This is a genomic window from Reticulibacter mediterranei (assembly GCF_016587455.1).
Map to the genome: position 1 here is coordinate 5,357,615 of NZ_BNJK01000001.1, position 230,686 is coordinate 5,588,300.

Annotated in this window: 200 protein-coding genes, 1 tRNA gene and 9 pseudogenes (1 of these 210 only partly in view); 118 read left to right on the forward strand and 92 right to left on the reverse strand. The window is 51.8% G+C overall.

Translation table 11 applies throughout. From position 1 onward, the window contains the following. Positions 1-390 precede the first annotated feature (390 nt). The 7 genes from leuC (at position 391) to K3T83_RS23080 (ending at position 8,907) form a co-directional block, all read left to right on the forward strand. Positions 391-1,794 carry a 3-isopropylmalate dehydratase large subunit gene (gene leuC, locus K3T83_RS23050; RefSeq protein WP_220205277.1) on the forward strand — a complete coding sequence of 468 codons (1,404 nt, stop codon included), beginning with the start codon at positions 391-393 and terminating at the stop codon, positions 1,792-1,794. Between the two features lie 28 nt (positions 1,795-1,822). Continuing rightward, positions 1,823-2,461, forward strand: a complete 639-nt coding sequence (gene leuD, locus K3T83_RS23055) for a 3-isopropylmalate dehydratase small subunit (protein ID WP_220205278.1) — start codon at positions 1,823-1,825, stop codon at positions 2,459-2,461. Positions 2,462-2,550: 89 nt separating this feature from the next. After that, positions 2,551-3,630 (forward strand): pyruvate dehydrogenase (acetyl-transferring) E1 component subunit alpha, encoded by a 1,080-nt coding sequence (pdhA, locus tag K3T83_RS23060; protein ID WP_220205279.1) that lies wholly within the window; start codon positions 2,551-2,553, stop codon positions 3,628-3,630. Between the two features lie 5 nt (positions 3,631-3,635). Beyond that, the gene (locus tag K3T83_RS23065) at positions 3,636-4,613 is read left to right on the forward strand and encodes an alpha-ketoacid dehydrogenase subunit beta (RefSeq protein WP_220205280.1); all 978 of its coding nucleotides are present in this window, start codon (positions 3,636-3,638) and stop codon (positions 4,611-4,613) included. A gap of 53 nt (positions 4,614-4,666) precedes the next feature. Continuing rightward, positions 4,667-5,965: a dihydrolipoamide acetyltransferase family protein gene (locus tag K3T83_RS23070; protein WP_220205281.1), complete on the forward strand. Its 1,299-nt coding sequence runs from the start codon at positions 4,667-4,669 to the stop codon at positions 5,963-5,965. A 15-nt stretch (positions 5,966-5,980) separates the two neighbouring features. Next, a complete protein-coding gene (locus K3T83_RS23075) occupies positions 5,981-7,330 on the forward strand; it encodes a dihydrolipoyl dehydrogenase family protein (protein ID WP_220205282.1) in 1,350 nt (449 codons plus the stop codon). Positions 7,331-7,785: 455 nt separating this feature from the next. Next, positions 7,786-8,907, forward strand: a complete 1,122-nt coding sequence (locus tag K3T83_RS23080) for a hypothetical protein (RefSeq protein ID WP_236064967.1) — start codon at positions 7,786-7,788, stop codon at positions 8,905-8,907. A 1-nt stretch (position 8,908) separates the two neighbouring features. Here the strand turns inward: K3T83_RS23080 and K3T83_RS23085 are convergent, their stop codons facing one another. Further along, on the reverse strand, positions 8,909-9,625 hold the full coding sequence (locus K3T83_RS23085) for a hypothetical protein (protein ID WP_220205283.1): 717 nt from the start codon (positions 9,623-9,625) through the stop codon (positions 8,909-8,911). 302 nt (positions 9,626-9,927) lie between these two features. Here K3T83_RS23085 and K3T83_RS23090 point away from each other — a divergent pair, with 302 nt between their 5' ends. Then, positions 9,928-11,031, forward strand: coding sequence for an aminopeptidase (locus tag K3T83_RS23090; RefSeq protein WP_220205284.1), 1,104 nt, complete (start codon positions 9,928-9,930; stop codon positions 11,029-11,031). Positions 11,032-11,121: 90 nt separating this feature from the next. Here the strand turns inward: K3T83_RS23090 and K3T83_RS23095 are convergent, their stop codons facing one another. Then, positions 11,122-11,643, reverse strand: a complete 522-nt coding sequence (locus K3T83_RS23095) for a GreA/GreB family elongation factor (protein WP_220205285.1) — start codon at positions 11,641-11,643, stop codon at positions 11,122-11,124. 505 nt (positions 11,644-12,148) lie between these two features. Beyond that, a complete protein-coding gene (locus K3T83_RS23100; protein ID WP_220205286.1) occupies positions 12,149-13,519 on the reverse strand; it encodes an alpha/beta fold hydrolase in 1,371 nt (456 codons plus the stop codon). 157 nt (positions 13,520-13,676) lie between these two features. Here K3T83_RS23100 and plsY point away from each other — a divergent pair, with 157 nt between their 5' ends. Continuing rightward, positions 13,677-14,417 (forward strand): glycerol-3-phosphate 1-O-acyltransferase PlsY, encoded by a 741-nt coding sequence (gene plsY, locus K3T83_RS23105; protein WP_220205287.1) that lies wholly within the window; start codon positions 13,677-13,679, stop codon positions 14,415-14,417. Here the strand turns inward: plsY and pgsA are convergent. Next, a complete protein-coding gene (pgsA, locus tag K3T83_RS23110) occupies positions 14,384-15,007 on the reverse strand; it encodes a CDP-diacylglycerol--glycerol-3-phosphate 3-phosphatidyltransferase (protein WP_220205288.1) in 624 nt (207 codons plus the stop codon). The two genes, plsY and pgsA, sit on opposite strands and share 34 nt — an antisense overlap. 565 nt (positions 15,008-15,572) lie before the next feature. Here pgsA and K3T83_RS23115 point away from each other — a divergent pair. The 4 genes from K3T83_RS23115 to K3T83_RS23130 all read left to right on the forward strand — a co-directional run bounded on the left by K3T83_RS23115 (position 15,573) and on the right by K3T83_RS23130 (position 19,614). Further along, the gene (locus tag K3T83_RS23115; RefSeq protein WP_220205289.1) at positions 15,573-17,270 is read left to right on the forward strand and encodes a glycerol-3-phosphate dehydrogenase/oxidase; all 1,698 of its coding nucleotides are present in this window, start codon (positions 15,573-15,575) and stop codon (positions 17,268-17,270) included. A gap of 182 nt (positions 17,271-17,452) precedes the next feature. Next, entirely contained in the window at positions 17,453-17,665 is a 213-nt protein-coding gene (locus K3T83_RS23120) for a hypothetical protein (protein WP_220205290.1), read from the forward strand. Positions 17,666-17,719: 54 nt separating this feature from the next. Then, positions 17,720-18,913, forward strand: coding sequence for an MFS transporter (locus K3T83_RS23125; protein ID WP_220205291.1), 1,194 nt, complete (start codon positions 17,720-17,722; stop codon positions 18,911-18,913). A gap of 35 nt (positions 18,914-18,948) precedes the next feature. Beyond that, on the forward strand, positions 18,949-19,614 hold the full coding sequence (locus K3T83_RS23130; RefSeq protein ID WP_220205292.1) for an HAD family hydrolase: 666 nt from the start codon (positions 18,949-18,951) through the stop codon (positions 19,612-19,614). 5 nt (positions 19,615-19,619) lie between these two features. On the opposite strand, the gene K3T83_RS23135 is transcribed toward K3T83_RS23130, so the two are convergent. Continuing rightward, a complete protein-coding gene (locus K3T83_RS23135) occupies positions 19,620-20,696 on the reverse strand; it encodes a TRM11 family SAM-dependent methyltransferase (protein WP_220205293.1) in 1,077 nt (358 codons plus the stop codon). 112 nt (positions 20,697-20,808) lie between these two features. Between K3T83_RS23135 and K3T83_RS23140 the strand changes: the two genes are divergently transcribed. Then, complete coding sequence (locus tag K3T83_RS23140) at positions 20,809-22,353, forward strand: NAD(P)H-hydrate dehydratase (protein WP_220205294.1); 1,545 nt, start codon at positions 20,809-20,811, stop codon at positions 22,351-22,353. A gap of 373 nt (positions 22,354-22,726) precedes the next feature. Here K3T83_RS23140 and rplI read toward each other — a convergent pair whose 3' ends face one another. After that, positions 22,727-23,197: a 50S ribosomal protein L9 gene (gene rplI / locus K3T83_RS23145; RefSeq protein WP_220205295.1), complete on the reverse strand. Its 471-nt coding sequence runs from the start codon at positions 23,195-23,197 to the stop codon at positions 22,727-22,729. Between the two features lie 253 nt (positions 23,198-23,450). On the opposite strand from rplI, the gene K3T83_RS23150 reads away from it, so the two are divergent. Then, the gene (locus tag K3T83_RS23150; protein WP_220205296.1) at positions 23,451-24,185 is read left to right on the forward strand and encodes an SRPBCC family protein; all 735 of its coding nucleotides are present in this window, start codon (positions 23,451-23,453) and stop codon (positions 24,183-24,185) included. A 20-nt stretch (positions 24,186-24,205) separates the two neighbouring features. On the opposite strand, the gene K3T83_RS23155 is transcribed toward K3T83_RS23150, so the two are convergent. Beyond that, entirely contained in the window at positions 24,206-25,417 is a 1,212-nt protein-coding gene (locus tag K3T83_RS23155; protein WP_220205297.1) for a hypothetical protein, read from the reverse strand. 229 nt (positions 25,418-25,646) lie between these two features. Here K3T83_RS23155 and leuA point away from each other — a divergent pair, with 229 nt between their 5' ends. Together leuA and secG are read left to right on the forward strand one after the other, a co-directional pair. Continuing rightward, positions 25,647-27,314 (forward strand): 2-isopropylmalate synthase, encoded by a 1,668-nt coding sequence (gene leuA, locus K3T83_RS23160; protein WP_220205298.1) that lies wholly within the window; start codon positions 25,647-25,649, stop codon positions 27,312-27,314. A 262-nt stretch (positions 27,315-27,576) separates the two neighbouring features. Next, positions 27,577-27,816, forward strand: a complete 240-nt coding sequence (gene secG, locus K3T83_RS23165; protein ID WP_220205299.1) for a preprotein translocase subunit SecG — start codon at positions 27,577-27,579, stop codon at positions 27,814-27,816. A 107-nt stretch (positions 27,817-27,923) separates the two neighbouring features. Here the strand turns inward: secG and K3T83_RS23170 are convergent, their stop codons facing one another. Both K3T83_RS23170 and K3T83_RS23175 read right to left on the reverse strand, forming a co-directional pair. Next, the gene (locus tag K3T83_RS23170) at positions 27,924-30,098 is read right to left on the reverse strand and encodes a serine/threonine-protein kinase (protein ID WP_220205300.1); all 2,175 of its coding nucleotides are present in this window, start codon (positions 30,096-30,098) and stop codon (positions 27,924-27,926) included. A gap of 319 nt (positions 30,099-30,417) precedes the next feature. Beyond that, complete coding sequence (locus tag K3T83_RS23175; protein WP_220205301.1) at positions 30,418-32,556, reverse strand: alkaline phosphatase family protein; 2,139 nt, start codon at positions 32,554-32,556, stop codon at positions 30,418-30,420. 522 nt (positions 32,557-33,078) lie between these two features. On the opposite strand from K3T83_RS23175, the gene K3T83_RS23180 reads away from it, so the two are divergent. From K3T83_RS23180 to K3T83_RS23225, 11 genes and pseudogenes are all read left to right on the forward strand, one after another. Next, the gene (locus K3T83_RS23180; RefSeq protein WP_220205302.1) at positions 33,079-34,008 is read left to right on the forward strand and encodes a 4-hydroxy-3-methylbut-2-enyl diphosphate reductase; all 930 of its coding nucleotides are present in this window, start codon (positions 33,079-33,081) and stop codon (positions 34,006-34,008) included. Positions 34,009-34,109: 101 nt separating this feature from the next. After that, positions 34,110-35,297 carry a polyprenyl synthetase family protein gene (locus tag K3T83_RS23185; protein WP_220205303.1) on the forward strand — a complete coding sequence of 396 codons (1,188 nt, stop codon included), beginning with the start codon at positions 34,110-34,112 and terminating at the stop codon, positions 35,295-35,297. 90 nt (positions 35,298-35,387) lie between these two features. Then, positions 35,388-36,764: a family 2B encapsulin nanocompartment shell protein gene (locus K3T83_RS23190; protein ID WP_220205304.1), complete on the forward strand. Its 1,377-nt coding sequence runs from the start codon at positions 35,388-35,390 to the stop codon at positions 36,762-36,764. 115 nt (positions 36,765-36,879) lie between these two features. Then, the gene (locus K3T83_RS23195; protein WP_220205305.1) at positions 36,880-39,120 is read left to right on the forward strand and encodes a terpene synthase family protein; all 2,241 of its coding nucleotides are present in this window, start codon (positions 36,880-36,882) and stop codon (positions 39,118-39,120) included. Between the two features lie 72 nt (positions 39,121-39,192). Continuing rightward, positions 39,193-40,566 carry a family 2B encapsulin nanocompartment shell protein gene (locus tag K3T83_RS23200; protein ID WP_220205306.1) on the forward strand — a complete coding sequence of 458 codons (1,374 nt, stop codon included), beginning with the start codon at positions 39,193-39,195 and terminating at the stop codon, positions 40,564-40,566. Beyond that, on the forward strand, positions 40,547-40,849 hold the full coding sequence (locus K3T83_RS23205; protein WP_220205307.1) for an SDR family NAD(P)-dependent oxidoreductase: 303 nt from the start codon (positions 40,547-40,549) through the stop codon (positions 40,847-40,849). Before K3T83_RS23200 ends, K3T83_RS23205 begins: the two co-directional genes overlap by 20 nt. Before the next feature lie 361 nt (positions 40,850-41,210). Next, positions 41,211-43,673, forward strand: coding sequence for a cellulase family glycosylhydrolase (locus K3T83_RS23210; protein ID WP_220205308.1), 2,463 nt, complete (start codon positions 41,211-41,213; stop codon positions 43,671-43,673). 256 nt (positions 43,674-43,929) lie between these two features. Continuing rightward, a pseudogene (locus K3T83_RS23215) lies at positions 43,930-44,400 on the forward strand (NAD-dependent epimerase/dehydratase family protein); the annotation flags it as partial. Positions 44,401-44,539: 139 nt separating this feature from the next. Then, positions 44,540-45,277, forward strand: coding sequence for an SDR family NAD(P)-dependent oxidoreductase (locus K3T83_RS23220; protein ID WP_220205310.1), 738 nt, complete (start codon positions 44,540-44,542; stop codon positions 45,275-45,277). 87 nt (positions 45,278-45,364) lie between these two features. Further along, positions 45,365-45,530 (forward strand): annotated as a pseudogene (locus tag K3T83_RS57955) (ABC transporter substrate-binding protein); the annotation flags it as partial. A gap of 315 nt (positions 45,531-45,845) precedes the next feature. Beyond that, on the forward strand, positions 45,846-46,730 hold the full coding sequence (locus K3T83_RS23225; protein ID WP_220205311.1) for an NmrA family NAD(P)-binding protein: 885 nt from the start codon (positions 45,846-45,848) through the stop codon (positions 46,728-46,730). Between the two features lie 145 nt (positions 46,731-46,875). Here the strand turns inward: K3T83_RS23225 and K3T83_RS56355 are convergent, their stop codons facing one another. The 3 genes from K3T83_RS56355 to K3T83_RS23235 form a co-directional block, all read right to left on the reverse strand. Beyond that, positions 46,876-47,025 (reverse strand): hypothetical protein, encoded by a 150-nt coding sequence (locus tag K3T83_RS56355; protein WP_236064968.1) that lies wholly within the window; start codon positions 47,023-47,025, stop codon positions 46,876-46,878. Continuing rightward, the gene (locus K3T83_RS56360; protein WP_236064969.1) at positions 47,000-47,461 is read right to left on the reverse strand and encodes an aminotransferase class I/II-fold pyridoxal phosphate-dependent enzyme; all 462 of its coding nucleotides are present in this window, start codon (positions 47,459-47,461) and stop codon (positions 47,000-47,002) included. Before K3T83_RS56360 ends, K3T83_RS56355 begins: the two co-directional genes overlap by 26 nt. A 465-nt stretch (positions 47,462-47,926) precedes the next feature. Further along, positions 47,927-48,814, reverse strand: a complete 888-nt coding sequence (locus tag K3T83_RS23235; RefSeq protein WP_236064970.1) for a hypothetical protein — start codon at positions 48,812-48,814, stop codon at positions 47,927-47,929. A 301-nt stretch (positions 48,815-49,115) separates the two neighbouring features. Here K3T83_RS23235 and K3T83_RS23240 point away from each other — a divergent pair, with 301 nt between their 5' ends. Then, the gene (locus K3T83_RS23240; protein WP_220205312.1) at positions 49,116-49,628 is read left to right on the forward strand and encodes a GNAT family N-acetyltransferase; all 513 of its coding nucleotides are present in this window, start codon (positions 49,116-49,118) and stop codon (positions 49,626-49,628) included. Positions 49,629-49,978: 350 nt separating this feature from the next. Here the strand turns inward: K3T83_RS23240 and K3T83_RS23245 are convergent, their stop codons facing one another. From K3T83_RS23245 to K3T83_RS23265, 5 genes are all read right to left on the reverse strand, one after another. Next, the gene (locus K3T83_RS23245) at positions 49,979-50,893 is read right to left on the reverse strand and encodes an ABC-three component system protein (protein WP_220205313.1); all 915 of its coding nucleotides are present in this window, start codon (positions 50,891-50,893) and stop codon (positions 49,979-49,981) included. Positions 50,894-51,745: 852 nt separating this feature from the next. Next, on the reverse strand, positions 51,746-52,945 hold the full coding sequence (locus K3T83_RS23250) for a 2-isopropylmalate synthase (protein WP_220205314.1): 1,200 nt from the start codon (positions 52,943-52,945) through the stop codon (positions 51,746-51,748). 885 nt (positions 52,946-53,830) lie between these two features. Beyond that, positions 53,831-54,319 (reverse strand): hypothetical protein, encoded by a 489-nt coding sequence (locus K3T83_RS23255; protein ID WP_220205315.1) that lies wholly within the window; start codon positions 54,317-54,319, stop codon positions 53,831-53,833. Positions 54,320-54,593: 274 nt separating this feature from the next. Then, the gene (locus K3T83_RS23260; RefSeq protein WP_220205316.1) at positions 54,594-55,010 is read right to left on the reverse strand and encodes a cupin domain-containing protein; all 417 of its coding nucleotides are present in this window, start codon (positions 55,008-55,010) and stop codon (positions 54,594-54,596) included. A gap of 288 nt (positions 55,011-55,298) precedes the next feature. Next, complete coding sequence (locus tag K3T83_RS23265) at positions 55,299-56,354, reverse strand: hypothetical protein (protein WP_236064971.1); 1,056 nt, start codon at positions 56,352-56,354, stop codon at positions 55,299-55,301. Positions 56,355-56,573: 219 nt separating this feature from the next. Between K3T83_RS23265 and K3T83_RS57960 the strand changes: the two are divergent. From K3T83_RS57960 to K3T83_RS23280, 3 genes and pseudogenes are all read left to right on the forward strand, one after another. Then, positions 56,574-56,717 (forward strand): annotated as a pseudogene (locus tag K3T83_RS57960) (pentapeptide repeat-containing protein); the annotation flags it as partial. Positions 56,718-56,922: 205 nt separating this feature from the next. Further along, positions 56,923-57,595 (forward strand): annotated as a pseudogene (locus K3T83_RS57965) (BON domain-containing protein). Between the two features lie 533 nt (positions 57,596-58,128). Further along, positions 58,129-59,886 (forward strand): sensor histidine kinase, encoded by a 1,758-nt coding sequence (locus tag K3T83_RS23280; protein ID WP_220205317.1) that lies wholly within the window; start codon positions 58,129-58,131, stop codon positions 59,884-59,886. 335 nt (positions 59,887-60,221) lie between these two features. On the opposite strand, the gene K3T83_RS23285 is transcribed toward K3T83_RS23280, so the two are convergent. After that, positions 60,222-60,764: an IS630 family transposase gene (locus K3T83_RS23285; protein WP_220205318.1), complete on the reverse strand. Its 543-nt coding sequence runs from the start codon at positions 60,762-60,764 to the stop codon at positions 60,222-60,224. An 11-nt stretch (positions 60,765-60,775) separates the two neighbouring features. Then, complete coding sequence (locus K3T83_RS23290) at positions 60,776-61,297, reverse strand: helix-turn-helix domain-containing protein (RefSeq protein WP_220205319.1); 522 nt, start codon at positions 61,295-61,297, stop codon at positions 60,776-60,778. A gap of 224 nt (positions 61,298-61,521) precedes the next feature. Here K3T83_RS23290 and K3T83_RS23295 point away from each other — a divergent pair, with 224 nt between their 5' ends. From K3T83_RS23295 to K3T83_RS23305, 3 genes and pseudogenes are all read left to right on the forward strand, one after another. Then, positions 61,522-62,016 (forward strand): hypothetical protein, encoded by a 495-nt coding sequence (locus K3T83_RS23295; protein ID WP_220205320.1) that lies wholly within the window; start codon positions 61,522-61,524, stop codon positions 62,014-62,016. A 132-nt stretch (positions 62,017-62,148) separates the two neighbouring features. Beyond that, positions 62,149-63,055 (forward strand): annotated as a pseudogene (locus K3T83_RS23300) (IS5 family transposase). Positions 63,056-63,301: 246 nt separating this feature from the next. Next, the gene (locus K3T83_RS23305) at positions 63,302-63,709 is read left to right on the forward strand and encodes a DUF2267 domain-containing protein (RefSeq protein ID WP_220205321.1); all 408 of its coding nucleotides are present in this window, start codon (positions 63,302-63,304) and stop codon (positions 63,707-63,709) included. Positions 63,710-63,840: 131 nt separating this feature from the next. On the opposite strand, the gene K3T83_RS23310 is transcribed toward K3T83_RS23305, so the two are convergent. The 5 genes from K3T83_RS23310 to K3T83_RS23330 form a co-directional block, all read right to left on the reverse strand. Beyond that, positions 63,841-65,124 carry an MgtC/SapB family protein gene (locus K3T83_RS23310; protein ID WP_220205322.1) on the reverse strand — a complete coding sequence of 428 codons (1,284 nt, stop codon included), beginning with the start codon at positions 65,122-65,124 and terminating at the stop codon, positions 63,841-63,843. A 311-nt stretch (positions 65,125-65,435) separates the two neighbouring features. Further along, positions 65,436-65,975: a phosphate-starvation-inducible PsiE family protein gene (locus K3T83_RS23315; RefSeq protein ID WP_220205323.1), complete on the reverse strand. Its 540-nt coding sequence runs from the start codon at positions 65,973-65,975 to the stop codon at positions 65,436-65,438. Positions 65,976-66,128: 153 nt separating this feature from the next. Then, positions 66,129-66,293 carry an MFS transporter gene (locus K3T83_RS57970; protein ID WP_220205324.1) on the reverse strand — a complete coding sequence of 55 codons (165 nt, stop codon included), beginning with the start codon at positions 66,291-66,293 and terminating at the stop codon, positions 66,129-66,131. After that, positions 66,290-66,571, reverse strand: a complete 282-nt coding sequence (locus K3T83_RS23325; protein ID WP_220205325.1) for a hypothetical protein — start codon at positions 66,569-66,571, stop codon at positions 66,290-66,292. Before K3T83_RS23325 ends, K3T83_RS57970 begins: the two co-directional genes overlap by 4 nt. 1,268 nt (positions 66,572-67,839) lie before the next feature. Continuing rightward, entirely contained in the window at positions 67,840-68,568 is a 729-nt protein-coding gene (locus K3T83_RS23330; RefSeq protein ID WP_220205326.1) for a pentapeptide repeat-containing protein, read from the reverse strand. 533 nt (positions 68,569-69,101) lie between these two features. Here K3T83_RS23330 and K3T83_RS23335 point away from each other — a divergent pair. The 3 genes from K3T83_RS23335 (at position 69,102) to trxA (ending at position 71,700) form a co-directional block, all read left to right on the forward strand. After that, complete coding sequence (locus K3T83_RS23335) at positions 69,102-69,545, forward strand: pentapeptide repeat-containing protein (protein ID WP_220205327.1); 444 nt, start codon at positions 69,102-69,104, stop codon at positions 69,543-69,545. 30 nt (positions 69,546-69,575) lie between these two features. Beyond that, positions 69,576-71,231 (forward strand): FAD-dependent oxidoreductase, encoded by a 1,656-nt coding sequence (locus tag K3T83_RS23340; RefSeq protein WP_220205328.1) that lies wholly within the window; start codon positions 69,576-69,578, stop codon positions 71,229-71,231. Positions 71,232-71,334: 103 nt separating this feature from the next. Next, the gene (gene trxA / locus K3T83_RS23345; RefSeq protein ID WP_220205329.1) at positions 71,335-71,700 is read left to right on the forward strand and encodes a thioredoxin; all 366 of its coding nucleotides are present in this window, start codon (positions 71,335-71,337) and stop codon (positions 71,698-71,700) included. Between the two features lie 33 nt (positions 71,701-71,733). Here the strand turns inward: trxA and K3T83_RS23350 are convergent, their stop codons facing one another. Next, complete coding sequence (locus tag K3T83_RS23350) at positions 71,734-73,725, reverse strand: beta-alanine-activating enzyme beta-propeller domain-containing protein (RefSeq protein ID WP_220205330.1); 1,992 nt, start codon at positions 73,723-73,725, stop codon at positions 71,734-71,736. Between the two features lie 296 nt (positions 73,726-74,021). Between K3T83_RS23350 and K3T83_RS23355 the strand changes: the two genes are divergently transcribed. The 10 genes and pseudogenes from K3T83_RS23355 to K3T83_RS23400 all read left to right on the forward strand — a co-directional run bounded on the left by K3T83_RS23355 (position 74,022) and on the right by K3T83_RS23400 (position 83,571). After that, complete coding sequence (locus K3T83_RS23355; RefSeq protein WP_220205331.1) at positions 74,022-77,126, forward strand: winged helix-turn-helix domain-containing protein; 3,105 nt, start codon at positions 74,022-74,024, stop codon at positions 77,124-77,126. A 331-nt stretch (positions 77,127-77,457) separates the two neighbouring features. Beyond that, positions 77,458-78,366, forward strand: coding sequence for a tyrosine-type recombinase/integrase (locus tag K3T83_RS23360; RefSeq protein WP_220205332.1), 909 nt, complete (start codon positions 77,458-77,460; stop codon positions 78,364-78,366). Between the two features lie 597 nt (positions 78,367-78,963). Next, positions 78,964-79,686 (forward strand): hypothetical protein, encoded by a 723-nt coding sequence (locus K3T83_RS23365; RefSeq protein ID WP_220205333.1) that lies wholly within the window; start codon positions 78,964-78,966, stop codon positions 79,684-79,686. 1 nt (position 79,687) lies between these two features. After that, entirely contained in the window at positions 79,688-79,903 is a 216-nt protein-coding gene (locus K3T83_RS23370) for a hypothetical protein (RefSeq protein ID WP_220205334.1), read from the forward strand. A 91-nt stretch (positions 79,904-79,994) separates the two neighbouring features. Further along, positions 79,995-80,585 (forward strand): elongation factor P, encoded by a 591-nt coding sequence (locus tag K3T83_RS58640; RefSeq protein ID WP_220205335.1) that lies wholly within the window; start codon positions 79,995-79,997, stop codon positions 80,583-80,585. A 363-nt stretch (positions 80,586-80,948) separates the two neighbouring features. Next, entirely contained in the window at positions 80,949-81,239 is a 291-nt protein-coding gene (gene groES / locus K3T83_RS23380) for a co-chaperone GroES (RefSeq protein ID WP_220205336.1), read from the forward strand. Between the two features lie 24 nt (positions 81,240-81,263). Next, positions 81,264-82,107: pseudogene (locus tag K3T83_RS57980) on the forward strand (TCP-1/cpn60 chaperonin family protein); the annotation flags it as partial. A gap of 79 nt (positions 82,108-82,186) precedes the next feature. Beyond that, positions 82,187-82,705, forward strand: a complete 519-nt coding sequence (locus tag K3T83_RS23390) for a hypothetical protein (RefSeq protein ID WP_220205337.1) — start codon at positions 82,187-82,189, stop codon at positions 82,703-82,705. A 63-nt stretch (positions 82,706-82,768) separates the two neighbouring features. Further along, positions 82,769-83,083 (forward strand): DedA family protein, encoded by a 315-nt coding sequence (locus K3T83_RS23395; RefSeq protein ID WP_220205338.1) that lies wholly within the window; start codon positions 82,769-82,771, stop codon positions 83,081-83,083. A gap of 167 nt (positions 83,084-83,250) precedes the next feature. Then, positions 83,251-83,571: a hypothetical protein gene (locus tag K3T83_RS23400; protein WP_220205339.1), complete on the forward strand. Its 321-nt coding sequence runs from the start codon at positions 83,251-83,253 to the stop codon at positions 83,569-83,571. Positions 83,572-83,757: 186 nt separating this feature from the next. On the opposite strand, the gene K3T83_RS23405 is transcribed toward K3T83_RS23400, so the two are convergent. After that, positions 83,758-84,429, reverse strand: a complete 672-nt coding sequence (locus K3T83_RS23405; RefSeq protein ID WP_220205340.1) for a BON domain-containing protein — start codon at positions 84,427-84,429, stop codon at positions 83,758-83,760. A gap of 501 nt (positions 84,430-84,930) precedes the next feature. Here K3T83_RS23405 and K3T83_RS57275 point away from each other — a divergent pair. The 3 genes from K3T83_RS57275 to K3T83_RS23415 all read left to right on the forward strand — a co-directional run bounded on the left by K3T83_RS57275 (position 84,931) and on the right by K3T83_RS23415 (position 86,428). After that, positions 84,931-85,053 (forward strand): hypothetical protein, encoded by a 123-nt coding sequence (locus tag K3T83_RS57275; protein ID WP_268963473.1) that lies wholly within the window; start codon positions 84,931-84,933, stop codon positions 85,051-85,053. Beyond that, a complete protein-coding gene (locus tag K3T83_RS23410; protein ID WP_220205341.1) occupies positions 85,050-85,655 on the forward strand; it encodes an Hsp20/alpha crystallin family protein in 606 nt (201 codons plus the stop codon). The genes K3T83_RS57275 and K3T83_RS23410 overlap by 4 nt, the downstream gene beginning before the upstream one ends. Before the next feature lie 215 nt (positions 85,656-85,870). Beyond that, positions 85,871-86,428 carry an HdeD family acid-resistance protein gene (locus tag K3T83_RS23415; protein WP_220205342.1) on the forward strand — a complete coding sequence of 186 codons (558 nt, stop codon included), beginning with the start codon at positions 85,871-85,873 and terminating at the stop codon, positions 86,426-86,428. 417 nt (positions 86,429-86,845) lie between these two features. Here the strand turns inward: K3T83_RS23415 and K3T83_RS23420 are convergent, their stop codons facing one another. The 3 genes from K3T83_RS23420 to K3T83_RS23430 form a co-directional block, all read right to left on the reverse strand. Further along, a complete protein-coding gene (locus tag K3T83_RS23420; protein ID WP_220205343.1) occupies positions 86,846-87,940 on the reverse strand; it encodes a magnesium transporter CorA family protein in 1,095 nt (364 codons plus the stop codon). Positions 87,941-87,953: 13 nt separating this feature from the next. Further along, on the reverse strand, positions 87,954-88,217 hold the full coding sequence (locus K3T83_RS23425; protein ID WP_220205344.1) for a hypothetical protein: 264 nt from the start codon (positions 88,215-88,217) through the stop codon (positions 87,954-87,956). 140 nt (positions 88,218-88,357) lie between these two features. Further along, positions 88,358-89,029 (reverse strand): BON domain-containing protein, encoded by a 672-nt coding sequence (locus K3T83_RS23430; RefSeq protein ID WP_220205345.1) that lies wholly within the window; start codon positions 89,027-89,029, stop codon positions 88,358-88,360. 688 nt (positions 89,030-89,717) lie between these two features. Between K3T83_RS23430 and K3T83_RS23435 the strand changes: the two genes are divergently transcribed. The 8 genes from K3T83_RS23435 (at position 89,718) to K3T83_RS23470 (ending at position 99,632) form a co-directional block, all read left to right on the forward strand. Then, positions 89,718-90,305, forward strand: coding sequence for a nucleotide exchange factor GrpE (locus K3T83_RS23435; RefSeq protein WP_220205346.1), 588 nt, complete (start codon positions 89,718-89,720; stop codon positions 90,303-90,305). A 35-nt stretch (positions 90,306-90,340) separates the two neighbouring features. Further along, a complete protein-coding gene (gene dnaK / locus K3T83_RS23440) occupies positions 90,341-92,227 on the forward strand; it encodes a molecular chaperone DnaK (RefSeq protein ID WP_220205347.1) in 1,887 nt (628 codons plus the stop codon). A 65-nt stretch (positions 92,228-92,292) separates the two neighbouring features. After that, complete coding sequence (locus K3T83_RS23445) at positions 92,293-93,306, forward strand: DnaJ C-terminal domain-containing protein (protein ID WP_220205348.1); 1,014 nt, start codon at positions 92,293-92,295, stop codon at positions 93,304-93,306. Beyond that, positions 93,299-93,640, forward strand: coding sequence for a chaperone modulator CbpM (locus K3T83_RS23450; protein WP_220205349.1), 342 nt, complete (start codon positions 93,299-93,301; stop codon positions 93,638-93,640). Before K3T83_RS23445 ends, K3T83_RS23450 begins: the two co-directional genes overlap by 8 nt. 77 nt (positions 93,641-93,717) lie before the next feature. Next, positions 93,718-96,339, forward strand: a complete 2,622-nt coding sequence (gene clpB, locus K3T83_RS23455) for an ATP-dependent chaperone ClpB (protein ID WP_220205350.1) — start codon at positions 93,718-93,720, stop codon at positions 96,337-96,339. A gap of 396 nt (positions 96,340-96,735) precedes the next feature. Further along, positions 96,736-97,698 (forward strand): universal stress protein, encoded by a 963-nt coding sequence (locus K3T83_RS23460; RefSeq protein ID WP_220205351.1) that lies wholly within the window; start codon positions 96,736-96,738, stop codon positions 97,696-97,698. 129 nt (positions 97,699-97,827) lie between these two features. Beyond that, entirely contained in the window at positions 97,828-98,598 is a 771-nt protein-coding gene (locus tag K3T83_RS23465) for an HAD-IIA family hydrolase (protein WP_220208289.1), read from the forward strand. 884 nt (positions 98,599-99,482) lie between these two features. After that, a complete protein-coding gene (locus K3T83_RS23470) occupies positions 99,483-99,632 on the forward strand; it encodes a hypothetical protein (protein ID WP_220205352.1) in 150 nt (49 codons plus the stop codon). 181 nt (positions 99,633-99,813) lie between these two features. Here the strand turns inward: K3T83_RS23470 and K3T83_RS23475 are convergent, their stop codons facing one another. Both K3T83_RS23475 and K3T83_RS23480 read right to left on the reverse strand, forming a co-directional pair. Further along, positions 99,814-100,053: a hypothetical protein gene (locus K3T83_RS23475; protein WP_220205353.1), complete on the reverse strand. Its 240-nt coding sequence runs from the start codon at positions 100,051-100,053 to the stop codon at positions 99,814-99,816. A gap of 148 nt (positions 100,054-100,201) precedes the next feature. After that, a complete protein-coding gene (locus tag K3T83_RS23480; RefSeq protein WP_220205354.1) occupies positions 100,202-100,504 on the reverse strand; it encodes a tetratricopeptide repeat protein in 303 nt (100 codons plus the stop codon). 307 nt (positions 100,505-100,811) lie between these two features. On the opposite strand from K3T83_RS23480, the gene K3T83_RS23485 reads away from it, so the two are divergent. Continuing rightward, the gene (locus K3T83_RS23485; RefSeq protein WP_220205355.1) at positions 100,812-102,704 is read left to right on the forward strand and encodes a hypothetical protein; all 1,893 of its coding nucleotides are present in this window, start codon (positions 100,812-100,814) and stop codon (positions 102,702-102,704) included. 143 nt (positions 102,705-102,847) lie between these two features. On the opposite strand, the gene K3T83_RS23490 is transcribed toward K3T83_RS23485, so the two are convergent. The 3 genes from K3T83_RS23490 to K3T83_RS23500 all read right to left on the reverse strand — a co-directional run bounded on the left by K3T83_RS23490 (position 102,848) and on the right by K3T83_RS23500 (position 107,982). Then, entirely contained in the window at positions 102,848-103,351 is a 504-nt protein-coding gene (locus K3T83_RS23490; protein ID WP_220205356.1) for a caspase family protein, read from the reverse strand. A 743-nt stretch (positions 103,352-104,094) separates the two neighbouring features. Then, on the reverse strand, positions 104,095-106,362 hold the full coding sequence (locus K3T83_RS23495) for a winged helix-turn-helix domain-containing protein (RefSeq protein ID WP_220205357.1): 2,268 nt from the start codon (positions 106,360-106,362) through the stop codon (positions 104,095-104,097). Between the two features lie 21 nt (positions 106,363-106,383). Beyond that, entirely contained in the window at positions 106,384-107,982 is a 1,599-nt protein-coding gene (locus tag K3T83_RS23500; protein ID WP_236065130.1) for a toll/interleukin-1 receptor domain-containing protein, read from the reverse strand. 282 nt (positions 107,983-108,264) lie between these two features. Between K3T83_RS23500 and K3T83_RS57985 the strand changes: the two genes are divergently transcribed. Further along, the gene (locus K3T83_RS57985; protein WP_373324542.1) at positions 108,265-108,693 is read left to right on the forward strand and encodes a WD40 repeat domain-containing protein; all 429 of its coding nucleotides are present in this window, start codon (positions 108,265-108,267) and stop codon (positions 108,691-108,693) included. 151 nt (positions 108,694-108,844) lie between these two features. On the opposite strand, the gene K3T83_RS23510 is transcribed toward K3T83_RS57985, so the two are convergent. Both K3T83_RS23510 and K3T83_RS23515 read right to left on the reverse strand, forming a co-directional pair. Further along, a complete protein-coding gene (locus K3T83_RS23510) occupies positions 108,845-109,048 on the reverse strand; it encodes a hypothetical protein (RefSeq protein WP_220205359.1) in 204 nt (67 codons plus the stop codon). A 133-nt stretch (positions 109,049-109,181) separates the two neighbouring features. Further along, positions 109,182-111,479, reverse strand: a complete 2,298-nt coding sequence (locus tag K3T83_RS23515) for a Piwi domain-containing protein (protein WP_220205360.1) — start codon at positions 111,477-111,479, stop codon at positions 109,182-109,184. A 228-nt stretch (positions 111,480-111,707) separates the two neighbouring features. Between K3T83_RS23515 and K3T83_RS23520 the strand changes: the two genes are divergently transcribed. From K3T83_RS23520 to K3T83_RS23595, 16 genes are all read left to right on the forward strand, one after another. Then, the gene (locus K3T83_RS23520) at positions 111,708-111,950 is read left to right on the forward strand and encodes a hypothetical protein (protein WP_220205361.1); all 243 of its coding nucleotides are present in this window, start codon (positions 111,708-111,710) and stop codon (positions 111,948-111,950) included. Positions 111,951-113,591: 1,641 nt separating this feature from the next. Then, on the forward strand, positions 113,592-114,047 hold the full coding sequence (locus K3T83_RS23525) for a cupredoxin domain-containing protein (protein WP_220205362.1): 456 nt from the start codon (positions 113,592-113,594) through the stop codon (positions 114,045-114,047). Positions 114,048-114,177: 130 nt separating this feature from the next. Continuing rightward, complete coding sequence (locus K3T83_RS23530) at positions 114,178-114,450, forward strand: MoaD/ThiS family protein (RefSeq protein WP_220205363.1); 273 nt, start codon at positions 114,178-114,180, stop codon at positions 114,448-114,450. Positions 114,451-114,571: 121 nt separating this feature from the next. Next, a complete protein-coding gene (moeB, locus tag K3T83_RS23535; protein ID WP_220205364.1) occupies positions 114,572-115,729 on the forward strand; it encodes a molybdopterin-synthase adenylyltransferase MoeB in 1,158 nt (385 codons plus the stop codon). A gap of 151 nt (positions 115,730-115,880) precedes the next feature. Next, positions 115,881-116,693 carry a molybdate ABC transporter substrate-binding protein gene (gene modA, locus K3T83_RS23540; protein WP_220205365.1) on the forward strand — a complete coding sequence of 271 codons (813 nt, stop codon included), beginning with the start codon at positions 115,881-115,883 and terminating at the stop codon, positions 116,691-116,693. A gap of 7 nt (positions 116,694-116,700) precedes the next feature. Continuing rightward, complete coding sequence (locus K3T83_RS23545) at positions 116,701-117,552, forward strand: ABC transporter permease (protein WP_220205366.1); 852 nt, start codon at positions 116,701-116,703, stop codon at positions 117,550-117,552. Between the two features lie 149 nt (positions 117,553-117,701). Then, complete coding sequence (locus K3T83_RS23550) at positions 117,702-118,868, forward strand: zinc metalloprotease (protein WP_220205367.1); 1,167 nt, start codon at positions 117,702-117,704, stop codon at positions 118,866-118,868. 39 nt (positions 118,869-118,907) lie between these two features. After that, the gene (locus K3T83_RS23555) at positions 118,908-119,096 is read left to right on the forward strand and encodes a hypothetical protein (RefSeq protein WP_220205368.1); all 189 of its coding nucleotides are present in this window, start codon (positions 118,908-118,910) and stop codon (positions 119,094-119,096) included. 304 nt (positions 119,097-119,400) lie between these two features. Next, complete coding sequence (locus tag K3T83_RS23560; protein WP_220205369.1) at positions 119,401-120,222, forward strand: HesA/MoeB/ThiF family protein; 822 nt, start codon at positions 119,401-119,403, stop codon at positions 120,220-120,222. Further along, a complete protein-coding gene (locus tag K3T83_RS23565; protein ID WP_220205370.1) occupies positions 120,219-120,980 on the forward strand; it encodes a HesA/MoeB/ThiF family protein in 762 nt (253 codons plus the stop codon). The genes K3T83_RS23560 and K3T83_RS23565 overlap by 4 nt, the downstream gene beginning before the upstream one ends. 18 nt (positions 120,981-120,998) lie before the next feature. Continuing rightward, a complete protein-coding gene (gene chrA, locus K3T83_RS23570; RefSeq protein WP_220205371.1) occupies positions 120,999-122,228 on the forward strand; it encodes a chromate efflux transporter in 1,230 nt (409 codons plus the stop codon). A 217-nt stretch (positions 122,229-122,445) separates the two neighbouring features. Then, entirely contained in the window at positions 122,446-122,877 is a 432-nt protein-coding gene (locus K3T83_RS23575) for a MarR family winged helix-turn-helix transcriptional regulator (RefSeq protein WP_220205372.1), read from the forward strand. Between the two features lie 176 nt (positions 122,878-123,053). Next, positions 123,054-123,377 (forward strand): hypothetical protein, encoded by a 324-nt coding sequence (locus K3T83_RS23580; RefSeq protein ID WP_220205373.1) that lies wholly within the window; start codon positions 123,054-123,056, stop codon positions 123,375-123,377. Positions 123,378-123,392: 15 nt separating this feature from the next. Beyond that, positions 123,393-124,571, forward strand: coding sequence for a chromate efflux transporter (gene chrA / locus K3T83_RS23585; RefSeq protein ID WP_220205374.1), 1,179 nt, complete (start codon positions 123,393-123,395; stop codon positions 124,569-124,571). Positions 124,572-125,173: 602 nt separating this feature from the next. Continuing rightward, the gene (locus K3T83_RS23590; RefSeq protein ID WP_220205375.1) at positions 125,174-126,256 is read left to right on the forward strand and encodes a hypothetical protein; all 1,083 of its coding nucleotides are present in this window, start codon (positions 125,174-125,176) and stop codon (positions 126,254-126,256) included. Positions 126,257-126,851: 595 nt separating this feature from the next. Further along, positions 126,852-126,992, forward strand: a complete 141-nt coding sequence (locus tag K3T83_RS23595; RefSeq protein WP_220205376.1) for a hypothetical protein — start codon at positions 126,852-126,854, stop codon at positions 126,990-126,992. 317 nt (positions 126,993-127,309) lie between these two features. Here K3T83_RS23595 and K3T83_RS23600 read toward each other — a convergent pair whose 3' ends face one another. Then, positions 127,310-127,477, reverse strand: a complete 168-nt coding sequence (locus tag K3T83_RS23600) for a hypothetical protein (protein ID WP_220205377.1) — start codon at positions 127,475-127,477, stop codon at positions 127,310-127,312. 187 nt (positions 127,478-127,664) lie between these two features. Here K3T83_RS23600 and K3T83_RS23605 point away from each other — a divergent pair, with 187 nt between their 5' ends. Beyond that, on the forward strand, positions 127,665-129,197 hold the full coding sequence (locus K3T83_RS23605; protein ID WP_220205378.1) for an AAA family ATPase: 1,533 nt from the start codon (positions 127,665-127,667) through the stop codon (positions 129,195-129,197). Here the strand turns inward: K3T83_RS23605 and K3T83_RS23610 are convergent. Continuing rightward, positions 129,155-130,277: pseudogene (locus K3T83_RS23610) on the reverse strand (IS3 family transposase). The gene K3T83_RS23605 and the pseudogene K3T83_RS23610 sit on opposite strands and share 43 nt — an antisense overlap. A gap of 203 nt (positions 130,278-130,480) precedes the next feature. Then, on the reverse strand, positions 130,481-134,164 hold the full coding sequence (locus K3T83_RS23615) for a WD40 domain-containing protein (RefSeq protein ID WP_220205379.1): 3,684 nt from the start codon (positions 134,162-134,164) through the stop codon (positions 130,481-130,483). Between the two features lie 457 nt (positions 134,165-134,621). On the opposite strand from K3T83_RS23615, the gene K3T83_RS23620 reads away from it, so the two are divergent. From K3T83_RS23620 to K3T83_RS23630, 3 genes are all read left to right on the forward strand, one after another. Continuing rightward, a complete protein-coding gene (locus K3T83_RS23620) occupies positions 134,622-135,377 on the forward strand; it encodes an SDR family oxidoreductase (protein WP_220205380.1) in 756 nt (251 codons plus the stop codon). Between the two features lie 157 nt (positions 135,378-135,534). Further along, complete coding sequence (locus K3T83_RS23625; RefSeq protein ID WP_220205381.1) at positions 135,535-135,981, forward strand: hypothetical protein; 447 nt, start codon at positions 135,535-135,537, stop codon at positions 135,979-135,981. Next, the gene (locus K3T83_RS23630) at positions 135,978-136,619 is read left to right on the forward strand and encodes a TMEM175 family protein (protein ID WP_220205382.1); all 642 of its coding nucleotides are present in this window, start codon (positions 135,978-135,980) and stop codon (positions 136,617-136,619) included. The genes K3T83_RS23625 and K3T83_RS23630 overlap by 4 nt, the downstream gene beginning before the upstream one ends. Positions 136,620-136,694: 75 nt before the next feature. Here the strand turns inward: K3T83_RS23630 and K3T83_RS23635 are convergent. The 3 genes and pseudogenes from K3T83_RS23635 to K3T83_RS23645 form a co-directional block, all read right to left on the reverse strand. Then, positions 136,695-137,006 (reverse strand): annotated as a pseudogene (locus K3T83_RS23635) (erythromycin esterase family protein); the annotation flags it as partial. Between the two features lie 155 nt (positions 137,007-137,161). Beyond that, positions 137,162-138,151: a M56 family metallopeptidase gene (locus tag K3T83_RS23640; protein WP_220205384.1), complete on the reverse strand. Its 990-nt coding sequence runs from the start codon at positions 138,149-138,151 to the stop codon at positions 137,162-137,164. Next, positions 138,151-138,594: a BlaI/MecI/CopY family transcriptional regulator gene (locus tag K3T83_RS23645; RefSeq protein ID WP_220205385.1), complete on the reverse strand. Its 444-nt coding sequence runs from the start codon at positions 138,592-138,594 to the stop codon at positions 138,151-138,153. The genes K3T83_RS23640 and K3T83_RS23645 overlap by 1 nt, the downstream gene beginning before the upstream one ends. 323 nt (positions 138,595-138,917) lie before the next feature. On the opposite strand from K3T83_RS23645, the gene K3T83_RS23650 reads away from it, so the two are divergent. The 4 genes from K3T83_RS23650 (at position 138,918) to K3T83_RS23665 (ending at position 142,668) form a co-directional block, all read left to right on the forward strand. Further along, positions 138,918-139,136 carry a heavy-metal-associated domain-containing protein gene (locus K3T83_RS23650; protein ID WP_220205386.1) on the forward strand — a complete coding sequence of 73 codons (219 nt, stop codon included), beginning with the start codon at positions 138,918-138,920 and terminating at the stop codon, positions 139,134-139,136. 218 nt (positions 139,137-139,354) lie between these two features. After that, a complete protein-coding gene (locus tag K3T83_RS23655) occupies positions 139,355-142,000 on the forward strand; it encodes a heavy metal translocating P-type ATPase (protein WP_220205387.1) in 2,646 nt (881 codons plus the stop codon). Between the two features lie 108 nt (positions 142,001-142,108). Further along, a complete protein-coding gene (locus K3T83_RS23660; protein ID WP_220205388.1) occupies positions 142,109-142,375 on the forward strand; it encodes a metal-sensitive transcriptional regulator in 267 nt (88 codons plus the stop codon). A 26-nt stretch (positions 142,376-142,401) separates the two neighbouring features. Continuing rightward, positions 142,402-142,668 (forward strand): heavy-metal-associated domain-containing protein, encoded by a 267-nt coding sequence (locus K3T83_RS23665; RefSeq protein WP_220205389.1) that lies wholly within the window; start codon positions 142,402-142,404, stop codon positions 142,666-142,668. A 77-nt stretch (positions 142,669-142,745) separates the two neighbouring features. Here the strand turns inward: K3T83_RS23665 and K3T83_RS23670 are convergent, their stop codons facing one another. Next, positions 142,746-144,311 (reverse strand): N-acyl-D-amino-acid deacylase family protein, encoded by a 1,566-nt coding sequence (locus K3T83_RS23670; RefSeq protein WP_220205390.1) that lies wholly within the window; start codon positions 144,309-144,311, stop codon positions 142,746-142,748. Between the two features lie 240 nt (positions 144,312-144,551). Here K3T83_RS23670 and K3T83_RS23675 point away from each other — a divergent pair, with 240 nt between their 5' ends. Continuing rightward, positions 144,552-146,237 (forward strand): Na+/H+ antiporter, encoded by a 1,686-nt coding sequence (locus K3T83_RS23675; RefSeq protein ID WP_220205391.1) that lies wholly within the window; start codon positions 144,552-144,554, stop codon positions 146,235-146,237. A 145-nt stretch (positions 146,238-146,382) separates the two neighbouring features. Here the strand turns inward: K3T83_RS23675 and K3T83_RS23680 are convergent, their stop codons facing one another. Further along, positions 146,383-147,237 (reverse strand): NAD-dependent epimerase/dehydratase family protein, encoded by an 855-nt coding sequence (locus tag K3T83_RS23680; RefSeq protein ID WP_220205392.1) that lies wholly within the window; start codon positions 147,235-147,237, stop codon positions 146,383-146,385. A 315-nt stretch (positions 147,238-147,552) separates the two neighbouring features. On the opposite strand from K3T83_RS23680, the gene K3T83_RS23685 reads away from it, so the two are divergent. Further along, a complete protein-coding gene (locus K3T83_RS23685) occupies positions 147,553-148,140 on the forward strand; it encodes a helix-turn-helix transcriptional regulator (RefSeq protein ID WP_220205393.1) in 588 nt (195 codons plus the stop codon). 13 nt (positions 148,141-148,153) lie between these two features. Continuing rightward, positions 148,154-148,630: a PNPOx family protein gene (locus K3T83_RS23690; RefSeq protein WP_220205394.1), complete on the forward strand. Its 477-nt coding sequence runs from the start codon at positions 148,154-148,156 to the stop codon at positions 148,628-148,630. Between the two features lie 20 nt (positions 148,631-148,650). Here K3T83_RS23690 and K3T83_RS23695 read toward each other — a convergent pair whose 3' ends face one another. From K3T83_RS23695 to K3T83_RS23715, 5 genes are all read right to left on the reverse strand, one after another. After that, a complete protein-coding gene (locus K3T83_RS23695; RefSeq protein ID WP_220205395.1) occupies positions 148,651-150,075 on the reverse strand; it encodes a sensor histidine kinase in 1,425 nt (474 codons plus the stop codon). Positions 150,076-150,095: 20 nt separating this feature from the next. Then, positions 150,096-150,770 carry a response regulator transcription factor gene (locus K3T83_RS23700; protein WP_220205396.1) on the reverse strand — a complete coding sequence of 225 codons (675 nt, stop codon included), beginning with the start codon at positions 150,768-150,770 and terminating at the stop codon, positions 150,096-150,098. A gap of 43 nt (positions 150,771-150,813) precedes the next feature. Continuing rightward, positions 150,814-152,340, reverse strand: a complete 1,527-nt coding sequence (locus tag K3T83_RS23705; protein WP_220205397.1) for a glycosyltransferase — start codon at positions 152,338-152,340, stop codon at positions 150,814-150,816. A gap of 94 nt (positions 152,341-152,434) precedes the next feature. Further along, positions 152,435-154,720, reverse strand: a complete 2,286-nt coding sequence (locus tag K3T83_RS23710) for a glycosyltransferase family 39 protein (RefSeq protein ID WP_220205398.1) — start codon at positions 154,718-154,720, stop codon at positions 152,435-152,437. Positions 154,721-155,196: 476 nt separating this feature from the next. After that, on the reverse strand, positions 155,197-155,613 hold the full coding sequence (locus tag K3T83_RS23715) for an HNH endonuclease (protein WP_220205399.1): 417 nt from the start codon (positions 155,611-155,613) through the stop codon (positions 155,197-155,199). Positions 155,614-156,003: 390 nt separating this feature from the next. Between K3T83_RS23715 and K3T83_RS23720 the strand changes: the two genes are divergently transcribed. From K3T83_RS23720 to K3T83_RS23740, 5 genes are all read left to right on the forward strand, one after another. Continuing rightward, positions 156,004-156,540, forward strand: coding sequence for an RNA polymerase sigma factor (locus tag K3T83_RS23720; protein ID WP_220205400.1), 537 nt, complete (start codon positions 156,004-156,006; stop codon positions 156,538-156,540). A gap of 16 nt (positions 156,541-156,556) precedes the next feature. Next, positions 156,557-156,802 (forward strand): hypothetical protein, encoded by a 246-nt coding sequence (locus K3T83_RS23725; protein WP_220205401.1) that lies wholly within the window; start codon positions 156,557-156,559, stop codon positions 156,800-156,802. A 282-nt stretch (positions 156,803-157,084) separates the two neighbouring features. Beyond that, positions 157,085-158,134 carry a diacylglycerol/lipid kinase family protein gene (locus tag K3T83_RS23730; RefSeq protein ID WP_220205402.1) on the forward strand — a complete coding sequence of 350 codons (1,050 nt, stop codon included), beginning with the start codon at positions 157,085-157,087 and terminating at the stop codon, positions 158,132-158,134. Continuing rightward, a complete protein-coding gene (locus K3T83_RS23735) occupies positions 158,124-159,002 on the forward strand; it encodes a phosphatase PAP2 family protein (protein ID WP_220205403.1) in 879 nt (292 codons plus the stop codon). Before K3T83_RS23730 ends, K3T83_RS23735 begins: the two co-directional genes overlap by 11 nt. Before the next feature lie 117 nt (positions 159,003-159,119). Beyond that, positions 159,120-160,715, forward strand: coding sequence for a toll/interleukin-1 receptor domain-containing protein (locus K3T83_RS23740; protein WP_220205404.1), 1,596 nt, complete (start codon positions 159,120-159,122; stop codon positions 160,713-160,715). 54 nt (positions 160,716-160,769) lie between these two features. Here K3T83_RS23740 and K3T83_RS23745 read toward each other — a convergent pair whose 3' ends face one another. The 12 genes from K3T83_RS23745 to K3T83_RS23800 form a co-directional block, all read right to left on the reverse strand. Further along, positions 160,770-161,204, reverse strand: a complete 435-nt coding sequence (locus tag K3T83_RS23745) for a YtxH domain-containing protein (protein WP_220205405.1) — start codon at positions 161,202-161,204, stop codon at positions 160,770-160,772. Positions 161,205-161,318: 114 nt separating this feature from the next. Then, the gene (locus K3T83_RS23750; RefSeq protein ID WP_220205406.1) at positions 161,319-162,062 is read right to left on the reverse strand and encodes an SDR family oxidoreductase; all 744 of its coding nucleotides are present in this window, start codon (positions 162,060-162,062) and stop codon (positions 161,319-161,321) included. Positions 162,063-162,095: 33 nt separating this feature from the next. After that, positions 162,096-162,956, reverse strand: a complete 861-nt coding sequence (locus K3T83_RS23755) for a glycosyltransferase family 2 protein (protein ID WP_220205407.1) — start codon at positions 162,954-162,956, stop codon at positions 162,096-162,098. Between the two features lie 26 nt (positions 162,957-162,982). Beyond that, positions 162,983-164,338, reverse strand: a complete 1,356-nt coding sequence (locus K3T83_RS23760; RefSeq protein ID WP_220205408.1) for a glycosyltransferase — start codon at positions 164,336-164,338, stop codon at positions 162,983-162,985. A gap of 74 nt (positions 164,339-164,412) precedes the next feature. Continuing rightward, positions 164,413-165,354 (reverse strand): glycosyltransferase, encoded by a 942-nt coding sequence (locus K3T83_RS23765; RefSeq protein ID WP_220205409.1) that lies wholly within the window; start codon positions 165,352-165,354, stop codon positions 164,413-164,415. Beyond that, the gene (locus K3T83_RS23770; RefSeq protein ID WP_220205410.1) at positions 165,351-166,475 is read right to left on the reverse strand and encodes a glycosyltransferase family 9 protein; all 1,125 of its coding nucleotides are present in this window, start codon (positions 166,473-166,475) and stop codon (positions 165,351-165,353) included. The genes K3T83_RS23765 and K3T83_RS23770 overlap by 4 nt, the downstream gene beginning before the upstream one ends. Next, positions 166,472-167,632, reverse strand: a complete 1,161-nt coding sequence (locus K3T83_RS23775; protein ID WP_220205411.1) for a glycosyltransferase family 9 protein — start codon at positions 167,630-167,632, stop codon at positions 166,472-166,474. Before K3T83_RS23775 ends, K3T83_RS23770 begins: the two co-directional genes overlap by 4 nt. Further along, positions 167,629-169,221, reverse strand: a complete 1,593-nt coding sequence (rfaE2, locus tag K3T83_RS23780; protein WP_220205412.1) for a D-glycero-beta-D-manno-heptose 1-phosphate adenylyltransferase — start codon at positions 169,219-169,221, stop codon at positions 167,629-167,631. The genes K3T83_RS23775 and rfaE2 overlap by 4 nt, the downstream gene beginning before the upstream one ends. After that, positions 169,209-169,874, reverse strand: a complete 666-nt coding sequence (locus tag K3T83_RS23785) for a D-glycero-alpha-D-manno-heptose-1,7-bisphosphate 7-phosphatase (protein ID WP_220205413.1) — start codon at positions 169,872-169,874, stop codon at positions 169,209-169,211. The genes rfaE2 and K3T83_RS23785 overlap by 13 nt, the downstream gene beginning before the upstream one ends. Further along, the gene (locus tag K3T83_RS23790; protein WP_220205414.1) at positions 169,874-170,560 is read right to left on the reverse strand and encodes a D-sedoheptulose-7-phosphate isomerase; all 687 of its coding nucleotides are present in this window, start codon (positions 170,558-170,560) and stop codon (positions 169,874-169,876) included. The genes K3T83_RS23785 and K3T83_RS23790 overlap by 1 nt, the downstream gene beginning before the upstream one ends. Before the next feature lie 349 nt (positions 170,561-170,909). After that, positions 170,910-171,236 (reverse strand): hypothetical protein, encoded by a 327-nt coding sequence (locus K3T83_RS23795; RefSeq protein WP_220205415.1) that lies wholly within the window; start codon positions 171,234-171,236, stop codon positions 170,910-170,912. Between the two features lie 5 nt (positions 171,237-171,241). Further along, complete coding sequence (locus K3T83_RS23800; protein WP_220205416.1) at positions 171,242-171,949, reverse strand: hypothetical protein; 708 nt, start codon at positions 171,947-171,949, stop codon at positions 171,242-171,244. A 296-nt stretch (positions 171,950-172,245) separates the two neighbouring features. Between K3T83_RS23800 and K3T83_RS23805 the strand changes: the two genes are divergently transcribed. From K3T83_RS23805 to K3T83_RS23820, 4 genes are all read left to right on the forward strand, one after another. Continuing rightward, positions 172,246-173,526: an ATP-binding protein gene (locus K3T83_RS23805; protein ID WP_220205417.1), complete on the forward strand. Its 1,281-nt coding sequence runs from the start codon at positions 172,246-172,248 to the stop codon at positions 173,524-173,526. Between the two features lie 85 nt (positions 173,527-173,611). Beyond that, positions 173,612-174,295 (forward strand): response regulator, encoded by a 684-nt coding sequence (locus K3T83_RS23810; RefSeq protein WP_220205418.1) that lies wholly within the window; start codon positions 173,612-173,614, stop codon positions 174,293-174,295. 252 nt (positions 174,296-174,547) lie between these two features. Further along, a complete protein-coding gene (locus K3T83_RS23815; protein WP_220205419.1) occupies positions 174,548-175,282 on the forward strand; it encodes an MBL fold metallo-hydrolase in 735 nt (244 codons plus the stop codon). Positions 175,283-175,321: 39 nt separating this feature from the next. Continuing rightward, positions 175,322-175,723 carry a YrdB family protein gene (locus K3T83_RS23820; RefSeq protein WP_220205420.1) on the forward strand — a complete coding sequence of 134 codons (402 nt, stop codon included), beginning with the start codon at positions 175,322-175,324 and terminating at the stop codon, positions 175,721-175,723. Between the two features lie 70 nt (positions 175,724-175,793). On the opposite strand, the gene K3T83_RS23825 is transcribed toward K3T83_RS23820, so the two are convergent. The 4 genes from K3T83_RS23825 to K3T83_RS23840 form a co-directional block, all read right to left on the reverse strand. Further along, positions 175,794-177,254: a HEAT repeat domain-containing protein gene (locus K3T83_RS23825; protein ID WP_220205421.1), complete on the reverse strand. Its 1,461-nt coding sequence runs from the start codon at positions 177,252-177,254 to the stop codon at positions 175,794-175,796. Positions 177,255-177,268: 14 nt separating this feature from the next. Next, entirely contained in the window at positions 177,269-177,862 is a 594-nt protein-coding gene (locus K3T83_RS23830; protein ID WP_220205422.1) for an RNA polymerase sigma factor, read from the reverse strand. A gap of 199 nt (positions 177,863-178,061) precedes the next feature. Next, the gene (locus K3T83_RS23835) at positions 178,062-179,624 is read right to left on the reverse strand and encodes an MDR family MFS transporter (protein ID WP_220205423.1); all 1,563 of its coding nucleotides are present in this window, start codon (positions 179,622-179,624) and stop codon (positions 178,062-178,064) included. Positions 179,625-179,921: 297 nt separating this feature from the next. Then, entirely contained in the window at positions 179,922-182,054 is a 2,133-nt protein-coding gene (locus K3T83_RS23840) for a WD40 repeat domain-containing serine/threonine protein kinase (protein ID WP_220205424.1), read from the reverse strand. Positions 182,055-182,239: 185 nt separating this feature from the next. Between K3T83_RS23840 and K3T83_RS23845 the strand changes: the two genes are divergently transcribed. From K3T83_RS23845 to K3T83_RS23855, 3 genes are all read left to right on the forward strand, one after another. Then, positions 182,240-182,521 (forward strand): alpha/beta hydrolase, encoded by a 282-nt coding sequence (locus tag K3T83_RS23845; protein WP_220205425.1) that lies wholly within the window; start codon positions 182,240-182,242, stop codon positions 182,519-182,521. Beyond that, positions 182,518-182,976 (forward strand): alpha/beta hydrolase, encoded by a 459-nt coding sequence (locus tag K3T83_RS23850; protein ID WP_220205426.1) that lies wholly within the window; start codon positions 182,518-182,520, stop codon positions 182,974-182,976. The genes K3T83_RS23845 and K3T83_RS23850 overlap by 4 nt, the downstream gene beginning before the upstream one ends. Positions 182,977-183,139: 163 nt before the next feature. After that, a complete protein-coding gene (locus K3T83_RS23855; RefSeq protein WP_220205427.1) occupies positions 183,140-183,889 on the forward strand; it encodes a hypothetical protein in 750 nt (249 codons plus the stop codon). A 53-nt stretch (positions 183,890-183,942) separates the two neighbouring features. Here K3T83_RS23855 and K3T83_RS23860 read toward each other — a convergent pair whose 3' ends face one another. The 3 genes from K3T83_RS23860 to K3T83_RS23870 form a co-directional block, all read right to left on the reverse strand. Continuing rightward, entirely contained in the window at positions 183,943-184,629 is a 687-nt protein-coding gene (locus tag K3T83_RS23860) for an HAD family hydrolase (protein ID WP_220205428.1), read from the reverse strand. Between the two features lie 98 nt (positions 184,630-184,727). Then, positions 184,728-185,051 (reverse strand): hypothetical protein, encoded by a 324-nt coding sequence (locus K3T83_RS23865; RefSeq protein WP_220205429.1) that lies wholly within the window; start codon positions 185,049-185,051, stop codon positions 184,728-184,730. Next, on the reverse strand, positions 185,041-185,427 hold the full coding sequence (locus K3T83_RS23870; protein ID WP_220205430.1) for a helix-turn-helix domain-containing protein: 387 nt from the start codon (positions 185,425-185,427) through the stop codon (positions 185,041-185,043). The genes K3T83_RS23865 and K3T83_RS23870 overlap by 11 nt, the downstream gene beginning before the upstream one ends. A gap of 150 nt (positions 185,428-185,577) precedes the next feature. On the opposite strand from K3T83_RS23870, the gene K3T83_RS23875 reads away from it, so the two are divergent. Further along, positions 185,578-186,543, forward strand: coding sequence for a DMT family transporter (locus K3T83_RS23875; RefSeq protein ID WP_220205431.1), 966 nt, complete (start codon positions 185,578-185,580; stop codon positions 186,541-186,543). Positions 186,544-186,545: 2 nt separating this feature from the next. On the opposite strand, the gene K3T83_RS23880 is transcribed toward K3T83_RS23875, so the two are convergent. The 5 genes from K3T83_RS23880 to K3T83_RS23900 all read right to left on the reverse strand — a co-directional run bounded on the left by K3T83_RS23880 (position 186,546) and on the right by K3T83_RS23900 (position 192,079). Beyond that, positions 186,546-187,184: an RNA polymerase sigma factor gene (locus K3T83_RS23880; protein ID WP_220205432.1), complete on the reverse strand. Its 639-nt coding sequence runs from the start codon at positions 187,182-187,184 to the stop codon at positions 186,546-186,548. A gap of 318 nt (positions 187,185-187,502) precedes the next feature. Next, the gene (locus K3T83_RS23885) at positions 187,503-188,447 is read right to left on the reverse strand and encodes a Rieske (2Fe-2S) protein (protein ID WP_220205433.1); all 945 of its coding nucleotides are present in this window, start codon (positions 188,445-188,447) and stop codon (positions 187,503-187,505) included. Between the two features lie 23 nt (positions 188,448-188,470). Then, the gene (locus K3T83_RS23890; protein ID WP_220205434.1) at positions 188,471-189,403 is read right to left on the reverse strand and encodes a class I SAM-dependent methyltransferase; all 933 of its coding nucleotides are present in this window, start codon (positions 189,401-189,403) and stop codon (positions 188,471-188,473) included. A gap of 146 nt (positions 189,404-189,549) precedes the next feature. Beyond that, on the reverse strand, positions 189,550-189,957 hold the full coding sequence (locus tag K3T83_RS23895; protein ID WP_220205435.1) for a response regulator transcription factor: 408 nt from the start codon (positions 189,955-189,957) through the stop codon (positions 189,550-189,552). 292 nt (positions 189,958-190,249) lie between these two features. Beyond that, positions 190,250-192,079 (reverse strand): protein kinase domain-containing protein, encoded by a 1,830-nt coding sequence (locus K3T83_RS23900; RefSeq protein WP_220205436.1) that lies wholly within the window; start codon positions 192,077-192,079, stop codon positions 190,250-190,252. Between the two features lie 320 nt (positions 192,080-192,399). Between K3T83_RS23900 and K3T83_RS23905 the strand changes: the two genes are divergently transcribed. From K3T83_RS23905 to map, 4 genes are all read left to right on the forward strand, one after another. Then, entirely contained in the window at positions 192,400-192,861 is a 462-nt protein-coding gene (locus K3T83_RS23905; protein ID WP_220205437.1) for a GyrI-like domain-containing protein, read from the forward strand. 281 nt (positions 192,862-193,142) lie between these two features. Next, a complete protein-coding gene (locus K3T83_RS23910; protein ID WP_220205438.1) occupies positions 193,143-193,667 on the forward strand; it encodes a pentapeptide repeat-containing protein in 525 nt (174 codons plus the stop codon). Positions 193,668-193,942: 275 nt separating this feature from the next. Next, positions 193,943-194,890, forward strand: a complete 948-nt coding sequence (locus K3T83_RS23915) for a hypothetical protein (protein ID WP_220205439.1) — start codon at positions 193,943-193,945, stop codon at positions 194,888-194,890. A 179-nt stretch (positions 194,891-195,069) separates the two neighbouring features. Further along, positions 195,070-195,858, forward strand: coding sequence for a type I methionyl aminopeptidase (gene map, locus K3T83_RS23920; protein WP_220205440.1), 789 nt, complete (start codon positions 195,070-195,072; stop codon positions 195,856-195,858). Between the two features lie 62 nt (positions 195,859-195,920). Here the strand turns inward: map and K3T83_RS23925 are convergent, their stop codons facing one another. Continuing rightward, positions 195,921-196,709, reverse strand: a complete 789-nt coding sequence (locus K3T83_RS23925) for an NAD-dependent epimerase/dehydratase family protein (RefSeq protein ID WP_220205441.1) — start codon at positions 196,707-196,709, stop codon at positions 195,921-195,923. 487 nt (positions 196,710-197,196) lie between these two features. Between K3T83_RS23925 and K3T83_RS23930 the strand changes: the two genes are divergently transcribed. Continuing rightward, complete coding sequence (locus tag K3T83_RS23930; RefSeq protein WP_220205442.1) at positions 197,197-198,993, forward strand: hypothetical protein; 1,797 nt, start codon at positions 197,197-197,199, stop codon at positions 198,991-198,993. A gap of 112 nt (positions 198,994-199,105) precedes the next feature. Here the strand turns inward: K3T83_RS23930 and K3T83_RS23935 are convergent, their stop codons facing one another. Further along, a complete protein-coding gene (locus tag K3T83_RS23935) occupies positions 199,106-201,193 on the reverse strand; it encodes a chloride channel protein (protein WP_220205443.1) in 2,088 nt (695 codons plus the stop codon). A 79-nt stretch (positions 201,194-201,272) separates the two neighbouring features. Then, entirely contained in the window at positions 201,273-201,881 is a 609-nt protein-coding gene (locus tag K3T83_RS23940) for a TetR/AcrR family transcriptional regulator (protein ID WP_220205444.1), read from the reverse strand. Between the two features lie 333 nt (positions 201,882-202,214). On the opposite strand from K3T83_RS23940, the gene K3T83_RS23945 reads away from it, so the two are divergent. Continuing rightward, positions 202,215-204,167 carry a sensor histidine kinase gene (locus K3T83_RS23945; protein ID WP_220205445.1) on the forward strand — a complete coding sequence of 651 codons (1,953 nt, stop codon included), beginning with the start codon at positions 202,215-202,217 and terminating at the stop codon, positions 204,165-204,167. 6 nt (positions 204,168-204,173) lie between these two features. On the opposite strand, the gene K3T83_RS23950 is transcribed toward K3T83_RS23945, so the two are convergent. After that, positions 204,174-205,220 (reverse strand): SRPBCC family protein, encoded by a 1,047-nt coding sequence (locus K3T83_RS23950; protein ID WP_220205446.1) that lies wholly within the window; start codon positions 205,218-205,220, stop codon positions 204,174-204,176. Positions 205,221-205,402: 182 nt separating this feature from the next. Beyond that, positions 205,403-206,413 carry an SRPBCC family protein gene (locus K3T83_RS23955; RefSeq protein ID WP_220205447.1) on the reverse strand — a complete coding sequence of 337 codons (1,011 nt, stop codon included), beginning with the start codon at positions 206,411-206,413 and terminating at the stop codon, positions 205,403-205,405. A 375-nt stretch (positions 206,414-206,788) separates the two neighbouring features. Between K3T83_RS23955 and K3T83_RS23960 the strand changes: the two genes are divergently transcribed. Both K3T83_RS23960 and K3T83_RS57990 read left to right on the forward strand, forming a co-directional pair. Next, positions 206,789-207,145, forward strand: coding sequence for a VOC family protein (locus K3T83_RS23960; RefSeq protein ID WP_220205448.1), 357 nt, complete (start codon positions 206,789-206,791; stop codon positions 207,143-207,145). Positions 207,146-207,483: 338 nt separating this feature from the next. Further along, positions 207,484-207,900 (forward strand): annotated as a pseudogene (locus K3T83_RS57990) (group I intron-associated PD-(D/E)XK endonuclease). Positions 207,901-207,949: 49 nt separating this feature from the next. Here K3T83_RS57990 and K3T83_RS23970 read toward each other — a convergent pair. The 3 genes from K3T83_RS23970 to K3T83_RS23980 form a co-directional block, all read right to left on the reverse strand. After that, positions 207,950-208,022: transfer RNA gene (locus tag K3T83_RS23970), tRNA-Arg, on the reverse strand. 102 nt (positions 208,023-208,124) lie between these two features. Next, positions 208,125-208,856: an MBL fold metallo-hydrolase gene (locus K3T83_RS23975; RefSeq protein ID WP_220205450.1), complete on the reverse strand. Its 732-nt coding sequence runs from the start codon at positions 208,854-208,856 to the stop codon at positions 208,125-208,127. A gap of 11 nt (positions 208,857-208,867) precedes the next feature. Next, positions 208,868-209,980, reverse strand: coding sequence for a tetratricopeptide repeat protein (locus K3T83_RS23980; protein WP_220205451.1), 1,113 nt, complete (start codon positions 209,978-209,980; stop codon positions 208,868-208,870). 274 nt (positions 209,981-210,254) lie between these two features. On the opposite strand from K3T83_RS23980, the gene K3T83_RS23985 reads away from it, so the two are divergent. Continuing rightward, complete coding sequence (locus K3T83_RS23985; protein WP_220205452.1) at positions 210,255-211,538, forward strand: S1C family serine protease; 1,284 nt, start codon at positions 210,255-210,257, stop codon at positions 211,536-211,538. 89 nt (positions 211,539-211,627) lie between these two features. Here K3T83_RS23985 and K3T83_RS23990 read toward each other — a convergent pair whose 3' ends face one another. From K3T83_RS23990 to K3T83_RS24000, 3 genes are all read right to left on the reverse strand, one after another. Continuing rightward, positions 211,628-212,413 carry a hypothetical protein gene (locus K3T83_RS23990; RefSeq protein WP_220205453.1) on the reverse strand — a complete coding sequence of 262 codons (786 nt, stop codon included), beginning with the start codon at positions 212,411-212,413 and terminating at the stop codon, positions 211,628-211,630. Positions 212,414-212,617: 204 nt separating this feature from the next. Then, entirely contained in the window at positions 212,618-213,457 is an 840-nt protein-coding gene (locus K3T83_RS23995) for a zf-HC2 domain-containing protein (protein ID WP_220205454.1), read from the reverse strand. Positions 213,458-213,472: 15 nt separating this feature from the next. Next, complete coding sequence (locus K3T83_RS24000; protein ID WP_220205455.1) at positions 213,473-214,111, reverse strand: RNA polymerase sigma factor; 639 nt, start codon at positions 214,109-214,111, stop codon at positions 213,473-213,475. Between the two features lie 312 nt (positions 214,112-214,423). Between K3T83_RS24000 and K3T83_RS24005 the strand changes: the two genes are divergently transcribed. Next, positions 214,424-215,548, forward strand: coding sequence for a citrate synthase (locus tag K3T83_RS24005; RefSeq protein ID WP_220205456.1), 1,125 nt, complete (start codon positions 214,424-214,426; stop codon positions 215,546-215,548). 194 nt (positions 215,549-215,742) lie between these two features. Here K3T83_RS24005 and K3T83_RS24010 read toward each other — a convergent pair whose 3' ends face one another. Continuing rightward, complete coding sequence (locus K3T83_RS24010; protein ID WP_220205457.1) at positions 215,743-217,038, reverse strand: carbohydrate kinase family protein; 1,296 nt, start codon at positions 217,036-217,038, stop codon at positions 215,743-215,745. 332 nt (positions 217,039-217,370) lie between these two features. Here K3T83_RS24010 and K3T83_RS24015 point away from each other — a divergent pair, with 332 nt between their 5' ends. The 3 genes from K3T83_RS24015 (at position 217,371) to K3T83_RS24025 (ending at position 220,341) form a co-directional block, all read left to right on the forward strand. Beyond that, on the forward strand, positions 217,371-218,114 hold the full coding sequence (locus K3T83_RS24015; protein WP_220205458.1) for a hypothetical protein: 744 nt from the start codon (positions 217,371-217,373) through the stop codon (positions 218,112-218,114). A gap of 181 nt (positions 218,115-218,295) precedes the next feature. Beyond that, positions 218,296-219,693 carry a Fe-S cluster assembly protein SufB gene (gene sufB / locus K3T83_RS24020; protein WP_220205459.1) on the forward strand — a complete coding sequence of 466 codons (1,398 nt, stop codon included), beginning with the start codon at positions 218,296-218,298 and terminating at the stop codon, positions 219,691-219,693. Positions 219,694-219,882: 189 nt separating this feature from the next. Continuing rightward, positions 219,883-220,341 (forward strand): macro domain-containing protein, encoded by a 459-nt coding sequence (locus K3T83_RS24025; protein WP_220205460.1) that lies wholly within the window; start codon positions 219,883-219,885, stop codon positions 220,339-220,341. Between the two features lie 283 nt (positions 220,342-220,624). Here the strand turns inward: K3T83_RS24025 and K3T83_RS24030 are convergent, their stop codons facing one another. Continuing rightward, positions 220,625-220,771 carry a hypothetical protein gene (locus K3T83_RS24030; protein WP_220205461.1) on the reverse strand — a complete coding sequence of 49 codons (147 nt, stop codon included), beginning with the start codon at positions 220,769-220,771 and terminating at the stop codon, positions 220,625-220,627. Positions 220,772-221,025: 254 nt separating this feature from the next. Here K3T83_RS24030 and K3T83_RS24035 point away from each other — a divergent pair, with 254 nt between their 5' ends. Next, positions 221,026-221,496 carry an SRPBCC family protein gene (locus tag K3T83_RS24035; RefSeq protein ID WP_220205462.1) on the forward strand — a complete coding sequence of 157 codons (471 nt, stop codon included), beginning with the start codon at positions 221,026-221,028 and terminating at the stop codon, positions 221,494-221,496. An 11-nt stretch (positions 221,497-221,507) separates the two neighbouring features. On the opposite strand, the gene K3T83_RS24040 is transcribed toward K3T83_RS24035, so the two are convergent. Next, complete coding sequence (locus K3T83_RS24040) at positions 221,508-222,479, reverse strand: glycoside hydrolase family 76 protein (protein ID WP_220205463.1); 972 nt, start codon at positions 222,477-222,479, stop codon at positions 221,508-221,510. A 201-nt stretch (positions 222,480-222,680) separates the two neighbouring features. Between K3T83_RS24040 and K3T83_RS24045 the strand changes: the two genes are divergently transcribed. Beyond that, entirely contained in the window at positions 222,681-223,763 is a 1,083-nt protein-coding gene (locus K3T83_RS24045) for a DUF4097 family beta strand repeat-containing protein (protein ID WP_220205464.1), read from the forward strand. Positions 223,764-223,842: 79 nt separating this feature from the next. On the opposite strand, the gene K3T83_RS24050 is transcribed toward K3T83_RS24045, so the two are convergent. After that, on the reverse strand, positions 223,843-224,031 hold the full coding sequence (locus K3T83_RS24050; protein ID WP_220205465.1) for a hypothetical protein: 189 nt from the start codon (positions 224,029-224,031) through the stop codon (positions 223,843-223,845). 223 nt (positions 224,032-224,254) lie between these two features. Between K3T83_RS24050 and fxsT the strand changes: the two genes are divergently transcribed. Next, positions 224,255-226,678, forward strand: coding sequence for an FxSxx-COOH system tetratricopeptide repeat protein (gene fxsT / locus K3T83_RS24055; protein WP_220205466.1), 2,424 nt, complete (start codon positions 224,255-224,257; stop codon positions 226,676-226,678). Here fxsT and K3T83_RS24060 read toward each other — a convergent pair. After that, positions 226,673-227,905 carry a TrmH family RNA methyltransferase gene (locus tag K3T83_RS24060; protein ID WP_220205467.1) on the reverse strand — a complete coding sequence of 411 codons (1,233 nt, stop codon included), beginning with the start codon at positions 227,903-227,905 and terminating at the stop codon, positions 226,673-226,675. The genes fxsT and K3T83_RS24060 overlap by 6 nt on opposite strands. A gap of 208 nt (positions 227,906-228,113) precedes the next feature. On the opposite strand from K3T83_RS24060, the gene K3T83_RS24065 reads away from it, so the two are divergent. Beyond that, the gene (locus K3T83_RS24065; protein WP_220205468.1) at positions 228,114-228,992 is read left to right on the forward strand and encodes a class I SAM-dependent methyltransferase; all 879 of its coding nucleotides are present in this window, start codon (positions 228,114-228,116) and stop codon (positions 228,990-228,992) included. Between the two features lie 247 nt (positions 228,993-229,239). On the opposite strand, the gene K3T83_RS24070 is transcribed toward K3T83_RS24065, so the two are convergent. The 3 genes from K3T83_RS24070 to K3T83_RS24080 form a co-directional block, all read right to left on the reverse strand. Further along, complete coding sequence (locus tag K3T83_RS24070; protein ID WP_220205469.1) at positions 229,240-229,758, reverse strand: GNAT family N-acetyltransferase; 519 nt, start codon at positions 229,756-229,758, stop codon at positions 229,240-229,242. Next, positions 229,755-230,270 carry a GNAT family N-acetyltransferase gene (locus tag K3T83_RS24075; protein WP_220205470.1) on the reverse strand — a complete coding sequence of 172 codons (516 nt, stop codon included), beginning with the start codon at positions 230,268-230,270 and terminating at the stop codon, positions 229,755-229,757. Before K3T83_RS24075 ends, K3T83_RS24070 begins: the two co-directional genes overlap by 4 nt. A 130-nt stretch (positions 230,271-230,400) precedes the next feature. Next, positions 230,401-230,686, reverse strand: the end of a protein-coding gene (locus K3T83_RS24080) for a hypothetical protein (protein ID WP_220205471.1). The gene runs 1,844 nt beyond the window's last position; only the last 286 of its 2,130 coding nucleotides appear in the window; its start codon lies beyond the right edge, outside the window; the stop codon is at positions 230,401-230,403.

A 230,686-nucleotide genomic window follows, 5' to 3' on the forward strand; every position in this document is an offset into this window, starting at 1 on the left:
TGTAGGCAAACATCATTCGGTTGAAACATACACCAATCCGTACAGGAAAACAATCCTTAACCAGCATCTTGCAAGACTTGTCCACCTATGCGATGTTAATCTTAACCCCTCCGTGTCGTATAATAGAGATATCGGTACTTTTTGGGAGCAGTGACTTTTTGGGGTCAGGAGATCAGGATTAGCATAGAAGATGGGCGCAACTTTCCCCCTCATCATTGGAACATTTGACGAATCTACTGGGAGAAGCTCTCTCTGTTGGTATGGTAGGGGCGATGGCTTGTCCTCGCTTTCCTGGGATTTTTCGGTCTGTCATTACCCGGAATGGTCACTTTGGCGGCGCGGCACAGATGCGCTTGCTTGATACTCTTGTTGCTATGGAGATGCCTACTTATGTCTAAAACTATGTTTGATAAGATCTGGGACGCGCATGTAGTACGCGATGTGCCTGGCGAATCAAGTGTGATTTACATTGATCGCCACCTCGTGCATGAGGTCACATCTCCCCAGGCTTTTGCGGGGCTGCGTGCGACTGGGCGCAAAGTACGTCGTCCCGATGCCACTATCGCGGTCCTCGATCACAATATTCCTACGGTGAGTGGTCGGAAGATGCTCGATGTGGTTGATAAGGATAGCGAACTGTGCATTACCACGATGGAGCAGAACGCCCGCGACTTCAATCTCACCCTCTTCGATATGGCTGATACTCGTCAGGGCATTGTGCATATTATCGGCCCCGAACTGGGTCTCACGCTACCTGGCATGACGCTTGTGTGTGGCGACTCCCACACTTCTACACATGGCGCGCTTGGTGTCTTCGCGATTGGTATTGGCACCAGCGAGGTTGAGCATGTGCTGGCGACGCAATGCCTCTTGCAAAAGAAGCCGAAAACCATGAATATCCGCATCGAGGGCGCTCTCCCGGCTGGCACTACCGCAAAAGATGTCGCGCTCTATGTGATTGGTCAGCTTGGCACCGGCGTTGGCACCGGCCACGTCATCGAGTTCGGCGGCTCAACGGTGCGCAACCTCTCGATTGAGGGCCGCATGACGCTCTGTAATATGGCGATTGAAGCTGGCGCACGCGCTGGCATGGTTGCCCCTGATGAGACGACCTTCAATTATATTAAGGGCCGCCCGTTTGCTCCCCAGGGCGAGCAGTTTGATCAGGCAGTTGCGGCATGGAAACAGCTTGCCAGCGATCCCGACGCTCAGTTCGATGCGGTTCACGAAATCAATGTTGATGGCCTCTCGCCCCAGGTGACGTGGGGAACAAATCCGGGCATGGTCACAGATGTAACTGGCTCTGTGCCTGATCCCGCTACGATCAGCGATCCTTTGAAGCGCCAGGGCTATCAGCGAGCACTGGAATACATGGGCCTGACGGCAGGCCAGAATATCAGCGATATCAAAGTTGACACCGTGTTTATCGGTTCCTGCACAAACTCGCGCCTGGAAGATTTGCGCATGGCAGCTCAGTATGCGAAGGGCAAGAAAGTGGCTCCGAACGTGCGAGCGCTGGTGGTTCCTGGATCGATGCAGGTGCGCCGCATCGCTGAGGAAGAAGGTCTGGCTGATATCTTCCGCGAGGCTGGTTTCCAGTGGCGCGAAGCCGGTTGCAGCATGTGTATCGCCATGAATGGTGATCGTCTCTCTGAGGGTGAGCGCTGTGCCTCGACCAGTAACCGCAATTTCGAGGGACGCCAGGGTAAAGGCGGACGCACGCATCTGGTCAGCCCTGCGATGGCCGCCGCCGCCGCAATTGCCGGTCACTTTGTTGATATCCGTGATCTCTAGCTTGCTGCTCAAAGGAGAGGACCATTAGATGGAACCTTTTGTGAAACTGGACGGGCTGGTCATGCCCCTGGACCGCACCAACGTCAATACCGATGAAATTACGCCTGCTCGCTATTTGAAAACGATCAAACGCACAGGCTTTGCCAATATTCTGTTTGCCAACTGGCGTTATCTTAACGATGGGAAGCCAGACCCGGATTTTGTACTCAACAAGCCGCGCTATCAGGGGAGCAGCATTTTGCTCGCGGGCGATAACTTCGGCTGTGGCTCGTCGCGCGAACACGCGCCCTGGGCCATCGGCGAATATGGTTTCCGCTGCCTGATCGCGCCCAGCTTTGCCGATATCTTCTATAATAACTGTTTCAATAACAGCATTCTTCCCGTCACGCTTGATGAATCCATCGTGGAGGAGTTGTTTGCGGAGGTCGAGGCAACGGTTGGCTATCGGCTGAGCGTTGATCTTGAGGCTCAGACCGTGACCACTCCGTCCGGGCGCGTCCTCCGCTTCGATATCGACTCGTTCAAGAAGCAGGCGTTGCTGCAAGGATTGGATAATATTGGTTGGACGCTTTCGCACGATGACGATATCTCCACCTATGAAGCTCGTCGCCGTCAGGAAGCGCCCTGGCTCTTCAACGCCGGTTCGCAGCAACCGGTGCAGCGATAATTCAGGGGGACACCGGTCAAGGTGTCCCCTTTTCTCATCTGGCGATTCTGGGAATATGTTTCCCTCTCGATTTAGCAAAGGAGCATGTCGTGACGATTCAACAGATTGGTTCCGAACTGACGGCCTATCAAATCCTCGACGTGGAGGGCAATCTGGTAGGCGCGATGCCAAACCTCAGCAATGAGCGTATTCTGGAACTCTACCGCATAATGCAACTGGGGAGGATGTTCTCTAATAAAATCATTGCGCTACAACGGCAAGGGCGGGCGACAACCTTTGGCTCGCTTGCCGGACAGGAAGCAACAACGGTCGGATTGGCCGCGCCCCTACAACCCCAGGACTGGCTGGCTACCTCATATCGCGAAATCGCCTCCTTGATCGTCAAAGGTGTTCCTCTCTCTACCCTGATCTACTCTTTCCGTGGCTTTACCGCCCCATATCCCCGAGAAACCCATTGTCTTCCTATTCAGATTGTTATCGGCACGCAGATGCCTCATGCCGTCGGGCTGGCGATGGCGGCGAAGATTGCCGGTGATCCCGTTGTCGCGGTTGGCGTCTGTGGTGATGGCGCGACCTCTGAGGGCGATTTTAACGAGGCGCTGAACTTTGCAGGTGTTTTCCAAGCTCCGGTCGTGCTGGTGGTGCAAAATAATGGCTGGGCTATCAGCGTGCCGCGCTCCCGTCAATCGGCAGCGGCCAGCTTTGCCTCGCGTGGTCCCGGCTTTGGCGTCCACTCGGTGCTGGTCGATGGCAACGATCTCTTTGCGGTCTACGATGTGATGCAACAGGCGGTTGAGCGAGCGCGTTCTGATCAGGGGCCGACGCTGATCGAGACGCTGACCTATCGGCTTGGCGCGCATACCACCGCCGACGATCCCACGCGCTACCGTGACGAGGCCGAGGTTGAGGCGTGGCGCTTGAAAGATCCCATCCTCCGCCTGCAACGCTTTTTGATGAAGCGCAATCTGCTTACCGAGGCGGACAATCAAAAGATTATCGACGAGATTGAAGAGGAAATCAATCGCGCCACCGATGAAGCGCTATCACTACCTGCACCGGCTCCCGATGCCTTTTTCGATTATACCGCCGCCGATCTCTTGCCACGATTGCAGGAGCAGCGCCAGGACTTGCTGCGTTACGCCACCCATCAGCAGAACGGAAGGAGATAGCAGCTATGCAGATGACGATGATTGAGGCGTTGAACTCCGCGCTCTCCCTTGAATTGGAACGCGATAAGCGTGTGGTGCTGCTGGGACAAGATATCGGCGTCAACGGCGGCGTCTTTCGTGTGACCGAACATTTGCAGAAGAAGTTCGGGGAGCGGCGCGTTTTTGATACGCCGTTGGCAGAGTCGAGCATTATTGGCAGCTCCGTTGGCATGGCGGTCTATGGTCTGCGTCCCATTGCAGAGATTCAGTTTGCCGGTTTTCTCTTTGTGTGTATGAATCAACTCGCTTCCCAGGCTGCGCGCATCCGTTTTCGCAGCGGTGGTGCCTATACCTGTCCGCTGGTTGTCCGTTCCCCGTATGGCGGCGGCGTGCGCACACCTGAACTCCACTCTGATAGCGTCGAGGGTCTCTTTTTGCAGGCTCCGGGCTTCAAGGTCGTGATCCCCTCGAATCCCTATGACGCCAAAGGTCTGCTCGCTTCGGCGGTTGCCGATCCCGATCCTGTGTTGTTTCTGGAAAATATCAAGCTTTATCGCTCGTTTCGCCAGGATACGCCGGAGGAGCACTATACCATCCCGCTTGGTCAGGCAAAGGCGGTGCAGGAGGGCGAGGATGTCAGCGTGTTCGCCTATGGTGCGATGGTGCCGGTAGCCCTAGACGCTGCGAAGAAAGCACAGCAGGAGTCTGGCACCAGCATTGAAGTGATCGATCTACGCACGATCTGGCCCCTGGATGAAACTGCTATCGTGGCATCGGTCGAGAAGACGGGGCGGGCGGTCGTCGTCCACGAAGCTCCACGAGCAGGTGGCGTTGGCGCTGAGGTCATTGCGATCATCAATGAACATTGCCTCTATTCGCTTTTGAAGCCCATTGAGCGTGTTACAGGTTATGATACGCCTTTCCCGGTGCCTGGATTGGAAGATTATTATGTGCCCACGTCGGCGAAGGTACTCGACGCAATCAAGCGGGTGATGGAGCCTTAGAAGCGTTGGGGTGATGGATCGACCCTATTCTGTAGAACTCAATGGAGAGACTTATGCATGAATTTATGCTGCCCGATCTGGGTGAGGGCATGCAAGAGGCCGAGATTCGTCGCTGGCTCGTGCAGCCAGGCGATACTATAAAGCGCGATCAAACGATGGTGGAGGTAGAGACCGATAAAGCGGTTGTGGAGATCCCCTCGCCGGTTGCTGGCAAGGTAGCTGCTATTCGCGTACCCGCTGGCTCAACGGCAAAGTTGGGTGAAGTGCTTGTTGTTTTTGACACTCCCGATGCGCCTTCCTCTTCGCCCGCTTCATCGTCCGATAGCGAGGTAGCAGTATCGGCGATGAAAGAGGAGAAGATTGTCAATACAAGCTCTAATGGAAAGAGCGCTCAGTTATCCAATGGGACCGCGAAGAGACAGCGTGTGCTGGCGGCTCCTGCTGTGCGCAAACGGGCGTTTGAATTAGAGGTCGATCTGGCGCAGGTGCCAACGTCGCAGCCACATGGTCGCGTCACGATGGATGATCTGGAAACGTTTGTGAGAGAGAGGAAGGACGCGCCTGCTCCCACAACTGCCGAACCCGCACATGCTGGTGTCGCAGCTCCCTCTCCAGCGCTCAAACTGCCAGAGACGGCGGTTGCTACGGTAGAGGAGGAGCGGCAACCGCTGGTCGGGTTGCGCAAACGCATCGCAGAGCATATGGAGCGTTCGTGGCGCATCATTCCTCATGCAACAGCTTTCGATGAGCTTGACGGCACTGAACTGGTAGCTTTGCGACAGGCGCTCAAGCCGATGGCGGAACAGCGCGGCGTCCGTCTCACCTATATGCCGCTGCTGGTCAAGCTTCTGCTCCCGCTGCTCAAAGAGTTTCCTATATTCAATGCGAGCCTCGATGAAGAGAGGCGCGAGATCATCTATAAGCGCGTCTATCATATTGGTATCGCAGCCGATTCGCCGGAAGGTCTGCTTGTGCCGGTTCTGCGTAATGCAGATCAACTCTCGCTAGTTCAGATTGCGCAACAGCTTGAACATCTCATCGCCGCTGCTCAGAAGCGCACGCTGGCATTGTCAGAGGTGTCGGGCAGCACGTTTACGCTCAACAATATCGGCAGCTTTGGCGGGAGTAGCGGAACGCCGATCATCAATTATCCAGAAGTGGCGATTCTCGCGGTCGGTCGCTTGCAGGAGAAGGCGATTGTGCGCAACGGTACGATTCTAGCGCGCACGATGATGCCGCTGGCGCTGTCGTTCGATCATCGCGTCATTGATGGGGCTATGGCTGGAAGGCTTCTGGCTCGCTTCAAAGATCTGGTAGAGCATCCTCAGCAATTACTGCTTGATCTGGTCTAAAGGAAAGGTGCAGCTATGGTTGTTGGCGATGTGACGACCGCCGTTGATGTGCTGGTGCTGGGGGCAGGTCCAGCTGGGTATGTGGCGGCGATTCGGGCGGCGCAACTGGGAAAACATGTTACGCTGATAGAGCCGGAACTGGCCGGGGGAACCTGCCTCAATCGTGGCTGTATCCCCCTTAAAGCGCTGCTCTCAGCGACCGAGCGCTATCAACAGACGGACCAGGAAGAGCTTGCCGCAATGGGCATCTGTGTGCAGTCCGTCTCGTTTGATTGGGCAAAGATGCAGGCGTGGAAGCAGAGCGTGGTGGAGCGCCTCGCCGATGGGGTGCGCCGCCTGATTGCTGGCAATAAAATCGATCTGGTCAAGGGAACGGGCTGGTTTCTCAACGCGGAAGAGGTACGCGTCGAGGGCGAATATGGCTCCCATCGTTTCAAATTCGATCACTGTATCATTGCAACAGGGGCAAGCCCTCGTCCTCTCGATGGCAGCATGACTCCCGAGCAGGCGCTTCAATCTACGGATTTGCCAGAACATGTGAGCATCTTTGGCGATGACTATATTGCGCTGGAACTGGCGACGGTTTTTGCACGCCTGGGTGCGCAGACAACGCTGCTGCTGCCTGGTGAGCAATTGCTTCCAGGCGTAGATCCCGTTGCTCTGCGTCTGGTTCAGGTTGGGCTACGCAAACTGCGCGTTCAGACTAGAACCAACATTGCGGTGAACGACCTGACAGAGCAACCTCTGATTGCCTCATGCGGCGTCGTGCCAAACACGGTTGGTTTGCATCTGGATGCTTGCGGGGTAGAGATCAACGATGATGGTAGTGTTCGCGTCGATACAATGATGCGCAGTAGCGTGGAGAACATCTATGCAGTCGGCGATTGTTGTAGCGCATCTTCAGGGGACAGGCTGGCAAGCGTTGCCATCAAGCAGGGGAAGGTTGCCGCCGAAGTGCTCGCGGGTCAGCGTGTGCAGTTTGCGCCGCTGGTGATCCCTCGTGTGGTGCATACGACGCCGGAGCTAGCCATTGCTGGCTATTCGGCGAATGAGGCGAATCAGGCCGGTTATGCGGTCAAAGTCGGGCGCTTTCCACTGGCGGCGAATGGTCGGGCGCTAACCTTGAACACTGATAACGGCGTGGTATTGCTAGTGGCAAATGCTGAGGATGAAGCGCTACTGGGAGCTACGCTGGTTGGTCCGCGCGCGGGTGATCTGATCGCTCAGGTGGCGTTGGCTATCGAGATGGGCGCGACGCTGACCGATTTTTCAGAGATTCTCTTTGCTCATCCCGGCCTGAGCGAAACGTTGCAAGAAAGTGCCGATTCAGCGCTTCAGCAGGCGATTCATATGCTAGCAAAGTAAAGCATCAAATTTCGTAGTCGAGCGATTTATCGCGGAGCGCTTGTTGTGTGATTCCCCCGCGATAAATCGCTCGACTACGAAAAAGGGGTATTACAGTTACTTTATTGATGAATTTGCGCAATGATGCTATACAAGATTTTCTTGTATAGCATCATTTATTATTATCTATCCTATTAATAAATATTTAATAGCGTTATGTGTGAAAATATGATATATTCTCATTGGTAAGTGCATAAATCTCATAATCACATCCATTTAGCAAGAATAGGCCGTATCAGTTTGTAATGTATACGAAGAAACTAGCAGATAGATACGGATGAGCATAAGTGCTGTCGTCCGCCTGCCAATTCAAAGAGCGTCATGGTTTTGTGCATTTTTAGCGTTGTTTTGTAGATGTTGGGATCAATGAAGAAGAGCTTTCATTCATTGATGTTATGATGGTAAGGAGTTTTCTTATGATGAACGCGTCGCCTGATGTAAGGCAGGGCAAAGTTGAGCAGGTCTCTCAAGAGAGCGTTGAGCCAGAGGCAAAGAGGCCGTCAGGAATTTTTGATTGGTGGTATCAGTGGACAGCGTTGCCAGAGCCGCCAGCCAGCGCGAGCTTCCTCAAGCGTGAAGAGGCACGCAAGGTGCGGCTGTTGAGTACCATTTTATTATTCTTTTTACCCACGCTGATCATAGTCTTGCCCACGACCTTTTTTATGCCAGTGATTTATGCACGTTTTGCTGATCTGGCATTGATTACTGCCGCGACAGTTTCGTTATTTTTGAATCGCGTTGGCAAGGTGACGATTGCTGCTCTTGTCCTCGTGATGGGATTTGAAGCTGCCCTGACGCTGGTAGTCTTAACAACCAATCCGCTTGATGCGACGGTATTTCAGGTCTATGATTTATACGCGATGGTCGAGTTGTTCGCCGCCTCGTTGCTGCCAGTACGCGGCGTGTTTGTGATTGCGGCCTGTAATTCTGTCTTTTTTTGGGTTGATCTCCTCTACCAAAAAGCGACTCCCACACTGGCACCGGCTGTGGCGCAGCAGTTTTTGCCTATTGTGTCGCGTCCTATCATTCTGGAATTCATTGTTGCGGCGGTCTCGTTTCTCTGGGTGTCTAGCGCCACGAAAGCGATCATGCGTGCTGACCGTGCAGAGATGGTGATCAACCTGGAACATGCGCTGGTTGACCAGAAGCGAGCATTAGAAGAGGGTGTTGCCCAGATTCTCCAGACGCATGTGGAGGTTGCCAACGGCAATTTAAATGCGCGGGCACCCCTCAACCAAAATAACGCTCTCTGGCAGATTGCGCGCGCTTTAAATGTCCTGCTGGTCCGATTACAGCGTGCCGCGATGGGGGAAAGAGATCTGCATCGCGTCGAGCAAGCAGTAACGCAATGCGTCAGTATTATCCAGCATGCCGATGAAGAGCAACTGCCTGCTCGCCTGCCCTTTACGCACACTGCGATAGATCCGTTGATCGCCGCGCTTCAGGGCAAAACGCTGGCGTACACTCAGGCACCATTTCTTCTGCGCAGCCACCCCACAAAAGCTCATATAGACGCTTCAAAGCCTCTTTCTCAATAACTCAGGAGTTATTGGAGGGATTATAAGAGAGCGTTGTCTCCAGGGCATCCAATACCTGCACGATGTCCTGGCAGACCTCCACCATCATCTGTGGCAGCCACTCCTCCGGGTGCGGCTCGTCGGGCAGTGCGTCGGGATTCTCCTCATCCTCGTCAAGCTGTGTGCGGCCATAAAATTGGAAGTCATCAGGCAGACCGTGTATGCCTTCGGGATGCCAGATTGGTAGGTCCACGCGCTGCTGAAGCATAAGCATATCGGGGCGCAAACGGTTCTCGTGTAGCATCATACTGATACCCGGTCGCGTTTCTGCTGTGCGTTTGCTGTTCTCACTGGCTCGCAACTTGAGCGTTTGAGTCAGCGAGAGCAGCATCTCTTCTGTGATGGTCGTACCATGTAGTGGAAGTGTATAGGTAAGTTCGATCACCAGAGAGGGGATCATCGTGGTATGTCGATGTGAGCAATCGGGTTTGGGTTCATGGAAGAAGTCACATAAGCTGGCTGGTCCTTCCAGAGAGAGAAGCGTATCGAGTGCGCCCCAACTGAGACTCAGGGTGCAGGTGCTACGCTGGTCTACATCCTCGCAAGGGCCAGCGTGACATGCGCAGGTAAACTCGCGTTCAAGTGTGCGGTTATTTGTCCAGTATTCCGGGTGGGTTATGAGTTGGATGCTGGCAGCAGCCTTCAGGAAATATCCAGTGACATCTTCAAATGTTAACACGTATTTGACTCCTTCTCTGTATCGCTCCGTTACGATATTTCCCGACTGCCATAATAGGGCATGTAGTCAATGCTCTGGTCGTACCCTATCTTTCATCAGATCCACCTCGCAGGCAGCACAATATACCAGCATTCCTCTACGGCGCATTTGTCTCCTATATTATCGGATGTCTCCTCTATGTGTCAATATGACGGGAAAAATGTTCTCACTGCATGGTTCTTGCTATCTGTGATACAGTGATAGCACATGCAAATGGGTGCCATTATTGCCCGATAGAAAACAATAAAAGGAGTCCTCTCATTATGGTTGATACTCGTCTTCAACGGATGGCTCGTGTCCTTGTCAACTATTCTCTTGGGATCAAAAAGGGAGATCGATTGGCGATTATGTCAGGGATACAGGCAGCGCCTCTGGTGCGCGAAATCGTTCGCGAGGCAATCCATGCAGGTGCATATCCTGAAACGTTTGTGAGCCTTCCTGGTGTGCAGGAGGTTCTCCTCAAAGAAGGCTCAGATGAACAGCTTTCCTATATTCCTGCCGCCCAGCGTATGATCTTTGAAGAATACGAGGCGATGTTACAGATATTTTCTCAGGATAACACCAAAGAGCTGAGCGGTGTAAACCCTGCACGTATGGCAATTGTGCAGCAGGCAAGGCGTGATTTGTCCCAGACCTATATGCGGCGCTCGGCTGAAGGATCGCTGCGCTGGAATATTAGCATGTTTCCGACTCAGTCCCACGCTCAGGATGCTGAAATGTCCCTGAGCGATTTTGAGGATTTTATCTATCGCGCCTGTTTCCTCGATGACGAAGATCCGGTTGCTCGCTGGCAAGAGTTATCGCAGCAGCAGGAGCGCCTCATCAACTGGCTCAAGGGTAAGCGTACTGTGCATCTGCTTGGACCGGATACCGATCTGACCTTCTCAGTGGAGGGACGCATCTTCGTGAATGACGATGGCCATTACAATCTGCCGGGTGGTGAGTTCTTTACCGGTCCCGTCGAAGATAGCGCCAATGGCGTGATTCGTTACAGCTTTCCCGCCTCGTTTGGTGGTCGCTCTGTCGAAGATGTGCGTCTGCGCTTTGAAAATGGTCGCGTCATCGAGGCGACGGCAGCTCAGGGTCAGGACTATCTCGATAAAATGCTTGGCCTGGATGAAGGCGCGCGGCGCATCGGTGAGTTTGCTTTTGGCAACAACCGCAACGTGGATCGCTGCACAAAAAACGTCCTGTTCGACGAGAAGATGGGCGGCACGGTCCATCTGGCTCTGGGTGCCAGCATACCTCAGTCGTTGGGCGTGAATCAGTCGGCGCTCCACTGGGATATGGTGTGTGATCTTCGCCAGGGCAGCGAGATTCGCGTGGATGGCGAATTATTCTCTAAAGATGGTCAGTTCGTCGTCTAATGGGATGATAGAGAACCCGGAAACGAGTTTGCCAGCATCTCGTTTCCGGGTCAAATGCGTTTTATGCGTTTGAAAAAGCGCGTTATCTCATTAGTACATGGGACGAATTGAGAGAATAGTGTAGACCGTGACGCCTCCAGGCGTGGTTACAGTGACATCATCCCCTTCTTTGTGTCCCACCAGAGCTTTACCCACCGGTGATTGATCGGATATTAAGCCTGCTTTGGGATCAGCTTCAAATGTTTCGACGAGTTTGAAGAGACGCTTGGAACCGCTTTCGGTCTCGACCTCCACCTGCGTACCGATACGTACAGTGAGTGGACCGTCTTCCTGCGTATGCATATCTGGTGCCATGATCTCTGCAATCGCCAGCAGTTGCTCTAATTGCAGGATTTCCCCTTCAACTTTCGCCTGCTCGTTTTTCGCATCCTCGTAGGCGCTACTCTCACTAATGTCACCAGCTTCTTTGGCTTCATGGATATAATCAGCAGTTTCTCTTCGCTTCACATTGCGCAAGTAATCCAGTCGCTCCATCTTTTTCGCGAAGCCTTCTGGCGTTAAACGAACCACTTTGCGCTCTGATTTGGCATCACTCTGTCCACCAATGCTCATTGCTAAACTCCTCCTGGTTTTGAGGCTCTCGACTTCTTGCAGGTCTTTTCCAGACTTTCTCCGCCTCCTAAGGTTGTTTCGGTTCTCTTCATGTATATTACTCTTTACTCACTACAACCCTCCCCTTTGGCATCCACATATACATGTGATAGTTTCTCTCAAGAGAACTCGCTCTCCATCCCCTGTACACCACTTTCCACAGCTTCTGGAAGAGAGGATGAATTCTCGGCAAGAGGATCGCGCCTGGCTATGCGCTCTCCCGAATGCCACTCTGGTTATGATCGAGGCTTCACTATTCTCCTCCGCGTTTCAATTTATCACAAAACGCAAGGGCTTAACACACATGAGGGAGATTATACGTTGTGATTCTCTGAACGTCAAGAGATTACAGCCCACTTTTTCGCGCGTTTTTGTGTATCTATAATCTTCTTTCTGTATATGAGATACAACGCCTCATTTTCCGTATCTTACATGCCGAAATTTTGCTACTGATAAGTATAACGGGTTACTTTTCTTTTCCGTTGCTAATAAAGCGGAAAAGCTGAGTGCCACAGATGGAGCATACTCCGCTCATTGCGCTCCGCCCCTTTTTCGTGACGATCTGTTTTGCGTCCAACATAACACGTTTCTGTCGGCACTTGACGCAATATGCTTCGATAGATTCTGCTTCTGGTACGTTGGTAGTCGCCTCTTCGGGTACATATTCTGGTTGTACCTGCAAGTCGGCAGGTTGCGATGATGCAGGGGATTCGCTCTCGACTTGTGCATGCGTATCAGCAACTTGCGATGGTGCAGGGGTTTCGGTCGCTATTGGGGTCTCGACACGAGCGGTGCTGGCGGGCAGTTCGGCCTGCTGCACGTTATTGGCTTGCACGTTTGCCTCAACTCCAGTAAGAGCGATGATTGCTTGCTGCTCTTTAGGGGCTGCCAGTTCGCCTAGCCATGTAGCAATGCTGTTCGTTATTTGCTCCGGGCGTCTTTCGTGGATGCGCTGTCCCTCACCATCTAAGATGATCTCGCGAGCGAGAAAATAGCTGCTGCCTGTCGGCGATGTTGTAATAGCTTTGTGGGCCTGCATTTCCCAGATCGTGAGAACAGGCCGGGTCACGTGCCCAAATAGGGCATGTACATCCAGATCTAACCGACCCACCAGCCATGCCAGAGCCGCATGCTCTGCACCAAACTGGTGGGCATTGACAAAGGCAGCTGCAAATTCTTCTTCGGCAACCTCTCTGCTCGTGCTTGTATACTGCCTCGCCACTATCTGACGCAAAATGATCCCGGTCGTGACGAGGGAGTAGACGAACAGGCTCGTGAACGGATTCAGGATCAGCGAAACCAGCCAGCCAGGTAATTGATTCTTTGTGAAGAGGGTGGTTGGCGACAGCAAGATAACTTGCTGGCACAGATCGGCCCTGTCAGCTGCCAGAGCGATGCTGTAATTGTTGCTCAGACCGCTGCCAACCACGATGGCTGGCTGACCGATGACATTAGCCACGAAGTCCTGGCAGAGTTGCGTGTATAGCTCTGCATTATAGTCCAGCGAGGGGCGATCCGATAGGCCAAAGCCGAGAAGATCTGGCACATACACACGATAGCGTTGTGCCAGACTGTTCACGAGGGGCTGCATCTCGTATGATGAGGCACCGATACCAGGAGCATGAAAGAGGACCAGTGGCGGCGCGTCTTCCGGCCCTGCAACTTTGTAGAAAATATGTCCATGTACCCATCTATAGAGGCGAGGCTCTCCTATCATCGTTGTATGCAACGGCTGAGGCGTGTTCCAGAGATAACGGAGGATCGCTGCCAGCCCACCAATCAGACTGAGCACCACCAGTTTTAGAAATGCTATCAGCAGGCGCATAACGGTGCGCATATACTTCTCCTTATATCTTTCCACTTCAATTCGTATCTGTAGTATAGCATAGGCACAATGAAACCTATCCGCTAGTAATTTAAGTGTAATCGGTCTATAATGGGGCCACAAAACATAGGAAGGTTTGCCTGACTATATTTTTTGAGGAGGCTAGGCCATGCTTGCTATGATCGGTTCGCTGCTCTTGTGCGCGCTCATCGCCTATTTGTGGGGATCAATCCCTGCTGGATACTGGATGGGAAAGCTCTTGCGCGGCAAGGATTTTGATATACGTCAATATGGGAGCCACAAAATTGGCGCAACCAATGTCTTGCGCACGCTGGGGAAGATTCCAGCATTGATCGTCTTTCTCTTCGATATTTCTAAAGGGATTGTTCCTTTGTTGTTGGCTATGTTGATTCCGCAGCTCAACGCGGCTGGTTGGGGACCAAGCGTTGCCGGTATTGCCACCTTGCTTGGTCATTGTTTCCCGGTCTTTATTGGCTTTAAAGGTGGCCGTGGCGTTGCGACGGGAGGTGGTAGCGTGCTGATGATCTCGCCACCGATATTTGTGATCTCGCTGATCACCACTATCGGCACCATTGCTATCTCGCGCTTTGTTTCGCTTGGCTCAATTGTTGGCGGCCTGACTACGGTTATATGCGGCATCGTCTTTTATTTTGTCAGCCGCGCCAATCCCACATTTTTTGTGCATGTGAGTCTGGCGCAATTGCTGTTTTTAGTGGTTGCCCCTTCTCTCGTAGTTATTTTTCACCACGATAATATCAACCGTTTGCTCTCTGGAACCGAGCGCAAGATTGGGCAGAAGGTTGCTGTCTCGCCAGAAGGGGCGGGGGAAGTACATCTTCTTTATAGTACTGTCGGCTACGATGCTTTTTTCTCTTGCTGCTCGCTCTGAAACAACGGGATAGCTCCGATCAGATATTCGATGCCAGAGAAGAGGGTCCAGATCGTTGCAAGCAGAATGAGTCCATCGGCGAGCAGCAGCAGCAGTTCGCTAACAACGAGCGTCTGGCTGTTGAAGACGAGCATGGGAGGGAAGAGCGAGAGGATATGGGCACCCAATCCTTTGGCCAGTAGCAGAGCGCCTATCGCAACCATCGTAATGAAGGTTTTTTGTTTTCCCCAGATGCCAGCAGGAATCACTTTTCCCCTGGCTGCTGCCATTGAGCGTAAACCTGTCACCAGGAATTCTCGTGTAATGATAATAAACACGATCCAGGCTGGAACCAGGCTAATCTGCACCATTGCGATCAGGATAGCCGACACAAACACTTTATCGGCGGTCAGGTCGAGAAACACCCCCAGCGAGGAGACCACTTTGAGGCGTCGGGCCAGGTAGCCGTCGAAAAAGTCGGTAATCGAGGCGAGCACGAAGAGCAGGGTGGCAACCAGAAAGGCCCACGATTGATCGAGCAACACCAGGATAAAGACGAGTACAGTTGCCACCAGGCGGCTCGCACTGAGCATATTTGGAAGTTGGCGCATAATATAAAATCCTCAACGTTGAGATACACGTGCAGGCAGGTGTGTTATAAAGTTTCCCTCCCCTATGTTGTGCTATCTCCAGCTAATTGACAACGATACCTCTGGCAATGAGCAAGCCTTCGTGTAGACTTGTCTTCTCTCATTTTCGACAGGGGTGTGTTGAGCATCTCCATTATAAGCGAACTTGCTCTCATTGTATAGCATCTATAGGCGATGGCCAGGGCTTTCCAATTCTCCCATCTAGCGGGAGTGCAGAGGGCTGCCGCCCTCTGCCGGGGTGCGGGGTGTCCCCGCAAAAACCTTTTTTCTTCTCTTTTGCGCGCCGTCGCAGGCGGCGCGCGAAGGAGGGAAGGAAACTGGGGACACCCCAGACCCCGGCAGGGAGACCCTGCACCCCTTTGAGCGGAGAACTGGAAAGCCCTGAGGCGATGGCTTGTCCTCGCCTATAGATAGATAGATCATTTCCCATTGCGAGTGGCAGGAAGCTTTCAAAATCTGATACACTTTGCTATAGCAAGAAACAGACCACTGTAGTTCTGATGGCAGGCTAACCCGGAGGTGTATCGTGCAATCATCTCAACAATCACTTTCTGCAAAAACGAGGCAACAGTATCTTGACTACATGGCAAGCGATCCGTTCGATGTTCTGGTCATTGGTGGAGGAATTACAGGTGCGGGAGTGGCTTTGGATGCAGCTGTGCGTGGCTATCGAGTGGCTCTAGTGGAGAAACAGGATTTTGCCAGTGGCACCAGCAGTAAGTCAACAAAGCTGGTGCATGGCGGTATTCGTTATCTGCCCAATTTTGATTTTGCGCTGGTCCATGAAGCGCTGACGGAGCGCGGCCTGCTGCTGCACAATGCTCCCTTTCTTGTACATCCTCTTCCTTTTGTGTTGCCGATTTATAAGGGCGACCGACACCCCGTTGGCATGCCTTTTACCACGCCCGGAGGCATTGGTCTGAGCAAGATCCTTAATCTTGGCCTCTGGCTCTACGATACGATGGCTGGTCGTCATAATATGTCTTCCCATCGCCATTTGAGCCGCGAGGAGGTGATGCAGGAGGCTCCGCTGCTCATTACAAAAGATCTGGAAGAGGGATTTGTTTACTATGATGGTCAAACGCACGATGCACGCCTGACCATGTCGGTGGTACGTACCGCTGCCAACTACGGTGCGCTGATCGCTAACTATGCTGAGGTGACGGGATTCCTGACAGAAGAAGGTCAGGTGCGAGGCGCACGTATCCATGATCGTCTGGCAGAGCGCGAATTTCCGCTGCGTGCCAGATATGTTGTCAATGCTACAGGTATCTTTGCTGAGCAGGTGGAGGAACTGATTGGCCTTCCAACTCACGTTCAGGTTGAACCAAGCAAGGGCGTTCACTTAGTCTTTTCGCGCCAGGATTTACAAATTGGCGATAGTGCGCTGGTGCTACCTGAAACCGATGACAGGCGCATTCTCTTTATCGTTCCCTGGGGATCGCGGGTACTATTTGGAACGACTGATACCGGCTCCGGCGATCTCGATGCACCCATTACGTCTCATGAAGACATTGAGTATCTCTTGCATCATCTCAATCGCTATCTCTCAGTCAAGCTAACGACCGACAATATTATCAGTACTTATGCAGGTTATCGACCTCTGGTGAGAACACGTGGCGGCAAGGATAATGCGCGACTTTCGCGCACCCACGCCGTTTTGCAGAGTCCATCTGGTCTGGTTACGATTGTTGGCGGCAAGCTTACCACCTATCGGCGTATGGCACAGGATACCGTTGATATGCTTGATCGTCGTGATGGACGCACGCCGCGCCATCTCACGCAACGCCTGCCCCTGCAAGGTAGTGTGGGTTGGCAGGTTGCTCGAGCAGCACTGCAAGAGCAGGCTGCCTCGCTGAACCTCTCAGCGGAAACGATCTCGCATCTCGATCAGAGCTATGGTACCGGGATGAAACAGCTTTTACAACTTATCGCCGACGATCCCGCGCTGAGCCAGCTGTTAATTGCCGATCTGCCCTATATCCGCGCCGAAGTTGTCCACGCCTGCCGGGAGGAGATGGCAATGACCCCTTACGACATGCTGGGGCGGCGTACTTCGATTACGCTGGAAGATCGTCAGCGCGGGCTGGGTATTGTTGATGATGTGGCAATGCTCATGGCAAAAGAGCTGGACTGGACCGCCACGCAGCAGGCCTCGCTCGTTGCCGCCTATCGTGCCAGTGTCGAGCATCAGGTTGAGGCAGAACAGTTGCTTATTCACTAGCCGTCACAACAGCTGAGCAGGCAGGCATTCCCGCGCATTGCCTGCTCTATTTTTTGCACGATTGCGCTCTTCTCCTTCCTAAATTTGCCGATTTCCTCCTGTTTGTGCGGTTTTATCGTTGACAAATGCGTTTTTGCTCGGGTATCATGGTTGTAGTACGCGGTTTCGTGTACAGGATTTGCATGGTACATGCGCTGATAGACGATAGACCTGAAGTATCGCAATCGGTATGTGCAGAAGATAGAGGAAGCGCACCCGAAGATGGCAGGGGCGATGGCTTGTTCCTCGCCCGGGAATTCACCAAACCGCCTGGGGAACTGGGCGAGGAACAAGCCATCGCCCCTGCCATCTTCGGCCTCATCCGAGAAAAGAGTTTGTGGATGCGCCAACAATGACAAGGCTGTAAGGTATGCACACCATGCCTTCAGGATAACAGGACATAAGTACGAATGGAAGAAACGGTAACTAAGAACCAGGAACGAATGATATTTGTGCGCGATGCATTAACCTGGCAGACATACATATTGCTGGGTATCTATGCGTATATTCAAGCCGGGCTGGGTCCGGTCATGCCCTTTCTAGGGAAAGAACTCCATCTCAACTACACACAGGAAAGTCTCCATCTGAGCCTGTTTGCGCTGGGAATGCTGCTGGCAGGTTTGTGCGGCGATTATGTTGCCCGTTATGGTGGGCATCGCATGACGTTCAATGGGGGCGCAATTGGTATGGCTCTAGGTGCAATTTGCTTCAGCCTGAGCCAGCAGCCTTTTTTCACGCTTGCCAGCGCATTTATCATGGGATGCCTCGGCTCGTTTCTCCTGGTTGATATTCAGACGGTGCTATCTGATCATCATGGCGAACACCGCACAATTGCGTTAACGGAGGCCAACATCGTTGCTAGCGGTGGTGCTGGATTGGCACCACTCTTGCTGGGCGCTCTCGTCCTGGTTGGCGTCAACTGGCGTGGTATCTTTGTCTTGCCGATAGTACTGATCGTTGCTCTGTTTTTTTGCCTGCGTCGCGTCGCCTTTCCAGAGATACGTCGGGGAGAGGCCGTCAAGCAGCATTCGTCTCGACAGCGTTTGCCCCTGGTCTTCTGGCTCTATTGGGGCATCATTGTGTTGAGTGTTTCCGTCGAGTTCTGTATGTCTTTCTGGGGAGCGCAATTTCTGGTCAGCGTGGTTGGTTTGCCGAGGGCGACCGCTTCCGTCGTGATGGGGCTGTTTTTCTTCATGGCGGTGATTGCACGCCTGATTGGTAGCCGTCTGGTGCGCTTTCTCCCTGCTGATAGATTATTGCTGCTCTTTCTCGCCGTCGTCTTGCTGGGTTTCCCTTTCTTCTGGCTTGGCCCCACAATACTTCTGCATATCCTGGGGCTATGTGTGACAGGGATTGGCGTCGCGAACCTGTTTCCCCTGACCCTTTCAGCCGCCATCCATCAGTCATCTGCCAGTGCAGATATTGCCAGCGCTCGCTGTACATTCGCGGCAGGATTGGCGGTGCTTGGGGCGCCATTGGCGCTCGGTTGGATGGCTGATGCGGTTGGCCTACAACCTGCCTATGGTATTGTACCAGTTCTGGTTGTGATTGCGGGCGGTATCGCATTCCTGGCTCGTAGATGGACAATAGCAAAGCGTTTTTGATATATATTGGTGTATTTAATGAAAGGAACTGATCAGTGATTGAGGAAAAGATGCTCAAAGGGATTATCTTTGATCTGGATGGTACGTTAGCGAATACCCTTCCCCTCTGTGTGCGCGCGTATCAGCAGGTGTTGCTTTCGTTATTTCAGCGTGAATACACAGCTTCAGAGATTATCGCCCACTTTGGACGTTCGGAAGATGGTATCTTACAGCAGCTTGTGCCGGATCAGTGGGAGATATCTTTTCAACACTATCTGATTGCCTATGAGCAACTACACTGGCAATGTCCCGAACCATTTCAGGGGATCAGGAAGCTCTTAGATCTGCTCAAGCAGCAGCACGTGGCGCTGGCTCTGGTGACAGGAAAGGGGCGGCAAACGACCGATTGCACTCTGCGCTATCTGGGCCTGACTGAGTATTTTCACCCTATCGAGGTAGGTTCGGCCAATGGCATAGTCAAGGCAACCTGCATCCAACGCGTTTTGGACGAGTGGCAGATCCCCCCTCAGCGTGTCGCCTATGTGGGCGATTCGGTTGTTGATATGGAAGAGGCGCATAAAGCGGCGGTCTTGCCCTTGAGAGCAGCCTGGGGAGGGGGAGCTTTCTCCGACACCGGCAAGGATGCGCCATATGCCTACGCCACTTTTCGCTACGTCGAGCAGTTCATGGCCTGGATCGAACAGTATGTGGAGGCGCAATAAGCTTATTATTCTTCCGCCACAGCAACGAGAATATCACGCTTTTTGATCACACGATCAACGGTATGGGTGAATTGCGTATAGGGTGGATCGTTGCGGACATGCAACCTCGTGTGGCGCTCCACAAGCTCTATCATAGCCTCGCGCTCGATGCGGGTGGCATGCCAGGCCAGCGCGATAGTCCCACCAGACAGCAACAGGCGTTCCCATACCGGGAGAGCCTGGTTGAGCAGGGCTGAGATTTCGCCGAAATGCTGGATGCCGTAGGGTAAGTCTGCGACGATGGCATGCATGCGGGAGCCACCGGGCACCTCTCGTAGATGTTGATCGGCCTCGCGCGCATCGCCATGTGCCAGCACAAGAGTCTGCGTCTGACCCTTTGGTCCGATCTCAAACTGAAAGCGTCGTCCCGCTTTGCGCCCGCGCTCGTCTCGCTCTTTGTAGGGAATGTGTGCAGTATTCAAATATTGTTTGACAAAGACGGCGGTCGTTTCAACATCGTGCTTCTCAATTTCAATCCCGAAGGCATCGTAGCCATAGGCCAGCGCGAAAAAAAGCGTCGTGCCGCCCCCCGCCAGCGGATCGAGAATCCGCAGCCGCTCACTATAATCCTTGCCATATTTGCCAGCAAAGAGCGCAACATTGAACAGAACGCGCGTGAAGATCTCGTTCGTCTTGCCCTTATAGCGGCGCGTCTCGGTCATCTCCAGCGGCACGGATGGCGTAAAGCGTGGCTCTATTGGACGCAACAGTGGACCTTGAATGCTGCCGATCAGGTCAAAATATTCGTATGCCTCGCTGGTTGCTCCCAGATGTGAAAGAATGGCGAGGTGCTGTGGTTCTGCCAGCATCTGTTCATCGACGGTGGCAATCAGGTAGCGCTGGCCGCCCAGCGTTGTCGCTGTCACCTCTTGAATATGTTTGCTCAGCGGACTGGCGAGCAGTTCTGGCAGCGCCAGCATCTCCGTCATATTTGCGTACTGAGTGCTGCGTTGAGGCGTAATTTTTAGCGCAAGTTTCATGTCAGTGAGTATAACATAGATGCGCCAGCTCCAACCAGCCTTTTTTGCCCTTCCCACTTGCATGTCTACAGATTACAATACCTACTAGCAGATAAAAAAATACCCAGAAACATAGCTGTGGAAAGATCTGAGCCGTATAGAAAACGGTTGGAGTAGAAAAAGTTGGAGGCTCTGTATGCATATTGTCACGGTTGCGGAAATGAGAGCATTGGAGGAGCAGGCAGATCGTCAATATGATCTCTCCTCGCACATCTTGATGCAGAATGCAGGCAAGAGTGCAGCTGACATTTTTGAAGCTCATTTACTCCCTCATCATTCAATGAATGGTCTTGAAGTGTTGTTTCTGATCGGCCCTGGGAATAACGGTGGCGATGGTCTGGTGATGGCGGATCATCTGGTCGAAGCGGGAGCGTTTGTGAGCCTGTATCGCTGGAAAGAGCGCAAATTGACTGTGCGGGAGCAGGATATCTCCGAGGCTGAAACGGTCAGCGAGTTAGAGTCTGTGCTTCAAAGTACCGATTACATCATTGATGCACTGCTCGGCACCGGCCACTCGCGCCCATTGCCCGATGATATGCGCGCTCTACTGAGACGCGTCGAGCAGGAACGGGAGCGGCGTGCTTCCTTGCGTATCGTCGCAATCGATTTGCCAACTGGCCTTAACCCTGATACGGGCGGCGTTGATCCCGGGACGATCCATGCCGATATCACGATCACGCTGGCCTGTCCCAAACTGGGCTTCTTCTTTTTCCCGGGACGTGAGTATCTGGGAGAGCTATATGTTGGAGATATTGGTCTGCCTCCCGAGCTAGAGAACCATCTCACGACCGAAATGTTGACCGACAAGCAGGTAGAGGATTTGTTGCCGGGTCGCAGCTTGAATAGCAATAAAGGCACCTTCGGGAAGGTAATGCTGTTTTGCGGCTCTCCCCCGTATCCTGGCTCGGCCTATCTCGCAGGTACAGCTGCGGGACGTGTCGGTGCTGGCCTGGTCACGCTGGCTGTGACAGAGCAGATGTTGCCAGTATACGCCGGCAGCTTCCACGAAGCCACGTTTGTTCTCTTTCCACCTGAAGATTCGGGGAGTTTTCAGCGCTCGCAAGAACTGATCACCCATCTACCAGGATATCGCTCGCTGCTGATCGGGCCTGGGCTGGGGCAGTCTCCTAATACCCGTGAGGTTATTCTTCAGATCCTGGAGCATTTGCGCAATCAGCCAGAAGAGAAGCGTCCTCGTCTGGTGATTGATGCTGACGGATTGAATAATCTTTCGGCCCTTGAACACTGGTGGACGCTTTTGCCATCGGGAACGGTCATTACTCCGCATCCTGGGGAGATGGGACGCCTGTGCAATGGGTTGAAGGTCTCCGGGGGCAATATTGATCGCCTGGAACTGGCGCGCGGCAAGGCGAAAGAGTGGAATGTAACGCTGGTTCTCAAGGGAGCCTGCACGATTATTACCGATCCGGCAGGCAATACGCGTATCAACTGGCAGGCGAACCCGGCTCTGGCAACGGCTGGTACCGGCGACGTGCTGGCTGGTATGATTGGGGGCTTTCTGGCACAGGGTTTATCCCCGTTTGATGCCGCTGGAACTGGCGTCTACCTGCATACCGCTGCCTCTGAACTGGTCAGCGCGAATATCGGCGATGCGGGTCTGCTGGCCTCAGATCTCTTGCCCCAGATCCCACGTGCAATGGTACGGTGCAGACAATCCTGAGCGTACTGAAGAGGCCAGGTTGCTCTGGACTCTTTTTCTGTTCTTAATGCTATATATTCATATATAATAATGGATTTGTGTGCTACTCAACAGAATAATTGTGAAGTAGCATATATTGCTGCTAGGATAGAGGGGTGTATAGTACATGGTGTCGAAAGTACATAGGACGGTACATCGACAACGTAGATCCTCTCTCCTACCTGATCGGATATCCCCCTCGGGACGGGTCGCATCTTTCTGCTCAGAGATGCGGCCCGTCCCCTTTTTATCGTTACGACAGTACAAATAAAAAAGGTCGCTATTGCAGCGTTCCTGATAGGCATCAGGGAGATTGGCAATAGACGACCAGTTCATAGTAGGATGCTACTGATGTTTATTCAGCAGTGGCAGTTTGCTCGGATTCGTCAACGATATTGACGGTGATCTTTGGCTCGACTTGCGAGGCAACTTTTACTGGTACACTGAATGTACCCAGCGTGCGAATAGGCTCTGGCAGCTCAATGGTGCGGCGATCCACTGTGACGTTTTCGGCATCGCGCAGGGCCGAGGCAATATCCTGGCTGGTAATAGAACCGTAGAGACGACCCTGACTGCCAACTTTTGCTTTGAACGTAAGCGTAATCTGGGCCAGGCGCTCGGCCAGCTGTTTATTCTGCTCGGCCAGCTTTTCCAGCTTACGCTGTTCGGCAGCAATGCGCTGCGAACGATTTGCAATCAGTCCAGGGGTTGCTCCGGCAGCCAGACGACGCGGCAAGAGATAGTTACGGGCATAACCGTTGGCAACATCTTTCAAGTCACCGGCTTTTCCCAGACCTTCAACATCTTGTAACAGAATGACTTTCATCGAACAGTGCTCCTCACAGAGGCGAGGGACAAAGACCCGTCTACCTCCTCACGCAATAATATCGGCTGTAAGTATACACCTTGTCATCGGCAAACGCAAGTCTGAGCCATGCGCTGATTTCCTGACCTACCCATCTGGTTCTTAGTAGCCTTCACTGTTGCAGGCTGCTATCTTCTCACCTATAATGGCAACAATTGTTCTTTGAATTCTGACGGGGCATGCGAACTCATCTTTGTAAAGGATTTTTTTGACGATGAATATTGAAGGAACGTATACACTACAGGCACCGCCGCGTATTGTATGGCAGCGCTTAAAAGATAAAGAACTGCTTCAGCGTGCTTTTCCTGGCCTTGTCCGTTTTGAGCCGGCAGGTGACGATGCCTATGAGATTGCTCTGCAAGTCACCTCTTCTCCTCTCAACGGCACCTATTATGGCCTGGCTCACGTTACCGAGCATGTGCAGCCTCACTCCTATCATGTCATGATTACCCCGGGTACTGATAAGTCGCAAAACACGTTGAGCGGCAATGGCGGCGTCCAGATCAGCGAGCGTGATGGTAATACCATTATCGTCTATCAAGGCTCCCTGACGTTGAGCAAGCGAGGCGCGCGGCTCTCTCCTACGGTAGTTAAAGGTGCGGCCAAATTGTTGTTGCAGCAATTCTTTACGGTACTGGCGGAACAGCTTCGCCTACAGGACGTTCCTCCTGCAACCAGGGCTGCATATACATTGCAGATAGACGATACAGCCGAAGCAACGGTGGTGAAACAGCCCGGTGGCAATATTGTGATTTTGCCCCAGATCACAGCCGAATCCTCACAGGAGGAGCGCGGGTCTATCTTGCGTACCCTTGTGCGTTTATTCCATCTTGGCGAAGGTGATCCTGATGAAGAGGAGCGCTGGGCCAAGCGTATTCGTCGTGCCGGGATCATCTCCGGTTTCCTGGTTCTCGTGTTGCTTGGTATGCGCTTAGCCAGAAAAAGATAATGAGCCGAAAAGTGTGAGAGCTACGGCTCGATAATTGAGCGCAGGCGGGCTTTCCAATCGCCTTCATCACCCGGAACGCTCGCCTCGTCGCTGGTTTCAACCACCCAGCTGCGTAGACCTTCAGCCGTCTTTGAAGGGGTTGCGCGCTGCTGGCGTCCTCCCCCCTTGTCTTCCAGATTACGTAGCGCGGTCTGAGCTGATTTGCGCACATCATGCACCGGATCTTGCAGCAGCGGAACGATCAGATCGTGAGCCGATTTGATGCCGAGCCGACCCAGCGCTCGTGCGCTCCCCGCTCGCTCGTCAGATGTATGAGCGTGCAGCAGCGGAACGAGATCAGGTGCCAACTGTACCAGCGAGAGATCGGCAATGAGACGCAGCAGACGGTTGCGTCGCATTGGATGGGTTACGTTAGTCAGCGCTGCACGGCAATCGGCATAGATCTGCGCCTTGTTGAGAATAATGCCCTGTGCTCTGGCCTCTGCCACCGCCATTTCTGGCGAGGTATGGACAGTTCCATAGAGAAATGGCTCGATCCATACAGAAACGGCCTCTGGCTGGTTGCGGTTTTCGTGGAGCTTTAAAATATCATGATAATATTGATCAAGCCAGTAATAGAGGGCGAGCGTTACCTCTGCATCGCGGGCGGCATAAGCGATCATGGCAGGGGGCAGGGGGCGACGAGTCCAGTCGGTGCGTTGCAGGCTTTTATCCAGGCGAATCGCGAAGGCACGATACAGCATGGCCGCTAGCGATGACTCGTGCTGACCAAAGATCGAGCGGCTGGTTGCTTCCAGATCATAATAATGGGCCACATGCAGGCTACGTTCGGCCATGACGCGTATATCGGCCCCGGCTCCATGCAGTAGAATGCTAATATCCGGGTTCTCTATGACGGCTTTCAAGGGAGTAAGATTGTGTAAACGCAGGGTATCCACCACAAAACATTGCTGATCGATGGCTAGCTGAAGGAGGGCCAGACGAGGCACAGAACTGCCTCCGTCGTTTTGAGAGCGTGGGCGTCCCTGTGTAAATTCGGCGTCAATCGCCACGACACGCGCTTGCTTGAGCGTGTTGACTGCGTGCTGTAACTGATCAGGGCGCTCAACCCACTGGCGTTTGCTCTTCTGGGGTGGGTGTCCTGGTGGGGGCGTTGAGCCAAGGTAGCCAGGTGCTACCTCATTATTCTTATCGGGGGGTTCTGGTCCTGTACTTGCTGCCTTCTCACTCAATTCGCTATCATTCTACCTTCTAAATGAACGGTATCCCACTAATGGTGTATACCATACACTATAACATACTCAATCGATTTAGTACAGCGGGAATTGTGTTTTTTCTCTATCTGGCTGAGAAAGAGATGAGAAGAATTTCCCGGTCTGCTTTTTTTAAGGACAGGGTGTTGTCCTATACACTATAATAAGGGGAATCATTAGTAATGTAACAGGAGGGATACAGGGCGGTATGCAAAAGGGACGTATTACCAGATATCAACCATTTCCGCTCATTGACTTACCGGATCGGCAGTGGCCCTCTCGGTCCATTGTTGCCCCGCCGATCTGGTGCAGCGTAGATCTGCGCGATGGCAATCAGGCGCTCCCCATTCCTATGAGTGTGGAGGAGAAGCTGGAGATGTTCGATGTCCTGGTGGGCATCGGCTTCAAAGAGATCGAGATCGGCTTTCCTTCGGCCTCTCAGATCGAATTTGATTTCACCCGTCGCTTGATCGAAGAGCAACGCATCCCTGACGATGTCGTCGTACAGGTACTGGTCCAGGCGCGAGAAGAACTGATTTATCGTACATTTGAGGCGTTACGTGGCGCGAAAAAGGCGATTGTTCATCTCTATAACTCAACCTCCCCGATCCAGCGTCGCATCGTATTTGGGATGGACAAACCTGAGATTCTCGGCATTGCGGTACGGGGCGCGAAACTGGTGAAAGAACTGGTCCACAGCTTGCCAGAGACGCAGGTTATTTTCCAGTATTCGCCCGAAAGCTTTTCGGCAACCGAAGTGGATTTTGCCCTGGAGATCTGCGAGGCCGTTGTCGATGTGTGGCAGCCGACGCCAGACAACAAGATCATTCTCAATCTGCCCGACACGGTGCAATACGCGACCCCCAATGTGCATGCGGACCAGATCGAGTGGTTCTGCCGCCATATGCGCAATCGTGAAAACGCGATCATCAGCGTGCATACACATAACGATCGTGGTACGGGTGTTGCCGCAACAGAACTGGGGCTGATGGCTGGTGCTGAGCGCGTCGAGGGAACGTTGTTTGGCAACGGCGAGCGGACTGGTAATGTCGATATTGTGACAGTAGCGCTCAATATGTATATGCAGGGCATCGATCCGGGCCTGGATTTCAGCAATCTGGCCGCGATTCGCGCCGTCTATGAGCGTTGTACACGCATGGAGGTTCCCGTGCGTCAGCCATATGCGGGTGAATTGGTCTTCACGGCCTTCTCTGGCTCGCACCAGGATGCAATTAAAAAGGGGATGGATGCGCAAGATCCCACGCCGGGCGCGTTGTGGGAGGTGCCATATCTGCCCATCGATCCACGAGATCTTGGGCGCTCCTATGAAGCGATTATTCGCATTAATTCGCAATCTGGCAAGGGTGGTGTTGCGTATGTATTGGAGAGCGAGTTTGGTCTGCATCTGCCAAAAACAATGCATGTCGAGTTTGGCAAAGTGATTAAAGCGCTGGCTGATGCACGTGGCAATGAGTTGTCCAGCGCGCAGATCCACGAGGCATTTGCGCAGGAGTACCTGGAGCAGGAGGGGCCGCTAAAGCTGGAATCCTTCCACAGCGAAGATCTGGCGGACGGAGATGGCTCGGTGGCATGCGTTGCTCGCCTGCGTATCGATGGTGTGTTGCGCGAGGTGCGTGCGCAGGGGAATGGTCCCATCGATGCCTTTGTGCGTGCGTTGAACCAGGAAGATATCGCCGCCTTTAAAGTGCTCTCCTATGCCGAGCATTCGCTTGGTCAGGGAGCGGAGGCGCAGGCAGCTGCTTATATTCAGATCCAGATGGAGTCAGAAAAGAGTCTCTTTGGTGCGGCCATCGAGACAAATATCGAACTTGCCTCCGTCAAGGCGGTACTCAGCGCCTTAAATCGCGTCCTCTAATATCGGGAACGATGGTTGTGTATGGCAGGGGTGACGGCTTGTCCTCGCCCGCCACGCTGCCTGTGTAGGCGGGCGAGGACAAGCCGTCGCCCCTGCCATATTCGGCCTCACCTCAGAGGAGTTCGTGGGTGCTCCACAGATGAGATTGATGCGGACTCGACGGTTCTGAGAATGTATGTTATAATCGTCGCCATCTGGTAGAGAGTACCAATCATAGTGGGTACGGTTTCTGCAAGGTCGAGACGAAAGAGAGGAAAAACTCTTGATTCAGCAATGGCTTCCGGCGATCCGCGTGGTCCAGATTGTGCTGAGCATCGCCGTGATCGCGTTTATCCTGTTGCAGGTACGCAGCGCAGGACTTGGTAGTGCCTTTGGTGGCACGAGCGCTGGCTCTGTGTTTAAGACGCGGCGTGGCGTAGAGCGTCTGGTGTTCAATATTACTATCGTCTTCATCGTACTCTTCTCCGTCATATCCGTAGTGAGCGCGGCCCTCATTCGCTAGCTTCTATTCAGGAAAAGAGCATTCTATGGAGATGCGGGACAACGCATCCAGCCCATATTTGCAATAGAAATATGGGTAGGATGTTTTTTGGCCCTTTTCACTTCTCCTCAAGCGGACCAGATCTGCACCGTTTTGTCAGTTCCGCCTGATGCGAGATATTTGCCGTCCGCCGACCATGCCACTGTATTCACTTCGTTGCCATTATGCCCCTTGTAGGTGTAGATGTCGCTGCCATCGTTAGCTTTCCAGATGCGAATCGTTCCATCAGCGCTGGCCGAAGCGATCTTCTGACCATCGGGCGACCATGCGATGGCGAGGACTGTATCGCTGTGTTTTTGGTAGGTGACGACTGGACTGCTGCCGCCGTTGAGCGACCAGATACGTACTATATCATCTGCACCACTAGACGCAAGCAGTGTACTGTTAGGAGACCAGGCAAGCGCTCTGACAGAGTCACTGCTCCCCTCTAAACTGGCAATAGTTGCCTGACTGCTCGTATTTTTGTTGCGCTTGTTATTGCCTTCTTCGCCATCGCCGTTATTCTGGTTGATAAATGTCGTGGGAGTCCATACGCGGATGGTCCTATCGTCGCCCGCTGAGGCAATATAATGTCCATCAGGCGACCAGGAAACGGCCCATACCTGTTCTGTGTGCCTGACAAAGACGCCCACGTCGTTGCCATTCTGTGCGTTCCAGAGACGCACGGTGGCATCCCGACTTCCTGACGCAATCAATTGTCCATCGCGCGACCAGGAAACGGCGCGAACATCTCTGGAGTGGTGGTCGTAGCTGAAATCCAGCCCGTCCTGTTGCGCCGTCCAGACATGAACGGTATTATCTTCACTGGCGGAGGCGATGAATTGACCATCGGGCGACCAGGCAACGGCGTCGATGACATCATCGTGGCCTGTATAGCTGTGAATATCGGTTCCCCCGTTAGCGTGCCAGACGTGAACCGTCCTATCTTTGCTCCCGGAGGCAACGATCCTGCTATTGCCGGGCATCCAGGCAACGGTGGTTACGACATCGTTGTGTTTGGCGTAGGTGGTAAGGAGCTTACCCGTTGTGGGTGATGGTGTAGGTGCTGGTGTCCTGGTGGTTTGCGTTGTTGCCTGATTATTAGCGCTGGGGGAGAAGAGTCCGGCTTGACTGACGGCCCAGGCCGCCGCTCCTGCAATGCCCACCGTCGTTAAGCCTGCCAGTCCAATAACCACTGCTCGCCGCGAAACGCCTCCACCTGGCTGCTGCTGTGGTGGAGTCGCTTGTGTATGATTTTGTTGCGCCTGCCCAAGAGGGATGAACGTTGTCTGGTCGTTATTGGCAGGGGCTATCTGTTGACGTGGAGACCTGCCGGGACCGCGCAGCACCAGCACTTGTTGGGGCGATGCATCGGCGAAGGCGTCGGCAAATTCGGCGACGCTGGCGAACCGCTGTGCCGGATATTTTGCAAGCGCCTGGAATACGACCTGTTCCAGCGCAGGAGAAATCTGCGGATTGCGCTTGCACAACGATGGGGGCGGGTCTTGCATATGTTGTGTGGCTATCTGCGAGACGGAGCCGGTGAAGGGGCATTCTCCGGCCAGCCATTCATAGGCGATGACGGCCAGAGAATACTGGTCGCTAGCTGGAAATGCGTGTCCCTGGAATTGCTCCGGCGACATGTAGGTTGCGGTGCCGATGATTTTCTGATTGATGGTTGGATGCGCGTTTTGGAGCATGGTCGCGATGCCAAAATCGCTCAACAGAATATCATTTTTGCGTCCAATCAGCATGTTTTCTGGTTTGACATCACGGTGAATGACCTGCTGATCGTGACCGTGTTGAAGCGCATCAGCCACCTGTTTGAGATAGGGAATGATCGTGGCGGGTGCGAGGACCGATTCCTTCGGGTGGCGTTGGCGCAAGGTGCCGTTAGGTGCATAGTCCATGACGATGAATGGGATACCGTTTTGCACATCAAAGTCGAAAATGGTGACGATATGGGAATGATGCAAGCGTGCGACGATGCGCGCCTCTTCGCGGAAGGTCAACAGATCTTTGGAAGAGAGTCGCGTGCGTAAGACTTTAATGGCGGCTTCGGTGCCGAGATGAATATGTTCGCCGAGATAGACATCTGCAAATCCACCCTGCGCGAGCAGGCGCATCAAGCGATAGTTGCCCAGTTTTTCTCCGGTCTGTAGCAATGGCTGTGCTTTTCCCTGATTGCCAACAGGAGTAGGAGGAATGGGCGTCTGCGTGGCTGGTCGCCGCGCGACAAATTGTGTGTTGTTTTCATTATTCATAGTATTGTTTCATTATGGGAAATAGTCAGACCCGCTATTATGAATGTATGTACAAAAACCGATTCTCCCTATTCCTTAATACGAATGAACTATGAGATTGTTACCATTGAGAGCGTTTGTGGTCCTTATAGGATAAAAATATCATCACTTTTTGACCGGTTCGGCTCTCACCAGATGAAGACGATAGCTGCTATAAGGGTGTAATAAATTAATAAAGGTATGAAGATAAAATCGATTGGAAAAGCTAGTTTCGATAAAGGACCATTCAAAAAGGCATGATTGCGTCATGCCTTTTTGAATGGTCCTTTATTTCAGGAGGTTATTTACTGCTTGCCGTCTGTTTCGAGTTGGTTAGCAAGCTGTTGCCCTGATTGGTGAGGGTTGTGGCTTGCTGCGTGTCGTCACCGCTGGCAAATTCGACCTTCTCCAGCAGGACGATGATGTGCGAGGCGAGTGCGTCCCGCTGGGTGTTGATCTGCTGAATTTGCTTCTCCAGCTTTATATAAGTGGCATCGCCAGTTGAGCTGCTTGCCAGCGCTCTGGTTGAGATTGGCAGCGTGTCCAGCGCTAATTGCCCGACCGAGGCGTTGATCTGCTTATAGACTCGTGCCAGTCCAATATAATAGTTGAGATGAGCACGAACGGCGGCAGGCAGCGCGTTAGAGGTTAAGGCCTCGAAGAGAACGCGTCCATCGTGGCTGTAGTCGTCTTTGAGACCGAGTAGTTCCAGCATGGTTGGGCGAATATCAGTATGGTCCGCCCAGATGCTATCGTTGATGCCGAGATGTTGCACGCCCGGTCCAGCGATACCAAGCCAGGTGCGGTTGATATCTTGCGAGACATCGCCATGATTCCAGGCAAATGTCGGAACTTCGGCGAGGCAGGGAGAGTCACAATTGGCGGCTCCGGTGAAGACGAAGTAATCGGGATTGGCAAACATGGTGAAGGTGGGCGTGCGGGCAGGATCGGCGGTAATCATATGCAGCAGCTTCATCTCCACTGGATCGGCCATGTAGTGTGAGACTAGCTCTTGTTTGCCGTTGAGCGGATTGGTCACGGTGACACTGGCGGCAGCCTGCTCAAAGGTGCGGGTGACGCTGGCATCTCGGGCGGGATTGCCGGTAATGTAGATGGTGGGCGCGGAGTCGGCATGGACGGTGAAAGGCGTCGTGATCTTCTTCTGCGTTGCCAGCAAGCCGGTCAGGTTGGCGTTTAGCTCACCGATTTGACTGTATGTGCAGGGGATAGTCACGCCGTTACAGTTGGCCGGAGTTGGAGCGCCGCCCACAAAATGGTCGCCCTCATCGGCGGTTACAACGAACAGGGTATTGCTGGCGTTGATGCCATCTTTTGCCAGACGTGCGAAAAATTTACCAAAGGCCGTATCATATGCTTTGAGCGCGGCCACGTACCCGGCTTCACCGGGGCCATAGGCGGGACCACTGGGATGGCGATCATGGGCGTCCGATACGTAAGCATAGGTAACGGGAATACCATGCTCCTGCATTGCCGCAATGTAGGCCAGCGAGACGGAGGCGCTCATGCCATCGAAGCCGGGGAAGCCAGGAGTCCCGTTGGCGTTTTGAATGATGTTACCATCAAGATCGGTAAGAGGTCCGTTGGGACTGATCTGTGGCGCGACATATTTATGACCGAAAAGACCTTTGTAGTTGTTGTAGCCGCCCGGCTCATCTGGAAGCAGGTCTGGTCGGCCAGATGCACAGACGGGATTTGCCTGAGCGCAATGAATGCCAATCCCTACAAAGTCAGATGTGGCCTGAGTCGGATTGCTTTTCACCTCCTGAGCTTCCGGCGAGTTGGCCCCAAAGACGGTGGGAATGTCAACGCCGATATTTTCCAGCACAGTATTCGCAGTCCCGGCTGAACCGAAGTTGCAGCCTGTACGCGTGTATGGCACCCAGGGGGCTGGCGCGTTTTTGCCATTTGCGCTCAGCATGGTGAATGTTGTGTCAGTTGGCGTCGGGCTACTGTCGTTCACCGGAGCTGTCCAGTAGGCGAAGGTGCCAGCAGAAGAGGTAGTGCCGTCAGGTTTGAAATAACGATAGCTATTGCTGACCGGTTGACCATGACGATCACCATAGACGCCAGTGAGCGAGGTCAGAATATCGTCGCCCGTGTGAGCGATGAGTGGCGTGTGATTGTTTGAGAGCATGGCACCGTTATTTTTGATGAAGTTGAGGAGGTTGGGCATCTGCTCTAGATCAGAAGGAACGTTGGGATTATCTCGTGATAGATGTACATTGTCGAAATCGATGTAAATAACGTGTTGAACGGTTCCCTGCGGCGCATGCAACTGACAAGTACTACTCGCGGCATGGACGGTGGAATTCACCTGTGATGGTGCGAACGTTCCCATTCCTGGAAGCAATACCAGTGCAGCGGCTAGAGCGGCTATCCATGCGAGTGGAGGTTGCCAGCGTCCTGACAAAGCTTTCATCCTATTCTCCAATATCCATTCTTGAAAAGTAAGAGCGCGACACCATTGAGCAAACGCTCTTACTACAAAGTGGACAAACTAAGTAGATGCATTAGAAAAGATAGGCCCTCACAATAGAGATAAGTTACATCATGTAGTATAGCATATAAAAAATTTATATTGTATGTATCTAAAAGGATTGGTGGGTAATAGATGGATAGAAGAATGAGAAGTACTTATAGAGTCAGAGCTCTCAATCAAAAGCGCAGTTGAGATTTCTGCCTTGTTGTGAAGCAAGTTAAGAGTCGCTAACTTCTGTAGTAGCAGCAGCTAACTGGTCGCGAGCGGTAAACGGTTTGCTTGTCTCTTCATCATTATGATCTGCTTTTTGTTGATTTGTAATACTGTTTGCTTGTTGGCAATATCAAAAATATGTGTTACTATATGTGCATCAGGTATTATCAACTTCATACGATGTTTCACCGGAGTGTGCGCTCATGATCTGCACACTCATGGGAGTTGGGAGAGAAAAGGAATGTGTGGATGGAAGTGATCAAGGTTAGCCCCAGAGGTTATTGCTATGGAGTGGTCGATGCCCTCCAGGTGGTCCAACAGGCGATCAAAGACGCCAGCGTCCCGCGCCCAATCTATGTCCTCGGTCAGATCATTCACAACCGTCACGCCGTTGAAGCATTGGTCGCTCTGGGGGTAATCACCCTGGATGGTCCTGACCGGGTGAACCTGCTTGAACAGGTGGTGGGGGGAACGGTCATCTTCACGGCACACGGCATTTCTCCTCTGGTCAAAGCACGTGCCAGAGAGAGAGGCTTACATTGTATTGATGCTACTTGTCCCGATGTTACGGTGACCCATCAACTCGTTTCCATGCTGGCTCAGCAAGACTATGTCATTCTCTACATCGGCAAGCGTGGGCACCCTGAGCCAGAGGGAGTTCTGGGAGAAGTTCCTGGACAGATTTTCCTGGTCGAGAATGAGGCCGATGTGGATGCACTTGCCCCCGAACTACGACAGCAAGAGCGATTAGCAGTGACGACTCAAACCACGCTTTCCCAGTGGGATACAAAACAACTCATTGCCTATATCAAGGAGCAGTATCCTCATGCCCAGATTCACATTGATATCTGCTCCGCCACTCAGAAGCGTCAGGAGGCGGTGGCTTCTCAGGTAAAAGGAGCCGAGCTGACAATCGTGGTGGGAGATCCGCGGAGCAACAATACCAATCGGCTGGTGCAAGTTTCTGAGGAGGTCGCAGGCGTCCCGGCAGTGCGGATCGAGGATCTTTCTCAGCTTCGGACAGAGTGGCTAGCTGGGAAAAAACGAATTGCTGTGACGGCGGGAGCCTCAACGCCGAGCTACTTAACACGTGAGGTCATTCGTTACCTGGAAGCCTATAACCCGCACACGGCACAGACAGAGATTCTGGTGCATATGCGAAAAGGGGATGGGGAATGATGCGGCGATTAGCCAGGCGGGTTGTCATACAGGTGAGTGGAGTAGCAGAATATTCTTGAGATGGAGAGCTGGATAAAGAAAGTGGAAAGAGAGGAGTAAATATGACATTTCGGGTGTCGAAGACCTATCTGTTCACTCGCTATGTGGAACTGCTTCAAAACGCGCTCTGGGGAGAGATAACACGGTTGAGGAAGCCCCCCTCTTCTCTCGTGATCCCTGGGCTTGACACCTTTTATGGACAGATGGGATATCATTTGGGCTGGCTGGATGCCCAGCTTCTACCCGTTCAACCGCAGACAGGTAAACTTTTGAGGCCGACCCTCCTCTTGCTGGCCTATGAGACAGCAGGTGCCAACGGGTGCGCTTTCAAGCGGGAGGAGAAGCTCCATCTGGGGCGCGCGTTACCTGCCGCCGTAGCCATTGAACTCTTCCATAACTTCACGTTAGTCCACGATGATATCGAGGATGGAGACCGGGAACGTCGTCATCGCCCCACAGCCTGGGCCGTCTTCGGCACTCCTCTAGCTCTCAATCTGGGTAATGGACTTGCCAGCCTCAGCCACCTGACGCTCCTCACACTCTTTGACGAAGGCGTGTCTACGGACCTGATTGCTCGTCTCGGATTGTGCTTTGATCAGACCGCACTCGCCGTCATAGAGGGGCAGCACCTGGATCTCTGTTTTGAAACACAAGAACAGGTTACGATTACGCACTATCTGGAAATGATTACACGCAAGACGGCTACGTTAATGGCTTGTGCGACAGAGATGGGAGCCATGCTCGGATGCAGTGATGAGCCGACCATCACCGCCCTCCGCCAGTTTGGGTTGCATCTGGGAACCGCGTTTCAGATCCGTGATGATCTGCTGGGGATTTGGGCAACACATGCAGAATCGGGCAAAACGCCTGCTGGGGATTTGCATCGCCGCAAAAAGACCCTTCCCGTATTACATGCCATTCAGCATGCATCTCCACAGGATCACGACTGGTTGCGTACGTTCTACTCTCAGCAAGAAGCGCCCAGGAGTGAGCAGGTGGGACAGGTTCTCTCAATCCTGGAACATACGCGCAGTCGGGAATATTGCCAGCACTTTCTCGCCGAACATTGTCTGCTGGCACGCGATGCACTCAGACGGGTGCCCGCTCCAACTGTTCCTCTGGCGCAAGAAGCTATTGCCGATCTTGAGGCATTGGTTGAGTACGTCTCAGAAGAACTCTGGCCAATAAAAACAGGAGATAAGGCAGCAGCGCAAGAGCAGGCGCTTCCCCTTAAGGCAGAGCCTGAATAAATTGCACCAGGAAATATTTTTTTCTTGAAGGATCGATTTGAAAACATCATATCCATTCCGTAAATCTTACGGATAGAAAGTAAGTGAGCTATGGTAGAAGAATTGAAACAGCAGATGAGTTTGGACATCGCCGCAGCGCGGACGTTGACCACTACCACCAAGTCTGTGCCACAGATGCAGGAGATTACTTCCCGCTGGCTTTTGCGGATACTTCCCTGGGTGCAGGTGTCAGGCGGTACCTATCGGGTGAACCGCCGCATGAGTTATGCCCTGGGTGATGGTCTCTTGACCTTCACCTCCAATGGAACCCACGTTCGCGTTATTCCTGGCGAACTGATGGAGTTGCCCTGGTTGCAAGGATTGGACGATGCAGACCTCTTGAATACCCTGGCCGATCGATTTGTGCAGCAAGAATTTGAGTCGGGAGAGATGATCGTGCAAGCCAATCAGCCAGCCGACCGGATTGTGCTGATCGCCTATGGCAAAGCCAACAAACTGGGAACAGGAAAATATGGCGATCAAACGGTGCTGGAGATGTTGGCAGATGGAGAGTATTTTGGCTCTCCCTCGTTGCTAGCTGGCAACTGGCCCTACACAGTGCAGGCGGCCACCCACTGCACTGTGTTGTCCTTACCGTCCCACACCCTGCAAGAGCTGCTCAACCAATCGCCGAAGCTGCGTGCCCAGGTCGAGTTGGCGCAGGAAACGGCCCAGAAGCCGCAGAATCGGTATGGGGAAGCGGCGATAGATCTGGCCTCGGGCCACGAGGGAGAGCCTGACTTGCCAGGAACGTTCGTCGATTACGACGACTCCCCGCGAGAATATTCTTTAAGCGTGGCCCAGACCGTCTTGCGCGTCCATACTCGGGTCGCCGACCTGTATAACGAGCCGATGAATCAGGTGGAACAGCAACTTCGCTTGACGATCGAGGCGCTGAGAGAGCGCCAGGAGCATGAACTGATCAACAACCGGGAGTTTGGATTGCTGCATAATGTAGACCGCAAACAGCTCCTCCAGACCCGAGTTGGTCCGCCGACTCCTGACGATTTCGATGAGATGCTGGCTCTGGTAAGAGACGCAGGAGCCTTCTTCGCTCATCCCCGCGCCATCGCAGCATTTGGCAAAGAATGCAATCGCCTGGGGCTTTATCCTCAAACGTTGTCCATACATGGAGGGACAGTACCCTCATGGCGCGGCCTTCCTATTTTTCCCTGCAACAAAATTCCCGTGACCGAGGCTAACTCCAGTTCGATCCTGGTCATGCGCACAGGCGAGGAAAATCAAGGCGTCATTGGTTTGCATCAGATTGGCATTCCAGACGAATACCAGCCTGGTTTGTCCGTCCGGTTTATGGGGATCAACGAGAAGGCAATTATTTCCTATCTCGTGAGCGCCTACTATTCTGCCGCGATCCTTGTACCTGACGCGCTTGCCATACTTGAGAATGTAGAAATCGGACGCTCTTGAAGCGGCTTGTTAGATAAAAGGGAGAGAAACCGCTAGCAGGAAGCCGGTCTCTTAGCCATTGTTGGCCGAGTTGCCGCGAAGGAGAGGCCGGCTCCATTTCCGAGAGATAACAACTATGCAGCAACCGTTTGAGTTACCAGAGTTTTACATGCCTTATCCGGCCAAGCTGAATCCTCATTTGGAAGAGGCACGCACGCATTCCAAAGCATGGGCACGCGCTATAGGAATGTTGGATGTGAAACAGCCTGAGTCTGGCACCATCATCTGGGATGAGGCTACGTTTGATTCGATGGACTACGCTCTGCTCTGTGCCTACACCCATCCCGAGTCCCCCGGCTCTGAGCTTGATCTAATCACCGATTGGTACGTGTGGGTCTTCTTCTTCGATGATCACTTCTATGAAATGTATAAGCGCACTCGTGACCACGCCGGTGCTAAAGAGTATCTCGACCGACTACCGCAATTCATGCCCCTCACGCCTGCCGATTCGCCTCCAGAGGCTGTGAACGCCGTCGAGCGCGGCCTGATTGATTTGTGGTCTCGCACTGTGCCGTCCAAATCCGCAGACTGGCGGCAGCGTTTCTTCGAAAGCACCAGGAATCTTCTTGCAGAATCGGCCTGGGAACTCTCGAACATCAGCGATAGCCGGGTTCCAAATCCGATCGAGTACATTGAGATGCGCCGTAAAGTAGGTGGCGCACCCTGGTCAGCAGATCTTGTCGAGCATTCCGTCGCCGTCGAGGTTCCGGCGCGCATTGCCGCTACCCGCCCCATGCGCGTACTCAAAGACACGTTTTCCGATGGCGTGCATCTGCGCAACGACATCTTTTCCTATCAAAGGGAGACCGAAAGCGAAGGAGAACTGAATAACGGGGTGCTGGTCATGGAGCGGTTCCTTGAGGTCGCACCGCAGGAAGCCGCCAACGTGGTTAATGACATATTGACCTCGCGCTTACACCAGTTCGAGAACACTGTCTTGACCGAATTGCCGCTCCTCTTTGAAGAATACCACCTGAATCCAGACGAACGGCAGCAAGTGTTGACCTATGTGAGAGGTTTGCAGGACTGGCAGTCTGGCGGCCACGAATGGCATATGCGTTCCAGCCGGTACATGAACGCCAACGTCAGCAAGGCACCTGCCATAATGAGCCTCGTTGACGGACCCACTGGTCTGGGCACCGCCGCAGCGCGGCTTGGCCTCACAGGAAGTGCTTTTGGGCTGCGATCAAGAAGCTACACTCATATTCCATTCCAGCCGGTAGGACCGCTCAAAATGCCCAAGATTGATATGCCGTTTCCGGCACGTATGAGCCCGCACCTGAACTCCGCCCGACAGCATATCAAGCAATGGGCTGCCCAAATGCACATGCTAGACGTGTTGCCCGGCCTTCCTTCTTTTGCTATCTGGACCGAAGAACAACTGATTGCCTACGATTTTGCTTTGTGCGCTGCAGGTATCCATCCCGATGCCTCCAGTGCGCAGCTCGATATAAGCACAGAGTGGCTTACCTGGGGCACCTATGGCGACGACTTCTTCCCTAAGGTCTTTGGCCGAACCCGCGACTTTGCAGGCGCAAAGCTGCAACGCGAGCGTTTATGGCTCTTTTTGCCATTAGACCGCTCTTCCACCACGCCTCCGCTCAACCCTTTGGAAATGGGGCTGGCTGATTTGTGGCGGCGAACCGCTGAGCCTATGTCTACAAATGCGCGGCGTCAATTCCAGCAGAGCATCCAGGAAATGACCGGCAGCTGGCTGTGGGAGTTAGCCAACCAGATCCAAAACCGGGTGCCGGACCCTGTGGACTACATCGAAATGCGCCGGAAAACCTTTGGTGCCGACATGACCAGAAGCCTTTCGCAAATAGAGGTCGGCGACAACCTCCCGGCTGAGATTTATGGCAGCCGTCCGATGGTCAACCTTGCAAATAGCGCCTGTGACTATACCGGTTTAACCAACGACTTATTCTCCTATCGTAAGGAAATCGAGTTTGAAGGCGAAATTCACAACAGCGTGCTGGTGATTCAGAAGTTCCTCAATTGTAGTGCCCAACGTGCTCTTGATATGGTGAATGATCTGATGACCGCCCGAATGCGCCAGTTTCAGCGCATCGTAACCCTCGAATTGCCCGCCTTGAGCGACGATTTCAAGCTCAATGTCAATCAGCGCAACCGGCTACACCAATATGTTATATCGCTTCAAGATTGGATGTCCGGCGTCTTGAGATGGCATGAAATGTGCCATCGCTATCCAGGGTTTGAAGATTCGGCTTCCCAAAGCAAAAAGCAATTCTTTGTTCCTACGGGCTTGGGGACATCTGCCGCGAAAATCCGCATCTTCTCCGGGGCCATGCCCTGAAATGAGGGTGCTTCATGCAACTTATTCAAAAAGGTCATATTTCGTGGGTCGAAAAGAGAAAGTGGGTGAGCTATGGTAGAAGAATTGAAACAGCAGATGAGTTTGGACATCGCCGCAGCGCGGACGTTGACCACTACCACCAAGTCCGTGCCGCAGATGCAGGAGATTACTTCCCGCTGGCTTTTGCGGATGCTACCCTGGGTGCAGGTGTCAGGCGGCACCTATCGGGTGAACCGCCGCCTGAGCTATGCTCCTAATGGGAGTCTCTTGACCTTCACCTCTAATGGAAGTGAGGTTCGCGTGGTTCCAGCTGATCTGGTGAAGCTGCCCTGGTTGCAAGGATTGGACGATGCAGACCTCTTGAATGCCCTGGCTGATCAGTTTGTGCAACAGGAATTCGAGCAGGGAGAGGTGATCGCGCAAGCCAACCAGCCAGCCGACCGGATTGTGCTGATCGCCTATGGCAAAGCCAACAAGCTGGGAACAGGAAAATATGGCGATCAAACGGTGCTGGAGATGTTGGCAGATGGAGAGTATTTTGGCTCTCCTTCCTTGCTGGCTGGCAACTGGCCCTACACAGTGCAGGCGGCCACTCGCTGTACTGTTCTGACGCTACAGCGCCAGGCATTTAGAAAGCTCCTTCGCAAATCGGAAAAGTTGCGCGCCCAAGTCGAGTTGGCGCAGGAAACGGCCCAGAAGTCGCAGAATCGGTATGGGGAAGCAGCGATAGATCTGGCCTCGGGCCACGAGGGAGAGCCTGACTTGCCAGGAACGTTCGTCGATTACGATGCCGCCCCGCGAGAATATCCCTTGAGCGTGGCCCAGACCGTCTTGCGCGTCCATACTCGGGTCGCCGACCTGTATAACGAGCCAATGAATCAGGTGGAACAGCAACTTCGATTGACAATCGAGGCGCTGAGAGAGCGCCAGGAGCATGAACTGATCAACAACCGGGAGTTTGGATTGCTGCATAATGTAGATCGCAAACAGCTCCTCCAGACCCGAATCGGCCCGCCGACTCCTGATGATCTCGACGCATTGTTATCACGGCGCAGAAGGACTCATTTCTTTCTTGCTCATCCCCGCACTATCGCTGCATTTGGCAAAGAATGCAACCGCCTGGGGATTTACTCGCCTGCTGTCGAATTGCATGGCGTCAAGGTGGCGGCATGGCGGGGAGTGCCTCTGCTGCCCTGCAACAAAATTCCTATTACTGGTAACCATGTGACCGCTATTCTTGCGCTGCGTACAGGCGAGGAGAATCAAGGCGTCACTGGCCTGCATCAAACCGATATTCCAGACGAATACCAGCCTGGTTTGTCCGTACGGTTTATGGGGATCAACGAGAAGGCAATTATCTCCTATCTCGTGAGCGCCTACTATTCTGTCGCGATCCTTGTGCCCGACGCGCTTGGAGCCCTGCTCAATGTGGAAATCAGTCGCTAGGGAAATGCTTGGGAACAGTAGCGACCATGGTCTTCTGCTGAATGTCACCGCACTGACAACGCTCGCGCAATTAGTTGTTCCGCCAATGAGGAGGCAAGGAGAGGGTCGCATTATCGCCATCTCCTCTATCTTCGGGCGCGAGTCTGGCCGCAGGATGCCCTATAACGCACTCAAAGCAGCCTCAATCAGCTTGACAAAATCGCTGGCTCGCGACCTGGCAAAAGACCGCATCCTGGTCAATAGCGTGGCACCCGGTTCTCTCCTGTTCCCTGGCAGCTCATAGGAGCGCAAATTCCACTGCAAGGAGGAGTGGAGTATGAAAGCCAAATGTCCCTATTTCTCACTAGCATTTTGCTCTGGTATAAGTTACTCTGCAGGTAGCATCCTCTGACAAGAGAGGGGACAACACCGTGGGATACGGGTAATGGTCAGTCAGCAGGAGATGAAGGGCAATAAATCTGCGAATGAAGGAGGCAGATTCTGACCAAATCTTTCCAATTCAATTCAAACAAAATTGGCTGACTTTTCCTTCCTATTCCAAGTGTTGGTTCCCCTTATGGGCAAACCCCGTATAGTATAAGTGATTCTCGCATCACGGGGGAATTATGAAATTAAATCTTTTAACATGTCTTAGCATCGTGGCGTTGCTTTCCAGCAGTGTCTACGGGCTGACGACAGCGGGCGGCAGTAGTGTGACGGACAGTACGGGTAATGTATGGACCGTTGTACATGGCAAGGTGGAAGAGAATGGCCAGCTCGCCGGATATACTGCCAATGTCGTTGCCCTTGTCTACTCGAACGGCCAGGTATACCAGAAAAACTCTGCGGGCAACTGGCGGTATTGGAACGGCAAGTGTACAGCGGGTGATCCTCATAACTTTACCTGCTGGACTCGTGCGGCAGCACCCGCTGGCGCAACAGCAGGTAGTAGTCCGACATCCACCACCACCACTACGACCCCCACCCCTACAGCCTCCAGCACTACAACAACAAGCGGTAGTTCCGACGGTGGCTGCATGGGTAGCAACAACGGCAACGGCCACAACTTATGCGAAGGCGTCAATCTCTCGGGCATGGAATGGGGTGGCAACCAGCCGGGGCAATCTTCCACTCTGGCTGTGCCGGCAAGCAACGCTACTCCCCAGTCGGCCACGATCGGACTTCAGTATGCTCCGACTGCGCAGGAAGACAGCTATTATGCTGGTAAAGGTATGAACATCATCCGGTTGCCGTTCCTGTGGGAATACCTGCAACCGTGGGGCACCTCCAATAACATGAGCTTCTACAAGCCGTATTATGACGCGCAGATTTCAGCCATACAGAAAGCAAACGCCGCTGGCCTCACCGTCTTGATCGATTGCCACAATTTCGGGCGGTACTATAACCAGGATATTTCCAACAATCCAACCCTTCAGGCGGTGTTTGCCAATCTGTGGCAGCAAATCGCCGCCGATACCAAGGGCATGAACGTTTATTACGACCTCATGAACGAGCCACACGACCTGGCTGACAACAACGGGTGGGTTACTGCCCTCAATGGCGCCATAACAGCGATACGCGGCACTGGCGCCACCAACCCCATTTTCGTCGAAGGGCTGGAATATGCCAGTGCGGGCGCATGGCAAAGTAATACCGCGCCGTATTACAGCGCCATCAAAGATAGCGGAAACAACCTTGTCTTTGAAGCGCACCAGTACTTTGACTCTGCCTATTCGGGTGATGCGAATGATTGTGGCAACGGCTCCAGCGCTGCGAATATACAAAATGCGATCCAGCCCTGGATTAGCTGGTTGCAGCAGAAGAAAGCCAGGGGATTCCTGGGGGAATTCAACGTTTCAACCACGTCCCAATGTCAGGCAAGCTTCACAGGACTGTTAAGCTATCTCCAACAGAACTCCAGTGTTGTTATAGGGTGGTCCTGGTGGGCCGGCGGCGTTGGCTGGGGTGGCAATACTTCCTATGGGGGCAAAGATTGGCTTGACCTGGATCCGAATTTCAATACCAATCCTCCTACCGATTCGTTGCCGATGCAGTTGATGAGTACCTTCCTGCCCGCCTCTGGCGCTGCGGCTAGCACAAGCGGTGCTGCCACAGGGACGGCCACGAGCTCGGGGACTGCAAGCGTCACTCCCACTGTCAGCAGCGGTGTGACCACCACTCCCACTGTCAGCAGCGGTGTGACCACCACTGGCACAGGGCTTCTCTCTATAAGTGGAACTTCATTAGTAACAAGTGGCGGGAGCCGTTTCATTATCAAAGGTGCTAACCTGGAGTATTTCCGTGACCAGGGCGGTTCGTCGATTTCGACCGCAGAGGTTCCCATAGCTTCTCAAATGATTGCCAAGATGAAAAGCATAGGCATCAATGCCGTGCGGTTAGACTATACGCCGGCCTTCGTGGACCAGGGCACCCACATGACGAACTATCTTGCCATGATGAAACTGCTCGCCAGCAATGGCATGTACGTTATGCCTTGTGACCATTCTTATACTGGCAAGCCTATAGCGAATTATACAAGCACTTCATTCCCTGACTTTAAGAAAATCATCGACTACGCCACCCAAGAGGGCATCACGGATTATCTTATGATGAATCCGTACAACGAACCCTACAACAATGATGATGAGCAAGACTGGATTACAGCGAACAAGGCAACCCTCCAGTATTTTAGAGACACGTTGGGATTTAAGGGGGTTGTGGTGCTGGATACCGCAGGCTATGCGACGAGCGATAACACGTCAACCTTCCAGACTATGATGTCCTATGATGCATCTTTACGAGGAGGGAAATCAGATATCGTATTTTCCAATCACTGGTATCCTAACTATACGTATCAGCCAACGCTTACTCTCGCAAAACAATATCCCCTGGTTATTGGTGAGATAGGACAGACGCTTACAGGTTCTACTAGCGGTGCAAATCCCGCGTTTGTCACCCAGGTGTTCCAGGGATTAATTTCCACAGGAATACCCAATGGTCATAATGGCGCGTTCCCCTGGATTTGGTGGTGGACGGACGGAAATCAGATGACCGATGATGGACTTACCTTAAACACCTATGGACAGCTTCTGGTTACCGACTTTTATTCCAAAGCGAGTGGGCGATAGGTTGATGCCGGTAATCGGGATAGGGGAAGCCTTGCAGCTTTTTCCCTCCCACACCGCTGTCCAGGCGGGTCCGCATACGGCGGTTTGGTTGGTTTAAGCTATTTGCGCGATAGTTCGTCAAAATCGGAGGATCACCTGAGCTTGCATTCGCAAGCAAGCGTGCTACAATTACGACGTCTTCTTTTTCGTTTGTGTGTAACCTTGAGACGTTCAATCTCTGCTTTCCTTCTTCTGAAGCAGGGAGACAGCCGAAGAGCGTGGAGTGCGTTCGATTATGCTTCGTCCTGCGAATATCTATGGCCGCGCTGGAGGAATTCCGGCCATGCTCATCAATCTGGCCCGCCAGCATGGCGCAGCCCGCTATATCGGCACAGGAGAGAACTACTGTCCGATGGTGCAGGTTGATGATCTAGCTGATGCCTACGTGCGAGCGCTCACTCAGGCTCCGGCGGGCACGCTCATCAACATTCCAGGTGGTCCAGCCAGGCATTTCAAAGAGATTGCCCAGGCGATCAGCATGGCAGCAGACCTGGGGGGGCGAACTGAATCCTGGACGCTGGAGGAGGCTCAGCAGGTGTTGGGAGCAATCGCCGACGCACTCGCGCTCGACCTGCAGCTCAGCGGAGCCAGAGCCGGGCGTTTGCTTGATTGGGCACCGCATGCTCCTTCGATCCTCGATGATTTGGTACACGGCTCCTATCACACTGAGGCGGCCTCTCCGTTGTGACCCTGCGCGAGTGGGGGACTCCTCGCCAGTCTAAGAGCCACGGTCACGACAGGGCGAGATCGTGAGTGGCTATGCCTAACACATGTGCTGGCGCATGACCTGACCGCCAGTTACAGGGAGTTGAGGAGAGGAAACCACTATGAACAAGCTTGACGGAAAAATTGCCCTCATTACGGGCGGCACGAGCGGTATTGGCAAGGCCACGGCGGAGCAGTTTGTGCACGAAGGCGCATATGTCTTCATCACAGGACGCCGCGATATGGCGTTGGCTGCGGCGGTAAAGGAAATCGGAAGCCATGTGATCGGCGTCCAAGCAGACGTGTCGAACCTTGGCGATCTTGATCGCCTCTTCGCACAAATTCAGCGGGAGAAGGGCAAGCTCGATATTGTCTTTGCCAATGCTGGCATCACACCCCTTGCCCCTTTGGGCAAGATAACGGAGGAGCACTATGACGCGCTTTTCACTATCAATGTAAAAGGGGTGCTTTTCACGGTTCAGAAGGCGCTCCCTCTGATGCCGGATGGCGCCTCTATCATCCTGAATGCGTCCGTCGTCGCCAGCGTGGGGTTGAAAGAGCACAGTGTGTATGGCGCCACAAAAGCCGCCGTGCGTTCGTTCGCACGGACATGGACAACGGACTTAAAGGATCGGCACATTCGCGTGAACGCAGTGAGCCCAGGGCCTATTGACACGCCCTGGTGGCATGGCAGAGCAGCGGATGAGCAAGGCTTGAAAAAGTGGTCCGAGCGTGTTCCGCTCGGCAGACCTGGAACGCCCGATGATGTCGCCAAGGCCGTGGTATTTCTCGCATCCGACGACAGCAGTTACATCACGGGAACAGAATTGTTTGTGGATGGTGGTTTTGCACAAGTGTAAGCTGTAGATTTTGAAATTTCATGGAGGAATTTCGCTCATTCCGAGGGAGGTTCGATCTCTCTGGCGTAGCGATACCATAGCTGCTCCTGGGTCGCACTCAATGTCAACACCCACTACCCGCTGTTCTGGTTCCTCGCCCGCTCCGGCCTGATCTCCCTGACCTCCCTAGCTGGCTGGCCGACGGCTGGCGGTGCACGCCCCTCACACCGCACCTGGGTGCTTCGCCCGGATCGCGCTACGCCAAGCTGGCCTCTTTTCACAGGCCACTAGCACTCCCCCTGGCTCTCCCGCATCCCATCACTCTCCTTCAAAGAAGGTTCGCTGTTGACAATACCCTTGTAAATTGGACCCCTCATGCTTGGCACGAACTAAGCGCAATGGGTTGTATGGGTTGTGCTGGATTGTCGGGGCGATGAGGTGAAGTTCGGGTGAAACATGCGGTGTTCAGTTTGCACCTCAAGCGCAGAATGGAAGTGTCCATGCTTCTAGCGATGGCAAGGAAGTCATACATGGAACAGAAAGACAAAATCCACGCTACTTCTCTCAATCTAACCTGGAGGAGGTTTTCATGATCGTCGTCACCGCTCCCACTGGCCTGATCGGCCATCAAGTTCTGAACAACCTGAGTGCCTACCCCGAGCCAATCCGCATAATCGTACGCGATCCCTCTCGCCTTCCCGCGTACACCCGTGAGCGCGTCGAGGTCGTGCAAGGATCGCACGGCGACCTCGACGTCGTCACACGGGCGTTTGCAGGTGCCGACTCCGTGTTCTGGCTTGTGCCCCTGGACCCCCATGCTGAGAGCGTTGAGAGCGCCTATGTTGACTTCACCTGGCCAGCGTGTGAAGCGTTCAAGAACCAGGGCGTTAAGCGGGTCGTCGGCGTCTCGGCCATTGGTCGCGGAACAACGCTGGCCGGGAACGCCGGCTATGTCACGGCATTGCTGGCGAAGGACGATCTGATCGCCAGCACAGGTGTAAGCTATCGGGCGCTGACGATGCCCTCGTTCATGGATAACACCATTAGCCAGATCGGTCCTCTTAAGAGCCAAGGGGTGTTCTTCTCGCCAACCCCGGGAGATCTCAAGCTCCCGACCTGCGCCACCCGTGACATCGCCACCGTTGCCGCCAGGCTGTTGCTCGATCACTTCTGGAGCGGACAGGGCAGCGTTCCGATCCTCGGCCCCGAAGATCTCTCCTTCAACGACATGGCACACATCATGTCTGAGGTGCTGGGGCGACTGATCCGCTTTCAACAAATCCCTGGTGAGGCCTTCAAGGCTGACCTGATTCAACGGGGGATGTCTGAGGCAATGGCACAGGGCATGCTCGACATGATGATAGCGAAGAACGAAGGTCTCGACAACGCCGAGCCGCGCACTCTACAAGCCACTACTCCCACCAGCTTCCGCCAATGGTGCGAGGAAGTGCTCAGGCCTGCCGTTCTGGCCTGAGCACCACCGCAACGACAGGCATGCATTCGCAATGGGGGCGCAACGGTTCATTCGCGCGCCTCACTGCAGAATCATCTTCCGCTGAAAAGGTTTTGAACTATGAGGGAAAAACGCTTACCAGTTGACGAACGCCAGCCTGAATCTCCTACTCATTGACGGCTCCATAGCCAAGAACAAGACCTCCTCGCTGAGACGAATCGAGCGTTAACGCGGCCAGGGGAATGATCTCGAGTCCGCAGCTTGCTGCTTGTTGGGTAATCTGCTGATCATCAAGATTCGGCGGAAGCCAACCCATAAGATGTAAACCGGCTTGGGGAGGCTGCACTTCTATGCCCCCCCAATTCCTTCTGCAACAACTCGATGCGTTGCGACAGATGCATGGTAGTACCTGAAGGGAATTGATGAGATGGAGTGACGTAGGCCAGGCGTCCTTGTGGATACCGCTTTTGCCCAATTTCAACATTGATTCCTTCTGATGTCACAGGGATAGGAGCCAGTTGAGCGCCCGCGTTGAGGAGAGCGCGTTGTGCTCCTAGATAGCCCGGATTTTCCATCCAGGCAAGATCACCTGGGTTCAAGAGGAGGCGTGCTGCCATATCTAATGCTGTCTGCGCTCCTGGTACAATAATAACCTGCTCGGCCTGGCAATGCACGCCTCGTGTGATGCTCACATGGGAGGCGATCGCTTCACGTAGCGGGTAATAGCCTGCGATCTCCTGATAAGTGGCCATGTTTCTGAGCATAGATCGTGCGCAGTGAGCCGCTATCTGGCTCCACTGTTGAAAGGGAAATGCACGTAGGTCTGGGACGCCTGTGCGAAAAGCACGTGGGGAGTTGGTCGAAGATAGGTCTGGATGGAGGACTCAGGGGTCTGGCGCATTAAAACCTCTCCCAGGTGAGACAAGAAGGGGGTAGAATGTGTGCTTTCGTCGGGAGCCGTGTTTCTCTGTGGAACTCCTTTGGGAAGGAAAAAGGTCTCAGGAAGGTCGCATGCCACCCTGGTCCCTTGCCCGACCCTTCTTTCGATATACCCACGGGATGCGCAACGAGATGCGCTTTCCTGTGAGCTGGCTCTGGACCTGCTTTTGATGGGTGACCATTTTCCTGTCTTGGAATAGCACCCAAGAAAACATAAGCAAGCTAACAATGCTAGTAAAGGAGCTTGTGGAGGCTGCCCAAGCAATTCCGTCTCCTTGCTATATATCTCGTTGCGCATCCCGTGGGACAGATGGATGATCAAGGGCAGTATACTCCTTGCCGCGAGTCACAAAAGCAAAGCCAGCCAGGTCTGCAAGCACGGTCCCCATGCCATATTGTCCATCGAGCCGAAGCAGGCAGCGTTCGCGCGGGAACTGGTGCCCCGCGAGATAACGACCGATGGCGGCTTTGCTCCGGCGCAGTTCCTCCCGGTAGAACCCGTTGCCTTTGTTCCCAAAACTGCCGAGCCACTGAAAACTGTGCGCCTGGCTGATAACTGTGCGGGTGCGCACCACTTGCCCACGCTTGCGTCCTCGATAGCCAGGGGCACAGATCTCATCCAGCCGACGAGAGGCAGGGGGCAGATCTTCGGTCTGAGGCAAGGCGCGTTGACGGGCTGCCTCACGCGTGCCATCGATATCGAACACCTCCCACTGTCCGCCTACTCGATCCAGCAGTTCACCTCTCTGCCGCTCTTTGGTGAGCGGGCGAGCGAGCAGATCATCGAGAAAGAGTGTGCGGAAAGCTTCGACGGGCGCTTCAGAGAGCGCCGCTAAAAAACGCGAGAGGGTCGAGCGGGCTGGCAGTTGATCACGGTCAAACAAGGCCATGAAAGGGACGGCGAAGGGCCGAAGTCGCTCGTAGAACGCTTCCAGGGTGCGCTCTCCGCTGATCGCGTAGCCGAAGAGCACGGCGAGAAAATCGATCACGTCGTAGTGCCCGAAGCGCCGCCGTGCAAAACGCACCTGCTCACTGATCTTGTTCAAGACCCCGTGCTTGCGCAAATGCGCAGCCATCAAGACGACTTCGCCAAACCAGGCAGGGGTCGAGAGAACAGACTCCGAGGAGGTCTGGATACTCACCGATCCATTGGCAATACTGGTCATATGTGCCTCCTTGAGAAAAGATGTTTGTTTCTTCTTTCTCAAAAGGGCACATATATATCCTGGCGAGCTCAAGGTGAGCAGCTCATTGCATATCCTGGAAGCTGTTGGCACAACCTTCAAGAAAAGCTGGAGAGTTTTCCTCAAAAGAGAACCAACAGCCAGAGGAAAACCCTCTAGCCTTGCATCATTGTTCTACTCTTCTTGAAAGAGGGAGACAATTGGAGAGTGCTCTCTTTTTACGGAACCTAAGAAGGAGTAGGAACCTCATCATTTCTGTGCTTGAGGTGCAAAGGAGAATTTGATGACCGTGAAGCTTTGCCCCGTGACCCAGGAGAACTGGCGTGCAGTGGCCCATCTGGAAGTTGCCGAAGATCAGCGACAGTTCGTGGCACCGAACAGCTATTCGCTGGCTGAAGCCGCCTATGAGCCAGGGCTGACCCCTATGGCGATCTACGCTGATGAAACGTTGGTTGGCTTCGCCATGTTTACTCACGAACCATTTCAGGGCGAATGGCCCTTTACTCAGACACCCTATCAGGGAGAGTTGGGGATAGTGCGCTTGATGGTGGATAAACACTCCCAACGCCGAGGCTATGGCCGCCAGGCAGTGCAGGCACTCATTGATCACATGAGCCAACTCCCCGGAGGGCAGGCTCTTCTTGTGAATTTCATCTCCACCAATCTCGGCGCACGGCAATTGTATGAGAGTGTAGGCTTTGTCGTTTATGAGGAAGATGCCTCTGGTTGCTGGGCTAGACTGACTCAACCTTCATCCGGTGAGACATCTGCTCCCTCACACACCCGAAGCTCCTGAATGCACCACTGAGCTCATGCCTCTTCCGCAGCAAGAGAGGAACAATGCAATGGAGTGGATCATTGCGTTGTTCCTCTCGCCACGGGCTTTTCCCTTTTCTTGATGCTCTTTGATCAGGCGACTGTTCTGTACGGTTCTCTATCAACGAACGGAACTTTTCTTTGCTTTTTACAACGCCGTACAATTGGCAGTCTCTTTCTTTCATCTTTACTTGAGCTTATCTCGTTGCGCATCCCGTGGGAATTCATGCCAGAGGCGCGATACAGTTTTTGGCTCTGTGAGAAGACTAAGTATTTCAGCACCAACAGTGAGCATGGCCCGTTCAGGTCCAAGCCGTTTTGTAGGAAGAATCATGGTGTAACCTCTTCAGGTGATCGCTCAAAGATCTCACATTGCTCAAAAAGATACGCAAGTACGGCTAGCGCCGCTGCCTGGTGAGCTGGATTACCCATTTCTACTCCTCCCGCAAATTCCTGCAATTTGGAAAAGATAATATCAGGTTCCATATTTAACATCTTATACTTTTTATACTGATTATTGAAGGCCAATGCAATTTCATCCCCATATTGGGGATGAGGATGGTCATTAAAGAAATTTCCTACAAGGTCGGCCTTCCACATACCTGAAGTAAGCAGAATTTGTACATTTTCGGATAAACGATTAAATTTCAGTTTACCAGGAGGAACCTGACGGATGTCCTGAAATAGAGGCAACTTTTGTCGAGCAATATTATGTAAGACCTCTTGAACGTTGTTATACTGCACATCAAGCATATCTTTGCTTGATGGAGCATAACCTCCTAGAAGTGAGGCCAGATCAGCTTCATTCAAAGAAAAAGCTTTCTGACGTAACTCTTCAAATCCCCAAGAGCAGATACTGACAGAAGGATGAGAAGCCTGTAATTCAAGTAATATGCCCAGAACATCTGGTCCAAGCCCATCTCTTGCATTATGAACGAATACCCATTTATCTAGATATGCATGCCAATATCTTAGCGCGCCCTGGAAGTCTTTACGAATTTTGGCAATAGCTTCAATCGCTTCCATCTCATTAGGGGCATATACTTGAAATATTACACGTTCTGAGCGTAAATAGCCATCATTTTTTCGATCTCCAATTTTTCCCCAAGGGCGAACACGCTGAAAATTTCCCGGATGACACTTTTCCATCAATTCAGAAAAGAAATCTTGAAATTCATTCCCTCTCTTCTCTAAGTAAGCAAGTTTAAACTTCATCTCATAGTAAGAATATTTGACAGTGTCCATGCTATCATCTCCTGCGTGATACTGCATATCATAGATCTTATGTTCTATGATATGCAGTATCATAAGTTAAGTGATGATATTATAACATTTGCATGTCCAATGGGCGAGCAATCCTATTACTATAACATGAATACATTAATGAGATCTAAAGTAACCCGTGGATAGCCATCGATTTATATTATCAGGTGAATCATAGGGATGAAAGGTGAGGTGAACTGAGTTAAAGGAGACTGCTAGCAAGGAGTGCACGGTGCCTATTACAGTATGCTTTGTAAAGGAGAGGTTTCCTACCAGATTGGAAATGCACTTTGAAGGATGTATTTATCTCAATGCTGGCCAATTCTTAAATAAGTGAATACCTATGACAATCACTAACTAAAAATTCGCCCGAATGAGAGATATAACCTGAGAGAAGGAGAAAAGCATGATAAAGATGGTTCTCACCTGCCAAGAACCATTCTGCGAAATCGTGAGTACTCCACAGCCGTACGTACCTCCTCTTCTTGAATTGATCGTGAGAGGAGTGAGCAGCGAACAAAAGATGGTCAATCGAAGGTCGCTGTGTGAGAGGGGGTTAGGAAACGCCTCTATTTTGTGCAGCGTGGAGGATATGTAGTCAGAAATGGTACTCTGACGAGGGGAGTACGAGAGAAGATGCCGCTTTTTTCTGAAACCCGCTGATATAGCTTCTGATGTCATGTATAGTTGCGCCCAATGTTTACACACCGGGGTGCTACCAGGAGATCTTGTTAGTGTTGCGTGATCTGCTGACAACTCAGGATTGATCTTCTGGATGGTGTGTAGCCACTCAACAATGCAAAACGGTTGAGGGGCTACACGGTCTTGCGTGTGCTAGGAGGGAATGGGATCAGTGCTGGTGCCACCACCGGCTGAAGTCGAGATGGCTGTTTCAGCGATGTAGCGTAAATCCAGTTCTTCTAGTGCTTTCTTTTTCCCCAGCAAGAGCTTAGCCATGTCGAAGGCGCGACCCAGGGGTTCAACTTCAAGGTCGTAGCCCAGTTTGTGTAATTGGGCGGCAAGGGCGGCACGCCCGGAGAGCTTGCCGACGTGCAGGCGGCGATCTGCCGCTGTGAGGCCGACCGATTCAGGGGTCATAATCTCGTAGGTCCGTGCATCTTTGAGAATGCCGTCCTGGTGAATACCGCCCGAATGAGAAAACGCATTTTTTCCAACAATCGGCTTGCTCCACTGGACAGTCATACCGGAGAGCTTACTGATCAATTGACTGGTGGAGGCGATCCTGGTGGTATCAACATCTACATCCAGACCGAGATCGGTCGAACGAGTGCGTACAGCCATCACGACCTCTTCGGTGGCGGCATTGCCTGCACGTTCTCCCAGCCCATTAAAGCTAGTATCGACGCGTTCGGCTCCGTTGCGCAGTCCCTCTAAGGCATTAGCAACGGCCAGTCCCAGATCGTTATGGCAGTGAACAGAGATGCGAACGCCAGGAAATGTGTTGCGTACATCAGCGACCAGTTGCCCGAACTCCCAGGGTAGCGCGTAGCCAACCGTATCACAGAGCGTGACAAAGCGCACCCCTTCTGTGACGAGAGCAGCACAGATTTCTAAAATGAAATCATGTTCAGTGCGGGTAGTGTCTTCCAGCGCGAAATCGACGTTTTCCGTATAGGTCCGGGCATGAGCGACAGCGGTGCGTGCCATTTCCAGCACTTGTTCGCGCGTCTTGCCAAGCTTGACCTCACGGTGGAGGGGAGAAACGCTGATGAAAGGCTGGAGCGTGGGCCTGGCTGCGATTTTCACGGCTTCCCAGGCGGCATCAATGTCACCTTTGACGGCACGGCCAATCGCACAAACTTCGGAGCGTTCTACTTTCGAGGCGATCAAGCGAACGGCCTCAAATTCGCCGGGAGAGGAGACGGGAAAGCCACAATCGAGTGTATCAAAACCCATTGCTTCTAAAGCGAGTGCAATCTGGAGTTTCTCCTGGGGAAAGTAGTTGACGCCAGGAGTCTGTTCGCCATCGCGTAAGGTGGTTTCGTAGAATTTGATGAGACGTGGTGTAGTCATCGTCACTTACTCCTTGTGCTTAGACATCCTGCATCACGCACCATTGCGTTCTGCGTCCTGAGTAAAATGAGGAATCAGGAAAAAACAAGCTTGCTCGTCTCGGATAGCAACGGCTAGGTGCCTCAGAGACAGGCAATCATCGGAAACTCCTTCGTTTCGATAGGTCAGGAGAGACGATATGTACTACTCAAAATTATACGCACTCCTCCAGATGAAGTGCAAGCACCTCTTCTGAAGAAAGTGATGAGGAGAAGAAAAAAGGAAGAGCAAAGGGACAAGGTGAGCGAGATGACCAGTCGGAGCGTTACACGCTTCTTCCAGTCAAGCGCTTGTCATCTGCGAATGGTGGTAGTGAAAGCAATCACCGCGATGTCGCCAGCAGCCTGAATACTCTGATATTCCCCTTCAGCACATGGGGAAGCGCCAAAGGAGTCACGTTGTTGTATGAGCGGGAGGCGCGGGAGTCAAGACATTTGCAACACAAGCACTATGTCTCGGCGACATCCAAGAGGATGAAAATGGCTATTTACGAGAGAAGCACTATGTCTCGGCGACATCCAAGAGGATGAAAATGGCTATTTACGAGAGAATCCACTATTCTATTTTCTCGCTCGAAGTGGAAAAGGCTGGAGGATCAACCTTGATCTGATGACGCTGGACCAGTAGACCTGCATCGAGGGGAGCTAGAGCAGGAGCCACATGAGAATCTGATCCCACTCTGATGCCTCAAGGGGTGGGCTGTCCCACAGCGGAGCAAGTCACGTCGTCGCCCATTGAGGAGATCCATGAATTGCTGCCTCACCTCAAGGAACTGCTTGCGGTGTAGTAGAGAGTCATGAGAGTTGAATGGCCTCCTGGGCTTCGTTTGCTTGGGAGATACCTCCTTTACTGGGGATCAGCCTCCAGGTACTTCAAGATCACATTCGGCTGCTGATGGGTTTGCTTCTCATTGGTCACGTTCAGGACGAACCCTCGTCCTGTTCGCTTGAGAAAGATGGCGTGAGCACGACTCCTGTGAGCAGGAGTCGTGCTCAATGCCTTTATCTGCTTATTGAGACTCTCTGGATCAGCGATCCATTGCCGTGTATGGCTCTTGCTCACTAGACAAATATCCGTGATGTCTTTTTCAGAGGAAACGCGCGGATGTCCTTGCCGTTTGTGCTCCTGTTGCTTTCTCCATTGCCTCTCAGTGGCATGAAGTCCCTGGATGATCGCTGTCAGGGCCGCTTCTCCCACCAGGAGATCGTTCCCTTGTTCCTTGACGAGCATGCGCCACTCCAAGTCAGATGAAGCCTGATTCGCTGGACCCATTGCCGGGCCTTGAAGAGAGTTGAGGAAGGCCTTAAGCTGATCGTTGTCACTCGCTTGGAGCACATTCGCTTTCACCTCGTCACCATTTCTTTTCACAAAAACAGCATGAAGAGGCCAGAGAGATGCACTCGGCTTTTGAAAGGCATCAAGGTAGCCTTGTCCACGACATGCGCAATGAGGTGGTTGACAGATGGGACATAGGTGAGGTGCTTTTGGGGGGTGAGGTTGTCGCAGGAGGGCAGAGAGAAAACCTCGCCGCTCCTGTTTTCTCAGAGAGTCGGCGAAGTTTGCCGTACAACTTGCCCACGAGTGATAGGCAAGAACGTTGACACACCTGTCAGCGCGAAGCCTGATCCTGGAAGGCATTGATCACAATCGCATGGAGTTCCTGGTCCCCTGTCCAGACGGTGTGGTCGGTGTGAGCAGGCCAAAGAACGGCATCGCCAACCTGGACCTCGCACGTTTCCCCATCGGGGCCACCGATACGCACATGTCCCTGTCCCTCAATGACCAGGAAGAGAATAGGATGGTCAGCCGCGTGTTCTTCCATTGAAGCCTGTGGATCAAAATACATCACTTCTACCTGAAAACCAGTCTCCATGAGCAATGGCAGACCATTGAAGCGCCTGGCTACCTCTTCCTGCTGTTCGGGTGGGATCTGTGCGCGGTTCATCTGGATCATAGCGCCGTAGAGACCTGGATGATTGCCGGGAATTTTGACTTTGCGATCAGGGCTGAACCGTCGAACTTGCATGCGTTTGTCTCGCTTTCTGCAGGTCTCTGCGCTCTCGCGTGCAACAGAGGATAAGGTCCTGCAAGCCCAGTAAATTGAGAAACATCTGACGGTTCCTCATCATATGTGAAAGAGCGAAAACGCACATCGGCCCTTTGGACGATGTATTTTAGGCATGTTTGCGGTATACTAGAAAGAGAGGAAAGGAATTGGCGGTTTCTCCTCGTCTCTCTGGCTTTTTCCCTCGGTTTTTTCTGGGTGGCTCCTCAGCATCACCCTATCCAGATTTGTGTTCTCTCTCCACTACGCTCAGGCCGAGCCAGCTCGCAAAGCGCTCCGGGATGTCGAACAGCTTGAAGGTGAGTTGACCAGCCTGATGTGTTCGGGCATTGCGAGCGAGCCGCTCCTTCCATAACAAGCGGGAATGCGCCCGCTCAGCACGAGAGATCGTCGGTGGGGAAGAAGCAACTGGTCGAGAGAGGGCCGGTTCCATCTGGATCTCCAGGTGCTGGCGATGCAGACGCAGACAGGCATGCTGCTGGTGTCGCCGATGCCAGTCCCGCGTAGCCGCAGCGGAGCTGCTCCCACCGACAAGGGATGAAGCAGGATGCTCACCTGGCGCGGTTTAGTCGTTGCACTGCCGTTCCATTGGCACTGCTCGCGTAACGGACACGGGCGGCAGGCCCGAATACTGGCCCCATAAACCACACGCAGGCTCTCATCAGCTTCTCTGCGATATTCATGCGGCAGGAGTGCGCTTCCAGCAGGGCAGCGCAGCGTCCCATCTGGCTGGAGGGGAAAGTCAGCTCCTGTGAAGTGGTCAGCTTTCCAGGACGTGGCGGTGGCCGGTGGCGCATATCCTGAGGCGAGAGGGGAGGTTGGAGGGGTGGGGGCGTGCTCGTGTAGGGGTGGGAGGGCAGGGGCAAACTCGGTGGTACGCAGCGGTTCAGGGGCGAGTTGGTGTCCCAGTTCCAGGCGCACGTTCCAGGTCCACTGAGCCACGATCTGCCAGGCTTCCTGCCCCCAGGAGGAGTGGCTGCACCAGCGGTCGGGGTCAAGCTCCTCGTCTTCATCGGAGAGCATTGGTTCAAAGGCACCACGATGCAGATACAGTGCAACCACATCGGAGGCAGTGAAGCCGTCTTGCGGGAGCTGGGTGAAAAAGAGTTCGTAGACCACGCCTTTGCGAGTCTGGCCGATGCGGCTCTTTTTCGAGCCAGCTGGGTGGGTCGCCACCACCACGCGGCAGCAGCAACCCGTCTTCCCTACAGGGACATCCGGGCAGTCGTAGAGGGTGCGCACCAGGGTGCTTTCTTCCGGTTTCTTGGGAAACAAGGTCGCCTGAGCACTAGCCGGAAAACCCATCACTCCTCCTGGATAGCGTATCTCCGCATCAATGGACGCCGCCGCGCCTTCTCTCTGGGTCCGACTTCGCAGATCACTCTTGCCCGCCTTGAACACATGGCAAGCATGCTTCAGTCTGCTGGGTCTTCTTCTCAGCTCTAGCCGTTCCTCCTCTTCCAGGCTCGCTCAGGCAATCATCTCTCCAAAAAAGTGCAACTGTAGTGGAAAACCAACCTCAGCGGAACGAATCTCAACGGAGCCAGGCTCAGCGACGCTAATTTGAGCGATGCCAACCTTAGTAAAGCGATGATTACTCAGGAAGAATGGGAGCAAGCCAGGTCACTGACAGGCGCAACGATGCCCGATGAATCAATACATCCCTAATGAGAGCTTTTGCAAACAGCTTACGACGGCTTCTCGTCAGTGAGTTCTACAGAAAATATATTTCCCTTCATTATAAATAGTAGATGGTATAATATAAATACTTGACAACATACTGGCTACAACATATACTTTGTACGGAGAAGACAAAGAGGATCTGGTTGTATCAGGTGTCAGAACCACAAAGCATAGAAAGGAGACACGTAGTATGACGACAGTGAGCCCTCTCACATATGAAGAGATCCAGAGAGATGTTCTGGATGAATTAAAGTGGGATACGCGTAATCCGGCCTAACGAAATTGGGGTTGCGGTCAAAGATGGGATCGTCACGCTGACTGGTTGGGTTGATTCATATTCAAAAAAGTTGGCTGCTGAGGCCGCTGCTCATCGGGTGCATAACGTCAAAGCAGTGGTTAATGACATCGAGGTCATCCTGCCTGGCTCTGCCGAACGCACCGATCCCGACCTGGCCGCTATGGCGCTCACCGCTCTCAAATGGAATGCCGGGATTCCGGCTGGCAAACTGGATGTGACTGTCAGCCAGGGGTAGGTAACGCTCAAAGGTGAGGTTGAATATGGCTTCCAGAAGAGAGCTGCGGAACGTGCTATACACCACCTATCAGGAGTCAAAGGAGTCACTAATCTGATCACGGTCAAGCCTCGTGTATTGCCGAGCGATCTGAAGCAGCAGATTGAGAAAGAACTCGTTCGCAATGCAGAGACGGATGCCAGCAATATCACCGTTGAAGTGCAGGGTAGCAAGGTTATCCTCCGGGGATTGGTCCATTCCTATGCTGAGCGAAAGGCAGCGGAGGAAGCCGCTTGGTCAGCACCGGGGGTCAGCGAAGTGGATAATCAGATTGTGATTTCGCTCTTGTAATCCTTGTTTGCTAACGAACTGATCGTTTTAGAGGTTAAGGGCATTTCCTAGAGTAGCGAGTCCTTCCCAAGTAGTTAATGTGCTTTTGATAGTGATAAAGTTCAGTAGTGTTAATCAAAAATCGCCAGTTTCGCCGGGAATTAGTGAACTTTGTTACTAACAAAGTGAAGGCTCAAAGGCCGAAAAAACAGGTCATTTTTTCGACCGAACCCTAGCACGCTATCCGCTGACCATGCATGCGAGGCCGTGTCAAGGGTTAGCGGCAGCGCCCTTGAGTCGCCCGAACTGCATGGTAGACTTGCGGCGGCCAGTTTCGATTTTTTGATTAACATTTTGAGTGTCACGTGAACATTTTCACTGTCAAAAACGAGGACCCGCTACTTTGGGAAATGTCCTCATACCCATAAATCAGGTGTGAGAAGTTTTGCCATAACTTCCTTGAGAATGTAGTTGATTGGATAGAAAAGCGGTGAAATGTCTACTCAAGAACATCTATCTCAGGCTCTCCTCCAAAAGAGGAACGGCACACGGTAATGGAACCAACCAGCCAACTTGAAGCTGTCTTTGCGTCGATTCCGAACGGTGTGATTGTCTATGACCTTGAAGGGAAGATCTTGCGAATGAATCCGGCGGCTCTTACCCTCTTTGAGATAGCTTCTGAAAATCTCTACAGAAGAAAATCCTACCGCCAGTTTGTACGTCGCTATCAGATACGTGACGAGAACCAACAACCCATTTCATTGAAACATTGGGAAATAAATCGTGTTATTCGTGGAGATACGGCATTGGGTGCGCAAGAAGATACCGTAATGGTACATCTTCCCTCCGGGCGAAGCATCTATGTCATCATCTCCTGCGCGCCAGTTTTTGATTCACAACGCCATCAGATGGGAACGGTCTGTGTCTTCCATAATATTACTGATCGTTATCAGCACGAGCTTCAGGTCCGAAGAACCAGCACATCTCTGCTGGCCTTGATTCAAGCCATAGCAGACATCCCTACCTTGATTGATCGCTGGTCACCTGAGGCAACACTGCTCTTACCACCAGCTATGAGTTTCGTTGGACAGCAGCTTGTTGAGCTGATCGGCCAGATGCTCGCGTGTGCCCGGGTATTTCTGCTCTCTCTGGGACCGCCAAGAGATCATCTGTATTATGTGGCTATGTGGGGCCTCACTCCTGAGCAAGAGCAGCGCCGCCGGGAGAATAACGGACGCTTCGCCCTCTCAGATTTTCTCGACGAGGCCACCCTCGCTCAGCTCTCTGCCAACAAAGAGGTGCGCATCCCGCATGATCGTGTACGCCTCCCATTTTTGGATCGAGACGATCTGGGTCCCCTTACCACGTTATGGATGCCAATAGTTCTTGGTAAGCAGTTGGCGGGCATGCTTGTCATAGCCAGGGACGACCTTCAGGATGAATACACGCCAGAAGAGATTGCATTAGTGAGAGCCATTGCTATGCTCATAGCCCTTGTCATCGAATGTGTCCAGTTGTTGAACAAGGTAGATGGAACGAGTGGGCGAGCATTCGTGCTGCAGGAAGCCAACCAACTCATCAATGAGTTCTTGAATCTTGCCAGTCATGAGCTGAGAACACCACTGGCAGCGATGATGGGCAATATCCAATTAGCCCAGCGCCGCTTAGAGGCCTTAAGGAAGCGTGTGGAAGAGCTTTCCAAGACAGCGAGCAGGGAAGTCGAACAGGTGCGACAGCCTTTGGAGCATGCCTCTGAGAGTGCTCGACTGCAAGAGCGGATCATTAGGGATATGATGGATGATGCTCGTATCCAGGCACATACTCTCACCTTGCATAAGAAACCTCATGATCTGATCAAACTTGTGCGAGAAACCGTTGCCGCTGCGCAACGGCAAGCACCTGAGCGCAAGATCGTCTTGAACATCAAGTATACAGGAGAAACGGTGCCGATTGTTGCTGATGCAGATCGAATCAAACAGGTCATCGATATCTATCTATCGAATGCTCTCAACTATTCACCTGCCGATCTGCCCGTGACGGTTCAATTGACCGTCGAAGGGTCAGTGGCGCGTGTCTCGGTTCATGATGAGGGAGTAGGTATCCCTCCAGAAGAGCAAGAGCATGTGTGGGAACGTTTCTATCGTGCGAAAGGAATCACAGTCCAGCATGAACTTGACCTCAGCCTGGGACTGAGCCTCTATATTTGCCAGGAGCTTATCAAGTATCATGATGGCGGCGTTGGGCTTCAGAGTGTTCCCGGTCAAGGTTCGACCTTCTGGTTTACACTGCCGGTTGCACCTCACCAAAAATGAAACATCATGTGCCGCAAGCATTGCGTTCAATCACTAGTGGGCCACTTGTTACGCCTTTTGTCTTTCTAAAACAAGGACCCGGTGATAGCGAATTAGGGGTTTTGCCCATGGTAGGAACAGGTGCGACCCGTTCACGCGAAACCGTGGAAACACGGGGGATGCGTGGCAAAGCAATTTGATAACTGATGATCTGATGAGAGGCGCGCATTCCTCTCCTGCCAGATGAAAGGCAGACAGCGCTTTCCCCACGGTAGCGACTGGTCACAATCCGTGAAGCGGGAAAGAAAGCGGCCCACCCATCATCCTGAGATGGATAAGCTGCAAGCTAAGTACATTCAAAAAACTTCTGCTGGGTGTATAATCTCGGCAGCATGCGACCCAATAATCGAAAGAATTTTTCCAGGGCAATGATTGTAGCGCTCGAAAAAGTCCTGCGCCGCAGCCAACAGAGCCTGCTTTGTTTCAAAGAGTTCACAATGGGTCACTTCCCGCCGAAAATGCCGCCAAAGCATTTCAATCGGATTGAGCCAGGGGCTGTAAGTGGGCAAGTAGAGCAAAACCAGCCGTCCAGCCGCTCCCCGCACCACATCCTCCACTTCATCATCCTCATGGGTAGTAGCATTGTCCCAGGCGACATAGATCGTTCCGGTAGGATGCTTTTGCAGCAACGCTTCAAGGAGTTGTGCAATCTCCTTGCGGCGTTTGCGGCGCTGAAACTGCACCACCGTTTCGCCCGTGTGATAGTTCACCGCTCCGATCCCATAATATCTGTCCGGTTGCGCGGGCGTCGGAATTTCGACCTGTTGGCCCTTTGGACTCCACATGGCACGCAGCGTTGGCAGCCAACTCAGGTTGAACTCATCGGGATAATAAAACACGTCTCCTGCCTTTAGCCCGTCGCGTGCCTCTTCGATCGTCTTTTTTTTACTTTATATTCTGGATCAGGACTGCTAATCGTGTGCTGAGGCCGGGAAAGCACGATGTCGCCGCGTTGGAGGATCAGACGAACCGTTTCATAGGTCACACGAATACCTGTCTGCTCTGCCATATAATCAGCTAGCCTGCGCAGTGTCCACAGCGAGTACGGTTGTCCCAAGCTGCGCGGACGCAACCGCACGCTCGCGAGTAACAGCTCTTCATAGGCGGAAGTGATTTTGGCAGGAGCTCCACCTCCAGGCCGATCCTTTAGCCCTTCGATGCCTTCGGCCATCCAGCGTTTGAGCCAACGACGAACTGTTTCTTCACTGCTACGTACGATGCTCGCAATCGCTGCTGCGCTGAAGTGGTGTTCGACCGCCAGAAATACCATTTGAAGCCGCATGTGGAGCCGGATATCTCGGGTACTCTGATACACTTCCTCTAAGATTTGTCGCTCTTCGTCTGTGGGGATCGGGATCTCTAACGGTCGCAAGGCTCTCTCCTTTTCTCGTCAGTCTACCACATCCCACAGTAATAATTTGAATGTACTTAGTACTCAGTCAACGTTCAGTTGATGAGTATAGTTGGAGGCTCACACGAACGCTCAAAGTGAAGCAGTTCACAGACAGAGATACAGCTCTCTGATATTCTCTCGCTAAGAGGTTCTGAAACTTGCAGTGGAGACCATTCAAGAGAAGAAGACAGGGAGGTCTGATCATGAAAAAGCACAGAGGTTCAGTTCTCACCATTTTCCTGTGTTTCTTGTTGACTGCCTGCGGCGAAGCTGGACAGGTGGTAAAGCAGAATATAGATCCTTGCTCGCTTGTCTCAACACAAGAGGCAGGGCAGATACTCGGTACTCCGATGACGGCGCATCAGGAATTCACTTCCTCGGGAGGAGGTTCCACGACCACGACCTGCGCCTATAGCAGCGCTTCACGCACCGATCATGCAGCACTCCAACTTCATATCTTCACCGACTCATCCTCAGCTCGTTCTACTTTTCAATTCTCGAAGTCTTCAGATAGTCCTTCGGTTCAGTCGCTTCACGGTCTTGGCGAGGATGCATACTTCTACGCGTTCGCCCTGCCTGATAACATAGACCTTGAAGTGTTAAAGGACAATGCTATACTGAGTGTGATGGCCGGTCACGAGCGAGCGGATCTTGGCATCGACAAGCAATTCGCGCAAATTGCACTTAAACGCCTCTAAACAGGATCTAGAGCGTGTCCGAAAAGGCCAGAGGAGCCGATTGAGGGAAATTCCCCCAAATAAGGAGCATTCTGATAGAATAAGAGAGAAAGGGAAGTGAAAAGGCGTCAATCCAAGGAAGGTGGAGCGCTTATGGAAATCTATCCGTCGGATCTCACGGATGCTGAGTGGGAGATCCTCAAGCCACTCATCCCACCCGAGAAGCCGGGTGGGAGACCACGCCAAGCGGATATGCGAGCAGTACTGGGGGGATATTTTATGTGCTGCGAGCTGGGTGTGCTTGGCGCATGATCCCGCGTGACTATCCGCCAAAATCCACCGTGTATGCGTATTTTGCTCGCTTTCGCGATGAGGGAGTGTGGGAACAGATCATGACCACTTTACGCGAACGCTGCCGCTTGGAGGCAGGAAGGGAGGCCACACCTTCCGGCTGCATCATTGATAGTCAGTCGGTCAAAACGACTGATCGGGGCGGACCACATGGGTATGATGGTGGAAAGAAGCTCTCAGGCCGAAAGAGGCACTTGCTCGTCGATACGACCGGATTACTGCTCAAAGCTGTCGTTCATGAAGCCAACATCCAGGACCGGCAAGGCGTCCCGCTCTTGTTAGAGCCAATCAAGGGCATCTTTACTCGTCTGAAAAAAGTTTGGGTTGATCAGGGGTACACGGGCAAGGGGCGAAAGTGGATCGAGCAAGAAATGGGATGGGAAGTAGAGATGGTTCGTCATGTCTGGCGTGCCCGTGGAGAGTGGGTGCCGGCGTGCGAGATCTCTCGGACCTGCGAACGGTCTGGTTCACGTATGAGCGCATCAAACCTGAGCCAAAGAAGTTTCGAGGGGTGCTTCCGCGACGTTGGGTAGTGGAACGAACTTTTGCCTGGATAGGGAGGTATCGTCGGATGAGTAAGGATTATGAGTACTTAACGAGCAGCAGTGAAAGTATGGTGTGTCTGACGATGATTCGTCTGATGGTCAGGAGGCTCACTGATCCCCCTGAAACCGCCAGGGAGAACGCTCAACGGCGTCGAGCCGCTTGAGCAGCCTTCTTGGACACGCTCTAGTATTTTATCAAGTATTTACGTTGGAAATTACACTATAATAGAAACAGAAAATATTTTATTGTAGAAAATTTATTATAGATACTGCTTCCTGACTTACTGGTATCCATTGTCACGTTTTTCTTTCCTGAACGTATCCCTCTAAAGAGGAATCGTCTTACAAGCGCTCATAAAGTATTAAAGATGTAAGGGAAAGAAGAGCATAGAGAAAATGGAGAGAAGAGCATGAAGTACGAAGAATTTATTGAACAGGTACAAAAGCGTGCTCCTCTTGCTTCACAGGATGAAGCACGACGGGCTACACGGGCTACACTTGAAACGTTGGCAGAGTGTCTCTCAAAGGAGGAACGCCATGATGCAGCATCTCAACTACCGAGAGGACTCGCCATGTACCTGCAACAGCCGTTTCTCGGTCCAGAAAAGCAGCCATCCCCAAGTCGTAAGAAAGACTTTTCCCTTGACGATTTCTTTGAGCGTATGAGTATACGCGAAGACATGCCTAAAAACACGGCACGTGAACATGCTCGTGTAGTGATGAGCGTACTGAGTGATGCTTTGTCTTGTGGTGAACTTGAGGATATTCGTGCTGAGCTACCGATCGAGTTCTACTACGAGTTCTTTGAAAGGAAGTAGGGGAAAATACCCCTACTTCCTGGCGTCTTTTCGTTCAATCCAGACAATAAACTATTCCCTTATCTCCTAAAGTTGCTCCAAATGAACGACAGATATCTAGCAGCACAGGAGATAAGAAGCATGTCACAATGTTACCAGCCGAAAATGGCGACCCCTACAACGCTCAGAAGGCCGACGAGAACGATTGGTATGGTCGGCCACAAGATCTGGAGGCTTGGGCCCGGCTTGCGTGTGACGAACCAGAAGATGACAAAATTCTCCAGCAAGCCTACCAGTGTTGCCAGGAACATCGCAATCGCAGCACTTGAGCCTGCAATCTGTCCTCTATTGAGCTGTTGGCCTACCAACACCGAAGAAGATGCCGCGCTCGCCAATGCACCTACCACCGCTATGGCCAGAAAACCAATGGCTCCAAACAGGCGCTGTGCCACTCCGCTTATCACTGTTAATGAGAAGAACAGCATGCCAAAACCAAGCACTGAACGCATCTCTAGGGGAGACTTGAGCCGTTGTTTCTGCGGAGCTTCTTGCTCTAGTTGTTGAGGAGCCCTTTGCTCTGATCTTCTGGATCTCCAGATAGCAAAGAGTACCACAACCCCGGCTGCCAGCATCATCGGCACCAACACGATCACCGTCCCGATGCTGGCTTGAATGCCTCGTGGGAAGGAGAAGAGAACGACCAGTACCCAATTGCGTAGAATCATCGCCAAATCGGAGAGGATGACATTCGTTGGCGCTGTGGTGAGAGTACCTGGATCGTCTTTGGCCTCTTCTCCCAGCAGTGCCACCGTCGCCGCACTATTGACTAACCCACCCAGAAGCGCACTATAACGTATTCCGCGTGCGCCAAATTGCCGAAGCAGCGCATAGTTGATGAAGCTTAAAGCCGACACGATCATAACTGTCAGCCAGATCGAGCGTGGATTAAGCAGCCTCCAGGGATCAATAAACCGGTCGGGAAGCAGCGGATAGACAACCACTGTAATAAACCCAAGGAGTAATGTACTGCGGATCTCAGCGACTGTCAACTTGCTACTAAATGTGATGAACTCCTCTTTCCAGGAGAGCAGTGCCGTGACCACAAGCGCGCAGACGAATGCGAGAAAAAAATTTCCTGCCCCGATCACCATACCCACCACATTCGTAGCCGCCAGGGCCAGAGAAGTCGTGACCTCCGGGGAACGCTGGCTCCAGATGCCATAAACATTGACCAGAATCACAATCATCAGAATTATCCCGACTTGTACATATGCCAACGTCGGGGAGACTAACCAGCAGAGCGTTCCAAGCAATGTGGCGATGGCGAAACTTCTGATACCCGCTTCTTTATGTGCCCATGTACGTTCCAGTCCTACGAGCAAGCCAACGCATACTGATGCGGCAACTTTCGCCACCAGCAAGAAAGGAGGATCCATATGTACTCCTCAATAATGGAATTCTCTCCGACAACCGCTCCACATTTCTGAGAAATTGAGAGGATTGCTCTAGTGAAATCACTTGCCTTGAGATGAGAGAAAAACTGGACAAAACCTATATAGCCCTCACGTGATTACACGTATGAGAGTTTCTCCGAAACAGAGATTTGCATGTTCCGTAGAAAACATATAGAAACAAATGGAATATTTGACCACCTATTAGAGCATGATAGCCTCACCACAGGATCAGGGAGTACAGATTACTCTCGCTTTACCTGTTGAGGGTTCATCTTTTGAGAATCCTTTCTGACTTACTCTTCGACCTCGGACCATCTGCCAAGAAGTTTGAGCGTAATGCCCAAGGCGAGGATGACGAGAGCATCGATGCTCAACTCGATCATAGCATACGCAAAGTCAGTCGCACGTATGTTAAGACCTTCAACGGAGAGTCTGGCGCCAATCGAGAGGATGCTTCTTGTGGCAGAAATGATACCAATAAAGAGAAATGGCCGTACAGATGTTACATGTACCCGCAAATAATGAAGCACAGTGCCAAGCATTTCCATAATAATAAGAACAAGCAGGAGACCAGAAACAGCTTCAATAATAGCTTGTGCTGCACGTACTGGTTGCTGACCCACTGAGAACGCGCCGAGTCTAATAACTGAGACGCTAAAACCCCAGAAAGTATAGATGAGCACCAGGATAGCTGCAAGAAAGAAGCAAATGCCAACGATGGCATAAATGAAACTATCTACCTGCTCTAGAAAGCGACCTAAGTAGAGAGTGAAACAGCCTCCTGGCTCGTGAGCACGGCGGGTATGATGGGTGTTCGTTGGATATTCTGCCATAAGTAGGTTCCCTTTATCACTCCAGAGGGATACCAGTCACAGCACTTACTACATTCGCAGATCGAACATTTGCTGGTGGCATCTATTGATTAGAAGCAGGCGATGCATGGATACACCTGCTTCTATGCTCTCTCAATCATGCTTACAACTTGGTCAGCCTCGTCGAAGCCGGCCATGTATCATTAACCATCGAGGGCTTTCAGGCAGATAACGCTGTACAAGCAGAATGGCCAGTCCCAGAATAGCCCCCAACCCAAACACCAGTCGCCAACCAACGTCTACTGGAAAAAGATGAGGATGAAGCAGGACGGTCGTCAAGGTGGCACCAACAGCCGTACCAACTCACCAGGTGCCGTTGATTGCCAGATCTGTCCCGCCACGTGTCCGCCCCAGGATGAGCTCGTCAATAACAGGTTAATGGCGGCATATTCCCCACCAATGCCCATATTTGACGATGCACAATCGCTTTTTCCTGTCTTAGGATGGATAGCATCTCTTGTTATCCCTTTGACTGCTGTTCCAACGCAAGCAAGGTAGACAAATGACCACCGATTACGGCGTAGAAAAAAGGACCTACGCGGCTGTTGCCTTGTCACTGCTCTTCTAGGGCTACGTGACGTAGCAAACCATGACTTCGTGCCATCAGGTGCTTTATCAAGGGGCAATTTCACTCGGACATCGAGATTGTTTTCCAGCATTGAGTATAGTTGATAGTTAGGAGATAGTCAAGTATTTATAATGTACTGTGTATTATTACTGGAAATAAAAAGATATTTTGTATCGAGATGGGTTGCTAACTATCAACTATACTCAATGCTGGAAAGATATGTCAATAAGTGTTGTAACAACCAGAGAGCCTTCTTTTTAAAAAATAAGCTCTCTGTTTGATGAAAAGGGAAAAGAGGTTTAATGGCACGCCGTAACCGTGTGGAAAACAGTGATTACGGTGTCCCATTTTCTTCGTAAAGATCAAAAGAAGCGACTACGCCTTGCCAAAAAGCTGGCCCCAACAACAAGAGGATTCATATGCATTGACTCTTCTTTGCACTCTTTGGAAAAGGAAAAAGCACCTGAACCTTGCTGCCCAGGTGCTTTCTTTCTCCCCGTTTCAGTTATTCTCCCTCACCAACTCTCATAACCCCCTGCTCTGGCCATTTCGGTGGCAACTCATGGCAAGGCCGTCGATTGAGCTCCCTACACAGAGGAACACGCCCGGTTCATTCGCCTGAACCTCTGATGGCTATTTGAGAGGCTGTTCTGATCGTGTGGAAGGGACGGAGATCTTTACTAAAAACCCTCTGGATATTTGGGTGAGGGACATGAGGATGCTCACTACAGAAGTATATTCCAGCCTTGACGCACCAATCATGAAAAAGGAGATGATTCGTGATGAAAGATGAGATGCTGGATAAGTACTCTTCTGGCAAGTTAGAGGATATGCTCAGTTTTATTAAGGAGGGATATAAACTATCCGTGGCTGGAGTATAGTACCACAGCAGTCGATATAGAATGCAGGTTCCTCCCCTGAGTACTCTAGTAGGTAAATCGCGCAGTCAGATGCATCTATGAGGAGATATGCCGGAGAGCGCAACAGTGTTGGAGCAATCTTCTCAAATATTTCAATGATGCGAGATACCGTGCATCCTTGCGTTGTGATCCCCGATTGCAGTTTCACGTTGTATCGCTTCAGCACAGCTTCATTAATATCTACTTTGTGACGTGGATATCTGCTGTCAAGAGCAAGTAGACACACTTGAAGGATATCGTTGAGATACATTGTTTTCCTCCTCACGACCCCTACAAAACCGTATTGTCAACATCATCAATTATGCGAGGAGAACGGGAATTATTGCCTCATGTCTTGTCAGGTGTTCCACTGTACTCCAAGAGCACGGAGAAGTTCTTCTTTACTTTCGGCAGCAATGAGTGTTCCAATGAGAGAAGCACCACCTAGATCGGCCTCAACGAGGTGGGCACCGCTTAGGTTCGCCTCTCGGAGATCAGCATTGACGAGGTGAACCCCGCTCAAGTCAGCTCCGCTCAGGTTGGTTCCGCGAAGATTGGCCCGCTCCAGATGTGCCTTGAAAAGGATAGTCTCGCTCAGGTTCGCCTCGCCCAGATCAGCATTAAGAAGTTCAGCGCCGCTCAAATTCGCCTCAGCGAAATTAGCATTGTTGAGGCGAGCATCACTCAGATTGGCTTCTTCCAGATAGGCACCGCTTAGATTCGCCTCGCTTAGATTCGCCTCGCTCAAATTGGCTCGTCCCAGATCAGCTTTGAGGAAGAATGCCCCACTCAGATTAGCTCCGCTCAGGTCGGATTCATTGAGGTGAGTATCACGGAAATGAGCCATACTCAGATCAGCACCGCTCAGATTCACATGAGAGAGAAAGGCTCCACTCAAGTCAGCACCTCTCAAATCAGCACCCCTCAGATCTGTTCGCTCCAAATGAGCATCAGCGAGGTTCATCTCACTCAAATCAATTCCCTGTAAATTCTGACCACTCACATCTAGCTTGTTACCTTCCCCAACCGCCTGAATACGTAGCTCAATATCTGCTCTAGTCAGGGGTCTATTTTCTCCGTCAAGCATATGCATCTTCTCTCCTTCATGGCTTACGAAAACTTGTAGGGCTTCCTTCCTCATTCACCAAACATTCCAGACTCATTCAGAAAGGCGAAATTCGTTCCCTCTTTCCTTGCCATTATATTACTACTAAACCTGCTTATCTTCATGGTATCGAGTATACATTACGATCCTCTCCAGATCAAATTATTTATGTCATCAATACATTATTTGTATGAACAAAAATATAATTTATATCGAATCTTTGATCATTTCACTGACAGAAGCATATAGTCTAAGACACAAAGATACGATTCAGGTGCCGCCTTTAACGACCTGTATGTAGCGAGACTTTGCCTTCTGTGACCAGGAATGCCCCCTCCTACTGAAGTGGCACAATTGAGAAGAGACACGAAAGGTCCAATTAGTAAATTTTTGCACAGAAATATTATTTTCTTTCACATTTATAATACAATTTATAAACATGATTACTTGACAATATGCGAGACGAAAACTATACTTTGTGCAAGGTGGAAGCTGCATCAATAGGAGATGAGTACATGGCTGATCAGCAGATACTCGAATTCATCAGACAGCAACTCTTTGAGAGATGGAATGAGTTCAGGCAAGAACATTCTGAGGAAGCTATTGACTTGAGTCAAGCGGATTTAAGTGAAACGAATCTTGGTAAAATGAATCTCATCCGAGCGGATCTACGCGGGACTAATCTGAGGAGCGCGGACCTCTGGGAAGCAACTTTAACAGGTGCATACCTGATGGAAGCAAACCTCAGTAATGCGAACTTAGTGCAAGCCAACTTGAGCTATGCCGATCTGAGCAGGGCTGATCTTCGCGATGCTGTCCTTCGTGGTGCAAATCTCGTAGGCGCTCTCCTGAAAGACGCCAATTTGAAGGGGGCTGATCTCTGCGGAGCGAATCTAAAAGATGCCATCGTCACTTCCGCTCAACTCAGTCAGGCGCAACCTCTAGATGAATGCCTCTAGCAAAAGTTCTACGCTACAGGGAAAGAGCAAATGATAAAACCAGCCATAGTTCTCGTCGACGCTTTCCCAGAAGAACTACACAAGCTCAAGAACGACCTGAAACCGATGTACAGCGACCGCTATCGGATCATCGAAGCCTATTCGGGACAGCAAGCGCTAACTCAGTTGCAACAAATAAGCCTGCACAATGAGCTAGTGGCACTCTTACTTGTCAATGAGCAGATGACCGAGATGGATGGGACTGAGTTTCTAAAAGAGGCGCGAGAGCTGTACCCACAGGCCCGACGAATCTTGTTGACCTCCTATACAGACACACATACAGCTATCCAGGCCATCAAGAGCGGTCTCATTGATTATCACCTGATGAAGCCCTGGGAGCCTCCACAAGAGCGCCTTTATCCCGTATTGGACGATTTGCTGACAAGTTGGTCTACCACGTACCATCCACCTCTGGAAACGCTACGGATCATCGGCCATCGCTGGTCTCCCAGGCTGCACGAAATCCTAGACTTTCTGGCACGCAATCAGGTTCCCTATCAGTGGTTGGACATTGAGAATAGCAAAGAGGCAACCAGCTTGTTAGGACAGATGCATTTGGCCGATGAGACAAGGCCAGTCGTTATCTTCCCCGATGGTTCTTATCTGTTGAATCCCAGGGAGATCCAAATTGCAGAGAAGATCAACCTCAAAACGCACGCGGAAAAGCCGTTTTATGACCTGATCATTATCGGCTCTGGCCCGGCAGGACTTGCGGCGGGAGTCTATGGCGCTTCTGAAGGGCTACACACTTTGCTCGTGGAACAGAAGGCTCCCGGCGGACAGGCGGGAACCAGTTCTCGCATTGAGAACTATCTGGGTTTTCCGGCAGGGTTGAGCGGGGGAGAGCTGGCGCGCCGTGCTGTCCTGCAAACACAGCGTTTTGGTGCGGAGATTGTCACTCCGCAAAAGGTGGTGGGGGTCAAGGTAGATGGTCAGTATCGTTGTGTTGAGATGGAGGACAGCTCGGAACTTCGCTGCCATGCCCTCCTACTTGCTTGCGGTGTCTCTTACTGTCGGCTAGAGGTGCCAGGCATAGATGCTCTGACTGGTGCCGGCGTCTATTATGGTTCCTCAATCGCCGAAGCAATATCCTGCAGCAACGAGCAGGTATCTATTGTGGGAGGAGGGAACTCTGCTGGTCAGGCAGCCATCTATTTTGCGAAATATGCTCGCCAAGTAACGATGCTGGTGCGTGACGAGTCACTCGAAAAAGACATGTCCAAATACCTCATCGATCAGATAGAGCATACAGTCAATATCGAGATCAAGACCTGCACCCGCGTCGTGGCTGTACAAGGCCGGAACCATCTAGAAAGCATTACAATTGTCAATGACAAAACACATGAGGAGCAGGCGCTTCCGGCGACCGCACTCTTCATTTTTATTGGCACAGAACCACACACGGAGTGGCTGAACGGCGTGGTGGAGAACGACGAGAAAGGCTTCGTCCTCACAGGCTCCGACCTGATGCATCAGGGACAGTTACAAGTCGGTTGGTCACTTGACCGCGAGCCTTTCTTTCTGGAAACCAACGTTCCGGGTATCTTCGCTGCTGGAGATGTGCGACATGGTTCTATCAAACGCGTTGCCTCCAGCGTTGGAGAAGGGGCAATGGCCGTCCAGCTCATCCATAGATACCTGGGCTAAATCAGCCCACATATCCTTTTGCGTTTTCAGGGCGCTTGTAGTGAGATAAGAGTATGGAGAATAGTCCAGGTGAGATAGAGAGAAAGTGAGATGAGAGACCATTATGGATATACATACCAACCTGTTCCACGTGAATTTTCATGATTTTGAGCAGAAGGTGATCAAATCCCCAATTCCGGTCATCGTGGATTTCTGGGCGGCATGGTGTGGTCCTTGCCGCGCCATTGCTCCCGTCTTCGAGCGTTTGAGCGATGAGTATAAAGGGCGGCTGGCATTCGCTAAGATGGATATTGATGCGAGCCAGGAGAATAGCCGTCTGGCCTCTGACCTGGGTATTCAGGCTATTCCTACTTTGATGATCTTCAAAGACGGTCAGATGATTGCTCGGCTGATGGGACCACACCCAGCTCGTTTAAAGGATGAGATTAACAGAGCATTGACCAACAATGGTATCGCAGCTAGTTCATAATGAATGGAAAATTCGCTTCAAAGTGCTGAAATCTTATTGCTGTTTTGCTGCGGAAGAGATAGATATCAGGCTGAATGCGTATAAACTACGGTCATTCGAGCCTATATAGATAACACCATTAGCCACTGTAGGAGAGGAGACGATAGGGCCGCCTGTGGTATAGCTCCAGAGCTTTTCGCCGGTCTGAGTGTTCAGTGCGTAAAAGGTATGATCCTGTGAGCCAACGTAGACGACATCATCTGCTACAGTTGGCGAGGAGTCTACAACTCCGCCAGTGGTGTAATCCCAATATGCTTTCCCTGTTTTTGCATCCAGGGCATACAATCGGTGGTCATGCGAGCCGACATAGACGATGCCGTTGACGACGCAGGGTGTGGAGTCGATACTATCGCCAGCCTGATAAGTCCATAACCGCTCACCAGCCCTGGCATCCAGGGCATAGAGAAGATGGTCGCGTGAGCCGACATAGATGATTCCCTCTGCTATTGCGGGCGAAGATTGGATAGCACCTCCCGTCTCATAATGCCAGCGCTCGGTTCCATCAAACATGTCCAGGGCATACAGTTGGCGGTCATATGAGCCAACATAGACAGTCCTTTCGGAAACGGCTGGCGAGGAGTCGATAGGACCACCAGTAACGAAGCTCCACAGTAGCTCGCCTGTGTTCATATCAAACGCATAGAAGGTGTGATCTTGCGATCCGACGAAGACTGTCCCCTGGGCCACTGTTGGCGAGGAGAAGATACTCCCCTCGGTTCTACTGCTCCACAATCTGGCTCCTGTACTGGCTGCAAGAGCATAGAGCCTGTAATCCTTCGAGCCAACATAAACCACCCCATCGACAACGCTGGGTGAAGAGAAAACGCTCCCCTCAGTGAGGTAGTGCCAGAGTTCATCCCCGGTAAGCTCGTCAAGCGCATACACATGATGATCGAGCGAGCCGACGTAGACGAGATCACCAGACACGGCTGCTGCCGCTTCGATACTCCCTTTTGTTGTATAGCTCCAGAGCAGATCACTGCTGAAGGCATAGATCGTTCCATCCTGTGAACAGACAGAGAGTATCCCCTCAGCAATTGCCGGGGAAGAGACAATTGCCCCATTTGTTGTATAGTTCCAGAGCAGATTGCCTGTGATGGCTGAAAAGGCATAGATAGTGCGATCCTGCGATCCTATGTAGATTACTTCATCGGCAACTAAGGCTGATGAAGTGATGGCCCCTCGGGTTTTGCTGCTCCACCGCTGGTTTCCCGTCTGAGCATAGATTGCATGCAATGTGCCATCGTGTGAGCCAACATAGACCGTCTCCAGAGCCTCGACAGGGGAAGAGAGGATGATATCGCTGGCTTGGTAACTCCAGAGCTTTTTACCAGTTTCTGTATCCAGCGCATAGAGCCGATGATCCTGCGAACCAACATAAACCACACCATTGGCGACAGCCGGGGAAGCGCTGATACTTCCCTCTGTGGTGTAGTTCCACACTAGTTCGCCGGTTGCACCGTCAAGAGCGTAAAGGGTGTGGTCCCAGGAGCTGAGGTAGACCACGCCATCAGCAACGACTGGCGCGGATTGAATACGGCCATCTGTAGCGAAACTCCAAAGAGGATCGCCGGTCGCGGCGTCCAGGGCGTAGAGAGTGTGATCTTCGGAACCGAGATACACTATGTTATCAGCGACAGCGGGAAACGTCTCGCTAGCATTACCTGTGTGATAGCTCCACAGCAAAGCGCCAGTCCTGGCTTCAAGAGCATAGAGCGTATGATCGTGCGAGCTAACATAGAGAACATCGTCAGCATATGCTGGCGTCGAGGAAATGGCCGCTTCGGCCGTATAGCGCCAGATCAGCTTGCCGCTCCTGACTTCAAGAACACTCACTGTATGATCTTCTGAGCTGATAGAGATGATCCCATCAATGGCTAGCGGTGAAGACGTGATGGCGTCATCGGTTGTATAGGTCCAGGCCTTTCTCAAACCTGGCACATTTGCAGGATAAATTACCTGACTGGTAGGGATGTTCTGTGCCATCCTGGTCTCCTTTATGGTAATGATATAAAGATGAGAAAAACCTGACAATACCTCTCTAGCCTTCACGTGATTGCAAGCATAAGAGTTTCTTTGTAAACAAGCCTCACGTACAATATTTATAGAAATATATAGTTCCTGGAAAAAGAATGGAAATGCTTGACCATCTATGAGAGCGTGACATATACTTTCATGAAAGTGCAGACCAGGGCCTTCAGTAATGTCAGAAAGTGTTGCTTGACTCACAAACGAACAGAGGCGTTATCTTAGAAAAAGGAAGAAACAACAAGGAATGGGTGATGGAGAAATTTGCCAGATACAGCGTGGTCTGGTATACATCGACAGCAAGCTATCAGATCAGCAACCAGAGGGCTGCCCCAACACCAGTAAATGACGAGAGCAGCGCATGGTATAAGTGGCTAGAGCGTATATCATCCTTCGCCTTCCAGGGCAGAGATGGCCGCCACCTCTCGGTACTTAAAGAGCACCGAGGGCGCCGATGCACCTACTGGACCGCCTACCGCAGTATCTGTGGCAAACTCAAGCGGAAGTACCTGGGCGTATCAACCCGAGTCACCCTCGCGCGATTGGAGCAGGTGTCAGCCGCTCTGACTGAGAGTACGCCAGCAATCACTCCTGCTGAAGCGCACCATGATCAGCACAGGCCACCCCAGCAAGACTCCCTTGTGTCAACCAGGTTCCATGCGCCAGTTCCTTCGCATGTGCTCATCTCGCGCCCTCATCTTATACTACTGCTCAATCAGAGCTTTCACCATCCTCTCATCCTAATCTCAGCACCAGCAGGCTTTGGCAAAACTACCCTGGCCTCAGTCTGGGTGCATTCGCTGCCCAATGATCAAATCCAGGTTGCCTGGATCTCCCTGGATCGGGAAGACAACGATCCAGTTCAGTTCTGGATCACAATACTCACAGCTTTGGAGGAAGGAACGCATAGCTCCTTTCACCAGCTACTGGAACTCTTGCATGCTCGACCTGCTCCCCCACTCGAACACATACTCACCCTGCTCGCCAATCGTTTTGGGGACACAACACGTCCCTGGCTGCTTCTCCTGGACGATTATCAGGTGATCAGCGATTCCAGTATCCATAACCAGCTTTCGTATCTGTTGGAACATCAGCCTCCGAATGTGCATCTCCTGTTGCTCTCGCGCAACGAGCCACCGCTCTCTCTCGCTCGACTCCGGGCAAATGGACTGCTTCTAGAAGTGCGGGAGGAGCAGTTGCGCGCGACAGTGGAGGAGACCAGGGTATTCCTCACAGAGGTGACAAGTATGAGACCCCCTGATGAGGTAATCGAGGAGCTTGCTTGGCACATCGAGGGGTGGTGGGTTGGCTTGCGACTCCTAGGTTTCTTGCTCCAGCGATGTACTGATCCAACTGGCATGGTCACAGAGATCCGTGGGGGCCAGCGCGACATCATGGACTATCTGGTCGAGGAGGTACTTCGACAACAGTCTGCCCCCATGCAAAGGTTTCTACTACGCACCTCTATTTTGGAACAACTCTGCTCCCCCCTTTGCAATGCAGTGACCGGAGAGCCGGACGCTCAACAGAAGCTTGTAGCGCTGGAGCGCGCCAATATATTTGTGAAACCGTTGGATGAGCATCGTCAATGGTATCGTTACCATACCTTCTTTGCTGAGGCGTTGCGCTCCCAATTGGCACTGCAACATGCGGATGAAATAGATGTCCTGCATGTGAGAGCCTGCTCCTGGTACGCCGAACAGGGCAACACGTTTGAGGCGATACGGCATGCACTGCTGGCTCACGCCTGGCAACTGGCCGCCGATCTAATTGAGCAAGTGCCCCATTGGTTCATGTGGAATGAAGGAGAGAACCACGCAGGGCAGCTACGTCAGTGGTTGAATCAGCTCCCGGCAGTTGTCCTGCGTACCCATCCCCAACTGTGTCTGATCTATGCGCAGGCGCTCCATTTTGTGGCCCCACACGCCACTACCGAATATTGGTTACAGGCTGCCGAGATGGGACTGCTTACATCCCTGGCTCAGACGGACAAAACCTCGGCCTCGTGCAAAACACAAGAGAACCTGCTAGGCGAGATTGCCACGTTCCGGGCAGTGCAGGCCATCTATCAATTCGGCGATGCCCAGACAGGTCTAGCTCTCTGCCAACAAGCTCGCACGCTGTTCTCTCCGGAGAATCTCCCTCTTCAATCAGAAGCCTTGCTGGTACAGGCGATAGCCCATTTTGCAAACGGTGAAATGAAGGGAGCGTATCGCAGTGCGTTGCAGGCAGAGCAGCTCGCACAGGAGGCACATCTTATTCCAGGAGCCGTCTTCTCTTTGAGCATTGCAGGTAGATGCCTCATAGTGGCTGGGCATCTCTACGAGGCATGGGAAATGCTGGAGCGAGCAGTTCATCTGGCAAACATGCGAGAAGAAGGTCCACTCCCGAGAATGGATCTGATTTATGCCTTACAAGCGGAGATCTTGCAGGAATGGAACCGCCTGGATGAGGCTCTTGCGCTCATCACACAGGCGATCGAGCTTGCCGAACAACTGGGAACTTCTGCAACATCGATTGTCATCTACACGATGTTGGCTCGTGTTGCGCTTTCGCGTGGGCAACTGGAGGTGGCTCGTAGCGCCCTCAAGCATATAGAAGCTCTCAAGAAGGGATCAAACAATCCGCTGCTCTATTCCTTCCACACAGCCGTGACGCAGATGCAGTTCTGGTTGGTAGAGAGAGATCTGACGCATGCGACCACCTGGGCCGAGGCTCTACTTGAGCATAAACGAAGTTGCGCAGCAATAGTGCGGGAACGGGAGGAGATGGCACTCGTACATCTGTTGGTGGCACAAGATCGGCCCAAAGAGGCGCTTACATGCTTGATACCACTCTTAGAACACGCTGAACAACAAGAACGATGGAGTCATGTTCTCGAACTGTTGCTCTTGCAAACGAAAACGTATGAACTGCTCGGTGAAGAACGGGAGGCGCTGATCCTCCTCTCGTACGCGGTGCAGATGGCCGAGCCCGAAGGCTACGTTCGCCTCTTCGCGGATGAAGGTTCTCTATTCACACTTCTTAGATGCCTCTGGGAGCGAGAACACAAGCTGGGGCCAACTCCCTACCTGGACACGCTGTTGGCAGCCTTTTCGACATGTGAGCAGGCAGAGCAGCTTCCCACGCAATCGCGACGACCTGAAACGTTGACCCAATTAAGTAATCGCGAAATGGAGGTACTTCAGTCGCTTTCACATGGTGCCTCGAACCAAGAAATTGCGGAGAATCTGGTAATCACCATCGAGACCGTCAAACGACATCTGGGCAAGATTTTCAGGAAATTGCAGGTACATAACCGTACACAAGCAGTGGTGCGGTCGCGCATGCTTGGCTTGCTCACCAAAGAAACATTTTGAAGCATCCCTCGGCACTGGTCTATGCTTCTCACTTCCATATGGAACAACAAGCAACCATCCAGATAAATACACACCTGCCCTCACCCAAGGACGCCATTTGATTGCGCGTCTCAGAATCGACAAGAACAGCAACATGCTCCCATCCTTTAGCACAATGCCACTTCTGAGGCATGACTTCTCTGGCTCACAATCCTATACTCTTTCTGCGAGGAGGGAAAGGTAAGTGATGAAGTTATTCTTCATTTTTTCAAGGATGGAGAGAAGCACGTGCTAGCTTTCAGAATATACAACGGTAAAACTAGCACTACAAGTATTCAATGGAGAAACGATCATGACTGTTTCAGAAAAGAATATCCTTGATAACTCTTATGCCCTGATCGGCGAGTACAAACAGTTTCTCACAGGCAAAGCCGAGGGAACAACAGATGCCTATCTACGAACAGTGCGACATCTGATTGGATGGATTATGGCGCGATCTGACCATACAGGACCATTCCAACCATCGCAGTTGACGCAGATCCTCGTCGAACAATACCTGATCCATTTAGAACAGGAAGGATTGAGTCTGCATCACCGGGCACGGGTCAAATCGACCATTAGCAATTTTGCTCAGTTTTTGATTGAGGAGAAGGCGCTGCTGCAACGCAATCCGACTCGTGGGATTAATCTTCCTCCTGTGCCGCTACAGGCTCCTGGCAAGCTCTCTGGAGAGCAGCGCTCTCTACTACGCTGGCTGATAAAACAAGGAGGGGATCGACGCGGGGCCGCCCTTTTTGCGCTAGGGTACTGGGCTGGCTGTCGTGTAAGTGAAATCTCCTGGTTACGAATAGATGATATTTATCTAGGTCCACAAGAGGGATGGTTGCATATAGGTGAGAAGGGGAGCAGGGGACGTGATATCGATCTGATAGACCGAGTCCGCCGACCGCTTTATGCGTACTTGCAAGCAACCCATAACACCACACGAACCTACGTCTTCACATCACAGCGCAGTGAGCGGTTCACGGAAGAAGGGATCTACTATTGGTTCCGTACACTCAAGAAGCAAGCTCCAGAGGATCAACAGGACGTAATTGCCGATCTCAATTTCCATGACTTGCGATCCGACTTTTCCTATCGGCTTCGTCTGGCAGGCTGTTCACAGGAAGAAGTAACCTACTATCTGGGGCAGACCATCATAGGTTCTCCTCAATTCAATCGGGAGCAGGTCAAAGAGAAGCTCAAGAGTATTAAAGGGTAGCATGCAAAATGAACAATAACAATTAGCACGATGAGGTGGGAAGTAATCTTGCTCCGAAAATATCGGGACCAGATAACTCCAAGTTTTGGGAGAAGCTCAAGATTAGCCTGCAATTTCTTGAGGATTTACGTCCTTAGCATATCATGCAATTTTTACAGCATTACAAGAAATCATCATGCAACAAAATTCTATAGAGAATATATTTTCGTTTAGTAATATAAAAACAAAAACATTATAAATACTTGACAAAAATACTGTCCGCGATATACTCTTGGTACAGAAAGATGGATAGGCATGTCGGTAACAAACGAGCGGTCTGTTGGCATGAACTTTGTATGTATAGTAATCAGCACCAATTCACAGAGTATATTGTTGTCCTAGTTGGCGGCCTCAATTGGAATACCAACCTGAAGTGATGTGACTTCTAGAAAGTGAGCATTATGTGGTGGGGGATTAGCTTGGAGCAAAGAAGTTTTTCTCCTCCTATTGGCGTGAACTTGCTGTCCAAATTGTTTTCAAGTGAGGCCCAATTCCAATCCTGGCGACCACGTGGTCGCCAGGATTGGAATTGGGCCTTTTACAAGAGAAGAGAAAGAGATGCCAAAAAGACACCAACGATGGCCAGCGAAAAAGGTGGCTGGTCGTAATAATCCAGACAAGAGCACCGCTATTACCACGGGCACCTATAAGAAACCTGAAACCTACCAGGAGCAAGCAAGAAGGCATGAAAATCCTGGAGCACTCCCGCAGAAAGCCAAAGCACCCCCAAGCAGAGATCTGCGTATGAGGCAAACGCACGAGGCAGATTCGCAAGAGCGCATCCAGGAACCGGAGCCGCGCAGTGGCAGCGACTCGAATGCCAGGAAGCCTCGTAAAAGCTCTGAAGTACACGAGAGCGATGAAACCAGGAGACAGCCGCAGCCTCATCCAAAGGGCTATGACCTGGAACATGACTACCAACATGATCTTGAGGCAGCTCATCGCCCGGCGGAAGATGGTGGCCTGGGTACACCGTATGTTGTCGGCGAGGGGTTCTCAGCCTATGACTTCAAAGAGCTTCATCGCATACTAGCTGATTTTACCGACGATGAATTGAAACGCCTTGAGATTGTTCCCACAGGAACGCGTCTGGAACAGGGATCGAGATATCTCGATCTTCTCCATCGAGAGCGAGGCACATTTGTGGCGCTGGCCGATATGGTTGCGGAACCAGATCACTACTATGTGGCGAAGAAAGAGACCGACTATATACTCTGGAACCGCCTCAATTTAGTGACAAATCCCGCTCGCCTGGATGAGTCTGAAATACCAGGAGGATAGGATGAGCATCTCGAAAAGCAATGCTGACAAATGCAAACGATTGCGTAAGCTGCACACTCAACTCGTCGAGGAACTGAGGGTATTAAAAGAAGAACTCCGAGAAGAGGAAGGAGAGGGATTTGAAAACCCTATTGAAACAGTCAATATCATAAAAAGCCTCCAGCAGGCGCGTGGTACAATCGAACAGGAGTTACAAAAGTGTCCCCCTGAAGACTAGCATTTTGTGAGACTTAGGAACAGGCCTATTGACCTTCACATCATTACGATACGCCGTTTAGCCTGGAACTTCGTACTAAAAGGAGCGCTTCATGATTTCGTCGAGCGAAATGGAAAAAGGCCTTACGCTTGAGATCGAGGGGGAGCCTTATACAGTTCTTGATTGGCAGCACGTCACCGAGGGACGTGGCAGCGCCAATATCCGGTTGAAGCTGCGTCACCTGCGTACACACGCTATCATTGAACGGACACTGGATGCAGGCCCCAAGTTCAAATTGCTTCCAATTGAGCGCCGTCCGGTCACTTTCATGTACTGGGATGGTGAGCTTTACCACTTCGTGGATACCAACAACTTGGACCCTGACACCTCAGATGAAATTCTGCTCTCGGCTTCGATGCTTGGCAATGCGAGCAAATTCATCGTCGATAAATTACAATTCGACCTCTTCCAACTCAATGACCAGCTGGTTGGAGTAGATTTACCCGAATCAGTCGTAATGCGCGTAAAGGATGTTGAAATGTCGGGCCACTACTGGCATGCAACAATGGAAGGACCAGCACGCCTTGACGGTCCGGTCGTGCTGGTTCCCCCATCATCTCCCCTGGCGACCGCATTCGTATCAATACTGAAAACGGAGAATATATGGAACGGGTTTGAAAAGTCTCTGCTTCCAGCCTCATGAGAAGGGTAGGATTACTCTTCGAGTCGCCTGACCCTTCTCACACAAATCTCGATTCCTCTTGTGTGTAGCCCACTCCCTGCGATTAACAAGAACTGCGTTCACATCGTTCGTCTGACATACTTTCTACAGAAAATATATTTTTATTTCATGAAATAATACATCAATACACATAAATACTTGACAGCAAAGTAGCAGCAACATATACTTATGGAAAATAAGTGAATCAGGTGGTAAAAATCTGGAGATAGCTCATGGAAATGAAATCTTATATTCCTTACACTTGCTCACCACCTGGCACCTCCTTGTGACGATGCTCCTTATTGGATGCAGATTGTCCCTGTTTGTTGAAGAAGAGTGGATACTATGGCAAAGATCAGACCTTTAGGCGACCGTGTGGTCGTCAGACCAGATTCCAAGGAAGAAACGACCAGAAGCGGTATCATTATTCCAGATACGGCCAAAGAGAAGCCCCAGCAAGGAGCAGTGATTGCTGTAGGGAATGGTCGCTTACTGGACAATGGTGGTCGCTCAGTAATGGAACTACATGAAGGTGATCGTGTGCTGTTCGCCAAATATGGCGGTACAGAAATCATCCTAGATGACGAGATATATCTGGTACTCAGAGAAAATGATGTACTGGCAATCCTTGATTAAAGGATGCTCTTTCATTTCTCCTGGGCTGCAGGAGCCAATCCCATGCTCGTCCGGCGAGGTATCGAGCATGGAGCAGAGGCGGTCGTCAATTTCGTTCGCTCGCAGGCCATTCCCGTTGAGAGTCAGAAGGAGATCGCACAGATTGCCTCCATCTCTGCCGCTGATGAGCAAATTGGTCAATTGATCGCCGAAGTGATGCAGAAGCTTGGGAAAGATGGTGTCATTACCGTGGAAGAGTCGCGTGGAACTGATTTCGGGACGGACTATGTCGAAGGAATGCAGTTCGACAGAGGCTACATCTCGCCCTACTTCGTTACCAATTCGGAGAGAATGGAAGCTGCTATCGATAATCCCTATATCCTGATTACAGATAGAAAAATCAGCGCAGTTCCCAACCTCCTATACAGAAAAACGCATGTTGAAGATGCCCTCTCTGCTACACGTGCAGCGGTGGAAGAGGGTTTGGTTGCCGGAGGTGGTGTTACTCTATTAAATAAACGCAGCCCGAGTGTTAGACAATTTGGACCTGCAAGGTGACGAAAGAACAGGTGTAGACATTTTACGCCGAGCGCTTAATGAACCCACTCGTCACCTTGCCGTCAACGGTGGCAAAGACGGGTCGGTAGTTGTGGATGGTGTATGTCGAGCGCAGAAAGAACAGCGGAATGATCATTACGGCCACAACGTACTGGCCGATGCGTATGTGGATCTGGTCAAGGCAGGTATCTTCGATCCTGCCAAGGTGACCCGTTCAGCCTTACAGAATGTCGCCAGCATTGCTGCAATGATCCTGACAACTGAAGCATTGGTTACAGGTATTCCAAAGAAGGAGAAACCTGCAGCTCCAGCAGATATGCCAGAGTACTAAAAAGAGGCACTCTCGCAAATGACACTAGTATCTAGATGGGCACATAGCTCAGCAAGTGCTGAAAGGAGACGATGCGCTAATGGTATCACAGATGTGGCTAGAAGCTGCCACTTATCTAAATGAGGCAGATGCGCAAGCGACTGTCTCAGAGCTGAAGCAGGCGGGCTTTACAGACCCGGATATCTCTGTCATCTACACGGATGCAGAGCATGCAGTTCAAGCCGGGATGATCAATGGGGCAGTTTGGGGAGGCGTTTTTGGGGCTTTATGGGGATTGCTCTTTCCTCCAGTTGGTCTGCTGGTTGCTACAGGACCCATTCTCGGGGTCTTTCTTTCGGGCGTGGGACTTGCTGCCGCCGGCGCTGTCACTGTAGCCGCGCTGGATGGACTTATCTCCGCTCTTGTTCATCTAGGAATGCCTCGTGAGATCGCGACGAATCTAGGTGAAATGGTGCAGAAAGGGGATACACTGGTAATTGTTCATGCAAAGAGTCCAGAGCAGGCGGAGCGAGCACGCGCCATTCTGGCGGCTCATCATCCACGTACTGCACAGGCTCAGGCACCGCAGGGTGTTGTCTCTGTATCTTCCACAATGTAGTACGTCGAGGGTTGAGAGAATAGACAGGGTGGCGTTTCAGTCCGGTGGACCCAAAGCGCCATCTTGTCTGTCTTTCTTGCTGTGTTGCGAGCCTGGGCCGCTTTCCTGGCTGGAACCAACCGCATGCCATGGGGACCATTTCTATTCTTCAACGGGCTGGGAGGCATCATCTGGGCCATGCTCTGCGGACTAGGAGGCTACTTTCTGGGAGACAACATCCATCGGGTGGCAGGACCAATTGGATATATTACTATCGTGCTTGGCTTGCTTGGTACCGTTGCATCTCTGATTTTTGTTCGCCATCATGAGCAGCGCCTGGAGGAGGAGGCCGAGCGTGCCATTCCAGGATCGCTTGATACCTCTCGGTCCGTAAGCTAACCGCAGGCATCCCTTCATCATGATAGGCATGAGAGAAGATCAACCAAAAGAATGAAAGCCATCTCAAAACATCATTCCTCCTTTAGGGTCATGACATTGTTCCTCCCCCATCCTATACTAGACACCAGAGCCAGTACATTAGCAGGATTCAGAAAGGACGGCGACAAATGCTGAACGCAGGGTACATCAATGAACACGATAGAGAAGATGAGCGATTCGCAGGGGGACAGATGACGGTTCTCCAGCAGTTGCGCTGCTTACAAAACGACATCGAAGGACAAGGCTCTCGAGTAGCAAAGGCTCTCGATCCAATCACCAAGGCGCTTCATAGTAGTGGGAACCCCTCACTTGAGATGATGGAACACATCAAAGCTCAAATCTTGCTGGCTCATCTGCAACTCGACGAGTTAGAGCAGTTGCTCAATTCTATTGACGAGCGATCCCCAGAAATCGGTAACACGACAAAAACGGAAGAAAGAGTTATATAATCACGGCGGTTAGAGCGGTTTTGTGAACTTCTTAGCAACTAGATGAGCGATATTCCCGTTCTGAGTCAGTTCATAGTGTGGCATCAGAAGCGCCTCAAAGACAGAGGTGAGCTTTGCGATCCGGCGAGTCCCTTCCTACAATGGAGGAGAACTCGCCGGATCAGTTCGTCGCCAGTAAAGTAAAGGTCACGGGATAGAGATGGTAATCCGATTATCAACCTCGGTGACACCTGGTGCAGCCCAGGCAGCTTCCTCTGCCGCCTTTTTCTCAGCATTGGAGCGAACAGTTCCACGAAGGATGACCTTGCTGCCATCAACTTCGATCGTGATATTCTTCGCATCTAACTCCGCATTGCGGACAAGCTCTTTCTCTATGTTCTCCTTCAGGTCGGTTGGTCGCACGCCGGGCTTGATGGCGATGAGATTTGTTACGCCTCTGACACCTGATAAATGGAGCACTGCATGTTCTGCCTCTCTCTTCTGGAAACCGTACTCGACCTCGCCTTTGAGGGTGACCCAACCCTGACTGACGGTGACATCGAGTTTACCTGCGGGAATACCAGCATTCCATCTGAGAGCATTGAGGACAGCAGCAGCAAGATCGGCGTCAGTGCGTTCAGCAAAGCTGGGTAGACGCACCTCGATGTCATTCACGACTGCCCTGACCCCATGGACGCGGTGAGCTGCCTCCTCAGCTGCTAGCTTTTTCAAGTACGAATCGATCCAACCTGTCAAGGTAACGATCCCATCCTTTACAGAGACGCCAACCTCATTAGGTCGAATGCGCGTATCCCACTTCAATTCATCGAGGACATCTCTCTGGATTTCTTCATCAGTACGATAACCCACTGTCGTCATAATGCTTGTCTCCTTCCCTTTCTAGTTGTTTTCACTCGTGTTCTTTAGAAGAAGCAACAGAAGAAGCAACGTATTTTTGAGAGACACAAACGCTCCCATCAATTCACATTAGGGAGTCGCATATAATTCGCTCGTTCAAAGTATATAGTCCGTTTTCTCTTTTGGTCAAGTATTTATGTTAACGCAACCATTATTAATGTGAATAAAAATATATTTTCTATGGATAATCAGTCAGACAAAACATGCAGATGATGAAATATACAATTTATTTAATGAATTACAAATACTTATCTATATTTATGGTAAATAATGGTAGCCCAATCCCTTTATCTTCTCTGAAGGGGTATATAGTGATAAATGAGCAAAAAGTGTATTTTCGATAAATATGTATAAATGCTCCAACAAAATCCTTCGTAAGCAGAGTTCCCTTATTTATACACTCATTATTTTCTATGGAAAATATATTTTTATTCATATTATTAATAGAAGAGATGAACACAAATGCTTGACAAAGAAGAAGGACACACCATATACTTCAGACAGGGAGGAAAACAGGGTGAAGAGGAAAGAAAAGAAACAATAGATGAGATAGTCGAGCAGAGAAAAGGAGGCACAGGTCTATGATAACGCGTTACGACCCTTTTCGCGAAGCATTCAGTCTTCGTCGTGCAATGGATCAGCTATTTGACCAGAGCTTTGTGCGCTCAGGGGCACAGCCTGATCTATCTTCTTTGACTGTACCGATGGATGTCTGTGAAACAGAGCATGGCTATGAAGTGGATGTAGCGGTTCCAGGAGCGCGACCAGAAGACATTGAGCTAACAGTTGACCAGAACACCTTGACGATTCGAGGCCATTATGGTTATCAAAATGAGCATCAGAATCAGCCTCAGAGTGGGCAGGAGCAACAACAGCAAGCCCAGCAGCAAGGTCAAGCTCAGGACACGGGGCAACAGATGCAGCAAGCTCAGCAGAGCAGAATGGAACGTCATCGGCGCGGGCACAATTGGTTAATGCGAGAAATCGTGTCCGGCTCGTTTGAACGATCAATCACCTTTCCCAAGCCAATTGATGCCGATAAGATTCAAACAAGCTTCCAGAACGGTCTCCTCACTATTCAGGTTCCAGTGAGCGAAGCAAGCCGCCCGAAGCGGATCAGTATCTCAGGGGGGCAAGGTCAACAACAGCAGGTTGCAGCGAGTGCTGGACAATCACAAACCCGGTAATCTTGTAGCGCTTTGTTAAGCATGAGTACGACCATCACATTGTCATCTGGTATGTGACGGTCGTAGACCTCAAGAAAACATGCAGGGGATAGGAGCCGTGAAGCGCATGAAGAAACTGTGTGTGAAACGTTCCTTTCCCTGCTTATTACTATGTTTCCTCATACTTGTTGTCGCTTCTTTCTCATGATGGAACATTTCAAAGAGGAGGGAATTCCATGCAATCCATAATGAATACACAGGTTCCTCGTCACTACTGGTGGATGCTCGTGATACGCGGAATTCTCGCAGTGCTTTTTGGTCTAGCCGCTCTTCTGTGGCCGGGACTAACGCTTATCGCACTGGTGTTTCTCTTTGGCGCGTATGTGCTAGTAGATGGTGTGACGGCTATCGTTGCTTCCCTGCAAGAACGCACGACGAATCGGCAGTGGTGGGTACTATTGTTAGAAGGAATCATAGATATTATAGCGGGAGTGCTAGCCTTCGTCTGGCCTGCTATTACGGCGCTGGCTCTGCTCTATATTATTGCTTCGTGGGCAATTATCACCGGAATTTTCGAGATCGTAGGGGCATTCTCAGAGAGATTCACAGGGACACCAAAGTGGTTAATGGGCATTTCTGGTGTCATTTCTCTTCTGCTTGGTGTACTCCTGGCGATTCTCCCTGGCGTAGGGCTCCTATCGCTCGTCTGGTTGATCGGGATCTATGCTATTGTATTCGGCATACTCTTCATTATCTACGCCCTCCAGCGCAGGCCCCTTGCCGAAGCAGCCTGAGAGCAGAGAGAAAGCGAATACCCGTCTCTTACGACGAAAGCATGTACTGAAAAGAGCAGAGAGAGGACTATTTCTTAATGGAGGAAACGACGAAAGAGTCTGATCAACAGGAATGCAGTTGTGCATAGCGGTAAAGGACCCGTTCACTAGGAAACTGTGCCCGTTGTCCAAACAGGGCCAGCACGACAAGTTCACTACACGACAGAACAGTTTGTAGTGCGGGATACCGCCTTCTCACAAGCTGTTGCAACTGGCAACAATCATCTACTATGACATACAGCACGGTGAGAAAGGCGATGGGATCTACCTTCGTGAGTTCCTTCCCTTTGGGAGTGTTTTGTGTCGAACTCGGCTTCCGATGTTGGACACTGCTTTTTCAAGTTCTTTCTCACCCACGCCAAACGTTGAAAAAAGACATCACTGCCATAGCCAACCTTTGCGATGAAAAATCCAGAGGATCGTGGTGCTGGTGATAATGGTACACACGATCATGAGAATAAATCCCCAAAAATGGACCAGCAGTGGAAAATCTTGGATGCTGTTTGTTCCAAAGATGCCAATGATAATCGAGGCGGGTAGTAGCACGGTCGAAACAATGGTTAACGTTTTCATCACGCTATTTGTAAAATGCGATACGTGCGAAACATAAATATCAAAAATGACATTGATTGACTCTTTTGCCCCAAGAAACATATCTTCCAGGCGAATATGACGTGCGTCCAAATCGCGGTAATAAACTTCAACCTCTCGACCGGAGATATGAGTGAAGTCAGGGCGCAAGAAAGTCGTAAAGATGGGGCGATGCTGGCTGGCGAGTTGGCTCAGGGCGAAAGCATAGCGTTTAAAATGAAGCAACTCACTCAAAAATGCATTGGAAGTATCAGTCAGGGCGCGCTCTTCCATGCTCTCAATCTGATCCTGTAATTGCTCCTTGAGTATCTCATAATATTCAAGCAGCTCATCAAGGAGTATAAAGAGCATTAACGGGGAGTCGTATCGAATAAGGTGCGCGTTCTGGGTGGCGCGTTGCAAGACCCGTTCCGCAAAAGAAAGCGCTTTTTTGTGCGTACTTACAAGAAAATTCCGCCCCACGAAGAACGATAATTTTTGCACTCCGATGTGGTAGGAGGGAGCCTCAAGGCGAGGCAAGGTGGTAGCCACAAAAAAATGGGTGGGAAACATGTCCACTTTGGGTCTTCTCCAGGAGGCCAGAGCCATCTGCACAGCGCTTTGATGCAGATAGAGCAGACGTGCCACCTGCTCTATGCTTTGCATTCCTGTGCTGGTTACATCGACCCAGACAAAATTTTCGTCATCAGTCACAAGTTCGGGCAGTTCGGCAGGCTGAGCCTGCCGTGGATCTTTTTGTGGCTGGAACAAGAAACAGGCAATACCAGCCATGAGCTGAGAGGTGGCATCGTCATGAGCTGCCGTCTCTATTTCAAGGACATCTTCTTCAACCGGAAGAGTTTCTTTGTCCTCAACAGCAGGTCGATTCCCGTCATTTTCCATACTCTTCCCTTATTTATATTTCCTCTCCTTGAAGACGATACTCCTGACCCTCTGACCTACAGATAGCAAGGTCGTTCATTGCATTATTCCATTCGTTTTGCAATGCACGTTGCCTCTTGAGGAGGCGATCAGCCTCTTTCTGCAATGTAAAATAGCGTGGAAGAGGTTTAAGCAACGCTTGAGCCTCACACGCTTCTATTTCATTATCCAGTTCCCACATTTGCTCTGTAAGACTTTGAATCTTTTGTATGATAGGGCCGCAATCTAATTGTAGCATGCTTTCTTTCTTATTCCGCTATTCTCGCTTACTATCTGCAAGGTTTCGTATGTTCAGGTGAGGGTATGTGCCTAGTAAGTTCTCCTCCAGCAATGGAGGAGAACCTCGCCGAAGCAGTTCGCCGCTCGATGAAGTATGGATTATCCAAGCACGATGCGAATCTGGTTATCAACCTCGGTGACACCTGGTGCAGCCCAGGCAGCTTCCTCTACCGCCTTTTTCTCAGCATAAGAGCGAACAGCTCCACGCAGGATAACCTTGCTCCCATCAACTTCGACCGTGATATTTTTAGCATCCGTCTCGGCATTGCGCACAAGTTCTTTCTCGATACTCCGCTTCAGATCAATTGGTAGCAATGTGGGCTTGACAGTAATCAGATTACTGATCCCCCTTATGCCTGATAGATGACGTATAGCTCGCTCTGCATCTCTCTTCTGGAAGCCGTAATCGACTTCGCCTTTCAGAGTAACCCATCCCTGGCTCACGGTGACATCTATCTTGCCAGCGGGAATGCCTGCATCCCACCTGAGAGCATTGACTACAGCTGCTGCCAAGTCAGCATCGGTACGTTCAGCATAGCCGGGAATGCTTACCTCGATGTCATTGACAACTGCTTTGACACCATAAACGCGGTGAGCAGCTGCTTCAGCAGCCAACTTCTTTGAATACGAATCAATCCAACCTGTCAACGTGACGATTCCATCCTTTACAGAGACACCAACTTCGTTCGGTCGGACGCGCGTATCCCATGCTAATTCGTCTAGAACATCTCTCTGGATGTCTTCATCTGTACGAGAACTCACTGTCGTCATAGTGCCTATCTCCTTTCTCTCATTGGCATAATCTATTTCCGAGAGGCTGGGCCATGCCTCCTGATGTACTTGTGGTCGTAGCTTTTAACATCGAAGTATATACTGCTTTGCTTCATATTGTCAAGTATTTATAGCAAGTGAACATCTTGTATCTGTGAAATAAAATATAATTTACTATCGAAAAATCTCTACAAAATCGAGGAAAGAAAGTTTTCACAGCATGAGAACGCTGACACCTTACATAATGGATACGATCAGGGATGTGTTGTGATTTGCAACTTTTTCTCCAATTCAAAATAACAGCATTGTACAGATGTTTTGCTCTTACAACGCAGCGCCCCTTTGCACCCTTTTACATGATTTATTTCTGAACAAAATAACTTTTTAGTTCACATTTATGTAGTTGAGATTAAATAAATACTTGACAAAGAAAGAAGGCGCGCCGTATACTTGGGCAGGGAGAAAAACAACAGAACAGATATTTGTTCACTGATAACATGTACAACCGTCATGCTACTTGCCTCAGGTAGCATGACGGTTATTGCTTGAAAAGTGAGGACAATAGCTGATGGGCAGAAAGGAATCTTCGCACTGAGAAAGCGGTCGTGTATTTCGATAGGATGGCAAAACGTTGGTCGCACATCACTGTCGCTCGTATGACCTGCTCTCTCTATGGAAGGAATGTGCTATGCAGCAAAATCGGCAAGAAAAGCGGGAAGCAGAGCAGCCTGAACAAGGGGATACATCACATATCACTTCCGTCTCACCTCAGCAAGAAGAGCAATCGCTCATACCAGAGCAACAACAGGTGGAAGAGTGCATGGATATGCTGCGGCGAACACAGGCTGATTTCGTGAATTATCGGCGTCGCGTGAACCAGGAACAAGCAGAAGGACGCATTGCCGCCCAGAGTGCGCTTCTCTCTCATCTGCTCCCGGTTCTCGATGATCTGAGGCGAGCATTGGAGGCTGCACCGGCAGAATTGAATGCGCACCCCTGGGTACAGGGACTCTTTCTAGTTGCACGAAGGCTTACGACCCAACTTGAGCAAGTGGGCGTGCGAGAGATCGGTACTCCTGGGGAGCGCTTCGATCCCCATGTGCATGAGGCGATCACAACACAGACGCAACCCGATGTCCCTGAAGGAACGGTTCTGCACGTTATTCAACCTGGATATGCCCTGGGAGAACGTATCATTCGTCCTGCTCAGGTCAGTGTCGCAAGGGCACCCTCTTCAGTGGAGGAGACATCTGGACGGCAAGAAAGTTCTCAATAAGAGCGATGTTCTGATCCGAAAGGAAGCAAAGTGTTATGGCAAAAGTTATTGGCATTGATCTAGGAACCACTAATTCAGTCATGGCTGTCATGGAGGCGGGCGAGCCGACTGTCGTGGAGAACAGCGAGGGGTCACGGCTGACGCCCTCTGTCGTAGCGATAACGAAAGGTGGAGAGCGCTTAGTCGGCCAGGTTGCCAAACGGCAGGCGGTCACGAACCCCGAAAATACTGTGTTTTCCATTAAGCGACTAATGGGGCGCAAATATGATGATCCCGAAGTGCAACGCACGATCAAAAGTGTCCCCTATAAGATCACGCGTGCCTCCAATGGCGATCTCCGTGTCGTGCTGGGTGGACGCGAATATAGTCCGCCCGAAATCTCGGCTATGATCCTGCAAAAGATGCGCGTTGATGCGGAAGCCAAACTGGGTGAGAAGATTACTCAGGCGGTGATTACCGTTCCTGCCTACTTTAATGACGCGCAACGTCAGGCGACCAAAGATGCTGGTACCATTGCAGGACTTGAGGTCTTGCGCATTATCAACGAACCGACAGCAGCATCGCTGGCCTATGGACTGGACAAGAAGCGCGATCAGGTCATTGCCGTTTATGATCTAGGTGGTGGCACCTTCGATATCTCTATCTTACAACTGGGCGAAGGTCTCTTTGAGGTCAAGGCTACCAATGGCGACACGCATCTAGGCGGTGATGACTTCGACCAGCGCATCATTGATTGGTTAGCTGACGAGTTCCGCCGCGATCAGGGGATTGATCTGCGCAATGATCGCATGGCGCTCCAACGCCTCAAGGAAGCCGCCGAGCGCGCCAAAGTCGAACTCTCATCCTCGCTACAAACCGAGATCAACCTGCCCTTCATCACAGCAGATGCCAGTGGACCCAAGCATCTGCTAATGACCTTGACGCGGGCCAAGCTAGAGCAGTTGGTAGGCGACTTGATCGAGCGCACGCGAGGTCCGGTCATGCAGGCGTTAACAGATGCAGGAATCCAGGCGAACGAGGTCAACGAGGTCATACTGGTAGGTGGGCAGACCCGTATGCCAGCGGTGATGGAGTTGGTCCGCAAGATCTTCAATAAGGAACCACATAAGGGTGTCAATCCTGACGAAGTGGTGGCTGTCGGGGCCGCTATTCAGGCTGGCGTACTCAAAGGCGAGGTCAAGGATGTGCTCCTGCTTGATGTCACCCCACTCTCGCTTGGTGTGGAGACACTGGGCGGTGTCATGACCAAACTCATCGAGCGCAACACCACGATCCCGGCACGCAAGAGCGAGATCTTCAGCACGGCGGAAGATAACCAGACAGCGGTGGAAATTCATGTTCTGCAAGGCGAACGTGAGCTGGCACGCGACAACAAGAGCCTGGGTCGCTTTCGCCTCGAAGGGATTCCCCCTGCTCCGCGTGGGACGCCACAGATCGAGGTCACTTTCGATATCGATGCTAATGGCATCCTCAATGTAACAGCCCGCGATAAGGCGACAGGTCGTGAGCAGAAGATCACGATTACTGCCTCCAGCGGTCTTTCCAAAGAGGAAGTCGAACGAATGGTGCGCGAAGCCGAATTGCATGCTCAGGAGGACCGGCAGCGCAAAGAAGAGATTGAGGCCCGGAATCGTGCCGATAGCCTTGCCTATCAAGCCGAACGAACGCTGCAAGATGTGGGAGCAAAGCTCGCAGCAGACGTGCGCAGCGAGATAGAGGAGAAGATCAAGAGCGTACGTGATGCGCTTTCTGGGAATGATCTCACACGTGTACGTAGTGCCGCCGACGGTCTGGAACGTGCCATGCAGCGGGTTGGTCAGGAGGTTTATAGTCAATCGGGAACCCCCACTAGCGAAGGGCCATCCGAGACGACCTCTAGTGAGGAACCTGGGACCGTTGAGGGAGAGTATCGTGAGGTCTAGGAACCCCCATCGTGCATCCTATAGGATTTCCATGATAGGAGTCTCTTTCCAGGGAGATTGGACGTATGGCGGTTGACTACAAGGACTATTACAAGATTCTGGGTGTGGACAAGAATGCCAGCCAGAAGGACATACAAAAAGCGTATCGCAAGCTTGCACGCAAGTATCACCCGGATGTCAATCCGGGTGATACGACAGCCGAAGAAAAATTCAAGGAGATCAATGAGGCTAACGAGGTGTTGTCCAACCCAGAAAAGCGCAAGCAATATGACGAGTTGAGCAGCTATTATCAACAGTATGGACAATGGCCTGGAGCAGCAGGTCCGACAGGGGAAGCTACAGGGAGGCGTACTCGTGCTAGCACGATGAGCGAAGAAGATCTGCAAGATCTCTTTGGAGAAGCGTCCCCCTTCTCTGACTTCTTCGAGACCTTCTTTGGCTCAAACGTCTCTGATAGGATGAGGGGGCGTACACGAACAACTGGACGCACCAGGCGCGAGACGCGGACTCCAGTAGGACAGGATGTTGAGGCTGATGTTGATGTCACCCTTGCCGAAGCCTATCGGGGAGCGACGCGTCTCTTAGAATTGACCGAGCCTGACGGCAAGACGCGCCGCCTGGAAGTGAAGATACCTGCAGGCGTGAGTGATGGCGCTCGCATACGTATTGCTGGTCAGGGACTTCAGGGAACAGGGGGACGGGGCAATCTCTATATTCGTGTCCATGTGATGCCGGATTCCCGCTTCACACGGGAAGGGACGACGCTGCGCACACGAGTAGATGTGCCGCTGGTAACCGCGATGCTTGGTGGCGAAGTACATGTGCCAACTCCTGATGGTCGCCGCCTCCTCTTGCGCATCCCGCCAGGAACTACCAACGGTCGGACGTTTCGGCTCCGAGGACAGGGAATGCCCATACCAGGAAAACCAGAGCGGCAAGGTGATCTGTATGCTGAAGCCAATGTGGTGCTGCCGACACATCTGAATGATGAGCAACGACGCCTCTTTGAAGCTTTTGCGCGCTCACTGGATCAATCTGCCTCAGCAGCAAGGGAAGAAGAAAGGAGCAGCTATGGATGAGCACGCTATCACGCATATCGTGCTTCGGCAATACAGCTCTTCCTCATCATATAACGAACAGGAGACGGCTGCGGCTAGTCATCTCAGTATCAGCACGCTTCGCCAACTACGTGCATTGGGCCTCATTGAGGGGGAAGAGAGTGATGGAGAAACGCGCTATAGCGAGGAGGCGGTGATGCAACTCCGGCGCATTCGCCGTTTGCATCATCATCTGGGTATCAATCTGGCGGGAGTTGAAGTGATTCTGCAATTGCTCAAGCGCCTGAATGCGCTCCATCAGGAGTTGGAGCAGGAGAGAAAACGCACATATGGGCGCAAGGAGACCTCTCTGTAGTATCTGGAACTACTATCAACGAGCAACCTGTACATGCTCATCTACAAAAGTTTTGAGGGCAGGAAAGAGAAAAGGTCATGAATATTGAACACTTTACGGAGAAAGCGCGTGAGGCGATCAGTGAGGCCGCTCAGCAAGCTAGGCAACGTAATCATAGTCAAATCGAGGTTGAGCATCTGCTTGCTGCCCTGCTTGCTCAGAAAGAGGGAGTGGTAGAGCAAGTGATTGCAAAGGCTGGCGGGGATCTGGGAGCGGCACAACGTATCATCAATGACGAACTTGAGCGCATGCCACAGGTCTATGGTGGCAATGAGCCGGGTATTTCTCCTCGCCTGCGCAAAGTGCTGGACGATGCCTGGCACGAGATGAGTACCTTCCATGATGAATATCTGAGCGTGGAGCATCTGCTGCTGGCAATGCTCAATGTCCGTGATGGAGCAGCAGCACGTGCTTTGAACGCGGCGGGTCTTACGCGTGAAAATGTATTGCAGGCTCTCACTGCTATTCGTGGAGTGCAGCGTGTGACTGACGCAAATCCAGAGGGCAAATACCAGGCGCTCGAAAAATATGGCCGCAATCTCACGGCTCTTGCTGAACAAGGTAAGCTTGATCCGGTCATCGGGCGCAACGAAGAGATTCGGCGCGTTATCCAGGTGCTCAGCCGTCGTACCAAGAATAACCCGGTCTTGATTGGCGAGCCAGGGGTCGGAAAAACTGCCATTGTTGAGGGGCTGGCACAACGCATTGTGCGGGGTGATGTGCCTAAAACGCTAGCTGGTAAGCAGGTCGTTACCCTTGATCTGAGTGCGCTGGTTGCTGGGGCCAAATATCGTGGTGAATTTGAAGAACGCCTGAAGGCTGTCCTCAAAGAGGTGACGAGTGCGGAAGGCAACATCATTCTCTTTATCGATGAATTACATACCCTGGTTGGTGCGGGTGCGGCTGAAGGAGCGATGGATGCCTCCAACATGCTCAAGCCTATGCTGGCACGTGGTGAGTTGCACTGCATTGGGGCTACTACACTTGATGAGTACCGCAAACACATTGAGAAAGATGCCGCCTTGGAGCGCCGTTTCCAACCCATTATGGTTGAACAGCCCTCAGTCGAAGATACAATTAGTATTCTTCGTGGCTTGAAGCCTCGCTATGAAGTCCATCATGGCGTGCGTATTCAGGATAGCGCCATTGTTGCTGCAGCCGTTCTGTCCGATCGCTACATCACAGATCGCTTCCTCCCAGACAAAGCTATCGATCTCATCGATGAAGCTGCCAGCCGCCTGCGCGTGGAGTTAGATAGTACTCCCAGTGAAGTTGACACGCTGGATCGCCGCATTCGGCAGTTGCAGATCGAACAAGAAGCCTTGCGCAAAGAAACGGACCCCGCTAGCCGCCAGCGTCTCATCAAGGTCGAGCAAGAACTGGCCAATCTCAATGAGCAACTGCATACCCTCAAATTCTCACTTGAGAGCGAACGTGAGCCAGTCGAGGCGATTCGACGCCTGAAGAAAGAGTTAGAAGAGGCTCAGGTGAGTCTGGAGAAGGCCGAACGTGAATATGACTTTGGCAAAGCCGCAGAACTCAGACATGGGACCATTCCACGATTGGAGCAACAACTGCACGAAATGGAAGAGAAACTCTCCAGTATTCAGGGGAAGGGCGGGCGTCTCCTTAAGGAGGAAGTCGATGCCGAAGATATTGCAGAGATTGTCTCGAAGTGGACACATATTCCGGTTTCCAAATTGATGGAGGGAGAAGTGCAGAAGCTCATCAAGATGGAGGATCGCCTGCGCGAGCGCGTGGTGGGGCAGGAGCAAGCACTAAAAGCGGTCTCTGATGCGATCCGTCGGGCACGGGCCGGACTGCAAGATCCGAACCGTCCCCTGGCAAGTTTCCTCTTCCTGGGACCAACCGGGGTGGGCAAAACCGAACTAGCTCGTGCCCTGGCAGAATTTCTCTTCGACGACGAGCGGGCCATTGTCCGTATCGATATGTCAGAGTATATGGAGAAGTACAGCGTCTCGCGTCTGATCGGAGCGCCTCCCGGTTACGTTGGCTACGAAGAAGGAGGACAGCTTACCGAGGCTGTCCGTCGCCGCCCGTACAGTGTTGTCCTTTTTGATGAAATCGAAAAAGCTGCTCCAGAAGTCTTCAACATCTTATTGCAGTTACTCGACGATGGCCGCCTGACAGACGGACAGGGGCGCACGGTTGATTTCAAGAACACCGTCATTATTATGACGAGTAATGTAGGAACGCAGTGGTTGCACACGTTGGATGGGATGACGGAGGACGAGGTGCAACGTCAAGTGCGCCAGCGTTTGCGCGAGGAGGGATTTCGACCAGAATTCATCAATCGTATTGACGAGATCATTGTCTTCCATCAGATCACACGTGAGCAGATGAAAGATATCGTAGACATTCAACTCAAGCGGCTCCAGCCACGACTACAGGAGCGGCATATGACGTTACAACTGACCGATGCTGCACGAGATCTGCTGGCAGAGATGGGCTATGACCCACAGTTTGGAGCGCGTCCACTCAAACGGGTTATTCAACAGGAAGTCGAGAACCGTATCGCTTTCGGCATTCTCAACGGCAGCATTCATGATGGCGATACCATCATGATAGACGTAAAAGACGGCAAGCTCAACATGGAGACCATAAGAGCGCAGACACCAGAAGAAGTGCATGGTGACTGATGATTGTTGGGGCAAATTTGATCTACCACCTGTTTTTATAAGGTCCAGGCCCTCTCAACAGTGGCCCAGCCCAAAAAGAGCAGATGGCTTGTATTGTTGAGACGAATCATGGCTTAGTGCGCCGCGTCAGCGGCAGAATGTAAGTGCAACGAATGTTGCGAAGGTTGTTGGTACACCTTCTACGTACCTCACTTATCCCTGCCGGAGGTAGTGTTGCAAAAAAATAAGCTCATCAAAATGATGTATACTCGAGAATCTTCTGTTGATAAAACACGAAAAAAGAGCTCTCTTTTTCTTCGATAACATCTATGTATGCAGTCATCATTTTGATGAGCTTATTTTTTTGCAACACTACCAGCCAGAAAGCGATGAGTGTGATACAAAAGGAAGATATATATGTTTCAACACATCCTTGTTCCATTAGATGGCTCTTCTCGCGCTGAACAAGCCCTCCCTCTGGCTACGCACATCGCGCGCCGCACAGGAGGAACCATCTCGCTGCTCCGGGTGATTCCTCCTGAAGTGGGAGATAGCACCTATGCGTATTCACGAGCAGGTGTCTTAGCTGATGAGGTGCGGACGACGCTGACCCAGGAAGCACATGACTATCTTGAGCATATTGCGCATTCGGAGAGGCTGGCAGGCATAGGTGTGCGGACCAGGGTTACCACCGATTCACCTGTGCAGGAGATCCTCAGTTATGCTCAGTCCGAGAAGATCGATCTGATCGTCCTGTGTCGGCACGGTTTTACGGGACTCAAGCGCTGGGTGATGGGGAGTGTGGCGCAGAAGGTGGTTCGCCATAGCCCTGTTCCTGTCCTGGCTCTCTCAGAGAAAGGTCTGGAAGCTCCGCTTGTACACCCTGAAAAGGCTCGTCCTATCCGGGCACTGGTGGCATTGGATGGTTCCCCGTTGGCCGAGGCGATCCTGCCGCCTGCCGCTCAGCTTGTCACGGCGGTGAGTCCTGCTGAGACGCCGGGCGAACTACATATGATACGGATACTCAAGCCGCCAAGCGAAACAGAGGAACGCAGATATCTGGCGTATGACATCAATATACGACAGTTTTATCGCAGCGAGGCAGAGCAATACCTGCGTATCGTCAAAGAAAAGCTTACGAAAGACTTGCCTGCCGATGTTCATGTGCAAGTGACCTCTTCGATGAAAGAAGAAGCAGATATTGCGACTGCGCTCATTGAGGTTGCGGAGAGTGGTTATGACGTGATGGCGCTTGCCACACACGGTCGGGGTGGCCTCAAACGCGCGATGATCGGCAGCATTGCAGAGCGGATTCTGGAAAGGACGACGATGCCATTGCTGATTATGAGACCTCCAGAGCCAGCGTCTCCTGTTTTCTGAGCCAACACAAAAGGCTCATCATTTCAGGAAATGTGCAGGCGGTTACTTAGAATGATCCTGAATAGTAGCCTGCTTGTCTCTATTGAGAAGCATTTTTGCGGCAATGAACTACTGAACGGAGAGATGTACATGGAGGGTATCAAGCATTACTTGATAGATATGGATGGTGTCATATTGCAGGGTACCAAACTCATTCCTGGGGCTGCAGAGTTTATACAACGTCTGCGGACAAAGGGCGCTTCGTTCTTGATTCTCACGAATAACTCGCGCTACATTCTACGTGACTTGCAGGTGAGGTTGCACGATCTAGGATTGGAGGTGCCACAAGAAGCGATCTTCACGTCCGCTCTGGCAACAGCACAGTTTCTGCATACACAGAGACCAGGTGGGAAGGCGTACGTTCTTGGGGAAGCTGGGCTCACAACAGCATTGCACGATATTGGCTATATCCTGACTGACCAGAAACCGGAGTATGTGGTATTAGGCGAGACGACCACCTACAGCTTTGAGCGCATTACCCGTGCCATTCGCTTTGTAATGGCAGGAGCGCGCTTCATCACGACCAATCCCGATGTGACGGGACCTGGCGAAGGAGGGATTGTCCCCGCAACCGGAGCTGTGGCCGCTTTGATCAGTGCAGCTACGGGTGCCAAACCCTACTTCATCGGCAAACCCAATCCCCTCATGATGCGTACGGCGCTACGCACCCTTGATGCCCACTCTGAGGATTCCGTGATCATCGGGGATCGCATGGATACCGATATCGTCTCAGGGATCGAGAGTGGTTTGCAGACCATTCTAGTGCTCACTGGCGTCACCACACGTGAGCAAGTCGAGCGTTTCCCCTATCGGCCCACCTGGATACACAAGTCCGTTGCAGATATTGAGGTAGAAGGATAGGAAGAAGGAAGGGGAAGCTATGTTACAACCGGGTTGCGAGCCCATAATACAAAGGATTCAAAGCCTCACACAGCAAATACTGGAGCTGGACTATGAACTTGAGGCTGAAGCGTTGCGACAGCCTCTACCGCGCTATTTCGTATTGTAGCGAGTGGTTGATCATCTCTTCAAGAGGCAACACGCATTCCAGAATGAATGGAATACCGCGATATATGAGGGTCTGACGCACTTTTGATGATCATGATGAATCTATTGATGAATGCAAAACACGCTGATGCAGCAGATCAAAATTCGCTCGTCTATACGCACGAAAGTTGAGAGTTGAGGAGCTTGAATCCTAAAACCGATTCCCATCGTGTTATCTGTGGAGAGGTACTCAATGGTCACTCTATTGAGAGCAAAGCCCGAAGAAACCTTTGCTTTCCCTAGAGATAACCTTTTAAATGTAAGTGGGGGATGTGCGTGAAATTCTTCATACGTCTTTGAATGACCAGAACAACATTTCGTGTGTATCTGGGCAAGCCACATCCACGGGCCTGGCCTCTCCATACAGGTTCTCCAGGACATCAGCGGTGAGATGGTCGTTTGGGAACAACGTCTCCCGCCCAGACTAACCCCTCGTTTAGCTGGTCAAAACCTTTCCCAACTGACCAATGACCTGCGGGAAGTCTTGGAAAACGAACCCTAAGAGGCAATGGGAGCCAGGTGTTCATCCATTTGGCTCCCTCTTTCGCTGGCGATGTGTGGTGAGCAGATGAACGAGATTGCATGTGTTTGAACGCATTCAAGCCGAGGGGGAGGTCAAATAAGGAGCCTTGCGATATGCGACAAAGGCGAATGATCACTCACCCTCTTCCCATCAGTCTGCGAACAGGTGAGGGAACATGACCCAGGAACATCATCGCTTGCTTCCTTCACACGTCTGGCATCAGCACTTCGACCAGGATCATCCGAAGCATCAGGCGCTCTTCACAAGCCAAACGGATAAGGCAGAAGAAGACGTCGAACGGACAGGTGGCAGTTTCCCTTGTTAGCTCTCAGACGGGACTGCTTGATCGAGAGAATATCCACTATGTCCCGAATGGATAGTGGCCTGCAACTGGATGGCTCGGTTCCTGGCAAGCCATTGAAAGCCTTGCAGGATCCTTCATCTGTATATGTCGCTTTGCTTCTGAGGTGGCTTCGCTCACCCTGCAAATCGCGAATCTCCACTACTCACGGAGATACAGTAATTGTTGCCGAAAGTAAAACGCCTGTTGGGTGAGGGGAAGAACCAAGTGGAGTCAAAAAACTGCTCGCCACGTAGGTGCCGAGGAAAGCATGCTTCAGCTCTTTTCTGCTGGCTGAGAGCACGCCTCCTGTTTCTGAGATGATGGCTCGCAACGCTTCAATGCGCTCCCTCACACTGGATTCTTCTGGCTTTCTCTCCGTAAGCGCCTGTCTTTGCCAGCGCAAAACCCGTTTCCTCAAATAGCGCTCGTGTCTGCTCGATCTCTCTGCCTCTGTTGAGGGCATCATGGGGGAACAGCAGCAGACACCACACCAATGCGGGTATCCATCACCTCGTCCAAAGCGTCATGGCGAAGGTTCATCCTTCTGGGGATCATCCTGCTCTTGTTAGGCAAGGAGGTGAAGCAGGGTTTCGATGTCTCCGTTGGTGTGCAGATCGGCTAGTAGGGTTATGTAATTCTCTAGGATCTGTTGGGTGTGAGGATGCTCCTCGCCTAAAGATGTAAGGCAAATCGTTGCTGCTTGCTGCAAGAGGATGATTGACACTCAACTGTGCTTCTCGAATGGCAAGCGCTCGTTGCGAGAGTGGTTCGGCTTCCTCATAACGGCCCTGTATCCGGTAGAACTCAGCTAGATTATTGAGGCTCTGGGCGGTATCGGGATGAATAACTCCCAACTGTGCTTCTCGGATGGCGAACGCTCGCTACACAAGTGGTTCGGCTTCCTCATAACGGCCTTGATGCTAATAAAGAGAAGCTGGGACTGCATGAGACCACCTGAGAGGATCACAAGAGAAGTGCCAGCCGAGCGTTATAGCAAGCGTGTAGATTCAAAATATAAACTGTTTTAACTATTGACTGGCCGATCTCTTCCGAAATTATTTTCCGCCTCAATTTGACGATAGGCTTTATCAAACGTTCTATCCATTGAAGTGTTTACATGAGACGGATATTCCGACTATTAACAATGGGAGTCGTGGTGTAATGAGGTTTTCTATCAGGCAATGGTTCTCTACTACGGCCAGCAGGATACAAACAGCTCTCAACCCGCCTGCTCAGGAGGGAGAGCTTGATCTTCAGGAGATTGTGATCTTTTACAATCTGGTTTTTGATATCGGTAAACTGGTCAATCCTATTCAGGCAGCCCGCAAGCTGCTGGCAAAAGATTTTGCCTATGCCGCTACAAATTATCCTGCCGATACGATTGAAATTGCACCTCGCTTCAAGTCTGTACGCAATGATTATGAGCAGGCTATTTACTATGCTGTTCTCTCATCCTATTGGGAGCAGCATAAATGGAAAGATATGCTCCTTTATGCGCTGGCTCATCCTAAACGCTCTTCACGCCTTCTATCAACCGTTAGAATCAAAATATCTAAAGAACAGTCATCAGCTGGCGAGAGAGCTAATCCTAAAAAAACTCTCAAAGATCTTAAAGAGGCGCTCCAGTCTGTTGATCACATCATGGCAAATCTTCAACGCTTTACGGCACTTCAGCTTTACTCTGACCAACAACTATTTTCTCCTCTCTACCTTCGGGAAGCAGCTTTTATGCGTGTTGGTCTTCAGCCTTTTTTGGCAACAATTGATGGCGAAGAGCTTAAAGTCAATGTGTCGTTGCTAATTCATCGTGCAGGTGTTGCTGTTCTGACCTTTGGAGTAAGTTTTAAGAAAACCAGAACCGTTGATACCCTGCTTCAATTAAAGGTTTTAGAAGATATTGGAGTGTCCCGCTTTGAAATCCCAAAGATTCTCGTTGATCTTCCGGCGACTGCTCATATCCTAAAGCAGTACGGCATAACCCCAACGGCTAAGCACTCTAAGGGAGGCATTGAGTGGTACACATATGAGCCGAGCCAGCCTGTTGAATTCTTATTCCTTTTTCATTTATATAAGGACGCCATTCTTGTAGCTATTAATGGAAGAAAAGCTTTAAGAAATGATGGTGATACTTTTACCTGGCTTCGCACATCTGACTGGCTGGCATATCCGATTATGTTTATCCGTGAGACCAGCCCAGAATATCCAACCGATGCGGCATTGAAGAAACACCGCGCCCCGGAACTCTCTGGCCTTGTTTTAGGGACAAATCACTGGCGAGAGATAAAGCCTGAAAAAATCCCGGAGGTTATTGTTAACGACCTTGCCCCTACAAGCGACTATAGCTTCTATCTTGGAGAGAGCCATACGACTGTTATCTATCATCACGATCACCTTACCAGACTGGAACAGCAGTTCGGGGAAAATATCCCTGATCACGAATGGTTATTTCAGCACTTTCAGGCAAGCGTAATTGTTGAGGCTGCGCTGATCCAGCAATGGATACTCCATATTCTTGATTGCGAGCTGAAGGCACTTCCTCATAATCTTACCAAGCTGAATCACCTCAAACAAAATCTCATCGTGGCATTGGATGAATATCACAACATCCTCTTCTCACATGGTACGGCTCAGGATATTCTCAAAAGCGGGCAGAAAACTATGCAGATTCACGAAAGATATGAAGGAGTTATGCAAAAGCTTGGCCGCGTAGAAAAGCTCATAGAGGTAAAAGAGAGCCAGCAACTCTTCCGCCGAAATCTTTTTTTCAATTTTGTCATCTTACTTTTAACGCTTATTGCGGGTCTTCCAGGTGCCCAACAAATTGTAACTATTGTTGATTCATGGAAAATTATTCATCTGAACACGCTTATTGCAACCCAGGTGTTATATTTATCAATCTTGATACTAGTAATCATTTCTATCTTGTGGCAACTACTGCCGACAAAGGGCAAAAAACTGATCGCTTCCTTCGACCACAGCAGCACGGCAATGAAAAAGCATTTTACTTGGCACAAACCGGTTCGGTTTACTTCTGTCCACAAAAAAAGCAGCTAACCGTCAGGATGCAATGCCCTGATCAGTCTTTGCTATATTCCAGAACGTCTATTGCGATCTGTTCGTGAGTGGCTGGCTGGTTACTGTTACGCCGCTGTGATTTTCATATCTTATTCTCCCCTCAGAGAAAGCTCATGCACAATTCAGAAAGCAGGGGCGCTATCTCGGAATTTGCCTGCGTAACAGCAGTCCAGGATAATGAGAATATGTTGTGCCTTCTCATGCTCAAACACGCAGCGACGGAGCCAACTCAAGGAAAGCTGCGCGTCTTTATCGTAGCGAATCCATGCAGGTTGAAAATCATGGCTGACCAGATACACCTCGTCGAGATCGGCATCGATAAGCATCGCCTCGGCATGCCCGCTAAAATAGAAGAGCGTCATATCTTCCTCACCAAGAGAGGAGATCAGAGCTAAGATCGTCTGCTTGATCGCCGAGGTCGTCGCCTGCTCTCCAAGCAACGGAGGAGCGAACAACTCAAAGCCACATGCTTCACTCTGCAAGACCTGAGCCATTGCCTCTGCATCCTCCATCGCATAGCGCAAAGGCGCTCGACCAAGGGCAGGTGGCCCATTGACCCCAACCACGACGGCCAGCCGTTTCCCTGTTTGTTCCCCTTGTGACGATCCTGCCACCTCATCGGTCATCGATCCCGCTCACTCCTTTGTTCCAACACAAGACATCCCTTTCTTCTTTTAGCGGTTGCTTGCATGAAGCACTCAACATCGAGGAAAACCCATTGTATGCTGTTGTTGCCTAGTATACTACACTGAGAGATGATTCGCATATACTAGCATACTCATAGTCATAAACGAAGGAAGTTCGTGCTTCCCAAATGGGAACGTGCGAGTGAGAGAAAGAGTGATGAAATGAGAGCATGGCGGTTCCTAGAGCTGTTAGTGGCCATCCTCTTCCCTCTCTTGTCACGCCTCTTGCTTCTTTCCCCCGATTTTAAGACAGGTGCAACACAATGCACCCTTCTATTTTCTCGCTCGGAGCGGAAACGGTTGGAGGATGAATCTCGATCTGGTAACGCTGGACCAGTAGATACTTATTGAGTGGATCTAAGAGAAGGAGACACGTAAGATATTTATCAATTATATGATGAATCTACCACAATAGATGTAATAGCATCGGATTAGGCGATAAAACATCCCACAGTAGATTGGGGCTTGGTTCTTGCAGGTTGCGTTTGCGAGGAACTCGTCCAAACTGCATCGGCTCTCGGTGTCGTTCTCTGCTGAGGATGTTACCGGCTCCACGCTTGCTAAGTGGCCGGGCTGCCATTACTCGTTTTCCGTGCTTCTCATCCTTTCCTCCTAAAAGAGTTGTTGAGATTGTTGTCACAAACTTTTTACCCTTTTTGCTCCTCTTGATGATCAAGAAGATCTCAATGCAAGTTCTCTTCGTTTTTTTGTAAACTGATAATCAGCTTGTGAATATTCTCTGCTATCTTACTCAGTTCCCTCTCAAGCTCTCTTGGAGTCATTTCGCTAAGTGTTCTGCCTCCCTGCGGTAATGGGGAAATCTCGCTAAATGGGGTTTGTTTCCAGTTTCCTATGGGACTGAGTAGCAGCGGAACCAGTGTTGCCGTTCCTCCTGAACTCAGCTTGAGCGCCTGTACTGCCTGCTTATAATATTCCGACTTCAGAAAGCTGCTGCTAAAGCCTACGAAAATGAGTTGTGAACTATTCAAATCTCGTTCCTGCGTAAGCTGTAGATGCTCACCTGGCTTGAGAGTGCCTCGATGCCTTTCTGCTATTAAGTTGTTTTCTTGAAAGACATGCAAGTGATTCCAAAACTTTTGCATTATAGGCAAATCTTCATCGCAATAAATGTACATAACTCGAATTGGTTGAGTTTTTGCTCGATGATACCCGTATTTTCTTACATCTTCTCCAATGTTGTCTTGAATTACTCTCATGTCTTTTTTATTCAATTGTTGATGCAATCTTCTCCAGAAGCTCTCATAGGTAAAGTTCTCTCCAACGAGAGCAACCGATGTTGTTCGTCTCTGATGGAAAATAGGAGTGATCTGGTCATCATTGATGCTCTTCTCATCTCCGTTGACAAACCACAAAGAAGTCGGAATATCACGTAAAAGTGGTAATATTGTACTATCCCATTTCGGATCGAGGCCTACGGCTAATACATCTCCACTTAATATTTCTCGTAAATACTGGTTTAGCTCATTATTATTTGAAATGCAAGCATCGCGTTCATGAATTACATATTCACGTGATAACCAATCACCAAATACTTTGGTGAGCCTGTAAGGTAGCTCTCTCTGTCGAGGTGGAAACGGCTTTCTTGCTATCACTACTTCAAAGTCTTTTTGTTCAATTAATCCCGTATCATGCAGTGATTGCTCAATTAAGTCATCTATATTTGTCGAAATAATTTCTCGAAAGTATCCCTTTTTGACAATATCAGCGAAATATCCATCGCCACCGCCCCCCTCTAAGAGGGTGCTTGTGTGCCTGAGGCTATCCTGTAAAAGTGTGTGAAGTTCTCTTTCTCCCAATTGAAGTTGTGTCAATATCTGATAACATTCACGAAAGCTTTGGAGAGGAGATTGGAACTGTACATTATGAGCCATATATTGTTGGCAATAAGAGTAAAAGGGCGAACTCCGATATAAGGCTCCACATTGAGATCCAATGATGAGAACAGCCTGACGATTATGACGCCTGCGTAATTCCAACCATTTGCACATCGTGTGTAGAGCAAGTTCTTCGTGACCTTCAGAGGAATGGAAAGTTTTTTGTGCCTCTTGAGTACCGACAGATGAGGGAGATAATTCTATAGGAGGAACATGAATAACTTTCTTTTGTGGAAACTCATCAAGATACTCATGAAGGCGATGCCCAGTTCCACGAACCGTCTCTATAAAACGGGGAGGGCGTTCGGCATCTCCGATACTTTTACGCACGCGTTCGACAAGAGCGTCGAGCCGTGCATCATCATGTTCAGGTTGATAGAGGTTGCCATAGACTGCCTTCGTAGTTTCTTCACGAGAACAGACCTGACCTGCATGGGCTGCTAGAAAACGGAGGAACTGAAACTCTTTGTTCGTTAAAAAGTTCGTACGTAATGTCCCATCAATCCAGACTTCGTGACGTAAAAGATTCAGCTTGAGTCCTATTCTTTTGTCCAGAGGATCGACACGTTTTATGTTTAAACGATTCTCCGTTTCTCTCTTCCCCTTGAAAAGAATGGGTATTGACTGCTTTACTGAGAAAGGGTGATAGAGGGTACTGTCCCAGAACTCACGATAGTACTGCTGCATCTGCTCATGCGCATGGAGGAAATCATCCCCAGTCACCACAATCATGTCTTCTGGCTGCCATTCTTCGAGAACAAATCCTTCTGTCAGAAAAAGAGGTCTTCCATATTGATCGAAAAGCAATTCTTTTTCTTCAAAGCCAAGATGAGAACGCTTGGCTCTTCGCACGCGAAAAAGAAGATGGATGGTTCCCACTTGTGTACTGTGAATTTCCCGATACATCACATATCCAGGTTCCGTAGTTTCTCCCCCAGCAGCCTCAGCAAGAAAAGAAGTAATCTGCCTCTCAATCATAAATTGAGGAGCGATGATAGTTCGATAATCCACGACTTTGTTTCGGCTGACGAGAAAGGGCCAGGCTATGATACTCATTGAGAGAAACTCCACTCTTTACTAGAGAAATCTCGATACTGGAAATGCTTCTTCCAATGTATGCATTGACTGTAGACAACTTTGTATAACCGCCCTCTGGGCTGTTTTCTTATCATGAATAGCTCCTAAGCCTCTTTCTTGCTCTGAGTATGCCCAAAGAGATTGAGATCCAGCGTGAAACAGATCAGACCAAATACAACATAAGGGTAGGTCTATATGGAAAGGCTTTGGATAGCTTCCTGATACCTTTCGGATTGAGCCATCACCTTGTAACTCCGCAAACCCTGCGCCTACTGCACTAACTGGTATGAGCCGAACGCAATAGCTGTTGCTCTGATTTCTCACGAAATGGTTAAATTCATCGATTTGCAACAAACGATCTCGTATATCTTGTAATGAATATTTCGCTTGGAGAAGATCCCATTTTGTGATGAAAAAGTGCGCAAGTTTCCCACCATTTTGCATTATTTGCAACATGTTTTGTAATTCTATATAGATGAAATGGTCAGCTTCTTGCTTTTTTTGCATGAGAGCGAGGAGCTTTTGACCGTCTAGGAGTCCCAGGAGAGCATGAGATTGTGCAAACTGCTGTTCAAAATTATCAGCTACAGCCATGTCTTCCATTCTCTCAGTAATTCTTCCTCCCGCATAATCAAGGTAACTACAGTGAAAAGGAGAATAAATTCTTTTACCTGGAGATCGGACACGGCAAGTAAAATGCCATTCTTCCGTTTCGCTGACCTGTGTTCCAGGAGGCCATTGCCCGGAGACGATTCCATAGTACATCGCATTGAGCTTCTTGCGTTGGTCTGGAGTGGTTTCAAGAAAGAAACTCGTATTGGGTCTTTGTACCGCAAGAGCATTATACATGCTCGACAAAAGAGTTGTTTTGCCTGCACCAGATGCTCCCAACAGAATTATTTTATAGGTATCAGTTGCTTTTTTTCCTATTTCACTGGATACCTTCTTTTGTTGGAAAGCTTCTCCTTCAACGAGTTCTGCCACATGTTGCTGCATGAAGAAGGGAGAAAACGATCTGAAAGAGGCATACTGTTGAGTTTTCTCCCCAGCGAATGAGGAAGAAGAAGAGAGAGAGGGAAAGGCAGGTTTTTTCTGGATGTCTTCAATAATCTTTCGGATGCTTGTTGCTACACTCAAAAAAGCGTGATCTCTATTGCGCCACTGCGTAATAGGTTTGGCATTTTCTGGCAGTGCTTGCAAATGACTTAAAATAGTATGTTTCCAATCAACAGGTCGTAAAATAATGGGGATAACGCGGGCATACTGCTCTTCATGCCGCTGAATAGCCTGTTTCATCTCAAAGCTAGAACAATATTCTGAAGCAAAGAACGAGGGACTGATTAAGAGGAGAATAATATCAGCCACTTGTAGATGGGTCTGGGTCTGTGTTATCCATTGTTCACCAGCCGTGATATTGCGATCAAACCAATCAGTAATGAGACCTTGATGCTTCAAAGCACTTAAATGTGTTTCAAGTGCTTTACGTAATGCCTCATCTTCATGAGCATAAGCATAAAAAATATGGATGCTATTCTTCGAGTGATGTTCTTCCTGGTCACCGTTTCTCATGTTTTTATTATGTAGGGCAAAGAGCAGCATCGTCAATACTAAGAAATCCTTTTTTGTTTTGAATTCTCTTCCATCTCAATGAATTGCAATTCACCTTATCCGATTCATAAACTTATTGATGATTTGTATATCCCTTTTCAAACGAGATTCAGGGCTGAAACGATGTATTTCAAATTGCCATGTTCCATACCAAGGAAACTTATCTATAGGTAGAGACAACCAGAAAATCAATCGGTGCTGCTGATGGTGCCGTCACTGCACCTCATAACGGGATGACGATGCGCATTTCTGTGTGCTACGGTCGGCTCCACTATGACAGCTGCTTCCGCCACTTCCACTTCCTCTTCGAGAGATAGTCACACGGGACAGTTTCTTCGCGCTTTCAAAGGACACACTGCTCAAGTGAATGCCTGTGCGTTTAGCCCAGATGATACCTTCGTTGTCTCAGCCTCGTCGGACCACACGCTCAAGCTTTGGGAAACTTCTTCGGGCCAACTCCTTCATACCCTCAAAGGCCATACTCAAGCGGTTCAAGGCTGTGTTTTTACTCCAGATGGAACACACATCCTCTCTGCTTCGGATGACCACACGCTCAAGCTCTGGGGTACGCAAGAAGGGCAATGTCTCACAACGCTCCGTCTTGATGGCACAGTAAAGGACTGTGTCTTTGCCCCTGATGGGAGGCATCTTGTCGCAGCAGGAAACAAAGGGCTGTATTTTTTACGGGTAGTTTGGGAGTAGAGGGACCTTTCCAATTTAAAAAGATCAAGCCTGCCCCATTTTGGAATGGTTTCCACCTAGAGTAGATGCCGCCAATAGCATGGCTTTTTATGATAAGCCATCGGTAGGCATAACCCTAACTATGTACCAATAATTCAGCAACATTGCCCTTCTATAAGTTGTGTTTCTTCCGGTACTTTTCCTCCAAAAGTTGTACCAGCTTCGCATTCTCTTCGAGAAGTAGTGCGTATTTCTCAAGGATGTTATTGACCATCTCTGCGATCAGGTCAGTTTTATTCCCCTTTGCCACCAGTTTAACCAGCGCATCTACGGCTCCTGCTTTACCTAGTATCCAAGTAGATAGTTTGGCGATCATGACGTCACTCGAATGGCCGCAAAATATAATCTGCTGGAGGCTGGGTATTATACAACACTTTGAAACAACCCTCTTTTTGGTGTAGCGCTACACCAAAAAGAGGGCATCTCAGGCACATCGACGGTCCACCAACCTAGATCCAATAAGGGTCCGTTCCCTCTGCCGTTGGCGGGCGAATCCCTCGTAGCGCCAGGCTCGCCATTTTATCGCTATAGTGGGTGGTCACTGGTAACCGTGGCGCTAGGAGCGAACCATAATGTAGCAGCGTCAAGGATAACACTGAGTGCAGAGCATGCTCAATCGAGAGGGGAGCCTCCGCACGAATATAGAGTGGATAGGGGGTCGCTTTTTTAAAGGGAGGTAAGGACGAGACGAGAAAAGCGGCCTGGTCACTCAGACGAAAGGCCGACCCCTTTGCTGGCTGAAGCCATTGGCAGGGCTGTTGTTGGCCTTTCTGTTGCCCGTCTGACACTGGCATCCAATGGTAGAGGCGGGGCGCTCCTGATTTGACAACCTCAACCAGAAAAAAGGTTGCTCCAATTTGCTGCCCCCATGCCTTGAGAGCTGCACGCTCATTGCCACGAAACCACCCATCGCGATGGACCAGAACCCGCAATCCGGCAAACTGTTCTGCTGGGAAAAACTGCTGGAGCGTTTGCTCAGGAATCGTCTCGCCTTCGATGAGTACTTGATGAACCGCATACTTGAGTGCCGGTTCACTATTTTGATAGATATGGGTAGTTGCTAGCGTGTTCATGCTCCCAGCTAATCGCGCCTTATTCATACGAGCAATATCGATGCCCACGACCACATCCGTATACTGAAGTGGTTCGGCAAGACGGAATGGGACATTGCCCACTTTACAGAGCAATCCCAACGCAATATTAGGCACCGCATCCGTCTTGCTCAACGTTGCTGCATATACAACCTGATTAGGTATTCCCCGCACAACAGTCACGTCTTTGACACTCAGATAGCCCTCATCTCGACTCAGTTCTATCTGCTCACGAACACGCTCTGGTAACAAGGCCAGGATAATATCCGGCTGCTGTTCTTTGAGGTATCCAATGGCTCGTTCTAGAGCAACCCGTGTGAAGAGTTCCAGAGAAGCATGCCCGACGAAACGAAGAGGAAATTTGAATACTTGACATTCCTTTTGCAAATTATTCAAGAAGGCACGGATCTGAAGACGATGATCAGGCACGCCCAGCAGCAATCCGACTCGAATCGGTGTGCCCTCTGGAAAGGCTGCACTGCGTTGATAGAAACCATAACGACGGAGCTGCGCAAGCACCATCGTCTCTTCCTTGACCAGATGGTTCCCACCAACCAACACATGCGGCACAAAGTCATAGTCAGCAGGCCGCAAGAAAGAGGAGGTGTGCTTTTCTGAGGTAAAGGCAGGTTGAATCAACTCAATCCGACGCAGGACAGCCGCAACTGCGCTGATCATCTGTGAGCGATCTTCGGGTGAAAGACGCAACCTCTGTAATAGAGCCTGAGTCTTAACCCCAAATTGGGAAGCGTCCTCCACACGCGCCACCACTTGCAATGCACTCGCGACGTAATCTAAGGGTTTTTTCGCTTGATTATCGGCGAGAGCTTTCCCAGGACGCATCTGTACCACTAATTCATCATCCTCAGCCTTCTCAATAAGAGTACGGGTCACATGATTGAGCGTCAAGTTAAGGAGCCGCTCTCGATGAGCAGAAGCTCGATCTTTGTAGACATCGACGATCTGCCCTTTGCACTTTCTATTTCTATCCAGTACCAGAAGTCCTTTGAGTTGCTCAGGATCAGCCAACTGACGTGCATACGCTCGCAAATTCTGGTTCACGACAATTTCAGAAGTCATAGAGAGGGCAAGGGCTGGCCTTCCATCAACTACCCATCCACGCGGGGTGCAGATCCGACGTATGGTGAGGTACTCAGAGAGCTTCTGATGATAGTTAGCGAGGCTGTGAAGCATGTGCTTACGGACCTTCGCCTTCGTGGAGAGATAGTGTGCCACAAAATCGGCTTGGACCTGAGCGCTCACTTGGAACGTGCTATCTTGCTGAATGGCATGGATACACCCAAAGGTCGTCGGCATGCTTTTCCAAAGCGAGGAGAGGAGTTGCTGAAATTGCGCTTCTGTCACTGCATGATTGGTCACTAAACGATGCTCGGTCCAGAGCCAACATCCAGGAAACATATCATTACAGCGACAGGCAAGCCGAGCGCCTAATTCGGTTGGTTCGCCGCCATGCACATCAAGCACATAGGCAACCAGAGGAGGAATCTTGGCTGGATTGATCGGGAACAATTCTATTTTCAATTGAGGCATGGTGATGGCCACAGGGGTCTGTGGCACCGTCAAAGCTGGTACGCTTGGCACAGGAAATGACGTAGGGCGAAACGATAGCGAATGCTCAGGCGTCTCATAATGCATAAGAGAAAAACCTCCCTTTCCACTTTCACATATCCACAACAGCAATTTCCAGATTTTCTAGCAACAGAGAGAATAGCATTGACCAAAGAGGCTACTTGCAGATAACAACGTGACAATTGCCTGACAGTAACAACTTCTTCACCCTCTTCTGTTGTGAAGCTTTCATCCACTGAAGCATGGTAAACGAAAACAAGACCCTGGCTCATGCGCCCGGAGATAGCCCATGACGTGGTTCAAACCGCCCAAGAATTGGCCGACCTGCTTGGCATCAACCTCGCGCAAGTGCGCGAAGAAAAGAAGGACACCCAACCAGCAGGCATCCTTCTTCCCCTTCTTCTGTTCTGTTTCGAGCATCAGGCACACCGGCAAGACCCTGATGCCGTGCAACCGTTCCTTTCCCCAGACGAAGGCTCCTCTCTGATGTCCCACAGCGGAGCAAGTCACGTCGTTGCCTATCGAAGAGATCCATGAGGTACTCCCTCACCTCAAGGAACTGCTTGCCGTGTAGCAGAGGGAGGCATGAGGCGATCTTCTGTTCTGTCGGTGCCAGGAGCGTTGTTGCCGCATCTGAGAATCTCCTTCACTGCCTTGATCCGTTGGGCGAAGTACATGGTCTGTCTACGGTCACGCTTTCTGCTGAGGAGCCCTTGCCAGCGCAAAACTCGCTTCCTCACATAACGCTCGCGCCTGCTCGATTTCTCTCCTTCTAGGGACGGTAGTGTAGGGTGGTGTATTTACAGCAGCAAACGCGGTACCAATGCTGAGCGTTCATCCCTTTGCCCAAGTGTCAGTAGAGGTTCATTCTCCTGGGGTCATCCTGCTCATGTTGGGCAGACGCTTGCAGCGGGGTTTCGACGCCTCCGTTGGGTTGCAGGTCAGCCAGGAGCATCTTGTCATTCTTCAGAAATGAGATCTGTTGGGGAAATGCCTTCTTACGGTTTCTGCTGTCTTTGCTCAGGCCTCAAGAGATGAGGGACCAAGAGGTGGATGAAAAAAGTATCAAGGATGGAGATAACGAGTGTGGGAAAGAGGCCATACCGCAGGAGCAACGGATAGACAAAACTTACTGACCAACAGAACGGCAATAAGGCTGTTTTTCATGTCCGTTGGCATCACTCTGGGTGCGCTTGTTCTTTTGAGTTCGCCGAACCAGAACATCTGCTTGTAAGTGAATCATCATCTGATCGAAGATTTGTAGATATTATTCAGAAGAATCCAATGGCACCTCTCTTAGTTCCAGAAAAGCGCGCAAAATGGTAATCCAGAAATATGCTTCTGCCGTAGTAGTTTATAGAGGTTGAGCTTGTACCAAAAAGGAAGCCGAGAAAGAGCGTGTCCAAGCATGATGCCCTCTCAAACGGAGGACACAAAACAGGGATCTGGCGAGGATGCACGTGTTGAGGATGTTGGTAGAGATCACCTCACCTGAGCAATCAGAACAGGGAGCGAGACAAGCACACCTGCTCTCGTGTGATCTCATCTCAAGGAGAGATGCATGCTTACGGTCTGGTAGAATTACCAGATCCTTTCTGCATCTCGAATGGATAGATCTTCGCGGATGCAGGACATAATTAGGTAATTGTACTGGTGTGCTGTTTGCCCCTCATAGGCTAAAATGACTAAGAGGGGCTTCTTAGCAAGAAATATAACAAAGAGACCATCGTTCTCTTTGGGAAAAAGCCTGCCAACTGGGCCTGTTTTGCTCTGTATCGATCCCTGGTAGGCAGGGAAGATATGCCCCAAGTACGTGCAAAAGTACGAATAAAGAAGAAGGAATAGATGAGATCGCCCATGCATGATGCTGCGCTTTGGCTCCCCATCAAGCACACAGGACGTGTGTTGATCTTCATCAGTGTGTTCACTTTGCTCGCCCTGATTTCTTTTTTTGCTCTCTTCTCTGATCCACTCAAGAGCAGAGCCAGCTAGCAAGAAAATCCCAGAGACGCTTTCCAGGAGGAGATGTTCGCTCATTTTCATCGTTGAATTATACAACTATTGTACGTCTACCTATTAACCGTAAATGAAGAAACAGAGACTCTGGCTGTGTCTGTTTTAATAGATATTGTTCCAGTAATTCTCGTTTGGCAAGGAATAAGCAAGCAAGGGAGAACTATGGGAAGAACATTTTTTTGGGGCTGGCGGTTCAGCATCATCTTCATTGTTCTGATCGGATTGACAGGCTGTCTTGGCTCGCCCACCAGCCCGCCTACCGTTACAGTGACACTGATCGATCACCAAATCCAATCCTCGTTGACCACCTTTACCGTGAATAAGCCGTATCACTTTGTTGTCACCAACAAAGGGCAGACGGCCCATGAGTTTCTGATCATGCCCCCGCCCAGCAAAACCAAGAATCTGTCAGATGTTGAGCTGAGCAAGAAGGCGCTGGCAACGATCTCATCGCTTCAGCCAGCAGAGACAAAAACTCTCGACTTCACCTTTAACCATGACAATGTTATGCGCTACAGCATCGGCATGGATATGAGGGGATTTGAATTTGCTGACCACCTGGCAGGACATTATGAGCAGGGCATGAAGCTATCCATCTCGATCATCCCTAGTCAGTGAGAGACCCTGGTGTCATTTCTTTCTCTTTCGGTTCAAGCTTAAACGTCTTGCCAGAGTCTCGTGGCTTCAGAGAGAACATAGTGGTAGAGCTTTTTCACCACAACATGCTTTTTAGGAAAGGAGAACCAGCATGATCACTGTCTATATTCCCACCTCTTTACGCGAGTTTACCAACGGTCGGGCGATGCTCCAACTGACCAGTGAGACAATTGCTCAATTGTTCGAGACGCTAGAAGCACAGTTTCCAGGCATCGGGGCACGATTGTATGACCAGCATGGACAGGTGTGGCCCTATATTGCTGTCTTCGTCAACGGCCAGTCCATCGGCCATCTTCAACAGAAAGAGACCTCTCTACGGGAGCGCGATGAAGTCCATATTATTCCTGCGATGGCTGGGGGCTGATTGCAGATCCACGCTATTGACAATGTCATGAAAAAAGGGAGACATTTCATGCTCGCAACCAGGAAACACAATGGAGACGGGCAGCTATCATCTCCCCTGCAAAGAGGACTGAGAGGAGACTATGAGCAGAACCGATCAGGCAGATCTCAGCCAGGCAGAGATCGTGCGCTATAGTCGTCATTTGATTATGCCTGAGGTTGGAATGGATGGTCAGCGCAAGTTAAAACAAGCCAGTGTGTTGTTGATTGGGGCAGGAGGATTAGGCTCTCCTCTTGCCTTGTATCTGGCCGCTGCGGGTGTTGGCCGTCTCGGCCTCGTTGATCTGGATGTCGTGGATGAGAGCAATCTCCAGCGTCAGATCTTGCATTCAACGGAGATGGTAGGGCACTCGAAATTGACCTCTGCCCGTTCTCGTATTGAGGCACTCAACCCGTTCGTTCAGGTAGAAACCTATGAGACACGGCTCACTTCTGAAAATGCTCTGGAGATCTTGCCTTCCTACGATGTCGTGATTGATGGGACAGATAACTTTCAAACGCGCTACTTGACCAATGATGCCTGTATCTTGCTGGGCAAGCCGTACATCTATGGATCAATCTTCCGCTTTGAAGGTCAGGCTTCTGTCTTTGGGATGGATGATGGACCATGCTATCGTTGTCTCTATCCCGAACCTCCCCCTCCTGGATTGATGCCTTCTTGTGCAGAGGGGGGCGTCCTGGGCGTCCTTCCGGGCATGATTGGTCTCATTCAGGCAACAGAAGCGATCAAAGTGATTATTGGGCAAGGGCAGTTGCTCGTTGGACGCTTACTCCTCTTTGATGCACTGCACATGCGTTTTCGTGAAGCAACCATTAGGAAGTCTCCTCACTGTCCTGTGTGTGGACCTACTCCGACGATTACCCATCTCATCGATTATGACCAGTTCTGTAGTCGTGGTCCCCAACAAGACGTGCTGGCGGCAGAGGAGCGTGTGCTTCCTACGACGCTCGCGCAAGAGATCCGTGAGGGACGCTCGCTTGTCCTGATTGATGTACGAGAACCTCACGAGTGGCAAATTTGTCATCTCCCTCAAGCACGCCTGCTTCCTCAAGGATCGCTGATCAGCCATCTCCATGAGTTAGAAAAACAAACTGATATCGTGGTGTACTGCCGAAGCGGAGTGCGCTCGGCAAAAGCTATGAGACTGCTCAAAGATGCTGGTTTTCGTCATGTGCGCAATCTGGAAGGAGGAATTCTACGTTGGGCACAGGAGATTGATCCACAGATGCCAACGTATTAGGTGCTCAGGCTATTGCAAGCGGGTTTTGACCTACTGTGACGTAAGCGTGTGAGATATGGTCTGCTGCCCAGAACAGATGCATTCTGGGCAGCACTTCGGAGCTAGACGTTTTCAGTTACGCTCTTTTACCACCAGAGAAAGAAGGACCGAGATGAAGTATACGCGATATGCCTCTCTGTTTCTCATGATCATCCTCTGTACTGTGTTGACTGCCTGTGAAAATACCTCGACGACAGGAGCAACGTCGTCTACTGCACTCACCCTGAAAGTCTTTGCGGCTTCTTCGCTGCTTGAGTCATTTGGAACGCTTGCTCAACGCTATCATAAAATACATCCTCTGGTCACTATCACGTACAATTTTGCAGGGTCACAAGTGCTGGAACAACAACTGGCGAGCGGAGCATCTGCTGATATCTTCGCCTCTGCTGATAACGCCAATATGCAAAAGGCAAGCGCGGCTGGACTCGTGGAACCTGCACACATCTTCGCCAAAAATAAGCTGGTCGTGATTGTTTCTCGACACAGTTCTACTCACATCACATCCTTGAAGGATCTGACCAGGAATGGCGTCAAAATCGATATCGAGGCGGCGAGCGTTCCTGCTGGGCAGTACACCTTACAGGTGTTAGATAAGATGTCTTACTCACCTGAGTATGGTCCGACCTATAAAGCGGCTGTTCTTGGGCACGTCGTCTCACAAGAAGACAACGTAAAAGCGGTCGTTCAAAAAGTGCAGTTAGGCGAGGCTGACGCTGGTTTTGTCTATCAGACGGATGTCACGGCTTCTGTCTCCAGTCAGGTCGACACCATTCCCATTCCTGACACACTCAATGTCATCGCTCAATATCCCATCGCAGCGCTCAAACAGAGTTCTCATCCAACAGAAGCACAAACATTTGTCCAGTACGTTCTCTCTCCAGATGGACAGGCTATTCTTGCCCAATACCACTTTCTTGGAGTGTAAGGAGAAAATGAGCAAACACATCACTATTGAGCTTGAAAGAGCGTCTCCCCGGAAGACGCTTGCAGCGTCCTGGTGGACACGTTGGTCTGCTCGGCTGCTCATAGGTTTCATTACGGGGAGTCTTTTCGCCTTTCTCGCTCTTCCATTAGTTTCCTTGCTGCTCCATGCTCCTCTCGATGTGCTGCTGTCTTCCATGTTCCAACCGGGGGTACTGGAAGCCTTACAATTGAGTATCTTCACCACATTAGCCAGCCTCTTGTTCACTGTTGTCTTTGGATTGCCGGTCGCCTATCTGCTTGCTCGGTTCCGCTTTCCGGGCCATAAGGTGCTTGAGACACTCGTGATGCTGCCGACCGTTCTTCCCCCTGTCGTGGCAGGAATAGCACTCTTACTCACTTTTGGTCGATTGGGACTGGTTGGGCACTATTTGACGCCATGGGGAATCACGCTGCCTTTCACGACAACGGCTGTGATCATGGCACAAACGTTTATCTCTGCTCCATTCTTCATCACTAGTGCCAAAGCAGGCATTGAGCAATTAGATATCCGCTATGAGCTGGCTTCAGCCACCCTGGGAGCCTCGCGTTTTTACACCTTTAGAAGAGTTGTTCTTCCACTTATCCGTCCCGCACTCTTCTCGGGAATAGGGCTGGCCTGGACGCGTGCGCTCGGTGAGTTTGGGGCCACCATTACCTTCGCCGGAAGCTTTCCTGGTGTGACACAGACCTTACCCATCGCCGTGTATATCACTAGCGAAAATGACCTTGATGCGGCTGTTGCTGTCTCTGTGGTGCTGCTTGCCATCTCCTTTGGCGTCCTATTGGTCGTACAGATAGAGCGTGCGCACCATCCAAAATGAACAGAGATTTTTGGAATGAGGTGCAAACTCTTCAAATTGGGGCGTTAAATGGTTGCAATATACAACAGTTGTATGTTACAATCAACTTGAAGAGAGAGGGGAAAGAGAAGTCTCTTGAGCAATAATTCCTAAATCAAAGAGGTAGATGTATGATGGCTTTAGAAACAATGGTGTCTTGTCCTCAGTTACGCTCTGACCTGGTCATTGAGCAGCAGCATGAGGGGAAGAATCTCAAATACCTGATCATTGACCCGGTCAATGGGCGTTACTGGCAATGTGGTCCTTCCCTCTATCACTTGTTGACCCTTTGCACTGGCGAATATACGCTGGCTGAAATGATGGCACGATATAGGGAGTTGACTCAGGTTTCTTTGACGAGTGAACAACTTGAGTCCGCGTTAAGGAAATTTGCTGAGCAGGGTTTCCTGGACCATCATGCTTCTCCTCCTCGTCCTCGGTACGCACGCCGTCTTTTCTCATGGCTCTCTCGTCGTCCTCTCTCATTAGAGCTGCTCATCATGCGTTGGCGTCTCTTCCCGGCAGATGGATTGTTACAGCGTCTCGAACCCTCTACCCGCTGGATCTTTTCGCCCGTTTTTTTTGTCTGCTGGGCTGTGCTCATGGCGATAACCATTTGGCTTCTCGCTAGTGGTGGATGGGATGCTGGCATTCTTCCTGTCGCCATGGAGTTGTATGGTCACATCTCCTTTCTTGCCTGGGGGCAATTTCTCATTGTGCTCCTTGTGACGGCGTTCATTCATGAAAGCGCACATGGGATCACCTTGCAACATTTTGGTCGTCACCCTGGGCACTTTGGCCTGGCATTTTCACCATTAGCGGGAGTATTTTTTTACGTAGAAATTGGCGAGATTTGGCGTCTGAACAAACGACAGCATCGAGTTGCGGTCAGCCTGGCTGGCCCCCTCGCCTCTTCAGTCATAGGGGCCGTTGGAACTATCGTCTGGTCGCTCGTACCTCCTGACGTGCCTTCCTCATCCTGGGCGGAGATGTTCATGGTAGCAGGTGTCCTGACGGCCATCTATAACGTGTTGCCATTCTTTCGTACGGATGGCTATTTTGCGCTCACAGACTGGATACACACCCCCAATCTGGACCGTAAAGCTCGCAAATACTTGATCCACCTCATCTGCCGTCCATTCCATCGTCAGCCACAAACAGAGCCGCTTGCACTGAGCCAGCATTTCCTCTTGGCTGGATACGGCGTGATCGCCTGGCTTGCTACGCTCTGGCTGCTCTGGATAGTCGGCAGCTTTTTTATACGTCTTATCGTGAGTTTCGTACTTCACGTGTTGTGAAGAAACAAACATGAAGAACCTCTTGAAAGGAGAGATTCAATGAAACTAACCCATGAATCTATTGAGAAGAAGACCGAGGAAAAGCAGACACAGGGTATCGAGTCTCTGACCCCCAAAGAATTTACCTTTGATCTTGAGGAACTCGATGGCAATCGTGCGATGGTCCTTGTTAGTGCTTGCGCGGTAGGGTTTGCCTCTGTTGCATGCGCTAGCTGCTCTGCTGCATAGAGCCTCTTTCCTGGTTCGTGCTGCTAGCATGAGAAGAGAATCTCTTCTTGATCCCCAGCATCTCTTACTGAGAACGGGAGAAGAGAGGACGAGAAGACGTGCTGATGCATGGACCAGGAAGCAGTGATTTGAAGAAACAACGTGGAATGCAGACCACTTCTCAGAGGACATATTCCTCTGGAGAGAGATTCAAAGGAATTGATCGGCGTTCTACGTTGCTTTCCCAACTCGCTCGCGTCCTCACATTGACCTTTTGAATCTCGTTGTCGGAAGAATCCTTTATTGAACAGTGAGAAGGAAACCTATGCGGTCTCTACATCTGCCTACGACATTGCTTGATGAAAAAACGTTACCAGAATTAACTGAACTTGAGTATGAGATCTATAAACGACAAATACCCCTTCCTGGCTTTGGCTCTCAAGGACAACGTCAGCTCAAAGGAAGTTCCGTCATGATTTCTCGTGTGGGAGGAGTCGGTGGGACGGTGGCATTGGAGCTCGCTCGTGCGGGCGTGGGCCGGCTGGTACTTGCCCATGAGGGTGTTATTGAACTGGAAAATTTAAATCGTATGCTCTTAGCGTTTCGCCAGGATGTTGGTCGTCCACGTGTCGAAGCGTTTCGCGATATGCTTGCTCGCGTCAATCCAGAGGTAGACGTGCTCATTGAGGCGGACAACATTCACGCAAACAATGCAGAACGACTCATAGACCAGGTAGACCTGATCGTTGACGGTTCCCCATCATTTGAAGAACGCTATCACATGAATCAAGAAGCCGTTCGCCAAAGGAAGCCGATCATTATGGCTGCTATGTTTGGATTGGAAATGTACATCACCACTATGATTCCAGGAAGTACCCCTTGTCTCTCTTGCCTCTATCCGACGCCTCCTCCAAGTTGGGAGGTGACAGGATTTCCAGTGATCTTGCCAAGTTCTGCACTGGTCGCAACCATTGCCACGATGGAAGTTATTAAGGTCATCACAGGATGTGGGGAGCCATTGATCAATCGCTTATTCTATGGTGATTTGACCAGCAATGGGTTCCGCCAATTGCATATTGCTCGTCGAAGAGACTGTCCAATTTGTGGGCACCTCGTCTCGGCAAACGAGGGAGGAGCAATGGCATGAGCAGTATCCCTGAGCTGAGTGCATTTGAATTTGAACGCTACTCTCGTCAGATGCGCCTTCCAGGTTTTGGATTGAAGGCGCAGCAGCAGCTAAAGGCTGCGACCGTGCTGATCTCTCGTGTTGGGGGAGTAGGCGGTACGGTTGCAATGCGCCTGGCTCATGCGGGCGTTGGACATCTGATTCTTGCTCATGGGGGCCAGGTGCGCCCAGAATATCTCAATCGCTGGCCTCTGGTAAGAGCGACAGATATTGGTCGCCCATGCATAGATGCGGTGCTTGAGACCCTTACAGCGATGAATGCTTCCGTGAAATTGACTGGCGAGTGTACCAATGTTACGGAAGAAAATGTCTCCCGCCTTGTTGAACAGGCTGATCTTATTGTCGATGCCGCTCCCTTGTTTGAAGAGCGGTATCTCCTCAACCAGCAGGCGGTCCGTCAGAAAAAACCGCTGGTCATGGGAGCGATGTACGGCACAGAGGCATATATTAGCACCTATATCCCAGGTGAAACGCCCTGTCTGGCCTGCATGTATCCAAGCAAGCCCCCCTACTGGAACTCGATTGAAGCCTTTCCGGTGATTGGTCCCTGCTCTGATATGGCTGGCGCTGTCGCTGCAATGGAAGCCATCAAGGTGCTCACTGGCTTTGGGATGCCATTGAAAGGCCGGCTTTGGTTCTTTGATCTCCAAAGTAATTGTATGTCTCACTTACACGTTCATCGTCGTCTGGATTGTCCGGTTTGTGGCGAAGGCACATAGGAACGAAAGGGGCTATTGATGGCATCGTTGTCAGGCAAAAGGGAACAGGAAAACACAGCCATGAAGGAGGCGCAACCAAACTGGCGACGGTTTGCACGCCTCATGGCGGTCTTCTCCTATATTGGACTGATAGGCTTTGGTGGAGCACTTGGTCCCATCGGCTTAATGGAAACGTCCTGTGTCAAACGTCGTCACTGGCTTGGGAGTGAAGCATTTCAAGAAGGCCTGGTGATTGCGACGTTATTTCCTGGTGCGACGGCACTGCAACTGGCAGTCTACATTGGTTCTCTCTATGCTGGTCCTCTAGGAGGATTGCTCAGCGGGATCAGTTTCTTGTTGCCTGCGTTTCTTCTCATGCTCTCTCTCTCCTGGCTTTATGTGCTCTATGGAACATGGCCTATCATTGAAGCAGGCTTTACCTGGATCGGACCAGTTGTGGTCGCAATTATTATGAGCACGCTCTATGAGATGGGAAGAGGGTCTCTAAAGACCCTAGTCCATTGGAGTATTGGATGCCTCGCGTGCCTGGGAGTTTTGTTCCCCATTTTCCCATTATTCATCAACCTCCCGATTATCCTTCTCTCTTGTGGAGTTTTGGGGATGATCCTCTATGGTCGAGGTCCATCACCCCCTCCTCCCACCAAATCCTCATCTCCAGTTACACTCCATAGTTTCGTCATGCTTCCCCTTGCCTTTCAGGCGTTTCTAGAAGGAGTGCCGCCGTTGCTCTCCCTGGCTGTCGAATTCTTCAAAGTGGGCTTCTTGCTCTTTGGATGTGGATTTGTCATGATTCCTTTCTTACAGCAGGAGTTGGTGGAACATCTCCATTGGTTAACGACCCAGCAACTCTTAGACGGTATAGCGCTGGCGCAAATTACTCCAGGTCCATTTCTTGTGGTAGCAACATTTATTGGATACAAGAGTGCGGGGATCGCAGGAGCGCTCACAGCAACAGGGGCCGTCTTTACGCCCTCCTTTCTCCTGGCCTCGGTCGCGACACCTCTCTTGCTTCGTATACGTCACTCACCACGAGTCAAGGGCTTTTTTCAAGGCGTGACTCCAGCTGTCCTGGGGGTGCTGACTGCTTCAATCGTCCTGCTTGCCCAAACAACGATCATCGATGGCTGGACGCTAGGCATCGCCATGATCAGCTTTTCGCTCTTGTTCCTGCGGCGTGTTCATCCAGCGTTCTTGATAGGAGGTGCACTCATTCTTGGAATGCTCCATGTCCTCGTGACGCCATCATAGCAGAAAGTCGGATCTGTGAAAGAAATTGCTCTCAGGTTTCTTCTTACTTAAAGCGGCGAAAAAGTTGCATACTACAACAGTGATACGGTATACTGTGTCTATTGAGAGTGCTTGAGGCAATGAGCATGGTATATCAACTGTGCCACACAGGAGCAGAAAATGGCACCAGCTTTTCCCCCTGAAGCGGGGAGGAGGCCGTAGAGAGAGGAAGACAAACGTGGACGAGAGAGCATTACAACAACAGATTCAAGAGTTCACGCGGAGGTTTGGACTGCTAAACCAGGACGGAACCCCTTGTCAGTATCCGATCTCTCCTTCACAAGCTCACGCCTTACAGGTACTCGGAACACAAGAAAAAACTCCACAGAGCCTCCTGGCGCAACAGCTCAATCTGGAAAAGAGCACCATCAGCCGTCTGATTACGCAACTTGTCGAGCGTGAGTGGGTTCAACGGACAATCAATGCAGAAAATCGCCGCGAAGTCAACTTGACACTCACGGATGCCGGGAAAGTGGTCCTCGACGACTTACTCATGGCGGGAGCAGCAAAATATCATCGTTTGTGGACGCGTCTCCCTCAGGACAAGAAATCCCAGATCATCGAAGCACTCGCCTTGCTCAACAAAGCACTTCTAGCAGATCAGGAATAAGAGAGATGCCTTGTCTGCCAGACATCTGGATAGGGTGAATTGCTTTCGGTTGATGTCGTTTCCTCTGTCTGCCTGCAATCTCGAGTCACGATGGATTTTCCCTAGTGAAGGATACACCCTTTTCATGTCGCGAACGTTCGATCGAGGGCTTCTTATTTGCAAGAAGAGGAACTGAAATGAAGGTTGAAATTAAAACAGAGGCGCCCCCTTCTCGGAAAGCACCACTGGCAGCAGTGGGGTCCGTCATTGCTGCCTTTCTCGCGGGCCAACATCATCTCATTCACATGCTCATCCTGATGATGACTTTTGGAAGTGCGGGCATGAGTGCGTTGCCCCTCCTTCGTCGAGGGATGATGTTGATGTCACTGGTTATGGTGAGCGTGACCCTCTGGCAGATGTGGCGATACAGACGCACCCGCACTATGACGATGCTTGGTGGGATCTCCGTGGCCCTCACGCTTGGTTTGCTTCTGTGGTCCATCGCGCAGTTTGGCCTCTAGCGTGAGGGAGAGAAGATGACCGACTCTGGTGCGAGCAACCCGAAAGTGCTGCACCTTTTGAAAGTATTTCTGTGGATTGGTCTCACCGGGTTTGGGGGAACACTCGCGACAATGACCTTAATGGAACAGGAATGGGTCAGCCGTCGTAAGCTGCTGACTCAGAAGCAGTTTTTGGAAGGGATGGCCCTCTGTTACCTGCTTCCCGGTCCAACGGCAGTTCTCCTCTCCATCTATCTGGGGTCGCGGATGCGCCGCACCCTCGGTGGAATCGTTTGCGGCCTTGCTTTCATCGCTCCTGCGATCCTGCTCACGTTCTTGCTCTCCTGGATCTATTTTCAGTTTCATACCATTCCCCAGGTCGCCGCACTGTTTATCGATTTGGAACCGGTCGTGGTCGCATTCATTCTTGCTATGCTCTTCCGCTCTAGCAAAGCGGCTTTGACCTCACTCTCTCGGTGGGCTGTGGCGCTCTCTGTCGGGATCTTGCTCATCTTTCCAGTCCTCCCCCAGGTATGGAATCTCATCACGTTGCTCCTGCTTTCTGGTCTCATCGGGATGCTGTGCATGCGCTCCTACAGTACCACCGTGCAGAGTGGGAGCCTGCTTGCCGTTTCGGGGGTGCTGGCGTTCCTGCGTGAAGCGACTCTCTCCCTTTCGCCTGGACTTCTCATCCTATTGCCGCTCGCCTTCGTCTTTCTGAAAGCGAGCCTGGTCATGTTTGGTGGGGGGGTCGTTGCCATTCCACTCTTCCAACAAGAACTCGTCCAGACCTATCATTGGCTCACTCCACAGCAATTCCTGGATGGGGTTGCTATTGGACAACTGACTCCTGGCCCTGTGACGGTGGTTGCTACTTTTGCTGGATACGCAGTTGGAAGTTGGCCAGGAGCGGTCGTTGCCACCGTTGCTATGTATCTGCCCTCATTTGTCCTGATGCTTGTTGCTACTCCACTTCTTCTGCGCCTGCGTTATTCATCGCTTGTCCAGGGGACGCTTCAAGGGATCCTGGCTGGCGCATTAGGGATGATGGGAGCTACCGCGCTCCTACTGAGCCGCACCGCAGTCACGAACCTATGGCAAGCGGCCCTGGCGCTCTTCTGTCTGGTGCTGCTGCTCCGATGGAACATCTCCCCCGCTCTTGTGATTCTTGCTGTAGCTCTGCTCGGTCTACTCCGCTTGCTCTTTGCTTTCTAGTGGCTCGCTTTTTTGCTACAACATGTTGCCAATGTTATCCTGCACGATTGCCAGCTTGTTCATCAAGTGACTATTCTGTTGCCTTATCTTCCATCAATCCTCCTCAATCATTTGTTCCAATATTGAGCGTCCCATTCCGTTTCTAAAAGCTGCTTCGCAGAACGTCAGTAGGAGATCAGGTGGCTGCTGAAGAGTTGAGGGCGTTGGTGGAGAGCACCCCCACCAGAGCAGTAAGGAAGACAGGCACACTCGCTCATACGTGATCTCATCCCAGGGACTGGTGCATTTTTGCGATCTAGTAATTCTACCAGATCGCTCCTGCGCCGCAAGCGATGTATCTTCTTATATACCGATATAATCAAGTAATTGTACCGATGAGTTTTTTGCATCTCTTGGGGTAAAGTATCGAAGAGAGGTTTTTCTAGGAAAATAGAACAAAGAGAGCATTGTTCTCCCAAAGAAGAAAAGCCTGCCAACTGAGCCTGCTTTGCTCTGCGTCAATCCCTTGCAGGTGGGGAAGGTTGTCCCAAATCGGTGCAAACGCACCAGAAAGTCGGACTGGATGCCTCATGACGAGGATTCAGTTGAGAAAAGGATGATCTATGAATACTGTAATGGTTTTCCGTACCTTACTCCTCGTGTATCTTGAGCGTATCGCACGAGTGGGGATTGGTGTCTTACTGCTCAGTCTGAGTATGGGCGTACTTACCCCCACCCTCCCGGCATTTGCCTCTACGCACAATTTTTCGAGTCGTGTCCAAGTTGATCAGTCCGTGCCTTTTACTTCTCCAAGTGGGGAGCCGACTAGTGAGCGTACCCATGTGTTTCAGGCTATCTCTTCTACGGAAGTGGCGGTTCTGGAAACGAGCGACGATCTCTGGTTAGTGCGTGCCCCATTCGGGTCATCTCCTCCTGCCAATCGTACCCTGATCGCTAGCCACGCCTCGCTCGCTGTCAAGGATTTTCAATTCCTCTCCGATACTCAGGTCTTGATGCTTAACAGCGATGGCACCCTCTGGTTGGAGAATGCGCCCTTCCCCAATCGCCTTCTCGAGGTCGATGGGCTTGGGGATGTTGCACATTTCCAAGCACTTACGTCCAGAGAGGTCGTGGTAGAGACGACCGATGGTAGACTCTGGCTGGAGTTACTCACCGCCTTGGGGGACGGTCCTCCCAGCCGTACCTCGATCACGACGCAGAGTGTTGGTTTCCAAGCGCTCTCTGACACAGAGGTCTTGGTCTTGCAGGGCACCTTCCCCAATACTAGCCTCTCGCTGTATCGCGCTCCATTCGGGGGCCTCCCCAATCGCACCTTGATCGATACTCATGTCACGCGCTTCTTCCAGGCTCTCTCCGACACCCAAATTCTGGTACTGACAGCTAACCCCAACAACCTTTGGTTGGATAGTGCCCCCTTTGGGAGCAGCTTTCCTCCCGCTCGTACTCAGATCGATACAGATGTCTTTGGTTTCCAGGCTCTCTCTGCCACACAGATCATGGTGGAAAGAGCTACTAATAGTGTCCTCTGGCTAGAGCACTCTCCCTTTGGCAGCGTTCCTCCCCCTCGCTCACAGATCGATAGTGGGGTGCTGGACTTTCAAGCGGTCCCGGGTACCAATGGGAACCAAGTTCTGGTGCTAGGCGGCGTGAACGGAGGATTCGGACTAGAGTCTGGACCCTTCTAGAGCCTGTTGCATCATGCCGCAATGAAGGAAGCTTTCTGTATCGAGAGGGGAAGCTTCCTTCTCTGCTCTCCCACGCCGCAGACTTCCTCTTGTCCACAGGAACGAGTCACCTCCATCACGCTTTCGCGCACCTCTTCCATTTTTAGCGAGAGATGGTATTGACCATTCTATGACTCAACAATTGATGAGAAATTCCATGGTCTTGCTAGCCTCGGTTGGCTCGGGAGCGAGTTCTTCTCGACGCAGCTCTCACAAGATCTGCAAGCAAGTACGGCAGAGCGTCGGCAGGAGATCCGCTGAAGCGTCGCAAGAGCTGAGGGAGTTGGTGGAGAGCGCTCCACCAGAGCAGCTAGAACAGGAAGAGAGACGAGAACCGGGTGAGAAGGATGAGCCTCATCTGTCAGCAGGCTTGCATGTACCATCACAGCTATCCCAGCTCTGCAAGCACGTGCTCTTCTTCTGAACATCAAGGATTGGTTCTTGAAGTCATGATCGACCCACCGCTTGTCGAGGCTCTCACTTTGGAGAAAAGGAACTGAATTGACCTTCAGTCGAGCACTCTACCGAGTTGCTATCCAGTTGGTCACAGGTCAATATGACAAATGGAGGGCAAGCCGAAGCAGGAGAAGATCTGGAGCAACTGGCGGCTCCGTTGGTTGCCATTGGGCGGGTGTTGCCTGACCTGCTACACTTGCTGACTAAAGAGGAATTATCGGTTCCGGTTGAGGCATCATAGTTTGAAAGATCATGCCTGTCGTGGAGGCAGGCGCACTTCCGGCAAACGTGACTACGGCAAAACCTTGCAGCAAGACCAAAAAAACTGCTATACTTCTGCTAGAGCTTTCTATTAAGAATAGAAAGGGCAAAAAGCAATGGCTGAGGCGTTCTCTTGTAGCAGAGGGAATCTTAAGTTGTTGAGACGCTTGCTGCAACCAAGCTAGATTACAAGAGAAGGGGATCTAAAATATCGGACGTTCTCAGCGAAAACGCCCGATACCCGACAAAAATTGAGCAGTTGGACAACAAGATGGTCTCCATCCGGAAAAGCCTGTTTTATTTGCTGCTGAGGGTTTTGAGCGCGACCAGGAAGGCTAGCACGCTTGTTCCCATCGTAGGGACGAATGCAAGGAGGAGCAGCACCGTTAGGACAAACAGGATCAGGGCAACTTGAGTGGCGACCGGTAATTGCTTGACCGTCTCAAGGATCTGTTGAAGATTCATGGGTATTCCTTTCTTGGTGTTGATGTATGAGCGTTGATCTCCCGGTGTCGTCCGCTCACCTGGAAGAGATGTCCGTTTCCAATCGCTGCCATTGCAATGCCTAGAACAAGTATAGTTGTTGTTGGTTGAAGAAAGGGCGTGCTTCTCGTGCAAAAAAATCGTGATTGTCGTGCAACGGTGGTGAGTGATGTGCGATCTTGAAGCATTTCAAAAAAAGGTTCGCCAATGCTGCCGGACCACCTACAAAGCAGATGGCAAGAAGCATACCCTCCAAGATCTGGCCGATGCCATTGTTCTTTCCTATGATGAACTTGGGAAACGCTTGAATGAATACCAGGACAAAAAGACAGGGAGGAACTGGCATCTCACAGAGGAGAATATCCTCGATATCGTCGTCGCCCTTGCCACCTGGAAAGCTCTGTTGACATGGGATGAAGCGATTGAATTGCTCACCTGGATGGACTACCCTTCGCATCGGCTTGCTTGGAGAACGGAACTCCAACAGCGTCTTGCTCCCCTTTCTCTTGTTCCAAGAACTCAGCCATCCCGGATTGACGCCTCTCCGCTTGACAAGGACAATGCATGTGTCCGTCATACCTCTCTTATAACAGAAGCCCAGCAAAAGCAGTGTGAAAAACTTCAGCGTCTCCAGGCAGTGATTCCTGATCAGAGCAGTTTGTTGCACAGTCGTCTCACCAACTTTGTGGGACGAGAACGAGAACTGGCTGATCTCCAGGCACATATCGCCGAGATCCAGCCACATGGAGGCTATCTCACCGTTATTGGGCAAGCTGGACAAGGCAAAAGTAGTCTGCTTGCCCAGCTTGTGAGGAGATATTCCTCTGAGCAAGTCACTTCCCACTTTATTCCCTTCAATCCTGGCCCCGATCATCAGATCGGACTCCTGCGGCATCTCATGGCTTGTCTTATTCTCAGATACGAGTTGGCAGAGTTCTATGCGGCAAGCGAGAGTCGTGCCGCCTTACGTGACTATTTGCCAAAGGTGTTGGAAGCAGTCACGGCCAAAGGCGGTCGCCAGATTGTGGTCCTTGATGGCCTGGATCAACTGGAAGAAGAGAGTACAGGGAGTCGGGATCTCAGCTTTTTGCCCGATCAGCTTCCAGCAGGGATTGTCTTTGTACTAGGGACGCGTCCCAATGAGACCGTGCAGCTTTTACACCAGCTCATTGCTTTTCGCGAATATCAGCTTCCTGCGCTCAATCGGACGGACTTTGATCTGCTCTTAACCCACCGCCGTGCTCATCTAGAGCCGAGCATTGCCGAGCAGTTCTACCGAACGATGGAGCCAAACACCCTGTATTTGGATTTGCTGGCTCAAGAACTTGCCAAGCAAGAAGTCCTTTCCCCTCAGGTCGTCATTGCTCGTTTAGCTGACAATCCTGAAAATATGTTCTCGCTCTCAATGGCCCGGCTCAAAAGGCAGAAGCACGAATGGCGTGAAGTCCTCAAGCCAGTACTCGGTTTTCTCCTGGAGGCTCGTGAACCCCTCTCGATGGGACAATTGAGAAGTCTGCTACATCTCGACTCGGAAAGGCTCAAAGAAGGCATCACTCGCTTGGGAGGACTGGTAGCCCAAACGGGAGAGGACTATGGTGGTACCGTTTGTCTAGACACTAATCGGCCAATTTTGAGAGTGAACTCAGCAGGAAGGAAAAGTCATTGTGAACGATGGGAGCGATACACAGCGACGGGCGTTTGATAGTCTAGTGATTGATGATATCGCTCATGATTATAAAATTGAAAGTACTGTTTCAAACTGGATCTTGCTTCTGAAACGGTTTGATAGTCTTTAAGATAGACCTCCTCATATTTCACGCTTCTCCAGAGGCGCTCGACAAAGATGTTGTCTCATGCGCGTCCACGTCCATCCCAACTGATGCGAATCTGTGCAGACCGCAAACGCTCTGTAAACTCCTGGCTCGTGAACTGGACCCCTTGATCCGTATTGAAAATCTCTGGGCATGCAGCTCGCAGTGCTCGCTCCAATGCTTCCAAACAGAAGCTGGTATCCAAGGTGGTAGATAGTTCCCAGGCGAGCACAAAACGACTGAACCAATCGATAATCGCGACCAAGTAGATAAAGCCTCGTGCCAGGCGGATGTAGGTGATATCGCTGCTCCAAACTTGATCGATACGATCAATGCTCACATCTCGTAACAAGTAGGGATAGCGCACAGATGGCGAACCTGCTTGGCTCAACTGAGGCTTCGGGTAGATCGTTTCTAAACCCATCCTTTGCATCAGTCGCCTGACCCGTTTGCGATCCACGACATAGCCTTCATCCTGAAGGAACTTGACCATCTTGCGTTTCCCATAAAAAGGGGGACGCGTGTATTGTTCATCAAGCAGCCTCATCAACAGCACATCTTCCTCGCTTTCAGGTGCAGGCTCATAAGAGTAACTTGAACGGGCTAAACCCAACAATTCACATTGACGCACGATTGAGAGGTGTGGATGATCGGGTTCCACCTGAAGCCGCTTTTGCTCAGTGCTGGTAGGGGCCTGATTTTTTTTTGAGAAAGTCCAACTCCACTTTGAGTTGGCCGATTTGTTGATATAAAGTGGCGATGAGCGCTTCCTCGTTCTTGGCTCGCTCCGAGCCTGGTTGAGCAAAGATCTGTGGCAGTTCATCCAGCACCTGTTTCTTCCATTGCGTTATTTGGGTTGTATGCACTCCATATTCCGAAGAAATTTCATTAAGCGTTTTCAAGCCTTTGATAGCTTCTAACGCGACTTTTGCCTTAAAGTCGCTGCTGTATTTCTTTGGTGAACTTGCCACGGCGTTCCTCCTTGCGGATACTTGTCTCCTTCCTGCTCTTTTATCTCATTGGCCTGTCCAGTTTTCCGCCCCCATTATACGTACTACTCAAAATTATACGCACTCCTCCAGATGAAGTGCAAGCACCTCTTCTGAAGAAAGAGATGGGGAGAAGAAAAAGGAAGAGCAAAGGAATGAGCTTCGCCCACGAAACCAAGGCAAGTTCACAACCTCCAGGTGCTTATTTCCTCAAAGGCCCCCAGGGCGTGCAACGATGCCTTTTGCGCATGGGAGAGACCTCGAATGCCCGTTATATTGAGCCGCTCGTAGGGTCGGTCTCGCTGGAGTGTTCGCAAATACTCGCCGCTATGCAGATCCCACAGCCGAATGGCTCCATCATCCCCACAACTGGCAAGCTTGTTGCCGTCAGGACTGACTTTGAGTGCTTGTACCATTCCCTGATGTCCCTCTCGCACCCGCAAGCACTGCCCACTTTCAACCTCCCACCAGCGCAACTTGCCATCGCTGTCTCCGCTGATCAGTAAATTTCCACCTGGACTCCATATCACGGATGAGACCACCTCAGAATGCCCTGTTAATGTTTGCACACGTTCGCCACTCTGCATCTTCCACACGAAGAGTTGTCCACCCTCTTTGCCTCCTCCACCACCAGAGGCGAGCCATCTGCCATCGGGACTCCATGCCACACTCATGACGACCCCTTCATGTCCCACCAGCCGTTGCTGCTGCATACCATCACTGGCATTCCACACATACACTGAGCCGTCATAACCTCCGCCTACAAGCAGGCTTCCATCGGGACTCCACGTTACGCGACGAATGCGGGCCGCCTGCGTATGTGCCATCCAACGGCGGGTGCGAGTGGTCATCTCCCACACCTGCACTCCATGCAAATAGCTTCCAACGGCGAGCAGGCACCCGTCAGGACTCCACGCTACGCCCTGAAAGACGGTGCCAACCGCGCCAGGGTCGCGCAGTTCGTGGAGACGAACACGTGTGAACGAGTCCCACAGCATTATGAAGTCTCGTCCTCCGCTGGCCAGGAGTTGCCCATCGGGACTCCATGCCACCCCCTGTCCTTGCACCATGTCCCGATGTTCCTGCACCACGCTCTGCGGGACTCCACTGTTTACATCCCACAGCGTCACCTGCATATCAGTTCCATAACTGGCAATTTGTGTGCCATCAGGACTCCAATCGAGATCGAGCAGGGAGTCCGTGTGGCCTCCTATGATGCGCAGCAACTTTCCACTCTCTACGTCCCACACCCGCAGTGTACCATCGTAACTACCGCTCAAGAGAGTACAGTTGTCAGGGGTGAAAGCCAGGCTGGTCACTACACTAGTATGTCCTTGCAGCACTTTGCTCGTTCCGCCCGTCTGGATGTCCCAGAATTGAATTGCGGTATCGTGGCCGCAACAGGCTAATGTGCGCCCATCGGGACTCCACGCCACTCGCAGCACCCGGTCCGTAGGCCCCGTGAATGTCTGGAGGCATTTGCTCGTGATCAGATCCCATCGCTTAACGGTGCCATCATGACTCGCGCTGGCGAGTTGTGTGCCATCGGGGGAGAAGGCCAATCCTGTTACGCGGTGCTTATGCGCTACCAGAACCTGGGCACGCATCTCAGGCTCAGGCATCTTAGGCAGCCACAACCAGATGCTCCCATCGAAGCAGCCAGAGGCAAGCATTTGTCCATCAGGACTCCACGCCAGCCAGAAGATCGCACTGGTATGCTGCAATGCTTTGAGAGGAGTGCCATGTTGCGTGTCCCAGAGATGAACGAGCATATCGACTCCTCCACTGGCGAGCACATCTCCGATTGGAGAAAAGGCAAGCCAGACAAAGCTCTCAGTAGGCCAGCTCTCCCAGAGCAACGCGCCACTGCTGATTTCCCACAGCTTGATGCTGCCAGTTGAGCTTGCACTGGCAAGTGTGCGTTCATCCGGGCTGAGCGCGAGCGTCCAGACCATCTCCGTGTGGGCGCGCCAGATACGGTGCAGCGTCAGTCCGTGATCGTCCCACACACGTATTTCTCCGCGCCCGCCAGCTGCAGCCCAGTACGCGCCTGTCTTGCTCATGGCGACCGCTAAGATCGCATCAAGAGGCTCGGTGAAGATGCTTTCCTGAAGCATGGCGTGGGACAAGGAGCTGTCCTGCAAGTCGGTTCCTTGCAGAAACAGGCCGCGCAGAGCCAGATGTGAGAGATCCAATCTCCGCAGATGCCCACGCAGCCTGCGCAGCAGTATCACCAGATTAGCCGGTCCATATCCCTGGGCTGTCTGGTCCCGATTTCGCATTTCGTCGAGCAACCGAAGCAGGTGCTCCTCGACCTCGGATTGTGCCTGAGAGGTGCTCTGTAACCGGGTGAGCAGAGGAACTACAAGCAATTGCTCCTGAGCCTGCCGCACGTATTCCTTGACTTGAGCCAGACAGAGTCCATGCTCCAGCAGGCGAAGCAACTGCCCCTGCTCGATCTCACGGCTCCCTTCTTCAATGAGCCGTGCTGTTGCGTACTCCAACACCACCGATTGCAGCGTGAAGCTGCCAGCACGGTGTCCTTGTTCAATCAGGCTGCGGCGGCGCAGTCCCTCCACTGCTTCAAGTACCTTCGCCGTTGGCATCGGAGTGTTCAAGATGGCGAGGAGGGTGTGCAGGCTCACAGGTTCGCGCAGAATAGTCAACCACAATAGCACTGTTTGCTCCAGAGCCGAGAGACGCATGAACTGCTCGTCGAGGAGTTGGCGTATACCCCCAAAAACGGTCTCGCCCTGCTGGAGGAACAGAACAATCTCCCCACCGAACAATTCTACAATTGTGTGTGCCACGATCTGTAATGCCAGCGGGTTGCCCTGGTACACCTCAACCAACTGTGCCCGTTCGTCCGAGGGACTTGCTATATATTTCTCCTCCAGCAACTCAACTCCTGCCGCTGTATCCAGCCCTGTCAGCCGCATTGTTCGCACTGGCGAACGGCGACCCTCCAGGGGCACCAGATCAACTGGTTTCTCTCGGCTGGTCAGCAGCAGACAACTCTGATGTGCGGTTTCACCTCCTTGACGAAGAAGGTAGGAGTAGTCCTCAAAGCCTGCACGCATACGACCTGTGCCGGTGCCTTCCTCTAGAATCGTCTCCAGGTTATCCAGTACTAAGAGGACGCGCTGCCTGCGCAACTGCTGCATCAGCAGGTGTAGGTGTCTCTCGAAGGAGATGGGTGCTTCGGAGAGGGTCTGGGGGGCAAGTATCTGGAGGCAGTCCTTCACAATCTCCTCACAGGATGGGGCATCACGCAACGACCGCCAGATAACTGCCTCAAACTGCGATGCCACCTGATGCATGACTCTGGTTGTGAGCGCTGATTTGCCGATACCACCTATCCCTAGCACACTGATCACCCTACAATGGTCCTGGAGAATCCAGCGCGAGAGCAATGCCTGTTCCTCCTTACGCCCATAAAAGGTAGGGATATCGAGCGCATCACCCCAATCCACTTTGGGATCGCTTTCAACAGAAGAGGGAGTGATTACGTGCTGATGATGGACCTCCTCGATCGGAGTTGATACAAGGGGGACAACCTGCTGACCAAGAAGCGATTGTAGCCATCGCTCATCCAGTAATACCTTCTGATGAGCCGAACGCCACAAGGCTCTGATTTGCTCCTCCTCACTACCTGCTTGGAAACCTTGTTGCTCAAATATCAGAGCGATAAAGGCCTTGAGGTGGCCGGCCTTAGGATAACTCTCACCAGCCTCCCAGGCACCTACAGTATGTCGGGAGACGTTGAGGATATTTCCCAGCCCTGCCTGAGTCAGTCCGGTTGCCATTCGCATGTCCAACATCTGCTGACCGAAGTCGTGATCTTGCTCTCGATACGACGTTTTCGTCATAGATTCTTTCCTTCTCCCCACGACGCAACCTAGTACGACCATGTAAGGTGAGATGGCAACCGATGGATAGTGCTTTTCTCAGCGCTTCCTCTATACTGGTGTCGGGCGTGCGTCCTCTTGGGTAACGCCTGTCTCAGAGGCAAGAAAGCGGCTGTACAACGGCTTCTACCTCTCTCTTTTTTTCATCTCTATTAGCTCATGCTTTTATAATGATAGATTGGCCTCTTAACGACGAGTCTTTCGCTTCACACGAATACTCTTTACATCTACAACAAAGCAAGGTGAGATGGCAAGTGAGATGGTTGGTGATGAAAGGTGCTTTCTTCTGTGCAGACTTTTATACTTGTAACAGAGAAGACGAAATGCTTCAGAGCGTGCTGGTAAAAGAGGCTCTGAGAAAGAGGGAATCAGCACTTCTGAACAGTTGTAACTATTACTCTTGAAAGGAGATATCATAATGAAGATTGTCGTTATTGGTGGTAGCGGGCGTATTGGAAAAAGGCTCGTGAATAATCTTCGTGAGCTTGGTCATCAGGCTGTGGCAGCTTCACCGAGCACAGGCGTCAACTCCCTCACTGGTGAGGGGCTGGCAGAAGCGCTTGCCGGTGCTCAGGTGGTCGTAGACGTGACGAACGCGCCATCGTGGGAGGACAGGGCCGTGTTAGCGTTTTTCGAGACATCGACGCGCAATCTCTTGGCCGCAGAAGCGGCAGCTGGTGTAGGTCATCATGTTGCACTGTCGATCGTTGGCACTGATCGTCTTCCCGAGAATGGATACTACCGCGCGAAGGTGGCCCAGGAACACCTGATCAAGGCCTCGAAGGTTCCCTATAGCATCCTTCGTGCAACGCAGTTCTTCGAGTTCATCGGCGGCATCGCCGATGAAGCCACCACTGGACAAACTGTGCGCGTGTCGTCCGCCTTTCTCCAGCCGATCCTGTCGGCTGACGTTGCGGATGCACTGGCCGATGTCACGATCGGAGCACCTATCAACGGTACGGTGGAGGTGGCTGGTCCGGAACAGATACCTCTCGACGAACTCATTCGCCGGTTCTTGAGCGCAACAAAAGACCCACGTAAGGTGATTACAGATGTCAATGCACGCTTCTTTGGTGCAGTGTTGAGCGATCACTCCCTCACCGCAGGGGAGAACGCTCGTCTCGCCCCGACGCGTTTCGAGGATTGGCTGAGCAGCTACATAGCACAAAAGTAAGTTAGTAAGGCAGAGTTGACGCCTGGTTGTCTCGTCTAGCGGGTTGGCAGGAAACTCCCTGTGTTCACGAGGAAGGGTGTTCAACTCTGCTTCAGAGGGATGTTCCGGTTGTAAAAGAGCAAGATATGCTCATGAGAAGAAAGAAGAGGAGATGAGTATGGCAGATAGTACGATGATTGTTCTCGTCTTTGATGATGAAAAGGGCGCTGACCTCCTTTTTGATGAGTTTGAGGAGACGCTGAAAGCCGAAGCATTCCCTCTCGATGATGCCGCTGTGGTTATTTACAAGCAGACCGGCGAGATGTCCGTCAAGCAGTGGGCGCATCCGCTCAGTGAGAACGGCTTCACACTTGCACTCTGGACGTTCGTGATCCATACACTGCTCTCGGGCTGGGAAGATCACATTGATGATTGGCCCATCGAGAAGTTCAAGCAGGTGTTCCGATCCGGCACCTCGGCCTTCTTCTGCCTGATCGAACCATCTGTCAGTAAGGATGTCCTTTTTCAATTCAGACAGTTTCGTGGTACGCTCATCTATGCCGGGTTTACAGAGGAACAGAAAGTCCAATTGAAAGTAGCAGCCAGTAAAGGGGAGAGCGTATGATTGAAGAGCGACACGAACCACGTCGTGAGAAAGAAACAGGCAGAATCGAAGCGTTCAGTGATGGCGTCTTTGCCGTCGCTATCACCTTACTGGTCTTCGGTTTGCAAGCTCCAACGCTCGACAATCCCTTGACCTCAGAGCATCTGGTGAGGATGCTCTTGCAGCGCTGGCCTTCCTATCTGGCTTTCTTTATCAGCTTCGCCACCATCCTCATCATGTGGATAAGCCATCACGCTATGTTCAAGCTGATTGACAAGTCTGATACGCCCTTCCTGTTCGCCAATGGCTTCTTACTCTTGTTGGTAACGACCGTGCCATTTCCAACTCAGTTGATTGCGATGTACCTCACCACACCAGTTGCAGGGGTGGCCTGTGCGATCTATGCGGGTCTTTTTCTGATGACCAATCTCGTGTATAACTTGCTCTGGTGGCTCGCCGCCCATCAGTCTCACCTTCTTAAAGACTCTGTTTCACCAATGCTGATACGCACCCGGAGCCGCAACTACGCCCTGGGTGCTCCCTGTTACCTGCTCGCGCTGATACTTGCGTTCTGGAGTCCTGGGGTCAGCATAGGAATTTGCTCTGTCCTCTGGCTCTTCTGGGCGTTTACCACCTATGAACGTATACCCGCAAGATAAGTATACCGGAAACAAAGGTTTGAACCAGATAAAAAAGAAAGACACAATGAAGAGCAGGACATCTTGATTGCGTCACATCCAGAGAGGGAATCGCTGGAAGCTGTCTAATGCTTCATGAGCCGTTGTATCATCGCTTGTTCCCTGAACATAACGATTGACACGATAGGCATCGGGCCAATCGGCTTCGACCGCGACAGCTGTGAAGCCTTTTTCAGTGATCAAGCGTTGGGTGATGCTGGTTCGTGTATCATAAAACTCGTGTGTGCCGTGTGATGCCTCACCAAGCAGAACCAGGCGAGCATCGCCAATCATTTCCAGTAAAGGCTCATAATCGGTGTGACGGTCTGTGGGTGGATGGGCAACCTCACGGATCGCATCGGTGAGTATTTTTCGTGTCGTGTTAACCAATATGTGCGATCCACTCTCAAGGGATTATTCAGTTTGCATTTTGATCATCTCACCAGATGACACGACGATGAGAACTGAAAGGTGTCAGGGGCTTCTCATGCTTTGAATAACCAGAATGAGAGGGGACGATAAGGTCAAAGCAAATTTTCGAGCAGAGAGTGGGGAACGCATCCCACCAGAACCAGCACAAGTATAAAGTTTGCGCCTTGCACCGCGAGCAGCAAGAGCAAGGTCGCTATGCTTGCCCGGAACGTCATGGCGGGAGCGCTCTGAGTGGAAGGGGCAGGCGTTGCGGGATTGCGCCTGCTCATTAAGCGCTGAATGCGATTGTGAATGGTGGGATGAGCCTCGGCCAGTAGTTGCGCTCCACCTATACTCACCGAATTGGTTGTATCGGTGGCATGCACCCACACTTTTGCGAGTGCGGATGCGAGCGCCAGTGGGCGATGGGTAGCCTCAACAGCCAGATCATCGCAAATGATTTCCTTTTCGCGCTGAATCTGTCGATATACAATCCAGCTGGTAGGGATATAAAAGAAGGCGTCACGAAGGATAGTAGCAAGCAGGACGACGAGATAATCTTTGCGCGCGACGTGCTTTAACTCGTGGGCGAGAACTCCCTCAAGCTCTTGCTGATCCAGTTGCTCCATCATCCAGGAAGAGAGCAGGATTGTTGGACGAAAGATGCCGCAGGTGAACGCCAGCGGGCCATGATACACGCAGAGCAGAAGACGGGGTTGACGCAGGTTGAGTTGCTTACAAAGTCGCGTGGTAATCTTTTCTAGATCGGCACTGGCAGGGAAGCCCCGGCGCGCGACCAGACGCAACATAAATAGCCAGCGGATCATTCCCCAGCAGAATGCTCCACCCACAATCGCCAGCATCCCGGAAGGGAGAGCCACCTCTAGCAGTTCGCCCCAGGAAGAAGGAATTTCAGTGAAGCAATCATGGCTCAGGAATGGATGGAGCGCATTGACACCAAGAGAGAAAAAAGGAATAAATAGCACAAAAAGTTGCATGACACGCCGCAGCGTCCAATCGGCCAGGGAACGAAGCATATAGAGATGAATGCATCCATTAAGAAAAACCAGAAGAATGCTTGAGAGGCCAAGCAAGGTATGCACTACTGGCCCTCCTCCTGTGTGCGGCGGCGTGTGATCTCATCAAGCATCTGCTGAGCCTGATTCGGTTTTCCCTGTCCCTGTAGCGCTTTTATGCTCTCCATCGTCTCTCCTGAAAAACTCACAAATAGATCCTCTAGAATGCGGCCAACGAAGCGAGAAACAAACTCCTGCTGTGTGCTGGTTGGATAATAAATATAGCCATGCTCTCTCTTCTCGACGCGTAGCAATTGCTTCTTTGCTAACCGTGTCATCGTATTCATCACAGTTGTATAAGCGAGGTGCCGACGGGCGTAGAGAACCTCAAAGATGTCGCGAACTGTTGTTCCCTGATCTATCGGACGCTGCCAGACTAATTCCATGATTTCAGCTTCCAGATCGCCCAGAACTTTCCGAATGCCGGGACGGTCGGTCCGAAATGTATTAATATCAGGTTCAAAACTCACGATAAACTCTCCTCTCAATACTAATACAAATATCTGCCGCTCTCTTCTCTTGACTGAAAATACGGGACTTCTTTCCCATACATCAGCTTAATATAATATCTGATGGAAAATGCAAGATAAAACCCATTGTAGCAGGTTTTCAAAAAGAGCGAAACTGGCTGAGCATTTCACAATGAAAACTCTGGCAATAGCAGGCTTGCCGATGCCCAAGTGAATATGCTATAATTTCTTTACCCACCCCCACCGGGTATGGGAAGAAGAGTGGGTAGTTGCTCTTCTCTTGAGAAACAATTGATGACATGTAATAGAAAGAGAGAACCTCTATGGCTGAAACACAAGAGATCGTGCTTTCGGTTCCCGATGTCAGCTGTGAGCATTGCGTCAAAACGATTAATGGTTCGTTGGGTGCCCTGAAGGGCGTGGAGGCAGTGAGTACCGATATTTCCGCAAAAACGGTGCAATTGCGCTATGACCCCAGCAGTGTCTCTCTGGCGCAAATCGAAGACACATTGGATGATGTGGGCTACACAGTAGCGAAGTAACCTTCGCAAACGAGGGGAGCAATGGGATGAGTATCCCGTTGCTCCCTTTTCCTTTCCGTTCTAATCTGGATCTTGAAGGACGCGAGCAGCATGTTGACAAAGCGAGCAGGTCTGATATATACTTTCTGTGTACCCACCCCAGGGGGGTAGGGAGCATTGAGAATTATTTCTCAATAGATTGTTTCTCTTCTCAAAGAGTACGATATGAGGTGATCGCGATGGCTACAGAAGCCAGAGAGTCTATAAAAGATCAAGAAAAAGAATATGGGGAAAGCTGTGATCGAGCAGTATTCGCTGTGGAGGGCATGAGTTGCGCTTCCTGTGCTATGCGCATCGAAAAGGGCTTGAAAAAAGTGCCGGGTGTAGCGGATGCACAGGTGAACTTCGCGACCGAGCAGGCGACGGTCACATATGATCCCGCTCAGGCGACACCAGAACAGCTGATCAACAAAGTCGAGGCCGTTGGCTATAAAGCGCTGCCTTTGAGCATTCCTGAGCAGAAACTTGCAGAGGCTACCGCCGCTTTCGCCATAGAAGGAATGACGTGTGCATCATGTGCTATGCGCGTTGAGAAGGGTTTGAAGAAGGTGCCAGGCGTCCTCAATGCGCAGGTAAACCTCGCGACCGAGCGAGCCACTGTAATCTATCAGCCCGACCAGACGGGGATGCAAGAGATGGTGCAGAAGGTCGAAGCGGTGGGATACAGGGCCATTCCGCTCGATCAGCCCGCTAATGGACTTGAGACCAGTTCATCTTCTCCAGTGGAGAGTAAACAGACAAGCGGCGTACAGTCGCAGCTGCGAACAGGTTTTATCGCGGAGGCAGCTCGACAGGAGGAGGAGCGCAGTCAGCGCAAACGGGCGGAACTGACGCGCAAACGCAACATCCTGATCCTGGGCATTGTCCTATCGTTGCCTATAGTCGTTTTGACGATGTTTTTCATGGATCGCTTTCCGGGACAGAACTACCTGCTATTCGCGCTGACAACGCCAGTCTGGGCAATTGTTGGCTGGGAGTTTCATAGAAATGCGATCAAGACGTTGCGACATGCGAGCGCGAATATGGATACGCTCGTCTCGATTGGCTCGACGGCGGCCTATCTGATGAGCGGCGTTGGCACCTTCTTTCCGCAACTCGTGGGCAGCGGGACCATCTTCTATGACACAGCGGCCTTGATCATCACCCTGATCTATCTGGGCAAATACCTGGAGGCGCGTGCGAAGGGCCAGGCCAACGATGCGATTAGAAAACTGATCGGATTGCAGGCGCGCACCGCTCATGTCGTGCGCGCTGGACAGGAGGTGGAGATTCCCATCGAAGAGGTGCAGGTGGGTGATGAACTGGTGGTGCGTCCAGGTGAAAAACTGCCTGTCGATGGCGTCGTAATCGGTGGTCATTCGGCGGTTGACGAGTCGATGATTACCGGCGAGAGCATCCCCGTTGAAAAAGGAGAGGGCGATGCGCTGATCGGTGCAACGATCAACCAGCGCGGCCTGCTGCGAATGAGTGCTACGAGGGTTGGCAGCGATACAGTGCTGGCAAACATCATTCGTATGGTCGAGCAGGCGCAGGGTTCCAAAGCGCCGATTCAAAGGCTGGCCGATACGATCTCGGGCATCTTTGTACCGGCGGTGCTGGGCATTGCTGCACTGACCTTCGTTGGCTGGGCAATTGTTGGTAGCATCATAGGTGTCCCAACATTGGGTGCGGCATCCGAGATGGCCGCGAATGTCCCATCGCCCTGGGTGATTGCCATCATTGCTGCGATTACTGTACTGGTCGTTGCCTGCCCCTGTGCGCTTGGCCTTGCCACGCCGACTGCGATCATGGTTGGGACTGGGAAAGGTGCCGAGCAGGGCATTTTGATTAAGGGTGGGGAGAGCCTGGAACGCATTCAGGCTGTGCGCGCCGTCCTGCTGGATAAGACCGGGACTATCACAAAGGGCAAGCCAGAGCTGACCGACGTGCTGGTGCTGGATGGCGAAAACGAGCAGAATGTGTTGCAACTGGCAGCTGAAGTGGAGCAGGGGTCAGAACATCCATTGGCCGCTGCCATTGTTGAAGGGGCCAAAGCGCATGGACTCGCTCTGGGCGGCCATCCCGAACAATTTAGCGCCCTGGTCGGACGTGGAGTGGAGGCTACCATTCAACAGCGTCAGGTGCTCGTCGGGACACGTATTCTGTTGCAAGAACGTGGAATTTCGTATAGTAATTTAGAAGAGCAGTTGCAAAGCCTGGAGGAGCAGGGGAAGACCGCGATGCTGGTGGCGATCGGTGGTAGGGCAGCGGGAGTGATCGCGGTGGCGGATACCGTCAAGGTTGGTTCGGCAGAGGCAATCAAGCAGTTGCACGATCAGGGATTGACGGTATGGATGATTACTGGAGATAATCGGCGTACTGCACAGGCGATTGCGGCCCAGGTAGGCATTCCTGCCGAGCATGTGCTCGCGGAAGTATTGCCAGAGCAGAAAGCCGATCAGGTTCGGCATCTTCAGGAGCAGGGATTGGTAGTGGCTTTTGCTGGCGATGGAATTAACGATGCGCCGGCACTGGTACAGGCTGATGCGGGTATTGCGATGGGAACAGGCACCGATATTGCGATGGAGGCCGGCGATATCACACTCGTTAAGGGCAATTTGAGAAGCGTCGCAACCGCTCTGGCGCTGTCGAGAGCAACCTTGCGTACGATCAAGCAGAATCTCTTCTGGGCTTTTGCCTACAACGTTCTGCTCATTCCGCTGGCGATACTCTCGCCCATGATCCCATTTTTGAAGGAGCAGGCACCCATCTTCGCAGCGGCGGCGATGGCGCTCTCGTCGGTAACAGTAGTGAGCAATTCGCTGCGGTTGCGACGATTTCACTAGACAGAGTCACTCGGTAGGTCGTAGTCGAGCAATTTATCGCGGAGAAGCGGAAGACCGCGATAAATTGCTCGACTACGACAGCCGGGAGCCAGAAAAAGGAACAAGCAGATGCAAGCCAATAAACAAGATGTGCTCAAGCGACTCAATTATATAGAGGGGCACCTGGGCGGAATTCGTAAAATGGTTGAAGAGGACAAGTATTGTGTTGATATCCTGCGCCAGACCTATGCAGTGCGCAAAGCGATTGAGAAGTTGGAGTCGTTGCTGGTTGAGGGGCATCTGCATGGGTGTGTGCCGGAGGGGATTGCATCCGGCAACGGGGAGGCGATCATTGAAGAACTTGTTCAACTTTACAATCTAGCAGGTAATCGCTAATCACGAGATCGAAAAGGAGTTTCAATATGGCAACGACACAAGAAGCAACACTTTCTGTCCCAGATGTCAGTTGTGGACATTGCGTACAGATGATCAATAGTACCTTGAGCGCGTTGGCAGGAGTGGAGGCTGTTTCCACCGATATTGCAACGAAAAGCGTTCAGTTACGCTATGACTCGAATCTGGTCTCGATGGCGCAGATCGAGGCGACTCTTGACGACGTGGGATATACCGTGGCGAAAGAGCCGCGACCGATGCCGCGTAGGACTGGTAAGCCGCTGCGACTGGCCTAGATCAGTATTGCAAAATCTGATAGTGAGGAAGTGGTTGACAAACCTGGTTTGTCGGCCACTTCCTTTGGTTTCTCATGCTAGGCGGGTGTGATGAGCTGGCCTGGAAAGGTCTGCTGAAGCTGTTGTCCAAGCACCAGAGGTTGCCCAGAGACGATAACCGCCGCGATGCCATCGGGATAGACACGTGGTTCGTTGTACGTGGCCTTATCGTGGATCGTGGCGGGATCAAAGAGGACGAGATCGGCGACCTTGTTCTCTGCGATAATCCCACGATCCTTGAGCCGGAAGCGCTGCGCAGGGAGGGCCGAGGTGCGATGAATGGCCTCTTCGAGCGTAAGGACGCCCAGTTCGCGAACATAACGTTCGATGAAGCGAGGGAACGTGCCATAGAGTCGTGGATGAGGTTTGCCGGTGAGGATGGGTAAGCCATCGGAACCGATCATGGCGAAAGAACTTTGCGCCACCAGATCGACATCGCGCTCATCCATTGTGAATGTGATAATCGAGATCTGGCCCTTTTCCTCAATAATCAGGAAGAAGAGAGCTTCTAGCGGTGTTTTACCAAGCTGCTCTGCCGCCTGAAGCATGTTCAGCCCTTCCAGGGACTTGAATTGTTCCTGCTGGACCGCCGAAAGGAAGATGCGCTCCCAATCCGGTTCGTTATGCTGGTAATCCTGGCGTAATCGCTGCTGGATCGCTGGATCGCGCAGGCGCTCTATCATGCGGTTCGTGCCACCCTCAAACATCCACGATGGCAAGAGTTGGGTGATGGTGGTTGAGCCAGCGGTGTAGGGGTACATATCAGCTGTGACATCCAGGCCGCGAACGCGTGCATCAGCGATAAGGTTGAGTGCCTGGTTGATCGTGCCCCAGTTCTTGCGTCCGATCATTTTGAGGTGGCTGAGATGGACGGCGACCTCCGCTTGTTCGGCGATGGTGAGCATCTCGCGGATAGAATCCAGGCAGTTGTCGCCTTCGTTGCGCATGTGGGCGGCGAGGACGCCATTGTAGCGACCGACGACGCGGGCCAGGCGCACCAGCTCTGAAGTTGGCGTGTAGGCACCGGGGATATAGACGAGGCCAAGCGACATACCAGCCGCGCCCTCCTGCATCGCCTCAGCCACCAGATCTTCCTGTGTGGTTATTTCCTGTTCGGTGGCGGGCCGTCGCTCGAAGCCCATCGCGGCAACCCGCAGCGGTCCATGTGCCAGCAGCGCCGAAACATTCAGCCCTTTGGGTGTTGCGCGCAGGGTTTGCAGAAATGCGCCCATCGTGCGCCACGACCAGGGTTGATTGTCTTTGCCGAGGACCGCCGCCGAGTAGTCCTGTACAACTCCGGCGTATTCGGGAACCATCGGGGCGAGTCCGAAGCCGCAGTTGCCAATGACAACCGTTGTGATACCCTGGCAGACTTTGGGAGGAACGGTTGATCTGCGTAGAATAGCCAGGTCGTCGTGAGTGTGAGCATCGACGAAGCCAGGCGCTAACACCTGTCCAGCGGCATCGATGATGTGGGTAGCCTCTTCTGAAAGGGAGGCATTGAGTGCCACGATGCGCTCTCCAACGATCCCAACGTCGGCAGTAAAGGCAGGGCCGCCCGAACCATCGACGACGCGAGCGTGACGAATCAGCAGATCATACATAAGCGTTTTCCATCCTCTCCACGATAGTCTGTTTCAACGTATACCAGCAAAATTATACGCAGGTTGTAGTGGGAAACACAAGCGCGCACTCTCTAGAAGGAGAAGGAGAGTGTTTTACATAGGTAAAAGTATTGCGAGAGCAGCTAGACATAGGGAGAAGAATTGTGGTAAAAAACAACGTGTCCTCGCTTCAATCGTTTGGCAATGACAAGAGAGAAAGGTTCCAGGGAGGCTCTCAGCTTGAACATTATTGAAATAATTCTCAGTTTGCTCTTTGTAATGATTATTCTCGTGGCGCTTGCCCGTAGAATACGAATGCCCTATCCAATTTTGCTGGTTTTGGGGGGATTGGGGATCAGTTTTTTACCGGAATTGCCCAGAATCGAACTGAGTCCTGAACTGGTCTTTGTCCTCTTCTTGCCACCAATTTTACAGCTATCTGCATATAATACTCCTGTGCGTGATTTTCGTGCCAATATACGCTCTATCGGCCTGCTTTCTATCGCGCTGGTATTGACAACGACGGTGACAATAGCGGTGGTAGCTCATTTCTTCATCGGGTTATCCTGGCCTGTAGCCTTTGTGCTAGGAGCCATTGTTGCTCCTCCCGATGCTGCGGCGGCGACCAGCATTGCCGAAAATCTGAGATTGCCCAGAAGGATTATCACGGTGCTGGAGGGTGAGAGCCTGGTTAACGATGCAACTGCGCTGGTGGCCTATCGCATTGCAATTGTTGCCGTTGCAACCGGGGCATTTTCACTGGCGGACGCCGGTTCGCAGTTTTTGTTAGCCAGTGCTGGAGGGGTGGTCATTGGCCTTGGCGTTGGGCTGATTCTTACTCCCGTCTTTCGCCGTTTGACTGATGATGTGCCCGTCTACCTGACCTTAACATTTCTATCGGGATATGGAGCATATTTGCTGGGAGAGTCCCTGCATGCGTCGGGTGTGGTGGCAGTTGTGACACTTGGCATCTTCTACGGTCAGCCTCGCTTCAACACCATGACACCTGATATACGCTTGCAAGCAAGCGCTGTATGGGAGATAGTCGTCTTCCTGATCAATGGCTCTATCTTTATCCTGATCGGCCTGCAATTGCCACGCGTTATGGAGGGAGTATCTGTACCACCTGCGACGCTCTTATGGTATGCAGTATTAATTTGCGTGACACTCATTGTAACAAGGATTGTCTGGGTTATCCCAGGAACGTACCTGCCGCGTATGCTTCCAGGTGTGCGAGAGCGTGATCCTTTCCCGCCTTTTAAAGAAGTCGTTGTCGTGGCATGGACGGGAATGCGAGGCATTGTGACGCTGGCTTCAGCCCTGGCCCTGCCCAACATCAACGGTACGGCTTTCCCGCACCGCGACCTGATTCTCTTCCTCTCGTTTACCGTCATTCTTGTGACCCTGGTGCTGCAAGGGCTGAGCTTGCCGGTTCTGATCCAAGGATTGAAGCTTGTAGATGATGGCAGTGGGGAGCGAGAGGAACATAAGGCGCGCCTCAAAGCTGCAATAGCAGGACGGGCACGATTACAGGAGCTTATCCAGGGTGAGCAGTTGTCTCAGCAGTTGGTTGAGAAATTGGGGCGCTACTATGATACGCGGGTACGCCGCTATGCAGGCCGCTATCATGGGAAGCTGGATGATGAGGCAGAAAAATACTTTATATCGTATGAGCAGACCGAGCAAGATTTGCTGAAAGCAGAGCTTGAAGCAATTATTAAGCTGCGCAATGAGGAAATTATCAACGACGAGATCTTGCGTAAAGTGCAGCGTGATCTTGATCTCCAGTTGCTTCGCTTACAGAACAATTCTCTTGCTCAACCCGCCCCAGTTATCGAGGAGAGCGACGCTTTACTGGCGGCCATCGGTGAAGAAAGTATATTGCCAGTCGAGAGCGAGGGGCAGACGGAAGTCGGTTCCTCGTAAGCGAAAAATGAACCAGATAACCTCCTCCAGGGGAACCCGGATATGGCAGGGGAGGCTTGCCCTCGCCCCTGCCATATCCGGGGAGTACCAACCCATCGTTCCCGACCCTGGTTGTGAAGATGCATTATCGCGGGGCACGAGTTTTCTATTGTGCCTGGGCCACGAAGCCTTCGCGCCATGTTGGATAGAGCGGTTGCCAGTGCAAAAGCTGGCGTGCTCTGGTGTTAAGCGCTCCACGTGCGGCTCGTGGGTGTTCTGTACTGACGGGTGGCTCTGGAGCATGCAGGGTGGCGGCATAGACTGGGAGCCAGGATGTGCCAGGAGCCGGTTCGTCGTCTACGATGTTGTAGATCCCCGCAGGCCAATCGAGGGCGAGCAGGGTCGCGCGTGCTGCATCATCGACATGCAGAAAAGAGGTGATGCCCTGGTTGGCGGGAACCTGCCCTTGCTGTACCTGCTCGGCAACGGAGCCGCCGGGTGCATACCACGTTCCGGGACCATAGAACAGCCCATAGCGCAAGACGATTCCTCTCTCCAATTCAGCAGTTGCCTGTTCTAGTACCTGAACCCCTTCAACCGTGCCGCGACGTGGCTCTGGTGCTTCGGTATCCAGCGGCACCGTTTCGTCGGCGGGACCATTGCCAGGGGCGTAGGCCCAGGCAATGCTTTGCGTGATAAAATGTTGCACGCCAGCCTCGCGTGCCGCATCAACCAGATTGCGCGTCCCGTCCTTGCGTATTCGCGAGTTCGCCGCCAGATCCCAGGCGCTCAGATCAGTCAACTGGTGAATGACGACATCGGGTTGTACCTCGCGCATCGTCGTGGCGACTCCGGTGCGGTCAAACGCATCAACAATCACTGGCGTAGCGCCCATCTGTTGGAGGAGCTGGTTTTTCTCCGGTGAACGAGTCGTGCCAACTACCTCATGACCCGCCGCAACCAGCAAGGGAACAAGCCGTCTACCAATCACTCCCGCCGCTCCTGCAAGCAATATTTTCATCTCAAAACCTCTCTCTTCTCGTCACGAAGCACCGCATCTGTGTCGTTGCTCGATTACGAACATTCCCGAGTTATCTGGTTAAATTTCATAATCGTGCAACGACGACAGGCAAAACCTCATTGATGCTCTCAACTTTAACAGAGGAATGGCCTGATGAAAAGGGCCATTTTTCAATAAAAGAGGGAACCATTCTGAGCAAAAGTTCATCTCTACTTGCCTGGGGATAGTATGTCTCCCTTGACAGAGAACCCTCTTTAAGTTATGCTTACCTCGTTGGTTCTATTAGAACGTTCTACTAGAAATGAGAATGATGTCTTGTATGAATTGCTTGTGTTGGCTTTGTTGATGCGATGGCCGTTACATGCCTACTTCATTGCAGATATTACCAACAGTATCATAGGGCCGTGGGAGAAGATCAGCCGGGGATCGCTCTCGGGGCTGTTGGCAAAGTTAGAGAGTCGCGGGATGATCGAGCCTGGAGATCCGGCGCAGGTGCCATTCCCGCCCACGCGGTCGGCGCGAGTCTTCGCCATTACTGCTGCGGGCAGGAAGCGCTTTTTCCAACTTATGATGGATACCACATCCAATCCTGGGAACTATCAGCGCATTTTCCGCCTGAAAGCCCTGCACCTGGAGTTTCTGCCACTCAAGGATCAGCTCTTTCTGGTGGATCACTATCTCTATTACTGCCAGACAGCCGCGCACTATATGCGTGAGGAAGCGGAGGATATGAGGGGAAGTGACATGAAGCACGAGACTTCAAGCGAGTGGTTGACGATGACAGCACTCACTTTGATGGCGACAGCGCAAGAGCAGTGGGAGCTAGAGCGAGAGTGGGCGCAACAACTGAGGGAACGCATCATCGCGGCTCAGATCTCTGGCGAAACAACAACACTTTCCTGAAAGGAGTCACTCTATGTCCACTCAACCTACCTTACCTCAATGGCTCAAAGTGGTGAATCGTTTGATTATTGCCCTCAACTATCTTGGCATTGGCTTTGGAACCTGGTATATCCTTTCCATACCAGGCCGTAAAACCGGGAAAATGCGTAGCACGCCGGTCTCAGTATTACATGTGAACGGTCAGCGGTATGTAGTTACTGGCTTTGAGACGCAGTGGGTGAAAAATGCCCGCAAAGTTGGTTGGGGGACGTTGCGACGTGGCTGGAAGCAAGAGAAGGTGGCTGTGGTCGAGTTGCCTGTCGAAGAGCGAGGGCCTATCTTGAGTGAATTCCCTCGCCAGGTTCCCGGTGGCGTTGAATACTTTGAAAAGCTGCTCAACCTGCCTGGTGATCCAGAAGCCTTCGCAGCAGCGGCACCACGCTGCCCCGTCTTCCGTTTTGATCCGCTACCGCAAAACGCACGTGATGGGCAGCAAGTTGCTCACCTATAAGCAAGCAGGGAAAAAGAGCCTTAGCCTCCTTCCGCAACTCGTGGACGCAAGGGTGCGTTCATCGCAGGCAGCGTGATCTTGACGGCTGTTCCCTGTTCGGGCTGGCTGACGAACTGCAATGAGCCGCCGTGCGCGCGTATGATGCCGCGTGCAATCGATAGCCCCAGGCCGGTTCCTCCAACTGCTCGTGAGCGAGCTTTGTCCACACGGTAAAAGCGCTCGCCAAGACGTGGGAGATGTTCAGGGGCAATGCCGATGCCGGTATCCTGCACCTCTAAGCGAACGGTATCGTTTTCCTGCGAGGTGCATAGAACGACCTGTCCGTTGGGGCGGTTATATTTGATCGCATTTTCTAAGAGAACAAGAATCGTCTGCTCAAGCAGAATTGGATCGCCGATCACATACAACGGCTTTGGACCTTCTGCCCGCAAGTGGATGTCGCGCTGGTCGGCAAGCGCTTTGCCTTGACGTACTGCCGATTCCGCAAGGGCTGTGAGATCGAGGATGTCATGTTCGTGATGGAGCTTGATGTCGCCCATGTCCAGCCGAGCCAGCGTGAGCATATTGTTGGCAAGCGCTGCCATATGCGTTGCTTCGGTTTGAATATCTTCCAGTAGCGTCACATCTTCGGGCGGCAAATAGTTGCGCTCTTCCAGCAAGATTTCGGCGTTCGCACAGAGGAAGGTCAGGGGCGTGCGCAACTCGTGCGACGCGTTCGCAATAAAGCTTTGTTGACGAGTGAAGGCCAGGCGTGCGGGCTGCATGGCGCGATGAGAAAGAAACAGGCCACCAGCGACAGCTCCTAAGAGAACCAGGCCGCCGGTGCTGATCAGGACGATGAGCAAAATGTTCAGAGCCGACTCTTGCGGCGCAATCGATTCGCCAATCAGGATGACGCCTTCAACCGTTCTGGTTTCTGGATTCGTTATCACGTGAGCGTAACGGTAGATATGTCCGTAGGTGTCGCCAGTATCGACGATATCCGTCTGGTTGTCTCGTTGGAGAGCGGATTTGACCAGTGAGTTGTCAAGAAATTCCCCTGGTATCAATGCCTGGAAGCTCTGTTCATTGGCCGTCTCGGTTGGCAATTGCTGGCCGCTCTGATCGAAGCAGGCAACCAGGACACGAGGCGGCATTGGTCTGATAGCGGGGCCGGGACGAGGGTTCGGTGGTTGCTGTCGATTGCAAAAGCTCCCAGATTCGCGTCTGGGGCCAGCGATGATCTGTGCCTGGGTTGCCAGTTCGCCGCGAACCGAGGAGAAGAGAAGATACTGCACGCTGAAGTAGATGACGAGACAAAAGATGAGCAGCGCACCGCCCAGCACGGCGCTATACCAGAACGTCAGGTGTAGATGCAGCCTTTTAAAGAGGGACGTTTCAGACTCCGAAGAGTAGGACGTTTCACGACGGAATAGCCGCTCCAGGAAGCGTGGTAGATGCAGCATCTTGTATCTCCTTCGACATGTTATTCAGCAATTTTGTAGCCCAGGCCGCGCACCGTTTTAATCAGCGAGTGGGAGAAGCCCTTATCAACTTTATCGCGCAAGAAATGGATGTAGATATCAACGACGTTTGAGAGTGCCTCGGTATCGTAGCCCCAGACGGAGGAGATAATCTGGTCGCGGGAGAGTACCTGGTTGGGATGGCGCATCAGGTATTCCAGGAGCGAATACTCTTTCGCCGTCAGTTCGATCAGGCGACCAGCCCGGTGTGCTTCATGTGAGACAAGATCCAGAGTGAGGTCGCTCACCGAGAGATGTGCGTTCATCTCAAAGCGGCGGTCGCGCCTGCGCAACAGCGCGTTCACTCGTGCCACCAGTTCCTTGACGACAAAAGGCTTAACAAGATAATCATCCGCGCCCACGTTCAAACCTGTGACGCGATCTTCAACGGCCCCCCGAGCAGTCAGCATTAACACGGGCGTCGTCACCTGTTCGGCGCGCATCTGGCGGCAGATCTCCATGCCATCGATGCCCGGCAGCATTACGTCAAGGATAATGGCGTCATAATTGTTGCTCAGAGCCAGATCGCGACCGGAGATGCCATCGTGAGCGAGGTCAACTGTGTGGCGCTCTCCGGTCAGAATGCGGCGTAGCAAACGGGCCAGCCGTTCCTCATCTTCTACAACAAGAATATGCATACAGCGCTATTTCACCTTGTGCTATCACAATGATTTTTCTCTTTCAGTCTAGCACTTCTCGCACAATATACAAGGGGCGAGAGCGCACTTCGTCGTAGATGCGGCCCAGGTATTCGCCGATGATGCCCAGGAAGATGAGTTGAATGCCACCCAGGAAGAGGACGAGGATCAGCGTCGTTGCCTGACCAGCGATGGCCCCGGTGACGAGGCGGAGAATGATAGCGACCACAATTCCTAGCAGGCTCAGGCCGGCCAGTACAAAACCAAAGCTGGTTGCCAGTTGTAAGGGTAAATGGCTGAAACTGGTGATGGCATCCATAGAGAAACGAATCATCTTACGCAATGGATACTTGGTTGTACCTGCGAAGCGTTCGTGCCGTTCGTAGGAAACGGCCTCCTGTCGAAAGCCAACCCAGGCCGAGAGGCCACGCATAAAGCGGTGCTGCTCGCGCATCGCGACGAGCGAGTTGACCACGCAGCGATCCAGCAAACGAAAATCGCCGGTATCGCGCGGGATGTTCACCGATGTAATCCGGTTGATCAGGCGATAGAAGGCCGCCGCCGTCATCAGCTTGAAGCGCGTCTCCCCGGCGCGTTTTGCCCGTTGCGCATAGATCACCTCACCGCCATCCTTCCAGCGCGCGATCAGTTCGGGGATGACCTCTGGTGGATCTTGCAGGTCCGAATCCATAATGATTACCGCGTCGCCATGCGCGAAATCCAGTCCGGCGGAGATGGCGATCTGGTGTCCGAAGTTGCGCGAGAAGTCGATGACATGGACGCGTGTATCCTGCTCATGGAGTTGTTGTAGCACCTCATATGAGCCATCTGTGCTGCCATCGTTGACAAGAACCAGTTCAAAGGCTTCTCCAACCTCTTCCATGACCCGAATTACTCGCTCATAAAAATGAGGGAGGGTCTCTTTTTCGTTAAACACAGGGGCGACGATCGAGTAGATTGGAGCGCGTGAGGGGTGAGACCTGAAGGCGCTGTGCGGTCTGTGGGACGCGAGAGCCTCCCCCCTGATGCTCTGTGTTTGAAAAGCAGTAGTATTCTTTGAGTTCATCATCTGATTTGCTCCCGAAGATGCAATCCTTTTCCGAAACACAAAACGGTTGAAGAGAAAGAAGTTGGCGATGGCCGCGCCAGCGATACCAAACGCCGAGGCCAGCAGCGTTGGTAGAATAGTTCTGGCGATGACAAAGATCAGCATATTGAGCAGGCCGGTGCCGATGATGGAACCGTGAAATGTTAGCCAGCGTGCCAGTAGCGTTTTTATGCTATCTATCTCGCTCTGTCGATCATACCAGGTGAAGAACGTGCTGAGCAGAAAGTTCACCTGTGCGGATAGGATATACGCGATTGTATTTGCCAGTACGATTTGCCATCCCAGACAATTGAACAGGCTCAACAGGAGCAACTGAAGCACTCCTGCCATCCCACCGATGCAGACGAAGCGTAACGGTCGTGCAGCATCCGAGAGCAGCAATGCCAGCACTGATTGTATGGTTGTGCTGACCAGCCCTGTCAGACGAAAGATAGCAAAATAAGCCTTTTTCCTTATTTTCAAACTCATACTCCTTGTCCCACATTGTCTCTAGCAAAGGAAGAGCGCAGCATTTGTTCGCAATTTGCACACATAACTGCACTCCTCCTCATTGTCGCTATGCCTGTTTGGAACAATCGTAGAGTTGTTGAGAACCGCCACCGAAGCCACCTCCGAATGGTTGACCTCCCTGATTCTGTGCTTGTGTTGTCTGCCATTGATCAGTAGGAACTGTTGAGCAGTGAGTTGTCACCCACTCGGTCACGCTGGATTGCTGTCCACCGGGGCCGCCCAGTCCACCACCAAACTGCTGTTGTTGTTGCTGTTGCTGGTTCGTATTGTTCCCGCTTTGTGCGGATTGTTGATTAGACGACTGTTGATTCGAGCGACCACCAGACAGGAGGAAGAAGCGAACGGTGCCATTAGAGACCAGCGTTGTCACTTTCTGCGCGTCCAGAATAGGGTCACTGCCGGTGAAGCCGCCGAGGGCCATAACAGGTTTGCCAGTGTTGAGAATAAGGGAATCGGCCGTTTGAGAACTGGGTACTGCCACGAGGAAGCGGGTGTTGCCCTGATTTGCCAGCAAGTACTCTTGCAACTTGTTGTTGCTGGATGAGGAAGGGCCACCACCGAAGTTAGGTGCTCCGTTTGCGGGCGGCATGCCCTGCTGCCGTTCGCCTTGCTGTGTGTTGCCCTGCCGATTTTCTGTGCCATATCTGCCAATGGCCCGCCCAAAAGCGCGCTGTCCACCACCACCAAACATGCCGCCCGATGGTCCGGCACTGGGTAGATCCTGGCCGCCGCCCATGATCGTAATTGCGGCCCAGGTCGTTGGAGCAATCAATACAGCGAGCAAGCCAATGGTTGTGGCAGTGCGCGTGAGCGAGGGAACGCGTATCCCCTCAAAGAGATGGGCGGTGCCGAGGATCACGGCCACCAGCGCACTGAGAGTCAGAACGATAGGTGTGAGGATATTGCTCTGCGTTGGGTAACCCAGCAGCAGATAGACCTGAACGGCAGCCGTGGCAAGCAGCGCGAGAGGGAGCAGCCAGCCACGCCAGCCTGTGTGTTGATACTCTTTCCAGAGCGTAACCAGCCCGATGCCCACCAGCGCAGCAATCGGCGGCCCCATTGTGATCAAGTAGTAGGGATGGAAGAACCCGGCAACGCTGAAGAATCCGTAGGTGGTCAGCAGCCAGAGACCCCACAATACAAGTGCCTGCTGCTGTTTGCTCAAAGGCAGGCGCACGCGCTCTTGCCAGCATGCAACGACGAGACCGATAAATGCCAGCAATAGCATCCAGGCAATTTGTCCCGATAACTCTCCTTGCGTAAACAGGCGCAACAGACCAGCCTGTCCTGTGCCAAACATACCGCCGCCACCAGGACCACCAGGACCGCCATTATTGGGTGGCTGACCCACCTGTGGAGGAGTGCCACCATTTGGCTGAGTCGGTGTGCTTTGCGCTGTTGCCTGGGAAGTAGCTTGCTGACGTGCGGCGTTCTGCTCGTTGCGTGCGGTTCTGTTGCCACCGCCACCACCAGGTCCAAAGCGCATCCCAAGCAAGCGCTGTACACCATTATAGCCAATCGCGAGGCTCAGTTCTGAGTTATCCTGGGTTGAGCCAACATAGGGACGTTGAGAGGCGGGAGTAAGATCAACTGCAACAATCCAGGAGAACGACACGACCAGCATGAGCACGAGCGCCAGGGCCAGATGCAGGATGCGCTTCACCCAGCCATGCGAGGAACCGAGCAGATAGACAAGCCCGAAAGCTGGCACGACCAGGTAGGCTTCCATCATTTTAATGTTAAAGCCCAACCCAATGCCTAACGCGCAGAGGAGCAGCCAGCGTAGGCGTCTCGTTTCCATTGCCCGTATGAGCGCCCATGCACTCAACAGCAGGGTGAACACCAGCAGGCTATCAATAGTATTGTTGCGCTGCGTCGCGACGCTCACGGGCGTTACCGCCAGAACCAGGGCCGCGATCATTCCCGCGATGGGACCAAAGGAGCGGCGTACCAGGATATAGAGGACGGCGACCGCAAGCACTCCGGCCAGCGCTTCGGGGAACAGGATGCTCCATCCGCTGAAGCCAAACAGCTTCGCGCTGGCTACCTGTATCCAGAAACCCAGCGGTGGTTTGTCAATCGTCACGAAACCGCCTGGATCAAAAGAGACGAAGAAGAAGTTATGCCAGCTCATGGTCATGCTTTTCACACCAGCGGCATAGTAGCTATTGTTATAACCTGTCTGATTCAGACGATAGTAATTGAGAAAAGCGGATAGCACCAGGATTGCGCCCAATGCCCAGCGATGCCAGGGGCGCGTAGCTGATGAAGAGAGAGAAGACGATGGGGATGTTGGAGATGGATTTTGTATAGTCAATTCGGGTATTTTCACCGCGATTGCCTCCACATATCAAAATGACTCATATAGTATATTCTTGCCTCTCTGTGAGCTAAGAAAGAAGCACGCTCTGTATTGGTGCTAGCATAGCAGTCCATTATTGAAGTTTCATGAAGAAAGCATGCAAGAAACTGTAAAAAAAGTGTAGGAAATCTTTAAAGTCGAGCTGAGGAACCTGGGCGAAGCGAAAAATAGACATGGAGAGATAGGATGGAATAACTTAAAACAATATGGTAAGTATCCGAAAACCTCTCTCAACGTTCATTCTGGCCCTTATGCTGACGATCACCTCGTATGACGAACTAAAAATTTGCTCAAAATATGGTGGTAAAATCTAAATAATGTGCAAAGTATACATATGGGGATGAGAGGAAGAACGCGAGATTGCATCGTTAAAAGGGAAGGTTATACCGATTCCGAAGGCTTTTATGAAAACGTATAGATATCCTGTTATCGAGACATGCAGCGTGCTAGAGAAGCAGTGAACCGGCTTTCATGCGATCAAGATAGTCTTTAACATGCGTGTTTTTATGGACTTTGGATCTGGCACAACTATAGCAGGCAGGCACACAGTTATCGGAACTGGTGCCACCCTGTGAACGAGGCGTAAAGTGGTGTAAGACCTGGAATGGCTTCTCCTGGCAGTAGGCGCAACGCCAGCGAAAATGGACCACCGTAGCAAGCCACTCGGCGAGGGTGAGTGTTGCTCTGGCCTGGAGGTAGCGAGCGCGCACGACCTGTTCCTGTACCCGCTCGTGTTCTCGAATAATAATCAGGTAATTTTCTTCTGTTCCTGCCAGCTCTCGAATCTCTTTCACAACCTTTCTTTCCTGCTGAGCAATTCGTTGAGCCAAACGAAGGAGAAATTGTTCATTCTCTGATGTCATGAAAAATCCTTCTTCATCAAAAACGCCAAAAATTACAATCCTTCAAAGTGATGATCGCTATTCTGAAATACATATTACCTGAGATATAGTGCTCTCACAAGCGCGGGAAACAGGCCTATGGACGAAATGAACATAGTTAGGCGCGGCCACTCATAGACGAGAAAAACAGGAGCTAGCGTCTCCATTGACGGCGGCTCCTGTTACGTTGGTGGGTGACACGCGAAAATGTAATAACTTCCTGTCATTACATTACAGTATAATCGTGTCCCCAAGCCAAAAGTCCCGCGCTGGCCATAGTATATATGTATTTTTCTCTGGCACGTAGCATTTTTCGTTCTGGTGCGATAAGTAAAGTGAGACCTGAATTTTTGTAGGTAATAGAGGAACAGGATGCCACAACTAGAACAACAGGCTGTTGAAGTCGGGCCGTCACTTGCGGCCCTGTATCAGCACCATGCCCCGGCGATACTGGCTTATGTACGACGACATGTACCCAGTGCAGAGGATGCAGAGGATGTATTGCTCGATGTTTTCCTGGCAGCTTTGGAACATCACACATCATTTTTGCAACTGGACGAGCGCCAACAACTGGCCTGGCTGCGTCGTACCGCTCATAATAAGTTTGTGGATTATCATCGGCGAGTGCGGCGTCGTCCGGTTGTTTCCCTGGAATTTGCAGTTGAGGCGCTGTATGACGATGATGAGCGCGCCCCCGAAGAGATTGTGCTGCGTCAGGAGGAGCATGCTCTACTTCATGAACGTCTGGCGCACCTGCCCCAGCAGCAGCAAGAGGTGTTGCGGTTGCGTTTTGCAGCCGATATGCGTTGTATAGATATCGCTCGTCATCTTGATCGCCGTGAGGGAACGGTACGTGCCTGGCTTTCACGTTCGCTGAACTGTTTACGTATCACCTATGGCAAGCAATAACTGAGAGGCATAAGGTATGGTGGAGTCACACGAGCACTTCTCCCCCGATAATGTGGATGAGCAAATCGAAGCATGCAGGCAGAGTCCAGCGCTTGCTTCTGCTGACACCCGGCTGATTCACGACCTGTACCATCTTTATCAGGAAGATGCGCGCATTATCTCTAATGTCTGGGTGCGCCTGTCTAATCGTATATCGCAGGGCCGCATAGGGCGTTCCACCTCATTCTTGCCCATCCATCCAGAATCCTCAGGGTGGCGTTGACCTCTTCCCATGAATCGTCTAATTTTCCCGGCGATGCGTTTGCTTGCCTTCTTGCATGTTGAAGTGAGCATAATATATGAGCCATAAGCGGACTCAGGTGCTTTGAGACGAACTCGGCAATTGAAGCGTGTTACAAACAGGTACAAGCAACATTGACACAATGTTGCTCCTCGGCCCGTGTATTGAAAAGGAATTCGGAACGCCATCGCCACAACAAGCGGGATCTCCTGCCAGGAAAGATTTTTGGTTGGGAGAGATTCTGCGGTGGGAGGAGACCAGGAGATGTTTTTGCGTACCGTGCTGATTCTCAATCCTACCTCTGGTGCATCGCTGCTGGCCACCAGTTCTGGTGGACCGGAAGATAATGAAGCTGCGATAGTAGCTGCCTTGCGGCAATATAACATTGAGCCTGAAATATGGTATACCACACCTGAGGATGCGGGGAGTGGCCTTGCTCGCCAGGCTGTAGAGGAGAAGGTAGATATTGTTATTGCGGCTGGTGGCGATGGGACGTTGCATGCAGTTGCCAGTGGATTGTTAGAGACTGAGTGTACGCTGGCGATTATTCCGTTGGGGACGATGAATAATATCGCCCGCAGCCTGGAGATACCTGAAACCATTGAGGAGGCATGTGCAATCATTGCTCAAGGGGAGACGCGGCAGATCGATGTCGGCATGATGAATGGGCAGGTGTTTCTGGAGGTAGCTGGTGTTGGTCTGGAGGCAGCTCTCTTTCCTGCCGCTGAAGAGATCAAGCGCTATGGCCTGTGGTCCACGTTGCACGGCATTGTGGAGGGGTTGCGTACGTTGTTTGCATTTCAGCCACTACGTTTTAAAATCGTGTTTGATGGGCGGCGCACGCGATTGTACAGGGCTATCCAGATCAGTGTGTGTAACACGCCCTATTATGGTGCCCGTTTGCGCTTTGCTCCGCGTGCGGTGATGGATGATGGCTTGCTGGATGTTTTGATCTATACTAATTTCAGCAAGCTTGAATACATTCAACATGCTATTTCGATCAGTCAGGGACAACGTCCCCTTGAGCCAAAGGTGGTGCGACGTAAGATTTATTCGATCTACATCGACGTGGTGAATCGGGAGGCCGAGCCGGTGGTGGTGCATGCCGACGGAGAACCTATCGGATATACACCAGCCAGCGTGGTTGTCCTCCCTGGAGCATTGCGTGTGCGCGTGCCAAAGAAGGTTGCTCAGGGACCGAACTTGCTGGATAAGCGGGCTAAAAAGAGAGAACTGTATCAGAAGGTCAGCAATCAGAAAGAGAGAAAGAGTAACGAACAACGAGAGGAGAATGGCCCCCTGTATGTCAAATAATATCAATGATCCAACGAAAACCAATCTCGCTGGCAAGCCACCAATGGGAGGGCAGCCAACGGTCAATTTACCAGAGATTGCCACCAGAGTTGAGCAGAACGTCAAGCCGGTAGTTGATGAGGCCCAGCGTGTTGCCGCTCAGACCTCGGTATCTGGACGGCGTGCAGTCTCACGTGGAACGATGTTCCTGGCCTTCTATCTCTGGCTGCTTTCGGGTCTGGTCATGCTCTCGCTGTTTGCTCGTCGAACCGATCTGTTCCCCGGCGATATGAGCATTACCGCTCAACTGCAAAGACGGCGCTGGCCCTGGTTGCGCAAATTTTTCTACAGCGTTTCGGAGATCGGTTTCCCAAAGTGGGCTGTGCCGCAAACGGTTGGATTGGCGGCCGTCTTCTGGGCCTTGCGTTTTCGCCTTGAGGCCATCTTTATTCTGCTGACCGGCTCATCCACGCTACTCAATGCGATTGTCAAACGCGTGATTAAGCGGCCACGTCCAACGGCGGAGCGTGTGACGGTGGTGCGCGTCATTAACGAACCGAGCTTTCCCAGCGGCCACGTTATGCACTATGTCAACTTTTATGGTCTGCTCATCTACCTGCTCTCTTCTAACTGGCGTTCCGGCAAGCTCAGAAATATCTTGATTGGCATTTGTACGGCGCTGATTTTATGTATTGGCCCTTCGCGCATCTACCTGGGGGCACACTGGCCGAGCGATGTCCTGGCCGGATATCTCTATGGCAGCATGTGGTTCGTTGGCCTGATGACGCTCTACCTGCGCGTGAAGGCCTGGCTTCATCCAAAGTTTGGCAAGCCACCTGAGGTGGTCAAACCACTGCGCCAGCCCGGTGATGATGACGGCGAGGATTGAACAAGAAAGATAGCAAAGAGGAGGATACACCACAAAAATGAGTATCCTCCTCTTTGCTATCTTTTGCCCCTCTTTGCGTTTATTATTGTATCAGTAAACGATTTAAGAGGGGAAACTATGGCGAATCAAGAATGTCTGGACTATATCCGACAAGGTGCGATGGTCTGGAATAACTGGCGTAATAGCCACGAGGTGCCCTATCTCGATCTGAGCGGGGCCGATCTCAGTCGGATGGATTTGCGTTCGGTTAATTTGAGCAGTGCGTATTTACACATGACCAATCTGAGCGGGACCGATTTGAGCAGTGCCAATCTGCGCCGGGCCTACCTGGAAGGGGCAAAGCTGAGCAGTGCGCTACTGAACAACGCTGATGTGAGTACGGCCAATCTGCATGTCGCCTCTCTGATCGATGCTAATCTGGACGGGGCAAATCTCAGTGATGCTGATCTGCGCGAGGCTCAAATGCAGCGCGTCTCCGCCAGGAGAACCATTTTCAGCGGAGCCAATTTGAGCGAGGCTGATCTGAGCGAGGCGATGCTCAGCGGCGCTCAACTGAGCAAGTGTCTCCTGCGTAATGTACGTTTGCGCGAAGCTCAACTTAATGGGGCTGATCTCTCTTACTGTGATTTAAGTATGCTCGATCTGGAAAACGTCGATTTGCATGAAGCGAATCTGCGCGAGGTTGATTTAACCGGCGTCAATCTGAGCGGGGCAAATTTGCGGCGCACCAGCTTAGATAAGGCCACATTAAGGGGGGCGAGCTTTTATGGTGCCACACTTGATGGTGCTCGTCTCGAAGCTGCCAATCTCAGCACGGCCTATCTGGGAGGTGCTCATTTGAAGCTGACAAATCTACGTGGCGCGGATCTCAGCTTTGTCGATTTTAGCGGTACAACACTCTTTCTGGCCGATCTCAGCGATACCGATCTCACACGCGCCAATTTTACCCGCGCTATTCTTGATGAGGCCGATTTTTCACGTGCCACGCTGGGCTGGACCATCTTTGGCAACGTCAATTTAAGTGCTGTGAAAGGATTGGATAGCGTCTCCCATCACGGCGCACTGGTGGTGGATATTGAGACGGCTTTGCGCTCTGCCAGAGGCCTTCCCACGAGCTTTTTGCAGGCCGCCAATCTTGCGCCTGATCTCATTGCCTCTCTCGCTAAAACGTTCTCTCCCGATCCGTATACATGGTGCATTTGTGCCTCAAGCCTTGACCATGAATTTGTAGCGTCTCTGCATGCCACGTTGCAAAAGAAGGGGATACGTTGCTGGTACGTGCTCGTCGATCAGCTACCAGAGGAGAAGCAACAGGAACATCTCGATGAACTGATTCGCCTGCATGACCAGTTATTGCTGGTCTGCTCGCAGCGTTCCGTCAACAATGATTGGATGAGATATGCTGTAGAGAATGTTCAGCATCGTGAGCAGCGAGAAAACAAAAAGTTGTTGCAGCCTATCAACCTGGACTATGCCGTTATAAAAAGCCAGGAGGATTGGGCCGTCAACATGCAACAAGCGCTTGTGGATTTGAGCATGTGGCAACAGGATAGCAATCGCTATGGGAGAGCTGTGAATCGTCTGGTGAAGAGTTTTCGTGAGGCATATGATTTGCCAGACTATGCCATATCTCGTCCGAAGCAGCTCGCCGGTAGCAGGCAGACGAATAGTCAGAGCAGTAGAGCAGCGCAGAGACGACGCAAGCACCCATAATGGTTCATTAAAGAGGCGCTGACAGCCCAGCGCCTCCTTAATGAAGAGCAAGTCTTACGATCGCCGTGGAGGACGATTTGGTCTTGTTCTATCGTTTGTCCGGTTTGGCGTATTGGAAGTCGTGGAAGTACCGCTGGATGGAGGGCCGCTGGGCCTGGTTTGCGGCTGCTGTTGCGGCTGGTTTGTCGCCGCCTGCTGCCTTACCTCACTGATATTAGTATTGGCGGTGCTGGCCTTCTGCGCTGTTTGTTGCGCATAATCCTGCACATTGGATTGCATTTGCGCCGTTCGATTGGCCATCTGTTGGACTTCTTGAACCTGCTGTTCCATCTGCTGGACGGATTGCTGAAGTTGTGGATTTTCCGGGGGGACACCACGCATATATCTGAAGCGCTCAGCGATCATGCGGCGCATCTCCTCGCCCTTCATTGGCGCTATGAGCAGGCTGATTCCAAATCCAACAAGCACACCATTGCTAAAACTACCCATCTTGTCACTCCTTATAGGCTTACTGGAAAGCAAAACACCTACATAGCACGTCCAGTAGAAGGCAAAAGTAACCGGCCTCTCCGAGGAGCGGGTGCCGTGGATATGGAGAATTGATTAAGGCCAACTTGTTTCGGTGAGCGGAGTGATAATGACTTCCTGGAGTGCTGATTGCTCTGGCACTTTGGCGGCGAAGACAATCGTGGCGGCAACATTAGCAGGACTCTGCAAGTTGCGCTCGTCTGGCATTGGGATGCCCTGTTCCGGGAAATGGTCGAAGAAGTGCGTGGTCATGCCACCTGGAATAACGGTGGTGACGCGAATATTATGCTCACGCCCTTCCACTCCCAGGCCGCGACTGAAGCCAATCAGCCCCCATTTCGAGGCGTGATAGGCCGAAGCATTGGCCCAGGCGCGGGTTGCGGCGGTTGAGGCGATATTGATGAAATGACCAAAATGCTGCTTTTGCATCAAAGGTAACGCAGCTTTGGCGAAGAGGAAGGGGCCACGCAGGTTTACGCCGATCACCTGATCCCACTGCTCGATGCTCATGTCGGCAACTGAGAGCGTATGATCGGTTCCAGCACAGTTGACCACGATATCGAGGCGGCCCCAGGTATCAACAACCGTCTGTACCGCCGCGAATACCTGCTCAGTGCCGCTGACATCGCAGCTGATTGCTACGCTATTTGCATCCCTGGCGCGCAACTCTTTGCTGACACGCTCAACATCCGCAACTTTTAAATCAACGCAGGCGACAGCGCAGCCTTCTTGCGCAAAGGCTCGTGCGGTGGCCTCTCCCAGGCCGCTACCTGCTCCTGTGACTAAGGCAACTCTTCCTTTTAGTGTTGTTTCGTTCATTGATATACCTTCTTCAAGTGATAGTTTTCTGGATCACGAACGGCTCGTGGAGCGCGTTCCTACGAGACCTTCCGTTTCTTCAATTAGTTCGGCAAACAGTTCTGTGGCGTTGCGGCGTCGATCTTCGACCGTCGTAGGCAAACCAAGATGATAGGTGCCGCTGGGAAGGATGCCGCAGCCGCCATATTTGCGGATCAAAAGAAACTGCACCACAACCTCCTCGCCAGCGTGTTCCGGCGGCAAGCGATGCCACCAGGAGAAGCCGCCGACACTGAGCAACTTTTCTCGATCAAAAAGCACGTTCGCGCCTCCTACCCAGGCGACCTTGTAGCGCACCACCGGCCTTGTCTCCGTCACCAGTTTTTGCTCTAGATGGAGCGGATTGGCGGCGTTGTTGATCAGGTGCCGATCCCAGGGCAGCGACTCCGGCGTGAATGGCTCTGGCTCAACTGCTCCCTGCCACAGCTCAATGTTTTGCTGATGTGGGCGTACATCGTGCAGATAGCCGGGACCAGTGGCGGGACAACCCACGAAGCCACAGCCATTTTGCCGTAGCACCGTGAGCATGCGCTCCATCACCTCTGGTTCTAGCAGCACATCGTCATCGATGAAATGGACATAGGGGGCGTTGCTCTGCTCCAGCAAAAAATGCCGCTGTTCGGCCATGCCGAGGCGCGTAGGATGGCGTAGCAGCATTACCTCTTGTCCGCGCCAGCGTAGCGCACGTACGATGGTCTGGATTTCGATGCTATCAAGGTAACTCTGTTTCTCCGGGGTCTGGTCAGAGACGATTACTCGAAAGTCTCTGAACGTTTGAGCGAACAGGCTCGTTAGAACGACGGCCAATCCCGTTTTACGTCCATATGTTGGTATAAGCACATCTATTTCTGTCAAGATGTTACGCCCCTTTCTTTTGCACGCTAACCAGCGAAACGCTCGCCCTGCCCTGTGAGCTGCTCCGCCTCGTTTCTGATTGTGCCATGCTTCCCTTTGACGCCATACTTGCGTGCCTGCTTTGTGCGAGTCGCTAGCAACGTTTCGTAGAGCGAGGCAGTACGCATGGCGACAATCGGCCAGGTATATTCCTGCTCGACTCGTAAGCGGGCTGCCTGCCCCATTTGCTCTGTCAGTGCAGGCTCCATCAGAAATTGGTAGAGCTGCGTTGCCAGTTGTTCGGGATCGCGTGGCGGCACGAGAAAGCCGGTCTCGCTATCTACAATGGTAGAGGTAATTCCTCCGACCGCCGAACCGATCACTGGACGTCCACAGGCCATCGCCTCCAACGGGGTCAGACCGAACGGTTCGTACCAGGGCGTGGTGACAGCGACATTGCCCGCGCTGTAGTAGTAGCGCAGGGTATCCTGTGAGCGTTTGCCAACGAAGAGAACCTGTTCGAGCACGCCCAGTTCACGAGCGAGGCTGGCTAGCTCGCCAATCTCGGGTGTGGCCTGTGGGTCTGGCTCGACGGTTTCGCCACCAACGATCAGTAAGCGGATCTTACGCGTACACTCGACCGATTCGGCCCAACTTTGTAGCCGGGCAAGTGCGCGAACGATGTTGCGCGGATCTTTACGCGGGATCACGCGTCCGATATAAACAATCACGAACTCATCCTGAGCCAGCCCGATGCGACGCCGTGCCTCTTCTCGTGCAACCGGTCGGAAAACGCGCGTATTGACCGCTGAGGGAATGGTGATGACCCGCTCTGGATCGGCTCCATAATCATCGACCAGTTCATGATATTCACCCGGGCACTGCGCAATCAGCCGATCCACCGTGCGAATGACCTCCATTTCCACCTGAATGCGGTCATCCGGGCTGGTATCGACCTCCTGCTGATATTTCTTTTTCGTCTTGCCCATCGCGTGAAAAATCTGGACGGAAGGGATATGCAAACGCTGGCTCAATTCGGCGGCAACCCAGCCAGACATCCAGAAGTTGCCGTGTAGCAGGTCGTAGCGAAGATCCTCACGGAGCATGAAACGGAGAAATGCATCGCGAAATTCTGGCATATACGGCCATAGCTCGTCCTTCAAGAGTGGCTGCGTCGGCCCTGCTGGCAGATGAACGATGCGTACACCGCGTGCCCAATCGATGATCTCTGGTGCTGTTGGATTGTCGCGGCGTGTAAACACATCGACTATGTAGCCGCGCCGTGCCAGGTTGCGACTCACCTCGTCAACATAGACATTCTGCCCCCCCGCATCCACTCCACCAAGCAGTGCGGCGGGGCTGGCATGCTCGCTTAAAAATGCTATCCGTACAGGTCTATCCATGAAGTTTATCCTCTCCTGCTATGCTGGATCTCTGTGGGCGTGTGAACCGTGCCTCTTCAAGAGATTATTTGTATCTAAAGCACGCGCGCGAATGCCGCGTTCCAATCGTGAATAAAGCGTTTCAGCCCGAAGCGCTCTTGCGCAACCTTCTTTGCATGCGCTCCCAGATGTTTCGCCTCTATTGGATCTGCTAACAGGCGGCGCATATGCTCTACCAGTTCGTCCACGTTACAGGAGATATAGCCGCTTTTGCCATTCTCGATGACCGTTGGCAGTTCGGTTGTTGCCAGTGCGATGATTGGCATGCCAATGGTCATGGCTTCGATAACTCCTAGAGGCAGACTTGTATAGCGAATGGGATTGAAAAAGAAGCGATACTCCGCAACACGTTTGTGCAGGTGGCGATAGGGAATGTCGCCAAGCCCGCCCAACTCCTCGGTCTCCATGCCCGTACAATCCAGGGGCAACTGCTCGCGTACCTTCAGGAAGATATCCAGTCCGATAATACGTGGCCGCTTTTGCATACCGTTGATCACTGTGATGCCGCGCTCAAGCTGTCCCTGATAGGTTGCGGTTGGATCAATGGCCACGCTATGCTCGATCACGACTGTTGGCGTGCGGTTGTTGTCCCACATCAATTGATTGAACTGGGTGACATGAACCAGCAGCACGTTCGGATCGTCGATCAGATGCTTGCTGTCGGTAGGGTGCGGCCTCGGCGTGTTATGCTCCAGATAAATCTTTGGGAGCCGCTGCTGCTCAGGACTCAGGATCTCGTATTGATCTTCCAGATAGTTCTTCGGCGTCTGAAAGATCACTAGATCCAGGTCGAGATTGCGCACTTCTTCCGCTGGCACCTCGCGCACATAGTCGGGCAGATCAAAGGTTGGTCCGCGCCCACTATAGCCGACCGAGCGATCAGGTTTGACCGGGAGATACCAGTCGTGATCGAGCCGCGCAAGCGTATTGAGATAACTTCCATGTATATGCCAGATGAGAATTTTCAATCGTTTCATAGTGATTCTCCAGCACGCGCTACGATTTTTCCATCCTTAGTTGTGGCGTCCGCCATCTCACGAAGCGGCTGCTTCGATAGATAGCTCGCGGCACCGTCTATGACACGCTCAGGATTGAGCCAGCGCAGGCAGCGCTGATCGATGGGACATTCCCAGAAGCTACATGGGCTGCACGAGACTGGCTGACGAACGGCGTGACGCGTGGCGCTCAACGGCTTCCAGCGCTCATATTCGGCAGGTCCAAAGATGGTGATGCCAGGGCAATGGACAGCATCGGCGATATGGGCCGGGCCGGTATCGTTACTGATAAAGAGGTCCAGTTTGCTGATAATGGCGGCCAGCCCACCGAGCGAGGTCTGCCCGACGAGGTTCATAGCGGGTGTTTGCATATATCGCATAACCACTTCTACGGTCATCTCTTCTCCAGGACCACCTGTAAGCATGATCTGAGCGTCGAAGCGTTGGGCCAGCGTATCGGCGACGGAGGCGAAGTACTCGGCGGGCCAGCGCCGCGCGGGTGGACGTGAGCCTGGATGCAGACCAATCCAGGGACGGCTCGCCTTTGGCAGTTGGCGCAAAAGCGTAGCCGCTTCCGTATAATCTTGCTCAAACAGCGGGAATTCCAGGCTCGTTTGCGATGCATCCGCCCCTAGCAGCTCTGTCAGACCGAGGTTGCGCACGATTTCTGGCTGATGGTGAGGGTACGGCCTGCCCAGCGTTAATCCTTCAGGCGGCTCGCCATCATAGTAGCCAACGCTTAGGGGTGCGTTCAACTCAAGCACAAAAGGATTGCTGGTCTGGCCGCTTCCGTGCATTTGTATGGTGAGATCGTAGCCATAGGCTCGCTGTTCCTCCAGAAAGCGCAGGCTGCGTTCTGGCTCGTAAGGCACCTCGCCGATGCCAGGATATCCTGCGAATTCGACGAAACGGTTCAGATACTGCGCATAGCGTTGGACAAACGATGCTGCCCAGGGCAGGCCGATCAGTGTAATCTCAGCATGAGGATAGCTTCGGCGGAGTGCGCGAAAGGCTGGAACCGCTGTGAGCAGGTCGCCAAGCTGAAGGGCGCGGAAGATGGCTATCCGGTGCGGCTGTCTCCGTATCATTGCATGTTTGCTCATGACAGCGCCTCCTCAGATGCCAGCATCATAATTGGCTCCGCTCTTTCTTGAGGTGCCAGGGTTGTATTGTGCTGATCGGTTTCTTTCAACAGTTCAGACGCAGCCTGTATGACCATCTCAGGCGAGACCATGCGCAAGCATTCGTGCTGGTGGGGACAGATGCGACTGTAGCAGATGCGGCAGGCGACATCGTGGTACAGCACACGGTTGGGAACGTGCCACGGTCCCCATTGCTCTGGGGGATTGGTCAGTGCAAAGAGCGCTACCACAGAGGTTTTGACTGCCGCCGAGATATGCATTGGCCCGGTATTATTGGTAATGGTAAGGTCTGCCATTTCCAATAAGGCGCACAGTTCGGGAAATGGCAGTGTGCCAGCCAATGCCACCGTAGACGCGCGATGTTTGGGCTGTACACGCAGCAGCACTGTATCAACTAATTCGCGCTCATGCTCTGCTCCTGTCACAGCGACAAAGGCTCCGAGTTGCTCGACAAGCAGATTGATAACCTGCGCGTACATTTCCCAGGGGTAGGTGCGTGCTGGCATGCTACAGCCGGGATGGACGACGATCAGCGGCGTATGCGCTGACAGATCAGGAGCGGCAAGTAAATCCATCATGCTCTCGCGTGCCGCAGGAGGTGTTTTCAGGACAAGTTCTGGCTCTGCCGCAGGTATACCAAGAGCGCCAACCAGATCGAGGCCGCGTTCAACCTCGTGCATCATACGCTCAGGGTGCTTATGGCGCGTTGTGAGCAGGGAGCCGGGACCATCGATAGAGGCAGCGGCGCGCAATGGAATATCTGCCAGATAGCAAAGATAGGCTGCCGGGAGCGCACTTTGATGGAAGGAGCCAAAAATGATGGCCGCGTCGAAGTGCCGCTCTTTGAGTAATGCAATCATCTGCTGTTCGCGCTGGCTATCCTGCGGAAGTTTGTGCCAGGGGTCCATCCAGGGAGCTTGATAGACAATGACATCATCGATATCGGGATCAAGCAGGCCGATCTGTGAACCAACCGAGCTGGCGAGCAGCGTTAATGATGCCTCCGGCAATGCAGCTTTGATGGCGTGAAATGCTGGTGTCATCAAAAGTACATCGCCCAGATTGTCCAGCCGGATCAGCAAGACGCGGCGTGCTGAGCGCCACTGTTCGTCTATCATCGTTTCCTCCCTGTATAGTGTTCTGATTCCTGTGCGGAGAGCGCCGTAATGCGATCAATCACGCTGCTGGTACTGATACTGCCAGCTAGCGGCAGAATAACGATTCGCCCCCCCGCTTCACGCACTGCCTCCGCCTCTGGCAAGGCTTCATAGGTATAATCTCCGCCTTTGACGTGAATATCTGGCCGCAAGAGGCGAATCAACTGCGTTGGCGTATCCTCGTCAAAGAGAACCACATGATCAACCATGTCCAGGGCCGACACCAGTGCCATGCGGTCTCGCTCGCTGTTGATTGGTCGCCCCGTTCCTTTGAGCCGCCGGGTGCTGTTGTCGCTGTTGATGCCAACGACCAGCACGTCGCCAAGTGCCCTGGCCTGTTGCAAAAATTGCATATGGCCTGCGTGTAAAATGTCAAATACGCCATTGGTAAAGACGATCTTACGTCCAGCTCGCTTTTGTGTTTCCAGCAAGGCAGCCAGACGAGCGGGCGAATCATGTTCGTTCTCTGCATGAGTCGCCGAGGTGTGGCGAGCATATTCTCTCAGGCTGACCCGCTGCAACAATTCCTGGTGTTGCACTACAGCGGTCCAGCGCTTCGTGACCGCGATACTTGCTGCGTCTATGGCAATCTGTGCCGCCTCTTCTGTACTGCCGCCAGCCGCCAGGGCCAGTGCCATTGCTGATGCAAACGAATCGCCCGCGCCTACATCGTTGGCATGATCAACCGGATGCGCCGGAACATGTAGCGCCTCACCTTGACGATTGAGCAGAAAGACGCCGCGCTCTGCCAGCGTAATCGCTACTTGCTCGGTTGCCAATTGTGCCAGCAGTTGTTGTGCGACAGCGTGTATTTGCTCAAGATCGGTTGCCTTGTCGAAAGAGGTGTTACGATTACCTTCAGTATGAACACGCTTTTGGGATGAGATATGGTAACATGCCTCCTGATAGTTAGGAGTGACAATTGTTGCTGGTAGCGTCTGGAAACGATGGAGCGCTTTGGAATCGATCAGCAACACCTTTGGTTGAGACGCGTGTAATGCTTGCAGGCGCTCGATGAGTTGTTCGGAAACCACTCCGTAGCAATAATCGGAGATAAGGACGAGGTCGCAGCGTGAGTAGATCTCCTCCAGGCGCGTTAGCATTTGTTGCTGGGCATCGGGGGCATTGGCCGCGTCCAGCCTCTCGCCCTCGTCGAAGCGCACCATATATTGTCCATTGGCAAGGATGCGCAATTTGTGATGCGTCGGCACTGATGCGTCTTCCACCAGCCAGGTATCACTCACCTCGCGCTCACGCAGAGCTTCACGCAGCAGCGAACCGGCGATATCGCGCCCCACGATGCTTAAAAACATCACCTCGGCATCGAGGGCCGCGAGATTGGCGGCAGTATTGGCGGCACCTCCAGGGATGCGATATTCCGCTGTTTTGCGCACGACTGGCACCGGCCCCTCGCTACAGAGGCGCGTGGCATCTCCTTCGAGGTAAGTGTCGAGCATCGCCTCGCCAATCACCAGTACTCGCAACTGACGAAAGCGTTGTACCAGATCCAGCAGCGAACCAGCAGTCCGTTTCCCCGTTATCGTGGGCATACGCCCTCCTCTGGCTTACTGGTTGCCTCCTGCTTATTCTCTCTTGTGGCGGGTTGCCAGCTGGCCGGACGATAGAGGAGATCCAGTTCAGGGTGTAGTTCCTCGATCGTTCTGATGGTTTGTAGCGCATGGCAGGTATCGCGTCCCACAAAAGTAGGGCAGCGCAGAAAGTGGGTGGGAGCCTGCTCCGTTCCCAGGTCTACCAGCACGGTGCGGCATCCGGCGCGATTTCCGGCCTCCACATCATCCAGAATATCGCCAACAAACCAGGAATGATGGAGATCGATATTGTGGTCAGCAGCGGCGTGCAATAGCATGCCCGGCTGCGGTTTGCGGCAGTCACAACGGAACGACAGTTCAGAGATAATTCCATCGGGATGATGCGGGCAGTGATAGATGGCATCGAGAAAAACGCCCTGCGCCGCGAATTGTGTCCTCAGATACTCATGCATACATTGGAGATCGGCCTCGGTAAAGTAACCACGCGCAATCCCCGATTGATTGGTGATTACGATCAAGAGCAACCCCATGCGTTGCAAGGTCTGTAGCTCTGCCGCGATGTTGGGATAGAGGCATAACTGTTCTGGCTGCGAAGGATAATGGGAAGGCTGAACCAGTGTGCCATCACGATCAAGAAACAGAGCGCGTTGCATCAGTGCCTCCCTTCGCTTTCGCGTGCCGATAGTTCGGTTTCGGTGATATCGCAAAGGATATGAGTCAGCATCATATGTAGCTCCTGGGCGGTCTCGGTCTCCACCGCTGGTACGCGGATGGTTAGATCCGCCTGCTTTTCGAGACGGCTATGACGGTTGCCGGTAATCGCAATCACCGTCATCAGACACTTGTGAGCCGCATTTGCCGCAAGCAGCAGATTCTCCGACTCCCCGCTGGTGCTAAAGGAGACAAGCAGGTCTCCGGGCTGGCCAAACGCCTGCACCTGACGGGCAAAGACATCCTGATATCCATAATCGTTCGCAACAGCGGTAAGCGTAGATGTATCAGTTGTGAGGGAGAGTGCCGCGTAGGGCATACGTTCGCGCTTAAACCGGCCGACCAGTTCGGATGCAAAATGCTGGGCCTCGGCCGCACTGCCGCCGTTGCCTGCCACCAGCACTTTATGTCCGGTACTCAGCGTGGCAACGAGAAGCATCGCCGCTTGCGTGATAATGGTTAAGCGTGCTGGCGTATTGAGTTGACCGAGCGCGGTATCAAGCGCTGCACGGCGCAAGGCCAGAGCCTCGATAATCGTGTGTTGGTAATGGTCGTGCGTGATGCCCGCCTGGTTAGCCCGGAATAGTGGGAAAAAAGCGGCACGTTCTTCCTGACTTGATATTCCCATATATAATCTTCTTTCACTCTATCAATGCATTGCTGCACGATCAATGATGATTTTTATAGAAGAGCTATTCTTATCATTGTTTTACGTTCATATAGTAAACGAAGCTTCTTTAATAACTCAAGTCAGCAGTAAACTGTTAAGTTTATTCTTAGCTTCTCCTAATATTTCTCATCATAGTTGAATCGCTAATGAGACTTTCCTGAGGGCAGAGCGTACGGTCGCTTTAGTTTGCTCACTGAAAGACCTCTACTTGTGCTTCACCTGCTTGTGACATAGTAATGTGAAGCGCAAGTAGAGAAATATGCTGCTAAATAGAATACGAATATTCAGGGTTGATAGATGAGGATGATTAAAAAGAGAGCGGTTCTGGTGATACAGGAGGGGTCATTAGATAACTGAGCAATAGCCCTGCCACACCAGACATGACGGTCACACCCATCCAGAGATGGACTGTCCAGGTGATGTTGCCGTGAGTGAACATGACAGTGACGAAGAAGCAGAGATTATAGATAATCGGGAAGGTGAAGGAGAAGAGGCGCAGGGCATCTAAACGCTTCGTTGAGGGTCGCAAGCGCCAGTAGAGCAAGTCGAGGATTACTCCGGCTACCAGAGTTGCGATGATCAGCGTGTATTCATCTTGAAAGAAACTGATCAGCGTTGTGTTGAGCGTGAGCATGAGTGTCAGCGCTCCAGGGGCAGGTGCCAGCGCCGCAACGCAAACAGAACAACCCCGCTGAGAATAGCGCTTTGCAGCAAGACGCTGGCGGCACCCCAGGAACCTTTCTCTTCGGTATAGGGCAAGCTGGTGAGCAGATCTGTCTCTACTGCCGGATGCGCAAAGCTGGTGAAGAAGGAGAAGATGCCAAGCAGCACTCCCAGCGTGAGAACGACGGGCAGCAGCGTTGACCAACTGTGTTTCTGAGTAGCGCGTCGCCAACAGGCGCGCAAAGGACCGCTGACGATCAACAGACCGCCCAGCGCGAGCAAGAGATGGGTTGGACTGAGTAGCGGATCGATGCCCTCCTCGATGCCGAAGAGGGTATGCCAGATTAGATCGCCTCCACCGGCCAGAAGAAAGAGCGGAACGCCCAGCAGCGAGAGGCCGTAACCATCGGGTAGTGCCTTGAGCCAGGAATAACCTCGCGCATGATTGATCAGCAGCACGCTTACCAGCACAACAGCGTTGACAAAATAAGCTGAGTAGAGGACTGCGTGCCAGGGCGTAAAGAAGGTAGTATCTACAAGGCCGTGATAGTGTGCCCAGCCGTCCAGATAATTACCGCTGATAAACAAAACTGCTAGTCCGGCCATCAAGCGATCAAAGCCAATGCCCCCAATTGGTGTACTTTGCTCTCTCGCCTGCTCTTTCACGATCCCGGTTGAAGCCATATATCAGCGTCCTTTCTGTGCTAGCAATTTGTACTGGTAATTCTGTACTGACTGTTCTACATTTCTATAAGCACTCTCCTTGATTATTGTGTATGCTGCTCTCTCAAGTATAGCAGAAAATTTGCACGATTTATATGGAGTAGTCAGGATCAAAAATTTTGGTTCAGTCAGAAGTCATATGACCTCTGGCACATTGAAGGGGAAAGGTGCTTTCTGCTACACTATGCTCAGGTACGGAACAATAAAACTACGAATGAGCAGTGCTTCGCGTAAACAACGGAAAGAGATTCCCCGCTATGATATACAGATCAGATGGGCAGCGCCGCCGCTGGGCATGGTGGTTTATTCCCCGACCCTTCGATGTTGTTTCGTCTTTTCTCTATCCAAGTGTGCTGGGAATGTATTTCTATAACCTGCTTTCTAACTGTGGCTGCAAAGCGGTTATGCACAGTGAGCAGGCTATCGTTTTGAGTGTCGTTGCGACCTTGCTCCTGTTATGTATTGATCGTATGGAATACTGGCGCTATGGCGAAGAGACGCCACGCAAGACCGCCATCGGTCTGCTGATTGCACGTGCCGTCTTGATCGAAACCGTTGCCCAGATCGATCATTTTAGCTTTTCGCCATTCCTCTATCTCATCTTGCCTCTGCTCGCCTGCCTCTATTTTGGCATGCGCACCGGTTATGCGCTGGCTGTTGTTGCCTGGCTGATCTACATGCTGAAGCATGTGTTGCGCCATTCTTTTAGCTTCAGTACCGCCAACGAGATGGAGTATCTGTTTGTCTTCACGATTGGCCTCGTGTTTGTGCTGCTGATGGCGCGTGCTGTGCTGACTGAGAGGGCGAGCCGGGCGCGTGCAGAGCGATTGTTGGCTGCTCTGGAGTCGTCGCATCAACAACTCAAGCTCTATTCTGAGCAGGCTGCTGATCTTGCCGCTACTCGTGAGCGCAATCGGCTGGCACGCGATATTCACGATACACTGGGCCATTATTTGACGGTAATCAACGTGCAGCTAGAAAAGGCGCAGGCGTTTCGCAAAAAGAAACCTGAGGAGGCGGACCGTGCGGTGGGCGATGCAAGGCGTATGGCGAACGAGGCGCTGCAAGATGTTCGCCGCTCGGTTGGCGCACTCCGGCAAACAGAGGAGCTATTCGCCTTCTGGCCCTCAATGAACGCATTGCTTGACCAGTTTCGCAGCGAGCAATACCAACTCACCTTGCGCGTTGAGGGCCACGAGGAGGGCTTTTCAAAGCAGCGCTTGCTTACGCTCTATCGTGTAGTTCAAGAGGGATTGACCAATATACGCAAGCATGCGCAGGCCCATACTGTGCAACTCGATATTTACTTTGACGAGCAGGAAGCAGTTCTCTCTTTGCACGACGATGGATGCGGCTTCGATCCCACTGTGCAGTATGATGGTTATGGCTTGCAAGGCATTCAGGAGCGTTTAGAGGTCATTGGTGGCACACTGACGATAGAGAGTGAGCGCGGAAGTGGTAATATGCCAGGTAAAGGCACCAGGCTCAAGGTGATAGCGCCGAAGGATAGCTATATTCCCCATCCTGTTTCGGCATAGTGCAAGCTTGCTCCCCTTACAATGCTTATAGCAATCTGTATTTTTATCTGTGCTATAATTGTGCTTGTGAAGAAGGGAGTACACGATGCTTGAGGATGCCCGGGAACAGGCTGTACGCGTGCTGGTGGTGGACGATCAACGCTTGATGCGCGATGGGATCGCTTCATTATTAAGCATTCAGGATGGCATCAAGGTTGTTGGAACAGCCGCCAGCGGTCAGGAAGCGCTTGAGCGTGCGCTGGCGTTGCGTCCCGATGTCATTTTGATGGATGTGCGCATGCCCATGATGGATGGCGTGGCTGCCACTGGCCGGGTACGCCGCCAGTTGCCGAGCTGTCAGGTGCTTATGCTCACAACTTTTGATGACGAAGAGTATGTGATTGATGCGTTACGAGCCGGAGCCTGTGGCTATCTGCTCAAAAATATTCCCGCGCCTGATCTCGCCCGCGCAGTCCATACCGCGCATAGAGGCATCTATCAACTCGATCCAGCCGTTGCGGGCAAGATAGTTGCATCCCTGGCACACTCGACTAAACCAGTTCCCTCACCGCCCGATCCCGCTGTGATGAGTAACGTTCCAGATCTCACGGGCCGCGAGATTGAGGTTTTGCGCCTCATCGCCCAGGGTGCCACCAATCGCGAAATTGCCTTGTCGCTGGTAATTAGCGAGGGAACGGTTAAGAACCATATTTCAAACATCCTCAGTCGTCTAGGACTCCGCGACCGCACACAAGCCGCTATCTACGCGCGCGAGAACGGCCTGCTCTAAATCGCTCGACTCCTCCTCTGTCACACTTCAATCACACCCAGAGGATGTTCTGAATGCACCAATGAATGAGGTTTGACAGAGGATTACGAAACATACGGTCGGTTTTTATCATAATTGCAAAATTGCTGTGCCTCAATTTTCATAGGTCTTACCCCTTGACAGTCTAATGATATTAGATTAATATATATTCATATTAAATAAAACCTTTCGTTGCTTAGAAAATAAAGAGATTCGAGAAAGCGAGTATTGGCGATGAAGATCACAAAGCATGGCGATAACCTTGTGAAGGTGACGTTTATGGGTGTCATGAACTGCTATTTCGTGCGCGAGGATGATGGGCTCACGCTGATCGATACCGTTATCGAGGGACGCGCGCAACACATTATTCAGGCGGCACAATCGCTGGGACAGCCCATCAAGCGTATCGTTTTGACGCATGCACACGTAGATCATGTTGGCTCGTTGGACGAACTGCATGCAGCGCTCCCTGATGCGGAAGTGATGATCACCGCTAGAGATGCACGGTTTCTCAGCGGGGATATGAGCATGGACGATGACGAGCCAAAAGACAAGTTGCGTGGCGGCTATCCTCTGCGCAAAACTCGTCCAACGCGGCTGTTGCATGAGGGGGATCACATCGGATCGCTTGAAGTGGTCGCCTCACCCGGTCACACGCCCGGACACGCCTCCTTTTTAGATGTTCGCGATCGCACCTTGATTGCAGGAGACGCTTTCCAGACGCAGGGCGGAGTTGCTGTCAGCGGAACATTTGTGCCACTCTTTCCTCTGCCGGCTTTTGCAACCTGGCATAAACCGCTGGCATTAGCGAGTGGACGCAAATTGCGCGCTTTAGAGCCGTCCCGGTTGGCTGTGGGTCACGGACCTGTACTCGAACAGCCACTAGCTGCGATGGATCGCGCTATCGAGAAAATGGTTCGTACGTTGGAGCGCGAAGAAAAAGCTACTCAAGCCGCCGCGAGCCGCTAAGAGCTGTTCTAAGAGAAAGTTTTACAAGGGGTGATAACCATGTCGCAGCATCCTATCAATCTTGCGGTTCGCTTTTTGCTTGAGCTGGCAGCTCTGGTCGCCTATGGTATGCTGGGCTGGCATCTTGGCTCTAACCTTTTTCTAAAGGTGGTGCTGGCGCTGGTTTTTGTCGTGCTGGCGGCACTGCTCTGGGGATTGCCAGCGGTTGCGGGAGATCGTGGTCGCTCCGATAAAGGGCCGTTGATGGTGCCAGGATGGGTGCGCTTGATCGTGGAGATGGGTGTTTTTGTGGGAGCGGTATGGAGCTTCTATATTGTTGGATCTGGCATGGCTGGCTTCTGGTTTGGTGTGATTGCCGTTATGCAATGCTTGACCGCATATGATCGGATACTGTGGTTGGCTGGCTTTAATCCGAGATGGTCTTCTCGCACGAATGCATAAAAAAAGCGGCGCTTGCTCACAGGTCCGGTGTATGGGAGCAAGCGCCGCTTCCTGTTATCATGTGATCTTTTTATGGTTGTTTTGGCCCGCCAGGATTTTGCATGGTATCGGGCATAAGGAAGAGCATCTGTGCGATCTTATCCAGAGTATCGGGATTATCCTGAAAACGCTGAAGCATGCTTTGAGCGTCGTTCTCATCCATTCTGCCGGCCTTCACTTCTGTTTTGATGAGATTAGAGATGGCGTTGAGTTCTATCTTGTGCAGTTGATCAACGTTTACCCCCTGATCTGCCGCAATCTCCTGTAGGGTTCTTCCGGCGTTGAGTTGTTTGGCGATATCATCAGGTGAAAGGCTCAGGCCACTGGCAATATCCTGGCGTGCCTGAGAAGCAAACTGATCATCCAGCATCAGTTTATTATCAGAAGGAAAAGCTACCTTGCCCTGTTGTGAACTGATGGAAGATGTCCCAATACTGATCGAGGGCGCGGGTGATGAATCGGTGACGCGACCGAACATAAAGAAGACAAGTGCAACAATCACAAGCAACACAATCCACCAGCCTGTAGTGCGTCGTGAGCGAGTGGGCAGACTGGTGAGTTTCTCGCCGTGAGCGGTTGTTGCGCCACTGTTATACTCATAGGAAGGTTCAGGTTGCGGATCTCTCGTTCGTTCCTGGTATATCTGCTCCTGAGATGGCGGCTGCTCAGCTTCCATTTGAGCATATATTTGCACCTGCTCTCCGCTCGATGGTTCCTGTGGCGTATGGGATTGCCATTGCTGGTTGGGCGTGGAACTTTGAGCAGCATAGGCCTGTTGCTGCTCGTAGAGAACGCGCATTGGTCTGCTCGTATCGCTGCTATAGTCTATAGATACCGTATTCTGATCTTCGTCAGACAGGGTGCTGGTGGTATGGCCGTTTTGATGGCTCTCTTTTTGTTGCATAATGTGTTGCTCCCATCGCTGCCCCTCGAAGGCAGCAGAAATTTCAAGCTCAACGCTAGTTGCATGCCATTGCAGGGCAAGGGTAGCGGCCTCTCGGACCATATGATCGTCATCGTGCAGGGCTGTTTGCAAGACAGCCTGTGGGACGCGTCGCCCCTGCTTGCCGAGCGCGAGGACCGCCATTTCGCGTACATGCCAGTCGGGATCGTGTAGTGCTGCGACCAACAGATGCAGTGGTACATGGGGACCGGCGTTTCTCAATGCGCTGAGGGCAGCCGCCCGTACTGATGCATCGTCGTCTTTCAAGCTGGTCGCCAGCAATTCGACGGGAACCCCACTTTCCAGCCGTTCCAGCGCACGGACGGCGTTGAGTCGCTCCTCCCAATCTGCGCTGTGTAGTTGCTCAACCAGGGCCTTTACAGATATCACAGAGATCTCGGGTTTGGAAGTTTCGGGAGAAAGTCCAAGTCGTTGTAGCACAGTCGGCAAGAGCGAGGGAGGAACCTGTGCTGATTCAGCAAGCTTCTGATCTCCCTGTTCGTTGTCGTGATTGTCTGAGATCAACTCTTTGTGCTCTTTGTCTTTCATTGTTTTCTCTTTACCTATAGGAACTGTTGAGCTTGCAGGCTCTTGCGTAAGAGTTGTGTGCCGCGATAGACGTTGGACTTGACGGTGCCCACTGGCTGGTTGAGCAGTTCTGCAATCTCGCGATAGCCCAGCTCTTCGAAATAGTAACAACTGATGGCGACGCGATATTGTTCGGGGAGGCGTGCGATCATGGCCTCCAGCTCGCGTATCTCCTCTCGCTCCTCCAACATTTTTTCTGGGTGCCCGCGCTCGTCGCTTTCGAGTGCCAGCGAGATCTGCTGCTCTTCCGACAGATCGAGCGAAGTATAGTGCAAGCGTTTATTGCTGTTGTGGCGATAGCAGATATGCAAAACGATCTTATACAACCAGGGTTGCATCTTCATTGCACGGATGCGCTCGGCGGGGTAGTCCGCCAGCGCATGGTAGGCGCGAATAAATGCCTCCTGGGTGATATCTTCGGCGTCCTGTGGAATACCTGTATAGCGCAGGGCAAACGCATAGAGCCGCTGTTGAAAATTCAACACCAGTGATGGAAAATAGCGATTCAGGTCGCTTGCCAGTAGATTCATGTCTAAACAATCTGGCAACGGTTCGCTAACAGGTTCCATGCATTCCCTTCTAAGACGACTCCAAATCCGTTTGTTTCGTTTCTAATAAGTAGAATACAGAAAGATGCGTTCTGGTTGCAGAATCCCCTGGCAATTTTGAGAATGTAGGAAATTTGGCGTAGAGAGCGGAGAGAAGGGCGATGAGAGGAGATTTTTTCTACAAAAAAGGGAGGCGAAATTTCACCTCCCAATTGTTTGGTTATCCCAGGTGCGCCAGTGGTTCGGAGATCGGTTCCTCTCCAATCTCTGCGCCTTCTTCTTTGTAGGTATATTTCTCGGCGCGTCCACCAGGCAAGAAAAACACCGTTACTACCGCAGCCAGAGCCAGTGCTACGATTAGCGCATAGACCCAGAACAGTGCTTGCGAAAGGGCAAGTTCTAGCTGGTTGAGAAAAGCGGCTGGTAGCGTTGCACGTAGCTCCGGGGTGAGCAGGACGTTCGCGGGAGCGATATCGTGCGGCAGGCGTTGTGCAACCGAAGCAAAGCGCGAAAAGATGGGCGCGAAGAGCGCTGCCATTTGTGCATTGAGGATCGTTCCCATTACTGCAACGCCGATGGTGCCGCCAATCGTACGTACAAACTGAGTCGAGGCGGTGGCGACGCCACGCAGGTTCCAGGGAACCGAGTTTTGCACTGCTAGTGTATAGACAACGCTGGCAAAGCCCATGCCCGCTCCGGTCAGAATCATCGCCACCACAATGAAGGTCAGCGACGTTTCTTTGGTGAAGAACATCGTCATGATGACGCCAATCGCGGTGAGAGTGGTTCCCAGCAGGGATGTGAAGCGATAGCCGTAGCGGATGATCAGCTTACCGCTAAAGGTCGCGGCAACCGGCCATGCTAGCAGCATCGGCCCGAGCGTAATTCCGGCATTGGTGGCACTGCCTCCCTGCACACCCTGAACAAAGAGCGGCACGTAGGTTGTGACGCCAAACATCGCAACGCCCAGAATCAATCCTCCCACGCTGGACAGCGAGATGATGCGGCTATTGAACAGGCTCAGTGGCAGAATAGGCTCGGCAGCTTTGAGTTCTGTATACAGGAAGAGGGCGAGCAGCGCAATGGCTGCGGCGAAGAGGCCGAGGCTGGGAAGCGAGTTCCATGCCCAGGTCGTGCCACCTTGCAAAAGGGCAAAGAGGAGCGCGACAATGCTGCCGGTCAATGTCAATGTGCCAATGTAGTCCAGATGATGTTTTTTGCGCTCAACATTTTCTTTCAGCGCAATAACGACGAGCAGGACGGAGATCAGGCCAAAGGGCAGGTTGATGAAGAAGACCCAGTGCCAGGAGAAGTGGTCAACGATCAGCCCACCCAGCGCCGGTCCAACGATGCTGGAAAGACCCCAGACACCGCTGAAGAGACCCTGCACTCGTGCGCGCTCCTCCAATGTGAAGATGTCGCCGATGATAGTGAGTACCAGCGGCACAACCGCACCTGCTCCTAGCCCTTGAATGGCACGGAAGATGATCAGTTGCTCCATCGTTTGTGCTGATCCACATGCCACCGAACCGACCAGAAAAAGGAGTGAGCCAAAGATGTAGAGCGGCTTACGTCCATACAGATCGGCCAGCTTCCCATAGATCGGGACCGTTGTGGTCGAGGTCAACAAATACGCTGAAAAGACCCATGAATAGAGCGTAATTCCCCCCAACTTTCCCACTATGCTTGGCATTGCTGTGCCAACAATTGTCGTATCGAGAGCTGCCAGAAACATCCCTAACATCATAGCGACAACAACAATGGCTCTTGTTTGTTTGGTCATGCGTGAAAATTCCTCGTCTTTCATTGGGCGGAAGGAAATAAATCTAACTTACCAGTGTCCGCACTACCTAAACATTTGATCTATATTTATTTATTCCCATCGCCCTTGATGAGATGAGGACGCTATCAGCACTGTCGAACAGTGATCTAACGTGCAACATTTTACGTATAGAACGATATGGGCTATTCTGCATCCCCCTCTCCCATCTCGGCTGGTTCTACTGAAAGAGAATGAATGGCCCTTTTGTTCTTTCTCCCTGCTTTTGCAGTCAAACGACTGCAAAACACGTGACAATCCTTAAATGCCCTCCGGCTTCCAGACACGCACTATGCCTCCAAGATCTACAGAGGCGATCTGTCCCGTTGATGACCAGGATACGGCCAGTACTGGCGAAGAGTGGCCGTGAAAGTTATAGACAACCATATTCTTGTTTGTATCCCAGATCTGGACTGTTGTATCCCAGGATGCAGAGGCGATGTATTGTCCATCAGGCGACCACGCCACGCTCCAGATTGGTGATGTTCCGTTTTTGTAGATGACAGCCTCAGTGCCGCTCAGGGCATTCCAGACCTGTACCGTCTTGTCGTCGCTGGCCGATGCGATACGTCTGCCATTGGGCGACCATGCCAGCGCCTCAACGACATCGGTATGATTGACATACGTCATGACGGCGCTACCAGTTCGCACATCCCAGACATTGACGGTTTTATCGGCGCTGGCCGAGGCGAGTAACATCCCATCGGGCGACCATGCCACCGATGTCACTTGAGCGCGATGCTGCCCGAGTACTTTGACTGTGGCACCCGTTTGCGCATTCCAGATATGAATCACGTGGAGTGCATCCGCTGATGCCACAAACTTGCCATCGGGTGAGCAGCACACAGCCAGGACCGGAGCCGCGTGATCGGTATAAGAGAGGATATGCTCGCCGCTCGTGGCATTCCAGAGTTGCACCGTGGTATCGTAGCTTGCTGATGCGATGGTATGTCCATCGGGCGACCAGGAGAGCGCGGAGATGCTGCCGGTGTGCCCACTATATGACGCCAATACTTTATTGTTGGCAGCACTGTAGACCTTCAAGCTATCAGGCATGATGCCACCCGCCGCGTAACTCTGCCCATCGGCAGACCAGGCGACGGAGAGCAGGGCCGTATCGGGCAATTGCACGCCGTTAAAGTCTTTGAGTATTGCTGGCATTGCTGTCGGCGTCGCGACAACCACATTTGTTGGTGGATGTGGACGCTGGGAAGGTCTGTTTAGTAGATTGAAAGCCAGGATGCCCAGGCCCACTGCGCCCCCCGTTATCAGCAACTTGCGACGCGACAGGCCACGCTTCGGTGCGACAGGAGGGCGATAATACTCCTGTCGCTGCTGCTGTTGCCTTTGTTCAGCCTGTTGGGCCATTGAGCCCCGCTCATAACCCATTTCTGTATAGTTCATGTCTGGAGGATTGTCGTCAGCACTGGGGACCACAAAAATTGGTGCCTGTCGTGGTGTTTCACGGGCTGCCAGCCCACGTGGGCGTCCGCTGGCGATCTGTTGTAGCTCTTGCCGCACCTCCATCATGCTGCCGGGGCGCTGATTGGCGTCTTTATCGAGCATGCGAAGGATCAGTTCGTCGAGACCTGGATAGCCTGGAAGCATAAGCGGCGGGAACACAAAAGGAGCTTCGGCGGGATCGCGGCCACTGAGCAGCTGATGCAGGGTCGCGCCCAGGCTATAGATATCGCTACGGGGCGTGGATTGCCCCTTTCCGTATTGTTCGGGTGCGGCATAGCCAGGAGAGCCGAGGGCCATCGTGTCGCGCGCCTGTCCCTGTTTGAAGAGGCGTGCAATACCAAAATCAATCAGGTACAGTTGGCCCTCGGGCGTGCGCATGATATTGGAGGGTTTGAGGTCGCGGAAGATGATTGGCGGCAGGCGATTATGTAAGTATTCCAGCACCGAGCAGAGACTTATGCCGATCTGGAGAACCTCATCAACCTGGAAGGTGCCATCTGGTTGTGCGAGATAGTCCTCTAGCGTCTCGCCTTCTATAAAGCTCATCACGAGATACCAACTGTGCTGCTCCGCGAAGTAATCGTAGATAGCCGGTAGATTGGGATGAACCAGCTTTGCCAGCAAGAATGCCTCGTGCTTGAACGCCTCGCTTGCTTCAGCGGCCTCCTGTGCACTCAGTCCGCTCTGGCTCATGGCCTTGATCGCCACAACTCTTTCGGCAAACTGCGTATCCACCGCTTTGTACACCTCGCCGAAGCCGCCGCTACCGATATGCTCAACGATACGGTAGCGCTCTTTCAACAGATGATCGAGCGGCAGTACTGAAGTTATTGTATGTAGGAGCAAGCCACAGGCCACACAAAAGCGGCCCTGAGCTGGATTCTCAGTTCCACAATCTGAGCAGAAGCGGCGAGATGTCGTCATGACCATGAATTCACCTTCCTCAATAAGCCGTATCTGTATTGATATCTGTCTTATGGTAACGCATTTCGGGCGAAATTGCTATCTTGTTCACCGTTGGAGCGTGAGATCTGATGTATACTGTGTGAGATCCCAGCATAGATCAAATATCCAGTGGCGAGAAAGGAGTGGCGGCACCGTGCCGTCCTATTTTTATGAGCATTGCAACTGTCCAGTTTGAGAGTGAAATTCTTGAGCGTAAGATCATGTATAACGCGTTGTTGCCCGATAGTGGCGAGGGACCGTTTCCGGTGATGTTGCTGTTGCACGGCTATGGTGATAATTATAACTCCTGGTTGCAGCAGACGAAGGTGGCCGTCTATGCTCGCAACAGGCCGATGATCGTTATTCTCCCCGATGGCAGCAATACGTTTTATCTCAATCTTGCGACCCCCAATTCGGTGCAGCCAGCTTTTCATCAATGGGGGCGCAGATGATGGAGGATTTCATTATTGAGGATCTGCGCGACCATGTGAATAGAACGTTTCATGCGAAGGCTGGACGCTGGGCGATTGGTGGCAACTCGATGGGGGGCTATGGAGCAATGCGTCTGGGCTGCAAATATCCTGAGCTGTTTTCCTCCATCTGGGCGCATTCTGGCGTCTATCACCAGCGCGACGAGCTGATTGGTGTGTGCCCTGATCCCGCTGAGGCAGACATTTATCGCATCACAGAGGAGTTAGCAGAGTCTGAGCACAAAGTTGAGATTGCTTTTGATTGTGGGATGGAGGATTACTTGCTGGAGCATAACCGCCGATTACATACACATATGGAGCAGGTTGGTTTGACTCATCTCTATGTTGAATATCCGGGCGATCATTCCTGGAACTACTGGGATGAGCATCTTCAGGAGGCTCTGGATCAGCATTCGCGTGTGTTTGCACGCGAATAATTGTTCGATGGGGCGAGGCGCATGATGTTGAGTTGAAACTGCCTGCGTATATTCTCCGTGCTTTATATAAGTAACGCGAGAAAGCTATGACGTGTAGAACGATATAAATCTACAACGTAAAGGTTGCTTGTTGTTGTGCATAAGCGATAAATGGAGGGAATATATGGCAAAGATCAGCGTACTCAGCCGGTCGAACAGTGATAAGGCGAAAGACACAAAGAACAAAGCCGTAGATGTAGCGAAGTCAACGTATGCAAGCGCGAAGGATACGGCGCAGTCAACGTATGCAAACACAAAGGATGTGGTACAGGATCGCGTCAAAATGGGCATCACCAAAACTCAGGCGGCGATTCTGGCAGGTCTGGCTCTGGCGCAGGGATTGATGAAATATAACCAGAAGCGCTCAAAAAAGGATCTCAAGCGCGTCCGTAAGAACGCTCGCAAGAGTCTGCGCAATGCTCAGGATACGGTGCAGGATACTCTGAAGCCAACCTGGGATGCCACACAAGCAGTCTTACAAACGGGAGTCAGCGTGGCACAGGATACGCTGGCCAAAAGCGCAAAGCAAGCCCAGAAGAATTTGAAAAAGGCTCAGAAGAACCTTCAGGGTGTGCAGGACACGGTTGGAACTGGTCTGGGCAAGACGCAAGATCTGTTTGGTCAGGGCACAAAGAAGGCCAGTCAGAGCTTGCAGCAGGTGGCATCCAGCGCTGCAAGTGCGAAAGGTGCCGTGCAGGAGCAGTATGCTAGCTATCAGCGCAAACGTCAGCAGGCGCGCACACTGTTCCGCTGGGGGCTGGTTGTTGGCTTTGTGCTGGCGCTTCTCTATACACCCTATCCTGGTTCCGAGGTACGTAGTCGCTTGATGACGCAGTGGGAGCATCTCCGCTCTTACTTTGCTTCACCGCAATAAATGCTCGCTAAAAAGCGGGATGGAGGCATGATTGCCTTCCATCCCGCTTTTTTCTATTTGAACGAAGCAACATCTTGAGCCAGCGGAGACCGATCATAGTGAGCGAGCAGGTCGGCGGGATCGTTGTAAATGGCAAGTGCTCCGTGCAGATCGTTGTCGCTCCAGCCGCCGCAGCGCAGGGCAATCGTCGGGACGTTCACTTTTGCTGCCGCCTCGATATCATAGGCTGTATCGCCTAGCATGACCGTCTGTGAAGCAGGACAACCAAGACGTTGCAGCGCTGCATGCATGATATCGGGATCAGGTTTGGAGCGTGGTGCATCCTTCGATGATGTTTCCTGTTTGAAGAGATCGGATGCGTTGGGGCTGATAACCTGTAACAGCTTGCTTAATTCGTCCTGTTCGGCTGAGGTCGCAATGACAAGTGTCAAACCAGCATCCCGCATGCGTTCAAGCAGATCGGTTGTATGGGGAAACGGCTTGAGGGTTGGCAGGTATTGCTGCATAAAAATCTGCTTGCGCCGCTGGCTGATCTTTTTTCCTTCATCGCTATCTTTTGCAATTCCCAACATTTCCGGCAACACCTTATCGCCGCCCATGCCGATCAATGGACGTACTTTATCAAAGGGAACTTGATGGCCGTTTTCCGCCATTGCTTGAGCCCAGGAGTGGGCATGGGCATCATTACTATCGACCAGCGTTCCATCAACATCAAGGATAACTCCACGAATATGCGTCACGATAGCGTCCTCATCTTTCGTTATGCTCTATTGTTTTTGCAAGGATATAATGGTAGCACGGAATATCGCGCTAGAAAGATACGCAGCAATGGCATACATTACGTTTGTGAAGCACCCCATGCAGGAATGCAGGGGCTTCTACAGGATGGGTTCCTTTCCACACAAGGAGACCGGCTCCTGTGGGACACTTCCTGCCCCAAGATGTTTGTTCTGGCGATAGCGAGGGCTTTCTTGGCCCGGTGGCGGCGGTGAATCGTGCGATGGGCGGCAATCGTGTTTTCTTCTTCTCGCAGGTGCCGAGGATGCTCGATGGCCTCGCCCGTCGAGAGCATCGCGAAGACTTTGACCCCCAGATCAACGCCCACCTCTTGCTCAGAGGGATGAAAGGTCAGAGATGCATCATGCAGGTATTTACAGGTCACGATGGCATACCATTGCTCGCCCTCCCTTTTGTGTGTGCAAGTTTTGATCTTCCCTATCAAGCCGCTTCAACACATCTTGAAGCACCTGGCTATGGAGACCTTGATACTCTTCTCGCAATTGCTTGATGGCGGGTAACTGATCGGCTTGCATACGATAGGAGACGGAGATGCTGCACATGCGATAGACTTCTCGACGTTCTTCAATCGCAGCGTTATAGAGTTCTTTACAGCGGCGCAGCATCCATTCGAGCTTGCCCACCTGCTTTTGTGTCGGATACAGCCTGAACTTATAGGCTTTGCACCGTAGATTGGGGTCTTTGGGTTCGCGTACCTTCTTCTCTTTTTTCGGTTGTGTTGGATCTTGTGTCCCAGCCACCTGTTCCTCCTGCCTGCATCACTCCTCTCCTATTCTAGAGTGCGGGGATGGTTTTGTCAATCGAAATCTATCACTGTATCCGCTTCTCCCCTCCGAACAAGAAACGCGCCTCATATCCCCATACATGAATGCAGAGGTTTTACGGCGCGAATGGATAAATTGCTAGATAGCGAGTTTTTGATCCGACCGTATCATATAGGTATGATTAAATTTTGGGCCACTACGAAGATAGATATACGTGCGATCATCGCTCTCCTGTTTGTGGTGATCTGCTGGGGATTGTTGCCGGTTGCTACGCGCTACCTTCTGGCTTATCTCGATCCTTTGCGCCTCCTGGTCTATCGTTTCTCGCTGGCCTCGCTCCTGTTTGTGCCCATATTGTTGCGGGTCAGACATCAGCACTGGCCGCTGCGTGATCTAATACGAGCCGGAGCATGCGGCCTTGCGAGCATTGTTGGCTACAATGTCACCGTTACATACGGCATTCGCTGGTTGCCAGCAGGCATTGCCGGGATGATCATTGCGACGGAGCCGATCTGGATTGCTCTCTTCTCGATTGTCGTGTTTCGCGAGCGTCCGCGTCCAACGGTATTGATCGGCTGGTGCGTTGCTGCTGTGGGCGTGCTGGTTTTGTTGCGATGGAGTACTACGCTCTCTACAACATTCGAGGATGAGGCGTGGGCTGGTGCAGGTTTGACGTTATTAGCGGCTATGATGTGGGCGGGTTATACATTGGGTGTACGCTCCCTGAGCCGCAGATATGGAGCGCTGACCTGTACAAGCATGACAACGATATTTGGAGTGTTGCCTCTGTTGCTGTGGAGCAGTGTTCAGCCCCCCTTCGCAGGTGTAATCGAGCTTCCCCCTGTGGGTTGGGTCGCTTTTCTGCTCCTGGCTGTGGGCAGCACCATATTCGCCAATATTTTGTGGAATTATGGTGTCGCACGTATGCCAGGTACGCAGGCAGGACTCTTTCTATTTCTGATCCCTTTTACGAGTGTCCTGGGAGGCAGTATCTTTCTGCACGAGCTTATCACCCCGGTTACTATCGTCAGTGGCCTGCTTATCCTCTCGGGCGTAGGTATAGCTCAACTGAACGTTCTATCGTCTTCATAGCTCTACGATATATAAACGGCCTGTAATTGTGGAGTCAATGACTTGCGCAAGAGCATTTTCGCCCGATGGAAGTAGGTTTTTGCCGTCGCCTCCGGCATGCAGAGCGTCTTGCCAATTTCAGAGAAGCTTAATTGTGAGATATAGCGCAACAACACAACGGCACGAAACTTTGGTGGGAGCGACTGAATGGCCTTCTGCAAGACCTGTTGTAGGTCATGCCGCTCTGCCATATCCTCTGGTAGCGGGCTAGTGTCTGGAATGTCGTTGAGAAACGAGATGCTTTCGCCTTCGCTTTCTTCTGATTCCAGTTGCGAAAATTGAATGGCATAGCGACGGCGGCGGCGTAGCTCATCGACACAACAATTACGGGCAACCTGAAACAACCAGGGCTTGAAAGGATCGCTCGTTCCCAGTTTGGGGAGCGAGGTATAGAACCTGAGAAATACTTGCTGTAAAACGTCACAAGCCTGGTCGTAGTCGCCGAGGAAGTGGCAAATAAAATTGAACAGCGGAGTGCTGTAGCGTTGAACCATTATCTCAAATGCTCGCTGATCGCCAGCAAGTGTTTGTTGTGCAAGTAGTGCATCAGTGGAGTCAATAGAGGGAACTTTTTTCTGTTGTTCAAAATCTTGAATTTGCACGAGAAGCCTCCTCGTTTACGTGAATAAGGTGAAGCATTGAAAATGGCGAATATTGTATGTGTTTTTTTAATCCTCTCTCTAATAATCAGGGTATCTCTTTATAGTAAGAATTTCAATGGAATTTTCTATGGGAAAACCCTTCCGTAAGCACTTATAATCAGAAACTAAACTGATAGAGGTGAATCTTATAAATTTCTTATTTTTATACTTTTCAGGCTCTTCTATTTCTTATCTTTTCTTACAGGAAGTGGAAAATTGTAAAAGGTGGATAGACACGATATATCGTGTCTATCCACAGAGAAGAGAGAAAGAGAAGAATTACGCGTGTTCGAGGCGGCGCAGCTCGATTTTCCCGTTGCGGGTTCGTATGGCAAAGGTGGGTTGCGCGTAGACGGCCGGACTATTGGCAACGCTACCATCACACATATGAAAGCCCGAACCGTGCCAGGGGCAATAGACAACGCCATCCTCATACTTGCCCTCGTCCAGCGGCCCTCCCAGATGTGAACAGGTGGCGGCGATAGCATAAATGGAGCCGCCATCTTTGATGAGAACAGCGGGGATGCCAGCAACATCAACGCGTGTCAGCTTGCCCGGCTGTAAATCTTTTTCATCCATGACGGCCACAAAATCATCTGAACCACCTTCCCAGGCCACATGATTGACTCCCACGCCGGACGAAAGAGAGAGTTCACCGCCGAGGTAGGCGGAGTAGAGCGTCACGAGATAGGCACCAGTGGAGAGCGCGATGGCCGGGCGGCGCAGTCCTCCAAGACGCATGAGCGTGGAGGAGAGATTCATGATGGCAACGCTACCGTTGAGCAAGGCGTGGAGCATACCCGTTCTCTGCTCGGGCCCGTCTGTATCGACCCAGTTTGTGGCCCCGGTGACGGCGGAGGCACCCGCACCGGCAAGCCCCAACCACATCGTTCTATCGGCGTTGCGGGCCGTTCCCTCGTCTTCTTCAGAGAGCCAGGCCAGGTCTAGTAGCATCGTTGCCGTCCACGCTCCCAGCGGTATCGAGACGAGGACCGGGTGCAGCGTGTGTCCCAGCCAGACCCCATTCAGCGCATCTTTGATTTTATAGGGAAACTGACCAGGCTGTCCAAAGAGCTGTGAAATCCCGCGCTGCAACGGGTTCGAGAGCTTATCCAGCCAGGACATATGTGTGATTAGGTTTGCACTTGCCTTGCGTATCGGCGGATTATTAGGAGGAGTATCGACCCAGCTCTGTGGTTGAGTCGTCGTCACATCTGATGCCATAGGGTTCTTCCTTTCTATGTATGCTATACCTCAAGCCAGCAATAATCGCGTGGTGGATTGTTGCCAATAACTGAGAAGGGTACTTCCGAACGATGTTTTCTAAGAATGTAGCGAGCGACGGCTTGATTGTGGGCATAGAAACGACGTGCGCAATGCAATGCGCTGTTCAGAGAACGGAAATGGATCGACATCTCCTCTCGGATGGGCAGCACGATATGTTGAAAACCGCGCTCATGGAGCCATGCGAGATCTTCGCTGCGCGGCCAGATCAAAATAATCTTGCCACCCGGTCGCGTTACCCGTTTCATCTCAGCCAGCCCTGCCTCGCCTCCCTGAGCGGGATCAGTTGTAAATGCCGAACAGGAGAGTGTGGTATCAACGCTCCTGTCAGCCAGTGGCAGTGCCTCGAAACGTCCGGCAGCAAGCGCGAGCCGTCCTTCTGCCAGAGAGCGGGCCAGTTTTTGTTGTATGATGCGGCGCAATCCCGGTGATGGCTCAACGGCATAAAGGAAACGAGCGCCATAGCGTAAGCATTCGAGCGTTGCCCTTCCGGTGCCAGCTCCTACGTCCAGTACGCTCTTGCCGCGTATCTCACCCTCTAGATTTTGAAAGATGCCCGGATGCAGATGTTCACCCTCGACCAGCTCTTCATATAACTCGGGCGTTTTCCAGTAGGTTAATTCCCAGAAGAAACGATTCAGCACTTCTTGTTGAGCATCGGTGATTGCTGCGGCTGTTGGGGGGTGATTGTAAGCCTGCTTGAAGGGCGAACGTTGTTGTGGAGGAAGGGCATGCTGGACGCGTTTGATAAATAGCTCTGGTGCATTGTGCAGGCTATGAGCCAGTTGCTCGGTTGTCAGGCCAAAGCTACCATCAGCCAGCAACATATACAGGGTATTGTCGTCAAAGATCTGTAAATCCGTGATGTGAAACGGATTGGCAAAGAGCGCCTGCATAGAATGTCCTCCTCCTAAAGAGCATCCCGATAGTCTTTTGTTGAAGGCAAGCGCCTCAACATTCATCTACTGTCACGGTCCCCACGCGTGAAAAGTTTCCTTGCCGCGTTTGCCGTTGGATCAGTGGGAGGGAGATATGTTTGTTGCTAGCTTTGCCCGGTTAAAGCATTGCGTACTGCATCGATCAGGGCGTCCAGGTCAAATGGCTTGCTGAGATAGCCAATAGCTCCGATGTTGCGCGCTTTCTCGGCTGCTCGACCATCAGCGGTCATGGTGAGGATCATGATTGAATTGCCATAGGCGGATCGCAAGCCTGCTGCAACTCCATTGCCATCAATGATGGGCAGCCCCATATCAAGCAAGACAAGCGAGGGTTTTTGCTGTAATGCCTGATTGAGCGCCTCCTGCCCATCTCCTGCTGTCTCTACCGTAAATCCTTCATCTTCCAGCATCCATTGAATGGTTTGACGCAAATCGAGGTCATCCTCAACTACCAGCACCACTTTATCCATCAGAAGGACATCTTCTGGCATCGCAGTTGAACCTGTATTCATGAACCTTTCTTTCCACTTTCCTTGCGCACATTCAATTCACAGTATGTTGTTTCTCTATCGATAGCGGAGATTATCGATATTGTTCCTCCTCAGCGCAAAGCGATGGAGAAGAACGCACAAAACGGTATCTATTGTTGAACCGTATTTACACTATATAATATAAAGCGTGAGAAGGGAGCTGTCAATTGAGAAAAGAGCGCTTTATCTTATAATAAACGCTGAATATCCTTTTTCATCGCCTCATAGCTCTGATATCTGCCCCTGCTATCTTCTACCAGAGCACGACTGAGGGTCATTTCCAGGGCAGCTGAGACATTTGGGTTGAGCAAACGCACGGGGGATAGGTTGGATAATGGGGTGGCGCGGCGGCTGTCAGAGCATGATGCATGGTGGCAGCCAGGGCGTAGATGCAGGTGCGCTGGTCAAAGGGCTTATCCTGAATCGGCAGATAGGGCGAGACCACCAGCTTGCGTGTTGTACGGATTTTTCCGGCTGCGCGTGCTGCTCGCGCTGTGCCGGGTGGGGGCGCAATTTGAAAGCCGGTCAGCATTGGGCGATTGCGCTGATCGATAATGATATTGGCGGGCGAGATGTCGTAATGCCGCAACGGTGGCCGCTGCTGCTCCAGGGCGATGAGGACGTTCAGCAGCGTGTTGAGATACGAGATGACATCGTGTTCTCGCAACGGTCGCAGGAATTTCAGCAGCCGTTCCTCTATACTCTCGCCATCAACATAGGTCTGTACCATATAGTAATGACTGCCCTCTGCAAAGCGGTCCAGCACCTTTGGCACGAAGGGATGGTGAATGCGTGCCAGTGGCTCCGTTGCACGCTCGTAGTAGGCCACATCTTTTGCTCGCTGTACCAGCGGAATATCAGCGCACTCCCAGCGTTTCAGCACAACCTTTTGTCCATTGTGTTGTTCGTCGCTGGCAATCGCAGTCATAACATGCGACTCTTCGGACTGCTTCAGCACATGCTTGATGGTATAGCGTCCCTGGCGGATATTCACGCCGACGAGCGGGCTATGTACCACCATTGCGGAAGGAATGGAGAGGCGTCCACAGATTGAGCAACAGCGCTGTCCGAAACGAACTGGCGCATCGCAATAGGGACAACAGCGATCATCATTTTCAGCGCCACAGACCGAGCAGCGCTGGGCGCCCGTGCGATTCTGCTGACCGCAGCGTTGACACACGTAGCGCTGCAACGCCATTTGCACGGCGCTGGCATAGCTATCAGCAAACTGGTTGATGCTATGATAACGCTGGTGATAATCCTTCGACATGGCGCGCAGAAGGACCGCACTGACCTCCACCGGGATACGCGGGTTCCATTGCTGCGGCGTGGGTGGCATCTCCTTAAAATGGGCGTTCCACATCTCCTCTAGCCGCTGATAGACAAATGGCGTGCGCCCGGTCAACAGTTCGTAGCAGCAAATTGCCAGCGCGTATTGATCGGAATCTCGGCGTGGGTAGCCCTGCCATTGTTCGGGCGGCATATATGCAGCTGTTCCCGTGACCTCGCCGAGCGCGGCATGTGTCTGCATTCCCAGATAATATGCCGTCCCAAAGTCGGAGAGGAGCACCTGGCCATTGCGCCCGATCAATAAATTGCCCGGTTTCACGTCCTGATGCACCATACCGCTATTGTGCAGGTATTGCAGTGCATCAGCGGTTTGCTGGACATAAGCCACCAATTCTTCGGCAAAGGCCAGACGGCGTGAACCATCGGATTTGCGGTAGAGATCCAGAATGGTCTGGGGCGCATATTCCATCACGAAATATGGTTGCTCGCTCTCTTCCAGATAGCCAAAGTTATATATGGGCAAGACATTAGGGTGATGCAATGAGGCGATGCGGCGAGCTTCCTGGAAGAAACTGGCCTTCGCTTTCTCCGTAAACTGGTCCAGGCGCAGCACTTTGAGAGCCAGGATGCGGCTCAATGGCATCGGTTCGCGCACACGATAAACATAGCCATAGCTACCGAGACCGATAAAGGAGACGACTTCATAAATGCCGATATGTGCTCCCTGTACCAGAAAATCACAATATTTGCAGCAAACAGCGGTATCAGGGTTATCATGTCCTCCGTTGGCGCGAGGATTCAGGCAGCGTGCCAAACGATCTATCCTACCTCTTCTGGTTGAAATGCGACTGGTTCTCTAAACACCATGCAACCATTCTTCATAACATGTACGATATAGTCGGGTGCCGGGTTACGTAGGGCGAGCGATGCATGAGATAGCCTATTGATTGTACACGAGAAAGAGGGAAGGGGCAAGGATGAACCTATTTAGCTACAAGCGCCGGAAATTTGCCCTGATGCGTTAAGATAGAGGCTCACCTTATCAATGCGAAATGGCTGGAACACCTTTTCCATTTTCTAATGGAGAATGAAGAATAGCACAGATAGATATTTTTCTGCAAGGAAGGCACTTCTATGCTCTATACACTGGACACCCGCACTATTTTGCCGCGCGCGATGGCCTATATTCGCGCCTTCTGCACTCCCGACACCTTTCCCTCGCTGCTGGCACAGACCCGACTTGAACTGCTTTCACACCTGAGCACACAGGGTGTAGGCACCAGTGGTCCGACATTTGTACGCTACTACCAGATTGATGAGCAGCAGCTCGATGTTGAAGTTGGCGTCCTGCTGGCCCAACCGATAGATGAAACCGACACGATTCATATTGGAGAACTGCCCGGCGGACTGGTCGCGCTGGCCCGGCATATTGGCCCATATAGCGAACTGGGCAAGCTGTATGTTGCGATGCAAGACTGGGTTGAGCAGCAGGGGTATGTGCTCGCTGGTGCTCCCTGGGAGATCTACTGGACAGACCCACAGGATGAAGCCTCTTCAGGCCGCTGGAAAGCTGATGTGATCTGGCCTGTGAAGTAATGGGAGTTCTGGTTGACCTTTGAAACAGAGGGGCTTTTTCAACCGTTACGATGGTTGTGTTAACAAAATGAGATAGAACCAATCCCAATAGATAACCTGGATTTAAGACTTTTCTAACACTTTTCTAACAAAGCTCTGCTATCTTTATAGTGGTGCCACAAAAGTACAACATGGTACGGGCGCTGACGCAAAGATGCGCGCTTTTCAATGAAGGGCAATAGCTGTAGGGTTTTTGATAGAAAAACGGTGTTGGAAGAATAGAGTAGAAAGTAGATGCAGTAATGGCAAATCAATATCATCTTTCGCTGCTTCAGCGTGGAGCAGGGATCTGGAATAGATGGCGACACACGCATCCACAAACCCGCTGCAATCTTGGGCGAGCAAATCTGTCCCAGGCCGATCTGAGCGGATGGGATTTGAGCGCGATCAACTTGCAGAAGGCAGACCTGAAAGAGGCCAATTTGTGTGAGGCCAACTTGAGTGGCACCACTCTGAACGAGGCCATTCTGGTCTGGTCCTATTTGAGCCGGGCAGATCTGAGCGATGCTGATTTGAGCAAAGCAGATCTGAGCGGTACTGACTTGAGCGATGCTTCGTTGTGCAGGGCAAATCTGCGCGAGGCCAGTCTGACCGGAGCCTATCTCAACGGCACCGATCTGCGCGGGGCTGATCTGAGTGGAGCCAACCTGAATGGGGCCGTTCTCGTCAAAGTCAATCTCGATGGCGTGAATCTTGATGGAGCCTCGTTGAAGGGGGTGCGCCTCATCGAAACGAAGTTGGCTCCTGCACTCGCAGTGAGCAGATAATGCAACCCTTTTCCTTTAGACAAGAGAGTAGATGCTACTCGGCCGAACGTTGAGATGCATTCTCTTTGTAAATAGATAGAGATGGTCGTGTATATTCCCCGTTGCCCTCGATGGCGAGGGCAACGGGCCTTTTCTTTTTGGCAAGGTTAACAAACAATACTTTCTTCCTATAAAAATCCGCTATTTTTGTGCAGAATCGCATCATTGCTTGACACCACTGGCCCCTTCCCTATACAAAGAGATGAGGTTCAATATTTCTATCAAGAGAATTACAGATGAGAAGAGTAAAAATTGCCAGTATCGCAGGTGCTATAATCTCTCTGCTTGTATTCCTATTTGTCATGGATAAGATCAGTTGGGCAGCTCCTAACTCATCATTACCTGCGAAACTCCCGACTTCATCACCGTCTGTGAACGCAACAATGACGCCATCCCCATCCGCGACCCCTGCGCAGTCGCTTGCCTTGAATATTATGCCGCACGTGATGCCCACGCCAACAGCCAAACAGACCAAAGCGACTGCCACGCCAATCGCGACGTTTAATCCGGCTGTGCCCACCCCAACACCCAAAGCGGCTACGGCCTCTGGAGGCGATCGCTATTTCCCGGCTGGTACGTCGGTGGATGCCATAAAATCTGGCTCTAAGAGTATATCGAGACAGCAGGTAAAGCTTTTAATCGAGAGCCAGGTCGATAAAAATTGGAGCGTGATTCAGGACAGAACGGGATTTACGACGATAGAGAAAGCCTATGCCTTCTTCCTGGGCTTCTCAACTCGCGAGGCGACTCTGCAAGTAGTGCTGGAGACCGGCGATGGTCCGAGTCACTCTTATGGTCCTTTGCAAACAGCCGAGCCTGCATATGTGAACGACAAGAATTACGCGCCAGAAAAAGATGTCCCTGAGATGACGCAATACGATCTGACGGACCAGAATTTCTATGATCCTGGGGTCGCCGTACATAGCGGGATTCGCCACTTCCTGCACTTCGCGACCCAGGCGAAAAAAGCTGGCTATACAGGCAAAGAGCTGCTCAGACATGCATTGATCGGCTTCAATTCTGGATCGATAGAATCCAATGATCCACAATGGATGAAGGAGTATGCTGACGAGATCGGGGCGCTCTCTGGTTGGTATTTACAGGGCCACCTGACCGATGCCGCCTATACCTATACTGGTAGCACGTCGGGGGTTGACCGCAACAATCCCTGGGGCTGGTATTAGTGTTTCATTTGGAGTGTCGATATAACAAAACATTAGCGCTTTATAGCCTTCCATTGTTGGCATAAATAGATGCATTGTATTGACATGTCACTACGATGATGTTAGAATTACTCTTAACCGTTCCTGCCCAGGGATGGTAAGAGTAATTTATTTATGCTGTATTGCGAGGGAAAAAATACATGGCTGTTATGTTGAAATCATTGCAGGAAATCTCGCGGCTTCGTCAGGCTGGTCGTATTGTAGCGGAAACGTATGAGGCATTGCGTCCTTATGTTGTACCAGGCATGAATACGGTAGAGCTAGATAAGATTGCGGAAGACTTCATTCGCTCAAAAGGAGCAACCCCGGTTTACAAAGGATATGGCGCTCGCCCGGCCAGATCAGGTTATCCTGCTATACCTGCATTCCCTGCGACTATTTGCGTTGCTATTAACGATGTTATTTGTCACGGCTTCCCTGGCGCTCAACAGTATCTTCAGGAGGGAGATATTATTGGTATTGACGTTGGAGTGCGCTATAACGGCTGGGTTGGCGATTCGTGTGTGACGTTCGCGGTTGGAGAAGTTGATAGCGAGGCGTGTGCGTTGCTAGATGCCGCAAAGCGATGTATGGAGCTGGGCATTGAACAGGCGCGTTCCGGCAATCGTTTGGGTGATATTGGAGCTGCTATTCAGATGTACGCCGAATCGCATGGCTTTTCGACCGTCCGTGAACTTTGCGGGCATGGTGTTGGTCGATCAATCCATGAAGACCCAACTTACTCACACGTTGGCCCCGCTAAAATTGGCCTGAAGCTACGTCCTGGCATGGTTTTTACTGTTGAGCCAATGCTTAATGCTGGTAAGCCTGATATTCGTGTTCATGCTGACCAGTGGACCGTGAGTACTGCTGACGGGTCGCGTTCTGCTCAATTTGAACACACTATCGCGATCACTGATGGCGAACCAGAAATTTTAACGCAACTTTGAGGCTCCTCTGGCAATCTACGCTGGTTGCCAGAGAAAATTGAGGGATGAAGTGGCGGATCAGATTAGCTTTCTGGAGGTGTCCATGTTCCCTCGCGGAGCTGAGCCAATCGCTCGTCGATGCTATCCTGTGGCTCGTATCCTATGATTTCCCGTGCATGTTCCAGATCATAAAAATGGTGGGGATTGTTCGAGATGCCGTAGAAAATATCGTACGTGATATGATCGGCTTGCAATGACTTCTCGATAAGCTGTACCATATCGCGATGACTGAGCCAGATTGAGCAGAGGCGCTCGAACGATTCATGTCTCCATCCTTCGCGCACATGGTCAACCTTATTAATCATGCCGATACGCAAACAAATCACATGCAGGTTATGGTGGTCGGCATAATATCTGCCCAGATCCTCGCCGAAACATTTACTGACCCCGTAGAAGCTGTCTGGTTTGACCGGCACCTTATGGTCCAGGTAGGGCTGGCCTGTCAGGTAAATATCTGGCGCGTTTTCCAGGTCGTAGGTTCCAACCGCATGATTAGAACTGGCGAAAATGACCTGCTTGACACCGGCCCGCTGTGCCGCCTCGTACACAGTATATGTCCCGATAATGTTGTTTTGCAGTACATCTTCCCAGGGGGAGAGAAACGACGCGCTGGCCGCCATATGCACAATGCTGTCCACTCCCCGACAGGCTGCAACCATCGCGTCCATATCTCTGATATCGGCCACAACGGTCTCTACACCTTCTATTGGATGGTGCGCAAGTGAGCGTATCTGGTACTCATTAGCAAGTGACTCGCGTAAGAGCGAGCCAATCAATCCACCCGCTCCTGTAATCAGGACTGTCTTTTTCAAATATGCCTCCCAGAAGATATTAGAAGCTCTCATATCCAGATAGTAGCACATATTGAGGGAAGGAGTCATCGGAATGGTATAGATATTTTTATACATGCATAAAAATGAAGAAATAGGTAAAAAATACATGAATTTGGGTAAATCAGTATTCTCATGCTGCTGTGTAGAGCAGGGCTTTCCAGTTCTCCGCTCAAAGGGGTGCAGGGTCTCCCTGCCGGGGTCTGGGGTGTCCCCAGTTTCCTTCCCTCCTTCGCGCGCCGCCGCAGGCGGCGCGCAAAAGAGAAGAAAAAAGGTTTTTTGCGGGGACACCCTGCACCCCGGCAAAGGGCTGCCGCCCTCTGCACTCCCGCTAGATGGGAGAATTGGAAAGCCCTGCTGTGTAGAGGTGATGGCTAGCAATATAATTGCAATGATGGTATAGTGTCTTCAGAGGGAACTAGAGAACGCTCTGTATTTTGATACATCATTGTACTCAGGGAAGCGTATTATGATTTTTTCTGTACATCGTGTGCTTATAAGATGGTTATTTCGTATCCGGCATGCCGTTCGTCGCCTGGCGATGCCCCAACTCATCGTTGCGTCGTTGTTAATTGGTACAAGTTTTTTGACATTGTCGGGCGATATTGCACCGTTACCAGCTCTGGCAGCTCCCCATACCTCGCAACCAGCCTTCTCAACCACATCAGGATCAGTTGCCAATTCTGTGTCAACGGTGACGATTGCGCAGGGAACCGCATCAACAACGTCGTCTACGGGCAATATTCCGATCATTTCAACTGGTCAGCCGTTGTTATCGATCACTCCTTCGCCCGGCATCACTCCGCTGATACCGCCAACCAGCACAACTCAGACGACTCCAGCCACAACGCCGGTTTCAACGGCAACACCAACTGGTAGTACACAGACCGGAGCGACACCTCTCGCTACGACAGCTACTACCTCGCCGTTGATCTTTGGAACTAATCTGAGCCTGTTTGATGCGCACGATCAGGTGCTCACCTCTGCACCTACACGTACGCTGCTCACGCAGATGCGCATGCCGATTATTCGTATGCCGTTGCGGTCCAGTCTGTCGGATGCTGTAGAGGTGCAGGCAGTGCAGGCGATTAAGCAGATCGGAGCCACTCCGCTGGTTATTTTGCGTGGCGTGGTCGATTCTAACGTACTGGCGGACGATACGCGTGCAATTAACTATATCAACACCGTTTTCGGTAATAGTACTGTCTATTATGAATATGGGAATGAGGAAGACCTCGCAGGCGTTAAGGTCAGCCAGTATGTTGTTTCGTGGAACAGTGTGATACCACAGTTGCAGCGACTCGCGCCCAATGCTCGCTTTATTGGCCCGGTCAACTTCCAGTATGATGCTAACTATTTGCGAGCTTTTTTGCAGGAAGCCAATCCGCGTCCAGCTGCCGTGAGCTGGCATGAATACACCTGTGATGTGTCGTGGACCCAGGATGTGTGTATTTCGCATATCGATAACTGGACGAAGCATGTGAGCGATGCGCGTGCAGTGATGAACGCGACAATTAGAACCACGCTCCCGATCATGATTACCGAATGGAACTATGCTCCCAACGCGAACGCCAATGATGGCAAGAATAATGATCGGGCTTTTATGACTACCTGGACCACAAGGGCGCTGCAAACGCTGGCAGCCAATAATATCTATGCCGCTATGCAATATTCCGTGACCAACACTGCGATTCCGTTGGTCGACAGTAACAGCGCTATAACGGCTCAAGGATCAGTATTTCAGGCGTTGTATCACCAACTCATGACACAAGGCAATATGACAACACCAACGCCGTTGCCAACAACTGCTGTAACGCCAACAACTGTTCCAACGGCAACACCAACATCTTTGCCAACGGCAACTCCTACGGCGAATCCCTCGCCAACACCAACGCCAGCCCCAGCTATGACACCTTCACCAACGCCTTTGCCTGTTGTGACTCCTACGCCCACCGCGACAGCAACAGCCATACCTTCACCGACAGCGACGCCCTCGCCCACAGCAACACCTACTCATGCTGCCACACCTACAGCAACAGCGTCGCCAGAGGCCACACCATCGCCTGACGAGACACCATCATCGACGGAGACAGCCACACCTTCGCCAACTGTGACGCCAGAGCCTACTGCATCGCCAACGACGACACCAGCAGGGACGGTTACACCAACACCAACAAAGACAAGTGGGACGATTGGCACACCGACGGCGACACCACTGCCTGGAACGCCAACCCCCAGTACTTCGCAAGTACTCAATGTATTGTAAAAACGGGCATTAATTAATTGGAGATGTGGGGAATAAGCACTGAATGGGGTTGACAGCGCTATTGTAAGCGTGTCAACCCCATTCTGATAGAGTTTGAAAGGATGGATAATGTTTATACAGCGCTGGCTACATTGCGAGTTGCCAGATACTTCTGCAAAGCTGTTTCTCCCTGAGGGCTGACGAGAAACGTGACCATATCGCCTGGAAGAATAACGGTGCTACCGCGTGGGAAGAGCAGTTCCTCTTGTCGGCGAATAGAGATTACCAGACATTCTGCTGGTAAGTGAGCCTCTCGCAATGGCCGCTCAACCAGCGGCATACCAGCCTCCACCTTCGTTTCGATCATCACCGTTCCCACAACCAGACCACGCATACGGCGATCATCTTTGGCCAGCGTCGCACGATAGGCATGCACGATATCAACCGCATTGAGGACACCAATAACTTTTTGTCCACCAGACGCTGCCGCAACGTCTATGATCGGCATCCAACTCACGCGATGACTTGTTAATAGTTCCAGTGCCTCATCCAGTGTTGCATCGGGATATGCGGTTAGCACATCACGTGTCATGACTGCCTGCACGAATCGTTGTGATCGTTCGACCAGTGAGATACGCTGGATATCGGCCTGGGTGATGACGCCAAGCAGGTTATTATGCGCATCGACAACCACTGCCCCGCTTTCATTGCGTTCTGCGAGCATCTGCTCAGCCTCCGCAATAGTTTGCAGTGGCGAAAGATGAAAGGTGAGCGGCGTCATTGCCTGTTGAATTGCCAGGGTTGAAAGCAGGGGAAATGAGAGCTGCAAACGATGTGCCGGTGAGTCGGCACGCGTTGGGAGCTGACTTTGATAGATCGTTGCCTGGCCGACAATAATAGTGGCAATGCCGACAGCAATCATAGCCGGAGCCAGCATTGAAAGGCTCCCGGTCATTTCTGCCACCATCAACATCACCGCCAGTGGTGCATGTGCTATACCTCCAAAGAGCGCCATCATGCCGACGATAACGAATGGACCCGGCGTGTCAGGAATTCCAGGCAAGACATGATAACAGAGCCGCCAGACGACTGCGCCAACCATGCCACCAATCACCATGCCAGGCCCGAAAATGCCGCCTGATCCGCCTGATCCAACTGTTAGTCCCGTTGTGAGGATTTTTGCGAACGGCAGCAGCAGGATTACCCAGATCGGCAAAGATAACAGTCCTGGTCCCATGCTGACCTGCACCCATCCATAGCCCATGCCGATTGCCTGGGGCAACACTAGCCCAATCAGTCCGACGAGCAATCCACCGATGCCCGGTTTCAGCCACTTAGGAAGAGGGAGGCGATGGAAGATATGAGTGATCCCATAAAAGCCGGTCGAGTAGAGGCGTCCAATCAGACCGCATAGGAGACCGAGCAGCACGTAATAGAGTAGTTGCGGTGGCGAGGTGAAGGCGAGATTGGACGGCGTTGCAAAGATAGGACTCCAACCCGACCACGCTCCAAAGACGCTATAGCCAATGATCGAGGCAATCAGCGCCGGTACAATAGCCTCGATCTCCAGGTCGTCCCGATAGAGGATTTCGGCAGCCAGGATTGCGCCCCCCAATGGCGCGCGAAAGATGGCACCAATGCCTGCTCCCATGCCTGTAGCCAGTGCGATGCGGCGATCCTGCACATCCAGTTTCAGCCATGTTGCCAGCAGCGAACCAAATCCAGCACTGATTTGAGCAGCCGGTCCTTCGCGTCCCGCCGAGCCGCCGCTGCCGATGGTGATAGCAGAAGCGACCAGCTTGATGAGCGGAATACGTGCTCGCACAGCTTTCCCTTGATGGAAGGCGGCAATGGCAGCATCGGTGCCGTGCCCCTCTGCTTCTGGGGCCAGGCTGAACACGATCATGCCTGAGAGCAGCCCGCCAAGGGTGGTTACTATGGGCAACAGCCAGGGGCGTACCGCCGACCAGAACGCCATGATTCCGTGCTCCCCTTCGCCAGCTGGATCGGGCGGAAAATAACCAACCAGACGCCCCAAAAAGATCTCTGTAGCGAAATGGATTGCAGCGTAGAACACAACTGCTCCAATCCCTGCGACCAGTCCTATTAATGTGCTGATGAGCAACCATTTCAGCAAGTAGCGTGGACTCTCGAAGCTGCGTTTGGTGCGCTGCATATGAAAAAGACGACGTATCAGAAGAAGAAGGTCTGCCGATGTCATACAACGTTACTCCTCGCTGCTCAACTCAAGATAATGAGTGGGCAGACAGTCAAAAAAGAAAGAAAAAAAGAGAAATTATTCATGATACTGGGGTGCTCAGACCATGTAGGATCAGTTGGACGACACGTCGAGCCTGCTGATTGATCTCCTGCTCTGTTTGCCCAAGCACTCTAGCGGAAAGCACATATGACTCTGTAAGCGAGAGGACCATTAATGCTGCAGCTTCGATATCATCGCAGTGTAACTCACCGTTTGTTTGTCCTTCCTCTAGTATCAGAGCAATGATGGCAATATAGTCGCGCATGAGCCTGGTTGCCTCGTCTTTAAAGGCACGATTGACGCCATAGAGTGCGCTCATGTAGACATTGAAGCTGTCACTCTCCTCAAATGCCAGTCGTACGAAGGCGCGAAAAAGATGTTCCAGTCGTTTTTGTAGATTATCTGTGGCAGCCAGTGTGCTGCGAATGGCGGCTATATGCTCCTGGGCGATAAAGCGCAACATGGACAGAAAGAGATCACGCTTATTTTCAAAATACAGGTAGATTGTGCCTTTGCCAATTCCGGCCTGTTCTGCAATGGTATTGATATTGGCGGCGTCAAATCCCAGGCGGGCGAATTCGCTCGCGGCTTCACGGATAATGCGGCGGCGCGTGGCTTCACGCATCCGCTCATCGACGATCTTTGGCATTCTCTTCCAATATCCTCCCCTGTTTTTACTGGGCACCCGGTCATTTTTTATATAATATATACCGATATATGTATATTGTCAAGCATATACAATAGCAAGCTAGCAAGCAATATGGTATACTGAACATTAGGGCACTTTTTAAGCAATGGCCGGGTTTATGATGGTATAATGGGAAGAAGAGAGGCAATGCTCGTTTCTCATTACGTTGCTCAGGTAAATGAACAAGAAATTTTGTAAGAAGAAGAGTTGTAGTGTGGTTTTCAGCGATCTGTCTGGTTTTCGTTTGATCCATCTGGAGATCAGTTCCCATAGATGCCACAAAGGAGAGAGACTTTGGAAGGCTCAGTCCAGACAGAGCAGGAGCTTCTGAATGAGTTGCAGGCTTTGCGAAGCCGTGTCGCCGAATTAGAAGAGATTGCGGAGGCACAGCATCAGAAGCTTATTTCCGAACAGCAATTGCGCCTGGAAGTGGAGGCGACGCTGCGCTGTGTGCAGACCTCAGAGGCTGCCTCCCGTCAACAGGTGGAGCAGTTACAGAAACGTTTAGCCGATCGGCCAGCGGCCCAGACGCGTGATCTGGAAACAATTTTTGAAGCGTTGACCGATGCTCTCTGCGTCTATGATAGTGCTGGCAATATTATTCGTGTCAACCAGGCATTTCGTGTGCTGATGGGACTCGATCTCTCCCCCTCTTACTCAATGCAGTCCATGAACGAGTGTGGTGCCTGCGTCCAGATCGCCGATGAAAATGGCAAGCCTTTATCTCCTGAGCGCTGGCCAGTGAAGCGTATCCTGCGCGGAGACGTGCTGGAGGCGAAAAATTCGCCCGATATTACGATTTCTGCCCTCGATGGCCGTGTGCTACAGGTGAGTGCCTACGGCGCACCTCTCCACAATGAGGAGGGTGCGATTATTGGGGCGGTGACGATTTATCGTGATGTAACGGAGCGCCGCAGGCTGGAACGGCGTTCGCAAGACGCTTTACGGGCATTACTGGCAATGGCCGAAGTGCTGGTCAAGGGCGTCGATCATCATGCTGCGGAGGGCGTGGAGAGCCATGCTCCACTCAACCGAATCATGCGTCGTCTGGCAACTCTCGCTCGGCGGGTGCTGGATTGTCAGCGCGTCGGCGTGGTACTGGTTGAGGTAATTACAGATGAGCTTCATCTCATAGCGCTGTCTGGAGCCTCATCTGATGAGCGAAAGCGCTGGTCATCTCTGCTTGAGGGAACCCGCCTGAGCGATCACATTCACGATGCTCGTGTGCTTAGCGATCTCTCGGCTGGCAAACTATTGCGTTCCCATTCCCGTATGCAGGGACTTGCTTTTGGAGCCAGGGCCGGCTATTTTCTCCTGCCTATGCGCATAGGCACGCAATTGATCGGGCTGCTTTCCCTCGATTATGGCGGCAGGATACAGCATTTGACCGAAGCGGAGGTGGCGATAGCGAAGGCTGTTTCGCGTTTGATGGCTCTGGTATTGGAGCGAGAACACCTGCTTCAGGAGCGAGCAGAGGCTCATGCCAACGAACTGGCTTTGCTGGAAGCCAATCGGCGCACAGACGAATTTCTGAGCATCGCCAGCCATGAGTTGCGCACGCCTCTAACGACAATTAACGGCAATATTCAACTGGCGAAGCGGCGTATACGCACGTTGACCAGAGATGATCCGCAAGAAGAGTTCGATGACAGGCTGGCGTTGGTGATGGAACTGCTGGGTCGGGCTGAGCGGCAGGTGCGCGTGCAAAACAGGCTGGTAAGCGATTTGCTGGATGTATCGCGCATCCAATCGAACCGTCTGGAGCTTCGTTGCGATGTCTGTAATCTGGCCTCGATTGTCTCTGAATGCGTTGAAGATCAGCGAGCTGCTCATCCCACGCGTGTCCTCTCGCTCACCTTGCCAGCGCATGAGATACCGATTCTGGCCGATCCTGACCGCATCAGCCAGGTTGTCACAAATTATCTGACCAATGCCCTCAAGTATTCCGCCGCGGCCATGCCTGTTGAGGTGATGCTCTCTGAGGCGGATGGTTTCGCACATGTTGCCGTACGCGATCAGGGGCCGGGCTTGCTCCCGGCGGAACATCAGCAGGTCTGGCAGCGTTTCTATCGTGTGCCAGGCATCAGTGTACGAAGCGGTTCCGGCGTTGGTCTGGGCCTGGGCTTGTATATTTGTCGCACAATTGTTGAGCGGCATCATGGGCAGGTAGGGGTGCAGAGTACGCATGGCCAGGGATCAGTATTCTGGTTCACTTTACCCATCACGACCAATCCCTTGCCTCTTTAGTTGTAATCATCGTTCGTTCGTGTCTTTTTGTGTATCGAACGGAGGCCGTTGATCTTCTGTTGTTTCTTGCTCTTCTGTATTTCCACGAATTGATTTCTGCCAGGGCGATTCGGCTTCGATCTGTTCAACCGGGGTGCTGCCGGCGTTGTGTTCACCTCCGGGAGTGCGTGCAAGCATAGGATCTTCTTCTTCATGAGGGAAACGTTGATTGCGCGCATCTCGCTCCCCTAAAGCTGTTCGCTCCATTGAGGCGTTGCGCCCTCCAAGCGTGCCCTGTATGGGATCAAGCGTCTGTTGTGTACTGGCTGTCTCTGTGTGTGCGGCCGCTTCGCGCTTTTGCCTTGCCTGACGATCCAGGTCGGCCTGGTGCTGTAGCACGCTTGCTTGCTCCTGAGCCTGTTGATGTGCTCTCTGGGCTAGCTGTTCTCGCTGTGCCGCCTGATGTTGTTCGGCCTGCCATTCCTGGGCAATCTCCTGCTTGATGGTCTCCTGGCGCTGCTGCATGCTCTGCTGACTCATCATTGGATCGTTCGTCATCGACTGTTGCTGGCGTTCGGTCGTCTCGTTTTTGGCAACTGCACTATCGCCTTGAAACAGATAGTGTGATTGCATGGGATCAAGAGCGCCTGGAGGAGCCTGTTCGACCATATGAGCGAAGTTATTAAGATCCTTTTGCAAGACCTCTTCAAATCGACTCTCAACGCCCAACATATCGGCGGTTTTTCCGATAACGCCAGCGGGAGGCTCGTAATTGATGTAGACATCGAGCATGGTTCGGTCCGGTCCAAGCGGTTGAAATTTCACTTTGCCCGTATTGTTGAGTCCGCTGGTTGAGCGCCATCCAATCTGCTGATCGACAATCCAATCTTCGTTGACGGCGTCCCATTCGTGTCGCCCGGCGACCTGTGCTACCCAGTGACTACGCTGTTTGTCGTAATAGGTCACTTCTTTGATAAAACTCATAAATTTGGGAAAGTCGTTGAAGTGTGTAAACAGTGTATATACCTGATTGACAGGTGCTTTGATGGTAACTGAGGCGTGATGCTCCGACATATATATGCTCCTTTTTCACGTTCACGGCGCGTATTGAAGAGAATGTGCTGTTTGTGTACTGCTACCACGTAAAGTCGAGGTGCGGAGTTTCGCCTGCAAAACAAGGTCGCGTACCAACCCGGTGGGCGATACGCGACCTTCTCTCCACAATCCCATCCACTTCCTTCTCTTTACTACCAGTTCTAGGGCGAAGCGGGAGGTGGCTCTGGTGGTGTTGTGGGGCTAGCTCCGCGAATCGAGAGGAACCAGGGCGATTCATATTTCTCATCGAGGTCAAGCTTGACGGTCTTTTTCTCGCGCGGATAGCGTGAGGTCATGGGATCTTGATGATAATCGGGATAGCGTGGCCGCAACGCGTCTCGTTCTCCCAACGATGTACGGTCCATCGCGGCCCCACGCCCACCGAGCGTGTTGTAAGCTGGGTCGGGGACGGTGCGTTTCTGGCTACGAGCGAGCAGAGCTTGCCGTATCTGCTCTTCTTCTTGCCGTCGCCGCTCGGCCTCTTGAGCCAGTTGTTGGTGCAATTCTTCCGTTGCCTTGCGCTCAATCTCACTCTTGCGCTGAAGTTCACTTTCGCGCTCTTGCTCTGCTTTGCGCTTCTGTTCGCGTTCGCTCTGAATTTTCGTTTCCCGCTCTGCTAATGCCTCAGCGCTCATCATCGGATCGTGCTCCATCGCCTCCTGTTGACGTTTGGTGACGGTCTGGGTGTATACGGCGCTATTATCATGGAAGAGATAATGAGAAGACATTGGGTCGAGCGCGCCTGGAGGGGCCTCTTCGACCATGCGAGCAAAGTTGTTGAGTTCTTGCTGGAGCATGGTTTCAAAGTAGCTATTGACGCCGAGGTTTTCGCCCAGCACACCCAGGACGCCGGAAGGGGGAGAGTAGCTGATGTAGACATCAACCATTGTGCGGCTCGATCCGAGGGCGCGGAATTTGACCTTGCCTGTATTTTTTAAACCGGCAATCGAGCGCCATCCGACTTGCTGGTCTGGTATCCAGTCTTCGTTGACGGCGTTCCATTCATAGTTGCGTCCTAGAACCTGGACAACCCAATGGCTCCGCCGGTCATCATGATATGTCACTTCTTTCACGAAGCGCATAAACTTGGGAAAGTCATTGAAGTGTGTGAATAGCGCATAGACCTGGGAGGCCGGAGCGCTCACGATCACCGACGCGTAATGTTCTGCCATACTGTCCTCCTTCTCAGGGGGGTGAGGTAGTGCTGGCGCAAACAGCCTTCTACATAACGTTCTACAATGAAAGTTTCCTGTTTAAGGCACGCTCTGACGTGGTTCAATGTGACACTATTTGCGTTGTATTTCCGCAACAGCGCCGGAAATTTACATATATCACAGTATATCATGCTATATCTAAATAATCTACTGCGTAGTATTCTGCTGCTGTACTTATTGAAGAGCGCTGAGTTTATCTCTTTGTGCTGAAGAACCTGTTTCATCTAGAAAAAAATCCGTTGCGCTGTTGCCATACTGTTGTCACTGGCCTATGGCATACTTATCACATCGAAGGAACAAACAAGAAAAACAAAGTAAAAGGAGCGAAAAGCTATGTTAAACGGTTTGAATTTTGTGCTGGCCCATGTCCCATCGATTGCGGAAGTGTTGCCATTCTATACGGAGAAGCTGGGATTTGAGGTCGAGACGCAAGTACCGGGCTTTGTCCAGTTCAAGCAGCCCAACGGTCAAGGCGCAACCTATGCGCTTTCTGAGGAGGGAAATGCTGAGCCAAAAGCCAGCACAGAACTCTGGTGGTATGTGGACGATGCGGAGGCGACAAGAAAGCAACTCCTGGCACGCGATATTCGTCTCGTCGAGGATCTGGCCGATCAGCCCTTTGGCCGCACGCTGACTATCGCCGATCCAGCTGGCAACAAGATTTACTTGCTGCAACTGGCCCAACAATAGCAAAATCTATGTAACAAGTTTTTAAGAAAAAACGGTAAGGTCATTCGTAGTGGAGCGATTTATCGCGTGGGTGGAACCACTTGTGGAGCCACCCACGCGATAAATCGCTCCACTACGAATGACCTTACAGAGTTTGAAAGGAACATTTCATAATAACAAGCGAGAGGAAGTGGCGCATTGCTCGTCCTTTCCTCTCGCTTGTTTGTGTGTTCAATGCCTGCTCTAGATGGGATAGGTCAAAAGTATTATCGTATTTGCACTCATTAGTATCATGTATTTAGCAATGGTATGAGTAAATATGTTCTATAGAGAAATATTTGTAAGGAGAAGATGATTGAATGGGTATTACGCAGCAACGCGGCTTGGAGGGAGAGACAGCTGTATTAAATAGGTTAGTTCAGCTTGGATATGAGGTGTTGGTTCCCTGGAACAGATCGTTAGGGTATGATCTTGCTTATATTGTCGATAACGAAGAGAAGAGAGAGTTTGTACGTATTCAATGTAAATGGGCGTGGCTCTCAAAAGATGGGGCATGTTTGGTTTTCAATACGTCAACAGCGGCAGAGTGGGGGAGAAAAAAGCATGACTATCATGGTAAAGCCGAGTAGTTCGGAGTCTATTCTTCATATACAGAAAAGATATATATGCTGCCAGTCGCAGGAACAGGGGAAGGATCGTCGTTGAAGTTGCGTTTGGTAGCGACAAAAAATAATCAAGAAAAAGATGTACGCTGGGCGAAAGATTATGAGATATAGAAAAAATAAAGCAGCAGAGTATTTCATATCTCTGCTGCTGCTTCTAAAGCGCACCCAGCAGGACTCGAACCTGCGGCCAACCGTTTAGAAGACGGTTGCTCTATCCACTGAGCTATGGGTGCTTGGCCTGGAAGTAAGGGATACTCCCATTGCATATAATATCAATTCGTGTTGCGATCTGTCAAGTGGCTACTCTGGCTCAATTAAAGAGGATTTGAAACAAACTACAGCTCGAACGAGCGTAGATCATAGCCCACGCTGATCTCGCCTCTGTAGCCTTTCTGCATTGCTAACTTTTGTAGTTTCGCGGCATCGATCTCACGATACAGGTGCGAGCAGACGATATGCTGGGCTTGCGAAGCAGCGGCCAGTTCTACAATCTCGCTATCCTCTGGATGGCCCGAATCGATAATCGCTAGGTCCACGTCGCGCAAAAAAGCTATCTCCTGCTCATGGAACGAGGAATCGCCGGTGATGGCATAGCGCTTGCCGTTCCACTCGAAGCGCAGGCCGTGATTGCCAGCAGGCGGCAGGCTCATAAATTCCACAGGCTTCCCAGCAATAGTATAGGCTCCTTCCCGGATCTCATGCACCTCTATCTTATATGTAGGCTGCGTGAAGCTGGTGGGGCGGAAGGCATCCATAAAATAGTTGAGCAAGTCATGTACACCTGCCGGACCGTAAATATGCAGATCGGATGTGCGCGGATCACGACGCGACCATGCTCCCGCCTGCATCAAGGGGATGAGGTCTGAGACGTGATCGGGGTGAAAGTGAGAGAGGACTACGTGCTGGATCTGGTTATGGCGCACACCAGCTTCTAGTAGTCGTTGCAGCACACCATGCCCACAGTCAAAAAGAATATAGGTTTGCTCAAGCTCAAGCAGTACGCTCGAAGCCCGGCGCTCAAATTCGATCTGACATGTGCCAGTTCCTAGCAAGGTCAATTTGCTCACGATCCACCTCTCTATGGCTGCTTGTGAATGCTGCCTCGCCTCTCTTTCCGCTGATACATGAGCCGAACCGCTTTCTCGCGAATACGGCGGGCAGGAGGATAATCCTGATCGATGCGCACGGCTCGCTCCGCTGCGTTGACCGCCTCGCGATAGCGTTCCAGCCTGTAGAGCGTGTCGGCCTTCATGGTCCAGAAGCGCACGTTGGCAGGGTCAAGCTCCAGGACATGATCCAACGCTGTGTTCGCCTCCTCATACTCGCCCAGACCGCGCCGACTGCGCATGTAGTTCTCCCAGGCAAAGAGACTATCTGGCAGATGCTTGATCAGTTCCTCGGTGACATCCTTTAGATTGCTGTACATCTCCAATGCCCGAAATGCCATCGCCGCCTGAGTTAGCGACGGAACATCGGAAGGCGAGAGCTTGAGCGCTTGCAGGGCATTTTCGGCGGCATCCTTCATACGCCCCATCTGACAAAGTACCTGACCCTTCATTTGAAGCGAGAAGAGAAACGCCGGATCGCATGCCAGGCTCCTGTCAAATGCCTCCAGCGCCTCTATATTATGCTCGAAATTGAGTAGCGCCATCCCTTTATTTGCCCAGGCGCGAGCATCCTCATCGTTTAGTTCGACGGCTCGCTGGGCGCTACGCAATGCATCGGCAAATTTTTGCTGCAACAACTGCAAACCGCTGCGATTGACCCAGGCAAGTGGCAGGTTCTTATCTAACAGAAGCGCCTGATCGTTGGCAATGGTTGCTTCGGAGAGGCGTTCTAGCTTCTGTAAGGCACGTGCTTTATAGGCCAGTCCGATTGCCGATGTTGGGGTGAGAGAGAGAAGCTCCTCGGCAACGCTCAAAAGTTGTTCATACCGACCAGCTCCTTCGAGTACATGTGCCAGACCAGACAGCACCTCTTCTCCCGGCCCCTCAAGCTCGATTAATTGCTGAAATTCCGCCGCCGCCTTCTCCCAGTCGCGATGTAATAGATCTTGTTGCGCCTGTTCATGTAATTGTGCAATATGTTTCGCTACAGGGAGTTGTCCGTTCTGCTCTTTCACTACTTCTCTTTCCTCTAGAAATGGGGTTTCCTGTAATATCCCCTCTGCACGCATTATTTCTTTATCCAAATTTTTTTAAGACTCCTGCACTATAGTTTTCTTATTATCTCACTATCGATGCCCACGAACAAGCCCCCCCATACCATCGAGGCTCTTTTTAGCTCTCATTTGTCTATCAAAAATTTTGCAGTCAATTCATACAAACTTTTTACAAATTCCTCACGATTTTCTTATGATCGTTCTGTACAGTATAAGCAGACAAGAAAACGGACGTGTAACGTGTAGTAATTATCAAAGATTGAACCATAGTCAGGTTGCTAGAGCTAAGCGTGGAGGTGCGAGGATGCTCTCAGATATACATAACGACCATACATTACCATATCAGACACCACAACAACCATACTGGCCTGTCGATCAGCAATCACGGCAAGCATCGGCACCATTACAATATGATGAACCAATGGTCCCGCCACCAACGCCGCCATCTCAGAAGCGGCCACCGAAGCGATCAGGCGGCGGTCCACGCGCTGGCGCTATCTTTGTTCTGGCTCTCGTCCTGTTGCTTGTCTTTGGAACCGGCCTGTTCGCTGGCTGGCAGTTCGCAACTGGCAGGGCAGATAACGCCGCAACCGGCACGTTGCAGCAGGGAACAAGCGCTCAGCCAACTGTGCCAGCGCTGACCGGTAGCAATATCGAGACCGTGCGCGAAGCTGCCATTGCTAAGGTCAAGCCTGCCGTTGTACTGGTGAACACACAATCCGGCCTCGGTTCGGGCGTCGTCATTGATAAGCGCGGCTACATTGTGACCAATAACCATGTTGTCACGAACGCACGCACCATTGAGGTGATGTTCTCGGATGGCACCAAAGCTCCTGCGGAGGTAGCGGGAACCGACCCTGCCGATGATCTGGCAGTACTGAAGATCAGCCCTCCTGCGCATATGACAGTGGCGACGCTGGGCGACTCATCCAAGCTAAAGGTTGGACAGGAAGTGCTGGCGATTGGCAATCCGTTGGGGATCACACAGACCGTGACAAAGGGTATCGTGAGCGCATTAGGGCGTACCGTTTCTGAGCCTGCGAGCCAGACCAGCGCCGGTGCCACCATCCCGAACGCCATTCAGACTGATGCTCCTATCAATCCCGGCAATAGCGGTGGCGCGTTGATCGATTTGCAGGGGAACCTGATCGGTATTCCCACGCTGACGGCGATTGACCCTGAGTTCAACGCTCCGGCCAGCGGTGTTGGTTTTGCGATCCCGTCCAATCGTGTGAACTTTATCGTGCCGCAGATCATCAACAATGGGAAAGTGACCCATACCGGTCGCGCGGCGCTCGGAGTGAGGGTTGCCACCGTCGATGCAACCATGGCTCAGCAGGATAATCTCTCAGTGGATCATGGCCTGCTCATCGCCGATGTAGTTCGTGGAGGCCCAGCTGAGCAAGCCGGCCTTCAGGCGGGTGATGTGATCGTCCAGGTCAACAACCAGGATGTCGTAGATACCTCGTCGCTGGGTGATGTTCTCGTCAACAAGAATCCGGGCGATAAAGTGTCGGTGAAAATTTATCGTGGCAACCAGCAATTGACCATAACTGTCACGCTGGGAGAGTTACAAGCACAATCATAACTTTTCTTTAAACTTTTCTCTCTTCTTGTGTGTAGTGTGACGCGGGAAAGAGCGTGAGGAACACTGTTCTCCACGCTCTTTCTTTTTATTTATGAAGAGGCTGGATGCTTCTCCTTCTCTACTCCTGTTTCTGCTCCACTATTCTCTTGCACCGTTTTGTTCTGGCTGCGCCGACTTGTGAGCAGCACACCGATAAAGAAAACGGTCCAGCCAACGGCCATAATGAGCCAGAAACTGCTTTGCAGACCCAGGAAGCGAGCAAGGCTTCCGGCCACACCATTGAGGATAGCTCCGGCCAGGATCAAAATATTGGCCCGAAGCAGATTGGCAGTGTGCAGTCCAGCAACCTGTGCTTGACGGCGTAACAGCTTCCATCCTGAATAGATAGCGACACCGCCGACCGCAACCACACCCAGCGTATTGAGAATGATCGTCATTACTAGCCAGGCGCCCGTCTTGAGCGTTCCGGTGCCAGGAGTGCCTGCAATTTGACTGAGCCGGGGGAGATCAATGCTGGCCTGAAAGATCAAGATGGCAGCAAGGACGCTCATAATGCTCAGGATAATGGAGCAGATACGCACGACGCGAGGGTTGCTGACCAGTGCCAGACTGCCCAGACCTAACCAGGAGGGCATCAGAGCGCCACCCAGGATATAATACAGGCGAAAGAAGAGGATACCTGCGCTGCTGACAGGTTGCGCTACCAGCATGCTTACATAGAACAGCGTGGCGAGGAAGGCCATCGTGAGGGCAATGGTCCAATACAGCTGGTAGATACGACGGCGACGTAGATATTGACGGAGTATAAACCAGGCGAAAAGAGCAGTCACGACAACGTTCACTGCTGGCGGGATAAGCAAAATAGCGGTCTCCATGACACAAACAGCCCTTCTCTCTATCGATACGGTGCAAAATTACGTGAATTTCAAGGCTCTCACTTTTTATTACCCATTTTATCAGGTACGTATACCATACAGAAAACTACATCAGCGTGCAATCAGAGGGACTTTTGCCAAAAGAAAAAGAGGGCGGCGATTGCCAACCCTCTACCGTTGAAAACTGTCGTTAGAAAATTGTCGTCATGCTCGCTCTTGTCGCCAACGTCGTTTAAAGACGATAGAGCCCATCACACCAAGCAGCAGGAGCAGGAAGCCCAATCCCAGGCGGCCCGGTCCCGTGCTGAGATCAAAGAAGAGAATGATCGGCGAGCGGGATGGCTCGATGCTGGGAGCTGGTTGTACAGATTTCACAGCCGGGGTTTCCTCGTGGGTGATCGCCGTCGTCGCTGTTGCCTCCGCTATCGGCGTGGCCCTGGTGGTCGCAGTGATCGCAGGCGGCGTGATTGTCGTTCGTGAGGAGGGTGACAATTGTGGTGCTGCACTCCCCTGAGCATTCTCACCACTGCCCGAACTCGTGCGTGAATCTTGCGTGCTGCTGTTAGCTGCCATTGGTCGACCGTAGCTGGCCGTCATGGTGCCGCCAGGTAAGAAAGTGCCGATCATGCCGGAGAGGAGCAGCGCCAGCCCCACGACCGCTGCAATAGCGCTCACCGTTCGCAGCGCGACCCGTGCATAGGTGGGCCAACTGCGATTATCGGTGCCTGCCTCACGACGACGGTTGCGAGCTGCCGCAACCGCTATCGGCACTGGCTCAGCCCCTTCGGGTTCGTCTTCGACGCTGGTCTGGATATCAGTCTGGATATTTATATCGAGAGGGAGCATGAAAGAACGAGGCAGGGCGGGTCGTGGTAGGGCATGCAGCAACGCCACCGTATGCCGCAAATCCTCTAGCTCCTGCTGGCACTGCTCACACGTCTTGAGATGAGCTTCTACCTGATTCTGCTCTTCAGTAGAGAGTAGTTGCTTATCAAGATACGCTGAAAGCTGTTCAGTCATCAAATGCAGGTTTTCTTGTGCCACGTATATGCTCCGTTACTAATCATCACTTGTCCTGGTGCTTAGACGATAATCCCGGGGTAAAAGTTCCCTGTACTGGGTAAGGTAGTTTCGTAACTTTTCACGTCCACGTGCGATACGTGAGCGTACCGTGCCCAGCGTCGTCTGGGTTGCCGCCGCCACCTCGTCATACGAAAGTCCCTCGATATCGCAAAGTACCACCGCTACACGCTGATCGAGAGGGAGCTTCTGTAAGCCATGTTGAATTAAGCCCTGCAACTCCTGAGTGAGTATGTGAGCTTCGGGATCGTCGGCGCTGCTGGCTAATGCCTGTAACACTTCGGGCGATTGTGGCTCGTCGGTTTCAGTGAGTGCCTCCAGGGAATCGGCAGGACGCCGCTGTACACGTCGCCAATGATCGCACGCCATGTTGGAGCCGATGCGTAGGAGCCAGGAACGAAACGAGGAGCCACCGCGAAATGTGGCGATCCCCCGAAATGCGGCCAGAAATGCGTCCTGCGTGACATCGGCGGCGGTATCGTAATCACCAAGCAGGCGGAAAATAGCACCAAATAGGGTCTGCTGATAGATGAGGACTAACTGGTTAAATGCCTGCACATCTCCGCGCTGGCTACGGGCAATGAGGCTCTCCTCATCGTCACGCGCTAGCTTACTCATGCTGCTGCCCCTCTTCATAGTAACCGTTTGCGCCAGTGTAGCATATTTTATCAAATACGACTACGCCCTTTTCTGGCCAGAAAGTCCACTTGTGGCTGTGCTATTTTGCGTAAGGGATTGTTTCTGTATATCTCTCTGCGCTATAATACCCTCATAACAAGCCAAATTGCAGTGTAACAACCTGAGAAGACGACCCCTTGTTTCTGCACCAGCGAGGATGGGTATTTCATGATGATCTGCAATGATACCCGCCAGGTGCCGCCACTATCTGGAGACAGAAACGAAAATAACGTCTATGCGGAGGATTATTAGATGTCCACCACCACTGAAGGTCTTGAAGATATTGTCGCGACGCATTCTTCCATTTGTGATCTTGATGGCAAGCTAGGCAAGCTGACCTACTTCGGCGTTGATATTCACGATCTGGCACACCATTCAACGTTTGAAGAGACGGCATATCTGCTCTGGCATGGGAAACTGCCGACATGGGCGCAACTGGAGGAAGTGCAGCAACAATTACGCACGCAACGTTCGCTGCCGGACCGCATCCTTGATCTGATGCGCCTGCTTCCTACCGCTACCCCGCCGATGGATGTGCTCCGTACCACCATTTCCGCCCTATCCGCCTTCGATCCCAATCCCCAGGACAAATCACGTGCCGCCAACGAACAACGCGCTATTCGCCTGACTGCTGTTATGCCAACGATCATCGCCAACTGGGAGGCGTTGCGCAACAATCGGGAACCCGTTGCTCCCCTGTCCGATGTCAGCCACGCGGCAAATTTCTTATATATGCTGACTGGTCGCATGCCCGATGAACACGCAGCTCATGTGCTTGATCTCGCGTTAATCCTGCATGCTGACCACGAACTCAACGCCTCAACGTTTGCCGCTCGCGTCACTGCTGGCACGCTGGCCGATATGTATGCAGCGATTACATCGGCGATCAGCGCGCTCTCCGGTCCGTTGCATGGAGGTGCTAATGAGCAGGTGATTCGGATGCTGTTGCGCATTGGCGAAGCGAGCAATGCTGAGTCGTACGTGAGCGATGCGCTGAGCCGCAAAGAGCGCATCATGGGCTTTGGTCATCGCGTTTACCGCACCGAAGATCCACGCGCCACGCATCTCCGAGCCATATCGCAGGAGTTGGGGCAGCGTAAAAACGATCTACGCTGGTACGACATTTCGCGCAAGGTTGAAGAGTACATGAAGGAGCAGAAGAAGCTCAACGCCAATGTCGATTTCTATTCTGCTTCGGTCTACTACATGCTCGACATTCCTATCGACCTGGATACGCCCATCTTCGCCTCCAGCCGTATCGCCGGGTGGACCGCTCACGTGTTGGAGCAGTACGCCAACAATCGACTGATCCGTCCCCGCGCCGAATATGTCGGACCAAAAATCACGGAATATGTACCGATAGAGCAAAGAGGATGAAAAGATAAATAGCGTAATTGTGCAATAAATTGGCATATCCAGGAAATGGAGCAATAACGTTATCTGAATATGGCAGGGGCGATGGCTGGTCCTCGCCCGCCTCTCCAGGCCGCGTCATGCATCATGGGCGAGGACCAGCCATCGCCCCTGCCATATTCGGTCACATCATGTGTTTGTTTTTTGATCCGGGCAGGTTAATAATGCAGGTCGCGCGGACCAATCCAGACTTCTTGTGAGTCGTTCCAGCGCCATTTGAAGGAGGCGAGGTCGAGCGTGGGCCTGCCTTTTTTTTCTGGGAGCAAGCGAGGCCAGCCTGCTGCGATGCGCTCCATCGTTGCGGGCCAGCTCCGAATGCCGCTCAGTGCGTCGGCAGCTTCCACACTACAGGCTCCCACTGCACAGGCAGCGGAGAGCGTCGCCACCGGCATCATGCCACGCAACAAACCCATCAGGAAGCCAGCAATCGTCGCGTCGCCTGAACCCGTCGTGCCTACCATCTGAGTTGAGAAGCAAGGCGTCCATAACTCACGATTGGCCCATTGGACAAGGTTCGTCGGTTGGGCGCGTCCCATCTCCTCTAAGCGCTCGCTCCCGGCAGTGCAGAGATAGAGGCCGCGATGCCCCATCTTGATACCAACGATCTTCGCACCCATATCCAGAAGCGCTTGTCCCATTTCGGAGACCAGATCGGGCGCAATAAAGTCGAGAACGCTGTTTTTCCCGGCTCTGGAAGTGAGCTTCTCAAATTGTTGGCGGCGAAACATCATCAGAATCTCTTCGATGCTGGGCAGAAAAATGTCTGCATAGGGCAATGTCGCCTCTAGAATGCTGCGCCAATCGGCACGTCCCGAAGCGCTGGCCGGATCAGGCATGGAGAGGTCAAGCGAGGTGGTGAGGCCCATGTTTTTCACACGTTGGAAGGTGCTGGTGAGTTCTTCGCCCTTGCCCTGGTACATCTTTGCCATAATAGGAGGATAACCAAAATGGAAGAGCAGTACCTTCTCTAGCTGATCATAGCGGATATCGTCGGCCCCAAAGGTATCGTTGCAGCCTGGCGAATGGATCAAGATGCGATCACTGGAGGCATGGCTGATAATCATGGTGTAAGAGCTGGCCTCGCCTGGTGCTACAACCATTCCCTGCGTCAATCCTGCTCCCTGTGCCTCCACGAGTTGCATAATAGCCTGACCGAACAGATCGTCGCCAACCTTGCCCATTAAGCTTGTGTTGACGCCGAGTTTATAGAGTGCCTGCCCTGTGTTGGGGACTGCGCCACCAGTTGCAAGCACGGCGGGACCGGCCTCAATCAAGCGACCAGGAGCGAGGGTCAACGTATCGCCAGTGAGCGTGGGGATGATGTCCAGGCAGATATGACCGGCGACGACAGCCTCAACATGTGACCGTGAATACGATGGTGTTATGGGCAGCGGTTGGGTGTGCAGCTCGATAATCTCTTCTGGTCGATTCGCAGGCTGTTCGCTAATTTCCATTGCTCATCCTTCCTACCTATTATATAAATGACCTGCGCCCGGGTGTTAGCGTTATCAGCAAGTATAGGAATTTGGTGGTAGCTGGGGAGGTGCGCACGTCATTGAACGCAAAATAGCATTATAGTTTCAGTGTACCGCACACATTGCAAGCTTGTAAAGCACTATCCCTGCTCCTTGAGGTGGCAAAGAGAGGGACAGATTACAACCAGTGTGAGCAGGTTCACGGCGCGAAGCAAGCGTACAGGCTACAATTGGATGAAAAAGGAAAGATCACGTTTTTATTCAGTGTTACTCTTAGAGAGATTTTCTTTATCTGAAAGGATTGGGTGTTTATGGTATACAATCAAAGATTATCAATATATCTTTTCTTATTAGTGCTGAGCCTGGCATTGTTTCTGACATCCTGTGGAACGCAGACAACTAACGCCGCTGATATGCAGATCTCTGATGGGGCTAATGTGCTGAATATAAATAGAGTAAAGACGGGAGCGAACGATCTTTCTCGCTCAATAGCTATTTTCACTACCTCAACCTTTACGTTTGAGCAGTCTATGCCTACCTGGATCACCGACGCGAACCAGAAAGAAAATTATCGAAAATCTCTCCTTCCTACCGAATTCGATACACACACGAAAGATTATATGGGAGACCATAAGACAGATATTGCCATTGGTATTGATGTGCAAGACAGGTATATCTCTATTCAGAGCGTTGATAATGTGCCCTTATCTAACAAAGAGGCAAAGGAAGCTGTTGGTATTTTCGGAACAAATTTCGCAAATAATGACTATACAACCGCTTTACTGGCAACTTTAAAGGATCTGCGGACCGTCATTTCCACGAATGAGAATGCGCAATTCTGGCATGGTGTCTGGAACGTTTTAGAATGGATTGGCATTGTAGCGGTCCTGATATTGATTAGTGTGATGAGCAAGATTTTTGGCTGGAGTTCTTCAAACCGGAATGGGCGGTATTATCATCACCATCATTCCAGCGATAGCGGCGGGTCCAGTAGTAGCTCTAGTAGTAGCAGCGATAGCGGTAGCTCAGGTGGTGGTGCGGGCGGATTTTTCTAGGCGAGATTACGCCGGGAGGGTTTGGGCTGGTTGTCTCTCACCTTGACAATGAGGAGTGGAACGCATATAATACGAATAAATCCGAGTGTGCCAGTAAGGATTAAAAATAAGGATAGCGGAGGGCGTTTGGCTCTCTGCACTGCAATAGACACAGCCAGTAAGTAAGCGGAGTGTGAATTTTATGAGTCAGGCATTTGAGCTGCAACAGGAGTATCAGGCAGGGTTCCATGTTGCAGAAAACTATGCATTCAAGTCCGAAAAAGGATTGAGTGAGCGCGTTGTCGCACAGATCTCCGAGATGAAGGGCGAACCCAGTTGGATGCGGGACTTCCGCCTGAAGAGCCTGAAACTCTTTGAGAAACGTCCGATGCCAACCTGGGGAGCCGATCTGTCAGGGATAGATTTCGACGATATCTATTATTATATCAAACCTGTAAAGCAGCAGGGGAAGAACTGGGACGAGGTTCCCTCCGAGATTAAAGAGACCTTTGACCGCCTGGGCATTCCGCAGGCCGAGCAGAAGTATCTGGCAGGTGTGACGGCGCAGTATGAGAGCGAAGCGGTCTATCACAAGGTGCGCGAGGATCTGGAGAAGCTGGGCGTTATCTTTACCGATATGGACACTGCCCTGCGCGAGTATCCCGATATCATTAAAGAGCATTTCGGTACTGTTATCCCGCCATCTGATAACAAGTTCGCCTCACTGAACAGCGCGGTCTGGAGTGGTGGTAGCTTCGTCTATGTGCCTAGAGGCGTGCGCGTTGAGATCCCGCTACAGGCGTACTTCCGCATCAACGCCCAGAACATGGGTCAGTTCGAGCGCACCTTAATTATTGCCGAGCCGGGTTCGTATGTGCATTATGTCGAAGGTTGTACGGCTCCGACGTATGCCAGCGACAGCCTGCACAGTGCCGTCGTTGAGATCAAGGTGCAGGAGGGTGCGCGCGTTCGCTACACCACCATTCAGAACTGGTCGAAGAACGTCTACAATCTTGTGACCAAGCGTGCCGCCGCCTATCGCGATGCGACGATGGAATGGGTCGATGGCAACCTCGGCTCGAAAGTGACCATGAAGTATCCGGCGGTCCTGTTGATGGAGCCGGGCGCACGTGGCGATATCCTGTCGGTAGCCTTTGCCAATAACGGTATGCACCAGGATGCGGGAGCTAAAGTAACGCACCTCGCACCTCATACCACGTCGCAGATCCTTTCCAAGTCGGTCTCGAAGGGCACGGGTCGCGCCTCGTATCGTGGCCTTGTTCGCATCAATCCAGGTGCGCACCACACCAAGTCCAGCGTGCGTTGTGACGCATTGCTGCTCGATGAGGACGCCCGCACTGACACGTATCCGACGATTCGTGTTGAGGAGAACCAGACCGAGATCGGCCACGAGGCAACCGTCTCGAAGGTCGGCGAGGATCAGCTCTTCTACCTGATGAGTCGTGGCCTGGACGAGTCTGAAGCCTATTCGCTGATCGTCAATGGCTTCATCGAGCCAATCACCAAAGAGTTGCCGATGGAGTATGCCGTCGAACTGAACCGCCTGATCCAGTTGGAGATGTCCGGTAGCGTGGGCTAAGCTCTCACCAATATTCAAGCAGACAAACAGGGGTTATCGTTATCGATAGCCCTTGTTTTTTTATGCTTCCTCATCCAAAAAAGGGGAGAGTGGGTGTAACAGCCATAACAGCAGTGCAACGGAATGGCTGTTACCATTGTGCTATAATTATAGAAATAGAACATATTTACTATGATTGGGGACGCTATTATGGCGCTACAGTATCAAAAAGGTGATATTTTTGAGGCAAAGACTCAGGTGATCGTGAATCCAGTAAATTGTCGGGGAGTTATGGGAAAGGGTCTGGCCCAGGCATTCAAGCAGAGATATCCTGATATGTTTGCTGTTTATCAAGAGGAGTGTAAAACGGGAACGCTGCGTATTGGCCGCCCAACGCTTTATCGTGCGAGTACTCCCTGGATTCTCAACTTCCCCACAAAAGATAATTGGAAGGCAAATTCTAAGCTGGAATATTTGGAAAAAGGGCTGGAGTATTTTGTTGCGCACTATGAGGAGGAAAGCATAACCAGTATTGCTTTTCCTAAGCTTGGTACGCAAAATGGTAAATTATCCTGGGATAAAGTACGTCCTCTCATGGAGAAATATCTTGGTCCCCTTGCTATTGATGCCTATATTTATGTTGCTGAGAAGGATGAAGAAGTAGGATAAAAAAAGCTTATGGGAAAGATATTATTTTTACTTGTCCTTTCGTAATCAACAGTAAGGTAGTTTTGCTCAATCGTTTGTAAGCGTTGTTCACCGGATTCCGCTAGCCGGAGTTTGGGCGGTTCTGCTTTAGGCGAAGGTACCGATGCACTATGCGGAAAGTTGTTTCCCGGTTAGCAGTATCCGTCAGATGTTGTTTGCCATCAGCTGTTAGCATTTTTAACCGCACGCACTTTGCGTAGACCTCTTCAAACCCTTCAGATGAAACAGGCCTCTTTAAATCGCTCTAATATCGGCGCGGGTTCTCGCTTTCGGTGAGGAAGGCGATAATGTCAATCACCGAATAGAACCACTGCTCTTGATGCCAAACTTTGCGGATTTTGTCGGCCCCGGGAAGGACCATGCTGGTGTCCTGTGTCTCCTCATCTGCCATGTTGCGCTCCTCAAATAAAAATACGTTTTATCTACATCCATTATACCGACTACCAAAAAATGAATAGAAACATTTTGCTGTAAAGAGAATCTATCCACCCTTGACACTCGCCAGAATATCAGCTATGCTATCTATATAATATGACTTGAAATCATATGAAGTGAAATCATAGATCCATCCCAGGCTTTTTGCCGTGAACAGGATGGATTGATTGTAAGCTATGTGTTATGAATAGACACAAAGGGAGTAAGAAAATGGCTCGGATTGCTGCGAAGGCCGCTGCTACCATCGATGCGCGACCAGATGATGTGTATGCAACGTTTGCTGACTACAAAAATAGTCATCCGCATGTTCTTCCTGAGACGCTGTATGATCTCCAGGTGGAAGAAGGCGGGTATGGAGCCGGAACCGTGTTTCGCTGTAAATCAAAGGTGATGGGCGTCGAGCGCACCCTTTATATGCGCTCCAGTGAGCCGGAGCCGGGCCATGTGCTGATGGAGCGCGATATCGATTCGGTGCAGGACACGATCACGACCTTTACCGTGACGCCCATAGAGAATGGGCAGAAATCCCACGTCGAGATTGCGACTGTGATGAACTCCAGCCCCGGTCTGATGGGTCTTATTGAGCGCCTGCTGATCCCTCGTTTCCTCAATCCCTCCTATCAGCAGGAGATCAGGAACGTGGAAGCGTTTCTTCAGAAGAAGCGAGCCGCGCATGTCTGATCGTTTTCTCGCTAGAGAGCAGCGTTGATGGTATGGGCAGCAGAACTCTGGCGGGAGGCGTCGGCACTGTCAAACGGGCCGGACCAGTGGACACCGATCTGGTTCTGCTCGTTACGCGCCCGCTGCCAGAGCGAATCAACGTTATGCCTGATGAATGTTTTATACGCCTCGTTCTGATCCGCTTGATAGAGGTAACCCAGGTTGCGCATGAAAATCCCCTTGAATTGCGCGCCGTTGGAGTCACAGCCCGTTGCCTCGCACGGTTCGATCAGGATTCCCTCGTCGTTGATCAGCTGCGTAAGTACGGCATCAGCAATGGCCTCAGCCTCGTGCAGATAGTCCTCCTCGCCAGTGATACGATACAGATCAGTCAGACCGCCCAGAATGACGCCCTGATTGTAGGTCCAGGTCGGGCCGCCGTTATTCTGACAATTGTGCAGTCCATCGTTGATAAGATGCGAGGCGTTGATCATGCCGCTCTGCTGAAACCACGTCCACTCGCGCATGGTCCACGTGAGATAGCTCTCTTCTTCCGGGACACGCTGGTAGAGTTGGGCTGCTAACGCCAAAAAGAGTTCGTTCGGGATCGCATTTTTATAGCCGCGCCTGAAATCCCACCAGACGCCGCCTCCGCATACCTCGTCCCAACCACCGGTCATCGTGGTGAAGATCGTCTGGGCCATCTCAAGATAGCGCCGTTCGTCAGTTAGATCGAACGCGTTGATCCAAGCCAGCGCCCACCATGCCATATCATCATAGGAGTTCTGCACAAAATTACTCGCTTGATGTCGCTCAAAGATGGCGGGGATGATATAGGCATACGTGGTATTGCCGGTGCGGGTGGTGTAGTCGATCACTGCATCGAGGCAGATCGCCGAGTGCCACCATGTCACGCCGCTATAGAGTGCGGTGGCAGGATCGTACCACTTTTGCAGGGCTGTTATGGCGGCATCGGCCCGCGTCTGGTATAGGAGATTATTCATAGTGCTATCGTTGCTCCTTTGCGAACATCTAACAAAATTGAAGATATTACGTACAGTATAGTAATGCAGGATGCAGAGCGCAAATTGAGGCATGAGATTTTGATGTTGGCGAAGGGTGCGCGTTGTTTCTTATTGGGAAAGCGAACTGTGGCCGCTCTCCTGCAAATGTGAGCAATTATCCGTTTCTGTAAAGGAGCTATTATGAGCGATCAGGAAATGATGTATCGTCCTCCCGAACAATCATCCCAGGAGCCGCCTCCCATGCCGCTCAACAGCGAACCGCAAGAGCAGCAGAGAGAACAACAATCCTATTCAGAATCCTACGAGAGTACATCTTACAACGAAGGCTATCGTGGTGCCTCACCATCATATATGCAAGGTGAAAAGATTACGCCGGCCCGCAAAGTCACGCTTGACATGTGGCAATTGATCCTGCTGCTGTTTGTCGCATTTCTGGTGGGAGCCGGACTGGGCGGTTCGCTATTCAGCGGCTTTATCGGCTTCTTGCTGGGCGTTGTCGTGCTGGCAGCAGTGTTTTTGATGGTGGCAAAGGTTGGCTTTGGTAAGGCGGTGCCGATCATGCCGCATAGCTTCCTGGTAACGGGCGTACCGACGCTGGTTGTGCGCAATCCAGCCGGTGCGATTAACATTCATCGCGGCTCAACCAGCGAGGTGCAGGTGCAGGGGACCAAGCACGTTACGACCATCTTTGGCAACAGACAGGATTTGTCGGTCGAGTTTGCGCAAGAGGGCAACACGATTCGTGTCTCGGCGGAAGGATTTGGCAACACGCCCAACATCTCGCTCACCAGCCTGGGGCATGTAGACCTGGACATCACTGTCCCCGAGTTTTGTGATGTGCAGGTTGATGGCAGCGCGGGTGCGATTCATGTGGCAGGAGTTCGCGGCAAGGCCAACCTCAAGACCAGCGCGGGCACGATCACGATTATCGATTCCGCCCTGGAGGATGCGCGCCTGAGTACCAATGCCGGAACGCTGCATTTTGAGCGTACGGAACTGCGGGGCCAGGCCAATATCGAAACCAATGCAGGCACCATTCACTTTGAGGGGAGTATCGAGCCGGAGGGCGATTATCGCCTGCACACCAACGCCGGGACGATCCACGCCAGCTTGCCAGCTTCCTCCTCATTTATCCTCAATACGCACACCGACATGGGAACGGTGCACAACGACTTCGGGAGCAATGTTGTTGGGAGTGAGCCACAGGCGCGTCTTGATCTGCGTACCAATCTTGGCACGATCCATGTAGAGCGGCGAGCTTAGTAAGCATACTGGAATCTCATGGCCCTCCAACACTTGCTGGGGGGCCGTTTTGTGGATTGGACCGTTGGGGAGGGTTGTGCTAGATCTCGTATGGTGCGTGTTTGGCCGCGTGATAGGCTTTGTGCCCCATTGACTCCGCTTCATCGTACGTCTCAAACCCACATTCGGGGCAATGCCACAACCGCCGTTGGGCCAGTGCAACCAGCGCCCAGATAGGAACGACCAGCACAGCCAGGATACCGATAACGGTAAGTGCGATTCCGTTCATAACAGCGTTTCCTTGTTTTGCTAGCAAACAATAAAAAAATGTTATGCCGTTTGCGAGTGTAGATGAGTCAATAGCGAATTGCAATGAACACGAGTTCTAAATCGCCTTTTTGTAGACTTTTTGTCGTTTTATTTGCGTATCGCGTTGAAATGCGTTATACTCAAGCCCAGGCATATCTATAGTTGTTGCAGCGGGAATCATGTGTTAGAGCGAGGGAGCGGCGATGGACCCCAACCCCGTAAAAGACTTTTTTATCAGCTATAATAAAGCAGATCGAGCGTGGGCCGAGTGGATTGGCTGGCAGTTGGAACAAGAGCGCTATACCTGTATCTTGCAAGCCTGGGATTTTCGGCCCGGCGACAATTTCGTACTGAGCATGCATAGTGCCGCCTCTCAAGCTCAGCGCACCATCGCTGTATTCTCGCCCGACTATCTTACTGCACTTTACACTCAACCAGAATGGATCGCAGCATTTGTGCAAGATCCAACCGACAAAGACGGCAAGCTCCTGCCCGTGCGTGTGTGCGAATGTAAGCCAAAAGGTGTCCTCGCTGCTATTGTCTATATCGACCTCTTCAAGCTGGATGAAACCACTGCTCGTGATGCTCTGCTAGCTGGTGTCAAACGAACACGCGCCAAACCAACTGGCCCATTACCCTTCCCTGGCGCTACTTCACTCACGCCAAAATCACCAATCAGCTTCCCCGGCAACTGGCCCGAAGTCTGGGAAGTTCCCTATCGCCGCAACATCTTCTTTACCGGACGCGTCGAACTATTAGAGCGTCTCTATAACGAGCTAACCACGCACAACAAAACGATGGCGCTCACTCAGGCGATCAGCGGCCTGAGTGGAATCGGCAAGACGCAGACTGCGTTAGAGTACGCCTATCGTCACCAGCACGAATATCGCTACGTTTTGTGGACCACTGCTGATACCGCTGAAGGTTTGAGCGTCTCTTATGCGAAGTTCGCCGAGTTATTGCAGGTGTCGGGCCGCGACGAGAAGGATCAGCAAAGAACCATCCAGGCGTTCAAACGCTGGCTAGCCCACCAACGCGACTGGCTTCTGGTTCTCGATAATGCCGACGACGTGCTAATGGTCCGCGACTTCTTGCCTGATGGCCCTTATATGAATGGACATATTATCCTTACCACCCGTGCGCAGGCGCTTGGAGGCATAGCCAATGCCATCGATATTGAAAAAATGGGCAAAGAAGAGGGCGTGCAATTCTTGCTCAAGCGTGTAAGGAGAAATGGCAGCATCAGCACAGAGCGAGTCGCCGCTGAAGCGATTGTGCAGGAGCTAGATGGCTTGCCTCTTGCGCTAGATCAGGCTGGAGCATATGTTGAGGAAACTGGCTGTAGCCTTGCGACTTATCTAAAGTTCTATGAGACTCGGCATAAGGATTTACTAGAACGGCGTGGAAGGCTGGTGAGAGACCACCCTGATGCAGTTGCGACTACATGGTCAATCTCAATACAGAAAGTTGAAAAGGAGAATCTTGCCTCTATAGCCCTGCTGAAATTGTGCGCGTTTCTGGCTCCTGATGCGATTCAGGAAGAGATGATTGTGGAGAGAGCAAGATATCTGGGGAAAGAACTGAGTTTGGTTGCTGCTGACGCATTTTTACTTAATGAAGCAATGGGGCTGCTGCGACGGTATTCGTTGGCGAAGCGCAACCAGGAGACGAACACGTTAAGCTTGCATCGTCTGGTGCAGGTTGTACTTAGAGATGGGATGGATAATGAGGAGCAGCGACGATGGGTAGAGCGAGCCGTGTGGATGGTGAGTGAGGTGTTTCCAGTTGGTGATTATGAAAATTGGGAGCAATGCCGCCGCTATTTGCCTCATGCTCAGATTTGTATAGAGTTGATAAAACAATATCGGATAGAGAGTGAAGAGGCATCTTATTTGCTCTATAATGTTGGATATTATTTTTACCAGCAAGGAGATTATAAGCGTGCTGAAGAATGTTATGTTTCTAATTTAGAGATTTGTCAGAAAATTTTTGGTTTTGAGCATGACAGTACGAGAGAGGCTATGCATGAGTTAGGAAAGTCATATTATGAGCAAGAGAAGTATAAGGAAGCAGAAGCACTCTATAAACAAGTCATTGAACTTGACGAAAAGATACGAGGATTAGAGCATTGTGATACAGCGGCGACATTGCATGAGCTAGGAAGGCTGCATCTTGCTCAGAAAAAGTACGAAGAGGCAGAAACATTCTATAAGCAAGCTCTTGAGATCTATGAGAAAACGATAGGGCTAGAGCATCCATTCGCAGCGATAACGTTGCATGAGTTAGGAAGATTGTATCATGCTCAGGAAAAGTACAAGGAATCAGAAGAGTTCTATAAGCAAGCCTTGAAAATATATGAGAAGACGTATGGATTGGAGCACCCATTTACGGCAAACACATTACATGAATTAGGGCGACTGTATCAAGATCAGGAGAAGAATAAAGAAGCAGAAGCGCTTTATAAGCAAGCGCTTGAGATCAAGGAGAAGACACAAGGATTAGAGCATCTCGATACAATCAATACCACTAAATTCTACGCCTCTCTTTTATATAAAACCAATTACATCTCCCAAGCCAAAAAGTTGCTAGCTCGTGTCAATTTAACATTGGACGATCTTTACTCATGATTCCTCCACAATCCTCGTGCAATTCTCCTGAATCCGTTTCAAAAACTCCCTCAATTGTGCTTTCTCTTGCTCGGAAAAACCGGCCAGTACGTTTTGTTCAGCGCGTTCGACGATGCTCCAGAGTTGGGCGAGAATGCGTTCGCTAGACTCAGTAGGCGCGATGCTGTCCTGGGTGGCGTCGGTGTAGTGGATGTAGCCCTTCTCGATCAGGGGTTGCAAGAGGGCGTCGAGTTCGTGGGGGAGTGCGCCAGTGTCGCGCATGACCTGTTCGCGCGTCATCAATTGATCGCAGACAAGGATCATCAATAAGACGGCTTGCTGGCCTGTCAGATCGGAGACTTTGCGGATCTGGGCGTCGAAGGCTTGCAAGATGAGCTTGCCGGCGATGTTGACTTCGCGGCCTGTGTTGGAGCGGATATAGTCGATCAACATAGTAAGTACCATCCGAAACTTGAGTTCGTAGAGGCTGATGCCGGTCGCCACCCCGACATTGAGCGATTCCACCTGCCCACTCATCGGGATCTGTACCACAATATCAGCGTTGCGCACGATGTCGTCAGCGATCCCCTCAGTCTCGTTGCCAACTACCAGCGCAACCGGCCTCGCCTGCAATGGGGCCATCGCTTGAATATCCCGCGCATATGGGCTGGTGGCGATCACCTGATAGCCTCGCTGTTTGAGCGCTGCAATCGCCTCGCCGCCACTCTGGAAGCGTTGCACACGTGTCTCAAAGACGCGGCCCCGCGATGCGCTGATGATCTTTTTGTAGAACAGATCTAAGCTGCTGGTCGTCGAGACAATATCGCGAATGCCAAAGGCGCTGGCAGTGCGCACAATGGTCCCGATATTACCATGATCCTGCACGCGATCCAGCACCACCACAAAATCGCCCATTGTCTCGGGTTCTGTGAGCGCTTGTGAGATGCGCGCCACGCCCAGTAGCGGAACGAGATACGAGGTGTCGCTGATCTTCTTGAGTATGCCATCCGAGACGAGATAACTGGGGATACCATGCTGGTGCAATTGGGACAGAACCGGATCATGCTCATGCGAGGCGCTATAAAAGACGTGTTCAATGGGCAGGCGTGCCTCGATAGCCCAGACAATGCTCTCGCTGCCCTCCAACAAGCACTTATGCAGTCGTGTACGTGCTGAGGCAGCTGTCAGTTCGCGAGCTTCGGCGACACGTGGATCTTTGATAGAGGTGATCTGTCCGGTTTGCGTCATGATTAGCCCTTCACGATGAGTGTTGCCGAAATCATAGCATACTTGTTGGAGCGGTTCAAATGCCATTTGAGCGCATGAAAAATTTCGCTCGATACGACATCACCGGTTTCAGATGAACATTGACATTAGCACAGCCATATCGGTATACTGGAAGGGAAAAACAGTGAGAATGCTCCTGATATTCCCCAATGAAGGAGAAAAGCACGAGATGAATGATCCAATCAGGCAACCATCTTCAGAATCGAAAAGCACATATGTATTTGATCCCGAAAGCCCGGAAGAGTTGACGCGTCTGCTGGCGATGGATCGCACGACAACCAGGGCGATGGGAGGACCGCTGGCAAACCTGCCCGATTTGCCGGAAAACGCCGATGTGCTGGATGTCGCCTGCGGTCCCGGCGGCTGGGTATTGGATGTCGCTCTTGAACACCAGGAGTCGCGGAGTATTGGCGTCGATATCAGCCAGCGCATGATCAATTATGCCAACGCACGCGCGCAGGCCCAGAAGCGGCAGAATGCATCTTTTAGAGTAATGGATATCACCCGCCGCCTCAAGTTTGCCAACAATAGCTTCGATCTCGTCAATGGTCGCTTTCTCACCTCAGTGTTGCCGAGCGCGAAATGGCCGTCGTTCCTGCAAGAGTGTCGCCGCATCACTCGTCCAGGCGGCCTTATTCGACTGACGGAAAGCGAGTATATCGGCCTGACTAACAGCCCCGCCTGCGAAAAGATCCGGGTGCTCGGCAGCAAGTTGCTGGTGTCAATGGGACACGGCTTTTCGGTCGATGGCGAATCATTCGGCATTACACCCATGATCGCACGGCTGATGCAGAAAGCAGGCATCGAACAGGTGCAGCAGAGCATCCATATGGTCAATTTTTCAGCAGGAACTGATGCCTGGCCCGAATTTTTGCATAATATGGAGCTTGGGGCTACGTTGGGTTTGCGCATGGCCCAGAAGGTCGGAGCGCCTGTTTCGGAAGATTCTGAAGCGCTCATCCAGCAGGCAATCATGGAGATGCATCGCGAAGATTTTTGCTGTATCTGGTGGTTTATCAGCACATGGGGCATTAATCCCGGCAATTAGTCGCATTGAGCCGCAAAAGACTTGACATTTCGCAATGAATATGTTATATATTTAGAAGCGTACTCTTATAGCAAGGGCATACATACATAGCTCATTTGGTAGAGCAAATCGTTTGTCACGATTTGGTAACGGGTTCGATTCCTGTTGTATATTCCGCTTCGGCGGATGCACTTGCAACTCGTACGCTTCACCCCACCGACAAAACCCCGCAGCCGCAAGGCTGTTTTTTTGTGGTGCACACATCCCCTCATTTCACCACATCGATCCAGTAACGAAGCTTCTTGACCGAAGAACCATTGACCACCACCGCATTTTCAAAGCAACCGCCGTTGGACTCGATGACCTTCTTCGAGCCGATATTGTTCTCGTCGCACGTCACCAACACGCGGGTTAGTCCGATGGCCCTGGCTTGTTCAAGCCCCAGGCGTAGAATTTCCTTGCCGTAGCCCTGACAGCGGCGCGAGGGCCGGATCACATAGCCGATATGTCCCGCGATTTTGAGCAGAAAGTCATTGAGTTCATGGCGCAGGGAGAGGCGTCCGATAACCTCATTGCCGTCAATCAGCCAGAAATCGGTAGTTGGCACCGTGTCCGGGCTGATGCGGCGGCGATCTTTCTGATTCTGCATGCGGCGTAGATAGTTGGCAAAGTTACGATGTAACTGTTGCACATCGTAATCGAGGAGCCGTCCCTCGCCCTGAAACTCCTGCACCGCTGCAATGATCTGCTCTTTATATTGCGTCGTTGGTTCGATAAGAAAACTCATGATAGCGATACCTTCCGCTCTCCATTGTTCAGAGGCATCTCCAGCTCGATTTCGTCGCGAATAGGGATACCGTGTTCACCAATCAAAGGGATTTGAGGTTTGAGCTTGCGCGATACCTCGTCGATAGCGTTTCTATGCACCGCCACCAGGACGAAGCCGTGCCGCTGATAGAAGCGCAGGGCCGTCAGGTTGTCGTTGGTGGTGATGAGCCAGAGTCGCTTACACCCTGTTCGTTGTGCCTCTTGTCGAACAGCATCGATCAATGCTGTGCCAATGCCCTTCCCTGGCCGCGTACTATCTACGCTGACAACCTCGCACTCGTTGCCCTGGATATGATAGGTAATCAGGCCAACGCGTTTACCGTCCTCAACGGCGATAAAGCCGGGCAGTGCATCGGCGGTGTAGAAGGTTCCTCTGGAGATAATGATATTGCTGCCCCATTGCTCAGAAATGAATTGCAGAATCCAGATGCGATCATGGCTGGTAAGTGGGCGAATCGAGAATGCTGGCATAGCTGGCTCCAATGGCATGCTAAACAAAGACGTTGTTCATCTCTTCTTTGAAAATGCTTCTTGTATGAACAGTATACAAGTTGGTAACAGGTTTGGGTAGAGGTCCGTTTGCATGACAATTTCTTTCTATCTAATAGGTATCGGTAACATGTAAGACGTGCGAGAATGCCGGTCGTGCAAGCATACGCGACAGCAGCATCAAGGCAAGCGGAATGAGCAGCAGGCAGACGCCCAGAGCGATGCCCAGGGGAAGTGGAACAACGACCTGTGCAGAAAGCATTTGCTGGCTGGCATACGACGTTACGCCGACCGAGGTAGTTGTGTGTAGCGGGAGATGGTTAAGTAGAATCGGTATAAACGTCGCGGCCAGGAGGAGGCCAATCAGCATACCTGGCAGTAGCGCCATTAGATACGCA

Bases quoted from the DNA above. Each gene is read 5' to 3' on its own strand.
- leuC (WP_220205277.1), top strand. From the start codon at position 391: ATGTCTAAAACTATGTTTGATAAGATCTGGGACGCGCATGTAGTACGC.
- leuD (WP_220205278.1), top strand. From the start codon at position 1,823: ATGGAACCTTTTGTGAAACTGGACGGGCTGGTCATGCCCCTGGACCGC.
- K3T83_RS23065 (WP_220205280.1), top strand. From the start codon at position 3,636: ATGCAGATGACGATGATTGAGGCGTTGAACTCCGCGCTCTCCCTTGAA.
- K3T83_RS23070 (WP_220205281.1), top strand. From the start codon at position 4,667: ATGCATGAATTTATGCTGCCCGATCTGGGTGAGGGCATGCAAGAGGCC.
- K3T83_RS23075 (WP_220205282.1), top strand. From the start codon at position 5,981: ATGGTTGTTGGCGATGTGACGACCGCCGTTGATGTGCTGGTGCTGGGG.
- K3T83_RS23080 (WP_236064967.1), top strand. From the start codon at position 7,786: ATGATGAACGCGTCGCCTGATGTAAGGCAGGGCAAAGTTGAGCAGGTC.
- K3T83_RS23090 (WP_220205284.1), top strand. From the start codon at position 9,928: ATGGTTGATACTCGTCTTCAACGGATGGCTCGTGTCCTTGTCAACTAT.
- K3T83_RS23095 (WP_220205285.1), bottom strand. From the start codon at position 11,643: ATGAGCATTGGTGGACAGAGTGATGCCAAATCAGAGCGCAAAGTGGTT.
- K3T83_RS23100 (WP_220205286.1), bottom strand. From the start codon at position 13,519: ATGCGCACCGTTATGCGCCTGCTGATAGCATTTCTAAAACTGGTGGTG.
- plsY (WP_220205287.1), top strand. From the start codon at position 13,677: ATGCTTGCTATGATCGGTTCGCTGCTCTTGTGCGCGCTCATCGCCTAT.
- pgsA (WP_220205288.1), bottom strand. From the start codon at position 15,007: ATGCGCCAACTTCCAAATATGCTCAGTGCGAGCCGCCTGGTGGCAACT.
- K3T83_RS23120 (WP_220205290.1), top strand. From the start codon at position 17,453: ATGGTACATGCGCTGATAGACGATAGACCTGAAGTATCGCAATCGGTA.
- K3T83_RS23125 (WP_220205291.1), top strand. From the start codon at position 17,720: ATGGAAGAAACGGTAACTAAGAACCAGGAACGAATGATATTTGTGCGC.
- K3T83_RS23135 (WP_220205293.1), bottom strand. From the start codon at position 20,696: ATGCAAGTGGGAAGGGCAAAAAAGGCTGGTTGGAGCTGGCGCATCTAT.
- K3T83_RS23140 (WP_220205294.1), top strand. From the start codon at position 20,809: ATGCATATTGTCACGGTTGCGGAAATGAGAGCATTGGAGGAGCAGGCA.
- rplI (WP_220205295.1), bottom strand. From the start codon at position 23,197: ATGAAAGTCATTCTGTTACAAGATGTTGAAGGTCTGGGAAAAGCCGGT.
- K3T83_RS23150 (WP_220205296.1), top strand. From the start codon at position 23,451: ATGAATATTGAAGGAACGTATACACTACAGGCACCGCCGCGTATTGTA.
- leuA (WP_220205298.1), top strand. From the start codon at position 25,647: ATGCAAAAGGGACGTATTACCAGATATCAACCATTTCCGCTCATTGAC.
- K3T83_RS23170 (WP_220205300.1), bottom strand. From the start codon at position 30,098: ATGAATAATGAAAACAACACACAATTTGTCGCGCGGCGACCAGCCACG.
- K3T83_RS23175 (WP_220205301.1), bottom strand. From the start codon at position 32,556: ATGAAAGCTTTGTCAGGACGCTGGCAACCTCCACTCGCATGGATAGCC.
- K3T83_RS23180 (WP_220205302.1), top strand. From the start codon at position 33,079: ATGGAAGTGATCAAGGTTAGCCCCAGAGGTTATTGCTATGGAGTGGTC.
- K3T83_RS23185 (WP_220205303.1), top strand. From the start codon at position 34,110: ATGACATTTCGGGTGTCGAAGACCTATCTGTTCACTCGCTATGTGGAA.
- K3T83_RS23190 (WP_220205304.1), top strand. From the start codon at position 35,388: ATGGTAGAAGAATTGAAACAGCAGATGAGTTTGGACATCGCCGCAGCG.
- K3T83_RS23195 (WP_220205305.1), top strand. From the start codon at position 36,880: ATGCAGCAACCGTTTGAGTTACCAGAGTTTTACATGCCTTATCCGGCC.
- K3T83_RS23200 (WP_220205306.1), top strand. From the start codon at position 39,193: ATGGTAGAAGAATTGAAACAGCAGATGAGTTTGGACATCGCCGCAGCG.
- K3T83_RS23205 (WP_220205307.1), top strand. From the start codon at position 40,547: ATGTGGAAATCAGTCGCTAGGGAAATGCTTGGGAACAGTAGCGACCAT.
- K3T83_RS23220 (WP_220205310.1), top strand. From the start codon at position 44,540: ATGAACAAGCTTGACGGAAAAATTGCCCTCATTACGGGCGGCACGAGC.
- K3T83_RS23225 (WP_220205311.1), top strand. From the start codon at position 45,846: ATGATCGTCGTCACCGCTCCCACTGGCCTGATCGGCCATCAAGTTCTG.
- K3T83_RS56355 (WP_236064968.1), bottom strand. From the start codon at position 47,025: ATGGGTTGGCTTCCGCCGAATCTTGATGATCAGCAGATTACCCAACAA.
- K3T83_RS56360 (WP_236064969.1), bottom strand. From the start codon at position 47,461: ATGGCCACTTATCAGGAGATCGCAGGCTATTACCCGCTACGTGAAGCG.
- K3T83_RS23235 (WP_236064970.1), bottom strand. From the start codon at position 48,814: ATGACCAGTATTGCCAATGGATCGGTGAGTATCCAGACCTCCTCGGAG.
- K3T83_RS23240 (WP_220205312.1), top strand. From the start codon at position 49,116: ATGACCGTGAAGCTTTGCCCCGTGACCCAGGAGAACTGGCGTGCAGTG.
- K3T83_RS23245 (WP_220205313.1), bottom strand. From the start codon at position 50,893: ATGGACACTGTCAAATATTCTTACTATGAGATGAAGTTTAAACTTGCT.
- K3T83_RS23250 (WP_220205314.1), bottom strand. From the start codon at position 52,945: ATGACTACACCACGTCTCATCAAATTCTACGAAACCACCTTACGCGAT.
- K3T83_RS23260 (WP_220205316.1), bottom strand. From the start codon at position 55,010: ATGCAAGTTCGACGGTTCAGCCCTGATCGCAAAGTCAAAATTCCCGGC.
- K3T83_RS23265 (WP_236064971.1), bottom strand. From the start codon at position 56,354: ATGGGTTTTCCGGCTAGTGCTCAGGCGACCTTGTTTCCCAAGAAACCG.
- K3T83_RS23280 (WP_220205317.1), top strand. From the start codon at position 58,129: ATGGAACCAACCAGCCAACTTGAAGCTGTCTTTGCGTCGATTCCGAAC.
- K3T83_RS23295 (WP_220205320.1), top strand. From the start codon at position 61,522: ATGAAAAAGCACAGAGGTTCAGTTCTCACCATTTTCCTGTGTTTCTTG.
- K3T83_RS23305 (WP_220205321.1), top strand. From the start codon at position 63,302: ATGAAGTACGAAGAATTTATTGAACAGGTACAAAAGCGTGCTCCTCTT.
- K3T83_RS23310 (WP_220205322.1), bottom strand. From the start codon at position 65,124: ATGGATCCTCCTTTCTTGCTGGTGGCGAAAGTTGCCGCATCAGTATGC.
- K3T83_RS23315 (WP_220205323.1), bottom strand. From the start codon at position 65,975: ATGGCAGAATATCCAACGAACACCCATCATACCCGCCGTGCTCACGAG.
- K3T83_RS23330 (WP_220205326.1), bottom strand. From the start codon at position 68,568: ATGCTTGACGGAGAAAATAGACCCCTGACTAGAGCAGATATTGAGCTA.
- K3T83_RS23335 (WP_220205327.1), top strand. From the start codon at position 69,102: ATGGCTGATCAGCAGATACTCGAATTCATCAGACAGCAACTCTTTGAG.
- K3T83_RS23340 (WP_220205328.1), top strand. From the start codon at position 69,576: ATGATAAAACCAGCCATAGTTCTCGTCGACGCTTTCCCAGAAGAACTA.
- trxA (WP_220205329.1), top strand. From the start codon at position 71,335: ATGGATATACATACCAACCTGTTCCACGTGAATTTTCATGATTTTGAG.
- K3T83_RS23350 (WP_220205330.1), bottom strand. From the start codon at position 73,725: ATGGCACAGAACATCCCTACCAGTCAGGTAATTTATCCTGCAAATGTG.
- K3T83_RS23355 (WP_220205331.1), top strand. From the start codon at position 74,022: ATGGAGAAATTTGCCAGATACAGCGTGGTCTGGTATACATCGACAGCA.
- K3T83_RS23360 (WP_220205332.1), top strand. From the start codon at position 77,458: ATGACTGTTTCAGAAAAGAATATCCTTGATAACTCTTATGCCCTGATC.
- K3T83_RS23365 (WP_220205333.1), top strand. From the start codon at position 78,964: ATGCCAAAAAGACACCAACGATGGCCAGCGAAAAAGGTGGCTGGTCGT.
- K3T83_RS23370 (WP_220205334.1), top strand. From the start codon at position 79,688: ATGAGCATCTCGAAAAGCAATGCTGACAAATGCAAACGATTGCGTAAG.
- K3T83_RS58640 (WP_220205335.1), top strand. From the start codon at position 79,995: ATGATTTCGTCGAGCGAAATGGAAAAAGGCCTTACGCTTGAGATCGAG.
- groES (WP_220205336.1), top strand. From the start codon at position 80,949: ATGGCAAAGATCAGACCTTTAGGCGACCGTGTGGTCGTCAGACCAGAT.
- K3T83_RS23390 (WP_220205337.1), top strand. From the start codon at position 82,187: ATGGTATCACAGATGTGGCTAGAAGCTGCCACTTATCTAAATGAGGCA.
- K3T83_RS23400 (WP_220205339.1), top strand. From the start codon at position 83,251: ATGCTGAACGCAGGGTACATCAATGAACACGATAGAGAAGATGAGCGA.
- K3T83_RS23405 (WP_220205340.1), bottom strand. From the start codon at position 84,429: ATGACGACAGTGGGTTATCGTACTGATGAAGAAATCCAGAGAGATGTC.
- K3T83_RS57275 (WP_268963473.1), top strand. From the start codon at position 84,931: ATGCTTGACAAAGAAGAAGGACACACCATATACTTCAGACAGGGAGGA.
- K3T83_RS23410 (WP_220205341.1), top strand. From the start codon at position 85,050: ATGATAACGCGTTACGACCCTTTTCGCGAAGCATTCAGTCTTCGTCGT.
- K3T83_RS23415 (WP_220205342.1), top strand. From the start codon at position 85,871: ATGCAATCCATAATGAATACACAGGTTCCTCGTCACTACTGGTGGATG.
- K3T83_RS23420 (WP_220205343.1), bottom strand. From the start codon at position 87,940: ATGGAAAATGACGGGAATCGACCTGCTGTTGAGGACAAAGAAACTCTT.
- K3T83_RS23425 (WP_220205344.1), bottom strand. From the start codon at position 88,217: ATGCTACAATTAGATTGCGGCCCTATCATACAAAAGATTCAAAGTCTT.
- K3T83_RS23430 (WP_220205345.1), bottom strand. From the start codon at position 89,029: ATGACGACAGTGAGTTCTCGTACAGATGAAGACATCCAGAGAGATGTT.
- K3T83_RS23435 (WP_220205346.1), top strand. From the start codon at position 89,718: ATGCAGCAAAATCGGCAAGAAAAGCGGGAAGCAGAGCAGCCTGAACAA.
- dnaK (WP_220205347.1), top strand. From the start codon at position 90,341: ATGGCAAAAGTTATTGGCATTGATCTAGGAACCACTAATTCAGTCATG.
- K3T83_RS23445 (WP_220205348.1), top strand. From the start codon at position 92,293: ATGGCGGTTGACTACAAGGACTATTACAAGATTCTGGGTGTGGACAAG.
- K3T83_RS23450 (WP_220205349.1), top strand. From the start codon at position 93,299: ATGGATGAGCACGCTATCACGCATATCGTGCTTCGGCAATACAGCTCT.
- clpB (WP_220205350.1), top strand. From the start codon at position 93,718: ATGAATATTGAACACTTTACGGAGAAAGCGCGTGAGGCGATCAGTGAG.
- K3T83_RS23460 (WP_220205351.1), top strand. From the start codon at position 96,736: ATGTTTCAACACATCCTTGTTCCATTAGATGGCTCTTCTCGCGCTGAA.
- K3T83_RS23465 (WP_220208289.1), top strand. From the start codon at position 97,828: ATGGAGGGTATCAAGCATTACTTGATAGATATGGATGGTGTCATATTG.
- K3T83_RS23470 (WP_220205352.1), top strand. From the start codon at position 99,483: ATGACCCAGGAACATCATCGCTTGCTTCCTTCACACGTCTGGCATCAG.
- K3T83_RS23485 (WP_220205355.1), top strand. From the start codon at position 100,812: ATGAGGTTTTCTATCAGGCAATGGTTCTCTACTACGGCCAGCAGGATA.
- K3T83_RS23490 (WP_220205356.1), bottom strand. From the start codon at position 103,351: ATGACCGATGAGGTGGCAGGATCGTCACAAGGGGAACAAACAGGGAAA.
- K3T83_RS23495 (WP_220205357.1), bottom strand. From the start codon at position 106,362: ATGAGTATCATAGCCTGGCCCTTTCTCGTCAGCCGAAACAAAGTCGTG.
- K3T83_RS23500 (WP_236065130.1), bottom strand. From the start codon at position 107,982: ATGCTGCTCTTTGCCCTACATAATAAAAACATGAGAAACGGTGACCAG.
- K3T83_RS57985 (WP_373324542.1), top strand. From the start codon at position 108,265: ATGACAGCTGCTTCCGCCACTTCCACTTCCTCTTCGAGAGATAGTCAC.
- K3T83_RS23510 (WP_220205359.1), bottom strand. From the start codon at position 109,048: ATGATCGCCAAACTATCTACTTGGATACTAGGTAAAGCAGGAGCCGTA.
- K3T83_RS23515 (WP_220205360.1), bottom strand. From the start codon at position 111,479: ATGCATTATGAGACGCCTGAGCATTCGCTATCGTTTCGCCCTACGTCA.
- K3T83_RS23525 (WP_220205362.1), top strand. From the start codon at position 113,592: ATGGGAAGAACATTTTTTTGGGGCTGGCGGTTCAGCATCATCTTCATT.
- K3T83_RS23530 (WP_220205363.1), top strand. From the start codon at position 114,178: ATGATCACTGTCTATATTCCCACCTCTTTACGCGAGTTTACCAACGGT.
- moeB (WP_220205364.1), top strand. From the start codon at position 114,572: ATGAGCAGAACCGATCAGGCAGATCTCAGCCAGGCAGAGATCGTGCGC.
- modA (WP_220205365.1), top strand. From the start codon at position 115,881: ATGAAGTATACGCGATATGCCTCTCTGTTTCTCATGATCATCCTCTGT.
- K3T83_RS23545 (WP_220205366.1), top strand. From the start codon at position 116,701: ATGAGCAAACACATCACTATTGAGCTTGAAAGAGCGTCTCCCCGGAAG.
- K3T83_RS23550 (WP_220205367.1), top strand. From the start codon at position 117,702: ATGATGGCTTTAGAAACAATGGTGTCTTGTCCTCAGTTACGCTCTGAC.
- K3T83_RS23555 (WP_220205368.1), top strand. From the start codon at position 118,908: ATGAAACTAACCCATGAATCTATTGAGAAGAAGACCGAGGAAAAGCAG.
- K3T83_RS23560 (WP_220205369.1), top strand. From the start codon at position 119,401: ATGCGGTCTCTACATCTGCCTACGACATTGCTTGATGAAAAAACGTTA.
- K3T83_RS23565 (WP_220205370.1), top strand. From the start codon at position 120,219: ATGAGCAGTATCCCTGAGCTGAGTGCATTTGAATTTGAACGCTACTCT.
- chrA (WP_220205371.1), top strand. From the start codon at position 120,999: ATGGCATCGTTGTCAGGCAAAAGGGAACAGGAAAACACAGCCATGAAG.
- K3T83_RS23580 (WP_220205373.1), top strand. From the start codon at position 123,054: ATGAAGGTTGAAATTAAAACAGAGGCGCCCCCTTCTCGGAAAGCACCA.
- chrA (WP_220205374.1), top strand. From the start codon at position 123,393: ATGACCGACTCTGGTGCGAGCAACCCGAAAGTGCTGCACCTTTTGAAA.
- K3T83_RS23590 (WP_220205375.1), top strand. From the start codon at position 125,174: ATGAATACTGTAATGGTTTTCCGTACCTTACTCCTCGTGTATCTTGAG.
- K3T83_RS23595 (WP_220205376.1), top strand. From the start codon at position 126,852: ATGACAAATGGAGGGCAAGCCGAAGCAGGAGAAGATCTGGAGCAACTG.
- K3T83_RS23600 (WP_220205377.1), bottom strand. From the start codon at position 127,477: ATGAATCTTCAACAGATCCTTGAGACGGTCAAGCAATTACCGGTCGCC.
- K3T83_RS23605 (WP_220205378.1), top strand. From the start codon at position 127,665: ATGTGCGATCTTGAAGCATTTCAAAAAAAGGTTCGCCAATGCTGCCGG.
- K3T83_RS23615 (WP_220205379.1), bottom strand. From the start codon at position 134,164: ATGACGAAAACGTCGTATCGAGAGCAAGATCACGACTTCGGTCAGCAG.
- K3T83_RS23620 (WP_220205380.1), top strand. From the start codon at position 134,622: ATGAAGATTGTCGTTATTGGTGGTAGCGGGCGTATTGGAAAAAGGCTC.
- K3T83_RS23625 (WP_220205381.1), top strand. From the start codon at position 135,535: ATGGCAGATAGTACGATGATTGTTCTCGTCTTTGATGATGAAAAGGGC.
- K3T83_RS23630 (WP_220205382.1), top strand. From the start codon at position 135,978: ATGATTGAAGAGCGACACGAACCACGTCGTGAGAAAGAAACAGGCAGA.
- K3T83_RS23650 (WP_220205386.1), top strand. From the start codon at position 138,918: ATGGCTGAAACACAAGAGATCGTGCTTTCGGTTCCCGATGTCAGCTGT.
- K3T83_RS23655 (WP_220205387.1), top strand. From the start codon at position 139,355: ATGGCTACAGAAGCCAGAGAGTCTATAAAAGATCAAGAAAAAGAATAT.
- K3T83_RS23660 (WP_220205388.1), top strand. From the start codon at position 142,109: ATGCAAGCCAATAAACAAGATGTGCTCAAGCGACTCAATTATATAGAG.
- K3T83_RS23665 (WP_220205389.1), top strand. From the start codon at position 142,402: ATGGCAACGACACAAGAAGCAACACTTTCTGTCCCAGATGTCAGTTGT.
- K3T83_RS23670 (WP_220205390.1), bottom strand. From the start codon at position 144,311: ATGTATGATCTGCTGATTCGTCACGCTCGCGTCGTCGATGGTTCGGGC.
- K3T83_RS23680 (WP_220205392.1), bottom strand. From the start codon at position 147,237: ATGAAAATATTGCTTGCAGGAGCGGCGGGAGTGATTGGTAGACGGCTT.
- K3T83_RS23690 (WP_220205394.1), top strand. From the start codon at position 148,154: ATGTCCACTCAACCTACCTTACCTCAATGGCTCAAAGTGGTGAATCGT.
- K3T83_RS23695 (WP_220205395.1), bottom strand. From the start codon at position 150,075: ATGCTGCATCTACCACGCTTCCTGGAGCGGCTATTCCGTCGTGAAACG.
- K3T83_RS23700 (WP_220205396.1), bottom strand. From the start codon at position 150,770: ATGCATATTCTTGTTGTAGAAGATGAGGAACGGCTGGCCCGTTTGCTA.
- K3T83_RS23715 (WP_220205399.1), bottom strand. From the start codon at position 155,613: ATGACATCAGAGAATGAACAATTTCTCCTTCGTTTGGCTCAACGAATT.
- K3T83_RS23720 (WP_220205400.1), top strand. From the start codon at position 156,004: ATGCCACAACTAGAACAACAGGCTGTTGAAGTCGGGCCGTCACTTGCG.
- K3T83_RS23725 (WP_220205401.1), top strand. From the start codon at position 156,557: ATGGTGGAGTCACACGAGCACTTCTCCCCCGATAATGTGGATGAGCAA.
- K3T83_RS23730 (WP_220205402.1), top strand. From the start codon at position 157,085: ATGTTTTTGCGTACCGTGCTGATTCTCAATCCTACCTCTGGTGCATCG.
- K3T83_RS23735 (WP_220205403.1), top strand. From the start codon at position 158,124: ATGTCAAATAATATCAATGATCCAACGAAAACCAATCTCGCTGGCAAG.
- K3T83_RS23740 (WP_220205404.1), top strand. From the start codon at position 159,120: ATGGCGAATCAAGAATGTCTGGACTATATCCGACAAGGTGCGATGGTC.
- K3T83_RS23745 (WP_220205405.1), bottom strand. From the start codon at position 161,204: ATGGGTAGTTTTAGCAATGGTGTGCTTGTTGGATTTGGAATCAGCCTG.
- K3T83_RS23750 (WP_220205406.1), bottom strand. From the start codon at position 162,062: ATGAACGAAACAACACTAAAAGGAAGAGTTGCCTTAGTCACAGGAGCA.
- K3T83_RS23760 (WP_220205408.1), bottom strand. From the start codon at position 164,338: ATGGATAGACCTGTACGGATAGCATTTTTAAGCGAGCATGCCAGCCCC.
- K3T83_RS23765 (WP_220205409.1), bottom strand. From the start codon at position 165,354: ATGAAACGATTGAAAATTCTCATCTGGCATATACATGGAAGTTATCTC.
- K3T83_RS23770 (WP_220205410.1), bottom strand. From the start codon at position 166,475: ATGAGCAAACATGCAATGATACGGAGACAGCCGCACCGGATAGCCATC.
- K3T83_RS23775 (WP_220205411.1), bottom strand. From the start codon at position 167,632: ATGATAGACGAACAGTGGCGCTCAGCACGCCGCGTCTTGCTGATCCGG.
- rfaE2 (WP_220205412.1), bottom strand. From the start codon at position 169,221: ATGCCCACGATAACGGGGAAACGGACTGCTGGTTCGCTGCTGGATCTG.
- K3T83_RS23785 (WP_220205413.1), bottom strand. From the start codon at position 169,874: ATGCAACGCGCTCTGTTTCTTGATCGTGATGGCACACTGGTTCAGCCT.
- K3T83_RS23790 (WP_220205414.1), bottom strand. From the start codon at position 170,560: ATGGGAATATCAAGTCAGGAAGAACGTGCCGCTTTTTTCCCACTATTC.
- K3T83_RS23795 (WP_220205415.1), bottom strand. From the start codon at position 171,236: ATGCTCACGCTCAACACAACGCTGATCAGTTTCTTTCAAGATGAATAC.
- K3T83_RS23800 (WP_220205416.1), bottom strand. From the start codon at position 171,949: ATGGCTTCAACCGGGATCGTGAAAGAGCAGGCGAGAGAGCAAAGTACA.
- K3T83_RS23805 (WP_220205417.1), top strand. From the start codon at position 172,246: ATGATATACAGATCAGATGGGCAGCGCCGCCGCTGGGCATGGTGGTTT.
- K3T83_RS23810 (WP_220205418.1), top strand. From the start codon at position 173,612: ATGCTTGAGGATGCCCGGGAACAGGCTGTACGCGTGCTGGTGGTGGAC.
- K3T83_RS23815 (WP_220205419.1), top strand. From the start codon at position 174,548: ATGAAGATCACAAAGCATGGCGATAACCTTGTGAAGGTGACGTTTATG.
- K3T83_RS23820 (WP_220205420.1), top strand. From the start codon at position 175,322: ATGTCGCAGCATCCTATCAATCTTGCGGTTCGCTTTTTGCTTGAGCTG.
- K3T83_RS23825 (WP_220205421.1), bottom strand. From the start codon at position 177,254: ATGAAAGACAAAGAGCACAAAGAGTTGATCTCAGACAATCACGACAAC.
- K3T83_RS23830 (WP_220205422.1), bottom strand. From the start codon at position 177,862: ATGGAACCTGTTAGCGAACCGTTGCCAGATTGTTTAGACATGAATCTA.
- K3T83_RS23835 (WP_220205423.1), bottom strand. From the start codon at position 179,624: ATGACCAAACAAACAAGAGCCATTGTTGTTGTCGCTATGATGTTAGGG.
- K3T83_RS23840 (WP_220205424.1), bottom strand. From the start codon at position 182,054: ATGGTCATGACGACATCTCGCCGCTTCTGCTCAGATTGTGGAACTGAG.
- K3T83_RS23845 (WP_220205425.1), top strand. From the start codon at position 182,240: ATGAGCATTGCAACTGTCCAGTTTGAGAGTGAAATTCTTGAGCGTAAG.
- K3T83_RS23850 (WP_220205426.1), top strand. From the start codon at position 182,518: ATGATGGAGGATTTCATTATTGAGGATCTGCGCGACCATGTGAATAGA.
- K3T83_RS23855 (WP_220205427.1), top strand. From the start codon at position 183,140: ATGGCAAAGATCAGCGTACTCAGCCGGTCGAACAGTGATAAGGCGAAA.
- K3T83_RS23875 (WP_220205431.1), top strand. From the start codon at position 185,578: ATGGATAAATTGCTAGATAGCGAGTTTTTGATCCGACCGTATCATATA.
- K3T83_RS23885 (WP_220205433.1), bottom strand. From the start codon at position 188,447: ATGGCATCAGATGTGACGACGACTCAACCACAGAGCTGGGTCGATACT.
- K3T83_RS23890 (WP_220205434.1), bottom strand. From the start codon at position 189,403: ATGCAGGCGCTCTTTGCCAATCCGTTTCACATCACGGATTTACAGATC.
- K3T83_RS23895 (WP_220205435.1), bottom strand. From the start codon at position 189,957: ATGAATACAGGTTCAACTGCGATGCCAGAAGATGTCCTTCTGATGGAT.
- K3T83_RS23905 (WP_220205437.1), top strand. From the start codon at position 192,400: ATGCTCTATACACTGGACACCCGCACTATTTTGCCGCGCGCGATGGCC.
- K3T83_RS23910 (WP_220205438.1), top strand. From the start codon at position 193,143: ATGGCAAATCAATATCATCTTTCGCTGCTTCAGCGTGGAGCAGGGATC.
- K3T83_RS23915 (WP_220205439.1), top strand. From the start codon at position 193,943: ATGAGAAGAGTAAAAATTGCCAGTATCGCAGGTGCTATAATCTCTCTG.
- map (WP_220205440.1), top strand. From the start codon at position 195,070: ATGGCTGTTATGTTGAAATCATTGCAGGAAATCTCGCGGCTTCGTCAG.
- K3T83_RS23930 (WP_220205442.1), top strand. From the start codon at position 197,197: ATGATTTTTTCTGTACATCGTGTGCTTATAAGATGGTTATTTCGTATC.
- K3T83_RS23935 (WP_220205443.1), bottom strand. From the start codon at position 201,193: ATGACATCGGCAGACCTTCTTCTTCTGATACGTCGTCTTTTTCATATG.
- K3T83_RS23940 (WP_220205444.1), bottom strand. From the start codon at position 201,881: ATGCCAAAGATCGTCGATGAGCGGATGCGTGAAGCCACGCGCCGCCGC.
- K3T83_RS23950 (WP_220205446.1), bottom strand. From the start codon at position 205,220: ATGTCGGAGCATCACGCCTCAGTTACCATCAAAGCACCTGTCAATCAG.
- K3T83_RS23955 (WP_220205447.1), bottom strand. From the start codon at position 206,413: ATGGCAGAACATTACGCGTCGGTGATCGTGAGCGCTCCGGCCTCCCAG.
- K3T83_RS23960 (WP_220205448.1), top strand. From the start codon at position 206,789: ATGTTAAACGGTTTGAATTTTGTGCTGGCCCATGTCCCATCGATTGCG.
- K3T83_RS23985 (WP_220205452.1), top strand. From the start codon at position 210,255: ATGCTCTCAGATATACATAACGACCATACATTACCATATCAGACACCA.
- K3T83_RS23990 (WP_220205453.1), bottom strand. From the start codon at position 212,413: ATGGAGACCGCTATTTTGCTTATCCCGCCAGCAGTGAACGTTGTCGTG.
- K3T83_RS24000 (WP_220205455.1), bottom strand. From the start codon at position 214,111: ATGAGTAAGCTAGCGCGTGACGATGAGGAGAGCCTCATTGCCCGTAGC.
- K3T83_RS24005 (WP_220205456.1), top strand. From the start codon at position 214,424: ATGTCCACCACCACTGAAGGTCTTGAAGATATTGTCGCGACGCATTCT.
- K3T83_RS24010 (WP_220205457.1), bottom strand. From the start codon at position 217,038: ATGGAAATTAGCGAACAGCCTGCGAATCGACCAGAAGAGATTATCGAG.
- K3T83_RS24015 (WP_220205458.1), top strand. From the start codon at position 217,371: ATGGTATACAATCAAAGATTATCAATATATCTTTTCTTATTAGTGCTG.
- sufB (WP_220205459.1), top strand. From the start codon at position 218,296: ATGAGTCAGGCATTTGAGCTGCAACAGGAGTATCAGGCAGGGTTCCAT.
- K3T83_RS24025 (WP_220205460.1), top strand. From the start codon at position 219,883: ATGGCGCTACAGTATCAAAAAGGTGATATTTTTGAGGCAAAGACTCAG.
- K3T83_RS24030 (WP_220205461.1), bottom strand. From the start codon at position 220,771: ATGGCAGATGAGGAGACACAGGACACCAGCATGGTCCTTCCCGGGGCC.
- K3T83_RS24035 (WP_220205462.1), top strand. From the start codon at position 221,026: ATGGCTCGGATTGCTGCGAAGGCCGCTGCTACCATCGATGCGCGACCA.
- K3T83_RS24040 (WP_220205463.1), bottom strand. From the start codon at position 222,479: ATGAATAATCTCCTATACCAGACGCGGGCCGATGCCGCCATAACAGCC.
- K3T83_RS24045 (WP_220205464.1), top strand. From the start codon at position 222,681: ATGAGCGATCAGGAAATGATGTATCGTCCTCCCGAACAATCATCCCAG.
- K3T83_RS24050 (WP_220205465.1), bottom strand. From the start codon at position 224,031: ATGAACGGAATCGCACTTACCGTTATCGGTATCCTGGCTGTGCTGGTC.
- fxsT (WP_220205466.1), top strand. From the start codon at position 224,255: ATGGACCCCAACCCCGTAAAAGACTTTTTTATCAGCTATAATAAAGCA.
- K3T83_RS24060 (WP_220205467.1), bottom strand. From the start codon at position 227,905: ATGACGCAAACCGGACAGATCACCTCTATCAAAGATCCACGTGTCGCC.
- K3T83_RS24065 (WP_220205468.1), top strand. From the start codon at position 228,114: ATGAATGATCCAATCAGGCAACCATCTTCAGAATCGAAAAGCACATAT.
- K3T83_RS24070 (WP_220205469.1), bottom strand. From the start codon at position 229,758: ATGAGTTTTCTTATCGAACCAACGACGCAATATAAAGAGCAGATCATT.
- K3T83_RS24075 (WP_220205470.1), bottom strand. From the start codon at position 230,270: ATGCCAGCATTCTCGATTCGCCCACTTACCAGCCATGATCGCATCTGG.